This is a genomic window from Deinococcus yavapaiensis KR-236 (assembly GCF_003217515.1).
Lineage (GTDB): Bacteria > Deinococcota > Deinococci > Deinococcales > Deinococcaceae > Deinococcus_A > Deinococcus_A yavapaiensis.
Genome location: NZ_QJSX01000001.1, coordinates 170,577 through 397,270 on the forward strand (window position 1 = coordinate 170,577; position 226,694 = coordinate 397,270).

At 66.2% G+C, this 226,694-nt stretch carries 232 protein-coding genes and 1 pseudogene (1 of these 233 only partly in view); 132 read left to right on the forward strand and 101 right to left on the reverse strand.

The genetic code is table 11. The features are described from left to right. The 3 genes from DES52_RS00840 to DES52_RS00850 all read right to left on the reverse strand — a co-directional run. Positions 1-970: the 5' portion of an FAD-dependent oxidoreductase gene (locus DES52_RS00840; protein WP_110884863.1), read on the reverse strand. Its footprint begins 794 nt before the window's first position; 970 of the gene's 1,764 nt are visible here — the first part of the coding sequence; its start codon is at positions 968-970; the stop codon falls past the left edge of the window. 132 nt (positions 971-1,102) lie between these two features. Continuing rightward, positions 1,103-2,380 (reverse strand): alpha/beta hydrolase family protein, encoded by a 1,278-nt coding sequence (locus DES52_RS00845; RefSeq protein WP_110884864.1) that lies wholly within the window; start codon positions 2,378-2,380, stop codon positions 1,103-1,105. Positions 2,381-2,436: 56 nt separating this feature from the next. After that, on the reverse strand, positions 2,437-3,786 hold the full coding sequence (locus DES52_RS00850) for a M20/M25/M40 family metallo-hydrolase (RefSeq protein ID WP_245900546.1): 1,350 nt from the start codon (positions 3,784-3,786) through the stop codon (positions 2,437-2,439). Positions 3,787-3,860: 74 nt separating this feature from the next. Between DES52_RS00850 and DES52_RS00855 the strand changes: the two genes are divergently transcribed. Beyond that, positions 3,861-4,943: a prephenate dehydrogenase/arogenate dehydrogenase family protein gene (locus DES52_RS00855; protein ID WP_110884865.1), complete on the forward strand. Its 1,083-nt coding sequence runs from the start codon at positions 3,861-3,863 to the stop codon at positions 4,941-4,943. On the opposite strand, the gene DES52_RS00860 is transcribed toward DES52_RS00855, so the two are convergent. The 14 genes from DES52_RS00860 to DES52_RS00925 all read right to left on the reverse strand — a co-directional run bounded on the left by DES52_RS00860 (position 4,940) and on the right by DES52_RS00925 (position 21,436). Further along, a complete protein-coding gene (locus DES52_RS00860; protein WP_110885173.1) occupies positions 4,940-5,389 on the reverse strand; it encodes a GNAT family N-acetyltransferase in 450 nt (149 codons plus the stop codon). The two genes, DES52_RS00855 and DES52_RS00860, sit on opposite strands and share 4 nt — an antisense overlap. A gap of 95 nt (positions 5,390-5,484) precedes the next feature. After that, on the reverse strand, positions 5,485-7,722 hold the full coding sequence (locus DES52_RS00865) for a DUF11 domain-containing protein (protein ID WP_110884866.1): 2,238 nt from the start codon (positions 7,720-7,722) through the stop codon (positions 5,485-5,487). 134 nt (positions 7,723-7,856) lie between these two features. Then, entirely contained in the window at positions 7,857-9,395 is a 1,539-nt protein-coding gene (malQ, locus tag DES52_RS00870) for a 4-alpha-glucanotransferase (RefSeq protein ID WP_281268552.1), read from the reverse strand. 13 nt (positions 9,396-9,408) lie between these two features. Beyond that, a complete protein-coding gene (locus DES52_RS00875) occupies positions 9,409-10,341 on the reverse strand; it encodes an NAD(P)-dependent oxidoreductase (protein ID WP_245900548.1) in 933 nt (310 codons plus the stop codon). Then, complete coding sequence (locus DES52_RS00880; RefSeq protein WP_110884868.1) at positions 10,338-10,928, reverse strand: GNAT family N-acetyltransferase; 591 nt, start codon at positions 10,926-10,928, stop codon at positions 10,338-10,340. Before DES52_RS00880 ends, DES52_RS00875 begins: the two co-directional genes overlap by 4 nt. A gap of 63 nt (positions 10,929-10,991) precedes the next feature. Then, positions 10,992-12,536 (reverse strand): Rqc2 family fibronectin-binding protein, encoded by a 1,545-nt coding sequence (locus DES52_RS00885; RefSeq protein WP_110884869.1) that lies wholly within the window; start codon positions 12,534-12,536, stop codon positions 10,992-10,994. An 83-nt stretch (positions 12,537-12,619) separates the two neighbouring features. Continuing rightward, positions 12,620-12,949 (reverse strand): cyclic-di-AMP receptor, encoded by a 330-nt coding sequence (locus DES52_RS00890; RefSeq protein ID WP_110884870.1) that lies wholly within the window; start codon positions 12,947-12,949, stop codon positions 12,620-12,622. Positions 12,950-13,021: 72 nt separating this feature from the next. Continuing rightward, positions 13,022-13,618: a hypothetical protein gene (locus DES52_RS00895; protein WP_110884871.1), complete on the reverse strand. Its 597-nt coding sequence runs from the start codon at positions 13,616-13,618 to the stop codon at positions 13,022-13,024. Next, the gene (locus DES52_RS00900) at positions 13,615-14,355 is read right to left on the reverse strand and encodes a redox-sensing transcriptional repressor Rex (RefSeq protein ID WP_110884872.1); all 741 of its coding nucleotides are present in this window, start codon (positions 14,353-14,355) and stop codon (positions 13,615-13,617) included. The genes DES52_RS00895 and DES52_RS00900 overlap by 4 nt, the downstream gene beginning before the upstream one ends. Continuing rightward, a complete protein-coding gene (locus DES52_RS00905) occupies positions 14,356-15,696 on the reverse strand; it encodes an SPOR domain-containing protein (protein ID WP_110884873.1) in 1,341 nt (446 codons plus the stop codon). Beyond that, positions 15,693-17,270, reverse strand: a complete 1,578-nt coding sequence (locus DES52_RS00910; protein ID WP_170130827.1) for a tetratricopeptide repeat protein — start codon at positions 17,268-17,270, stop codon at positions 15,693-15,695. The genes DES52_RS00905 and DES52_RS00910 overlap by 4 nt, the downstream gene beginning before the upstream one ends. 114 nt (positions 17,271-17,384) lie before the next feature. After that, a complete protein-coding gene (gene rlmN / locus DES52_RS00915) occupies positions 17,385-18,419 on the reverse strand; it encodes a dual-specificity RNA methyltransferase RlmN (protein ID WP_110884875.1) in 1,035 nt (344 codons plus the stop codon). Between the two features lie 29 nt (positions 18,420-18,448). After that, positions 18,449-19,150 (reverse strand): cysteine hydrolase family protein, encoded by a 702-nt coding sequence (locus tag DES52_RS00920; protein WP_110884876.1) that lies wholly within the window; start codon positions 19,148-19,150, stop codon positions 18,449-18,451. A gap of 6 nt (positions 19,151-19,156) precedes the next feature. After that, positions 19,157-21,436, reverse strand: coding sequence for an endonuclease MutS2 (locus tag DES52_RS00925; protein ID WP_110884877.1), 2,280 nt, complete (start codon positions 21,434-21,436; stop codon positions 19,157-19,159). A 98-nt stretch (positions 21,437-21,534) separates the two neighbouring features. Between DES52_RS00925 and mnmC2 the strand changes: the two genes are divergently transcribed. The 6 genes from mnmC2 to DES52_RS00955 all read left to right on the forward strand — a co-directional run bounded on the left by mnmC2 (position 21,535) and on the right by DES52_RS00955 (position 26,859). Continuing rightward, positions 21,535-22,167 (forward strand): tRNA (5-methylaminomethyl-2-thiouridine)(34)-methyltransferase MnmC2, encoded by a 633-nt coding sequence (gene mnmC2, locus DES52_RS00930; protein ID WP_245900550.1) that lies wholly within the window; start codon positions 21,535-21,537, stop codon positions 22,165-22,167. Beyond that, positions 22,164-23,111, forward strand: coding sequence for an NAD(P)/FAD-dependent oxidoreductase (locus tag DES52_RS00935; protein ID WP_110884879.1), 948 nt, complete (start codon positions 22,164-22,166; stop codon positions 23,109-23,111). The genes mnmC2 and DES52_RS00935 overlap by 4 nt, the downstream gene beginning before the upstream one ends. A 4-nt stretch (positions 23,112-23,115) precedes the next feature. After that, positions 23,116-24,120: an isocitrate/isopropylmalate dehydrogenase family protein gene (locus DES52_RS00940; protein WP_110884880.1), complete on the forward strand. Its 1,005-nt coding sequence runs from the start codon at positions 23,116-23,118 to the stop codon at positions 24,118-24,120. 117 nt (positions 24,121-24,237) lie between these two features. Then, entirely contained in the window at positions 24,238-25,422 is a 1,185-nt protein-coding gene (pilM, locus tag DES52_RS00945; RefSeq protein WP_110884881.1) for a type IV pilus assembly protein PilM, read from the forward strand. Further along, a complete protein-coding gene (locus DES52_RS00950) occupies positions 25,415-26,173 on the forward strand; it encodes a flagellar protein FliT (RefSeq protein ID WP_110884882.1) in 759 nt (252 codons plus the stop codon). Before pilM ends, DES52_RS00950 begins: the two co-directional genes overlap by 8 nt. Beyond that, positions 26,170-26,859 carry a type IV pilus inner membrane component PilO gene (locus DES52_RS00955; RefSeq protein WP_110884883.1) on the forward strand — a complete coding sequence of 230 codons (690 nt, stop codon included), beginning with the start codon at positions 26,170-26,172 and terminating at the stop codon, positions 26,857-26,859. Before DES52_RS00950 ends, DES52_RS00955 begins: the two co-directional genes overlap by 4 nt. Before the next feature lie 235 nt (positions 26,860-27,094). Here DES52_RS00955 and DES52_RS00960 read toward each other — a convergent pair whose 3' ends face one another. Together DES52_RS00960 and DES52_RS00965 are read right to left on the reverse strand one after the other, a co-directional pair. Next, on the reverse strand, positions 27,095-27,385 hold the full coding sequence (locus tag DES52_RS00960) for a hypothetical protein (protein ID WP_146237154.1): 291 nt from the start codon (positions 27,383-27,385) through the stop codon (positions 27,095-27,097). 3 nt (positions 27,386-27,388) lie between these two features. Continuing rightward, positions 27,389-28,234 (reverse strand): hypothetical protein, encoded by an 846-nt coding sequence (locus tag DES52_RS00965; protein WP_146237155.1) that lies wholly within the window; start codon positions 28,232-28,234, stop codon positions 27,389-27,391. On the opposite strand from DES52_RS00965, the gene DES52_RS00970 reads away from it, so the two are divergent. The 10 genes from DES52_RS00970 (at position 28,200) to DES52_RS01015 (ending at position 36,430) form a co-directional block, all read left to right on the forward strand. Further along, on the forward strand, positions 28,200-28,697 hold the full coding sequence (locus tag DES52_RS00970) for a hypothetical protein (protein ID WP_146237156.1): 498 nt from the start codon (positions 28,200-28,202) through the stop codon (positions 28,695-28,697). The two genes, DES52_RS00965 and DES52_RS00970, sit on opposite strands and share 35 nt — an antisense overlap. A gap of 2 nt (positions 28,698-28,699) precedes the next feature. Next, on the forward strand, positions 28,700-30,964 hold the full coding sequence (locus DES52_RS00975; RefSeq protein WP_110884887.1) for a secretin N-terminal domain-containing protein: 2,265 nt from the start codon (positions 28,700-28,702) through the stop codon (positions 30,962-30,964). A 95-nt stretch (positions 30,965-31,059) separates the two neighbouring features. After that, positions 31,060-32,208: a chorismate synthase gene (gene aroC, locus DES52_RS00980; protein WP_110884888.1), complete on the forward strand. Its 1,149-nt coding sequence runs from the start codon at positions 31,060-31,062 to the stop codon at positions 32,206-32,208. Between the two features lie 68 nt (positions 32,209-32,276). Continuing rightward, positions 32,277-32,834: a shikimate kinase gene (locus DES52_RS00985; protein WP_245900551.1), complete on the forward strand. Its 558-nt coding sequence runs from the start codon at positions 32,277-32,279 to the stop codon at positions 32,832-32,834. Further along, complete coding sequence (aroB, locus tag DES52_RS00990) at positions 32,821-33,870, forward strand: 3-dehydroquinate synthase (protein ID WP_110884889.1); 1,050 nt, start codon at positions 32,821-32,823, stop codon at positions 33,868-33,870. The genes DES52_RS00985 and aroB overlap by 14 nt, the downstream gene beginning before the upstream one ends. Positions 33,871-33,874: 4 nt before the next feature. Continuing rightward, entirely contained in the window at positions 33,875-34,312 is a 438-nt protein-coding gene (gene aroQ, locus DES52_RS00995; protein ID WP_110884890.1) for a type II 3-dehydroquinate dehydratase, read from the forward strand. 141 nt (positions 34,313-34,453) lie between these two features. After that, positions 34,454-34,879: a 50S ribosomal protein L13 gene (gene rplM / locus DES52_RS01000; protein WP_110884891.1), complete on the forward strand. Its 426-nt coding sequence runs from the start codon at positions 34,454-34,456 to the stop codon at positions 34,877-34,879. Beyond that, complete coding sequence (rpsI, locus tag DES52_RS01005; protein ID WP_110884892.1) at positions 34,879-35,271, forward strand: 30S ribosomal protein S9; 393 nt, start codon at positions 34,879-34,881, stop codon at positions 35,269-35,271. Before rplM ends, rpsI begins: the two co-directional genes overlap by 1 nt. A 74-nt stretch (positions 35,272-35,345) precedes the next feature. Further along, entirely contained in the window at positions 35,346-35,741 is a 396-nt protein-coding gene (locus tag DES52_RS01010) for a thiol-disulfide oxidoreductase DCC family protein (RefSeq protein WP_110884893.1), read from the forward strand. Then, on the forward strand, positions 35,738-36,430 hold the full coding sequence (locus DES52_RS01015; protein WP_110884894.1) for a YqjF family protein: 693 nt from the start codon (positions 35,738-35,740) through the stop codon (positions 36,428-36,430). The genes DES52_RS01010 and DES52_RS01015 overlap by 4 nt, the downstream gene beginning before the upstream one ends. Here DES52_RS01015 and DES52_RS01020 read toward each other — a convergent pair. The 3 genes from DES52_RS01020 to DES52_RS01030 form a co-directional block, all read right to left on the reverse strand. Beyond that, entirely contained in the window at positions 36,415-37,374 is a 960-nt protein-coding gene (locus tag DES52_RS01020; RefSeq protein WP_110884895.1) for a hypothetical protein, read from the reverse strand. The genes DES52_RS01015 and DES52_RS01020 overlap by 16 nt on opposite strands. Before the next feature lie 52 nt (positions 37,375-37,426). Next, the gene (locus DES52_RS01025; protein ID WP_245900553.1) at positions 37,427-39,709 is read right to left on the reverse strand and encodes a RelA/SpoT family protein; all 2,283 of its coding nucleotides are present in this window, start codon (positions 39,707-39,709) and stop codon (positions 37,427-37,429) included. 274 nt (positions 39,710-39,983) lie between these two features. Continuing rightward, positions 39,984-40,691 (reverse strand): SDR family oxidoreductase, encoded by a 708-nt coding sequence (locus DES52_RS01030; protein WP_110885177.1) that lies wholly within the window; start codon positions 40,689-40,691, stop codon positions 39,984-39,986. Positions 40,692-40,813: 122 nt separating this feature from the next. Here DES52_RS01030 and DES52_RS01035 point away from each other — a divergent pair, with 122 nt between their 5' ends. Next, on the forward strand, positions 40,814-41,422 hold the full coding sequence (locus DES52_RS01035; protein ID WP_110884896.1) for a MazG family protein: 609 nt from the start codon (positions 40,814-40,816) through the stop codon (positions 41,420-41,422). After that, complete coding sequence (locus DES52_RS01040; RefSeq protein WP_110884897.1) at positions 41,419-41,982, forward strand: NUDIX hydrolase; 564 nt, start codon at positions 41,419-41,421, stop codon at positions 41,980-41,982. Before DES52_RS01035 ends, DES52_RS01040 begins: the two co-directional genes overlap by 4 nt. 30 nt (positions 41,983-42,012) lie before the next feature. On the opposite strand, the gene DES52_RS01045 is transcribed toward DES52_RS01040, so the two are convergent. Beyond that, positions 42,013-42,258 carry an NAD(P)H-dependent oxidoreductase subunit E gene (locus DES52_RS01045; RefSeq protein WP_110885178.1) on the reverse strand — a complete coding sequence of 82 codons (246 nt, stop codon included), beginning with the start codon at positions 42,256-42,258 and terminating at the stop codon, positions 42,013-42,015. Between the two features lie 426 nt (positions 42,259-42,684). Between DES52_RS01045 and DES52_RS01050 the strand changes: the two genes are divergently transcribed. The 16 genes from DES52_RS01050 to DES52_RS01125 all read left to right on the forward strand — a co-directional run bounded on the left by DES52_RS01050 (position 42,685) and on the right by DES52_RS01125 (position 61,609). Further along, on the forward strand, positions 42,685-44,916 hold the full coding sequence (locus tag DES52_RS01050; protein WP_110884898.1) for an ATP-dependent Clp protease ATP-binding subunit: 2,232 nt from the start codon (positions 42,685-42,687) through the stop codon (positions 44,914-44,916). Between the two features lie 90 nt (positions 44,917-45,006). Beyond that, positions 45,007-46,359: a DNA repair protein RadA gene (gene radA / locus DES52_RS01055; RefSeq protein WP_170130829.1), complete on the forward strand. Its 1,353-nt coding sequence runs from the start codon at positions 45,007-45,009 to the stop codon at positions 46,357-46,359. A 46-nt stretch (positions 46,360-46,405) separates the two neighbouring features. Beyond that, the gene (locus DES52_RS01060; protein ID WP_110884900.1) at positions 46,406-47,434 is read left to right on the forward strand and encodes a PIN/TRAM domain-containing protein; all 1,029 of its coding nucleotides are present in this window, start codon (positions 46,406-46,408) and stop codon (positions 47,432-47,434) included. Positions 47,435-47,472: 38 nt separating this feature from the next. After that, entirely contained in the window at positions 47,473-49,245 is a 1,773-nt protein-coding gene (locus DES52_RS01065) for a M3 family oligoendopeptidase (RefSeq protein WP_110884901.1), read from the forward strand. A 196-nt stretch (positions 49,246-49,441) separates the two neighbouring features. Beyond that, positions 49,442-50,740: a 3-isopropylmalate dehydratase large subunit gene (locus DES52_RS01070; protein WP_110884902.1), complete on the forward strand. Its 1,299-nt coding sequence runs from the start codon at positions 49,442-49,444 to the stop codon at positions 50,738-50,740. A 7-nt stretch (positions 50,741-50,747) separates the two neighbouring features. Continuing rightward, a complete protein-coding gene (locus DES52_RS01075) occupies positions 50,748-51,242 on the forward strand; it encodes a 3-isopropylmalate dehydratase small subunit (protein ID WP_110884903.1) in 495 nt (164 codons plus the stop codon). Beyond that, positions 51,235-52,284, forward strand: a complete 1,050-nt coding sequence (gene leuB, locus DES52_RS01080; RefSeq protein WP_110884904.1) for a 3-isopropylmalate dehydrogenase — start codon at positions 51,235-51,237, stop codon at positions 52,282-52,284. The genes DES52_RS01075 and leuB overlap by 8 nt, the downstream gene beginning before the upstream one ends. A gap of 213 nt (positions 52,285-52,497) precedes the next feature. Beyond that, positions 52,498-52,695 carry a hypothetical protein gene (locus DES52_RS01085; protein ID WP_110884905.1) on the forward strand — a complete coding sequence of 66 codons (198 nt, stop codon included), beginning with the start codon at positions 52,498-52,500 and terminating at the stop codon, positions 52,693-52,695. 10 nt (positions 52,696-52,705) lie between these two features. Beyond that, the gene (ilvB, locus tag DES52_RS01090; RefSeq protein ID WP_110884906.1) at positions 52,706-54,370 is read left to right on the forward strand and encodes a biosynthetic-type acetolactate synthase large subunit; all 1,665 of its coding nucleotides are present in this window, start codon (positions 52,706-52,708) and stop codon (positions 54,368-54,370) included. Next, positions 54,367-54,933, forward strand: coding sequence for an acetolactate synthase small subunit (gene ilvN / locus DES52_RS01095; protein WP_110884907.1), 567 nt, complete (start codon positions 54,367-54,369; stop codon positions 54,931-54,933). Before ilvB ends, ilvN begins: the two co-directional genes overlap by 4 nt. An 88-nt stretch (positions 54,934-55,021) precedes the next feature. Beyond that, positions 55,022-56,032: a ketol-acid reductoisomerase gene (gene ilvC / locus DES52_RS01100; protein ID WP_110884908.1), complete on the forward strand. Its 1,011-nt coding sequence runs from the start codon at positions 55,022-55,024 to the stop codon at positions 56,030-56,032. A 97-nt stretch (positions 56,033-56,129) separates the two neighbouring features. Beyond that, entirely contained in the window at positions 56,130-56,879 is a 750-nt protein-coding gene (gene ung / locus DES52_RS01105) for a uracil-DNA glycosylase (RefSeq protein ID WP_110884909.1), read from the forward strand. Positions 56,880-57,069: 190 nt separating this feature from the next. After that, entirely contained in the window at positions 57,070-58,644 is a 1,575-nt protein-coding gene (locus DES52_RS01110; protein WP_110884910.1) for a 2-isopropylmalate synthase, read from the forward strand. Then, a complete protein-coding gene (locus DES52_RS01115) occupies positions 58,644-58,931 on the forward strand; it encodes an antibiotic biosynthesis monooxygenase family protein (RefSeq protein WP_110884911.1) in 288 nt (95 codons plus the stop codon). The genes DES52_RS01110 and DES52_RS01115 overlap by 1 nt, the downstream gene beginning before the upstream one ends. An 89-nt stretch (positions 58,932-59,020) precedes the next feature. Beyond that, entirely contained in the window at positions 59,021-60,712 is a 1,692-nt protein-coding gene (gene ilvD, locus DES52_RS01120) for a dihydroxy-acid dehydratase (RefSeq protein ID WP_110884912.1), read from the forward strand. Between the two features lie 150 nt (positions 60,713-60,862). Next, entirely contained in the window at positions 60,863-61,609 is a 747-nt protein-coding gene (locus DES52_RS01125) for a class I SAM-dependent methyltransferase (protein ID WP_110884913.1), read from the forward strand. Positions 61,610-61,755: 146 nt separating this feature from the next. Here DES52_RS01125 and DES52_RS01130 read toward each other — a convergent pair whose 3' ends face one another. The 5 genes from DES52_RS01130 to DES52_RS01150 form a co-directional block, all read right to left on the reverse strand. Further along, the gene (locus DES52_RS01130; protein ID WP_170130830.1) at positions 61,756-63,732 is read right to left on the reverse strand and encodes an ATP-binding protein; all 1,977 of its coding nucleotides are present in this window, start codon (positions 63,730-63,732) and stop codon (positions 61,756-61,758) included. Between the two features lie 98 nt (positions 63,733-63,830). After that, the gene (locus DES52_RS01135) at positions 63,831-65,129 is read right to left on the reverse strand and encodes a PAS domain-containing protein (RefSeq protein WP_170130831.1); all 1,299 of its coding nucleotides are present in this window, start codon (positions 65,127-65,129) and stop codon (positions 63,831-63,833) included. A 232-nt stretch (positions 65,130-65,361) separates the two neighbouring features. Continuing rightward, the gene (locus DES52_RS01140; protein WP_110884916.1) at positions 65,362-67,278 is read right to left on the reverse strand and encodes an MDR family MFS transporter; all 1,917 of its coding nucleotides are present in this window, start codon (positions 67,276-67,278) and stop codon (positions 65,362-65,364) included. A gap of 145 nt (positions 67,279-67,423) precedes the next feature. Next, positions 67,424-68,707, reverse strand: coding sequence for a glycosyltransferase (locus DES52_RS01145; protein ID WP_110884917.1), 1,284 nt, complete (start codon positions 68,705-68,707; stop codon positions 67,424-67,426). Positions 68,708-68,749: 42 nt separating this feature from the next. Beyond that, the gene (locus tag DES52_RS01150) at positions 68,750-69,346 is read right to left on the reverse strand and encodes a TetR/AcrR family transcriptional regulator (protein ID WP_170130832.1); all 597 of its coding nucleotides are present in this window, start codon (positions 69,344-69,346) and stop codon (positions 68,750-68,752) included. A gap of 157 nt (positions 69,347-69,503) precedes the next feature. Here DES52_RS01150 and icd point away from each other — a divergent pair, with 157 nt between their 5' ends. Together icd and DES52_RS01160 are read left to right on the forward strand one after the other, a co-directional pair. Continuing rightward, entirely contained in the window at positions 69,504-70,751 is a 1,248-nt protein-coding gene (gene icd, locus DES52_RS01155; protein WP_110884919.1) for an NADP-dependent isocitrate dehydrogenase, read from the forward strand. 160 nt (positions 70,752-70,911) lie between these two features. Next, complete coding sequence (locus tag DES52_RS01160; RefSeq protein ID WP_170130833.1) at positions 70,912-71,874, forward strand: ribose-phosphate diphosphokinase; 963 nt, start codon at positions 70,912-70,914, stop codon at positions 71,872-71,874. A gap of 64 nt (positions 71,875-71,938) precedes the next feature. On the opposite strand, the gene DES52_RS01165 is transcribed toward DES52_RS01160, so the two are convergent. Then, positions 71,939-74,830 carry a GAF domain-containing sensor histidine kinase gene (locus DES52_RS01165; protein WP_110884921.1) on the reverse strand — a complete coding sequence of 964 codons (2,892 nt, stop codon included), beginning with the start codon at positions 74,828-74,830 and terminating at the stop codon, positions 71,939-71,941. A gap of 13 nt (positions 74,831-74,843) precedes the next feature. After that, positions 74,844-75,512, reverse strand: a complete 669-nt coding sequence (locus DES52_RS01170; protein WP_110884922.1) for a response regulator — start codon at positions 75,510-75,512, stop codon at positions 74,844-74,846. Positions 75,513-75,834: 322 nt separating this feature from the next. Between DES52_RS01170 and DES52_RS01175 the strand changes: the two genes are divergently transcribed. The 4 genes from DES52_RS01175 to DES52_RS01190 all read left to right on the forward strand — a co-directional run bounded on the left by DES52_RS01175 (position 75,835) and on the right by DES52_RS01190 (position 80,021). Beyond that, positions 75,835-76,623: a substrate-binding periplasmic protein gene (locus tag DES52_RS01175; RefSeq protein ID WP_110884923.1), complete on the forward strand. Its 789-nt coding sequence runs from the start codon at positions 75,835-75,837 to the stop codon at positions 76,621-76,623. A 98-nt stretch (positions 76,624-76,721) separates the two neighbouring features. After that, entirely contained in the window at positions 76,722-77,381 is a 660-nt protein-coding gene (locus DES52_RS01180) for a DUF6683 family protein (protein WP_110884924.1), read from the forward strand. Between the two features lie 38 nt (positions 77,382-77,419). After that, positions 77,420-79,309, forward strand: coding sequence for a chorismate-binding protein (locus DES52_RS01185; protein WP_110884925.1), 1,890 nt, complete (start codon positions 77,420-77,422; stop codon positions 79,307-79,309). Further along, positions 79,290-80,021: an aminotransferase class IV gene (locus DES52_RS01190; protein ID WP_110884926.1), complete on the forward strand. Its 732-nt coding sequence runs from the start codon at positions 79,290-79,292 to the stop codon at positions 80,019-80,021. Before DES52_RS01185 ends, DES52_RS01190 begins: the two co-directional genes overlap by 20 nt. 41 nt (positions 80,022-80,062) lie before the next feature. Here DES52_RS01190 and DES52_RS01195 read toward each other — a convergent pair whose 3' ends face one another. From DES52_RS01195 to DES52_RS01210, 4 genes are all read right to left on the reverse strand, one after another. Then, the gene (locus tag DES52_RS01195; protein ID WP_110884927.1) at positions 80,063-80,677 is read right to left on the reverse strand and encodes a hypothetical protein; all 615 of its coding nucleotides are present in this window, start codon (positions 80,675-80,677) and stop codon (positions 80,063-80,065) included. Between the two features lie 77 nt (positions 80,678-80,754). Then, positions 80,755-81,306, reverse strand: coding sequence for an SRPBCC family protein (locus DES52_RS01200; protein WP_110884928.1), 552 nt, complete (start codon positions 81,304-81,306; stop codon positions 80,755-80,757). 46 nt (positions 81,307-81,352) lie between these two features. Beyond that, complete coding sequence (locus DES52_RS01205; RefSeq protein WP_110884929.1) at positions 81,353-82,048, reverse strand: PIG-L deacetylase family protein; 696 nt, start codon at positions 82,046-82,048, stop codon at positions 81,353-81,355. Between the two features lie 38 nt (positions 82,049-82,086). Next, positions 82,087-82,515, reverse strand: a complete 429-nt coding sequence (locus DES52_RS01210) for a hypothetical protein (protein ID WP_110884930.1) — start codon at positions 82,513-82,515, stop codon at positions 82,087-82,089. Between the two features lie 174 nt (positions 82,516-82,689). Here DES52_RS01210 and DES52_RS01215 point away from each other — a divergent pair, with 174 nt between their 5' ends. Beyond that, positions 82,690-83,400: an aspartate/glutamate racemase family protein gene (locus DES52_RS01215; protein ID WP_110884931.1), complete on the forward strand. Its 711-nt coding sequence runs from the start codon at positions 82,690-82,692 to the stop codon at positions 83,398-83,400. Positions 83,401-83,403: 3 nt separating this feature from the next. On the opposite strand, the gene DES52_RS01220 is transcribed toward DES52_RS01215, so the two are convergent. The 4 genes from DES52_RS01220 to DES52_RS01235 form a co-directional block, all read right to left on the reverse strand. Then, positions 83,404-84,510, reverse strand: coding sequence for a glutathionylspermidine synthase family protein (locus DES52_RS01220; protein WP_110884932.1), 1,107 nt, complete (start codon positions 84,508-84,510; stop codon positions 83,404-83,406). After that, the gene (locus tag DES52_RS01225; protein WP_110884933.1) at positions 84,510-84,875 is read right to left on the reverse strand and encodes a hypothetical protein; all 366 of its coding nucleotides are present in this window, start codon (positions 84,873-84,875) and stop codon (positions 84,510-84,512) included. The genes DES52_RS01220 and DES52_RS01225 overlap by 1 nt, the downstream gene beginning before the upstream one ends. Positions 84,876-84,935: 60 nt before the next feature. Further along, positions 84,936-85,376: a hypothetical protein gene (locus DES52_RS01230; protein WP_110884934.1), complete on the reverse strand. Its 441-nt coding sequence runs from the start codon at positions 85,374-85,376 to the stop codon at positions 84,936-84,938. A 79-nt stretch (positions 85,377-85,455) separates the two neighbouring features. Continuing rightward, a complete protein-coding gene (locus DES52_RS01235; RefSeq protein ID WP_110884935.1) occupies positions 85,456-86,421 on the reverse strand; it encodes an MBL fold metallo-hydrolase in 966 nt (321 codons plus the stop codon). 81 nt (positions 86,422-86,502) lie between these two features. Between DES52_RS01235 and pstS the strand changes: the two genes are divergently transcribed. The 8 genes from pstS (at position 86,503) to DES52_RS01275 (ending at position 93,954) form a co-directional block, all read left to right on the forward strand. Further along, positions 86,503-87,540: a phosphate ABC transporter substrate-binding protein PstS gene (gene pstS, locus DES52_RS01240; RefSeq protein WP_110884936.1), complete on the forward strand. Its 1,038-nt coding sequence runs from the start codon at positions 86,503-86,505 to the stop codon at positions 87,538-87,540. A 139-nt stretch (positions 87,541-87,679) separates the two neighbouring features. Continuing rightward, positions 87,680-88,657: a phosphate ABC transporter permease subunit PstC gene (gene pstC, locus DES52_RS01245; protein WP_110884937.1), complete on the forward strand. Its 978-nt coding sequence runs from the start codon at positions 87,680-87,682 to the stop codon at positions 88,655-88,657. After that, positions 88,654-89,517 carry a phosphate ABC transporter permease PstA gene (pstA, locus tag DES52_RS01250; protein WP_110884938.1) on the forward strand — a complete coding sequence of 288 codons (864 nt, stop codon included), beginning with the start codon at positions 88,654-88,656 and terminating at the stop codon, positions 89,515-89,517. The genes pstC and pstA overlap by 4 nt, the downstream gene beginning before the upstream one ends. A 19-nt stretch (positions 89,518-89,536) precedes the next feature. After that, complete coding sequence (gene pstB / locus DES52_RS01255) at positions 89,537-90,295, forward strand: phosphate ABC transporter ATP-binding protein PstB (protein WP_110885179.1); 759 nt, start codon at positions 89,537-89,539, stop codon at positions 90,293-90,295. 265 nt (positions 90,296-90,560) lie between these two features. Continuing rightward, on the forward strand, positions 90,561-91,145 hold the full coding sequence (gene hisB, locus DES52_RS01260) for an imidazoleglycerol-phosphate dehydratase HisB (protein ID WP_110885180.1): 585 nt from the start codon (positions 90,561-90,563) through the stop codon (positions 91,143-91,145). After that, the gene (gene hisH / locus DES52_RS01265) at positions 91,142-91,774 is read left to right on the forward strand and encodes an imidazole glycerol phosphate synthase subunit HisH (RefSeq protein WP_110884939.1); all 633 of its coding nucleotides are present in this window, start codon (positions 91,142-91,144) and stop codon (positions 91,772-91,774) included. Before hisB ends, hisH begins: the two co-directional genes overlap by 4 nt. Before the next feature lie 46 nt (positions 91,775-91,820). Then, positions 91,821-93,692, forward strand: a complete 1,872-nt coding sequence (glgB, locus tag DES52_RS01270; RefSeq protein WP_110884940.1) for a 1,4-alpha-glucan branching protein GlgB — start codon at positions 91,821-91,823, stop codon at positions 93,690-93,692. 10 nt (positions 93,693-93,702) lie between these two features. Beyond that, on the forward strand, positions 93,703-93,954 hold the full coding sequence (locus DES52_RS01275; protein ID WP_110884941.1) for a hypothetical protein: 252 nt from the start codon (positions 93,703-93,705) through the stop codon (positions 93,952-93,954). Between the two features lie 4 nt (positions 93,955-93,958). Here DES52_RS01275 and DES52_RS01280 read toward each other — a convergent pair whose 3' ends face one another. Next, positions 93,959-94,798: a DUF1206 domain-containing protein gene (locus DES52_RS01280; protein ID WP_110884942.1), complete on the reverse strand. Its 840-nt coding sequence runs from the start codon at positions 94,796-94,798 to the stop codon at positions 93,959-93,961. Positions 94,799-94,928: 130 nt separating this feature from the next. Between DES52_RS01280 and prfB the strand changes: the two genes are divergently transcribed. The 7 genes from prfB (at position 94,929) to DES52_RS01315 (ending at position 102,371) form a co-directional block, all read left to right on the forward strand. Continuing rightward, positions 94,929-96,024 (forward strand): peptide chain release factor 2 gene (gene prfB / locus DES52_RS01285; protein ID WP_110884943.1). Its coding sequence is split into 2 segments (ribosomal slippage): positions 94,929-94,973 and positions 94,975-96,024, totalling 1,095 coding nucleotides; the frame shifts between segments, so codons are not numbered across the junction. 106 nt (positions 96,025-96,130) lie between these two features. Beyond that, positions 96,131-96,778 carry an endonuclease III gene (nth, locus tag DES52_RS01290; protein WP_110884944.1) on the forward strand — a complete coding sequence of 216 codons (648 nt, stop codon included), beginning with the start codon at positions 96,131-96,133 and terminating at the stop codon, positions 96,776-96,778. Then, positions 96,778-98,004 (forward strand): MFS transporter, encoded by a 1,227-nt coding sequence (locus tag DES52_RS01295; RefSeq protein ID WP_110885181.1) that lies wholly within the window; start codon positions 96,778-96,780, stop codon positions 98,002-98,004. Before nth ends, DES52_RS01295 begins: the two co-directional genes overlap by 1 nt. 90 nt (positions 98,005-98,094) lie before the next feature. Beyond that, a complete protein-coding gene (locus DES52_RS01300) occupies positions 98,095-98,814 on the forward strand; it encodes a zinc ribbon domain-containing protein (RefSeq protein ID WP_110884945.1) in 720 nt (239 codons plus the stop codon). Beyond that, on the forward strand, positions 98,811-99,449 hold the full coding sequence (locus DES52_RS01305) for a class I SAM-dependent methyltransferase (RefSeq protein WP_170130834.1): 639 nt from the start codon (positions 98,811-98,813) through the stop codon (positions 99,447-99,449). The genes DES52_RS01300 and DES52_RS01305 overlap by 4 nt, the downstream gene beginning before the upstream one ends. A gap of 32 nt (positions 99,450-99,481) precedes the next feature. After that, the gene (locus tag DES52_RS01310; protein ID WP_110884947.1) at positions 99,482-100,501 is read left to right on the forward strand and encodes a nucleotidyltransferase domain-containing protein; all 1,020 of its coding nucleotides are present in this window, start codon (positions 99,482-99,484) and stop codon (positions 100,499-100,501) included. Between the two features lie 121 nt (positions 100,502-100,622). Then, complete coding sequence (locus DES52_RS01315; protein ID WP_245900556.1) at positions 100,623-102,371, forward strand: S9 family peptidase; 1,749 nt, start codon at positions 100,623-100,625, stop codon at positions 102,369-102,371. Positions 102,372-102,417: 46 nt separating this feature from the next. Here DES52_RS01315 and DES52_RS01320 read toward each other — a convergent pair whose 3' ends face one another. Both DES52_RS01320 and DES52_RS01325 read right to left on the reverse strand, forming a co-directional pair. After that, positions 102,418-102,861 (reverse strand): DMT family transporter, encoded by a 444-nt coding sequence (locus tag DES52_RS01320; protein ID WP_110884948.1) that lies wholly within the window; start codon positions 102,859-102,861, stop codon positions 102,418-102,420. A 63-nt stretch (positions 102,862-102,924) separates the two neighbouring features. Then, the gene (locus DES52_RS01325) at positions 102,925-104,286 is read right to left on the reverse strand and encodes a glucose-6-phosphate isomerase (RefSeq protein WP_110884949.1); all 1,362 of its coding nucleotides are present in this window, start codon (positions 104,284-104,286) and stop codon (positions 102,925-102,927) included. Between the two features lie 150 nt (positions 104,287-104,436). Between DES52_RS01325 and DES52_RS01330 the strand changes: the two genes are divergently transcribed. Both DES52_RS01330 and DES52_RS01335 read left to right on the forward strand, forming a co-directional pair. Continuing rightward, positions 104,437-104,856, forward strand: coding sequence for a hypothetical protein (locus DES52_RS01330; protein ID WP_110884950.1), 420 nt, complete (start codon positions 104,437-104,439; stop codon positions 104,854-104,856). Between the two features lie 187 nt (positions 104,857-105,043). Continuing rightward, entirely contained in the window at positions 105,044-105,628 is a 585-nt protein-coding gene (locus DES52_RS01335) for a hypothetical protein (RefSeq protein WP_110884951.1), read from the forward strand. Between the two features lies 1 nt (position 105,629). Here the strand turns inward: DES52_RS01335 and hemB are convergent, their stop codons facing one another. Then, complete coding sequence (gene hemB / locus DES52_RS01340) at positions 105,630-106,646, reverse strand: porphobilinogen synthase (RefSeq protein ID WP_211317838.1); 1,017 nt, start codon at positions 106,644-106,646, stop codon at positions 105,630-105,632. A gap of 84 nt (positions 106,647-106,730) precedes the next feature. On the opposite strand from hemB, the gene DES52_RS01345 reads away from it, so the two are divergent. Next, entirely contained in the window at positions 106,731-107,507 is a 777-nt protein-coding gene (locus tag DES52_RS01345) for a serine/threonine-protein kinase (protein ID WP_245900558.1), read from the forward strand. Continuing rightward, complete coding sequence (gene holA / locus DES52_RS01350; RefSeq protein WP_110884953.1) at positions 107,504-108,406, forward strand: DNA polymerase III subunit delta; 903 nt, start codon at positions 107,504-107,506, stop codon at positions 108,404-108,406. Before DES52_RS01345 ends, holA begins: the two co-directional genes overlap by 4 nt. Here holA and DES52_RS01355 read toward each other — a convergent pair. From DES52_RS01355 to DES52_RS01390, 8 genes are all read right to left on the reverse strand, one after another. Continuing rightward, complete coding sequence (locus tag DES52_RS01355) at positions 108,396-109,499, reverse strand: acyl-CoA dehydrogenase family protein (RefSeq protein WP_110884954.1); 1,104 nt, start codon at positions 109,497-109,499, stop codon at positions 108,396-108,398. The two genes, holA and DES52_RS01355, sit on opposite strands and share 11 nt — an antisense overlap. Positions 109,500-109,554: 55 nt before the next feature. Further along, positions 109,555-109,779, reverse strand: a complete 225-nt coding sequence (locus tag DES52_RS01360) for a hypothetical protein (RefSeq protein ID WP_110884955.1) — start codon at positions 109,777-109,779, stop codon at positions 109,555-109,557. Beyond that, positions 109,776-110,606, reverse strand: a complete 831-nt coding sequence (locus tag DES52_RS01365) for a Rossmann-like and DUF2520 domain-containing protein (RefSeq protein ID WP_110884956.1) — start codon at positions 110,604-110,606, stop codon at positions 109,776-109,778. The genes DES52_RS01360 and DES52_RS01365 overlap by 4 nt, the downstream gene beginning before the upstream one ends. Further along, on the reverse strand, positions 110,603-111,148 hold the full coding sequence (locus tag DES52_RS01370; protein ID WP_110884957.1) for a DJ-1/PfpI family protein: 546 nt from the start codon (positions 111,146-111,148) through the stop codon (positions 110,603-110,605). The genes DES52_RS01365 and DES52_RS01370 overlap by 4 nt, the downstream gene beginning before the upstream one ends. After that, positions 111,145-111,348: a hypothetical protein gene (locus DES52_RS01375; protein WP_110884958.1), complete on the reverse strand. Its 204-nt coding sequence runs from the start codon at positions 111,346-111,348 to the stop codon at positions 111,145-111,147. Before DES52_RS01375 ends, DES52_RS01370 begins: the two co-directional genes overlap by 4 nt. Before the next feature lie 30 nt (positions 111,349-111,378). Next, positions 111,379-111,732, reverse strand: a complete 354-nt coding sequence (locus DES52_RS01380) for a DUF3208 domain-containing protein (protein WP_110884959.1) — start codon at positions 111,730-111,732, stop codon at positions 111,379-111,381. Beyond that, positions 111,729-112,370, reverse strand: a complete 642-nt coding sequence (locus DES52_RS01385) for an HAD family hydrolase (protein ID WP_110884960.1) — start codon at positions 112,368-112,370, stop codon at positions 111,729-111,731. The genes DES52_RS01380 and DES52_RS01385 overlap by 4 nt, the downstream gene beginning before the upstream one ends. A gap of 70 nt (positions 112,371-112,440) precedes the next feature. Then, entirely contained in the window at positions 112,441-113,103 is a 663-nt protein-coding gene (locus DES52_RS01390) for a hypothetical protein (protein WP_110884961.1), read from the reverse strand. Positions 113,104-113,207: 104 nt separating this feature from the next. On the opposite strand from DES52_RS01390, the gene DES52_RS01395 reads away from it, so the two are divergent. Then, complete coding sequence (locus DES52_RS01395) at positions 113,208-114,215, forward strand: DHH family phosphoesterase (protein ID WP_110885183.1); 1,008 nt, start codon at positions 113,208-113,210, stop codon at positions 114,213-114,215. 53 nt (positions 114,216-114,268) lie between these two features. On the opposite strand, the gene DES52_RS01400 is transcribed toward DES52_RS01395, so the two are convergent. From DES52_RS01400 to DES52_RS01410, 4 genes are all read right to left on the reverse strand, one after another. Next, a complete protein-coding gene (locus DES52_RS01400) occupies positions 114,269-114,892 on the reverse strand; it encodes a cyclic nucleotide-binding domain-containing protein (protein WP_110884962.1) in 624 nt (207 codons plus the stop codon). 192 nt (positions 114,893-115,084) lie between these two features. Next, complete coding sequence (locus tag DES52_RS01405; protein WP_245900560.1) at positions 115,085-116,011, reverse strand: histone deacetylase family protein; 927 nt, start codon at positions 116,009-116,011, stop codon at positions 115,085-115,087. Between the two features lie 4 nt (positions 116,012-116,015). After that, positions 116,016-116,186, reverse strand: coding sequence for a hypothetical protein (locus tag DES52_RS22745; protein ID WP_170130835.1), 171 nt, complete (start codon positions 116,184-116,186; stop codon positions 116,016-116,018). A 7-nt stretch (positions 116,187-116,193) separates the two neighbouring features. Then, positions 116,194-117,039 (reverse strand): inositol monophosphatase family protein, encoded by an 846-nt coding sequence (locus DES52_RS01410; protein ID WP_342767063.1) that lies wholly within the window; start codon positions 117,037-117,039, stop codon positions 116,194-116,196. 15 nt (positions 117,040-117,054) lie between these two features. On the opposite strand from DES52_RS01410, the gene purB reads away from it, so the two are divergent. The 7 genes from purB to DES52_RS01445 all read left to right on the forward strand — a co-directional run bounded on the left by purB (position 117,055) and on the right by DES52_RS01445 (position 123,041). Further along, a complete protein-coding gene (gene purB, locus DES52_RS01415) occupies positions 117,055-118,362 on the forward strand; it encodes an adenylosuccinate lyase (RefSeq protein ID WP_110884963.1) in 1,308 nt (435 codons plus the stop codon). 76 nt (positions 118,363-118,438) lie between these two features. Next, positions 118,439-119,302 carry a pantoate--beta-alanine ligase gene (panC, locus tag DES52_RS01420; RefSeq protein WP_110884964.1) on the forward strand — a complete coding sequence of 288 codons (864 nt, stop codon included), beginning with the start codon at positions 118,439-118,441 and terminating at the stop codon, positions 119,300-119,302. Then, complete coding sequence (locus DES52_RS01425) at positions 119,299-120,375, forward strand: type IV pilus twitching motility protein PilT (RefSeq protein WP_110884965.1); 1,077 nt, start codon at positions 119,299-119,301, stop codon at positions 120,373-120,375. The genes panC and DES52_RS01425 overlap by 4 nt, the downstream gene beginning before the upstream one ends. A 7-nt stretch (positions 120,376-120,382) precedes the next feature. Beyond that, the gene (locus tag DES52_RS01430; RefSeq protein WP_110884966.1) at positions 120,383-121,093 is read left to right on the forward strand and encodes a CoA transferase subunit A; all 711 of its coding nucleotides are present in this window, start codon (positions 120,383-120,385) and stop codon (positions 121,091-121,093) included. Positions 121,094-121,121: 28 nt separating this feature from the next. Next, positions 121,122-121,595: a transcription elongation factor GreA gene (locus DES52_RS01435; RefSeq protein ID WP_110884967.1), complete on the forward strand. Its 474-nt coding sequence runs from the start codon at positions 121,122-121,124 to the stop codon at positions 121,593-121,595. 43 nt (positions 121,596-121,638) lie between these two features. Continuing rightward, positions 121,639-122,292, forward strand: coding sequence for a 3-oxoacid CoA-transferase subunit B (locus DES52_RS01440; RefSeq protein WP_110884968.1), 654 nt, complete (start codon positions 121,639-121,641; stop codon positions 122,290-122,292). A gap of 122 nt (positions 122,293-122,414) precedes the next feature. Continuing rightward, positions 122,415-123,041, forward strand: a complete 627-nt coding sequence (locus tag DES52_RS01445) for a carbonic anhydrase (RefSeq protein ID WP_110884969.1) — start codon at positions 122,415-122,417, stop codon at positions 123,039-123,041. A 16-nt stretch (positions 123,042-123,057) separates the two neighbouring features. Here DES52_RS01445 and mnmA read toward each other — a convergent pair whose 3' ends face one another. Continuing rightward, positions 123,058-124,185 carry a tRNA 2-thiouridine(34) synthase MnmA gene (mnmA, locus tag DES52_RS01450; protein WP_110885186.1) on the reverse strand — a complete coding sequence of 376 codons (1,128 nt, stop codon included), beginning with the start codon at positions 124,183-124,185 and terminating at the stop codon, positions 123,058-123,060. An 87-nt stretch (positions 124,186-124,272) separates the two neighbouring features. Here mnmA and DES52_RS01455 point away from each other — a divergent pair, with 87 nt between their 5' ends. The 5 genes from DES52_RS01455 to DES52_RS01475 are packed head-to-tail and all read left to right on the forward strand — an operon-like array spanning position 124,273 to position 129,968. Then, complete coding sequence (locus DES52_RS01455) at positions 124,273-124,983, forward strand: hypothetical protein (protein WP_110884970.1); 711 nt, start codon at positions 124,273-124,275, stop codon at positions 124,981-124,983. Positions 124,984-125,003: 20 nt separating this feature from the next. Beyond that, a complete protein-coding gene (gene lysA, locus DES52_RS01460; RefSeq protein WP_110884971.1) occupies positions 125,004-126,158 on the forward strand; it encodes a diaminopimelate decarboxylase in 1,155 nt (384 codons plus the stop codon). 50 nt (positions 126,159-126,208) lie between these two features. Then, on the forward strand, positions 126,209-127,132 hold the full coding sequence (locus DES52_RS01465) for an AAA family ATPase (RefSeq protein WP_110884972.1): 924 nt from the start codon (positions 126,209-126,211) through the stop codon (positions 127,130-127,132). 8 nt (positions 127,133-127,140) lie between these two features. Beyond that, the gene (locus DES52_RS01470; protein ID WP_110884973.1) at positions 127,141-128,022 is read left to right on the forward strand and encodes a DUF58 domain-containing protein; all 882 of its coding nucleotides are present in this window, start codon (positions 127,141-127,143) and stop codon (positions 128,020-128,022) included. Further along, positions 128,019-129,968 carry a transglutaminase TgpA family protein gene (locus DES52_RS01475; protein ID WP_170130836.1) on the forward strand — a complete coding sequence of 650 codons (1,950 nt, stop codon included), beginning with the start codon at positions 128,019-128,021 and terminating at the stop codon, positions 129,966-129,968. Before DES52_RS01470 ends, DES52_RS01475 begins: the two co-directional genes overlap by 4 nt. A gap of 4 nt (positions 129,969-129,972) precedes the next feature. Here DES52_RS01475 and DES52_RS01480 read toward each other — a convergent pair whose 3' ends face one another. Together DES52_RS01480 and DES52_RS01485 are read right to left on the reverse strand one after the other, a co-directional pair. Then, a complete protein-coding gene (locus DES52_RS01480; RefSeq protein ID WP_245900561.1) occupies positions 129,973-130,470 on the reverse strand; it encodes a mismatch-specific DNA-glycosylase in 498 nt (165 codons plus the stop codon). 28 nt (positions 130,471-130,498) lie between these two features. Further along, positions 130,499-131,095 (reverse strand): sulfite oxidase-like oxidoreductase, encoded by a 597-nt coding sequence (locus DES52_RS01485; RefSeq protein WP_110884975.1) that lies wholly within the window; start codon positions 131,093-131,095, stop codon positions 130,499-130,501. A 217-nt stretch (positions 131,096-131,312) separates the two neighbouring features. On the opposite strand from DES52_RS01485, the gene DES52_RS01490 reads away from it, so the two are divergent. The 3 genes from DES52_RS01490 to DES52_RS01500 are packed head-to-tail and all read left to right on the forward strand — an operon-like array spanning position 131,313 to position 133,151. Further along, positions 131,313-132,203: a DUF4032 domain-containing protein gene (locus DES52_RS01490; protein ID WP_110884976.1), complete on the forward strand. Its 891-nt coding sequence runs from the start codon at positions 131,313-131,315 to the stop codon at positions 132,201-132,203. A gap of 40 nt (positions 132,204-132,243) precedes the next feature. Beyond that, positions 132,244-132,774: a DinB family protein gene (locus DES52_RS01495; RefSeq protein ID WP_110884977.1), complete on the forward strand. Its 531-nt coding sequence runs from the start codon at positions 132,244-132,246 to the stop codon at positions 132,772-132,774. After that, positions 132,774-133,151, forward strand: a complete 378-nt coding sequence (locus tag DES52_RS01500; protein ID WP_110884978.1) for a hypothetical protein — start codon at positions 132,774-132,776, stop codon at positions 133,149-133,151. The genes DES52_RS01495 and DES52_RS01500 overlap by 1 nt, the downstream gene beginning before the upstream one ends. Position 133,152: 1 nt before the next feature. On the opposite strand, the gene DES52_RS01505 is transcribed toward DES52_RS01500, so the two are convergent. The 7 genes from DES52_RS01505 to DES52_RS01535 form a co-directional block, all read right to left on the reverse strand. After that, positions 133,153-135,108: a glycosyltransferase family 2 protein gene (locus tag DES52_RS01505; RefSeq protein ID WP_110884979.1), complete on the reverse strand. Its 1,956-nt coding sequence runs from the start codon at positions 135,106-135,108 to the stop codon at positions 133,153-133,155. Positions 135,109-135,181: 73 nt separating this feature from the next. After that, the gene (locus tag DES52_RS01510) at positions 135,182-136,840 is read right to left on the reverse strand and encodes a putative ABC transporter permease subunit (protein ID WP_110884980.1); all 1,659 of its coding nucleotides are present in this window, start codon (positions 136,838-136,840) and stop codon (positions 135,182-135,184) included. Further along, positions 136,837-137,607, reverse strand: a complete 771-nt coding sequence (locus DES52_RS01515) for an ABC transporter ATP-binding protein (RefSeq protein ID WP_110884981.1) — start codon at positions 137,605-137,607, stop codon at positions 136,837-136,839. Before DES52_RS01515 ends, DES52_RS01510 begins: the two co-directional genes overlap by 4 nt. A gap of 53 nt (positions 137,608-137,660) precedes the next feature. Further along, the gene (locus DES52_RS01520; RefSeq protein WP_110884982.1) at positions 137,661-138,170 is read right to left on the reverse strand and encodes a DUF402 domain-containing protein; all 510 of its coding nucleotides are present in this window, start codon (positions 138,168-138,170) and stop codon (positions 137,661-137,663) included. 85 nt (positions 138,171-138,255) lie between these two features. Beyond that, positions 138,256-140,775 carry a U32 family peptidase gene (locus DES52_RS01525; RefSeq protein ID WP_110884983.1) on the reverse strand — a complete coding sequence of 840 codons (2,520 nt, stop codon included), beginning with the start codon at positions 140,773-140,775 and terminating at the stop codon, positions 138,256-138,258. A gap of 62 nt (positions 140,776-140,837) precedes the next feature. Then, entirely contained in the window at positions 140,838-141,047 is a 210-nt protein-coding gene (locus DES52_RS01530; RefSeq protein WP_110884984.1) for a hypothetical protein, read from the reverse strand. Positions 141,048-141,107: 60 nt separating this feature from the next. After that, complete coding sequence (locus DES52_RS01535) at positions 141,108-141,377, reverse strand: rhodanese-like domain-containing protein (protein WP_110885188.1); 270 nt, start codon at positions 141,375-141,377, stop codon at positions 141,108-141,110. Between the two features lie 76 nt (positions 141,378-141,453). Here DES52_RS01535 and DES52_RS01540 point away from each other — a divergent pair, with 76 nt between their 5' ends. Together DES52_RS01540 and DES52_RS01545 are read left to right on the forward strand one after the other, a co-directional pair. Then, positions 141,454-141,765 (forward strand): rhodanese-like domain-containing protein, encoded by a 312-nt coding sequence (locus DES52_RS01540; protein ID WP_245900562.1) that lies wholly within the window; start codon positions 141,454-141,456, stop codon positions 141,763-141,765. An 8-nt stretch (positions 141,766-141,773) separates the two neighbouring features. Beyond that, the gene (locus DES52_RS01545) at positions 141,774-142,121 is read left to right on the forward strand and encodes a metal-sulfur cluster assembly factor (RefSeq protein WP_110885189.1); all 348 of its coding nucleotides are present in this window, start codon (positions 141,774-141,776) and stop codon (positions 142,119-142,121) included. A gap of 66 nt (positions 142,122-142,187) precedes the next feature. On the opposite strand, the gene DES52_RS01550 is transcribed toward DES52_RS01545, so the two are convergent. Both DES52_RS01550 and DES52_RS01555 read right to left on the reverse strand, forming a co-directional pair. Then, complete coding sequence (locus DES52_RS01550; protein ID WP_110884986.1) at positions 142,188-142,673, reverse strand: fasciclin domain-containing protein; 486 nt, start codon at positions 142,671-142,673, stop codon at positions 142,188-142,190. Positions 142,674-142,722: 49 nt separating this feature from the next. Continuing rightward, a complete protein-coding gene (locus DES52_RS01555) occupies positions 142,723-143,085 on the reverse strand; it encodes a hypothetical protein (protein ID WP_170130837.1) in 363 nt (120 codons plus the stop codon). 7 nt (positions 143,086-143,092) lie between these two features. On the opposite strand from DES52_RS01555, the gene DES52_RS01560 reads away from it, so the two are divergent. Then, entirely contained in the window at positions 143,093-144,457 is a 1,365-nt protein-coding gene (locus tag DES52_RS01560) for a phospholipase D-like domain-containing protein (protein WP_170130838.1), read from the forward strand. A gap of 17 nt (positions 144,458-144,474) precedes the next feature. On the opposite strand, the gene DES52_RS01565 is transcribed toward DES52_RS01560, so the two are convergent. Beyond that, positions 144,475-145,695, reverse strand: coding sequence for an MFS transporter (locus DES52_RS01565; protein ID WP_110885190.1), 1,221 nt, complete (start codon positions 145,693-145,695; stop codon positions 144,475-144,477). Positions 145,696-145,928: 233 nt separating this feature from the next. Between DES52_RS01565 and DES52_RS01570 the strand changes: the two genes are divergently transcribed. The 6 genes and pseudogenes from DES52_RS01570 to DES52_RS23665 all read left to right on the forward strand — a co-directional run. Next, the gene (locus DES52_RS01570) at positions 145,929-147,122 is read left to right on the forward strand and encodes a sugar ABC transporter substrate-binding protein (protein ID WP_110884989.1); all 1,194 of its coding nucleotides are present in this window, start codon (positions 145,929-145,931) and stop codon (positions 147,120-147,122) included. 146 nt (positions 147,123-147,268) lie between these two features. Then, the gene (locus tag DES52_RS01575; protein ID WP_110884990.1) at positions 147,269-148,663 is read left to right on the forward strand and encodes an ABC transporter permease subunit; all 1,395 of its coding nucleotides are present in this window, start codon (positions 147,269-147,271) and stop codon (positions 148,661-148,663) included. Continuing rightward, positions 148,660-150,057 (forward strand): sugar ABC transporter permease, encoded by a 1,398-nt coding sequence (locus DES52_RS01580; RefSeq protein WP_110884991.1) that lies wholly within the window; start codon positions 148,660-148,662, stop codon positions 150,055-150,057. The genes DES52_RS01575 and DES52_RS01580 overlap by 4 nt, the downstream gene beginning before the upstream one ends. 95 nt (positions 150,058-150,152) lie before the next feature. Continuing rightward, positions 150,153-151,997 (forward strand): alpha-amylase family glycosyl hydrolase, encoded by a 1,845-nt coding sequence (locus tag DES52_RS01585; protein WP_110884992.1) that lies wholly within the window; start codon positions 150,153-150,155, stop codon positions 151,995-151,997. A gap of 8 nt (positions 151,998-152,005) precedes the next feature. Then, the gene (locus tag DES52_RS01590; protein WP_110884993.1) at positions 152,006-152,473 is read left to right on the forward strand and encodes a metallophosphoesterase family protein; all 468 of its coding nucleotides are present in this window, start codon (positions 152,006-152,008) and stop codon (positions 152,471-152,473) included. A gap of 55 nt (positions 152,474-152,528) precedes the next feature. Then, positions 152,529-152,780 (forward strand): annotated as a pseudogene (locus DES52_RS23665) (deaminase); the annotation flags it as partial. A 26-nt stretch (positions 152,781-152,806) separates the two neighbouring features. Here the strand turns inward: DES52_RS23665 and DES52_RS01600 are convergent. The 6 genes from DES52_RS01600 to DES52_RS01625 all read right to left on the reverse strand — a co-directional run bounded on the left by DES52_RS01600 (position 152,807) and on the right by DES52_RS01625 (position 159,466). After that, complete coding sequence (locus tag DES52_RS01600; protein ID WP_110884995.1) at positions 152,807-153,595, reverse strand: AIM24 family protein; 789 nt, start codon at positions 153,593-153,595, stop codon at positions 152,807-152,809. Between the two features lie 162 nt (positions 153,596-153,757). After that, entirely contained in the window at positions 153,758-154,534 is a 777-nt protein-coding gene (locus DES52_RS01605; protein ID WP_146237157.1) for a hypothetical protein, read from the reverse strand. A 58-nt stretch (positions 154,535-154,592) separates the two neighbouring features. After that, positions 154,593-155,963, reverse strand: coding sequence for a Fe-S cluster assembly protein SufD (gene sufD / locus DES52_RS01610; RefSeq protein ID WP_211317839.1), 1,371 nt, complete (start codon positions 155,961-155,963; stop codon positions 154,593-154,595). Positions 155,964-156,036: 73 nt separating this feature from the next. Beyond that, positions 156,037-157,440: a Fe-S cluster assembly protein SufB gene (sufB, locus tag DES52_RS01615; protein WP_110884997.1), complete on the reverse strand. Its 1,404-nt coding sequence runs from the start codon at positions 157,438-157,440 to the stop codon at positions 156,037-156,039. Between the two features lie 10 nt (positions 157,441-157,450). Beyond that, on the reverse strand, positions 157,451-158,221 hold the full coding sequence (gene sufC / locus DES52_RS01620) for a Fe-S cluster assembly ATPase SufC (protein ID WP_110884998.1): 771 nt from the start codon (positions 158,219-158,221) through the stop codon (positions 157,451-157,453). Between the two features lie 141 nt (positions 158,222-158,362). Continuing rightward, entirely contained in the window at positions 158,363-159,466 is a 1,104-nt protein-coding gene (locus tag DES52_RS01625) for a zinc metalloprotease (RefSeq protein WP_146237158.1), read from the reverse strand. Between the two features lie 160 nt (positions 159,467-159,626). Between DES52_RS01625 and DES52_RS01630 the strand changes: the two genes are divergently transcribed. Both DES52_RS01630 and DES52_RS01635 read left to right on the forward strand, forming a co-directional pair. Beyond that, positions 159,627-160,316, forward strand: a complete 690-nt coding sequence (locus DES52_RS01630) for a MotA/TolQ/ExbB proton channel family protein (protein ID WP_110885000.1) — start codon at positions 159,627-159,629, stop codon at positions 160,314-160,316. Between the two features lie 17 nt (positions 160,317-160,333). Next, on the forward strand, positions 160,334-160,723 hold the full coding sequence (locus DES52_RS01635) for an ExbD/TolR family protein (RefSeq protein WP_110885001.1): 390 nt from the start codon (positions 160,334-160,336) through the stop codon (positions 160,721-160,723). Between the two features lie 426 nt (positions 160,724-161,149). Here the strand turns inward: DES52_RS01635 and DES52_RS01640 are convergent, their stop codons facing one another. Both DES52_RS01640 and DES52_RS22750 read right to left on the reverse strand, forming a co-directional pair. Further along, positions 161,150-162,307, reverse strand: a complete 1,158-nt coding sequence (locus tag DES52_RS01640) for a hypothetical protein (protein ID WP_146237159.1) — start codon at positions 162,305-162,307, stop codon at positions 161,150-161,152. Positions 162,308-162,790: 483 nt separating this feature from the next. Beyond that, positions 162,791-162,931 (reverse strand): hypothetical protein, encoded by a 141-nt coding sequence (locus DES52_RS22750; RefSeq protein WP_170130839.1) that lies wholly within the window; start codon positions 162,929-162,931, stop codon positions 162,791-162,793. Positions 162,932-162,938: 7 nt separating this feature from the next. On the opposite strand from DES52_RS22750, the gene DES52_RS01645 reads away from it, so the two are divergent. From DES52_RS01645 to dnaJ, 4 genes are all read left to right on the forward strand, one after another. Continuing rightward, the gene (locus DES52_RS01645; protein ID WP_146237160.1) at positions 162,939-163,268 is read left to right on the forward strand and encodes a hypothetical protein; all 330 of its coding nucleotides are present in this window, start codon (positions 162,939-162,941) and stop codon (positions 163,266-163,268) included. 75 nt (positions 163,269-163,343) lie between these two features. Further along, positions 163,344-164,030: a hypothetical protein gene (locus DES52_RS01650; RefSeq protein ID WP_110885004.1), complete on the forward strand. Its 687-nt coding sequence runs from the start codon at positions 163,344-163,346 to the stop codon at positions 164,028-164,030. 93 nt (positions 164,031-164,123) lie between these two features. Then, on the forward strand, positions 164,124-164,900 hold the full coding sequence (locus DES52_RS01655) for a type III pantothenate kinase (protein ID WP_110885005.1): 777 nt from the start codon (positions 164,124-164,126) through the stop codon (positions 164,898-164,900). Positions 164,901-165,006: 106 nt separating this feature from the next. After that, positions 165,007-166,128 (forward strand): molecular chaperone DnaJ, encoded by a 1,122-nt coding sequence (dnaJ, locus tag DES52_RS01660; protein ID WP_110885006.1) that lies wholly within the window; start codon positions 165,007-165,009, stop codon positions 166,126-166,128. A gap of 150 nt (positions 166,129-166,278) precedes the next feature. Here dnaJ and DES52_RS01665 read toward each other — a convergent pair whose 3' ends face one another. From DES52_RS01665 to DES52_RS01685, 5 genes are all read right to left on the reverse strand, one after another. Next, positions 166,279-167,349 carry a glycoside hydrolase family 43 protein gene (locus DES52_RS01665; protein WP_110885007.1) on the reverse strand — a complete coding sequence of 357 codons (1,071 nt, stop codon included), beginning with the start codon at positions 167,347-167,349 and terminating at the stop codon, positions 166,279-166,281. A gap of 34 nt (positions 167,350-167,383) precedes the next feature. Continuing rightward, the gene (locus DES52_RS01670; RefSeq protein ID WP_110885008.1) at positions 167,384-168,370 is read right to left on the reverse strand and encodes a glycoside hydrolase family 43 protein; all 987 of its coding nucleotides are present in this window, start codon (positions 168,368-168,370) and stop codon (positions 167,384-167,386) included. 230 nt (positions 168,371-168,600) lie between these two features. Beyond that, positions 168,601-169,482: a carbohydrate ABC transporter permease gene (locus tag DES52_RS01675; RefSeq protein WP_110885009.1), complete on the reverse strand. Its 882-nt coding sequence runs from the start codon at positions 169,480-169,482 to the stop codon at positions 168,601-168,603. Positions 169,483-169,484: 2 nt separating this feature from the next. Continuing rightward, complete coding sequence (locus DES52_RS01680) at positions 169,485-170,423, reverse strand: carbohydrate ABC transporter permease (RefSeq protein WP_245900563.1); 939 nt, start codon at positions 170,421-170,423, stop codon at positions 169,485-169,487. Between the two features lie 82 nt (positions 170,424-170,505). Beyond that, entirely contained in the window at positions 170,506-171,819 is a 1,314-nt protein-coding gene (locus tag DES52_RS01685; protein ID WP_110885010.1) for an ABC transporter substrate-binding protein, read from the reverse strand. A 250-nt stretch (positions 171,820-172,069) separates the two neighbouring features. On the opposite strand from DES52_RS01685, the gene DES52_RS01690 reads away from it, so the two are divergent. Both DES52_RS01690 and DES52_RS01695 read left to right on the forward strand, forming a co-directional pair. Then, the gene (locus DES52_RS01690) at positions 172,070-173,017 is read left to right on the forward strand and encodes a glycoside hydrolase family 43 protein (RefSeq protein WP_110885011.1); all 948 of its coding nucleotides are present in this window, start codon (positions 172,070-172,072) and stop codon (positions 173,015-173,017) included. A 72-nt stretch (positions 173,018-173,089) separates the two neighbouring features. Then, complete coding sequence (locus DES52_RS01695; RefSeq protein WP_110885012.1) at positions 173,090-174,955, forward strand: glycoside hydrolase family 2 protein; 1,866 nt, start codon at positions 173,090-173,092, stop codon at positions 174,953-174,955. Between the two features lie 91 nt (positions 174,956-175,046). Here DES52_RS01695 and DES52_RS01700 read toward each other — a convergent pair whose 3' ends face one another. Continuing rightward, positions 175,047-176,135, reverse strand: coding sequence for a potassium channel family protein (locus DES52_RS01700; protein ID WP_110885013.1), 1,089 nt, complete (start codon positions 176,133-176,135; stop codon positions 175,047-175,049). 90 nt (positions 176,136-176,225) lie between these two features. Here DES52_RS01700 and DES52_RS01705 point away from each other — a divergent pair, with 90 nt between their 5' ends. Further along, the gene (locus DES52_RS01705) at positions 176,226-178,082 is read left to right on the forward strand and encodes a glycoside hydrolase family 2 protein (protein WP_110885193.1); all 1,857 of its coding nucleotides are present in this window, start codon (positions 176,226-176,228) and stop codon (positions 178,080-178,082) included. Between the two features lie 17 nt (positions 178,083-178,099). Here the strand turns inward: DES52_RS01705 and mnhG are convergent, their stop codons facing one another. Genes mnhG through mbhE form a run of 7 tightly spaced genes read right to left on the reverse strand, consistent with a single transcriptional unit; the run spans position 178,100 to position 183,760 of the window. After that, positions 178,100-178,459 carry a monovalent cation/H(+) antiporter subunit G gene (mnhG, locus tag DES52_RS01710; protein ID WP_110885014.1) on the reverse strand — a complete coding sequence of 120 codons (360 nt, stop codon included), beginning with the start codon at positions 178,457-178,459 and terminating at the stop codon, positions 178,100-178,102. 7 nt (positions 178,460-178,466) lie between these two features. Continuing rightward, the gene (locus tag DES52_RS01715) at positions 178,467-178,727 is read right to left on the reverse strand and encodes a monovalent cation/H+ antiporter complex subunit F (RefSeq protein WP_110885015.1); all 261 of its coding nucleotides are present in this window, start codon (positions 178,725-178,727) and stop codon (positions 178,467-178,469) included. Positions 178,728-178,730: 3 nt separating this feature from the next. Beyond that, on the reverse strand, positions 178,731-179,201 hold the full coding sequence (locus tag DES52_RS01720) for a Na+/H+ antiporter subunit E (protein ID WP_110885016.1): 471 nt from the start codon (positions 179,199-179,201) through the stop codon (positions 178,731-178,733). After that, positions 179,198-180,664 (reverse strand): proton-conducting transporter transmembrane domain-containing protein, encoded by a 1,467-nt coding sequence (locus DES52_RS01725; protein WP_110885017.1) that lies wholly within the window; start codon positions 180,662-180,664, stop codon positions 179,198-179,200. Before DES52_RS01725 ends, DES52_RS01720 begins: the two co-directional genes overlap by 4 nt. Continuing rightward, a complete protein-coding gene (locus DES52_RS01730; protein ID WP_110885018.1) occupies positions 180,661-181,107 on the reverse strand; it encodes a Na+/H+ antiporter subunit C in 447 nt (148 codons plus the stop codon). The genes DES52_RS01725 and DES52_RS01730 overlap by 4 nt, the downstream gene beginning before the upstream one ends. After that, a complete protein-coding gene (locus DES52_RS01735) occupies positions 181,107-181,532 on the reverse strand; it encodes an MnhB domain-containing protein (RefSeq protein ID WP_110885019.1) in 426 nt (141 codons plus the stop codon). Before DES52_RS01735 ends, DES52_RS01730 begins: the two co-directional genes overlap by 1 nt. Beyond that, entirely contained in the window at positions 181,529-183,760 is a 2,232-nt protein-coding gene (gene mbhE / locus DES52_RS01740; RefSeq protein WP_110885020.1) for a hydrogen gas-evolving membrane-bound hydrogenase subunit E, read from the reverse strand. Before mbhE ends, DES52_RS01735 begins: the two co-directional genes overlap by 4 nt. A gap of 185 nt (positions 183,761-183,945) precedes the next feature. Between mbhE and menC the strand changes: the two genes are divergently transcribed. Both menC and DES52_RS01750 read left to right on the forward strand, forming a co-directional pair. Further along, positions 183,946-185,058 carry an o-succinylbenzoate synthase gene (menC, locus tag DES52_RS01745; protein WP_110885194.1) on the forward strand — a complete coding sequence of 371 codons (1,113 nt, stop codon included), beginning with the start codon at positions 183,946-183,948 and terminating at the stop codon, positions 185,056-185,058. Beyond that, positions 185,055-185,816 carry a GNAT family N-acetyltransferase gene (locus tag DES52_RS01750; RefSeq protein WP_110885021.1) on the forward strand — a complete coding sequence of 254 codons (762 nt, stop codon included), beginning with the start codon at positions 185,055-185,057 and terminating at the stop codon, positions 185,814-185,816. Before menC ends, DES52_RS01750 begins: the two co-directional genes overlap by 4 nt. Here the strand turns inward: DES52_RS01750 and aac(6') are convergent. The 5 genes from aac(6') to DES52_RS01775 all read right to left on the reverse strand — a co-directional run bounded on the left by aac(6') (position 185,803) and on the right by DES52_RS01775 (position 189,981). Continuing rightward, the gene (gene aac(6') / locus DES52_RS01755; RefSeq protein ID WP_110885022.1) at positions 185,803-186,249 is read right to left on the reverse strand and encodes an aminoglycoside 6'-N-acetyltransferase; all 447 of its coding nucleotides are present in this window, start codon (positions 186,247-186,249) and stop codon (positions 185,803-185,805) included. The two genes, DES52_RS01750 and aac(6'), sit on opposite strands and share 14 nt — an antisense overlap. After that, positions 186,246-186,653 (reverse strand): VOC family protein, encoded by a 408-nt coding sequence (locus DES52_RS01760; RefSeq protein WP_110885023.1) that lies wholly within the window; start codon positions 186,651-186,653, stop codon positions 186,246-186,248. Before DES52_RS01760 ends, aac(6') begins: the two co-directional genes overlap by 4 nt. 100 nt (positions 186,654-186,753) lie before the next feature. Beyond that, positions 186,754-187,539, reverse strand: a complete 786-nt coding sequence (locus tag DES52_RS01765) for an amino acid ABC transporter permease (RefSeq protein WP_110885024.1) — start codon at positions 187,537-187,539, stop codon at positions 186,754-186,756. A gap of 98 nt (positions 187,540-187,637) precedes the next feature. Next, complete coding sequence (locus tag DES52_RS01770; RefSeq protein ID WP_110885025.1) at positions 187,638-189,152, reverse strand: glycine--tRNA ligase; 1,515 nt, start codon at positions 189,150-189,152, stop codon at positions 187,638-187,640. A 253-nt stretch (positions 189,153-189,405) separates the two neighbouring features. Beyond that, on the reverse strand, positions 189,406-189,981 hold the full coding sequence (locus DES52_RS01775) for a YcjF family protein (protein ID WP_110885026.1): 576 nt from the start codon (positions 189,979-189,981) through the stop codon (positions 189,406-189,408). 171 nt (positions 189,982-190,152) lie between these two features. Here DES52_RS01775 and DES52_RS01780 point away from each other — a divergent pair, with 171 nt between their 5' ends. Next, on the forward strand, positions 190,153-191,775 hold the full coding sequence (locus DES52_RS01780) for a catalase (RefSeq protein WP_110885027.1): 1,623 nt from the start codon (positions 190,153-190,155) through the stop codon (positions 191,773-191,775). A 33-nt stretch (positions 191,776-191,808) separates the two neighbouring features. Then, entirely contained in the window at positions 191,809-192,933 is a 1,125-nt protein-coding gene (locus DES52_RS01785) for an ATP-grasp domain-containing protein (RefSeq protein ID WP_110885028.1), read from the forward strand. Positions 192,934-193,097: 164 nt separating this feature from the next. On the opposite strand, the gene DES52_RS01790 is transcribed toward DES52_RS01785, so the two are convergent. Next, positions 193,098-194,309, reverse strand: a complete 1,212-nt coding sequence (locus DES52_RS01790) for a hypothetical protein (RefSeq protein ID WP_110885029.1) — start codon at positions 194,307-194,309, stop codon at positions 193,098-193,100. Positions 194,310-194,784: 475 nt separating this feature from the next. Between DES52_RS01790 and DES52_RS22755 the strand changes: the two genes are divergently transcribed. The 10 genes from DES52_RS22755 to DES52_RS01835 all read left to right on the forward strand — a co-directional run bounded on the left by DES52_RS22755 (position 194,785) and on the right by DES52_RS01835 (position 203,554). Beyond that, entirely contained in the window at positions 194,785-194,937 is a 153-nt protein-coding gene (locus DES52_RS22755) for a hypothetical protein (RefSeq protein ID WP_170130840.1), read from the forward strand. 11 nt (positions 194,938-194,948) lie between these two features. Continuing rightward, positions 194,949-195,902: an NAD-dependent epimerase/dehydratase family protein gene (locus DES52_RS01795; RefSeq protein WP_170130841.1), complete on the forward strand. Its 954-nt coding sequence runs from the start codon at positions 194,949-194,951 to the stop codon at positions 195,900-195,902. 116 nt (positions 195,903-196,018) lie between these two features. After that, a complete protein-coding gene (locus DES52_RS01800; protein WP_110885031.1) occupies positions 196,019-196,834 on the forward strand; it encodes an MBL fold metallo-hydrolase in 816 nt (271 codons plus the stop codon). Then, positions 196,831-198,081, forward strand: a complete 1,251-nt coding sequence (locus DES52_RS01805; RefSeq protein ID WP_110885032.1) for a F390 synthetase-related protein — start codon at positions 196,831-196,833, stop codon at positions 198,079-198,081. The genes DES52_RS01800 and DES52_RS01805 overlap by 4 nt, the downstream gene beginning before the upstream one ends. Beyond that, positions 198,069-199,172: a GNAT family N-acetyltransferase gene (locus tag DES52_RS01810; RefSeq protein ID WP_110885033.1), complete on the forward strand. Its 1,104-nt coding sequence runs from the start codon at positions 198,069-198,071 to the stop codon at positions 199,170-199,172. The genes DES52_RS01805 and DES52_RS01810 overlap by 13 nt, the downstream gene beginning before the upstream one ends. Before the next feature lie 15 nt (positions 199,173-199,187). Beyond that, positions 199,188-200,165, forward strand: coding sequence for a 3-oxoacyl-[acyl-carrier-protein] synthase III C-terminal domain-containing protein (locus tag DES52_RS01815; RefSeq protein ID WP_110885034.1), 978 nt, complete (start codon positions 199,188-199,190; stop codon positions 200,163-200,165). Between the two features lie 38 nt (positions 200,166-200,203). Beyond that, positions 200,204-201,061 carry a PIG-L deacetylase family protein gene (locus tag DES52_RS01820; protein WP_110885035.1) on the forward strand — a complete coding sequence of 286 codons (858 nt, stop codon included), beginning with the start codon at positions 200,204-200,206 and terminating at the stop codon, positions 201,059-201,061. 120 nt (positions 201,062-201,181) lie between these two features. After that, positions 201,182-202,144 carry a phosphotransferase family protein gene (locus DES52_RS01825; protein ID WP_110885036.1) on the forward strand — a complete coding sequence of 321 codons (963 nt, stop codon included), beginning with the start codon at positions 201,182-201,184 and terminating at the stop codon, positions 202,142-202,144. A 66-nt stretch (positions 202,145-202,210) separates the two neighbouring features. After that, positions 202,211-202,480: an HNH endonuclease gene (locus DES52_RS01830; protein WP_110885195.1), complete on the forward strand. Its 270-nt coding sequence runs from the start codon at positions 202,211-202,213 to the stop codon at positions 202,478-202,480. A gap of 75 nt (positions 202,481-202,555) precedes the next feature. Then, positions 202,556-203,554: an SDR family NAD(P)-dependent oxidoreductase gene (locus DES52_RS01835; RefSeq protein ID WP_110885037.1), complete on the forward strand. Its 999-nt coding sequence runs from the start codon at positions 202,556-202,558 to the stop codon at positions 203,552-203,554. 11 nt (positions 203,555-203,565) lie between these two features. On the opposite strand, the gene DES52_RS01840 is transcribed toward DES52_RS01835, so the two are convergent. After that, complete coding sequence (locus DES52_RS01840; protein ID WP_110885196.1) at positions 203,566-204,006, reverse strand: acyl-CoA thioesterase; 441 nt, start codon at positions 204,004-204,006, stop codon at positions 203,566-203,568. A 52-nt stretch (positions 204,007-204,058) separates the two neighbouring features. On the opposite strand from DES52_RS01840, the gene DES52_RS01845 reads away from it, so the two are divergent. From DES52_RS01845 to DES52_RS01875, 7 genes are all read left to right on the forward strand, one after another. Continuing rightward, positions 204,059-204,862, forward strand: a complete 804-nt coding sequence (locus DES52_RS01845) for a [LysW]-aminoadipate kinase (protein ID WP_110885038.1) — start codon at positions 204,059-204,061, stop codon at positions 204,860-204,862. A 10-nt stretch (positions 204,863-204,872) separates the two neighbouring features. Then, positions 204,873-205,091, forward strand: coding sequence for a hypothetical protein (locus DES52_RS01850; RefSeq protein WP_146237161.1), 219 nt, complete (start codon positions 204,873-204,875; stop codon positions 205,089-205,091). Beyond that, the gene (locus tag DES52_RS01855; protein ID WP_110885040.1) at positions 205,088-205,783 is read left to right on the forward strand and encodes a hypothetical protein; all 696 of its coding nucleotides are present in this window, start codon (positions 205,088-205,090) and stop codon (positions 205,781-205,783) included. The genes DES52_RS01850 and DES52_RS01855 overlap by 4 nt, the downstream gene beginning before the upstream one ends. 80 nt (positions 205,784-205,863) lie before the next feature. Then, positions 205,864-206,700: a hypothetical protein gene (locus tag DES52_RS01860; protein WP_110885041.1), complete on the forward strand. Its 837-nt coding sequence runs from the start codon at positions 205,864-205,866 to the stop codon at positions 206,698-206,700. Next, positions 206,697-207,764: a [LysW]-lysine hydrolase gene (locus DES52_RS01865; protein WP_110885042.1), complete on the forward strand. Its 1,068-nt coding sequence runs from the start codon at positions 206,697-206,699 to the stop codon at positions 207,762-207,764. The genes DES52_RS01860 and DES52_RS01865 overlap by 4 nt, the downstream gene beginning before the upstream one ends. 35 nt (positions 207,765-207,799) lie before the next feature. Continuing rightward, the gene (locus DES52_RS01870) at positions 207,800-209,551 is read left to right on the forward strand and encodes an SLC13 family permease (RefSeq protein ID WP_110885043.1); all 1,752 of its coding nucleotides are present in this window, start codon (positions 207,800-207,802) and stop codon (positions 209,549-209,551) included. 51 nt (positions 209,552-209,602) lie between these two features. After that, complete coding sequence (locus DES52_RS01875; protein WP_110885044.1) at positions 209,603-209,815, forward strand: hypothetical protein; 213 nt, start codon at positions 209,603-209,605, stop codon at positions 209,813-209,815. A gap of 55 nt (positions 209,816-209,870) precedes the next feature. Here the strand turns inward: DES52_RS01875 and DES52_RS01880 are convergent, their stop codons facing one another. Genes DES52_RS01880 through DES52_RS01895 form a run of 4 tightly spaced genes read right to left on the reverse strand, consistent with a single transcriptional unit; the run spans position 209,871 to position 213,553 of the window. Then, a complete protein-coding gene (locus tag DES52_RS01880; protein ID WP_342767064.1) occupies positions 209,871-211,151 on the reverse strand; it encodes a cytochrome P450 in 1,281 nt (426 codons plus the stop codon). A gap of 14 nt (positions 211,152-211,165) precedes the next feature. After that, the gene (gene prpE / locus DES52_RS01885; protein ID WP_170130842.1) at positions 211,166-211,903 is read right to left on the reverse strand and encodes a bis(5'-nucleosyl)-tetraphosphatase PrpE; all 738 of its coding nucleotides are present in this window, start codon (positions 211,901-211,903) and stop codon (positions 211,166-211,168) included. A 2-nt stretch (positions 211,904-211,905) separates the two neighbouring features. Continuing rightward, a complete protein-coding gene (locus DES52_RS01890; RefSeq protein WP_110885047.1) occupies positions 211,906-212,880 on the reverse strand; it encodes a polyprenyl synthetase family protein in 975 nt (324 codons plus the stop codon). Positions 212,881-212,920: 40 nt separating this feature from the next. Further along, positions 212,921-213,553: an HD-GYP domain-containing protein gene (locus tag DES52_RS01895; protein ID WP_110885048.1), complete on the reverse strand. Its 633-nt coding sequence runs from the start codon at positions 213,551-213,553 to the stop codon at positions 212,921-212,923. Positions 213,554-213,676: 123 nt separating this feature from the next. Here DES52_RS01895 and purM point away from each other — a divergent pair, with 123 nt between their 5' ends. The 9 genes from purM (at position 213,677) to DES52_RS01940 (ending at position 221,737) form a co-directional block, all read left to right on the forward strand. Beyond that, positions 213,677-214,729 carry a phosphoribosylformylglycinamidine cyclo-ligase gene (purM, locus tag DES52_RS01900; protein ID WP_110885197.1) on the forward strand — a complete coding sequence of 351 codons (1,053 nt, stop codon included), beginning with the start codon at positions 213,677-213,679 and terminating at the stop codon, positions 214,727-214,729. Continuing rightward, positions 214,726-215,442 (forward strand): histidine phosphatase family protein, encoded by a 717-nt coding sequence (locus DES52_RS01905; protein ID WP_110885049.1) that lies wholly within the window; start codon positions 214,726-214,728, stop codon positions 215,440-215,442. The genes purM and DES52_RS01905 overlap by 4 nt, the downstream gene beginning before the upstream one ends. Next, positions 215,436-216,362: a methylmalonyl Co-A mutase-associated GTPase MeaB gene (gene meaB, locus DES52_RS01910; RefSeq protein ID WP_110885198.1), complete on the forward strand. Its 927-nt coding sequence runs from the start codon at positions 215,436-215,438 to the stop codon at positions 216,360-216,362. Before DES52_RS01905 ends, meaB begins: the two co-directional genes overlap by 7 nt. Before the next feature lie 47 nt (positions 216,363-216,409). Continuing rightward, positions 216,410-216,658: a hypothetical protein gene (locus tag DES52_RS01915; protein ID WP_110885050.1), complete on the forward strand. Its 249-nt coding sequence runs from the start codon at positions 216,410-216,412 to the stop codon at positions 216,656-216,658. Between the two features lie 660 nt (positions 216,659-217,318). Then, complete coding sequence (locus DES52_RS01920) at positions 217,319-218,374, forward strand: ABC transporter ATP-binding protein (RefSeq protein WP_211317840.1); 1,056 nt, start codon at positions 217,319-217,321, stop codon at positions 218,372-218,374. Next, the gene (locus DES52_RS01925) at positions 218,371-219,237 is read left to right on the forward strand and encodes an ABC transporter permease (RefSeq protein WP_245900565.1); all 867 of its coding nucleotides are present in this window, start codon (positions 218,371-218,373) and stop codon (positions 219,235-219,237) included. The genes DES52_RS01920 and DES52_RS01925 overlap by 4 nt, the downstream gene beginning before the upstream one ends. Further along, positions 219,234-220,028: an ABC transporter permease gene (locus tag DES52_RS01930; RefSeq protein WP_245900566.1), complete on the forward strand. Its 795-nt coding sequence runs from the start codon at positions 219,234-219,236 to the stop codon at positions 220,026-220,028. The genes DES52_RS01925 and DES52_RS01930 overlap by 4 nt, the downstream gene beginning before the upstream one ends. 66 nt (positions 220,029-220,094) lie before the next feature. Further along, a complete protein-coding gene (locus DES52_RS01935; RefSeq protein ID WP_110885052.1) occupies positions 220,095-220,559 on the forward strand; it encodes a GNAT family N-acetyltransferase in 465 nt (154 codons plus the stop codon). A 128-nt stretch (positions 220,560-220,687) separates the two neighbouring features. Beyond that, complete coding sequence (locus tag DES52_RS01940; protein ID WP_110885053.1) at positions 220,688-221,737, forward strand: polyamine ABC transporter substrate-binding protein; 1,050 nt, start codon at positions 220,688-220,690, stop codon at positions 221,735-221,737. Positions 221,738-221,843: 106 nt separating this feature from the next. On the opposite strand, the gene DES52_RS01945 is transcribed toward DES52_RS01940, so the two are convergent. Then, on the reverse strand, positions 221,844-222,266 hold the full coding sequence (locus DES52_RS01945; RefSeq protein ID WP_110885054.1) for an RrF2 family transcriptional regulator: 423 nt from the start codon (positions 222,264-222,266) through the stop codon (positions 221,844-221,846). A 125-nt stretch (positions 222,267-222,391) separates the two neighbouring features. Between DES52_RS01945 and DES52_RS01950 the strand changes: the two genes are divergently transcribed. The 7 genes from DES52_RS01950 to DES52_RS01980 all read left to right on the forward strand — a co-directional run bounded on the left by DES52_RS01950 (position 222,392) and on the right by DES52_RS01980 (position 226,328). After that, on the forward strand, positions 222,392-223,777 hold the full coding sequence (locus tag DES52_RS01950) for a multicopper oxidase domain-containing protein (RefSeq protein ID WP_110885055.1): 1,386 nt from the start codon (positions 222,392-222,394) through the stop codon (positions 223,775-223,777). 55 nt (positions 223,778-223,832) lie between these two features. Then, positions 223,833-224,291, forward strand: a complete 459-nt coding sequence (locus DES52_RS01955) for a truncated hemoglobin (RefSeq protein WP_110885056.1) — start codon at positions 223,833-223,835, stop codon at positions 224,289-224,291. Then, on the forward strand, positions 224,288-224,593 hold the full coding sequence (locus DES52_RS01960) for a cupin domain-containing protein (RefSeq protein WP_110885057.1): 306 nt from the start codon (positions 224,288-224,290) through the stop codon (positions 224,591-224,593). The genes DES52_RS01955 and DES52_RS01960 overlap by 4 nt, the downstream gene beginning before the upstream one ends. A gap of 320 nt (positions 224,594-224,913) precedes the next feature. Then, entirely contained in the window at positions 224,914-225,195 is a 282-nt protein-coding gene (locus DES52_RS01965) for a hypothetical protein (RefSeq protein ID WP_110885058.1), read from the forward strand. Between the two features lie 79 nt (positions 225,196-225,274). Then, positions 225,275-225,628 (forward strand): ArsR/SmtB family transcription factor, encoded by a 354-nt coding sequence (locus DES52_RS01970; protein WP_110885059.1) that lies wholly within the window; start codon positions 225,275-225,277, stop codon positions 225,626-225,628. After that, entirely contained in the window at positions 225,612-226,112 is a 501-nt protein-coding gene (locus DES52_RS01975) for an SRPBCC family protein (protein WP_110885060.1), read from the forward strand. Before DES52_RS01970 ends, DES52_RS01975 begins: the two co-directional genes overlap by 17 nt. 6 nt (positions 226,113-226,118) lie before the next feature. Continuing rightward, positions 226,119-226,328, forward strand: coding sequence for a hypothetical protein (locus tag DES52_RS01980; RefSeq protein ID WP_110885061.1), 210 nt, complete (start codon positions 226,119-226,121; stop codon positions 226,326-226,328). A gap of 170 nt (positions 226,329-226,498) precedes the next feature. Here the strand turns inward: DES52_RS01980 and DES52_RS22760 are convergent, their stop codons facing one another. After that, on the reverse strand, positions 226,499-226,675 hold the full coding sequence (locus DES52_RS22760) for a hypothetical protein (RefSeq protein ID WP_170130843.1): 177 nt from the start codon (positions 226,673-226,675) through the stop codon (positions 226,499-226,501). Positions 226,676-226,694: the final 19 nt, after the last annotated feature.

The window sequence follows — 226,694 nt, forward strand, 5'->3', positions numbered from 1 at the left end:
TTTCGCGGACATACAGCTCGGGAGCGACACCCGCCATCCGCGACTGCGCGAACACGTTCGGCAAGGACTTCTTGAGGTACGTCACGACGCGCCTCGCCTCGTCCTGCCCTTCACGCCACGCTCGCTGTCTCGACGCGGCGCTCGTTCCGTCCACGCCGAAGATCAGCAGGGCGTTCACGAGAAGGCTGCCGTCGTCTTGCCGCGCCGCGTTGAAGCCGCGCAAGCGAAAGCGCGTGGGATCGCTGGCGCGGTATCCCTTCGCGGTGGGCCACAGGCCCACGATCGAGCGCCCGAAGACGCCCGCGCCGTTGCCGAGTTCCTTGTGCTCGCGCGCGAGTTCCGCCTTCAGGGCGTCGAAGTCCACGTTCGACACTTTGAAGACGAGGGTGCTCGCCATTTGCGCGTCGTCGATGTGGGTGTCGCCGCGTCCGACAGTGAAGTTCGCGCCAGCTTGCGCGGCGAACTCGGCGGTGTCGGTCGCGTCCACGAAGTACGGCGCGGAGGCCGTCCAAAAGGCGACCGGTCCCGCGAAAGTCGCGGTGCTCACCGTTCCGTCCTCCTTGTCGAGGTTCGCGAGGCGGGTGTTGAACGTCACGTTCACGGTGCCGGGCAGCATCGCGTCGAGCGTGCGCTGCGCGACGGAAAGGTCGAAGGAGTTGTCGTGGCCGAGCTCGCGGTAGAACTTGCGAAAGAGCCCGCCTTGCAAGACGCTGCCCGTCCCGTCGGTCGTGACGTCGAGCGTCGCGAGCCAGCTGCGTGTCAGCACGCCTCCGAGGCCCGGTCCGGGCTCGACGAGCAGCACGTTCAACCCTTCACGAGCGGCGGCGGCGGCGGTCGTGACGCCTTGAGGAGTGCCGCCGTACACGACGAGGTCGTACTTCGCGGACGCGGCGTCCGCCCCCGACACGGCGAGCGTGACGGCGAGAACGGCGAGTCGAAGGCGGGCGGGAAACGAAGACGAGTACCTCATGCGCGACGAGCGTTATAGCGTGTTCTCGACGTGGAGCGTGTCACGAAGTCACGGTGTGGCGCCGCCGTGAGGAGACCGGACGAGCGTGAGAGAGGGCGGGCGCTTTGGCGCCCGCCCTCTTCGCGCCGAGGTTTATCGCGCGCCGAAGAAGTCGCTGTCCTGCGGTTTCGCGCCGCTCTCCACCCAGGCGCGCAGTTGCGACCAAGCGTTCAGGTGCTGCTCGGGCGTGAACTCGCAGTGACGAGGTTGCAGCGCGTTGACGGTCGGGACGATTTGCTGCGCGAGGTTGGCGAGGTTGCCGGCCGCCGTGACCGTCTGACGGTAGGCGAGTTCGTGCGCGACGGGCACGAGCGGGTCGACGGAGTTGTGAACGGAGAGCACCTTCGTCTTGAAGGCGCCTTTGGGGGTGTACCAGTCTTCGAGGCGGGTCTTGGCGGCGGCGTTCGCGTCGAAGCGCTCGACGCCCGCGTTGAGCCCCGTACGGACCGCTTCGGGCAACGCCGCGCCGTACGTCTTGCCGTTGTTGCCGTAGCCGTTGCCGCCCGTCGTTTGAAAGAGGTCGGCGAGGCCGTAGGCGGCGCCTCCGAGCGCCGTCGCGAAGGACACGGGATCGGCGGCGAACGCGGTCGAAGCGGCGATCGCCCCGACGAGATTGCGCGCCGTGGCGTCGCCTCCGGCGGCGTCCGTGAAGAGGGCGCGAACCGAAGCCACGACGGCCTGCTCGGTGAAGGCCGAGTTCGGGGTGAAGATGGCGCCCGCGCCCGGCAGGGCGTACTTCGTGCCCTTCGTGAAAGAGTCGTAGACGACGCGGAAGTCCGTGAGGTACTCGGTTTCTCGCGACCATCCGCCGACGACTCCGCACAGCGGCAGCGCGCCGACGAACTCGTTGGGGTAGAGCTCCACGAGACCCACGACGATGTTGCCGCCCATGGAGTGCCCGATGGTGTACGCTTTGCGCGCGCCGACGCGGTCGAGGAAGCGCTTGAGCGCGATCGTGCGCTGGATGCCGCTTTGCACGGCGTAGCCGGTCTTGTCGTACACGGACGTGGCGACGGCGAAGCCTTGCGAGACGATCGTGTCGACGACCGGCCCGAGCGAGGTCAGCGTCGCGTTGGGATCGGGCTCCGTTTGATCGGGGCGGACGTAGCCGTGGCTGTACAGGACCGACGTGCCGTTCCAGTCGCGCGGAATACGCGCGGCGAAGCGAGCGCCGTTCAAGATGCCCGAAACTTGCAAGGTGCCGTTGGCGGCCGTCGCGAAGTTCAAGTTCTCGACGCCGCCGAGGCGCGCGGCGAGTTGGATCGCTCCTTGAGCGCCTCGCCCGACCGAGGTGGAGTTGTCGGCGGTCGTGGACGACTGGGCGGTGGCGGGAGCGAGAAGCAGGGCGGCGGTCAGCAGGACTTTACGCATTCGAAGCCTTTCCGGGCGAACGCCCGTTCGAGTTGAAGTGTCGAGCTCACTGTAGCTCACATTCGAGACAGGCGGTCCATGAACTCGCACGCGAAGCGAACTCCCGCGCCGAAGTCGGCGACGCGAACGTTCTCGTTGGGGGCGTGCACGCGACCGCCGAGGTTGCCGATTCCGGCCGCGACGACGGGCACGCCCACGTGCTCCACGAACGGATGCATGGGGCCGCTTCCGCCCGACGACGGATGCAAGACGGGCTCTTGGCCGTGAACTTCGCGCGCCACGTCGACGGCGAGACGCACGAAGGGGTGCGAGAGGTCCGAGCGCGAGGGGTGCTCGTGCGATTCGAGTTCGACGATCTCGATGTCGTCCAGCCCTCGCGCGTCGAGGTGGGCTCGCAACAACGCCACGATCTTCTCGGGATCCTGGTTCGGCACGAGGCGGAAGTCGAGCTTCGCGAAGCCGTAGGCGGGCAGCACGGTCTTCGAGCCTTGTCCCTCGTAGCCTCCGTGAACGCCGTTGATGTTGAGGACGGGCTCCAGCGCGAGGCGACGGTAGAATTCCGCGCCACTCGCGCCGCCCAGGAAGCCTTGGATGCCGTACGTCTCCTCGAGGCTGGCGCTCTCGTCGGGAATGGTGGCGACCGCGTCGAGGTCGGCTTGCGACGCAGAACGTACGTCGTCGTAAAAGCCGGGAATGGTGACGCGGCCCGAGTCGTCGCGCAAGCTGGCGAGGGCCTTGGAGAGGCGGTAGAGGGGATTGTCCACGACGGCGCCGAACTGAGAGTGAAGGTCGGACTCGGCCACGCGGCAGCGCAGCTCAAGGCAGGTGATGCCTTTGAGGCCCGCGTACAAGACGGGCCTTCCAGCAGGGTCGATCGAGCCGAATTCCCACCAGCAGCCGTCGGCGGTCAGTTCCGAGGCATGGTCGCGCACGAAGTCGGCCAACGAGGGACTGCCGACTTCCTCCTCGCCTTCGATGAGCCACTTCACCTTCAGGGGCAACGTGCCGCCATGACGCGCTTTGAGGGCGCGCAACCCGGCGAGGCGCGAAATCAACTCGCCCTTGTCGTCGGAAGCGCCGCGTCCGTAGAGACGACCGTCGCGCTCGGTCAGTTCGAAGGGCGGCGAGTCCCAAAGCTCGCTCGGCGTTTCGGGCTGCACGTCGTAGTGGTTGTAGATCAGCAGGGTACGCGGTCCCTCGCCCGCCTCGGCGAGCAGAACCGGCGCGACTTTTCCGTCGTAGCGGCGCACGGTGAAGCCCTCGGCTTCCAGCAGACGCGTCACGGCGTCGGCCGTTTCGGGCAGCATGCGGCCTTGGGCGCTCACGGACTCCAAGCGGACGAGGGTGGCGAGGTCACGCCGGCCGCCCTCCACGAACGAGGTGAAATCGAATTGTTCGGTCGTCACGCGCCGAGCTTACCGCAATCGGCGAGGAAGACAAGCCGCGCGAGCCGGGCGCGCGGTTTGTTAGACTTCCCCGCATGGATTCGGCCTCGACCTTCGGCACCGTCCTCATCGCGGGTGTCGGCTTGATCGGCGGAAGCGTCGCGTTGCGCATGAAGAACTTGCTGCTCGCGCGCAAGGTGATCGGGCTCGACGCGTCCTCGCAAGTCCTCAACAACGCGATCGCCCTCGGCGTCATCGACGAGGCGCGCCTCGACGTCGGCGAGTGGCTGAGCGAGGTGGACCTCGTCGTGCTGAGCGCGCCCGTGTCGGCCTTGCCGGATCTCGGGCGGACGATCGCTGGCTTCACCCGTCCCGACACGCTGTTCACGGACGTCGGAAGCGTGAAAAGCCCGATCGCCGAGGCGTTGTCGCACGTTCCGAACTTCGTGCCCGGTCATCCCATGGCGGGCAGCGAGCGTGGCGGGGTGGAGCACGCGACGGGACTGATGTTGCAAAACGCCGTGTGGGTGCTCACGCCGACGGACGACACGAGCCTCACCGCGCTCTCGAAAGTGCGCGCCCTCGTGGAGGCGCTCGGCGCGGCCCCGATCGTGATGCCGCCCGACGCGCACGACGCGCTCGTCGCAACGATCAGCCACTTGCCGTACGTGGCGTCGTTGGCGCTCACGCACATGGTCGCGCGTGACGAGCGCCTCGCGCTGCTCGCCGCCGGGGGCTTCCGTGACCTCACGCGCGTCGCGAGCGGCGATCCGCGCATGAGCCGCGACATGGTCGTGGAGAACAAGAACGCCTTGCGGCAAGCCCTTCGGCGCTTTCGGCGCGAGCTGGAGCGCTTGGAAGCGCAACTCGAAGTTCCCGAGGAGTTGCTGGAGGCCGCGCGGGAAAGCAAGCGCACGCGCGACTCTCTGCCGATCGTCCGCCGGACCATCCTGCCGCCGCGTCAAGACCTTATCGTGGCCGTCGAGGACAAGCCGGGCGAACTCGGGCGCATCACGCAGATCGTGGGCTTCGCGGGCATCAACATCAAGGACATCGAAGTGCTCGCCATTCGGGAGCAGGGCGGCTCGGTCCGGCTCGGCTTGGAAACGCCGGACGACGTCGAGCGCGCGCGAAGCTTGCTGGAAGCGGAAGGCTACGTCACGAGAAGCCGCGTCTAGAGCGGCAAGTTGTACGTGTAGAATCCCTCGTCGCGCGTCCAGCCGTTCGCTTCGTACAAAGCTTGCGCGCCGAGGTTGTCGACGGCGGTGGACAAGGTGAGGCGGGCGACGCCCGTTTCCGCCGCGTGCTGCCTCGCGCGCTGCAGCAAGGCCTGCCCGACCCCTCTACGTCGTCCGAGCGGCGCGACGAAGAGGTCGTTGAGAATCCAGATTCGGCGCATCCCGACGGACGTGAACGACGGGTAGAGCTGCGTGAAGCCCAGCGGCACGCGCTCGTCGAGGGCCAAGAAGATCACCGACTCTTTGTTTTCCAAACGCTCGGCGAGAAACGCGCGCGCACCGCCGAGATCGCTCGCCTGACCGTAGAACTGTCGGTAGCCGTCGAACAGCGGCGCGAGAAGATCGAGGTGGGACGGGTCGGCACGCAGAACGTGGAGGGAAGTCATGTCGAGCAGTGTACCCACGAAACGACGAGAGGGCGGACTTGAAGTCCGCCCCGTTCGCGCCGCCCGAGCAAACGACCTCTGTCGAGGGTCGAAGTTCAGGGGTACAACGGCAAGCCCGTGGGTTTCGGCGTGAATGCGAGCCGGTTGGCTTCGATGAACGTCGTTTGCGGACTGCTCGGCGCGCTCGTGATCTTCGCGAGGTTCGCCATGACGGCCGTGCCGCTCGACGCGAGATCCGCCGGAGTGAAGCGCACGAGACTCGACAAGCACGACACCCACAAGTTCCCGCTCCAGTCGAAGGCGGGGCCTGTCAACTCGCACGGATAAGTCGCCGGGATTTGGATGTTGACGGTCGGCGTTTGCGTGCCGCCCGACGCGAGCTGCGAGGGCGTGAACTTCATCAAGGTGTCACTGAACGCGTTGGTGACGAAGGCGTTGCCCGCCGCGTCGAAGGCGAGGCCCCTGGGCGTATTGAAGGCGGGAGACGCGGCCGTGAGTGTCGTCGACGCGGGGAGGGCGACGCTGCTCGTGGGAAGGGGCGCGGCGAAGCGCACGAGGCTTCCCGTTTCGTTCACGACCCACAAGTTAGCGGCGGCGTCGAACGCGAGCGCGCGCGGCGTGGACAGACTTCCACCGCTCGAAGACAGAACGACGCTCGGCGTGAGGGTTTGCGCGGTCGAGCACGAGAGGGCGCCGGCGTTGAACTTCACGACCGTGTCGTTCGCGCCGTTCGCCACCCAGAGGTTTCCGCTCGGATCGAACGCGATGTCCCACGGAGAGGACAAGGCGGGCGACGTGATGGTGCCGTTCGGACCGGTGGTGTACACGCCGCTCAAATTCGCCGCTTGAAAGCAGGCGATGGAGTTCTGCTCGCGGCTCATCCACAAGTTGCCCGCCGCGTCGAATGCGAGTCCTTGCGTTCCGTTGCCCGGCGCGTTCGTGAGGCGGTGGTTCGGCGTGACCGCCCCGCCGGGCGCGGCGGTGGGAAGTTGAGCGAGATCGAAGCCCACGCCGTACAAGCTCACGAGCGAGCCCACCCACAAGCGCTGGGTGGTGGGCGTGACGACGTCGGACGTGACGCATCCTTGGTCGTTTTGCGCGTTCGAATCGCCGGGAGCGCCGACGGCCGCGCAATTGCGGATTTGTCCGGGAGGAGGAGTGCCGGGCACGATCGGCGCGACGTTCACGGTCATCGTGGCGGTCAAGGTCCCGCCCATCGGAAGCGGGGACGTCAAGGTGAGGGTGCACGTGACGCTCGTGGCGCCCGTGCACACCCACGGAGGCGTGATGGACGCGAACGTGAGGCCCGCGACGAGGTTGTCGGTGATGGTGAGGACGGTCCCGGCGGGCACGAAGCCCGGACCGAGGTTCGTGATCGTGAACGTGTACGCGCCCGTCATGCCGGCCGTGAGAGGATGGGCGACGGTCTTCGCGAGGATCAGATCGTACTTTTGCGGAGCTTGCACGACGTCGGTGCCGATGCAGCTTCGGTCGTTCTGGACGTTCGTGTCGCCGGGCGTGGAGATGGTGGCGCAGTTCTGCACGACGCCCGTGACGCTCGCGGCGACGTTCACGGTCATGGTGCCGCTTTGGGTGCCGCTCGCTGGCAAGGCGCTCGTGAGGGTGAGGCCACAAGTGACGCTCGTGGTTCCGGTGCACACCCACGGGTTGGTCATGGATCCGAACGTCAATCCGGCGGGCAAGTTGTCCGTCAAGGTGATGGTCGTTCCGGCGGGAACGGGCGACGGCCCCAAGTTCGCGACGGTGAACGTGTAGGTGCCCGTTCCACCAGCCGTCAAGGCGCCGCCGGCGGTCTTCTGAAGCTTCAAGTCGAAACCGGGCGGCGGGCCGGCGCTCACCGAGTTCGTGACGCACGCGTTGTTGTTGGCGTTGTTCTGGTCTCCGAACGGCACGACGAGCCGCGCGCAGTTCTTCACGGTCGGTCCCAAGACGGCCGGACCCGCAACCGAGACCGTGAAAGCCGCCGAGACGCTCGCGGACGGCGCGAGCGGGCCGGGACGCGTACACACGACGTTGGCGGGTCCGACGGCGCCCACGGGAGCGCACGTCCACGGTGACGAGACTCCCGTGAACGTCATCCCGGCCGGAATGGCGTCCACGAAGCCGATCGTCCCGCCGTAAGTGTTCGGACCGTTGTTCGTGACCGTGATGGTGTACGTGGCAGGTTGGCCGTACAGGAGGTTCGGCGTGGGACTGGCCAGGACCTTCTGCACGGCGAGATCCGTGTTGAGCGGCGGCGGACTTCCGCTGCAAGCGGCGAGCAACGCGGTGGCCAGCATCGGTACGACGGAACGCGAACACCATCGAATCATGGGGTGCCTCCTGCCGCGAGACGACGCAACACGATGGAGCGACGAATGCAGTGTACGGAGGCGGACTGACAGAAAGCTGACAACGGGGTCTCGGCCAAGGCCCTCACGGGACCTTGGCCGAGACCCTGTCGGATTCAGCGACCGTGTCGCTCGGTCAGCGCGCGCAAGTCGCGGGCGAGGTCGTCGCTGAACATGTCGGGCGTCGCGCGCCACGTCCAGTTGTGGTCTCCCAGCGTCCCGGGAAGGTTCATGCGGGCGTCCGTCCCGAGGTTCAGGAGGTCTTGCAGCGTCGTGACAGCGAGGACGCAGCGCGTGCCCCACGCGAGTTCCGTGAGGCGCCAGCCGAAGTTGTGCTGAGACGCGTCGGGGAGGTACCGCGTGACGTGACGCTGTTCGGCCTCGCTCGCTTGGCGCCACCAGCCCAAGCTCGTGTCGTTGTCGTGCGTTCCGGGGTACACGACTTGGTTTTCACGCAAGTTCTCGGGCAAGAAGGCGTTCTTCTCCCAGTCGTTGCCGCCGAACGCGAACTGCAAGACGGCCATGCCGGGAAAGTGAAAGTCGTCGCGCAATTTTTCCACGTCGGGCGTGACGACTCCGAGGTCCTCGGCGATGATGGGAAGATCGTCGCCGAGGGCTTTTTGGACGGCTTCGAACAACTCGTGGCCCGGCGCCGGAACCCACTGACCCTTCATGGCGTTCTCGGCGGGAAACGGAATCTCCCAGTACGCGGCGAAGCCACGGAAATGGTCGATGCGGATGACGTCGTACAGTTTGAGGCTTCCTTTGAAGCGGCGAATCCACCACTCGAAGCCTTCGGCCTTCATCTTGTCCCAGCGGTACAGCGGATTGCCCCAGAGTTGACCGGTTGCGCTGAAGTAGTCGGGCGGTACGCCCGCGACGACCGTTGGTTGGCCTTGCTCGTCGAAGTGGAACTGCTGCGGCTCGCTCCACGCGTCGGCGGAGTCCATCGCGACGAAGATCGGGATGTCGCCGATGATCTGGATGTCCTTTTCGTGGGCGTAGGCGCGGAGGCGCTTCCATTGACGGAAAAACAGGAACTGCTCGAAGATCACTCGGTCGATTTCACTCGCGAGCAGGTCCGACCAGCGAGCGAGCGCCTCGGGTTGACGCGTGCGGATGTCGTGCTCCCACGAGTTCCACGGCGCGCCGTCGTGCGCGTTCTTGAGGGCCATGAACAAGGCGAAGTCCACGAGCCAGCCCGCTTCTTCGTCGCGAAACTGCGCGAGTTCGGCGGCGAGGTGCGCCCCCGCGCCGCCCCGGTAGTTTTCGAAGGCGCGTGTGAGAATCGCGCGGCGCCACACGTACTGCTGCCCGAAATCGACTTTCGTCTCCGAGAATGGAGGCGCTTCCGCGAGGTCCGTCTCGAACAGCACGCCTTCTTTCACGAGATCGTCGAGGCTGATGAGGTAGGGATTGCCCGCGAAAGCGCTGAAGGACTGGTACGGCGAGTCGCCGTACCCCGTGGGGCCGAGCGGCATGACTTGCCAGTATTTCTGTCCGGCCGACGCGAGCCAATCCACCGTGCGGTAGGCGTGCTCGTTGAACTCGCCGATGCCGTACGCGCCGGGCAGCGAGGTGAAGTGCAGCAGGACGCCGCTGGATCGTGAGAGAGCCATATCGCAGGGATTGTACCAGGTCGTACGGCTTCGCACGACGAGCGTTCGCTCAGTAACCCTTGTCCCTGCTGACCTCGTTTTCGAGCGGCAAGCCGCGCGTGAATCGCTCCAAGAACGACCGCGTGAACTCGGCGCCGCGCTCGGCAAGATCGTTCGTGGCGGCGGCGACGTGAGGCGTCAGAACGACGTTCGGCAAGGTCCACAGAGGTGACGTCTCCGGCAGCGGTTCGGGCGTCGTGACGTCGAGAAGGGCGAGGCCGATTCGGCGAGATTCCAAGGCGGCGACGAGGTCGTCTTGCACGACCAGCTCGCCGCGCCCCAAGTTCGCGAACCAAGCGCTCGGCTTGAGGCGAGCGAGGACGTCCGCGTTCACGAGACCGCGCGTCTTCTCCGTGAGGGGCACCAGCAGCACGAGGACGTCGGCGGTCCTCAGCGCCTCGTCGAGTTGCTCGCGCGTCGCCGAGGACCGCAGGCCCGTGACGTTCGCGCCGAGCGGGGCCAGCATCGCTTCGAGCGAGCGGCCGATCGTCCCGTGGCCCCAGATGACGACGTGCTTGCCGCGCAAGGTGGTGAGGCCGCCGCCGACGTTGCCGCCGCTGAAGATGCCGCTTCTGGCCCAAGTGCGCTCGCGCTGGAAGTCGCGCGCGGCGTGCAGACCGCGCGCGCCCGCCAGCAGCAACGCGAGCGCGTGCTGCGCGACCGCCTCGGCGTGCAGTTGGGACGCGTTGAACAAGCGCAAGTGCGGCGGAAAGTCGGGCAGGATGTTGTCGACGCCTGCCGTGAGGGTCAGCGCCCAGCGCAAGCTCGGCAAGGTCAGGGCGTGCTCGCGTACGAAGCGCGGAAAACCCCACGTCACGAGGCCGTCCGCGTCGGGAAGATCGGAGTCGGCGTTGTACTGAAGAAGTTCGACGTCGGGCAGCGACAGGGCCGAGAACTCTGAGGGAATCAAGACTCGCACGAGGACGTTCTTATCACGAATCACTCGCGTTCGTGCGGCGAGCCCGTCTCGCCAAGCGCTTCTTCGCGCCGCGCCCGCCACTCGTCGCGCGTGACGCGCATCAAGACGTCGGTGTGGTCCTTGCCGGGCTCGCGTCCCACTTCTCGAAAGCCGACGGCGCCGAAGGCGCGCTGCGCACGCTTGTTGTGCGAGAAGGTTCGTAGGCGCACGATCCACAGCGGATCGGATCTGAGTTCGAACGCCCACAGCAGCACGGCTTCCAAGGCTTCGCGCCCGTAGCCTTTGCCCCACAAGGCGCGCTCGCCGATCATGATGCCGAGGGTCGCTTCGCGCGGCACGGCGGGCGGCGCGGGTCTAAGCTCGTACAATTCCACCGAGCCGATGAAGCGCCCGTGCTCCTCGAAGATGCCGAAGCCGAACCGCTCGCCGCCGCGCTCCTCGTCCAGCATCACCCGCACGAACACCCACTCGGGAAGCTTGATGGGCTTCGCGCCGTTCCAGTCGGCGAGTTCACGGTCGCGAAAGTACGCGTAGAACTTCCGCCATTCCTCTGGCAGAAGGTCCGTGAGCGGTTGGAGGGTCACGCGGCCCCATGACGCGGCGGCACTCATCGTCGCGCGGTCATTGTAGCCCAGCCGAGAGGGCCGAGGAGCACACTCGCCATGGATCCCGCCTCACGGCAAAGCGGGATCCACCCACACGGTCTTCTGCTGCGTGTAGTGCACGCTGCCCGCAGGAGCGCCGCGCGGCTTCCACACGTTCTTCTTGCGGGTGTAGTCCACGGCAACGTTTCCGCTGCCCGACGCCTTGGAGTAATGCGCGGCGAGCGCGGCGGCCATGAGGATGTCGGGCACGGCGAGGTCCTTGCCGATCGTACGCACGATGACGTGTGAGCCCGGATAGCCTTGCACGTGAAACCAGAAATCGGTGGAGCGAGCGACTTTGTGCGTCAACAAATCGTTTTCCTTGTTGTTGCGTCCGACGAGCACCTCGAAGCCGCTCGGCGAGGTGTAGCGTGCGCCGACGGCCGGCTTGTCGCCCTTGGCTTCCACGAGGTCCGCCCTCATGAGCTCGAGTTCCCCGAGCCCCGCCGTGTCGAGCCTCGCGAGGCTCGCGTCGAGCTCCGTGAGTTCCGCTCGCAAGGCGGGCTCGCGCAGCGCGAGCCGCTCGAACACCTCCTCTCGGCGCCGAGCGCGGGCATACAGCTTCTCGGCGTTCTGAACGGCCGAGAGGGCCGGATCGAGGGGCACGCTCGCTTCTCCTTCTCCGTTGAAGTCGGGCAGGCTCGCCGAAACCGCGCCAGGTTCGACGAGGTGCGAGTAAGCCATCAGCAAGTCCGCTTGCGTTCGCTCGCCTTGCGCCGTCTCGTAAGCCCCGAGGGCCCGTTCGACGTCGCCTAGTTGATTGAGCAGCAGCGTACGGCGCTTGGCGAGCGGTTCGCGCAGCGCCTTGCGCAGCACGTCGGCCTTGTCGGCCCGCACCGCCTCGCGCATGCCCTCCGAGAGGTCGCCTTCGCGCGGCGTGGGATCGTCCACGAGCGACCGCAGCGCCTCGAAGGCGCGCGGCCACGCGTCACCCGGCGGCGTCGACACCGGCACCCTTGCTCGACGGGCGAGTTCCGCCGAGAGCGTGAGGCCAAGCCCGTCGATGTGCTCACGCCACTTTCCGATCGGCGTGTCCGCGAGCGATCTCGCCTCGTCCGGCGTGATCGTGCGCGGATCGAGCTTCTCGTACGGCGGCGGCGGAGTGTACACGCCGCCCGTTCGAACCGAACGAAAACGGTTGCGCGCATTCGTGATCTCGCGCGCCGCCGCAACGATCCGTCCCTCGAATCCATCGCCCGCTTCGAGCAGCAACACGTTCGCGTTGCGGCCCGTCAACTCGAACACGAGGCGAATCGGGGCGACGTCCACGAAGCCGCGTTCGCCCGAGAAGGTCAGCAGGGCCACGCGGTCGAGCTTGAGTTGCTCGGCGCTGACAAGGTCGCCGCGCGCTCGGTTGGCAAGCGTGCGCTGAAAGGCATTTTTAGGGTCGCCCGCGAGGCGCTCGCGCGACAGGTACAAGCCGGGTTGCGGAGGGCGGTAGCTCAGCACGAGGTTCGTCGTGCCGTCGAGAAGCAGGGCCGCCGTGGTTTCGTCCGGAAACACCCAGCCCAGGCCTCGCGCGGGCAGGATGGCGCGAACGTCGAGCAGCGCGCGGGCGAGCAGCAAACCTTCCATTCAGGCGCCTCGAGGAGGCGAAGGGCGAAACGGGGCGGCATGAAACGACATGCCGCCCATTCTAGCCGCGTCCGCTCCGCGCGTCAGACGCGCACGAACTCGTCGACGCTGAGAACGAACATCACTGCGCCGCCCACGGGCACCTCCACGGGCTCGTTCACGAACGACTCCGCCTGCTCGCCGACCGGCATGCCGGGCGTCACGAGGCGGGTTCGAGAGCGACAGGCGAGCGCCACGATGCGCTTGAGTTCCGGCATGCGTTCGTCGCCCACGCCGATCATGAGGGTGGTGTTGCCTTCTCGCAAAAACCCTCCGGTCGAGGCGAGCTTCGTAACTTCGAACGCATTTTCGCTGAGGGCGCGAATGAGTCCCACGGCGTCGGCGTCCTGAATGACGGCCAAAACGAGCTTCATGGGGAAAGTGTAACAGGAGAGCGAGAAGAAGGGCGACCTCTCGAGAAGGTCGCCCGATCATGACCAAAAATCTTACTCGTCGCCTGCCTTGATTCCTCTCGCCACGATGTTCGACACTTTGATTTCGAAGGGAGCGCCGGAAGACGACACGCCGAGGAACGTGATGTCGAGAGAACGGCTGACGGAGCGGTCGTTCGCGACGACCAAATTGCCGAGCCCGCTCGCGAGGCCGAGGTCGATGGGCGCCGACGGAAGCCCGTTGGCAGGACGCGTCGAGGCGTCGGTGATCGGGCACGACTGGGTCGCGTTCACGCCCGTGCACGTGAAGCCCGAGGGAACGAAGACGTTTTGCTTGAGAACCGTCGTCGGGGGATCTTGCGTGACGTCGTCGCCGTCGACGACGTCACGATCGATGCGGTAGCCGGTGATGTACCCGCCTTGCGAGCCGGGCCGAGCCGAGAACACGAACGTCGCGGGTCCCGCGTCGCCAATCGTCCACGTCGTCTTCTCGGGAGCCGTCTCCGTGGCGGGCGTGACGGTTTTCGTGGCGACTTGCGTGGCAGTCGCGTCCGTGGTCGAGACGCCGACATTGACGTTCGGTTGAAGTTGGTACTGACCGCAACTGGCCAATAGGGCCGTCAAGCCGACGGCAGCGACGAAATTCTTCATAAGGTATCCTCCATCTCGAGTTTCAGGTGAGGGTTCAGGATGTAAAAGGCGAGGCGCTTCATGCCCGCGAGGAAATCCACGTTCTCGACGATCACGCCTTGCCATTCGTCGCTGACGTCCGCGCCGCCTTCGCGCTCGATTGTGCGCGGCGCGATGACGACCGGCGCGAAGTTCAAAATGCCTTTGATTCCCGCGTTGACGAGGGCTTGCGCGGCGTCCTGCGCTTTTTCGGGCGGCACGGCGAGAAAGCCCATGTCGACGCGGCGACGCTTGCCGTCGACCGGACTGGGCTGCGGATCGCTCTCGGCGAACTCGCGCACGAAATCTTGCAACTCGTCGAGGTGACGCACCTTGAGGCCGCGCACGTCCTTATCGACGATTCCTTCGGCGACATCGAAAAGTCCGACGTAGTTGAACGCGTAATCGGACGCGCCCGGGTAGTTGGCGATGGCCTCGCCGAGACGACCGATGCCGAGGATGACGACGTTCCAAGCTTGCGTGAGCCCGAGAACGCGCATGAGCTCTCGGCGCAAAAGCTTGACGGTATACCCCATGCCGCGTGTGCCGAAGCGTCCGAAGTACGCCAGGTCCTTTCGAACTTGAAAGGCGGTGTTGCCCGAGCGTTCGGCGAGTTCCGTGCTGGAAGTGCTGGCTTTGTGCTCCGCCTCCATCGCCTCGAGAATGCGAAGGTACGTGACGAGGCGGGAGATGGTCGCGCTCGGAATTCCTGACGTCATTTAGCGCACCCTGAAGAACTCGACGCCCGATTCCTGCAAGCGGCGCTCGGCCGCGAGAAGGTCGGGGCCGTTGAAAGGCCCGACGAGCACGCGAGCGCGCACGTTCGGAGGAGCGTTCACGGTCGGCGAGAAGCCGAGGTCACGCAAGCGATTCACGAGTGGGGTCGCGTTCTCCTGACGATCGAAAGCCCCGACTTGCAAATACGTCGGACCGCTGGGAGCGGGCGAGGAAGTCGCGGAAGGAGTCGAGGACGCGGGCGAAGCGCCGGAGGTCGAAGGCTCGGCCGAGGCCTCGGAGGCCGTGGTCGACGCGGGCGCGGGGGAAGCAGACGAGTCGTTCGTGGCCGTCGACGCGGGCGGCGGCGTGGAGCCTGCCACGGGCGCGTACACGGCGATGTTCGAGTACGCGCGCCGCACGTCGGCGGCGGCGCGCGCCGCGGTGCCCGCGTCGGCGAAAGGACCGATCTGCGCGACCACGCCGCTGGAAACGGGAATGAAGTGAACGGTGTATCCGAGGGCGGCGATGGCCTTCGTGCGTTCGGCGGCCATCGCCTCGTTGGAAAAGACTCCCGCCGTGATTCGGTACTCGGAGCGCAGCGGCGTGCCGACGCGGCTCGTGGGCACCGCGCCGCCCGCTGCCGGAGTCGCGACCGGAGTCGCAGCCGGGGCGGCGGGCGCTTCAGGCGTTTCGGTCTTCTCCGAGGAATCGGCCGGCAGAGGCACCACGGCTTCGGGCGTCGCGGTCGACTCGTCGGGCTTGGGTTGCGCCGTCGCGGTCGACTCGGTCGGCTTGGGTTCGGGCGCGGGCGTCGCCGACTCGGTGGGCTTGGCTTCGGGGGTCGGGGGCAACGCCGCGGGTTCGTCCGAGGTTTCGCTTCGATCGGCGACCGCGCCTTGAGCCGGGATGGTGGGAACTTCGGTCGTCGCCTGAGGAGTCGACGGCTCGGCCGTCGTCTGGGTCGTCTGCGTCGGCGCGGCCGAGGTCGCCTCGGGCGCGTTCGTCGGAGTCGACGAGGTGGTCTCAGTCGTCTCGGTCGTCGCGGCGGCTTCCGTGTCGCTCGGTGCGGCCAAAGGCGGCGCTTCCGTGCTGGGCGAGTCCGTGGCCGCCGGAGACGAATCGGGCGCCGCAGGAATGGCGGCGGATTCGGTCGTCGCCGGAGTCTCCGCCGGGACCGACTCGGTGGTCGGCTCCGTCGCGGGCGTAGCGGACGCGGTCGCGGTGGGCCTCGACGCTTCGGTGTTCGACCGACTGCCGAGCAGCACGACGCCGAATCCGGCGAGCAGCGCAAGAATCAGCAGTGAAATGACGAGATCGGGCCAATGTCGGCGCAGGAACGTCAACGCAGTTCTCCTCTGGCTTTCTGGTATCCGAGGTCCGCGGACGCCTGGAAGGCCGCACGGGCGTCCGTCGTGCGGCCTTGCGCGCGAATCGCCCATCCGAGGTTGTACCAAGCTTCGGCGTTCTTCGGATCGTCGGTCACGACGCCGCGCAGGGTCGCCTCTGCTTGCGGGTATTGACCGGCGGCGAGTTGCGCGGCTCCGAGGTTAGAGCGGTTCACGAGGTTCGGCGCTGTGTTCACGCTGATCTGAAAGGCCGCGACGGCGTCGTTGAAGTTCTTCAAGGCGAATTCGCTGAGGCCCAGCCAAAGCATGGATTCCGCGTCCACCTTCGTCTGCACGGCCGACATGAGGTCGTCGCGCGCGGACGCGAAACGCCCCAAGCGATACGCGGCGACGCCCGACACGAAATTCGCGCGCGCGACGAGCGCGGCGTCCTTCGCGCCGATTCGGGCGAGTTGGGCGTTGACGAACGCGTCGCTGAATTGCCCGGCGGCGAGTTGTACGGTCGCGAGGTTGAGGCGATAAGAGACGTTCTTGTCGTCGGCCTTGACGGCGCCTTGCCAAGCGGCGAGCGCTCCCTTGATGTCGCCGTTGGCGAAGGTCAGTTCGCCGAGGCGCGTCCAAGCGTCGGAGTTCTTCGCATCGAGTTGCGCGGCCGCCTGGAGAGACGAAACCGCGTCCGCCGTTTGCTTCAACGTCAATTGCAAGGCGGCGCGGCGAACGAACAGGCGCGCGCGGCTCGCGTCCGGCAAGGCGGGTACGATCGCTTTGTTGAGCTCGCGAAGCGCGCGGTCGGGGAGGCCTTGGGCTTCGAAGATGTCGGCGATCAGGAAGCCGGCGGCCTCGTTGGCGGGCGTGCGGCGCAAGGCTTCGAACACGAGCGGCAAGGCGTCCTCGCCTTTGCCGGAGCGGAAGGTCGCCGTGGCGAGCGCGAGGCGGACGTCGTTGTCGTCGGGCGTCAACGCGAGTTGCTCGGCGAGGGTGCTGGCGAGGCCCACGAAGTCGCCCCGCCGATTCTGCTCGCCCGCGACGGCGCGCAGAATCGGCACGACGGCGTCGTTCGAGGCTTTACCGCGCGCGAGATCCAGGGCGCTTCGGTAGTTCTTAAGCGCCTCGTCGTATTGCCCGGCGCGCTGTTCCACGACGCCGAGGTTGAAGTACCCTTCGAAGCGGCTGGGGTCGAGGCGGATGAGTTGATTGAACTCGAAGCGGGCGCCGGGCAGATCGTTCAAGGCGTACAGCGTCAAGCCGAGCCCGAAGTGCGCTTCGGAAGAGTCGTAACGCAGGGCGACGAGTTGCTCGAACAGTGCGCGAGCAGAACGGTAGTCCTTGGCGGACAACGCCGCTTGCGCCCGCGTCAGCAGCGCTTGCTGCTCCGACGTCAAAGGTGCGGCGGCTTGTTGAGAAGCGGAGGCGGGCGGCGTTTGAGGCGCGGTTTGCGCGAAGGCATGTCCGAAAATGAAAGTGCCCGCGACGAGCAGCGACGTGACAAGAACGTGAGCGTGAAGTCGACGCGCAGGCGGGCCTTCTCCAAGCTGCCGCGAATCCGTGCGTGCGAGAAGTTTCTGAGACACTTGCTCCTCCTCGGGGAATATCGTGGCCCATGGTAGCACGCTTCACTTCTCTCACGAATGAAAAAAGCGACGTGGCGCGCATCGGTAGCGCGCCACGTCGCGGTCGTGAGGGGGTTATAGCAGTGCAATCAACGAGGCGTCGGGTCGATTGAGCGCCAATTGCCCGCAGGCCGCGCCCGCATCTCGACCGCGCGAGCGACGCACGCTCACCTCGACGCCACGTTCCTCCAGGCGGTCGTAGAAGGCTTGCAGCTGCTCCTCGGTGCTTTCCTCGAATCCGCTTCCGTTCCAGGGATTCATCGGAATGAGGTTCACGTGCGATACGAGGCCCGTGAGCAAGTCGGCGAGCAGATCCGCTTGCCACAAACGGTCGTTGACGCCGCGCAGCATCGCGTACTCGAACGTCACGCGCCGCCCCGTCACCGATTGGTACTCGCGCGCCGCCGCCATGATTTCGGCGATGGAGTTGGCGTGTCCGGTCGGAATGATGCGTTGGCGCGTCTCCTCGTCGGGTGCGTGCAGCGAAATGGCGAGCTTGAGACCCAAGTCGTCTTCTTTGGCGAGCTGGCGGATTTTTTTCGGCAGACCCACGGTCGAGAGGGTCACGCGGCGCTTGCTCATCCCGAGGGCGTGTTCGTGCAGCAAGATGCGCGAGGCCGTCATCACGTTGTCGTAGTTGAGCAGGGGCTCGCCCATGCCCATGAACACCAAGTTGCGAATCTCACGCGGCGACATGGCCTGGTGGCGAGCGACGGCCAGGACTTGGCCCACGATCTCGCCCGCCGTGAGGTTGCGCCCGAAGCCCATGGCGCCCGTCGCGCAAAAAGCGCACTTGGCAGGGCATCCCACCATGGTCGACACGCAAATCGTCTTGCGGTCGAGGTAAGGCATGTACACCGCCTCCATCTGCTTGAGGTCGGGCAAGGTGAACAGGTACTTCACCGAGCCGTCGGTCGACTCGACCGTCTCGAAGCTCAGAAAGGGATCGAGGGAGTACGTCTCGGCGAGCTCGGCGCGCAACTTCGCCGGAAGGTTGGTCATGTCGGAAAATTTGCTCACGCCGTGCTCGAACACCCACGACAGGAGTTGACGGCGGCGGTAGCCTTCCAGGGGATAAGCGTCAGGGTGCAAATCGAGCAACAGCATCAGACCAGTCTACAAGAAGGTGAAGGTCCGCTTCAGGTACGAGGGAACAAAGCGTGGACCGCGCGGCAGGCGTCGAGCCAATCGCGAGAAGTCGCCGTGTACCCGACGTTCGTCTCGAGCAAGCGCAGCAACACGTGGCGTGTCCAGCCACCCTCCTCCAGCGACGGGTCGAGCGTGTCCGGAAATTCCTTGGCTCCCGGCGGGCACGTCGCGTCACGCAAGACGATCACGCGGTAGTTGCGCTCTTGCGCGGCCCACGCGGTGTGGTACAGGCACGACTTCAAGCTGAATCCGACGAGCACGAGCGAGTCCACGTCCCAAGATCGAAGGTAGGCGTCCAAGGCGGTGTCTCGAAAGCCGTTTTGATGCGCCTTTTGAAATTCGGGCTCGAGTTCGGTCGGAGCCAGCTCGGGCAGGTACGACGGGCGAAGCGGTTTCCAGCCGGGCGGCCCCAAGCGCTCCTTGCCTTCTCGAAGGCCGTGCAACTCGCGGTGAACGTTGCGCGGGCCGCCCTCGCCGCCGGGCGCGTTGTGCAAGTACACGACCTTGACGCCCGCGCTTCGAGCGGCGTGAAGCGCGGGCGCGATGACGTCGAGTTTCGTCGCTTGATCGTAGCGACCGTGACCGCCGCCGTCACAGTCGACGAGCACGAGCGCCAAGCGGGCCACGTCGAGTTCCACCTTCGTGTGGGCGTGCTCGCCTCGATCGCTCCACCACCGCGCGCGTAACTTCAAGGCGCTTCACACCTTCAAGTTCACGACCGTCACGCCGTGTCCGCCTTGGTACGGCTCGGCGTCGTGAAAGCTCGCCACGCGCTTGTCGGTCTTGAGGTAATCGCGAATCAACCTTCTGAGGACGCCTTGCCCTTTGCCGTGCACGACGCGCAAAGGAGTTTCGCGCAAGGCGGAAGCCTCGGCGATGGCGTCTCGCAGTTCCTCGATGGCCTCCTCGACGTGCGAGCCGCGCAGCTGCAATTCGCGCTCGAACGTCTTCGGCGCCATGCCGTTGAAGCCCGAGGCGACCTTCACCTTTTCCTCTTGGCGCAAGCGCACGTCGCGGCGACGCACGTTGATCTTCATCACGCCAAGTTGCACGACGAGCTCGTCGCCGCGCACTTCGAGGACTTGACCGCTGCTTCCGTACGCGGGCACGTCGACGGTGGAGCCGGGTCGAATCGGATCGCCTTTTGGCTCGGGCGCGGGCGGGCGAGCTTCGGCTTGCGCGGAGCGGCGCAGTTGGCGCAGTTCCTCCATGACGCGGGGCCGAGCGCTGTCCTCCTTGGCGCGGGCGCGCAAGGTGCGAACTTGATCGAGCGCCTCGGCGTACACGACTTCGGCGCGCTTTTGCGCTTCGGCCAGAATCTCGTCTTGTCGAGCTTGAAGGTCGGCGCGCTCGTCCTTGACCTTGGCGAGTTCCGCCTCCGCTTTGCGGCGCGCGTTCGTGGCCGTGTCGAGTTCGCGGCGAAGTTCGCCGCGCTCGCGTTCGAGCTCCTCGAGAAGGCGTTCGAGTTGACCGCCCTCGGGGCCAAGGACTTCGTCGGCGCGGACGGTGATGGATTCGGGAAGGCCCATGCGGCGAGCGATGGCGAGCGCGAACGAGCGTCCCGGTTGACCGACTTGCAGTTGGTACGTGGGCGCGAGGCGTTCGAGATCGAATCCCATGGAGGCGTTTCTCAAGCCGGACGTTTCGAGGGCGAACAGCTTGAGCGGCGCGAGGTGCGACGTGACGATGCCGCGCGCGTCCTGCGCGAGAAGCTGTTCGAGCATCGCCCGTGCGAGCGCGGCGCCCTCGGCGGGGTCGGTGCCCGAGCCGAGTTCGTCGATGAGGACGAGCGTGTCGCGGTCGGCTTGCTCCAAGACGTGCCGCAGGTTCTTGAGGTGAGCGGCGAAGGTCGACAAGCTCGCCTCGATGCTTTGCTCGTCACCGATATCGACGAGCAGATCGCGCACGACCGGCAGTTTGGCGCGCGCCGCCGAGACGTACATTCCGCATTGATGCATCACGGTCGCCAAGCCGAGCGTTTTGAGCGTCGCCGTCTTGCCGCCCATGTTCGGCCCGGTGATGAGCAGCATCTGCGTCTCGCCGAGCTGAAGGTCGTTCGGGACGGCGTTCTCGATGAGCGGGTGCCGAGCCTCGCGCAAATCGAAGCAGCCGCTTTCCGCGCGCTCGGGCTTGTTGAGACGCCAGTCGCGCGCGAGCCTCGCCTTGGCGGCGATCAAGTCGAGCGCGGCGAGCGTCGAGAGCGTCACGAGAATGCTGGCGTCGCTGGCGATCATGCCGCTGAGTTCGAGGAGGATGCGGCGGACTTCCGCTTCCTCCTCGAGTTGCAATCGCGCGAGTTCGTTGTTGAGAGGCGTGATGGCGGCCGGTTCCACGAAGTACGTCTGCCCCGTCGCGGATTGATCCACGATGATCCCCGCGACGGAGTTGACGGAGGACGCCTTGATCGGAATGACGTAGCGGTCCCGCCGAATGGTGACGAGGTTTTCTTGCAAGACGTCGGCGAAGCGCTCCAGAAGGCCCGAGAGTTTCTCTCGAATCTCGCCGCGCAGTGGATTGAGGCGCCGCCGGATTTGGCGCAGTTTCGGCGAGGCGTCGTCGCGGACGGCACCGTCGCGGTCGAGGCTTTCGAGGGTTCGGCGCACGATGGCGGAGTGCTCGCCGATGTCGATGGCCACGTCTCGCAGGGGACCGCGCGAATTGCCGAAGATCGACCTCCGCAGCGTCATGGCGGCGTCGAGGGTGTAAGCGACTTCCAGGAGCTCGGAGCCCGCGAGCACCTTGCCGTCGAAGGCGCGCTCGTACAAGTGCCGAACGTCGGTGATGCCGCCGAGGTTGAGGTTCGCGCCGAACAAGGCGTCCTCGACTTCGGCGAGTTCTCGCTCGATGCGAGCCGCGTCGGCAGTCGGGTGGATTATCTTCGCTCGCTCGCGCCCCATGGTCGTGGCCGCCCGCTCGGCGAGCGCGGCTCTCACGCGTTGGAAATCCAGGGTGTCGAGGGCGTGGGAATGAAAAGTCACACGTCATTTTATCGCGGGCCTCGGAAAACACCGTGCTTCGATTGGCTTAGCGTTCCCTGTCATTTCACGCGCCGCTCGGCACTCTCTATAGTGCGGCCGTGAAGTACATCGAGACGCCCGACGGAAGCTTGACCGCGTTCAGCGAACGCTTCGGGCAAGCGTACAGTTCCGTGCACGGAGCGAGAAGTCAGGCGACGACGGTGTTCGTGGAGGGCACGGGGACGCGCCTTCACCCCGATCCGCGCGTGCTGGAAGTGGGATTCGGGCTGGGTCACAACTTCCGCGCGACCCTCGCGAGCCGCGCGGCGCACGCACCGCTGTCGTACCTGGCGTTCGAGTTCGATCCTGTCGCGAGAAGCGTATTGGAACGCGTGTCGAACGAGCAGGACGCATTTTGGCAGATCGTCGTGCGAGCTTGGCAGCCTCCTTTGCGTGTCGAGGACGACGGCAAGTCGTTGGAAGTGCGCTTGGAGGACGTGACGAACGCCACGCTGCCCGAAGCGTGGGCGACGGCCGTGTACCTCGACGGGTTCTCGCCGACGGCGAATCCGGACGTGTGGGCGAGTCCGTTCCTGGCGCGTCTCGCAAGCAGCATGGCTTCGGGAGGCGTCTTGGCGACTTACAGCTCGGCGGGCGCCGTGCGACGCGGTTTGCAGGGGGCAGGCCTGATCGTGGAGAAGCGGCGCGGCCTGCGGGGCAAGCGGGAATTCCTCGTGGCGGTCAAGCCGTGAGGATCGTGGTCGTGGGCGCGGGCATCGCCGGGGCGAGCGTCGCGTTCTTCGCCGCGCGCGACGGGCATGACGTGATGGTCGTGGACGCGGGGGTGGAGCGCGCCTCGGACGTTCCGTCGGCGCTCGTGAATCCCGTGAGAGGGCAAAGTGGACGGGTCGACGAGGGTGCGCTCGAAGGCATGCGCCTCACGTGGTCGCTTCTCGACGAGGTGCGATCCCTCGGCTTCGACGTTCCGCACGAACGTGCGGGCGTTCGGCGTCCCGTGCCCGACGAGCGTACGCGGCGCAAGTTCGAGGCGTCCTTGCCGAGCGACTTGCCGCATGCCTGGCGTGCGGCGGACGAAGTTCGCGGGCTCGCCGCCGGTTGGCACTCGGTCTTGGACATCTTCGAGGGCGGGTGGTTGGACGGCCCGGCGTTCGTTGGCGCCTTGTTGAGGGCGAGCGGAGCGCGGGTCGTTCGCGGCTTCGCCTCGGACGTTCGACCGACGCGCGTGATGGTCGGGGAGCAGGCGTACCGTGCGGACGTCGTCGTTCGGTGCGGCGGGTCCCTCGGCACGTCGGGTGGAACCCACCGAGCGGGCACGATGCTGCTGCTCGACCACGCGCCTTGCGAAGTACCCCTGAGCTTCGGCGTGTATGCCGCCCCGGACGAGCGAGGCGGAGTGCTGGGGTCCACCTTCGAAGCACCGACGAGCGAGCACGTCTCGTCGCCGCCTCCCTTGTCGTCCTTGGCATGGCTGATGGGCAAGGCGCAAGGTCTGCTGGGCGACTTGTCGCCGCGCGTGACGGGGACCTGGACGGGCACGCGCTTGTCGACCTTCGTCTCGGGACGGCAGGGAGACGGCACGTGGTCTTTGACGGGCCTCGGGTCGAAGGGTTTTTTGATAGGCCCGCTGCTCGCACGAAACCTCACGTCGGAAGTTCAGGAGAGCTCGCTAAACTGAGCAAGTGACGAACTATAAGATTTGCCTCATCGAAGGGGACGGCATCGGGCACGAAGTCGTTCCGGCCGCGAGAGAGGTCCTCGAAGCCCTCGGGCTCGACTTGGAATTCACGGAGGCCCACGCGGGCTACGAAACGTTTCTGGACGTCGGGACGAGCGTGCCGGGCGCGACCATCGAAGCCATCGAGGCGGCCGACGCGACGTTGTTCGGGGCCGCTACGAGTCCCAGCGAAAAGGTGCCGGGCTTTTTCGGAGCGATTCGGTACTTGAGGCGCAAGTTCGACCTCTTCGCCAACGTCCGACCGGCGAAAAGCCGTCCCGTGCCCGGGGGCGTGGACGGCGTCGATCTCGTCTTGGTGCGTGAAAACACCGAGGGCTTGTACGTGGAGGTCGAGCGGCGTTACGGCGACACGGCCATCGCGGACGCGGTCATCACCAAGCGTGCGTCGTCGCGCATCGGCAAGTACGCGTTGGACATCGCCCGAAAACGGCGAGGCGAACTGGCCGTCGTGCACAAGGCAAACGTCCTTCCGGTCACGCAGGGGCTGTTTCTGAGCACGGTGATGGAGGAAGCCGCCCAAGTGCCGCAGGTACGCGCGTATGACGTCATCGTCGACGCGATGGCCATGCACCTCGTGCGCTCGCCGCAGCGTTTCGACGTCATCGTCGCGACGAATCTTTTCGGCGACATCCTGTCCGACCTCACGGCGGGCTTGACGGGAGGCCTGGGACTCGCTCCGAGCGGCAACATCGGCGAGAAGCACGCGATTTTCGAAAGCGTGCACGGCAGTGCGCCCGACATCGCCGGCCAAGGGATCGCCAACCCGACGGCGACGATTCTTTCGGCGGCGATGATGCTCGACCATCTCGGCGAACCCGAGGCGGCCGCGAGAATTCAACGTGCCGTCGATGAGCTACTTCGAGAAGGTTCGGTGACGCGGGATCTTGGCGGGGCGCTCGACACGCGTGGCTACACGGACGCGCTCGTGCGGCGCGTTTCGAGAAGCTAAGCCGCCGCTTCTTCACACAAGCCTTCATTTTATGAGAACCAGTCGCGTTTTTGGTGATTTTTTATCTTGCCAACCGTGAAAAGATGCTAAAATCACCCAGAATCCAGGGAGGAGCGAATGACCAATGTTCTCCAGCGCTTGCTGAACTCGAGGCCCGCCGCAATCGGCGTGGAACTCGGAACCAGCGCTATCAAGATTGTGGCGCTCAAGCCCGGCTCGCCGCCACAATTAACGCACGCCGTCATGCTGCCCACTCCAGTTGGAGCGATGCGCGACGGCCTTGTCGTGGAACCCGCCCGCGTGGCCGCCGAGCTCAAGACGGCGCTGTCGAAATACGGAATCGCGGCGAAGTACGCCGTGACCGCCGTGCCCAACCAAAGCGCCGTGACCCGCAACATCCTCGTGCCGAGGATGGATCGTAAGGACCTCGACGAAGCCATCAAGTGGGAAGCCGAGCGCTACTTGCCGTACCCCATCGACGACGTGACGCTCGATTACGACCTGCTCGACGATCCCACGACCCTTCCCGAGGAGCAGTCGATGGAAGTCGTCGTGGCCGCCGCTCCGACCGAGGCGATCGCCCGTCAAATCGAGGTCTTGCGCCTCGCGGGCCTCGAGCCCGCCGTCATCGACCTCAAGCCGTTCGCGGCGCTGCGCTCGTTGAGACCCCAGCCGCACGGCACCGGCTCCAAGGTCGACCTGTCCAACACCCAGTCGACGAAGCACGACCCAGCAAGCGAAGTGGCGCTGCTGCTCGAAATCGGCGCCTCAAGCAGCGTCCTCACCTTGACGCGCGGCGACCGCCTCTTGATCACCCGTAACATCGCCATCGCCGCCGACGACTTCACGACCGCCTTGCAACGGGCGTTCGATTTGGACTTCAACGCCGCCGAGGACGTCAAGATCGGTTACGCTACCGCCACGACGCCCACCGAGGACGAGGAGGACTTGCTGAACTTCGACCTGTCGCGCGAGCAGTACAGCCCGGCGCGCGTCTTCGACGTCATTCGGCCGGTGCTCGGCGACCTCATCACCGAAATTCGACGGTCGCTGGAGTTCTACCGCGTCCAAGCGGGCGACCTCGTCGTCGACCGCACGTACCTCGCGGGCGGCGGCGCGAAGTTGCGTGGACTCGCGGCCGCGATCGGCGACGCGCTGGGCTTTCGCGTGGAAGTGGTTTCGCCTTGGAAGCACGTTGCCATCGACGAGTCGCGGTTCGACATGGGCTTTTTGCACAACAACGCGCCGGAGTTCACCGTGCCGCTGGGCCTCGCGCTGCGAGGGGTGAGTAATTTTGATTAACATCAACCTGCTCCCGAAGAACCTCCGTCGTTCGACGGGACCGGACGGGTGGCGAATCGCCGCAGGCACGGTCGCGGCGGTCGCCTTGGTCACGATGGGCGTTTTGCAGTACAGCGTGCAAAATCGCCTCAACGGCATCAACAAGGACATCGCCGAAGCGCAAAGCGAGCTCGCCGTGCGCGCCAACGACGTACGCGAACGCAACGAGTTGCAAGCGCGCAAGACCGAGTTGCAAGCGGTCGCGGGCGTCGCGCAGACGCTCGAATCGGGGCGTACGTCGTGGAGCGCCGACCTCGCACGCTTCGTTCGGCAGTTGCCGACTTCGAACACTCCTATCATCGCCTTGACGAACGTCAGCATGCGGATGCCGCAGCTCGCGGCGGCGCCCGGCGGAGCCAACGCCCCGTACGACGGTAAAGCCGTGACGAAAGAGCTGGTGCTGAGCGGACTCGCCCGTTCGAGCGACGCACTCGTGCGTCTCGTGAACACCTTCGAGAACGCGCCGGAATTCGGCGTGCAATTCCAAAACGCGGCCCGCGACCCCAACACCGGTGAATACACCTTCGCGGTCACGGTCGGCATGATCGGTGACAAGCCCAAGCCCGCCTTGACGGCCGCGGCATCCGAGAACGGAGCGGTGGGTACGACCGAAAGCTCTGCAAGCGGCACGACGACCTCGGGAACGACCGCCCCGAGCGCGCCGCCCGCGCCTTCCACGTCGAGCCCGAACTCCAACGGAGGCAATCCATGACGACTCGTCGTGCCGAACTGAAAAATCCGCTGACGAACCTCAAGGGGCGAGATATCTTCTTGCTGACCCTCGCTGGCCTCGTCTTGATCGGAATTTTGTGGTACTTCCTGCTATACAGCGCCCGACAAGCGGAAATCGACGCCGCGAACTCGCAACTCGACACGCTTCGCCCTCAAGTGGACGCGGCCCGACTCGCGAGCGCTCAGCTTCCGGGTCTTCGCCAGGAAGTCGCCGGGCTCGAAGTTCAGCGCGATACGTTGTTGCGCGCCTTGCCGCCCACGCCGCGCTTCGGGCAGGTGCTCGGCGAGATTCGCCAAAACGTCCTGGCGACGGGCGCCCAGCTCGACGGCATCAGCCAGTCTTCGGGCGCCGCGGCAGGAGCGAACATTCCGGCGGGCGTGCAGCCCATCAACATCAGCCTCACGCTCGACGGCACCTTCGGCCAGTTGTTCGGCGTGCTGCGTTCTCTGGAGGCGATGAACCGCTTCTCGACGATCAACAACTTGGCGCTCAGCCTCGGCAAAGTCACCAGCTTCGATCCGCAAGTCGGCGGGCAGATCGGCGTGACCGTCTATACGTACAATCCCAACGCGCAAGGCGCGGCGCCCGCTCAACCTGGAGCGGCGCCCGCCCCGGGAGCGCCCGCGTCGGCGCCCCCCGCCCCGCCCGCCGGAGGTAATCCGTGAAGAGCAACACCGAGCCTCGCCGCTTCAGGCTCACCCGTGAGATGAAGATCGCCTTGACGGGCGTGGCCCTCGTCGGGGCCGTCGGCGGTTGGTACACGTGGTCCGCGACGCGTCCCGTCGCGGCCCCCGACCAAACGGCCACGACTCCTTCGACCACGACTCCATCACCGAGCGATGCGGGCACCGCGGCGCAAGACGGCACGGCGCCGAGTGGAGCGACGGCGGACACCTCGTCTCAAGACGCGGGCGGCGTCACCGTGACACGTCCGCAAGCCCCCGCGACCGTCGAGCAGATTCCGTTCCTCACAACGGAAGTCCCGAACGACGCCCCCGAGCAGGAAACGGCGAACACGGCGACGTCGGAGAGCGCGGCCGTTTCAGAAGATGCGCTGCCCAACCCGTTTCGCCCGTTCGAAGTCGCGAGCCAAGCGCCGACGAGCACGGCGAGTGCCAGCGCGCCCAGTGCCAGCACGGCCGCGCCCGCGCCGATCGCAACGGCAAGCGCGCCCATCGTAACAGCGAGCACGCCTCAAGTGGCGAGCAACACGTTGCCACTTCCGACGCTTCCCGGGCAAAGCGCCACCCCGAACGCCTCGAGCGTCGACCGTGTGCGCGCCGTGGCGGGAAGCGGGGTGACGGGCGCCTTGCCCGTGCCCGTCACCCCACGTTCGAGCACTGTGACGAGCGCCTTGCCCGTACCGGTCACGCCGCGTTCGAGCGGAGCGATCGTCATTCGCCCGGGGCAGCCCACGGGATCGAGCTTCCCGAACGTCGTTTCTTCGACGCCCTTGCCGTCGGTGTCGTCGACGCCTTCGCCTTCCAAGCCGTCGACGACACCGACGAGCTCGACGGTGACGAAGACTCCGACGGCCAAGCCGGCCGTGACGAAAACGCCGACGACCAAGCCGACCGCGACCACATCTGCCACGGCGACGAATACGCCCGGCACGGCGACCAACACACCCGCGACGGTAGCGAGGATCACTCCTGTCACGCCTCGTCCCGGCGTGCCTATCGTGGTGGGGCGAGCGCCAACCAGCGGCACGCCCTTGCCCACGACCACTCCCTCGCGTCCGACCCGCCCGACCACCACCTCTTCGACCGGCACTTCCGCGAGCACGCCGACGGGAAGCTCGCCTTCCACGACGAGCACGGCCACGGCCACGACCCCCGCGACGACGTCTCCTTCCGCTTCGACGGCTACGACGCCGCCCGCGACAACGACGACGCCAGCGGCGAGCGCAAGCGCTCGACCGGTCGTTCGGCCCCCGACGCCGTCCGTGCGTTCGCCATCGTCGCCCAACGTCGGCTTGGTCGCCGCCGCGACCCCGAGCGCGTCCGTGCCCGCCGCCACGCCGCCGACCTCACCGATCACCACTCCGATTACCACGCCGCCGACCGCGCCGACCAAGCCCGAGGCCACCACTACGCCTCCTGCAGAAGTTCCAGCGGTGATCGGCGCGTTGCAAACGCCGCCCGTCGCCCTCACGCCGGTCACGCCGACGAGTCCTTCGACGTCGAACCCCTCCGAGACGCCCACGCCGGTCAATCCGACCGGTGCCAGCACCGATCCGACGACGGCAACCGATCCGACGGCGGCCGTGCCGCCGACATTGACGCCGCTCGAGTCCTACGTCGCCTCACGCGGCGTGACGTACGAAGCCGTCGTGCTCGGCCCGGTCAACACCGGCATATTCGCGACGAACGACGGCTACGTGGTCTTGGCGCTCGGTCAGACGCTGCCTGACAGCAGCATCGTGGTCAAGGACATCACGGCGACGAGCGTGACGCTTGCCCTCGGCTCCGACGAAACGATCCTCGAATTGCAGAAAAGGTGATTATGATCAAACGAGCTTTGACTTTGATGATGACGGCGGCCCTCGGCATGGCGAGTGCGCAAACGCTCACGGACGCCCGCCTCGTGAACGCGAACGTGAGCCTCGAGGTCGGCCAGCGGGCCATGCCCTTGTCGGTGACGCTCTCGGCGCTCGCGCGCTCGGCCGGGTACGACATCGTGTTCGACGTCAACGTCGACGCGCTGCCCAGCGCCAGCGGCCCCACCGCGCCCACCATGTTCAGCTTTCAGAACAAGCCGTTCAACGAAGTCTGGCCGCTGCTCATGGACGTGTACGGCCTGAACTACCGCATCGTGCAAGTGGGCGGCAAGGACGTGCTGCGCGTGTCCAACACGCCCTTGCAACGCGTGGTGGACCTGAAGAACGCGGCCGCGGCCGACGTCGAGGCGCGCCTCAAGAGCTTGCTGCCGAACGTTCGCGTCGTTTCGGATATCCGCACGAACAGCCTCATCGTGAGCGGCTCGAATCGTGATCTGACCGACCTCGACGGACTACTCACCGACCTCGACCGTCCCGTCGCGCAAGCGCCCGTCACGCCCGCGCCGACACCGCCCGCCCCCGATCCCGTCGTGCAGAACACGGTAACGCTGCAAAACGCGCAAGCCGCCGAGGTCGAGGCGCGACTCAAAGCCTTGTTCCCGAACTTGCGAATCGTCTCGGACGTTCGGACGAACACGGTCTTCGTGAGCGCGACGGCCAAGGAGTTCGTAGACGTGAGCACGGTCGTCTCGCAACTCGACCGTCCCATCGCGCAAGCGCCCGTCACGCCCGCGCCGACACCGCCCGCCCCCGATCCCGTCGTGCAGAACACGGTAACGCTGCAAAACGCGCAAGCCGCCGAGGTCGAGGCGCGACTCAAAGCCTTGTTCCCGAACTTGCGAATCGTCTCGGACGTTCGGACGAACACGGTCTTCGTGAGCGCGACGGCCAAGGAGTTCGTGGACGTGAGCACGGTCGTCTCACAACTCGACCGCGCCGCACAGCAAGCCGCCACGCAAACGCCAGACCCGTCGGTGCAGCGCGTGTACACCGTGCAAAGCTCGTCGGACGACATCGCCGCCTTCTTGCGTACGACGTACCCGACGCTGGTCGTGACGCCCGTCGGCAAGACCAATCAACTCGTGGTGAGCGGGCCTACGAGCGTCGTGAACACGGCGTTCGCGTTGCTGGGTCAAGTCGACCGTCCGCTGCCCGTTGCCGCCGTTGGTCCGGCTGTCGTGCAGCGCATCTTCACGCTTGCCAACGCTCAAGCGAGCGAGATCAAGGCGGTACTGGAGAACACGCTCGCGACGCGGTTGGACGACGCGGCGACGGGAAGCAGTACCGGCGCTGCCAACAATTCCGCCAACAACTCGGCGAACAATCAAGCTCCGACGACTCAAAGCGCTCAAGACGCGGCGAGCGCGGCCGCTTCTCAATCGGGCAGTGACGTCACGATCATCGCCGATCAGCGTACGAACACCCTCATCGTCCGCGGTACTCCCGAACAAGTCGCCCAAGTTGCCGAGCTCATTCCGGTGCTGGACGTCCGCGTGCCGCAGATCAACGTACAAATCCGCATCCAGGAGATCACGGAGGACGCCGCGCGTACCCTCGGCATCGATTGGTCGGCGGGCATCGGCAACTTCGTGACGAAGCTCGTGAGCGGCAACCTCACGGCGTTGTTCGACAACACCACGAACTTCGCGGGCCTCAACCTCGGCGCCACGCTGAAGGCGCTCGAGAATCAGCAGTTGTCCAAGAGTATCTACGACGGCAACGTCACGCTGCAAAGCGGCCAGCGTCGTCAAGGCAACGCGACGAGCGCGGAAAATGCCAGTGCCGGGGCCTCTGCCAGCATCAAGTCGGGCGGGCGCGTCGAAGTCAACATTCCCGGTGCGGCAGGCAACATCGTGCGGCAAATCGATTACGGAGTCTTGCTCGACTTCCTCAATCCGCAAGTGTCGAACGACGGCACGATCACGATCGGGGTTCGCAGCAGCATCTCCAATCCCCAGACGGCTTTGACCGGAGGAAGCATTCCGAACATCTTGAGCTTCCTCAACCGCGAAGCGAGTACGACCGTGTCGTTCAAGAGCGGTCAGACCGTGCTGCTGGGCGGTTTGCTGACCGACACCGAGAACACGACGACCAACGGCGTTCCCTTCTTGTCGTCCATTCCTTTGGTCGGCAGCTTGTTCAAGTCGGAGGACACTCGGAAGTCGAAGGCACAACTGCTCATCGTCCTGACGGGCAACATCGTTCAGTAACGAAGAATGCGAGCGAAGGAGGCGGCCTTGAAGGCCGCCTCCTTCGCTTAGGCAAGCTGGGAGCGCGAGCGAAGCCCGATGCTAGATTTGCTTCGATGAGGTTTCTGACCGCAGGCGAATCGCACGGACCGCAGCTCACGACGATCATCGAGGGGTTGCCTTCGAACTTGGAGCTCACGAAGGACGACATCGACCCTTGGCTGGCCAAGCGGCAAGGCGGATACGGACGCGGTCGCCGCATGGTGATCGAGCGCGACGAAGCGAACATCGTGTCGGGCGTTCGCGCGGGTCGCACGACGGGCGCTCCCGTGACGTTCGTGATCGAGAACCGCGATTGGCGCAACTGGACGGAGATCATGTCTCCCCTGCCGGGCGGCGAGCCGCGCAAGAAGGCCCTGACGGCCGCGCGGCCCGGCCACGCCGACTTGCCGGGCGGCATCAAGTATCGCCTGCGTGACTTGCGTGACGTGTTGGAGCGCGCGTCGGCCCGCGAGACTGCTTCGCGCGTGGCCGTTGGGGCCGTCGGCCTCAAGCTTTTGTCGGACCTCGGGGTGGAGGGCGTCGGGCACGTCGTGTCGCTCGGCGGGATCGAGTCGACGGTGCCTTTCGAGTGGTCGCGCGTCGCGGAAGTCGAGGACAGCGAGCTTCGCTGCCTCGACTTGGAGGCGAGCGGTCGCATGATCGAACGCATCGACGCCGCGAAGAAGGACGGCGACACGCTTGGCGGCGTGGTCGAGGTGCGCTTTCGCGGCCTGCCGGTGGGGCTTGGAAGCCACGTGCACTGGGATCGCAAGCTCGACGGACGTATCGCGGCCGCCGTGATGGGCATTCAGGCCATCAAGGGCGTGGAGATCGGCTTGGGCTTCGAGGCGGCGCGCCGTCCGGGCTCCGCGGTGCACGACCCGATCTTTTTGCGCGAACGTGGGTACGAACGTGACTCGAACGGCGCGGGCGGCTTGGAGGGCGGGATGACGAACGGCGAGGACCTCGTGGTGCGCGCGGCCATGAAACCGATCGCGACCCTCATGAAGCCGCTGCCGACCGTGGACGTCGCGACGCGTGAAGCGGCGGACGCGGCGCGCGAGCGCAGCGACACGACGGCGGTGCCCGCGGCGAGCGTCATCGTGCAGTGCGCCGTCGCGTGGGTGCTCGCGGACGCCATGCTGGAGAAGTTCGGGGGCGATTCCATGGAGGAACTGCGCGAGCGGGTCGCTTCGGCGCACGCCTTCGCCCGGGCATATTGATGCTTCCGGAAGCCTTTCGGTCAGGAATCGAGGAGGCGTTGTTTGGTCTAGACTACTCGTCAAGTGACATGACGACGTCTCCCTCTTCTCTCATCGAACGGCCCGTGACATGGGTGGCCCTCGCGGGCTTCATGGGCACCGGGAAGAGCCGGATCGGCTGGGAGTTGTCGCGGGCGTTGGCTCTGCACTTCGTGGATACCGACAAGTTGATTTCACGGGTGGCGGGAAAGTCGGTGCCGGAGATTTTCGACGAGGACGGCGAGGCGCAGTTTCGTGCGTACGAGCGCGAAGTCGTGCGGCGCGTGACGCGGCTCGACTACGCGGTCGTGTCGCTCGGCGGTGGTACGTTCATCTCGCCCGAGAACCGGAAGTTGCTGCTCGCCCGAGGACCGGTCGTGGTGTTGTGGGCGAGCCCGGAGACGGTCTTACAGCGCACGAAGCGCACCGACCGTCCGCTCCTGAAAGCGCCCGAGCCGTTGGAGCGCATTCGCGGCTTGATGCAAGAGCGCGAAGGCGCGTACCGCGAAGGCACCATTCACGTGTCGTCCGACGATCGTCCCTCGGAGGACGTCGTGGCCGAGGTCGTCGACCGCCTTTGGACGTGGAGCGAGGATCATGAGGATTGACGTGGGCGGCGCGGCGCCGTACGCGGTGAGCGTGCGGTCGGGCGCCTTGCAAGACGTCGCGGTCTCGGAGCGGCGCCGCGCGTTGCTGTTTGACGAGGGCGTTCCGCGCCCTTTCGTGGACGAGGTGAGGTCACGCCTGCAGCCCGAGGTGGAGGTCGCGTTGCCGCGAGGCGAGGCGTGCAAGACGTTGACGGTATTCGCGGAGGTGCTCTCGACGCTTGCGCGGGCCGCCTTGCCGCGCGACGCCGCCGTGATCGGACTCGGAGGTGGGGCGGCGACGGACCTGGCGGGCTTCGTGGCGAGCGCGTATCTGCGGGGCGTGGCCTTCTACACCCTTCCGACGACGTTGTTGGGTCAAGTGGACGCGGCGGTGGGCGGCAAGACCGGCGTCAACCTTCCCGAAGGCAAGAACCTCGTCGGGGCCTTTTGGCCGCCCAAGGGCGTGTGGTGCGACACGGCGACCCTCGCGGCGTTGCCGAGCGCGACCTTTCGAGAGGGCGCGGCGGAAGTGTTCAAGCACGGCTTGATCGCCGACCCGGTCTTGTGCGATGACGTCGTGTCCGGCGGTTTCGGTCCTCACGCGGCGCATCTCGAAGAGATCGTCGGGCGCGCGGTGAAGGTCAAGGCGGACGTCGTGACGCGCGACCTCACCGAGCGGGGCGAGCGCGCCCATTTGAACTTCGGTCACACGCTCGCGCACGCGCTCGAAGCCGTCACCGGACACGCTTTGCCGCACGGCGAGGCGGTCGGGTACGGCCTGCACTTCGCCGCGCTCCTTTCGCGGCGTCTCGGCGGCGAGGACGTATCGAAGCTCACCGAGCGCTTTCTGGCGTATCAGCGACCTCGCTCCCTGCCGGACTTCGCGTGGCAGGACGTCGCGCCGTTCGTGGCGCGTGACAAGAAGGCGGACTCGCGCGGCGTGCGCTTCGTGCTGCTCGAAAAGCTCGCTCGGCCGTACGTGGCGCACGTGGACGAGGCGGACGTTCGAGTCGCCTTCGACGAGTGGCACGCGTTCGTACGCGGCATGGTGAAATGACGTCATGATTCTCGTTTTGAACGGGCCGAACCTCAACCTGCTCGGTACGCGCGAACCGTCCGTGTACGGCTCGGACACCCTCGAAGACCTCGAGAGCATGTGCGAATCGTGGGGCGCGGACCTCGGCGTGACGGTGACGTGCCGTCAAAGCAGCCACGAAGGCAATCTCATCGACTGGATTCACGAAGCCAAAAGCGCGGGCTTCAAAGGTATCGTCATCAATCCCGGAGCCCTCACGCACTACTCTTATGCCTTGCGCGACGCCATCGCCGGGCAGAGCCTGCCCGTCGTGGAGGTGCACATTTCGAACGTGGACGCGCGCGAGTCCTGGCGGCACGTGTCGGTGACGGCGGGCGTGTGCAAAGGCAAGATCAGCGGCTTGGGGTTCACCGGCTACAAGCTGGCGATGGAGTACCTCACCGACCTATTGAGCGCCTCTTGACACACGTGCTAGACTCTCCGCTAGTGTTTCGCGCTTGGTAGGGCGTGAAACTTCCGGGCAGGCACCGGACGTCCGAGCGCGAAGTTCCCCGACTTCGACGGTCGCGGCGGAAGAGCCGAAATCAACTTTTCGGAGACGACGGTGAAAACCTACGTACCTAAGGAAACCGAGCAAAACTGGATCGTGGTGGACGCGGCGAACATTCCCGTGGGTCGCCTCGCTACGTTCGTGGCGTCGCGCATTCGCGGCAAGCATCGCCCCGACTTCCAGCCGAACATCATTCAAGGTGACTTCGTCATCGTCGTGAACGCCTCGAAGGCGGTCTTCACGGGCGGCAAGCTCGACAACAAGGTGTACACCCGCTACACCGGTTACCAAGGCGGCCTCAAGACGGAGACGGCGCGCGTAGCGCTGCAAAAGCATCCCGACCGTGTCATCGAGCACGCGGTGTTCGGCATGCTTCCCAAGGGCCGTCAGGGCCGCGCGATGCACACGCGCCTGAAGGTCTACGCGAACGAGCAACATCCGCACTCCGCTCAACAACCGCAAACGGTGGAGGTCCGCTAATGGCGACTGAACAGTTCTACGGCACGGGCCGCCGCAAGGAAGCGGTCGCGCGCGTCTTCCTGCGTCCTGGCGAAGGGCGCATCGTGGTGAACGGCAAGGAATTCCAAGTGTACTTCCGCGGGATCTTGCGCGCCGTGTACGCGCTGCAAGCCTTTCGCGAGACGGGCACGATGGGTCGCTTCGACGCCGTGATCTCGGTCGAGGGCGGCGGCCCCGGCGGGCAAGCGGACGCGATCAAGCTCGGAATCGCCCGCGCCCTGATCAAGGTCAACCCCGACTTCCGTGCGCAGCTCAAGCCTCGCGGCCTTCTCACGCGTGACGCGCGTGAAGTGGAAAGCAAGAAGTACGGCTTGAAGAAGGCGCGTCGCGCGCCTCAGTTCAGCAAGCGCTGAGCCTGCTCCTCCTTCTCTACCCTCCCGCTCGCGGGAGGGTTTTTTGTCTCGCCTTCCAGTTGATAACGTGAAGCATGAACCGCGTGGTGCTCTTCGACGGCATGTGCAACTTATGCAGCGCAAGCGTTCAACTCGTCATTCGCCACGATCCGCGTGGGATGTTTCGCTTCGCTTCGCAGCAGTCGGCCGTCGGGCGTGACTTGATGCGAACGCACGGCCTGTCGGACGAGTTGCGAACCGTGGTGCTGATCGAGGGCGGAGCGGTGTACCTGGAGAGCGACGCGGCCGTGGGGATCGCTCGGGAAATGGGGTGGCCGTGGAAGCTCGCGTGGAGTTTGCGGTTCGTACCGAGATTTCTGCGTGACGCGGTCTACCGTTTCGTGGCGCGCCATCGCTACGTCCTTTTCGGCAAGAAGAACGCGTGCTGGCTGCCCACCCCGGAGTTACGGGCGAGGTTCTTGGACGCATGACGCACGTGATGTCGATGGCATGGCGCGACCTCGCGTTTCTGCACTGGCGGGTGGACGCGCAGACGTTGACGGCGCACTTGCCCCGCGGCTTGCAACTCGACACTTTCGACGGGTCGGCGTGGCTGGGCGTCGTGCCCTTTCGAATGGCGAACGTGCGGCCGAGAGGATCGCCGATCGCGCGCGACTTCCTGGAATTGAACGTGCGCACGTACGTCACGGCGGGCGGCATGCCGGGCGTGTGGTTCTTCAGCCTCGACGCGACGGATCGTCTCGGGGTGCGGGTGGCTCGTCGGGCGTTCTACCTGCCGTACTTCGACGCGCGCATGACGTCCGCGGTTCGCGACGGATGGTACGCCTTCGAGAGCGAGCGTGTGCACCGTGGCGCGCCGAGAGGCGAATTCGCGGGTCGTTACCGCCCCGTCGACGTGCCGCGGCACAGCCACCCGGGATCGCTGGAGGCTTTCTTGACCGAACGCTACTGGCTGTACTCGGCCGACGCGCGAGGCCGCGTGTTTCGGGGCCGCGTTCACCACGAGCCCTGGCCTCTTCAAGCGGCGCAGGTCGTCGTGGAGCGATGCACGCTCGGCGACCTCGTCGGCGTGACGCTGGATGGCGCACCGGTCGCGCACTTCGCCAAAGACGTCCAAGTGCGGGCGGACGTCATCCGCCGCGTTCAAACGTCGAGCTGAAAGGGCGCCTTCAATCCTTGAGCGGCCGTCTCGCGCGCGACCGTGGGAGCAGCGGTGAGGGCCTGCACGGCCTGATAAGCGCGCTTGGCGAGGTCGCGGTCGCCCAGCGCGTCACGCACCTGCCCGAGGCGCGCGAGGATCAAGCCGACCACGCTTCGGCGCGCATCAACGGTGGCGTGCGCGGCGCTCTCCAGCAACTCGCGGGCGCTCGTCAAGTCGCCCACCGCGAAGTACACGTTCGCGGCCGCGTACTGCAACTCGGCCTTGGGCGTGATGGCGTCGCCTTCTTCTCGCAGCAAGGCGGCGACCAAGGCGTCGAAGTCGTCGCCTTCCTCCAGCCGCAAAGCGCGGTCGGCGAGGGCGCGCAGTCGGGACGCTTCGCCCGGCGTGAAGGTCGCAAGGTCGGGCAAGGTAGCTTCTTCGAGTCGTTCGAGCAGGTCAGGTACGTCGTCGAGCGCGGCGAACACGACGCCCGACCTTCCTCCCAGGATCTCGGCGAGAAGCGTCAGACGGCGCTCGCGGTGGGCGGTGCCCGGCCCTTCGCCGAGCGCGTCGCGTACCCCGTCGTGGTAGGCCTTCACGGCGGCGAGCAAGTCGGCGCTTCGCACGCGGCTCGGTGAGAGGGGCACGCTCAGCGCGTCTCGAAGCGCCGCCTCCTGGCGTCCCGCGTCCCGAAGGCGCTCCTTGCCTTGCGGGTATTGGCTCAGGAACTCGGGCAATCGGTCGGCCTCCGCCTCGGCCCACCGCCAATCGGGCGCGAGGTCGTGAACGGGCAGGTTCACGGCGAGAAAAGCGTCTCGCGCGGGATGATCCGCGTCGAGCGGCGTGACGGAAAGCACCTCGGACGCGTTCAAGAAACGCGCGATCTCGACGAGGGTCGCGCCGTTGTAGGCGGGAGAGAGGCGCAGCAAATCGCCGACGTCGGGCAGAAGGACGAGGGTCACGCGCCCAGGCTAGCAAACCCGTGGCCGTGAACTTCGGGAAACGCGCGGGCGCTCAATCGTCGCCGCCCGCGCGAACGGGCACGCCGGGCGCCGAGCGGCCGCCGCGCGGTCCGACGCGCATCACGTCGTGCACGTCCTTCACGCGGCGAATGCCGTCGGCGAGAAAGCCGAGATCTTGTTGATCGAGCACGGCGAGCCGCAAGTAGATGTGCGCGGTGCCGCCCGCCGACACTCCCGCCTCGACCTTGAGGGGGCTGCGCTTTTGCTCGGAGACGACGGCGAGCACGTCGGACAGCAAGCCCGGACGGTCGGTCGCGACGACGTCGAGGTCCACGAGCGAGTTGGTGCGCGTTCCCGTGTCCCACGAGGCGGGCAGGCAGCGGTCGGGTTCCTCTTTGAGAAGGCGAACCATGTTCGGGCAGTCGACGCGGTGGATCGTGACGCCCCGTCCCCGAGTGATGTAGCCCATGATGTGATCGCCGCGAATCGGGTGGCAGCAGTTGGCGGTCTTCGTGGACGTCGGCATGCCCTGCACGTACACGCCGCCCGACTCGATGCGCGGCGCTTCGATGTGCTTCGGGGGCGCCGCCAGTTCCTGCTCCAGTTGCGGCGCGAGCACCCGCGCGACTTGACCGCTTTGCAGCTTGCTGGAGTGAAGCGCGAGGTACAAGTCGTCGGGATTGCGGCTCCCGAGGAGTTTCTCCGTCGCGTCCTCCAGCAACTTCGTGCGCATGAGTTGCCGCACGGGCAACTGCCGTTTGCGCAAGTAGCGTTCCAGCTGGTCGTGTCCGCTCGTCAAGGCTTCCTGCCGCTCTCGCTGCCGGAAGAAATGCCGAATCTTGGTGCGCGCCGAGCGCGTCACGGCGAAGTTCAGCCAGTCTTGGCTGGGGCCGGGCGAGTTGCGGCTCGCGATGATCTCGACCATGTCGCCGTTCTTGAGCTTCGTGTTGAGCGGAACGATGGAGCCGTTGAGGCGGGCGCCCACCGTGGTGTCGCCGATGCGCGAGTGGATGTGGTACGCGAAGTCGATGGGCGTGGCGCCTTGCGGCAAGTTCACGGTGTCGCCCTTCGGCGTGAACACGAACACGCGGCCCGACAGCAAGTCGCTCTTGACGGCGTCCACGAAGTCCGAGGCGTCCGTGATCTCGTTTTGCAGTTGGCGCAGTTGGGTGATCCAGCCTTCGCGGTTCTTCTCGCCGATCTTCTCACCGCCCTTGTACATCCAGTGCGCGGCGACGCCGTACTCGGCGACTTCGTGCATGCGCATAGAGCGTATCTGCACTTCGATGGGCTGGCCCGCCGTGGAAATCACGGTGGTGTGCAGACTTTGGTAGCCGTTGGGCTTGGGAACGGCGATGTAATCCTTGAAGCGCCCGGGAATCGGCGTCCACATGGAGTGGACGAGGCCGAGGCTGTGGTAGCACACCTGCTTTTCGCGCGCCGACTCGGCGCGCTCACGCGCCTTGCCGTCGAGGGCGACGACGGGACGCGGCGTCAAAATGACGCGCACGGCGAGCAAATCGAAGATCTGCTCGAGGTGCTTGCCTTCCTTGAGCATCTTGTTGTGAATGGAGTACAGGTGCTTGCTGCGCCCCGCGATATCGATGCCCACCACCCACTCGTCGAGTTCGGGGTCCTCGTAGAGGGCGGCGCGCAACTGCGTGATCGCGCTGGAGATGTGCTCCTCGCGCTCTTCTTGGCGAGTGCGCAGTCGCTGCGACAACGACTCGTACGCGTCGGGGTCGAGGTAGCGAAACGAAAGGTCCTCGAGTTCCCACTTGATATGCCCGATGCCGAGTCGGTGCGCGAGGGGCGCGAAGATCTCGAGCGTCTCGCGGGCGATGCGCGCCTGCTTGTGAGGCGGCATGGAGCCCAGGGTGCGCATGTTGTGCAGACGATCGGCGAGTTTGACGATGATGATGCGGATGTCGCCCGTCATGGCGATCAGCATCTGACGCAAGTTCTCCGCTTGCTCGTCTTGCAAGTTCGAGCTCATCTTCGTGAGCTTGCTGACCTTGGTCTCGCCTTCCACGATGCGGCGCACATCGGGACCGAAGCCCGCCTCGATCTCCTCGAAGGTGACCTCGGTGTCCTCGACGGTGTCGTGCAAAAGGCCGGCGATGACGGCGTCGGTGTCCATGCCGAGATCGGCGAGAATCTGCGCGACCGCGACCGGATGCGTGATATACGGCTCGCCGCTTTTGCGCTTCACGCCCGCGTGGGCATGATCGGCGAGCTCGAAGGCTCGCGTGACACGACTTCGCTCTTCTTCGGAGCGTTCCGAGAGCGTGTCGAGAAGTTGGCCGAAACCGTACACCACGCCAGGATAGCGCACGAAGCGCAGATCGTATGAATCGCTCTTGCGATTTCTCGTGGGTGGGAAACACGAAACACGCCCGCGAGAAGTCGCGGGCGTGGTGCAGACAGAACGTTCAGCGGCGTCGAGGGCGCGTTTCGACGGGAATGGGGACGGGTTGCGGTTTCGGGCCGAGCAGACGCTCGATTGCCTCGCGCAGCTCGGAAAGGGCCTTCTTCAGATCGTCCATCCGACTTCTACGATACGCCAACGACGTATGAGCCGTACTGGGTTTTCACTCAATTGCGTGAGCTCAGCCACGCTTGCCCGGCTGGGCGGGACGCACCTCGACTCGGGACGGCAAGGTTCGCGCGGGCATGTCGAGCAAGTCGAGCACGATTTGGCCGATGTCTTGCGGCTGTATCTTCCAAGCGTCCTCGTTCGACGGCGTGTGCCCGTTGAAGTACGTGGCGACGCTTCCGGGCATGATCTGCGTGACTTTGACGCCGAGCTCGCGCAAGTCCAGCATGATCGCTTCGCTGAAGCCGTTCACGCCGAACTTGGAGGCGTTGTAGGCCGCGCCGCCCGCGAAAGGATTCTTTCCGGCAAGGCTCGACATGGTGATGACGTAGCCCGACGAGTCGCGCAGCAAGTCCACGCAAGCCTTGACGGTGTGAAAGAGGCCCGTGAGGTTGGTGTCGATGACGTCGCGCCACTGTTCGACCGTGAGGTCTTGGACGGGCGCGAAGCGGCCGACGCCCGCGTTCGCCACCAGCACGTCCAAGCCGCCGAAGCGCTCTCGATGGCGACGCACCGCCGCCTCGACGCTGGCGAAGTCGCGCACGTCGCACGTCACTCCCAGCGCGTTCGGCCCGAGTTCCTGCGCGGCGCGGCGCACCTCGTCCTCGTTTCGCGCGGTGATGGTCACGCCGTAGCCGCGCGTCGACAACGCCCTCGCGACTTCCAAGCCGATGCCCTTGCTGCCTCCGGTCACGAAGGCGCTTCTCGAAACGTTCGTCATGGCGCGAGCGTACACGCCGCGCGAGGTGGCCGAATGCGGGCGAAGTCACCGGGACGAAACCTCGGGGCGCGTCGTGAGGTGCGTCGCCCTGCGGTGTTCACGGCGCGGCTACCATGAAGCGCATGAACCGACTTCTCGACACCATGCGAATTTTACGCGCGCCGAGCGGCTGTCCGTGGGACCGCGAGCAGACGCACCTCAGCCTTCGGCCGTATCTCTTGGAGGAGGCGGCGGAAGCCGTCGACGCCTTGTCGCGCGAGGACGACGCCGACGTCGTCGGCGAGCTTGGCGACGTGCTGCTGCAAATCGCTTTTCACGCGGTGATCGCCGAGGAGGACGGACGCTACACGTACCGCGACGTCGAGAACGCCATCGTCGAGAAGCTCGTGCGTCGCCATCCGCACGTGTTCGGGGACGTGACGGTGGATAACGCGGGGGACGTCGTGCGAAATTGGCAGGCGATCAAGCGTGAGGAGCGCGGCGGACGCGAAAAGTCACTTCTGGAGTCGATTCCGGCGGGCCTCGGAGCCCTCGCCCGCGAAGCGCAGGTGCAAAAGCACGCCGAGCCGAGCGAGCCGAGCCGTCAAAGCGTGGAGGCGTTCACGGCCGAGATGCCCGAGACGGAGGCGGCCTTCGGCGAGTTGCTGGCGCGCGTGGTGGCGTGGGCGAGAGCGAGCGGCGTCGACCCCGAGGTCGCCTTGCGTGCCCACACGGCGAGGCGACTGTCTTGAGCGAGGCGGACGCGCGACCCGATCCGTGGCGAGCGTGGCTTCGCGGTCGCGAGCGGCGGGCGCTGCACTTCCCCGAATTTCGCCGCGCCGCCGTGCTCGTCGCCTTGACGCGTGAAGCCGAGCCGCGCGTGCTGCTGACCGTGCGCGCCTCGAACCTCTCGACGCACGCGGGGCAAATCGCTTTTCCCGGCGGGCGGCTCGACGAGGGCGAGGAGGTCGTGCGGGCGGCCCTGCGCGAAGCGTGGGAGGAGGTGGGGTTGCGGCCGGACGACGTGGAGGTCATCGGCGAGCTCGACGACGCGTTCACGCCGATCGGATTTCACGTCACGCCGATCTTGGCGCGCATTCCTCCTCGCTACGAGTTCCATCCCAACGAGGAGGTCGTGCAGGTCCTCTTGCCGAGCGTGAACGAGTTGCGCGCGCTCAAGGCGATTCGCGAGGTGCGGGCCACGCCGAACGGTGAGCGGCACGTCTTGTACCGCTATCCGTGGCGCGGCCACGACATCTGGGGCATGACCGCGCGCATCCTGCACGACCTGCTGGAAAGCGGCGTTACTTGAACGAACGTGAGGTGCGCTCCTCGGCGTCGGTCACTTGCGCCGTTTGAGCAGGTCGACGAGCCTCGCGGGCGTGACGCGCGTGAACAGGGCTCCGCCGATGCGAACGATCGGGGCGTCCTCGGGGGGTTCGTCGCAGCGCGTCAGCAGGAGTTCGAACTTGCCGTCCGCGCTGACCATGCCGGGCGAGATGCGCAGTTCGCGCCACACGACATCGAGGAGTTCCTCGCGCAGGTCGGGGCTGAGGTGTTGCACGCACACTTCGATGCGTTGAATCATCGTGGCGCGCTCCGTGAGACCTTCACGCAAAGTTGCGCGTTGCGAAGCTCGAACGCGCGCGATATCGATGAAAACGAGGTTGGAGAGGTCGAGGAGGCAGCAACTGGCATCCCCGCTATCTTAATGCGTTCATGCGTTCCTCACCGCATGTCCGCGGGCGTGCGGGATGTTGAGACATGACGTTCCCGCCATTCCCACAGCCTTTCACGCGCGTTCTGTTTCCGGCAGAAAAGGTAAGCGACGCCCCTGCCCGAGCCCGTCGGCACGCGTAGAGTACGGAGTACAATGTGAGAACAGAAGTTTACGATCGTCGCTTCTGCGCGCGTTCCCGTACCGCCTTCGAAGGAGGTTGGTCACTTTGAATCCTCCGAATTCCTATTCGCCACTCGCGACTTCCCTCTCGCCCGACCTCTCCGAGGAGCTGTCATGAATCGATACGACGACCGCGCCCGCCTCGTTTTCCACTACGCCCGCGAGGAAGGCAACCGTCTCGGGCACGCCATGGTCGGGCCCGAACACCTTCTGCTCGGCCTCATGCGCGAAGCCGGAACGGCCGCGCAAATCCTTGGCGAATTCGGCGCCACCCTCGAAGGGCTGCGCCGCCGCGTCGAGGAGATCATCGGGCGCGGCGAAGGCTCACGCCTCAACGACGCGCCCGCCATCACCCCGCGCGCTCGGCGCGTCATGGAACTCGCGTCCGCCGAGGCGCGTTCGCTCGGCGCGCAAGTCACGTCCACCGAGCACATCCTGCTCGGCATCATTCGCGAAGGCGACGGGGTGGCTTACCGCATCCTGCAAGACCTCACGAAGGACGTCGACACGATTCGCTGGCGCATCCTGGCGCACAGCGATCCGAAGACGCAAAAGCCCGTTCACACGCCCTTCCTCGACGAGTACGGCCGCGACCTCACGAAGCAGGCGCGTGAAGGCAAGCTTGATCCCGTCATCGGCCGCGCGGAGGAAATCCGCCGCGTCACGCAGATCTTGTCGCGCCGCACGAAGAACAACCCCGTCCTGATCGGGGATCCCGGCGTCGGTAAGACCGCCATCGTCGAGGGACTCGCGCTCGCCATTCACGAAAAGCGCGTGCCGCCCAACTTACACGGCGCTCGCCTCGTGTCGCTCGACTTGTCGGGCGTCGTGGCGGGCACGAAGTACCGCGGCGAGTTCGAAGAGCGGCTGCGCCAAATCATCGAGGAACTGCGCAATGCAAAGGTGATCGCCTTCATCGACGAGCTTCACACCCTCGTCGGCGCGGGCGGAGCGGAAGGCACCCTCGACGCCGCCAACATCCTCAAGCCCGCCCTTTCGCGCGGCGAAATCCAAGTGATCGGCGCCACGACGACGGGCGAGTACCACCGTTACATCGAAAAGGACGCCGCGCTCGAACGCCGCTTCCAACCCGTGATCGTTCTGGAGCCCTCGCCGGTCGAGACGCTGCAGATCCTGCGCGGTCTGCGCGGCAAGTACGAGGAGCACCACGGCGTGTCCATTCCCGACTCGGCGCTCGAACTCGCCGTGCGCATCGGTGAGCGGGCGTTGCCGGGCCGCAACTTCCCCGACAAGGCCATCGACCTCATCGACGAGGCCGCCAGCCGCGTGCGCCTCAACCTCTCGCTCGGCGTGCAAGTCACCGAGGACGAGACGGGCGAGCCGATGGTCTCCAGAGACGACATCGAGAGCGTCATCAACTCCATGGGCGGAATCTACGCCGAGGAAAGCACCGAGAAGCTCGGCGACCTCGAAGACAGCCTCACCGAGCAGGTGTACGGCCAGCCTGACGCGATTCGCGCGCTGTCGAGCGCGTTGCGCCGCGCCCGCGTCGGTCTGGGGGGACGCACGCGCGTCTCGGCGAGCTTCTTGTTCGTCGGGCCGTCGGGCGTCGGAAAGACGCACCTCGCCAAGGCGCTCGCACGCTCCTTGTTCGGCTCGGAGCGCTCGCTCATTCGCATCGACATGAGCGAGTACCAAGAGTCGCACGCCATCTCGAAGCTCATCGGATCGCCTCCCGGATACGTGGGCTACGAGCAAGGCGGGCGCCTCACGGAAGCCGTGCGTCGCCAACCGTTCAGCGTCATCCTGCTCGACGAAATCGAAAAAGCACACCCCGACGTGTACAACACGTTCTTGCAAGTCCTCGACGACGGACGCCTCACCGACGGCCTCGGACGTACGGTGGACTTCCGCCGCACCATCATCATCATGACGTCCAACACGGGCTTCAACACCGGTCCCGGCGTCGGCTTCTCGCCCGTCAAGGTCGAGGACACCCAACCGCTGCGCCAGATCTTCACGCCGGAGTTCCTCGACCGTCTCGACGACGTCATCCGCTTCAAGGCGCTCGGTGAGGACGAACTCGTGCGCGTCGCGCAGCAACTTCTCGACGAGATGACCGAGGAACTCGCGAGCCGCGAGCTCACGGTCACCTTCGACCCGGAAGTGGCGGCTTGGTTGGTGTCGCGCCTCAAGGCTCGCAGCAACAAGCACGCCCTGGGCTCGTCGCGTCAGCTGCGGACCCTCGTGCGCGACGAGATCGAAGATCCGCTCGCGCTGGAGCTCGTCGCGCTCGGCGACGAAGCCAACATCCACGTGAAGCTTTCCAACGAAGGGCTCGTGTTCGAACGGCAGGATCTGGCGTCCGCGCAGATCCTCGCGTAAGACCCTTCCTCTGCGGAGTGCTTCAGGCTCACCCCCTCGCCCACAGAGGCGAGGGGGCCTTTCATGCACGTACGTTACGATAGGAGCAGAATGGCGAGAGTATCGACGAAGTACACCTGCGCGTCCTGCGGGTATCAAGCCGCGAAACCGATGGGCAGATGTCCGAACTGCTCGGCGTGGAATTCCTTCGAGGAAGTCGTTTCGGCGCCCACGAAAAGCAGCAGTTTCGGCGGTGCCTACGGCGGCGTGAAGGGCGGCAAGCTCACGGCGCTTTCCACCGTCGGACGGCGCGAAGAGCCTCGGACGCCGAGCGGCGTGCCCGAACTCGACCGCGTGCTCGGCGGAGGGCTCGTGGCGGGCGGCGTGACCCTCATCGGTGGAGAGCCCGGCATCGGAAAGAGCACCTTGCTGCTGCAAGTCGCCGACAAGCTCGCCAAGGACGGCAAGAGCGTGTTGTACGTGGCGGGCGAGGAGAGCTTGGAGCAGATTCGCCTGCGCGCCGACCGCCTCGGCGTGACGAGCGAGATCCAAATGACGCGCGACACGCGCGCCGAGCACATCGCGGCCTTGCTCGACGAGCACAAGCCCGCCTTGTGCATCGTCGACTCCATCCAAACGGTGCAAATCGAAGGCGAGGGCGTGGCGGGCGGCGTGGCGCAAGTCCGTGAGGCGACGGCGATGCTGACGCGCGCCGCCAAGGAATCGGGAACGAGCACCGTCCTCGTCGGACACGTCACGAAGGAAGGCACCGTGGCGGGACCGAAGGTGATGGAGCACATCGTCGACACCACCGTGTTCCTGGAGAGCGTCGGGCAGTATCGGCTCTTGCGCAGCGTCAAGAATCGCTTCGGGCAGGCGGGCGAACTCGGCGTGTTCGAGATGAGGGAATCCGGGCTCGTGGCCATCGAGAATCCCAGCGCGGCCTTTCTCGCCGAGCGGCCCGTCGGCGTGCCGGGCAGCGTCGTCGCCGCGACGATCGACGGGCAACGGCCCATGCTGCTCGAAGTGCAAGCCCTGGCCGCGAAGACGCCGTACCCGAATCCTCGCCGCGTCGTCGTCGGGCTCGATCCGCGGCGCGTCGATGTCGTCCTCGCGGTGCTCGAGCGTCGCCTCGACCTCACCTTGGGCGGCTTGGACATCTTCGTGAACCTCGCCGGGGGGATGAAGGTGCCCGATCCGGGACTCGACCTCGCCGTGGCGCTCGCCGTGTACAGCGCCGTCGTCGGAAAGGCGCTGCCCTCGGACGTCGCCGTGTTCGGCGAGGTGGGTCTGGCGGGCGAGGTGCGCACCGTGACGAGCGCCTTGAGACGTGCCGAGGAGGCGAGGCGCGCAGGATACGCGCGCCTCGTGATGCCGCCCGGCGTCGAAGGCGCGGGTGTGGGCAGCGTCGAGGACGCTCTGAAGGTCTTATGGCAAACGAGTCGTGAGCGGGCGGCGAAATGACGAATTTTTTACAACCTGCTCACTCGTTGAGTACACTAAAGGTGTAATGGCCGTTCGCCTCTTCTTTCTCCTCGTCGGCCTCCTTGTTGGATACGGCGTCGGTCGTCTGCTCACACTGCTCGGCCTCGGCGACGGGGTGAGCGCGACTGCCAACACCGCCTATCTCATGCTGGCGGGTCTGCTGTTGTCGTTCCTGCTCGGACCTCGCCTCGAGCGTTGGCTCACGCAGTCCTTCGAGAGCTTCGTCCGCTGGTTCTCGAAGCTCGATCCGCGCCGCGTCACCGCCGCGACGGTCGGCCTCGTGGTGGCGTTGCTCTTGAGCGTCCTGCTGTCAAGCGTCCTCGCGACCGTTCCCTTCTACACGTGGTACCTCAACATCCTCGTCACCGCCATCCTCGCGTGGTTCTTCGTGTACTTCGCGCTGCAAAACGCCTCGTCGTTCTCGGGGCTCGGCTGGTCGACGGCGGGAACGACGCGCAAGCGCGCCAACGTCAAGGTGCTCGACACGAACGTCATCATCGACGGGCGCGTCACCGAGCTCGCCAAGGCGGGCTTCGTGGAAGGTGAGATCGTCGTTCCGTCGTTCGTGCTGCGTGAACTCCAACTTCTCGCCGACCACGGCGATCCCCAGCGGCGCGCCCGTGGCAAGCGGGGCTTGATCGTGCTGGAGGAACTGCGAGGCGCGGTGCCCGTGCGTGTGCAGGAGTGGGACGCGCCCGACGTCGCGGCCGTCGACGACAAGCTCGTGCGGTTCACGCGCGAAATCGGCGGCAAGCTCGTCACGAACGACGCGAACCTCTCGAAGGTCGCGACCCTCTACGGCTTGAAGGTTCTGTCGATTCACGAGGCGGCGACTGCCTTGCGGCCGAAACTGCAAGCGGGCGAGTTGCTCGACGTGACCGTCACGAAGGCGGGGCAGCAAGCCGGGCAAGGCGTGGCGTACCTCGACGACGGCACGATGATCGTCGTGGAGGACGGCATGAAGTACAAGGGCAAGACGGTGCGCGTGACGGTGCTGAGCGCGGTGCAGACGAACTTGGGCCGCATGGTCTTCGCGAAAACCGTCGGTGACTGAGGCTGCCGCGCGTCCAAACAAGTGTTAGACTGCCCGCGATGGACAATTTGCCTCGCTGGAACACGACTTCCATGTATCCGTCGCTTCAATCGCCCGAATTCACGGCGGCCTTCGACGAATTGATCGGCGACGTCGCCGAATTATCGCGGACCTTCGACGAGCTCGGCATTCACGCGAACGCCAAGCTCGACGACGAGACCGCCGCGCTCGAACGCGCCTTGGACGGTATGAACGCCGTCTACGAGAAGCTCGCGCGCATCCGGTCGTACCTGTACGCGTTCGTCTCCACGAACTCGCGTGACGACGTCGCGCAAGGCAAGATGAGCGAGCTCGGCGTGAAGACCGTCGTGCTCGGGCAGCTTTCCACGCGCTTCGAGGCATGGATCGGCGGACTCGACTTGGAGCGTGTCCTCGCGCAGAGCGAGGCGGCGCGCGACCACGCGTACATGCTGCGCCGCGCCGCCGTGCGGGCCAAGCACCAGATGACGCCTCAAGAAGAGGAGCTCGCGTCGCTGCTCAACCTCTCGGGCGGCTCGGCGTGGGCGAAGCTTCACTCGAACGTCACGTCGCAGCTCAAGGTGGACGTCCACGGGCAAGCCTTGCCGATGAGCGCCGTGCGCAACCTCGCCGCCGACGCCGACGCGAAAACGCGCGAAGACGCCTACCGCGCCGAACTGGGCGCTTGGCAGACGGTCGAGGTCACGCTCGCCGCCGCCATGAACGGCATCAAGGGTCAAGCGAACGTCTTGGGACAACGGCGCGGCTACGCCGACCCGATCGAGCCGACCCTCACGGCGAACTCCATCGACCGCGAGACGCTCGAAGCGATGCAGGCCGCGTGCGTCGACGCCTTCCCCGCCTTTCGGCGTTACTTCCGCGCCAAGGCGAAGTTGCTGGGCCGCGACCGCTTGCCGTGGTGGGACCTCTTCGCGCCCGTCGGCAAGACCAGCAAGGCGTGGAGTTACGACGAAGCGAAGGCCTTCATCGTCGAGCAGTTCGGCACGTACTCGGACAAGCTCGCCAACTTCGCCGACCGCGCCTTTCAAGAAGACTGGCTCGACGTTGCGCCCCGCGAAGGCAAGGTGGGCGGCGCGTTTTGCATGGGTTGGCAAAACGGCGAGAGCCGCATCCTGCTGAACTACCGCCCCGACCTCGACTCCGTCTCGACGCTCGCGCACGAACTCGGACACGGGTACCACAACCTCTGCCTCAAGGACCGCCGTCCCCTACAAAAGGGCACGCCGATGACGCTCGCCGAAACCGCCTCCATCTTTTGCGAGACGATCGCCGTGAACGCCGCGCTTTCGGCGGCGAGCGGCGACGAGAAGCTCTACATCCTGGAGACGCAACTGCAAGGCCACGCGCAAGTCGTCGTGGACATCCACTCGCGCTTCTTGTTCGAAAAGCGCGTGTTCGAGGCGCGTAAAGCCCGCGACCTCTCCCCCGCCGAGTTGTGCGCGTTCATGGTCGAAGCGCAGGAAGCGACGTACGGCGACGCGATCAGCGATCCGCATCCGTACATGTGGGCCGTCAAGTCGCACTACTACGGCAGCAGCTTCTACAACTACCCGTACACGTTCGGCTTGCTGTTCGGCTTGGGCCTGTACGCCGTGTATCAGCGTGACCCCGAGGCGTTCAAGGCGGGCTACGACGACCTGCTGGCGTCCACGGGCCTCGCCGACGCCGCGACGCTTGCGGGCCGCTTCGGCATCGACACGCGCAGCAAGGCGTTCTGGCAAGGCAGCCTCTCGGTCATTGAGGCCAGCATCGACGAGTACGAGAAGATGGTGCACAGCGTCGTCACGGCCTGACTGGACAACGTGAACTTCGAGACGGCCGCCGCACTTTAAGCTGACCGCAATGTTCGAGCGTCCCCCACAACGAAGAATCGGCACGGCGGTGCTTCTTCTTCGACGGGGGCCTTGAGCTGACCCGGACAACGCTCAACGCCCCCGCACACCAACTCGGTTGCGGGGGCCGTTCGTTTCGGGCAGGAGGCTGCGTGTTATGGGAATGACGATTTCCGAGAAGATTCTGGCGGCGAAAGTCGGGCGTGAGAAGGTCGTGCCCGGCGAACTGTACGAAGTGCCGATCGACTGGGTGCTGTGCCACGAAGTCACGACGCCCGCCGCGCTGCGCATGCTCGAAGCGCGCGGCATGAATCGCGTGTTCGACCCGTCGCGCATCGTCGCGATTCCCGATCACACCGTGCCCGCCATGGACATCAAGGCGGCCAAGCTGTACCAAAAGCTCAAAAGTTGGGTGCAGGAGTTCGGCATCCAGCACTGGTTCGAGGTGGGCCGAGCGGGCATCGCGCACGTCGTTTTGGAAGGCACGGGCCTTATCAAGCCGGGCGAGACCCTCGTGAGCGGCGACTCTCACACCTGCAACGCCGGCGCCCTCGGCATGTTCGCGACCGGGGTGGGGTCCACGGACCTCGCTGGCGCGATCTACTCGGGCAAAGTGTGGTTCAAGGTGCCCGAGACGATGCTGATTCGCGTCACGGGCGAACTGCAGGAGGGCGTCACGCCAAAGGACCTCGTGTTGGAGGTCATCAAGCGCATCGGCGCGGACGGCGCGAACTACCTCGTGATGGAATGGGTCGGCGACACCATCGACCGCATGGACATGGAGGGCCGCTTCACCCTCACGAACATGGCGATCGAGGCGGGCGGCAAGACGGGCATCATCGCCGTGGACGACACGACGCGCAACTTCCTCGCGGCGCGCGGCGTCTCGCCCGATCAATACACCGAGCACCGCAGCGATCCCGACGCCGAGTACCAAGTCGTCGTGGACATCGACGCCAGCGAAGTCGAGCCCACAGTCGCCTATCCGCACATTCCCAGCAACGGGCGCGTGGCGGGCAGCGACAAGATCCGCGTCGATCAAGCGTACGTCGGTTCGTGCACGAACGGGCGCATCTCGGATTTGCGCGACGTCGCGCGCATCTTGCGCGGACGCAAAGTCGCCGACCACGTTCGCATGATCGTCGTGCCCGCCACGCAGGCCGTGTGGAAGCAAGCGGTCGTGGAAGGCCTCATGGAAGTGTTCGTGGACGCGGGCGCGACCGTCAGTTACCCTTCGTGCGGCGCTTGCCTCGGGATGCACTCGGGCGTGCTCGGTCCGAACGACGTGTGCATCTCCAGCACGAACCGCAACTTCGTCGGACGCATGGGCGACCCGTCCGCGCAGATTTACCTCGCCTCGCCCGCCACGGTCGCCGCGAGCGCCGTGCGGGGCTACATCACCGATCCCCGCGAATTCAACGAATCGCATCAAGCCGTCGCGGTCAGCGCGGACTGAGGAGAACATGCCGAAAGTTTTCGTGTACCAGCGAGAGCACATCAACACCGACGAGATCATTCCCGCGCGCTACCTCACCTCGGACGTCGAGGCGGAACTCGCGCAGCACGCCATGGAGGACCTCGACGGTTCCTTCGTGGAGCGCGCCGCGTCCGACGACATCCTGATTTGCGGGGAAGACTTCGGCTGCGGATCGAGCCGCGAGCACGCCGTGTGGGCCATTCGGGGCGCGGGCGTGCAGGCCGTGTTCGCGCCGAGCTTCGCTCGAATCTTCTACCGCAACGCCATCAACAACGGCTATCCCGTCTTCGAGAACCGCGAAGTGCTCGAAGCGTTCGAGGACGGCGACGAGGCGGCCCTCGACATCGAAGCGGGCACGCTGACGAACGTGCGGACGGGCCGAGTCGTGCACTTCGCGCCTTTGCCGGACTTCGCGTTGGACATCGCGCGGGCGGGCGGTCTGCTGGAGTACTTGAAAGCCAAGGAGGTGCAGCATGCCTAAGGTGGTCGCGCTGCCCGGAGACGGCATCGGCAAGGAAGTGACGGACGCGGCGGTCGCGGTCTTGAAAGAAGTCGCGCCGGACGTGACGATTCAAGAGCTTCTGATCGGCGGCGCGGCGGTCGACGCGGCGGGCGTGCCCTTCCCCGGCGAAGTCGAGGCGGCCGTCACCACGGCGGACGCCGTGCTGCTCGGCACGGTGGGCGGACCTCGGTACGACACCTTGCCCAGAGAGTTACGGCCCGAACGAGGCTTGCTCGCCCTTCGAAAGGCGCTCGGAGTGTACGCGAACATCCGCCCCGTTCGGGTCGTGCCGGGCCTCGAGCACCTCTCGCCGTTGAGGCCGGAGAAGGCGCGGGGGGTGGACGTGCTGATCGTGCGCGAGTTGCTGGGCGGTCTGTACTTCGATTCGAACCGTGGGCGCAGCGGAGAGCGGGCGCACAACACCATGAGTTACACCGTGCCCGAGATCGACCGCATCGCGCGCATCGCCTTCTGGGCGGCCGAGCAGCGGCGCGGTCACGTCACGAGCGTCGACAAGGCGAACGTGCTGGAAGTCAGCGAGTTGTGGCGCGAAACGGTCACGAAGGTCCACGAGGAGAAGTACCGTCACGTCACGCTTCGGCACGAACTCGTCGACTCGGCGGCGATGCTGCTCGTCTCGAATCCCACGCGCTACGACGTGATTCTCACCGAGAACTTGTTCGGCGACATCTTGTCGGACCTCGCGGCCGTGCTGCCAGGCTCGCTGGGACTCATGCCTTCGGCCAGCCTCGGAGACGGACCGGGCCTGTTCGAGCCCATTCACGGCTCGGCGCCCGACATCGCGGGGCAAGGCGTCGCGAATCCGGCGGCGGCGATTCTCAGCGTCGGGATGCTGCTGCGGCACGGCTTGAAGCGCTCGGGCGCCGCGAACAACGTGGACGCCGCCGTGAGCCTCGCTTTGCGCTCGCATCCTACCCGTGACATCGGCGGCACGGCCTCGACGCAGGCGTTCGCGGACGCCGTGCTGCAAGCGTTGTCCACGACGAACGTCAGCGCCTGAGAAGCGAACATTCGTTTGTCTACACCTTCTCGTCGCCCCGAAGGAAAAGGGCATTAATGTGACGTCAATGCACCGCGCGCTTCCCAGCCTTCTCGTACTTGTACTTCGCTCCGGGGGTTTCTGAGCGAGGCGCGCGCGCATCGACCACAAGGAGCCCCCGGACGCAAGTTCGGGGGCTCGCGCATTTCCAGCAACACACGAAGGGAACGGGACATGAAACGGGACACGACACATCAACACAAAGCGCGGGCGACGTTCGCCCCGAACTGCTTCGCGCGCCGCGAGTTCACCGAGCTCTCGCGGCGCGCTCCCTTTACAGCCCGGGCGGCCCTTCACGCGCTGATCGGCGCGCTGAGCGACCCCCGCTCGACCGAAGCCCTCGCGCCCGTCACGGTGAGGTGGCAACGATGAGGTACCAAGCATGAAACGCACCGGCGCGCACGCTTTGTGGGAAACTCTGCTCGCACACGACCTCACGACCGTCTTCGGCTATCCCGGCGGAGCCATCATGCCCGTTTACGACGCCCTCACGGCCTTTCCCGACATGCGGCACGTTCTCGTGCGCCACGAGCAGGGCGCGGCCCACATGGCCGAAGGCTGGGCGAAAGCGACCGGCGAGGTCGGCGTGTGCATGGCGACGTCCGGTCCCGGCGCGACGAACCTCGTGACCGGCCTCGCCGACGCGATGCTCGACTCGGTGCCGCTCCTCGCGATCACCGGGAACGTCGCGCGGCCCCTCATCGGCACGGACGCCTTTCAAGAAGCGGACATCACGGGCATCACCTTGCCGATCACGAAGCACAACTACCTCGTGAAAAGCGCGGCGGAACTGCCCGGCATCGTCGCCGAGGCCATTCGCATCGCGCGCAGCGGTCGGCCCGGTCCCGTCCTCGTGGACATCCCGAAGGACGTGCAACTCGAAGCGTTCGGCGGCGAAATTCCCCGGCCGCACGCGAAGCCCGAGCCGATGCGACCGTCCGAAGCGGCAATCGAGGCGGCCCTGGAAGTCCTGCGCGGCGCGAAGCGGCCCGTCTTGATGGTGGGAGGCGGCTCGCAGCACGCGGCGGCAGAGATCACCGAGTTCGCGCGAGCGTGGAACTTGCCGACCATCACGACCCTCATGGGCCTAGGGGTCTTTCCCGCCTCGGACGAGTTGTGGCTCGGGATGCCGGGCATGCACGGCTCGGTGGCAGCGAACCGAGCGATCAGCAACGCGGACGTCCTCGTCGGCATCGGCTTGAGGTTCGACGACCGCGTGACGGGCAAGGTGTCGCGGTTCGCGCCGCACGCCCACATCGTCCACGTCGACATCGACGCGGCCGAGATCAGCAAGATCGTCCGCGCGCACACGCCCGTGCGCGGCGACGCGGGCGTGACCGCGAGACGCCTCGCGCAGGAAGCGACGCGCCTCGACAATCCCGAGTGGCACGCCAAGCTCGCCGACTGGAAGACGCGCTTCATTCGGCACGATCACTGGAGCGCCGGGTACGCGGTGAAAGCCATCACGGAGCGTCTCGCACCGGACGACATCTTGTCGACGGACGTCGGGCAGCACCAGATGCTCTCGGCGCAACTCGCCCGTTTCGAAAAGCCGCGTCGCTGGCTCACGTCGGGCGGACTCGGCACGATGGGCTTCGGCTTTCCCGCCGCGATCGGCGCGGCGATGGCGCAGCCCTTCGTGCGAAGCGTCGTCATCGCCGGAGACGGCGGCTTCCAGATGACCGCGCAGGAACTCGCGACCCTCACGCGCTACAAGGTGCCCGTCAAGATCGCCGTGATCAACAACTCCTTCCTCGGCATGGTGCGTCAGTGGCAAGAACTCTTCCACGAGCGCCGCTACTCGGAGGTGTACCTCGGCGGAGACAATCCCGACTTCGTGAAGCTGGCGGGCGCGTACAACATTCACGGCTTGCGCGCCTCGAACGAGGCGGAGCTGCCGAGCGCCATCGACGCTTGGCTCTCCCACGACGGCCCGAGCCTGCTCGAAGTCGTCGTGCCCAACGAGCACGGCGTCTTCCCGATGGTTCCGGCGGGCGCGGCCCTCGACGAGATGGTGGAGACGGCGCCGCAGGGGGTGGCTCAATGACGGCTTACACGCAAACCTCCGACTTTCTGCTGTCGCTCATCGTTCGCGACGAACCGCGCGTCCTGACTCGGGTCGCCAGCCTCATCGGGCGGCGCGGGTACAACATCAAGAGCTTGTCGGTCGGCACGACGGAAGTCCCCGGCGTGTCGCGCATGACGATCGTCGTGCAAGGCGACCGCTCGATCGTCGAGAACGCCATCGCGCAACTCGAGAAGCTGCAAGACGTCATCAAGGTCGTCGATCACGCTCTCGAGAAGTTCGTGGACCGCGAACTCGTCCTCGTCAAGGTTCGCATCGAGTCGAGCGAGCAGCGCATCGAGGTGCGGCACATCGCCGAGGACTTCCGGGCGCGCATCGTCGACGTGGGCCGACGCGCCTTGATGTTCGAGGTGACGGGCGACGAAGGCAAGATCACCGCGTTCATCGAGCAAATGCGCCCCTTCGGAATCATCGAGACGATGCGCACGGGCCGCGTGGCCCTCACGCGCGGCAGCAACGCCGACATTCCCAGCCACGTGTACGGCGAAGGTCCGACGCAAGCGCTCGAACCCGTGATCAACTGACCGCACGGACGGGCAGCGCGCCTTCCCGACTTCCCCTTCGACATCCCGACTCGCGCCCTTTCGAACTTCAGGGCCTCCAGGAGACATCATGACCGCGAAAATGTACTACGACGCCGACGTCAACCTCTCGATCCTCGCCGACAAGACCATCGCCATCATCGGGTACGGGAGCCAAGCGCACGCGCACGCCCAAAACTTGCGTGACAGCGGCCTCGAAGTCGTGGTGGGCCTGCGCGAAGGCAGCCCGAGCCGCGGCAAGGCGCTCGCGGCGGGTCTGCGCGTCGCGACCATCGAGGAAGCCACGCAGCAAGGAGACGTCGTGATGCTCCTCATTCCCGACGAGCATCAACCTGCCACGTACGAGCAAAGCGTCGCGCCGCACCTCACGGCGGGCAAGGCGCTCGCGTTCGGGCACGGCTTCAACATCCACTTCGGCCGCATCACGCCGCCCGAGGGCGTCGACGTGTTTCTCGTCGCGCCGAAGGGGCCGGGACACATGCTGCGCCGCGTGTACGTGGAAGGCGCCGGCATGCCGGGCATCTTCGCCGTGCATCAAGACGCGACCGGGCAGGCGCGAGACATCGCCCTCGCGTACGCGCGCGGCATCGGTTGCACGCGCGCCGGGGTGCTGGAGACGACGTTCAAGGAAGAAACCGAGACGGACTTGTTCGGCGAGCAGACCGTGCTGTGCGGCGGCCTCACGAAGTTGATCCAGACGGGCTTCGAGACGCTCGTGGAAGCGGGCTACCAACCCGAGATCGCGTACTTCGAGACGTTGCACGAAGTGAAGCTCATCGTGGACCTCATCTACGAGAAGGGCTTCGCGGGCATGCGCCACTCCATCTCGAACACCGCCGAGTACGGCGATTACGTGACGGGACCCAAAATCATCACGGAAGACACGCGCGAGACGATGCGCGAAACGCTGCGCCGCATTCAAGCGGGCGAGTTCGCGCGCGAGTTCGTCGCCGAGACGGAAAACGGCTACCCGAACATGAAGCGCTGGCGCACCGAGATGAACGAACATCCGCTCGAAGTCGTCGGGAAGAAGTTGCGCGGCATGATGCCGTTCATTCAAAAGAAGGAACTGGAAGTCTAAAGCGGCGTTCGCTTCACGCGTCGTCCCTCTCCCCTCGGCGGGAGAGGGACTGTCTTTCTCGCGCTCGGCGCGTATGCTGCCTTGCAGGAGACGCAGCATGCCCGAGAATCCATCCGACTTGTTCGGTTCGACGAACACGCCCGAAACCTCGAAGTCGATCAAGCCCGCCGGACTTCCAGAGTCGTGGCAGCGGGCGCTCGACGCGGAATTCGCCGCGCCCTACTTTCACGCCCTCAAAGACTTCCTCGTGGAGGAGAGGCGCGCGTACACCGTATATCCGCCCGCGCCCGACGTCATGAACGCGCTGCGCTTCACGCCGCTGGAAAACGTGAAGGTGCTGATTCTCGGGCAAGACCCGTACCATGGGCCCGGTCAGGCGCACGGACTGAGCTTCTCGGTGCGGCCCGGCGTGCGCGTGCCGCCGAGCTTGCAAAACATTTTCAAGGAGCTTCAAGCGGACATCCCCGACTTCAAGCCGCCGAAGCACGGTTACCTGAAAGCGTGGGCGGAGCAGGGAGTCTTGCTTTTGAACGCCGTCTTGACGGTGCGGCAAGGCGAGCCGAACAGCCACGCGGGTCGCGGCTGGGAGCACTTCACGGACGCCGTCATCGAGGCGGCGAACGCGCAGGAGCAACGCGTCGTGTTCGTGCTGTGGGGTGCGTACGCCCGCAAGAAGAAGAAGCTCGTGACGGGTCGGCAGCACGTCGTGTTGGAAAGCGCTCACCCCAGTCCCTTGAGCGCCGAGCGCTTCTTCGGCTCTCGGCCGTTCAGCAAGGTGAACGCGGCGCTTCAGGAAGCGGGCCGCGCACCCGTCGATTGGCAGTTGCCGATGAAGGTGGAGGAATAGACAACCCGAACGTTCGTTCTTGAATGTGGCTTCACGAACTCTTACAGTCGAGACATGTTCGGTCGCCGCTCGCTTCTTCTTCGTCCGCTCCGGGAGAGTCGGGCGTAAGAATCGCGTGCGCCAACCACCCCCGGAGCGAACAAAGCTCCGGGGGTTCGCTTTTGGGTTTCGTTTCGACAAGGAGAACGCCATGACGAGTTCCACTTCCCGCATCCACATCTTCGACACGACCCTGCGTGACGGCGAGCAGTCGCCGGGCGTCGCCCTCAACCACAACCAGAAGATCGAGATCGCGCACGCCCTCGCGCGTCTGGGCGTGGACGTCATCGAGGCGGGCTTTCCGATCACGTCCGACGGGGACTTCGAGTGCGTCAAGCGCATCTCGCGCGAAGTCCGCGGCCCGACGATTTGCGGCTTGGCGCGCACGGCCCGAGGAGACATCGAACGGGCCGCGCAAGCGCTCGAATCTGCCGCGAAGTCGCGCATTCACGTGTTCACGTCCGCCAGCAAGGTGCAAATCGAGCACATGCTGCGCAAGACGCCCGAGCAAGTCGTCGAGTCGAGCGTGAAGGCCGTGCAGTTCGCGCGGCAGTTCACGGACGACGTGGAGTTCAGCGGGCAAGACGTCATGCGCGCCGACTTCGACTTCGTGATTCGCTTGTACGACGCGGCCATCGAGGCGGGCGCGACGGTCATCAACATTCCCGACACGGTCGGGTACGGCACCCCCGAGGAGTACGGGCGCCTCATCGCCCGCGTGCGCGACGAGATCGTGCGCGGCCGGCCGGTCGCGATTTCGACTCACTGCCACGACGACCTCGGCATGGCTACCGCCAACAGCCTCGCGGCCGTCGAGAACGGCGCCACTCAAATCGAGTGCACCATCAACGGCATCGGCGAGCGAGCGGGCAACACGTCGCTGGAGGAAGTCGTGATGGCGATTCACACGCGCCGCGACCACTACCGAGCCGAGACGGGCCTGCGCACGCGCGAGCTGTACCGCGTGTCACGCCTCGTGTCGCGCCTCACGGGGATGCCCGTCCAGCCGAACAAGGCCATCGTCGGCGACAACGCCTTCGCGCACGAAAGCGGCATTCACCAAGACGGCGTGCTGAAGCACAAGGAAACGTACGAGATCATGAACGCCGAACTCGTCGGGCGCGAAGCGGCCGTCATGGTGATGGGCAAGCACAGCGGCCGCGCCGCGTTCCGCAAGGCGCTCTCCGACCTCGGGTACGTCACGAACGGCACCTCGGACCGAGGGCTGAACGAGGACGCCGTGAACGCCTTGTTCGCCCGCTTCAAGGAACTCGCCGACCGCAAAGGGCAAATCTACGCGGACGACTTGCGCGCCCTCGTCGAGGCGGGCGCGGAAGTGCAAGCGACCTTCCACATCGACTCGTTGCAAGTCCTGTCGGGAACGCACGTCACCCCGACCGCCACCATCAAGCTCACCTCGCCGAACGGGATGCTGGAAGCCGCCGCCACGGGCGACGGTCCGGTGGCCGCCGCCATGAACGCCATCAGCCACGCGACGGGCATCACGCCCGAACTCGACAGCTACCGCCTTCAAAGCGTCACGCGCGGCAACGAGGCGCTCGGGGAAGTCAGCGCGGGCGTGCGCTACAAGGGCGTCACCGTGATGGGCATCGGTCTCGCGACGGACGTCGTCGAAGCGTCCGCGAGGGCGTGGCTGCACGCCATCAACCAGATCGTCGCGGGGCAGGCCCGCGTCAAGGCGACCGTGACGGCGGAGACGCCCTGATGATCCTCGAAGTCGCCACCATCGAGTTGCACGAAGGGGGCGCGGACGAATTCGTTCGCGTGATGCCGAGCGCCTTTCCGATCCTCGAAAGCACGCCCGGGTACCTTCGGCACGAACTGCACCGAGGCGTCGAACGTCCCGACGTCTTCACCCTGCTGGTGTGGTGGGAGAACCTCGAAGCGCACACCGTCACCTTTCGGCAATCCGAGCGCTTTCCGGCGTGGCGGGCCGTGTGGGGCCACTTGCTGCGGCACGCCCACGTCGAGCACTTCGAGCAGACTTACTGAATCGGCCCCGAACCAAGGGCTTCGCGAAGAACGGCCGAAGTAAGACAAGACGGCGCGCACGCGGCGCCGCACGCGGTACAAGGAGAGACATGACCGACACGAAAACCCGTCAACTCAACTGGAACTCGAGGGTCGTCACCCAAGGCGACGAGCGCGCGCCCAACCGGGCGATGCTGCGCGCGGTGGGCTTCACCGACGAGGACTTCGGCAAGCCCATCATCGGGGTGGCGCACGCGCAAAGCAACATCACGCCGTGCAACAACGGCCTCGGGGCGCTCGGCGACCACATCTTCGACGCGATCAAGACGGGCGGGGGAATGCCGCAGATCTTCGGAACGATCACCGTGTCCGACGGCATCTCGATGGGCACCGAGGGCATGAAGTGCTCGCTCGTCAGCCGCGAGGTGATCGCCGACTCGATCGAGACGGTGTGCCGCGGCCAGTCGCACGACGGCGTGGTCGTCGTGGGCGGTTGCGACAAGAACATGCCCGGCGCGATGATCGGCATGGCGCGCCTCAACATCCCGGCGATCTTCGTGTACGGCGGAACGATCAAGCCGGGCCATCACGACGGGCAGGACCTCACGATCGTCTCCGTCTTCGAGGCGGTCGGGGCGTTCGGGGCGGGCAAGATCGACCGCGCGGAATTCCAGGCGATCGAGAAGAAGGCGTGTCCCGGCAACGGATCGTGCGGCGGAATGTACACGGCGAACACCATGTCGAGCGCCTTCGAGGCGATGGGCATGAGCTTGCCGTACTCGTCCACGATGGCCGCCGAGGACCTCGAGAAGGCGGAGAGCGCCGCCGAGTCGGGCCGGGCGCTCTTGAAGTTGATCGAACTGGATCTGCGTCCGCGCGATATTCTCACGAAGCAGGCGTTCGAGAACGCCATCACGGTCATCATGGCGGTTGGCGGCAGCACGAACGCGGTGTTGCACCTCATGGCGATCGCGCACGCGATCGGCGTGGACCTCGCCCTCGACGACTTCGAGCGTATTCGCGAGCGCACGCCCGTCTTCTGCGACCTCAAGCCGAGCGGGAAGTACGTCGCGACGGACCTTCACCAGGTAGGCGGCATTCCGCGCGTCATGAAGATGCTGCTCGAAGCAGGCCTGTTGCACGGCGAGTGCATGACGGTCACGGGCAAGACCATCGCCGAGAACCTCGCCGACGTGCCGAGCGAGCCCGACGCGGGTCAAGACGTCATCTTGCCGTTCGAGACGCCGATCTATCAGCAAGGGCACCTCGCCGTGCTGCGCGGCAACCTCGCGCCCGAAGGTGGCGTGGCCAAGATCAGCGGCCTCAAGAGCATCAAGATCACGGGTCCCGCGCGCGTGTACGACTCGGAAGAGGCGTGCATGGCGGCCATCATGGGCGACGAGATCCGTCCTGGCGACGTCATCATCATTCGCTACGAGGGGCCCAAAGGCGGGCCGGGCATGCGCGAGATGCTCTCGCCCACCTCGGCGATCATCGGCAAGGGCCTCGGGGACTCGGTGGGACTCATCACCGACGGACGGTTCAGCGGCGGAACGTACGGCCTCGTGGTGGGACACGTGTCGCCCGAAGCGCAAGTCGGCGGGCCGATCGCGCTCGTCCACGAAGGCGACCTCATCACCTTGAACGCCGAGACGTGCGAGCTCACCATGCACGTGCCCGACGAGGAGATCGAGCGGCGCCGCGCCGCATGGTCGCCGCCGTCCCCTCGGTACACGCGCGGCGTGCTCGCGAAGTACGCCAAGCTCGTCGGGAGCGCCGCGCGCGGCGCCGTGACCGACTGATTTACTCGCGACCCGGCAACACGTCGGTTCACAAGCTCGCGGTCGTCCTCGTGCTCGAGGGCGACTGCGCGTAGCGAGCGGCGAAGAGGCGAGGCAGCGAAGATCGCGCGCCGAGCAGCGAAAGCCTGCTTCGAGAAGGAGGGCGAGGCCATGACGACTTGGAATTCCGATTTGTACCGCGATCGCCACGCGTTCGTATGGCAGCACGGCGGCGGCGTGCTGACGTGGCTCGACGCGCAGCCTGGAGAGCGCATCGTGGACCTCGGCTGCGGCACGGGCGAGCTCACGGTGAAGATCGCCGAGGCGGGCGCGAGCGTGTTGGGCATCGACGCTTCGAGCGAGATGATCGAGGCGGCGTCGACCAAATTTCCAAGCTTGACGTGGAAGGTCGCGGACGCCCGGACGTTCGAGGTGGAGCCGCACGACGCGATCTTCTCGAACGCGGCGCTTCACTGGGTGAAGCCGCCCGAGGCGGTCGTCGAGCGTGTAGCCGCTTCGCTACGCCGAGGTGGGCGCTTCGTGGCGGAGTTCGGCGGACGGGGAAACGTCGCGGGCATCGTGGAAGCGACGAGCGAGGCGCGGCGTCGGCTGGGCCTGGCGGACGTGCCCGCGCCTTGGTACTTCCCCAGCGTCGGCGAGTACGCGAGCTTGCTGGAGTCCTTCGGGCTGGTCGTGCGCCGAGCGGAATCGTTCGAGCGGCCCACCCGCTTGGAAGGCGAGGACGGCTTGCGGGCGTGGCTGACCATGTTCGGCGGTGGATTGCTCGCGAAGTTGGACGACTCGGAGCGCGAAGCGGTGGTGGTGGAGGCGGAGCGCATCGCCCGCGCCACGCTGTGGCAATCGGGCGAGTGGGTGGCCGATTACGTCCGCCTGCGCGTCCTCGCGGTTCGAGCTTAGGGGCGGCGATCTTCGCGAGCGACCGTTCCCGGCAGGGCTTCGCCGCCTCGAGCGACCGCTCTCCCGCGACGTCCTACCCCGTCGTCGCCGCACCCGAATTCGTCCTGCCGGGATCGCGCTCGAGGGCTGGCGTGACACGTCGACGGTCATAGGGGAAGGATCACGGTGAAAGTCGCGCCCACACCCACTTCACCGTACGCCTCCACGCGCCCGCCATGCCGTTCGATCACGCGCCGGACGTGCGCCAAGCTCACGCCGGTTCCCGACCCTTCGGGGTGAAGTCGGGTGAACAGCTGAAAGACTCGCGGAGCGTCCTCCGCGTCGAACCCCGCGCCGTTGTCGCGCACCCACACGCGCACCTCGTTCCCGGTCCGCTCGCTCCCCACCTCGATTCTCGCCACGTCGCGAAAGCGAGTGAAGCGCAACGCGTTGTGCAGCAAGCTCGTGAACGCCAAGCGAAGCAGTCGCGGGTCGCCGTTCACGACGGGCAGAGGCGCCACGGCCCATTCGACGCGTCGTCCCTGCACTTCGCGGGCGAGGTCGCTCACGACCTGGGCGATCAGCAAGTCCATGGGAACGCGCTTCACGTCGAGAGTGACGCGCTCGTGACGCGTGAGGTGCGCGAGTTCCTCGATGAGGGTCGCCGCGCGCTCCGCCTCCTCGCGCACCAATTCGAAGAGCGCCGCTTCCCGATTCTCGAACACCGCGCCGTACCGTCGTTGAAGAAGCGCCAGAAAGCCCATGACGCGCCTCACGGGCTCCGAGAGGTCTCTCGACATGGAAGCGGCCATGGCGAGGAGTTCCGCGTTCAGGTCTTGAAGGCGAGCGGTGCGTTGCGCGACTTGGGCCTCGAGGTGCTCGTTCGCCTCGCGCAAAGCCCGCTCGAGATCCTTGCGGGCCGTGACGTCGAAGTTCACGCCAACGCTGCGAACGCTTCGGCCGCCTTCGCGCCGCACGTCACCCACGCCTTGCAACCAGCGGACCACGCCGTCGGGATGCACGACGCGGAATTCCTCGTCGTACACTCCGCCATTCTCGATCAAGTCGCCCACGATGCGAGCGAGACGGGCGCGGTCGTCCGGATGGACTTGCGCGACGAACGTGTCGAACGACACCGGCGCCGTCGGCGAGGCGCCGAGCAGCACGTGCATCTGGCCTGTCCAAGCGAGTTCGCCCGTCTCGAGATTCCAGTCCCACATTGCCATGTTCGCCGCTTCCAACGCGAGCAGCAGTCGCTCTCGGCTGTGGCGGAGTTGCCGCTCGACCGTCTTTCGGTGCGTCACTTCGCGCATGTGCACGACCGCTCCGGCCGCGTCGAGCGTCGCCGTTCGCACGTCGAACCATCGAGTGCCGTGCCACAGCAGGACTTCGCCGCGCCACGACGCGCCGTCGAACCGAGTGGCGCGCACGGCGCCCAGCAAATCGCGCGCTTCGGGGTCGCGCAGGATGTCGGCGAGCAGGCGACCTTCGAGAGGTTCGCCGTGTCCGAGCCATTCGCACGCAGAAACGTTCGCGAACGTGACGCGCTCGTCCGCGTCGACGGTGACGACCGCGTCACCGAGGCTGTCGAGGATCTGCGCCGTTCGCCTTTCTTGGCGTTCCGTGCTCGCCGCGAGCAAGGCGCGCTTCAAGGACTGCGCGCACAAGGAGGCGACGGTCGTGAGGGTCTCCTGCTCGGCTTTGGAGAACGGCGCGTCATACGCGTACGTCAACGCGATCACCCCGAAGGAGGCTCCGGAAACGGTGAGCGGCAGGGCCGCCACGCGTCCAGCGCCACCGAGCGGGTCGCGTGGAATCCACGGATAACCGCTCGCGACGTCGTCGGCCGTCAGGAACCGCGCGTGACCGTCCAAGACGCTTCGCGTGACGGGCAGGGGTGCGTCGAGCGACAAGGACGCGTGCGCGTCCATGAAGCCGTGGGAGTACCCCCGGCTGCTCGCGAGGCGCAGCAGACTCGTGGTGTCGTCGAGGAGGAACACGTTTCCGGCCGTGGCACCCACGGCGATCAAGCCGTGCTTCAAAACGGCCGCCATGACGTCGTCGGGCGTCTTCGTCGTCGCCAGAGCCAAGGCAAGGCGCGCCATGGCCTGAGCGGCGGATTCGCTCCGCTCGTCGGGCTTCATGGAGCCGCCAAGGATCGCGCGTGCATGCCTTAGCCTATCAGCCCACATCCCCCGCGTTCGGGCGCCCCGTTCGAGCGAAGCGGCGTGGAACGGTCGCTTCAGGACGAGGGGGGCGTTTCGGACAAGACGCATCCCACGCCGATCAAGCCCTCGGAAGACGTCAGCACCGGGTAGCAACTCGCCAGGAACTGCACCTCTGCGTCCTGGGACGCGCGGCGCAGCACCAACCCTTTGAGGATCTCCTTCGTTTCCCGCACCTGCCCCACGGCGAGCGCCAGTTGCGGCCATTCGGGCAATTCGCGCGTCACCTTGCGGCCGACCAACTGATCGGCGGGCTTGCCTGCCATTCGCGCGAACGCCGGATTGACCCGCAACACTTGCATCTTGGCGTCGATCAAGACGAAGCCGACGGGCGCGTGCTCGTACATGGTGTTGAGGATGGCGGACGTGCGTCCAAGTTCTTGTTGAGCGTCACGGTCGCGCTCGAGACGCTGTACGTTGGCCAGCACGTGCGCGCAAGCGTCGGCGAGGGCCATCAGTGATTCGCGCTCTTGCATCGAGAAAGGTCCGCGCGGCCCGAAGCCGAAGTCGAGCGTGCCCACCACTCGGTCGCCGACCACGAGCGGCAACACCACCCTCGCTTGATTGGCGTACAGGGGGGTGGCGGCCAGCTCGGGAAAAGATTGCTGAAGATCGGTCGGCGTGAGGAAGAGCGGGGTTCGCTCCCGAACGGCGGTGCTGCTGGGAATCTGCAAGTCGAGTGGCACGAGCGGCCAAGCGTTCACCGTGGCGTCGTCGTACCCGATCGTACCGAGCACACGCAGGTGCTGCCCGTCCGGTTCGATCTGTGCGACGCCCCCGACGAACGCGCCGGTGACGGGAAAGCCTTGCGTGAGAATGACGCGTACGACTTCCTGCACGGTCTGAGCGCCGGTCAGGCCGATGACGACTCCGTACAGTTGCGCGGCGAGCGCCGGGACGGAGCCGCGCGAGGCGGGCACGCCCACGGCTCCCTGCTCGCCGGATTCCTCGAACACCGCGCACACGCCGACGAGCACGTTCGAGTCGGAATGCACGGGCGTGAGGGTGACTTGCCAAGTGCGCACGACGCCGGGCCGAGCGGGGGTTTCACCGGTCACGCGGGCCGCGTGGGCTTGTCCCGAGTCGAGCACACGCTGCAAAGCCCGTTCGAGTGGCCGAGCGAGGCTTGGAAGCAGTTCGCCGATCGCGCGGCCGATGTGATCGGCGACGTTCAGTCCGTTCGCCGTGGCGTGGGCCGCGTTGAGCGAAGCGTAGCGAAGGTCGGGCGTGAAGAACGCGACGCCGTCGCGCACGCTGTCGAGAAGGGCTCGCAGGTGCGGATCGGGTCGAACGTTCGCCGGGTCGGAAGGACTCACGAGAAACATCATAATCTTTTCATGTGTTCGTCGATCACGAACCGATGGGCTGGTGCGGCAACGCCGCCCAAGTGAGCCAGCGTCGCCGGACGCCCTCGTTGCTTTCGGCTCGTTCGGGGCCCGGTTCGGCGAGAGGCGCCGGAACGCGCGTGCTCGCGCCGACGTGGAGTGTGCCTCGCGAATCGGCGCCCCCATGAGCGTCTTCGCGAGGCACACGCGCCTCCTTCGTATCTCAGACTTCGACGTGGGCGGGTCGGCTCGCCGCGGTGCCTTGACCCCGTTTCGGAAGTCGCAGGTTCGGCAGCATCAGCGTGGCGAGCAAGGCGAGGGCCGCGATGAGGACCGAGATGAGGTAGATGCGCGAGATGGAGTTCGAGAAGCTCACTTTGAAGGCGCGGGCGAGCTGGCCGATGGTCGTGTCCGCTTGGGTGACGGCTTGCGTTTCGGCTTGCGAGAGGCCTTGCAGGGTGCCTTGCAAAGCTTGCTGCGTCGCGGCGGGAGGCACGTTGTCGATGTTGCCGAGCAGACCGCGCAGTTGCGGAGGGGTCTGCGCGTCGCCTTGCAAGGCGGCGATCGCTCGCGGGTCCTTGTCGCGCAGGGCGCGGGTGATCAAGTCGCGTTGTTGCGCGAAGCCCTGCTTGATGCCCTGCTCGGCTTGCACGCGAATGGCGTCGGCGTCGAAGCTCGCGCCCGCTCGGCTCGCGCCGGAAGACGCGCCGGAGGTGTTCTGGAATCGTTCGATTTGGCTTCGAAGCGAGGGCGGGGCGTCCTGAGCGACTTTCCCGATGTTCGTGGAAAGCTGCGCCGAGAGGGTGGACGTGAGGATGGCGCCGAAAATCGCCGTGCCGATGGTCGAGCCGATTTGCTGGAAGAATTGGCCGCTGGAGGTCGCCACGCCGATTTGCGTGGGCTGCACCGCGCTTTGCATGGCGAGGGTGTAGAGCGGCAACGCGGGTCCGAGCCCGAGTCCGAGGACGACCATTCGCGCCACGACTTGCCAGTAGGGCGTGTCGGGTCCGAGCGTGGACAACCAGAGGAAGGCGAGGGCGGCGACCGAGAGGCCGATCAGCATGAGCGGCTTGTACACCCCGAGGCGAGAAGCGATTTGCCCGGAGCCCACCGCGCCGATGATGAGGCCGATGGTGAGGGGAATGGTGGCGGTCCCGGCGGCCGTCGCGGACACGCCTTGCACTTGCACGAGGTAAAGCGAGAGGAAGAGGATCGCGCCGAGGAAGGCCGCGCCGATCATGAAGCGCGCGATGGAGCTCCACAAGAAGGTCTTGTTGCTAAAGAGCGACAGGGGCAGGATCGGACTTTCGTGGCGCGACTCGACGAACAGGAAGGCGATGAGGGCGACGATCGTGAGGCCGAACATGGAGAGGATGAGAGGGCTCGTCCACGCGTACGTTCGGTCCGCGCCCCACGTGAGGGCGAGCAGCAGCGGCACGGAGGCGAGCACGATGAGGGCGGCGCCGAGGTAATCGACTTTGGGCTTGAGGCCCGAGGCGAGGCGCGGCATCTTCGAGAGGATGAAGAACACGGCGATGAGGCCGAGCGGCAAGTTGACGTAGAAGACCCAGCGCCACGAGACGTTGTCGGTGAGAAAGCCGCCGAGGAGCGGACCGATGACGCTCGAGAGGCCGAAGACCGCGCCGAACAGGCCTTGATAGCGGGCGCGTTCGGCGGGCGCGAAGAGGTCGGCGATGATCGCGAAGGCGACCGAGCCGAGGGCGCCCGCGCCGAGACCTTGAACGCCTCGGAACACGACGAGTTGCATCATGCCGCCGCCAGCGAAGTTGCCGAGGAAAGGCTCGCCCGCCATGCCGCACAGCGCGGAGCCGATCAGGAACACGACGATGCCGAAGAGCAGCACGGGCTTGCGTCCGTAGATGTCGCTGAGCTTGCCGTAGATCGGCACCGTGACGGTGTTCGTCAAGAGGTAGATCGTCGTGACCCACGAATACAGCGAGAGGCCGTTGAGCTCCTTGGCGACCCTCGGCAAGGCGGTCGCCACGATCGTCTGATCGAGGGCCGACAGGAACAAGCCGAGCAGCACGCCGAAGAGGATGAGCATCTTCGTGCGCTGATCGAGCACCTCGGCGTAATCGATGCGTTCGTTTCCGATCGTGGGCGGTTGGGGTGCGGTCATAGATCTCCGTTCATACCACGTCGTGCGGGACGGTCGGCCAGAATGCGTAAGGGCGAGCCGAAAGATATTTCGACATGCGAAGCAGTTTGCGCCTCCTTGCATGGAGAGACTGTGAAGATCGGTACTGCAGCGCCTCCGGGCGAGCTCAGGCGTCCAAACCACGCGAGCGCGCGAAGGTCTCGACGATTCGAACGGCGTGTGCCGCGCCCTCCTCGGCGCGAATCGCGGTGCCCAGCGCCTTCGCCTTTGCGCGCATGGCTTCGTTCGTGAGCGCCTCTCGGAGAGCGGACGCGAGGCGCGAGGCGTCGAGCGCCCGCCTGAACACGGGCGCCGGGCCGACGTCGAGGGCGGCGACACGGCGCCCCCAATACGGCTGGTCGCCGAAGAAGGGAACGACGACGTTCGGTACGCCGCCGCGAAGCCCGGCGGCCGTGGTGCCCGCGCCGCCGTGGTGAACGACGGCCGACACTCGGTCGAACAACCACGCGTGCGGAACGGCCTCGATTCGAAAGACATGGTCGGGAAGCGTCACGTCCTCCACGTCGGCCCACCCTGACAGGAGGACGGCGCGCGCTCCGACGCGCTCGAGCGCCGCCAGGGCGACGCGAGAGGTCGCTGCGGCGTCCCGGTCGACCATGCTTCCGAAGCCGATCGAGACGGGCGGCGTTCCCGACGCGAGGAAGGCCGCGAGGGCGGCGGGCGGCGTCCACTGGGCCGGGGGATCGAGGAACCAAAATCCCGTGAGGTGCACGTTCGCGGGCCAATCGGGCGGTCTCGTGACGACGCGTGGGCTGACGCCGTACAACACGGGCGCATCGTACGCCGTTCGCTTGGCCGTGGTCGGCAGGCGCAGCACGTCTCGCCGCACGATGGCGTCGGCTTCTCGAAATCCCGCCCACATCATCGCTTCCATGAGGCGGTACGAGAAGCGGTTGGCGACGCCGCCGAGTCGTCCGACGGCGGGCGGCATCAGAGGCGCGGGAAAAGCGCGGGTGGGCGTGAACGGCACGAGGTGCGCTTCGATCAGCGGAACGCGAAGCTTCTCGGACAAGGCCCGCGCGAGCAGGAGGCCGCCGAGTCCCGCGAGCAGGACGTCGCAGCCTTCGCACGCGCTCAACGCCGCCCTCGCCCAAGCGGGGGCGGCGTCGCGGACGAGCTTGGCGGCGTGACGTTGAATGGCGACGAACCGTCCCTTGTCGAGCAGGGCCTTGAGCTCGGGCGAATTCATGACGTCACGGACGTCGCCGGGCAAGGCGGTGAACGAAAGGTGCTCGGCGCGGACGTCGGCGCCGAAGGTCTCGCTCGTGACGAAGCGCACGTCGTGTCCAGCCGCGCGAAACGCGCGTCCGAGGGCGAGGTACGGCTGGACGTCGCCCCGCGTGCCGCTCGCGATGATGGCGATCTTCACGACGTCCTGCCTTTCTCGCATTGGCCGCGTTCCTCGCGGGGACGGCGCCGGGTGAGGAGGGCGTCAGGGTGCACGCTGATCCAGTCCGCGCAACAGCAGGTCGGTCAAGCGGTCGGGCAAGTCGTTCCAGACCGCCTCGAGCGATTCGTCGCTCAGCGCGCGCTGCACGAGCAGGCCGATGACGACGCTCGCCACGAGTCGAGCGACGAGCGCGGGATCGTGTTCGCCCGCCACGCTCTTCGGCAGGCCGCCTTCGTCTCGCAGGGGAGCGAGGATGGTTTCACCGAAACGCCGCGCGAGGTCGCGGTCGGTCAGGACCGCCGACAAGACGGTTCGAAACAACGCCGAGTTCGACTCGTCGAAAGCATGCAGGGGAAATCGCAGCAGCGCGCGCAGCACGTCACGCGGCGAGGCGGCGGCGAGCTCGGCGGGGTTGATCGTGCCGCGCACGGTTCTCGCCGCCTCATCGAAGATGCCGAGCAACAGCGCCGCCTTGTTGTCGAAGTAGTTGTAGATGGTGCCGTCGGCGACGCTCGCCGCGCGGGCGACGTCCTTGATCGTCGTGGCGTGGAACCCTTTCTCGGCGAAGACCTTTCCGGCCGCCGCGAGGATGTGCGCTCTTTTCAGCGCCGCGATTTGGTCGTGGACCGTCTCCGCCATACCGCCTCCTGAATGATTGTTCAGCGAATTGAACATTCATTCAAACGGTACCCGTGAACGTCGCCGCGTGTCAACAGAGACGTCGAAGGCGATGTTCCTGAACGAGTAACAATGCGTGAAGTTCCCGCTTCGGTCGCCTGGGTTAAAGTGAGGCGCTATGGCGACCGATCCTCATATCCAGGTGCCCCAGTCGGGCGAGAAGATCTCGATGCAGGGCGGCAAGCTCAACGTGCCGAACAACCCCATCATTCCCTTCGTGGAAGGCGACGGGACCGGCCCGGACATCTGGCGCGCGTCTGTCCGCGTCCTCGACGCCGCCGTCGAGAAGGCGTACGGCGGAGATCGCAAGATCGAGTGGCTCGAAGTCTACGCGGGCGAAAAGGCCAACGAGGTGTACGGCGAGGCCATCTGGTTGCCCGAGGGCACCGTCGAAGCGTTTCGTGAGTACCTCGTCGGTATCAAGGGTCCCCTCACGACGCCCGTCGGGGGCGGCATTCGCTCTATCAACGTCGCCTTGCGTCAAGAGCTCGACTTGTACGCGTGCGTGCGCCCCGTCGTATACTTCGACGGCGTGCCCTCCCCCGTTCGGCACCCCGAGTACGTCGACATGGTGATCTTCCGCGAGAACACCGAGGACATCTACGCGGGCATCGAGTACAAGGCGGGCACGCCCGAAGCCGAGAAGGTTCGCGCCTTCTTGCAAGACGAGATGGGCGTCACCAAGATCCGCTTCCCCGAGTCGAGCGCCTTCGGCGTAAAGCCCGTCTCGAAGGAAGGCTCCGAGCGTCTCATTCGCGCCGCCATCCAGTACGCCGTCGACAACGGACGCAAGTCCGTGACGCTCGTGCACAAGGGCAACATCATGAAGTTCACGGAAGGCGCCTTCCGCGACTGGGGATACGACCTCGCCAAGCGTGAATTCGGCGCGACCGAACTCGACGGCGGCCCGTGGTGCACCTTGCCCAACGGCATCGTGATCAAGGACGTCATCGCCGACAACTTCTTGCAGCAAATCCTGCTTCGCCCCAGAGACTACGACGTCGTCGCGACGCTCAACCTCAACGGCGACTACCTCAGCGACGCCCTCGCCGCGCAAGTCGGCGGCATCGGCATCGCTCCCGGCGCCAACATCAACTACGTCACGGGCCACTCGGTCTTCGAGGCGACGCACGGCACCGCGCCGAAGTACGCGGGCAAGGACGTCATCAATCCGTCCTCGGTCATCCTCTCGGGCGAGATGATGCTGCGCTACATGGGCTGGACGGAAGCCGCCGACCTCGTCCTCAAGGGCCTCGACGCGACGATCCGCAACAAGACCGTCACGTACGACTTCGCCCGGGACATGGAGGGCGCCAAGCAAGTCAAGACGTCCGAGTTCGGCGACCTCATCATCGCCAACATGTAAGCTCGGCGCTTCGAGCGGGCGGATCGACGATCCGCCCGTTTTTCACGCCGCGCCTTTCCGTCCGAGTCATGGCGATGTGACGTCCCGCTAGCCGCGCCACTTCCATGACGGGTATGCTATTGAACGGTGCCGCACGCATGACGTGCGCCGGAGGTCTTCCTTGCTCACCAACAATCCCCCCCTGCTGGTCTTCAGCGGTCAAAGCAACTGCACCCTCGCCGAGGAAATCTGCACGGAGCTCGGCATTCCACTCGGCAAGAGCCAAACGGAAAAGTTCTCGAACGACAACCTCGTCGTTCGCTTCTCCGAGAGCTTGCGCGAAGCGGACGTGTTCATCGTGCAAAGCTTCACGACGCCCGTCAGCGACTCCATCATGGAACTTTTGCTGATGATCGACGCCGCCAAGAGCGCGTCCGCCGCGCGCGTCACGGCCGTCGTGCCCTACTACAGTTACGCTCGCAGCGACAAGAAGGACGAGCCGCGCATCTCCATCGCGGGCCGCCTCGTCGCCGACCTTCTGCAAGCGTCGGGCGCCGACCGCTTCCTCACGATGACGCTGCACTCGCCGCAAGTGCACGGCTTCTTCAAGATCCCAGTAGATCACCTCAGCGCGACCGTCGTCATCTCCAATCACATCAAGAGCGTCGTGCCGAACGCGCACGAGGGCGTCGTCCTCGCGCCCGACGCGGGTGACATCAAGCGCGCGTCCGCCATCGCGCGCCGCTTGGACGCCGGGCTCGCGTTCATCGACAAGCGCCGCACGTCCGACACGACCGTGAACGCCCGCGCCCTCATCGGCGATGTGCGCGGCAAGAACGTCTTCATCGTCGACGACGAGATCGCCACGGCGGGCAGCCTCGTGGAAGCCGTGAACCTCGCCAAGGAAATGGGCGCCGCCGACGTGTACGTTGCCGTCACGCACGGCGTGTACACCGGCCCCGCCGTCGAGCGCATTCGCGATTTGGACGTGGTGGAAGTGTGCTCCACCAACACCGTCCTCGTTCCCAAGGGCAAGATCGAAGGCTCGAACGGCAAACTCCGTACGCTGTCGGTCGCGCCGCTGTTCGCGCAGGCCATCCGCAATATCCACACGGGCGCGAGCGTCTCGACGCTGTTCGAGTAACCACGAGTCGACCCTTCGCGGAGGTGGACAGGGCCAGAGCGCCCCGCCCATCTCCGCTCGCTTTTCAAGCGGGAAACGTGAACTTCAGCGACGCACCTTCGCCGGGCGCGCTCGTGACGTCGAGGCGGCCTCCGGCAAGCGTGACGCGCTCGCGCAGGCCCATCAGGCCGAGATGCCCCTTGCTCGCGAGGTCGCCCGCGCCGCTCACGTCGAATCCCGCGCCGTCGTCGAGGACGCTGACGTGCACCTCGCCGTCCTCGAAGGCGATGCGCACGGCGGCAGAGTTGGCGCGCGCGTGCTTGTCGACGTTCGTGAGCGCTTCTTGCACGAGCCGGAAGATCGTGAGCTCCAAGCTCGACGCGAGTCGGCGCTCGGCGCCTTGAACTTCGAGGCGGCTGGGCGTGCGCGCCTGCCCGGCCAGCCACTCCAACGCCGGAAGCAAGCCGAGGTCGTCGAGAACGCTCGGGCGAAGGTTGCGGGCGAAGCGACGCACCGAGTCGATGGCGGCGCCGAGGTCAGCGCGGATGTCGAGGGCATGTTCGCGGGTGTCACCGACGAGGCTCTTCGAGAGGCGATCGAGCCGTCGTCCGATCGCCACGAGGACTTGCGCGGTGTCGTCGTGCAGTTCGCGTGAGATGCGCTTGCGCTCCTCTTCCTGCGCTTGCGTGAACAGCGCGAGGTACGAGCGCAACTCGAGTTGACCGCGCGTGGCCGCCTCGGCTTCCTCGCCGCGCCGCGCGATCTCCTCGGCGAGACGCAGCTGCTCGCTGAGGTCGCGCGCGACGAGCAGAACGCTCAGCACCTCGCGGTCACGCACGACGGCGCTGAGACGCAGTTCGAGTCGAGCGGCGCTCCGTCGCCCGACGGCGGTCACTTCGCACGTCACCCCCTTCGACGGATCGGCGAGGCAATCGTGCCAAGCGCGGTCGAACACGAGGCGCGCCTCCTCGCCCAGCAGATCGCGCAGGTGACGCCCCGAGACGTCTCCGAGAAGCTTCTTCGTGGCGGGATTCGCGTAGGTGATCGTGCCGCCCGAAGCGCACGCGAGGATGAGGTCGTGCGCGCCCTCGGCGAGCAGACGGTAGCGGGCTTCTTCTCTTTCGAGCGCGGCGAGCAGCAGTTCGCGCGAGGTCGTGAGAGCGAGTTGATCGGCGACGCTGCGAGCGAGCGCCAGCACACGCTCGGGCGGCGCTTCCTCGCGCATGACGTCGACGTACACGAGGCCGAGCAGCGCGTCGCCGCTGCGAATCGGGACGATGAGGCCCGAGCCCGCCCCGTTCAAGGCTTGACGACGCGTGAGGCGCTTCGGGCCGCGTCCGAGTCCCGACAGGAAGCGCCGCGCGTCCTCGGCGCGAACGTTCACGCCGTGCGACGCGAGTTCCACGACGTCTCCGCGCTCGTCGAGCAGCGCGAGAAAGCCCCGGTCGGCGTTCAACGCGAACGTCACTTCGCGAACCGCTTCGCGCAGCGCTCCTTCGCGGCGACCCGTTCCCAGCAGGCGCGAGAGGTGCAGCAGCACGCCCGCCTCGCGTTCGCGGCGCACTTCCTCTTCGTACAGACGCGCGTTTTCGATGGCGAGGGCCGCTTGCGCCGCGAACACCTCCAACAAGCTCAACTCCTGCTCGTCGAGGGTGAGCGGCCCTTCCCAATACAAGGACAAGCCTCCGAAGGTCTTGCCGCGCGCGGCGAGCGGCAAGCCGACGAGACCACGGTACGGGTACTGGCCCGACGCGAGCAGGGCGCGGGTGTAGCGCGAGCCGCCCTCGACCTTCTCGGCTTTCACGTCGCGCACGCACACCCGCTCGCCCTTCTCGACCGCGCGTCCCACGACGCCCGTGCCGACCTTCGCGCGGGCGCGCAGCACGTACTCGCTCGTCAGCCCGAGCGCCGAGCGAATGGCGAGGGTGCGCGCGTCGGGTTGAAGCTCGTACACCGCGCACGCCGAACAGCCGAACAAGCGACGCGCATGCTCCAGCAGTTTCTCGAGGGTATCGGCGAGCTTGAGGCTGCCCGACAGGGCGCTGCCGACTTCTCGCAGTTGCTCGGCCGAGCGGCGCCCGCGCGATTCCTCCTCGTACAAGCGCGCGTTGTCGATCGCGAGGCTCGCCTGCTCGGCGAGCGCGAGCGCGAGCCACACGTCGTCCTCGGAGAGCGGCGAGCCGGACCGCTGCGTGTCGACGTAGAGCACGCCGAGCGGACGGCCGCGCGCGGCGAGCGGCACGATGAGGCAGCGTTCGGGCGCGAGGTCGGCGAGCCCTTGCGCGAGCGGCGTCTTGGCGTCGCGGGCGCGGTCGAACAAGATGGGCTCGCCGCGCCGCACGAGCCGCTCGAATGACTGCGGTCCCACGCCGATGCCCTCGCCGAAGTCGGCGTCGAAGCCGAACGTGAACACCTGACCCGTCTTGGCATGGTCCATGCCGATTTCGAGGAACAGTCCAACGAAGGCGCGGTCGAAGTTCAAGGCGCGCGCCGCCGACTCCGCCGTGGCGGACAGCACCTCGCCGAGGTCGAGCGATCCGCCGATGCGCCGCACGAGGTTCGCGACGACTTCCGCCACGCGCCCGCGCCCGCGCCGCTCGTCGCGGGCGAGCACGCCTTCGAGAGCGAGGCCGACGAGCGCGGCGAGCGCCGAGAGTTCGGCCACGCCGTCCTCGCTCGCCCCGACGAGTTCGATCACGCCGCGTCCGAGCGGCACGACGCTCACGAGCCCCTCCCCGCTCGGCGCGCGTGCCTGCACGGCGGCCACGGCAAGTTCGTCTCTCAACAGCGCGAGCCCACGCCCGCTTTCGCACAAAACGTGCAGCCCTCCGTCGCGCAGCACCGACACGCGAGCGCCGTGCGCCCGTCCGAGGGCGAGCGCGAGCTCGCACAGCCGCGACGCGAAGGCCGAGCCCGAGTCGCACTCGGCGAGCACCGAAAACGGGTGGGAAACGGGAGGCACGAGCGAGACGGTCATGGCGTCCTCGGCGTTACTCGAGCGCCGCGACGTCGATCCATCCGCGCTTGATGCCGTACAACACGGCTTCCGTGCGGCTTCCGACGCCGAGCTTCGAGAAGATGTTGGCCAGGTGGACTTGCACGGTGCGCGGCGAGATGTCGAGGTCGCGGGCGATCTCCTTGTTCGTGCGGCCTGTCGCGGCGATGCGGAGCACCTCCAGTTCGCGCGGGCTGAGAAGTTCCTCGGCGGGGCTGGGGTTTTGCTGGGCCGAGAAGCGCTCCAGCACCTTCTTCGCGACCGTGGGATGCAGCGCGCTCTCGCCCGCCGCGACGGCGCGCACCGCGCCGAGCAACTCGTCTTCCGTGGCGTTCTTGAGGATGTATCCGGCGGCGCCCGCTTCCAACAGCGCGAAGACGTACGCGTCGTCGTCGTAGCTCGTGAGGACGAGCACGCCGATGGTCGGCATCTCGGCCTTGATGCGCTTCGTCGCCTCGATGCCGTTCATGCCGGGCATGGAGACGTCCATCAAAATCACGTCGGGCGTGAGGGCGCGCGCCTTGAGGATCGCTTCCTCGCCGCTTTCCGCTTCGCCGACGACTCGCAAATCCGCCTCGCCCTCCAGAAGGTCGCGCGTTCCCTTGCGTACGACGGGGTGGTCGTCCACGAGCAGCAAGCTGATGGTTTTGTCGGCGGTGTTCATGCAGACAGTGTAGTGCCTGAACCGTCGAGTCTGCCGAGTCGAGCCGCCCGACCTTCGTGTCCACGCATCGACGTGTTTTGCAAGCGCTTTCGGCTCCTCGTGCCCCGGTCATCCAGCGTTCGGCGGCGTCGCGACTGCCATCTCGTCTCGGCCAAAGCATTGCGATTGCCTTGCCCCGCAGAACGCGGCTGTAAGAGAACTGATAGAACGCGAGGCTATGCTGAAGAAGAACCACCGACAATTCAGGATTTCTTGACGGTTTTGCAAGCGCTTTCACTCGCCTCGGGCGAACGCCCGAGAACTCGTCAGCAAGGAAGTGATCATGTCGACTCCTCGAAAGCGGCGTATCCGTTCTCTGGCTTCCCTCACCCTGCTGAGTCTGTCGTCCCTCCTGCCCGGCTCGGCAGTCGCGGCGGATTTGGGCAAGATTCAAAGCAGCGGCGTCTTGCGAATCGGCTTCTTCGGAGAGAATCCCGGGCTGTTGACGACGAGCGGACGCGAGGTGAGCGGCTTCGCGGTGGAGCTGATGAACGCGATCGCCAAGGAGATGAAAGTCCGGACGATCTCGTGGAGCAAAGCTCGTTCTTCCGACGAGCTGATGCCCGAGTTGCAGGCGGGAACGTTCGACGCCATCTTCTCGACGCTCGGGTCGCTCAGCGACGTCGACACGAGCACGCCGCTCGCCTGCGCGGGCGGCGTGCTTCTGACGCGCAAGGGCGGACCGACCGACGAATCGGGTCTCAAAGGTCGCAGCGTCGCCGTCGCGATCGGCACCTCCTCGTTCTACTACGTTCGCAACTTGCCGTTCGCGAAGAAGGTCAACGTCTTCCGGACGTACGAACAAGCCTTTCACGGCTTCCTGACGGGCGGCATCGACGCGTTGGTCATGGAGCGGTTCGACGCCCTGAAGATGTACAAGAAGGTGGGCGCCGAGAAGTATCAGGTCAGCGCGCCGTTGTGGAACGAATACCTCTACGTCATCGTGCCGCGCGACGCGAACAAGTCGCTCACCGCCGCCATCAACGTGGCCATGAAGAAATTCCAGCAGGACGGCACGTACGAGAAGCTCAGCATGAGGTACTTCAGCCAAGACGTCCGCTGCGTGCAATGACTCGCGCGGCGCCGCCGACCGTTCGTGAGAATCCTCCGAGGCGTTCATCATGCTGAACTCGTACGATGAGCGGCAGTTCAAGCATTCCCGGAGGTTTCATGCATTCCCGAATTCGTCATATCGTCTTGCTCGCCCTCGCGCTCGGAGCGGTGCACGCATCGGCTCAGTCGGGCGCGAGCACCTTGTCCTTCGACAAGCTCTTCGCGCCGCCCGTCGTCACGGACGCCGCGAAGAAGGCCGACTTCTCGTACACCGTCACGCCCGAATCGAAGAAGAAGGCGCAAGACGACTACCTCGCGAGCCTCGCCAAGGCGAACGCGAACGCCGCGAAGACGCTCGAAGGGCAACTCGCGCGCAACGACGTCGGCGCGATCTACGCGCGCATCGCCAGCGCGCTGGGCCTCAAGCGCGGCGACCTCGCCGACACGTTCACGGCCTACCTGTTTTTGAACTGGAGCATCGTCAACAACGAGACGGACGACCGACCCGACGACAAGCAGCGCTTGGCGGCGCTGCGCGCGCAAGTCGCCAACCTTCTGGCGGGCAACGAGAGCGTGCGCGACGCACCGGCGCGTTCGAAGATGGGCGCCGAGTTGGAGTTGCTGTTCGTGACCTTGCAAGCCAGTTGGCAATCGGCCGCGCAGCAGGGATCGCTGAAACCGTTCTCGGAGAGCGTCGGCAAGCTGTTCAAGGACTCGATGGGCGTGGACCTCAAGACCGTGTCGCTCACGACGCAGGGAATGAGCGTCAATAACTGAGGGCGCCGCGGCGTCGCGCCGTGCTTTAGAATCGTTCGGTGTTGTCGCCGCGTGACGTCCTCGTTCGCCTGCGCGCCGCGAACGTGGTCGGACTCGCCCTGCTGGAGTCGGCGGGCCCGACCACCGAGTACGGCCGTTACTGCTTCCTGAGCGCCTCGCCGACGCGTGTCGTTCACGACGTGCCTCCTCGGCCCGACTTCGACGCGTTCTTTCCGGCGTGGATCGGCGGGTTGAAGTACGAGGCGGCGAGCGCGTTCGGACTTCCGTGTCACGCCAGTGAGGGGGAAGCGCAGACGTGGGCCTTCTACCCGTCGGGCCTCGTGTGGGACCGCGAGGCGGGCACGCTGGAGGTCGTCGGACAGCCGCACGTCGACTGGAACGCCGCGCTGAGCGCAAACGCGGCGACGCCCGAGTTGACGGTGGGCGAGTGGAGCGCCGACGACCTCGATTTCGAGGCGGGCGTGGCGGCCGTCCAGGAACTCGTGCGGGCCGGCGAGGTGTATCAGGTGAATCTCTCGCGGGGCGTCTCGGCGAGCGCGAGCGGCGATCCGCTCGCGGCGTACCTGCGTCTGGCGAACCTCAATCCCAGCCCGTTCATGGCGTACGTGGAGCTCGGCGAGGACACGATCGTGTCGTGCTCGCCCGAGCGGCTCGTGCGGTTGTGGAACGGCGAGGTGAGCGCGCGGCCCATCGCGGGCACACGGCGACGCGGCGAGGACGACCGAGAGGACGAGGCCTTGGAAGCGGAGTTGCGCGCGTCCGAGAAGGAGCGCGCGGAGCACACGATGCTCGTGGACCTCGTGAGGCACGACCTCGGACGCGTGAGCGCGGCGGGAAGCGTTCGCGTGCCGGACTTCATGCTCGTGGAGCGTTACAGCCACGTGATGCACCTCGTGTCCGAGGTGACGGGCGACGCGCGACCGGACGCTTCCCTGCGCGACGTTCTCGAGGCGACCTTTCCGGGCGGCACCATCACGGGCGCGCCGAAGCGGCGCGTGATGGAAGCGATTCGCGACTTGGAGCCGTCGCCTCGCGGATGGTACACGGGCGGCGTCGGCCTCGTGAGCGGCCCGCTCGTGGACGTGAACATCTTGATCCGCACGGCGAGCTTTCGCCGTGCGGGCGGGCAGTGGCGGGTGGACGTTCGGGCCGGGGCGGGCGTCGTGATCGATTCTCACGCGCCGCACGAGGCGCGCGAAACCCGGCACAAGGCGGCGGCCCTCCTCGCGGCCCTCACGCCCGCCGCGACCGCGAGGGCCGCGAGGCCTCCCGCGCCGCCTCGGCCGGGCGCGCCGTGGTCGCCGCCCGCCGCCGAACGGCGCTTCAGCGGGCGGGTGCTGCTGCTCGACAACTTCGACTCGTTCACGTTCAACCTCGCGCACGACCTCATGGCGCTCGGCGTGGAGGTGATCGTGCGCGAGAACACCGAGGACGTGGACGACTTGCTTGCGCCGCGCCCGACGCACGTCCTGATCGGGCCTGGGCCGGGCACGCCGAGCACGAGCGGCGTGACGCTTCGACTCGCGCGCACTTGCCTGAAGCGCCGCTTGCCGCTCCTCGGCATTTGCCTCGGGCATCAAGCGATCGGCGAAGTGCTCGGCGGGCGTGTGGAGCGCGCGGTGACGCCGACGCACGGCAAGCCCGACCGTGTTCGGCACGACGAACGCGCCCTCTTCTCGGGCATCGCCAATCCCGCGACGTTCACGCGCTACCACTCGCTCGTGGTGCGGGACGTGCCGCGCGCGCGTGTCACGGCGAGAAGCGAAGACGGGGAAGTCATGGCGCTCGAAGCGCTCGAAGGGCCCGCGTGGGGCGTGCAGTTCCACCCGGAAAGCGTGCTGTCGCGCGACGGGCGCACGCTTCTAGGAAACTGGTTGGAGCTCGGTTCGAGCGGGGAAGCGGTCGAGCGTGACACGACTCGCGCCTGAGTTCGACGACGCCGCTTGGCTGCACGGCTTGACGGCCTTCACGACGATTCGCACGAAATTCGGAACACCGCTGTTGTGGACGGCGCACCTCGAGCGCTTGAAAGGCACGTGCGCGTTTCTCGGCCTGCCCGATCCCGTCGAGGCGGCGAGCGAGCTTCGACCTCACTTGCCGAGCTTTCCCGAAGGTCGCCTGCGACTCACCGTGACGTCGAGCGGACTGCGGTGGTCGGCGAGCGAACTGCCCAGGTTGCCCGAAAGCGTCTCCAGGGGTGTGGCGGCGCACGTCACGACGCTGCGAGTGCATCCGCAGTTCGCGGCGCACAAGACGGGAAACTACCTTCCGTACGTCCTGGCCCTTCGAGCGGCCCACGACGCGGGCACGTTCGAAGGCTTGCTGCTGGGCGAGCAAGGCACGGTCGTGGACGGAAGCCGTACGAGCTTCGTGCTGGACGTCGAAGGCCGACTCGTCGTTCCGATCGGCGGGTTGCCGAGCGTGACGCGCGCCGAGTTGCTGCGCGAGCTTCGTGAACCCGTCGAGGAGCGCTTCGTGGACCTTCGCGACTTGGCGCGAACGCGGCGAATGTGGCTGGCGGGCAGCGGCGTGGGCGTCTTGCCGGTCTCGCGCTTGACGTGGAGTGACGGCGGACGTGACCTCGACGTCGCGTGCCCGAGCTTCGACCACCCTGCCTTGCGCCCTCCCTTGGAAGAGTGAAGCGCGACTCCTTTTCGGAGTCGCGCTTCGGTGGTCGTCGTTCAGCGACGGCGAGGGCCGCCGTGCACTTCGCGTTCGGTGGACAGCTGGCCTTCGTTGTCCGACGTGCCGCCTTCGGAGTCGGTGGCGCCCGCTTGCTGCAAGATGCGCGTCGCTTCCTCGGCGTACTCCTCGTCGGCGTCGCGCACGATCACCATGACTTTGCCCGCCTTGAGCGCGTCGTAGTAGCTCGCCGCGATGCGCTCGGGCACGCCGAAGCGCTCGAGCAGCTTCACGTAATCGCCGTGGTCACCGCCCGACAAGGCTCCGAACAGGCCGCCCAGGCTGCCGCCGCCGAGCGCGCCGAACATCACGCCGAGCAAACCGCCGCTCGCGAGAGGGCGCGCCTCGGGAATGACCAGCATGAGAATCCACGCGGGAATGGCCAGGCCAACGCCCGCGAGCGCCCCCAAGCCGATGCCGCGCAACACCGCGCCTGAACCGGCGGGCGCACCTTCCTCGTGGGACACGCCCGTCTCGGCGGCGAGTTCCTCCTGCGCGACCGGATCGAGCAGCGAGAACGCCAGTCGGTCACGCGAAAACCCACGCTGCAGCAAGGTCTGCAACGCGTTCCTCGCTTGCGTGGGTTCGTTGAACAAGGCTACGACGTTTTCCATCTCACCCTTTGTAGCACGCCGAGTGAACGTGGTGCAGGGGACAAAGATAACGAGGCTTGAGATTCAAGGACGCGCGCTCACTTCGCCTTGCGGCCGAACAATCCGCGCTTGCCGCGCTGGGCCTTTTGCGATTCGCGTTGCTTGCGCGCCATCTCCTGCGCGGCTTCCGTCACGGCTTGCGCGCCTTGGGCGTCCACCTGACGCTGCAACTCCACGAGCGTTTGCGCGGCGGCAGAACGCAAAAGGCGTTCTGCGGTCGTCGCGATCCACTTGTAGCGCACGGCGGCGTTCACGCTGAGGGTCACCTCGGTGCCGCCCGGCATGGGCTTGAACACCCACGCCTGCGCGAGCTTGTCGAACGGACCGAAGCCGCGCACCGTCTCCCATCCGCCACGCGTCGGAGCCTGCACCGAGCCGAACTTCGCCACGAAGGACATGCCGAGCAGACGCCGCGCGAGCTTGAACTTCACGAGGTTGCCGCTCGCGAGTCTCTCGTCTCCGACGTACGACCCGGTCGCGAAGCTCGGGTCCCACTTCGCCCGCCGCTTCGGGTCGAGGGCGTTTCGAAACAACACGTCCGTGCGGCCACGCACTTGAATCGTGTTCTTGAAAGAGATGGGAATCGACATGCCTCAAGATAACGCGCGCCGTGAAGGTTGTATTGAGAAAAACGGCTCAGCCGAGGTATGCACTGGCGGGAAGGTGCGCGGCGCGCAAGTTGAAGCGCTCTCCGTACTTCACGCTCGCCGCGCGGCCCGCCGCTTCCCGCGTGGCGAGGTACTGCTCGTCGGACCACTGCCACTTGTAAAAGTCGCGGTAGTAGCGAGCGACGTCGCGCCCGACCTCGAAGAACTCGGACGTGTCGATGGTGACGCTCGGAAACTCGCTGAGGGGATGATGGTACTGATAGATGCGGACGGGCGCGCGGTGGGCGTCGAGGCGCTCCTCGTCCCCCAAGCCCTCGTTCACGATTTTCGGAATGCGCGCGAGGGTCACGGCGTCGAACACGATCTTGGCGGTCACTCGGTGGTCGGGGTGGGCGCTGTAATCGTCCCAGGTGATGACCGCGTCGGGCCGGAAGCGCGCGTACAGCCGCGCGAGTTGCAACGCCTCGTCGCGCCCGCCGGTCATGCGCGAATCGCCCATGTCGAAGAAGTGATGCCGAGCGCCGATTCGCTCGGCGACCCACGCGCCGTGTTCGGCGCGCACGCGCGTGACTTCCTCGTGCGACGCCGCGCCGAACTGCGACGCGAGCTCGCCGAGGGTCGTCCAGACGAGCATGACCTCGTCGCCGCGCGCCGCGTGCTTCGCGAGGGTACCGATGCAGCCGATCTCGTCGTCCGGATGGGCAAAGACAGCCAGGATTCGCATAAGACGAATCCTACCGTGCCCGCTTCCGCGCGTGTCGGTCAGGCGCTGAGGTTTTCCACCACGAGGGCGCCGTAGTAGTTCACGCAAGTGCCGCCCGCCGCTTTGAACGCCTCGCACACCACGCGGTGATCGATACCGCGCGGAAAGGTCACGGCGACGACGTAGCGTCCGCGCAGCAAATGACGCACGTACGCCTCGACGTGCATGCGTTCGTCCGTCATGCCTTGCAACGCGCGTACGAGGCGCGCGACGAGGCCGTGGTGACGACCGTCGACGTCGAGGCTGCGAACGCCTTCCTCGCCTTCGAGGACTTGCACCTGCTCGTCGCCGAGCCCGAGCGCGAGGAGCCGTTCGGACAGCAGCAGGACGCTTTCGAGGTCCTCGAAGACGCCGTAGAGCTTGGGGCGCGACAGGAAACCGAAGTGGACGGCGTTGGCACGGCGAGTCGACGAGCGGTTCGGTTGCATGGTGAGCTCCTTGCGATACGGCGAGGTGAGCTTGAAGCCGCCAACGATCGGGAGGACGATGTCGATTTCATGGTACGCCGCTCGTTCATGCGAAACCGTAGCCGAATCCTGTCATCTCCTGACGACTTTCATCACTTTCTTGAGCCTGGGAGCGCGTTGGAACACAATGCGGTCATGCGAAGAATCGGCTTGATCGGCGGGATGAGTTGGGAGTCCACGTTGCTGTACTACCGCCTCGTGAATCAGATGGTGCGCGACGAGCTCGGCGGGTTGAAATCGGCGGACCTCGTGTTGCACTCGCTGGACTTCGACGCGGTCGCGGCCTTGCAACGCGCCGAACGTTGGGACGAAGCGGGCCGCATGCTCGGCGATGCGGGCGCGGGCCTCGCGCGCGCGGGCGCGCAAACGCTGCTGATCTGCACGAACACCATGCACCTCGTCGCGGACGAGGTGGAGCGCCGCTCGGGCGTCCCCGTCATCCACATCGCCGACGTGACCGCGAACGCCGCCAAGAAGGCGGGCGTGACGCGCCTCGGGCTGCTCGCCACGGCGTTCACGATGGAGCGTCCCTTCTACCGAGATCGGCTGGAGTCGCACGGTCTCGAGGTCCTCGTGCCGTGCGACACGGCGCGGGCGGAAGTCCACCGCGTGATTTTCGAGGAGCTGTGCCGAGGCGTCGTTCGTGAGGAATCGAAGGCCGCCTACTTGCAAGCGGCGCGCGAGCTCATCGACCGCGGCGCGCAAGGCTTGATTCTCGGATGTACCGAGATCTGCATGCTGATCTCGCAGGCGGACTTCGACGTGCCCGTGTTCGACACGACGGAGTTGCACGCGCGGGCGGCGGTGGCATTCGCGCTGCAAGACGAACGCGTCGCGGCAAGCTGAACGTCACTCGAAGTAATGCGGAACGAACCGGCTGGTGTTCTTCGTGATCCGCGAATCGTCCTCACGAATGCCGATGCCGCCCGCCTCGCCTTCGATGACCCAAGCGCCGATCACGGGATACACGGGTCGGCCCGTGGCATCGAGAAATTCGGGCAGGGGCGCGTAGCCTTGATACACGAAGCCCTCGGCGCCGTAGTCGCCGCCCGACGCTTCGCCGGGAAGGGTGACGTTGGCGCCCTCGCGCGACAACAACGGCTTGCGGACGAACTCGCCGGGCAGCGGCGAGAACGACGCGGGCAGCAAGTTCGGGTGGCCCGGAAAGAGTTCCCACAAGATCTTGAGGATGCCCTTGTTGCTGAGCACGGCCTTCCAGGCGGGCTCGGCGAACTGAGCGCCGGACGGCTCGATGAATCCGCCGAATTCTTCGTGAACGAGCCACTCCCACGGGTAGAGCTTGAACAGACGGTCGATGCGGTAGCCTTCGAGATCCACGAAGTCCGCGCCGTTCCAACCGATGTCCTCCACGAACAAGAACTTCGTGGTGTGGCCCGCTTGCGTGGCGACGTCCCTGAGGTACTCCACGGTGCCGAGGTCTTCTTGCGAGTCTCGGGCGCACGCGAAGTGAAACGGACCGATCGGCCACTTCGAGAAGGCGTCGAGAAGGCGCTCGTGGATGGAATTGAACTGGTCGGCGTCGGGCAGGACGTCTTCGAGCCACGCCCACTGCGCGACGCTCGCTTCGAGCAGGGCCGTGGGCGTATCGGCGTTGTACTCCAAAAGCTTCGGGGCGTTCACGCCGTCGTACGCGAGGTCCATCCGGCCATAGATCGGCGGAGCCCGGTGGTCCCACGACCGCCGAGCGAGCTCGGCGGCGAGCGGCGTCATGCCGAGTTCACCGAAGCGGTTCTCGCGCACGACGTGCTCGACGGCGATCAGCGACAGGCGGTGCAACTCGTTCGTGGCCTCCTCGAGCTCGTCGATCTGCTCGGCGGTGAAGGCGTACGCGGCGCGCTCGTCCCAATACGTGCCGCCCATCGAGTGGAAGAGGAAGCCGAGCTCCTCGTTGCGCGCGCGCCAATTCGCGCGAGGTGGAATGGCGACGCGCCGCATCAGCTTCCCGACGAGCGGCCCGAGGACCCGAAGCCGCCTCGCGAGACGGTGAAGGTGCGCGTGCCGATCGAGTGCGTGCTCCCCGACGAAATTCGGCTGGGCGCGACGAACTCGGACGAGAGGCCCGGACGGCGGTAGTACGTGCGTCCGCTGCGCGAGATGATCACCGGGCCGTAGTAGTGGCCGTAGTATCCTCCGCCGTAATCGCCGTCACGCTCGCACAATTGGTAGTCGTTCCAGTCGCGCAGGCAGTCTTGCAAGCTGGCGTACTGATACCTCGTCTGAGACGTGGGCGATCCGCAGGCCGTCAACGAGACGGACGCGATGAGAACGAGGCCGACGAAGCGGCTACGCTTGACGTTCATGCCTCAAGATACGCCAAGGACCTTCGAATGGTTCCCGAAGTTACCCTTGGCGAAGGCGGGTCAGGCTTTAAGGTGCTGTCCGCTCGACAGCGACCGCTCGACCGCGCCCGACACCTCGGCTTCGAAGCGTTCGAGGGCGGCTTCGAGACGCGCGATTTCACTCTCGGAGAAGTCGCGCAGCCACACGCTCGCGCGGCCCAGCACCGCGAAGGTGACGGTGTCGTCATCGTCCGATTCGACGGGGTCGAGGACCAGCGTGCCGAAGTCGAGGTTTTGGTTGAGCAAGTTCACGCCGAGCAGGACGTCCGCCAAGACTTCCTCGTCGACGTAGAGATCCAGATCGAGGTGGGCGCGCACCACGAGGCCGTCGCCGGACTCGGCGGGCACGGCGAACAAGGCGAGGTGCGTGTCGCCGAGAGGGTAGAGGGCGCCGTCCTCGACGCGCTCGACGTCGTGACCTCGGCGCGCGAGTTGTTCGATGAGGCGCTCGATTTCTGTCATCGCGCCGAGTATAGCGCCCCGCCTCGCGCACCACGGTACACCCACGAACGGTCGCTTCAAGACGAAAAGCGTTCGCGGATCAAGAGCGGTACACCCAAGCGCCGCCTTGCCACTCTCGGGCGAGCTCGCCGCGCAGACGCAAGTACTCGACGTGCGCGAGCGTCTCGGCGAGCGCGAAGCGGCGTCCGCCCGCCCCGAGCTCACGCGTGAACATCGCGAAGCTGAGGTCGAAGGCGGTGCGGGGCCGCTCGGCGAGCTCGCGCCGCACGAGGTCGAGGCGTTCCTCGTGATGGGCCGTGAGTTGCGCGGCGCGCTCCGCCACGCCGGTCATGAGCGGCCCGTGATGTCCGACGACGGCCCGCGCGGGATTCAAGGCGCGGATCTTGGCGAGCGTCTCGAAGTAATCGCCGAGCGGATCGGGACGCGAGTAACCGTACAACCCGACGTTCGGCGAGATGCGCGGCAAGATGGCGTCCCCGGCGATCAGGAGGTCCTCGTCGGCGTTCCACAAGCCGAGGTGCCCGTCGGCGTGGCCGGGCAGCCACAACACCGTCCAGTCTCGGTTGGCAAGGCGGCCCGTCTCCCCTTCCCGAAGCGGCGCGAGGCGCGTCGCGGGCAACACGCGGGCGCGGGACGTGCGCGAGTCGCTTTCGAGCGTCTCGAGCACATCGGGCGTCGTGCCGTGATCCACGAAGTGTTTGACGTGCCCCGGCAACCACGATTCCCACATGGCCCAGTAGCGCGCTCCTCGGCTGATGTCGAGGTCGAGCATCTGCACGACGGCGCCCGAGCGTTCCTCCACGAGGCCCGCGAGTCCGTAGTGATCGGGATGGTGGTGCGTCACGATCAGGCGTTCCACGTCGGGCCAGTGCAAGCCGAGCTCGGCGAGGCCGCTTTCGATGGCTTCGATGGCGTCGGGCGTGTGAAGGGCCGAGTCGATCATGGTCACGGGCGAGGCCGTGTCGATCAGGACGGTCACGGTGCGCATGGGGTACGGAATGGGCACGTCGAGGGCGTACAGGGAATCGAGGACCTTCGTCAGCATCGCCTCACCCTACCAGTCGCGCGCCGAACAGGACGCGGACACCTGACGAAGCGCTGACAAGCATGCACGAAACTTCGCGCCATGAAGAAGATGCTGACTTTGGTCCTCGTCGTCGCCTCGGCGGGCGTCGCTTCCGCCCAAGCGAGCCTCACGGGCGCGGGCGCCTCGTTCCCGTTTCCGCTGTATTCGAAGATGTTCGCCGAGTACAAAAACACCAAGAACGTCACCGTCAACTACCAATCGGTCGGCTCGGGCGCAGGTCAGCGTCAGATCAAGGAGCGCACCGTCGACTTCGGCGCGTCCGACACGCCCGTGTCGAACGACGACCTCGGCGCGTACCCCGGCAAGCTTCTGCACGTCCCGACCGCGCTCGGCGCGGTCGTGCCGATCTACAACATCCCCGGCGTGGACGCGAGCCTCAAGTTCACGGGCGCGGTGCTCGCCGACATCTACCTCGGCAAGATCAAGCTGTGGAACGACGCCGCCATCACCAAGCTCAATTCGGGCGTGAGCATCCCGGCGCTTCCGATCACGGTCGTGCGCCGATCGGACGGCTCGGGCACGACGGGCGTCTTCACGGACTACCTGTCGAAGGTCAGCCGCGACTGGAAGTCCAAGGTCGGCTCGGGCACCGCCGTCAATTGGCCGGTGGGCATCGGCGCGCGCGGCAACGAAGGCGTGTCGGGCACGGTGCGTCAGACGCCCGGCGCGATCGGTTACGCCGAACTCGTGTACGCGCAGCAGAACAAGATCGACTTCGGCAGCGTCCAGAACCGCGCGGGCAACTTCGTGAAGGCTTCGGAAGCCGCCGTCACCGCCGCCGCCAAGGCGGTGACGCTTCCCGCCGACACGCGCGTCTCCATCACCAATCCGCCCGCGACGGCCGCCAACGCCTACCCGATCTCGTCGTTCACGTACGTTTTGGTGTACCAAGACCAGAAGTACGCGGGACGCACGAAGGCCCAGGCGCAAGCCCTCAAGGACTTGCTGAGCTGGATGGTCACGACGGGTCAGCAGTACAACGAGCCCCTCAACTACGCCGAGTTGCCCGACAACGCGCAAACGCGGGCGCGCAACATCATCCGCTCGATGACGTTCGGCGGCGAGCGCCTCAACTGAACGTTCGTCGAAGGCGGCAAGGGTCGCCTCGACCCTTGCCGCCTTTTCGTCGAGCGCTTCTCGTTCGCCGCTCGGCTGACGATTCCCTGACAAAAGCCGTGTGAACTGAGCGCAGCCTCAAAGGGAGGCCACTGTTCCCATGACGAAAACCTTGAACTCCAAATCGGCCGTTTCTCGCACCTCCTCGAGAGGAGACGGGCCTTTTCGCGCGGTCGTCATCGCCTTGTCGTTCGTCATCGTCGGCGCGTTCGTCCTCGCCGTGCTGCAACTTGGCGGGCAGGCGCTGCCCGCCCTGCGCGCGTTCGGCTTGACCTTCCTGACGCACGTCGGATGGGACCCCGTGGCCTTGAAGTTCGGCGCGGCGAGCTTCATCGTCGGAACGCTCGTCTCGGCCTTCGGGGCGCTCGTGCTCGCCGTGCCGCTCGCGCTCGCCGCCGCGATCTTCGTGACGGAGTACGCGCCGAGGTGGCTTGCCGAGCCCGTGTCGTACCTCGTGGAGCTTCTCGCCGCCATTCCCAGCGTCATCTACGGCCTTTGGGGCGTGTTCGTGCTCGTACCGATCTTGCAAAAATGGCAAATCGCGCTGTTCGTCGACAACGCCTCGCCGGGCGGTCTCCTGCCCAGTCCCGCGCTGAACTGGCTCGTGCCGACCGCCCCGACGGGGTTCGGGCTTCTCACGGCGATCCTCATCCTCGCGATCATGGTGATTCCCTACACCGCGTCCGTCGCGCGCGACGTCATTCGTCTCGTGCCGCAAGATCAACGCGAAGCGATGTACGCCCTCGGCGCCACGAAGTGGGAAGTCGTGCGCACGGCCGTGCTGCCGTACGCTCGCGCGGGCATTTTCGGCGGCGTCATCCTCAGCTTGGGACGCGCGCTCGGCGAAACCCTCGCCGTGACGATGGTCATCGGCAACACCACGAACCTCCCGAGGAACATCTGGGACTCGACGGCCACGATGTCGTCCATCATCGCCAACGAGTTCGCCGAGGCCGCGCGCGGCCTGCACCTCTCGAGCCTGCTCGGAATCGGCCTGCTGCTGTTCGTCACCTCGGTCATCGTGAACTACCTCGCGCGGCTCATCATCGCGCGCCTCACGCCCAAAGGAATTCGATGACGACCACGCTGGCCCGTCAAGATCGCCTCGCCCGCAGCCGCTCCACCCGCAAGGTCACGAACGTCGTCGCCGCGATCGTCATCGGCCTGGGCACCCTCATCGTCCTCGCGCCGCTCTTCTGGATCCTCGGGTACCTGCTCGTGAACGGGCTCGGCGCGATCAACCTCGACTTCTTCACCAAAGACCCCGCGCCGGCGGGCGAGTCGGGCGGCGGACTTCGCAACGCCATCGTCGGGACCTTGCTGCTCATCGCGATCGCCTCGGTGGTCGGCGTGGTGGTCGGCGTGGCGGGCGGCGTGTTTTTGTCCGAGTACCGCGCGCACAAGCTCGTGCCGCTCATCCGCATGGTCTCCGACGTCATGGCGGGCATCCCGGCGATCGTGCTGGGCCTCGTGTCGTACGCCCTCGTGGTGCTGCCGATGGGCCGCTTCACGGCCTTGTCGGGCGGCGTCGCCCTGGGCTTGCTGATGATCCCGATCGTGGTTCGCACGACCGAGGAGGTGCTCAAGCTCGTGCCCGTGTCGGTGCGTGAAGCGGGCCTCGCGCTCGGCTTGCCGCAGTGGCGCGTCATCTGGTCGGTCGTGCTGCCGTCCGCGCTCGGCGGCATCATCACGGGCGTGATGCTCTCGGTCGCGCGCGTCGCGGGCGAAGCCGCGCCCCTGTTGTTCACGGCCTTCGGCAATCCGAACCTCAGCGTCGATCCGTTGCAGCCCGTGCAAGCCTTGCCGCTTTCCATCTACCAGTACGTGTCGAGTCCGTTCGAGGAGTGGCACCGCCTCGCGTACGCGGGCGCCCTCGTCCTGATCGTCTTGATCTTCGCGACGACGCTGCTGACGCGCCTCGTCGCGCGCCGCAAGTGAATCTCGAAAGGTGACCTTGATGCAATCCATCTTGTCTTGCAAGAACGTCGACATCCACTACGGCGCGAACCACGCCGTCAAGAACGTCTCCATGGACGTCGTGCCCGGCACGGTGAACGCCCTCATCGGGCCGTCGGGCTGCGGCAAGACCACTTTCCTGCGCGCCCTCAACCGCATGCACGACCTCACGCCGGGCGCACGGGTCACGGGCGAGATCCTGCTCGACGGCGAGAACATCTACCGCCCCGACGTCGACGCCGTCGCGATTCGTCGGCGCGTCGGCATGGTCTTCCAAAAGCCCAACCCCTTTCCGACGATGAGCGTCATGGACAACGTCGTGTCGGGCTTGCGCCTCGCCGGAATGAAGAACAAGGACCAGCTCATGGAGGCGTGCGAACGCGCCTTGCGGCAAGCCGCGCTGTGGGACGAAGTCAAGGACCGCCTCAAGTTGCCCGGCTCCAGCTTGTCGGGCGGGCAGCAGCAGCGCCTGTGCATCGCGCGCGCCCTCGCCGTGCAACCCGAGATCCTGCTCATGGACGAGCCGACGTCCGCGCTCGATCCGCAGTCCACGGCGCGCATCGAGGACCTCATGGCGGATCTCAAGAAGGTCACGACGATCATCATCGTGACGCACAACATGCAACAGGCGGGCCGCGTCTCGGACACGACGAGCTTCTTTCTCAACGGCGACATGGTCGAGCGCGGCCCGACGTCCGACATCTTCGTGAGTCCGCGCGACGAGCGCACCGAGGCCTACATTCGCGGCCGCTTCGGTTGAGCGGACCGCGCCTTCACACGCCTCGATCCGGATTCGAACGCGGCGTACCCCTTCGAACCATCCACGGCCTTCTCGCGCGTGCGGCGTCACCTCGGGGGTCTCGGGAATCGGGTTTCCGAGGTGGGGGCGCGTCGGGGATGACGCGAGGCAGACGGGGCGGGGTCACCTCGTGAGCGCCGCCGTGCGCCTCGAGGTGCGGTCGACGTCGAGACCGCGAACGGAATCGGGCGCCGCGCCGTAATACACTGCGTCCGTGACCAGCGTCCTGACTCGTACCGCCACCGTCTCGCGCGACACGAAGGAAACGCAGATTCGCGTGTCGATCGACCTCGATTCGCCGGGAGGGACGGTCCGCACCGGGCACGGCTTCCTCGACCACATGCTCGACCAGCTTTCGCGCCACGGGCGCCTCGGGCTGACGGTCGAGGCGACGGGAGACTTGCACATCGAGCCGCACCACCTCGTGGAGGACACGGGCATCACCGTGGGGCAAGCCCTCGGCGAAGCGCTCGGAAAGCGCGTCGGCATCGAGCGTTACGGCAGCGCCTTCGTTCCGATGGACGAGACGCTCGCGCACGTCGTCGTGGACCTTTCGGGGCGGGCGCACCTCGCCTTCGAGCCCGAGAAGCTCGACGTGTGGGGCGCCGCCGGGAACTTCACGCACTACCACTTGCGCGAGTTTCTGCGCGGCTTGTCGAACCACGCGGGCATGACGCTGCACGTGCGTCTCCTCGCGGGCCGCGAAGCGCACCACGTCATCGAGGCGATCATGAAAGCCTTCGCCCGCGCGTTGCGCGACGCGGTGAAGGTCACGAGCGACGAGCTCGCGAGCACGAAGGGGCTGCTGTGACCACCTTGCTCCTCGATTACGGCGCGGGAAACATCCGAAGCGCCCACAAAGCCTTGTTGCGCGCGGGGCTCGACGCCGAGGTCACGAGCGATCCCGCGCGGCTATCGAACGCCGAGGCGATCGTGGTGCCCGGCCAAGGGCACTTTCGGCAGGTGATGGACGCCTTTCGATCGTCGGGCTTCGAGGATCCGCTGCGCGCCGCGCTCGCGAGCGGCACGCCGCTGCTGGGGATCTGCGTCGGGATGCAGTTGTTGTTCGAGGGCAGCGAGGAAGCGCCCGGCACGCCCGGACTGGGCTTGCTCAAGGGCGTCGTGCGCCGCTTCGAAGGGGATCTCAGCGTGCCTCAGATGGGCTGGAACTCCGTGGACAAGGTCGGAGACTCTCCCCTGCTCAACGACGTGCCGTGCCCCGCGTACGTGTACTTCGCCAACTCGTACTACGTGGGCCTCGACGCGGACGTCGAGGCGGGCGGCATCTCCGAGTACGGCGTGCCCTTTTGGAGCGCCGTGTCGCACGGCAACGTCCACGCGACGCAGTTCCACCCGGAAAAGAGCGGCCCGGTGGGCCTCAGCATCTTGGAGAGCTTCAAGCGAAACGTCGTCGAAAAGCGGCGAACAGCACTTGAATGAACGTTCGCGTTTTGTGAGACGGCGCCTCACGCCTTAATCTGAGCGCATGTCGATTCCCGCGGTTCCGAGTTACCTCGATTTCTGGAGTCTCGCGTCGGGCGAGAACGTTCGGCCCGACTTGATTCTCGGCGCGCACGTCACGACCGAGGACGGCGTGTCCGGCGTGCGCTTCGCGTGCTGGGCGCCGAACGCGCGAACGGTCGCCGTCGTCGGGGACTTCAACGGGTGGAATCCTTTCGTGCATCCCATGCAGCGCCACGATCTGGGCTTTTGGCACGTGTTCGTGCCGAACGCCGAGCACGGGCAGCTCTACAAGTTCGCCGTGACGGACCAAGCGGGCCGAACGGTGCACAAGAGCGATCCGTACGGGCGCTTCATGGAGCTTCGCCCCAACACGGCGTCGGTCGTGTGGAGTCCCGAGCCGTTCGAGTGGACGGACAACCACTGGATGGCGACGCGCACGCACGCGTACGACGCCCCGATGAGCATCTACGAGGTGCACCTCGCGTCGTGGAGCAAGCGCGAGGACGGCTGGTATCTCGATTACCGCGAGATCGGCCATCGCCTCACCGCGTACGCGGCCGAGCTCGGCTTCACGCACGTGGAGCTCATGGGAGTGCTGGAGCACCCCTTCGACGGTTCGTGGGGCTATCAGGTGACGGGCTACTACGCGCCGACGTCGCGGCACGGCACGCCCGAGGATTTCCGGTGGATGGTGAACCACCTGCACGAGAACGGCATCGGCGTGATTCTCGACTGGGTGCCCGGCCACTTTCCCACCGACGAGTCGGGCCTCGCCCATTGGGACGGCACGAGCTTGTTCGAGTACGCCGATCCGCGCAAAGGCTACCACCCCGACTGGAACACGTACGTCTTCGATTACGGCCGCAACGAGGTCGTGTCGTTCCTGATGGGCTCGGCGCTGATTTGGCTGGAGGACTACCACGTGGACGGTTTGCGCGTGGACGCCGTGGCGAGCATGATCTACCTCGACTTCTCGCGCAACGAGTGGATTCCGAACGTGTACGGCGGCCGCGAGAATCTGGAGGCGATCTCGTTCATGAAGCGCCTCAACGACACCGTGCACGGCCGCAATCCCGGCGCGATGATGATCGCCGAGGAAAGCACGGCCTTTCCCGGCGTGACGTGGCCGACGCCCGCCGGCCTCGGCTTCGATTACAAGTGGGCGATGGGTTGGATGAACGATACCCTCGCTTACTTCGAGAAGGACCCGATCTACCGTCAGTTCGAGCACCACAAGGTCACGTTCTTCAACGTGTACCGTCAATCCGAGCACTTCATCTTGGCGATCAGCCACGACGAGGTCGTGCACCTCAAGAAGTCGATGGTCGGCAAGATGCCCGGCAATTGGTACGAGCAACGCGCGGGCCTGCGCGCCTTTCTCGCGCTGCAGTGGGCGACGCCCGGCAAGAAGTTGCTGTTCATGGGTCAGGAGTTCGCGCAAGGACCCGAGTGGAACTTCGCCGAGGGCTTGCCGTGGTACGTCCTCGACCACGCCGAGCACGCGGGCGTTCAGCGACTCGTGCGCGACCTCAACCACCTCTACCGCGACTTGCCCGCTCTGCACAAAGGAGACCACGAGCAGACGGGGCAGCGCTGGCTCGGCTCGGACGACGCCAGCAACTCGGTGTACAGCTTCTTGCGGTGCGATCCCACGTCGGGCGCGTACGTGGTCGTCGTGGCGTCGCTCACGCCCTTGTACCGCGAGCAGTACAAGATCGGCGTGCCCGAGGCGGGACGGTACAAAGTCGTTCTCAGCACGGACGCGCGCGAGTACGGCGGGTACAGCACGTACGAAGGCGACCTCACGGCGGTCGAGGGCGCGTGGCACGGACAACCGAACCACCTGCGCCTCAACCTCGCGCCCAACTCGGTGCTGTACCTCGTGAAGGAGTGACGAGCCGTTCGTGAGCGCCCCGAGACCGCGGCCGAGTCCTTTGCAGGCGTTGAATCTGCTGCTGCTGGCCGCTTTGGCCGTGCTGCTGCTGATGCCGCTGCTGGGGTTCGGCTTGCCGTCCTTGGCGCTCGTGGCGTCACTGCTGGCGGCGCGGCTCGTGATTCAGGTGCTGCGGGCGCGCAACGAGCCGCAACTTCGGCGCCCCGGCGCCTGGATTCTCGACGGGGCGCTGATTTTGCTGTTGCTGAGTCAACGGGCGTGACGCGTTAGGCGACGCGAATGCGGCGGTAGCGGCCCTGAGCGACCGCGTACGCGCCGTACGCGATCACGCCGAGCGCCACGACCACGAGCAACCACGGTCCGACGGGCGCGCGCTCGAGTTCGCGCAGGGCGTCGGCGAGCCCGCCCGCCTTGCTGGGGTCGTTCGTCCACGCCGCTTGGATCAGGAAGACGCCGAGCAAGCCGAAAACCGTGCCGCGCGCCGCGATGCCGACGCGGCCCGCCTTGCGAATGCCGTCTTGCAATTTCGGGTCGAGGCCCGTAACGTCGATGCGCTTCATGAACAACGCCTTGTACGCGACGTACAACTGATTGCCCGCCACGGCGAGAACGCCCAAGCCGATGAGCGCCACGAGCCACTCTCCGAAGGGGCGCGCCATGAGTTGCGCCGTCCATTCGTCCTGACTGCCGCCGCCGCTTCTCGACGCGCCGATGCCCGCTCGACCCATCGCGTACAACGCCAAGCTGACGTACGCGATCGCGCTCAAGAAGAACCCGATGCGCTTCACGATGCCTTTGGCGCCGTGTCCTTGATGCTCGGGGTCGAGCACGGCGCGCACGAGTTGCCACAGCGCGTAGCCGATCAAGCCGAGCCCCAGCACAACGAGCAGAAACTGGCCGAACGGCGCGTCGCCGAGTCGGGCGAGCGCGCCGCGCTGATCGGTCACGCGGCCCGCGTCGAAGGCGGCGCGCAGGGCCAGCACGCCGACCGTGCCGTAGATGACGCCCTTGCACACGTACCCGAAGCGGGCGAGTCGTTCGATCCAGGGAGCGACCTCGTGCGCGGCCGACTTTGCTTGCTCTTTGACCTTGTGTCCGACGTTCATGACTTCAGCATGCGAAAGTGGCCGCGCGGCGGTGTTCAAGGTTGCTGAAGATCTTTTCGGGCTTCAAGGGCGTCTGAACGCGTCGATGCTCTATAATTCCTGATTAGCGCCGTTTGAGCGCGGAGGGCTTATGCAAGAACTGTTGGAAAAACTGGCCGCCCTCCGGGAGTATCTTTGACATTCCCGGCAAAGCGCGCCGACTGAACGAACTCGACCACATGCTCGAAGACCCCAGCCTCTGGAACGATCCGAACAAGGGTCGTCAAGTGTCGCAGGAGGCGAACTCCGTGCGGCGGGTGGTGGAAGGCTACGAGCGCCTCAAGAGCGACGCGCAGGGCCTCGCGGAGATGATGGAGATGGCGTCCGACGAGGAACGCGAGATGCTGCTCGAAGAGCAGGAATCCATTCAGCATCGCGTCGACGACCTGTACAAGGAAACGTTGTTCACGATGAAGCACGCGGACGCGCCCGCCATCGTGAAGGTCAAGAGCGGCGCGGGCGGTACCGAGTCGCAAGACTGGGCGGGCATGCTGCAGCGCATGTACATGCGCTGGGCAGAACGGCACGGCTTCAAAGTAGACCTTCTCGACGAGCAGGCGGGCGAGCAGGCGGGCGTCGTGAGCGCCGAATTCATCGTTCGTGGCGATCGCGCCTTCGGCATGATGGTGCCCGAGCACGGCGTGCACCGCCTCGTGCGCGTCTCACCGTTCGACTCGAACAACCGCCGCCACACCTCATTCGCGTCCGTGGACGTCGTGCCCGAGGTGCCCGAGCAGGAAATCGACATCGTCGTTCCAGACTCGGAGGTGCGCGTCGACGTGTACCGTTCGCAAGGCGCGGGTGGTCAGGGCGTCAACACGACGGACTCCGCCGTGCGCGTGACGCACTTGCCGACGGGCCTCATCGTCGCCATCCAGGTGACGCGCAGCCAGATCAAGAACCGCGAGATGGCCTTCCAAATCCTCAAGCAGCGCCTCTACGACATGGAGATGCGCAAGCGCGAGGAAGAGGACGCCAAGGCGCGCGGCGAGCAGAAGAAGATCGAGTGGGGATCGCAAATCCGCTCGTACGTCCTCGACAAGCAGTACATCAAGGACCACCGCACGGGACTCATGCGCCACGATCCATCGAACGTCCTCGACGGCGACATCGAGGACTTGCAGTGGGCAGGGCTCGAGTGGCTGGCGGGCAAGCGCGTGACGGAAACGGCGGACGTCGAGGAGTAACCGTGTGAATCGGGGCGGGTGTGGCATCCGCTCCTTCGCTTTGTCTGTGGAGGGCGTGAAGTAAGCCGTTTGGCGAGTTTCGAACTCTCGGCGGTAAAATTCGACGGTGAACGCCCTGCCCGAGTCTTCTTCGCACCGCGCAAGCGCGGTGCTTTCTTTGTTAGAGGGCCTGTATCCCGACGCTCGCACGGAATTGGAGTTCAAAAGCCCCTTCGAGCTTCTCGTGGCGACCGTGCTGTCGGCTCAAGCGACCGACAAGAGCGTGAACGCCGCGACGCCGGCGCTGTTCTCGAAATACCCGACGGCCTTCGAGCTCGCTCAGGCATCGCCCGAGGACGTGGAGCCCCTCATCAAGACGATCGGGCTGTATCGTAACAAGGCCAAGAACCTCGTCGGTCTCGCCATCCGGCTCGTGGAGCGTCACGGCGGTCAAGTGCCGAACGACTTCGACGCCGTGACGGCCTTGCCGGGCGCGGGACGCAAGACGGCGAACGTCGTGCTGTCGAACGCCTTCGGAGTCGCGGCGATCGCGGTGGACACGCACGTGGGTCGTCTCTCGCGTCGGTTGGGCTTGAGCGAGCACACCAATCCTGACAAGGTGGAACGCGACCTTCAGCGGCTCTTTCCGAGCGAGCGTTGGACGTTCTTGCATCACGCGCTGATCTTGCACGGACGCCGCGTCTGCCTCGCGCGAAAACCGCTGTGCGGCGAGTGCCTCATCGCGTCGGTGTGTCCGCGAATCGGGGTGGCGTGATGGCCACGGCCGAACGAGCGCGCGTCAACTTCCGCTTCTCGCCGCAAGCGTGGCTGTACCTCGCGAGCGCGTTCACCTTCGGGTTGGCGCAGGCGCAACTTCAGCTGTTCTTGAACTTCTACCTCGGGGCGCTCGGGCTGGGGTCGGCGTGGCAAGGATTCCTCAACGCGCTTCCGGCGCTCACGCTCGTCGTGGCGGGCATTCCGGCGGCGGCCCTCGCGCGTCGCGTCGGCTACGCGCGCACGTTGCAGCTCGGCGCGTTCTTGTCGACCCTCGGCTTCGTGTTGCTCGCCACGGCGCGCGGACCCGCGCTCGCCGTGACGGGGGCGCTCGTGCAAGGAATCGGGGCGGCGTTCAGCGTCGTGTCCGGAGCGCCCTTCTTGGCGGGACACTCCGAGGAGCGCGAGCGCGTGACGCTCTTCAGCGTGCAGACGGCCCTCATGACGGGCGCGGGCTTCTTGGGGAACATGGTGGGCGGTCAAGTGCCCGAGTGGTACGCGGACGTGTTCGGCGGTACGACGCGCGATCTCGACTCGTTGCGCGCGGCCCTGCTCGCCGGCGGTGTGTTTCAGCTTCTGGGCCTCTTGCCGATCGCGTTCCTGAGCGGCAGCAAGACGGGCATTCGCTCGGAAGGACGCACCTTGAGCGTCAAGAACAAGGGGTTGATGTTCCGACTCGTCTTGCCGAACTTGCTCGTGGGCCTCGGAGCGGGCGCGACGATTCCGTTCCTGAACATCTTCATCGAGGGGAAGTTCGACGTGTCGTACGCGTCCCTCGGGCAGCTCTTCGCCTGGACGAGCCTCGCGACGGCGGCGGCGGTGATGGTACAGCCGTGGCTGGTGCGGCGTTTCGGACGATTGAGGAGCATCCTGATCGTACAAGGCGGCAGCCTGCCCTTCTTGGCGATGCTGGGCTTCGCGCCGAGCCTCGCGTTCGTCACGGCGGCCCTGTTCACGCGCGGCGCCCTCATGAACGCGGCAGGACCGGTGTACACGGCGTACGCGATGGACGAACTGCCCGAGGAGGACCGAGGCGTGTACTCGGCCGTGAACACCATCGCGTGGGATCTGGGTTGGGCGGCGTCGAGCCTCGCCAGCGGCTTCGTGCGCGCCGCGCTTCCGTTCAACGCCGCGTTCGACGTGCTGTTCGCGAACACCCTCGTGATGTACACGCTGAGCGTCGTCGCGATCTACGTGCTGCTGTACCGCCGAGCGAGGCGTTCGTGACGCGAAACGTCCGCCCCGCCGAAGATCGATCTTCGTAGTGTGAACGTTGACTTCGGAGGTTCGCTCGCAAATGCGTTTAGACTGTGCGCAATGAACGGCAGTGGACCCCTCGACCGCCTGCATGAAGTGCAGCAGCTCGACCTGCAACTCGACGAGTTGACGGCGGGCGAACGTGACGTGCCCGAGACGCTTCGCAGCGCCCGTGGCGAGCAAGAACGCATCAACAACGCGCTGGAGGACGCCGAAATCGAACTCGAAGGCGTCGAGAAGAACGTACGCCGCTTGGAAAGCGATCTCGCGACCACCAAAGACCAGCTCGCGCGCACGAGGGCCGAGCAGGACAAGAACGCGTTCGACGCCAAGGCGCAGGTGCAGTACCAAAACCGCATTCAGCAACTCGGCGACCGCGTGACGGAAACCGAGGAGGGTCTTTCGCCGCTGTACGAGCGCCGCAGCACCCTGGAGGCGACGCGTCAGGCCCTGCGCGGGCAGCACCGCGACCTCCGGCCGCGCATCGGAGCGCTGGAGCAAGACGACGAGGCGCGCGTGGGAGCGCTGCGCGAGCAGGCCCGCAAGATTCGCGAGGAGCGCGACCAGCTCGCGTCGGGCGTCGAGTCGCGCCTGCTCAAGGAGTACGAGCTGATTCGCAAGCAGAAGCGCGGTCTCGGCCTCGTGGAAGTGCAAGGCGGACGCTGCTCGGGCTGCAACATGCAATTGCCCGTGACGGTGCAACAACGCGCCGCGACGGGCAAGCTTCCGGCCGTGAAGTGCCCGTCGTGCGGACGGTTCTTGTACAAGCCGCACACTTGAGCGAACCCGACGTGACCGAGCGGGACGTGTGGAGCGCGTGGGCGGACGTTTGGCCCGCGCGTCGCCGCGAACGTGACGGCGTGGTGGACGAGGCGATCCTCGCGTTCGCGGCTCGGCACCTCGCGGGGCGCGTCCTCGACGCGGGATGCGGCGACGGCGCGTACACGTCGGCGCTTCGTGCGCGGAGCTTCGACGTCCTCGGCGTGGACGTCACGCCCGAGTTGCTGACGATCGCGCGCGCGCGGCACCCGGACCTTCGCTTCGAAGAGGCGAGCCTCGCGCGGCTTCCCTTCTCGGACGCGGCCTTCGACTCGACCTTCTGCCTCACCGTGCTGGAGTGGGCGGCCGATCCCGTGGCGAGCTTGCGGGAATTGAGGCGCGTCACGGCGGGACCGCTCGTCTTGGGAGTGTTGGGAGCGGGCAACCGCACGCGAGACGTGCATCTCGCCCGCTTTTGGGGCGGGTCGCCCATGAACGGCTTGCTGCCGTGGGAGTTGAAGCTGTTGTGCGAACGCGAGGAGCTTGGCGTCAAGGACGAGCTCGGAGTGTCGAGAAGCGGCGTGGAGACGGGCGGGCGCGACGCGATGACCCGGGCGATGATCTGGCTGTTGGCGTGTGAGCCAAGCGGCGGATGACGGCGGACGCGCACCCGTGTTCTGCTGAGCGGATGCTCGATTTCGAAGCGATACGCGACGACTTGACGAGGGCGCTCGGCTCTTACCTGGACCGAGGACGGACGGACGGCGTCTTTCACGTGGCGCTCGGCGGACCGGGCAGCGTTCCCGACCTCGCGGATCTCGACGTGCCGGAAGTTCACCTCGACCTCCTGCCGAGCGACCTGGCGCAGCCTCAGGCGGCGGCGTTGCAAGCGCTCGGATACGCGGCGAGCGGCGAGCGGACGTGGACTCATCGCGGCGGATGGCGGCTCGTCGTGTGCGAACACGACAGCGCTTGGCGGATACGCCAGGCGGCCTTGCGTCAATTGCTGATGCAGGACGAACAAGCGGCGATCGAGTACCGCGCGTCGTTCGGGCAGGTCGGACGCGAAGCGGCAGACGAGGCGTTCGAGGCGGCGGCGACGAAGTACCTCGCGCGCACGGCCGCCTTTCAGCCCGCCGAGTTCGTCGCGCGCGAGCTCTCGGACATCGGCCTGCCTTGGATGTTCGCCGGTGGGCTCGCGCTCGACTTGCACCTCGGGACGCTCACGCGTCCCCACGAGGACGTCGACGTCATCTTGCCGCGAGATCGTCAGGCCGAGGCGAGAAGGTACCTCGAAGCTCGCCGCTGGCGCCTCGACGCGTGCCGTGACGGAACGTACCGAGCTTGGACGGAGACGCTCGAACCGCCGCACTTCCAAGTGCACGCGCGGCGAGCGGACTTCACGGACGCGCTGCTGATCGACTTCATGTTCTCGAACTTGTCGGGCGACACGTGGCATTACCGCCGAGACGAAGGCGTGACGCGGCTCCTGAGCGAAGCGCGGCGCTTCACGTCGAGCGGCTTGCCGTACTTGGCGCCGGAACTCGTGCTGCTGTTCAAAAGCGGTTCCGGGAACCGCGCGGCGCGCGGAAAAGACCAGCGGGACTTCGAGCGCGTTCGGCCCGAGTTGAATGAAGAGGCGCGGCGTTGGCTGCGAAACGTCTTGGAAGCTCGGGCGCCCCGCCATCCATGGCTCGACGAGTTGTGAAGTATGCTGCCCCTCGGAGGGCCACCTTGACAACTACGACGCAACCCCAGGCTGTTCCGCTCGAGGAACTCGCGAGCTTGCCGACCTTCACCGGGTTCAGGTGTCGCGCGACACCCGGAGCGTGGCGTTCTACTGGGACAAGACCGGACGCTTCGAGCTGTACGTGATGAACTTGCGTTCGCGCGAACTTCGGCAAGTCACGAACGGCGAGGCGCCCAAAGCGCCTCGGGCGAACTTCGTGTGGTCGGCGGACGACCGCGCGTTGATCTTCAGCAAGGACCGCGACGGAGACGAGCGGCAAGCGCTGTTCGTCGCCAACGTCGAGACGGGTGAGGTTCGCGCCTTGCAGCACGACGAGACGGCAATGGACTACGCCTACGACGCGCATTCCGACGGGCGCCGAATTCTCGTGAACTCCACGCGCGAAGGGCAACTCGCGGTCTACACGTACGATCTGGCCGAGTCGAGCGCGAACGCGTGGACGCGCCTCACGAACTTCGCCGCGCCCGCCGTTCCCGGGGAGATCAGCCCGGACGGAACGCGCTTCACCTTCACCACGAACGAGACGGCGGACTTCAAGAACCGCGATGGGTACGTGGCCGCCATCGACGGCGGCCACGTTCGGCAAGTTTTTTCACGGGGCGTGGGCTCGCAGGACGCGGTCGGCGCTTGGCATCCCGGCGGGCGGCTCGTGGCGACGCGAACGGACGCCGACGGGGTGGGCCGCGTCGGCCTGCTGGACGTCGAAAGCGGCGAGACGCGGCCGTTGACGAGCGGCGCGAACGACGAGTCGGCGGGCCGCTTTTCGCCCAACGGCCGCTGGCTGAGCGTCTCGCGCAACCACGAGGCGTCCATGTTGCCCGTGCTGTACGACGTCGAGACGGGCGAGGAGCGCACGTTGCTGCTTCCGCCGGGCGTGGCCGTGGGCGCGCAATTCGTGCTGGGCGGCGACAAGCTGATCGTGTTGCACTCGGCTTCCAACCGCCGCGCCGAGTTGCTGCTGTACGACTTGGCGACGGACACCTTCGAGGTGCTGCTCGCGGCGGACTACGGTTCGATCGATCCGGACGTGTTCGTGGAGGCCGAGAGCGTGTGGTACGAATCGGAAGGCGGCGCCCGCGTCCACGCCCTGCTGCACGCGCCGCGCGGCGACGGGCCGTTTCCTGCGCTCGTGCACGTCCACGGCGGGCCGACCGCCCAGTTCTTCCGGGGATTCGATCTGCTGACGCAGTTTCTCGTCTCGCGCGGCTTCGTGGTCCTCTCGCCGAACATTCGCGGTTCGACCGGATACGGCGTGCCGTGGCGTGACGCGAACATCAAGGATTGGGGCGGCGACGACTTGGAGGATGTCGTGGCGGGCGCGCGCTTCTTGAAGTCGCGGCCGAACGTCGATTCCCAGCGCGTCGGCGTCTTCGGCGGAAGTTTCGGCGGGTACATGAGCTACTTCGCGGCCGTTCGCAAGCCCGACGAATTCAAGGTGAGCGTCCCGATCGTGGGCATCACGGACTTGCACCGTTTGTACGAGGACAACTCGCGCGTCATGCCGCAACTCGGATACTACTTCCGCTCCATGATGGGCGATCCCCTGGAGGACGCGGACTTGTGGCGCGACCGAAGCGCGATCACGCACGCGGCGAACCTCAAGGCGAAAATGCTGATTTTGCACGGCGCGAACGATCCGCGCTGTCCGTTGACGCAGGCGAGCGCCTTTCGCGAGAAGCTCGTGGAACTCGGGCGGCGCGAAGGCACGCGTCCCGACGACGACTTCGAGTACCACGTCTTCCACGACGAAGGGCACGGCTCGGGCGACATTCAAGGCAAGATTCGCGAGTACCGCCTGCTGGCGGACTTCCTGGAACGCCGATTGTGAACGAGGCAGGGCGGCGAGGTGAACGCCGCCCTGCCTCGCCCGCACGTCAAAAGCGCCGAAAGATCAGCACGCCCACGAGGACGATCAGCACGCCCACGACTCGCCCGGCGTTCAGTTCGTGCCTCGGCAAACCGAACAGGCCGAAGTGGTCGATGACGAGCGCGGCGACGAGTTGACCGACGATCACGAGGACCGACAGCAGCGCCACGCCGATTCGCGGCGCGGCGACGATGTTGAGAAACACGAACGAGGCGCCCATGAGGCCGCCGACCCAACCGCCGACGGGCAGTTCCGTGAGGCGCGCGAACGTCGGCAGCGGTGGGCGCACGATCAGCAGATACACCAGCAGCGCGGCGCCGCCCACGGCGAAGTTCGTGAAGGCCGCGAAGGCAGGATTGCCGAGCGACACGCCGAGGCGGGCGTTCACGGCCGTTTGGACGGGCGCGAGCGTCCCGGCGGTCACGGCGAGCAAGACGAACAGCCAGACCATACGGACCTCACGCACTTCCCACGAAGACGAACTTCAGCTTCTCAACGCGCCTTGAGCGGAGCTTCAAATCTCGACGCCCGCCTTTTGGAGTTCCTCGCGCCGCTCGTCGAAGCCGGGACGCCCCATCAGCGCGTAGGTGAGGACCTTGCCGAGTTCCACGCCCGGCTGGTCGAAGGCGTTGATGTTCAAAAGCTCGCCGTTCACGGCCGTCTGCAACATCAGCAGTTGCATCAGGAAGCCGAGGTTCTCGGCGTCGACGCGCGGCAGCGTGAGGGTGACGTTGGGTTGGCCCGCTTCGGCGAGCGCGTGGGCCGTCGCGACGAGTTCGGCGTTCATCAGCGTCTGGTACGGCTTGTGGCCGAGGTAGCTCATCTCGGGCTCGTTCGGCTCGGCGTTCGGAATCGTCGCCGCGCGGTCGGCCTGCTCGACTTTCACGAGCGTGACGATCTTGTCCTTGGGGCCTTCGCGGTACAGCTGCACTTGGCTGTGCTGATCGGTCGTGCCGACGGCCTTGACGGGCGTGGTGCCGACGCGCTCGCCGTCGCCGCGGCGGTGCTTGCCGAGGCTCTCGGCCCACAGTTGCGCGAACCAGTCGCTGAGGAAGCGCAGACGCGTCGAGTACGGCATGAACACGTTGATGTTGCGGCCCCGCTCGGCGAACAGGTGGTTGACGAGGGCGAGCTTGAGGACGTCGTTGTCGCTCGCGGGCGCGGCGAAGACGTCGTGGGCGCGCTTCGCGCCGTTCAGCAACGCTCGAACGTCGATGCCGCCGAGAGCGGCGGGCAGCAGACCGACCGCCGAGAACACGCTGAAGCGGCCACCGACGGTCGGGGGAACGGGCAGCGTCTCGTAACCTTCGCGCTGAGCGAGCGGACGCAAAATGCCCTTCTCGGGGTCGGTCGTCGCGACGATGTGGTCCTTGTAGTCGGCTCCGAGGGCGCCCGACAGCCACGCTTTGCACGACAGGTACGCCGCCATCGTCTCGGTCGTCGTTCCGCTCTTGGAGATGACGTTGACGAGCGTGCGGCGCGGATCGAGCACTTCCAAGAGCCCCGTGATGACGTCCCCGTCGACGTTGTCCACGAAGTGCACGCGCGCCGCGCTTCGCCTCCCGAGAAGGTTGAAGTACGGATGCTGCAGAGCCGTGACGAGGGTGAGGCCGCCGAGGCTGCTCCCGCCGATGCCGAGCACGACGACGTCGTCGAAGCGCCCTTGAGCGCGCTCGGCGATGCGAAGCACCTCCGGCAGCACGTCGCCCTGAGGCAGCGCCATCCAGCCGAGGTAGGCGTCGGTGCCCGACGCGAAGCGGGCTTGCACGGCGTCGCGGGCCGCTTCCAACTTCGCGGCGTGCGCGTTGAGTTCCGAGGCGAAGTCGAGGCCGTCGTTCCCGAGGCGAGCGCGGTCGACGTTGCGAAGATCGAGCATGATGTCCTCCCTGCCCGCGCCGAGTCGGCGCGAACCTCCCCAGTGTATGATGAGCCCGACTTTTCTCATGAGAAAGCGCACAAGTCACGGCGCATGGCGTGAACTTCGGCTCGCCGTGAGAATAAGCCTCAGATGCAAGGAGGACTCGCAATGAAGAAAGCTCTCGTACTTCTCGGACTCGTCACTCTCGGCGGCGCGGCGAGCGCGCAAACTTTGCAGGCGAATCTCGGCGCCACGTTCGGCGGCCTTGGTACGGGCGTGCACGTCGGCGTGTCGGTGTTGGACCTCGCGAACCTCGGCGGGCTCGCCCTCGACGGGCGCGTCTCCGGCGACTTCCGTCCGAACAGCACCTCCTTGAACGTCGACGCGCTCTTGAACTTCCCCACCGACGTCCTCAACTTGTACGGCGGCGTCGGCGTGTCGTACAACCTGTCGAGCAGCGTCCTCGGCTTCGGCCTCACGGGCGGCTTGAACTTCCCCGTCACCGAGAACATCGGCATCTACGGCGAAGGGGTCTTGCGTCTCAACGCCCCCACCTCGCTGCGGGCGGGCGTGACGTTCACGTTCTGATGTCCTGATTCTCCCGAAGGACCGGGGACGCAGCGAAACGCGCGTCCCCGGTCGTTTTTCGTTCAAGCTTTCGCGCTCGGTCGAGGCGGGACGGCGAGGTGTCGGTGGTCAAGACGTGAAGGTCGCGCCTCGTCGTCCCGCGGGCGTTTCATGCTCTCGCGGACTCCGGGTATGGTACGTTCCGGTCATGAAGCGCCTCGCCTTGGCGGCCCTGCTGCTCGTCAACGTCGGTCTCGCTCAGCGCGCGGACGTCTTCGAAAGCGCTCCAACGGCGAAGGATCTCGCGAGTCTGCTCGGCGTCGTCAAGGTGTTCAACGTGTTGCCGCCCGTGGGAGCCAAGGGGTACGCCGTCGTCATCTCAGGCGGTCCGTCGGCCAGCGGTCCCGATCGGCATGCCGGGCAGTCGGACGCGTCGACGTGGCGCGCGGCCTTGACGAACGGTCGATTGCGGATCCTCGTCGGCTTCGTCAACCTCGGCTGCGACAAAGGCCAAGTCAACGCTCGTCTGGAGCTGGCGGGAAGTGCCTGGGCGTCGTGCCTCAAGTTGCCTTCGGGAACGTCCGGTTCGACGGTTTCGACGTTCGGATCGCCCGCGCCGCGCGTCGTCCTCAAGCGGTGGACGAGGCTTGTCACGTTCACCGCCGTCTCGGACAGCGGCTCGGGCAGCGAGCACGACAAGAACGTGATCACGGTGGACGTGATCTTCACGTCCACCGTTCGGCCCGATCTCGAGAAATTGCCGCCCGTACCGCCCAAGACTCACACGCCTTGAGTCACAGCCCTTCTTCTTTCAGCCAGCGCGCCGCGTCGAGCGCGTGGTAGGTGAGGATGCCGTCGGCGCCCGCGCGGCGCATGCCGCCGAGAGTCTCGAGGACGACTTTGCGCTCGTCGACGTATCCTGCCAACGCGGCGGCCTTCACCATGGCGTACTCGCCGCTGACGTTGTACGCGACGACCGGCAGGTCGAAGGCGTCACGAACGACGCGCAGCACGTCGAGGTACGCGAGGGCGGGCTTCACCATCAGGAAGTCGGCGCCTTGCTCGACGTCGAGGCGTGATTCGCGCAGCGCTTCACGGTAGCTTCCGAGCGGGTCCATCTGGTACGTCTTCTTGTCGCCGCCGCGCGGCGCGGAGTCGAGCGCGTCGCGAAAGGGGCCGTAGTACCCGCTGGCGTACTTCGTGGAGTACGCCATGATGGCGACGTGCTGAAAACCCGCGTCGTCCAGGGCGGCGCGAATCGCGCCGATCCGGCCGTCCATCATGTCCGAGGGCGCGACGACGTCCGCGCCCGCCTGGGCTTGCGAGACGGCGATGCGCGCGAGGAGCTCGACCGTCTCGTCGTTGAGGATCTCGCCCGCGTCGGACAGCAAGCCGTCGTGGCCGTCGGTGGAGTACGGATCGAGGGCGATGTCGGTGACGACGGCGATGTGCGGAAACTCGCGCTTGAGCTCTCGGATGGCGCGTTGGAAGAGGCCATTGGGATTCGTGGCTTCCGTGCCGCGCTTGTCCTTTCGCTCGTCGGGAACGCGCGGAAACAAGGCGATGGAGGTCACGCCGAGGTTGGAGGCCGCTTCCGCTTCGCGCAGCAGTTCGCCGACCGAGAGGCGCGAGACGCCCGGCATGGAGCGGATGAACTCGCGGCCTTCGCCGTCGTGCACGAACAAAGGCAGGATGAGGTGCGACGGCGCGAGGTGCGCTTCGCGCAGAAAGGCGCGCAGGGCGGGCGTGCGGCGCAGGCGGCGCGGACGCTCGGACAAGTCCAGCAGGGAGGCGCGAGACGTGATGGTCATGAAGTTCAGGCTAGCGCACGGCCCGCTTCCTAAATGGATAGAAAGGGAACACATACGTGCTGCGAAATTTCTTACACTAATGTCGTGATCCAACGCCTCACGCCGTCTGTCCTTCCTTTGCTGCGCTCCGTGGAGGTCATACAAGATCGTTTCGGCGTGCGCGTCGAACGCGCTTTGTTGGACGGCGAGCCCGTGCTCGTCAAGACGCTCACGGCGGACTTTCCCGAGATGCGCGCGCGCTTTCACCGCGAAGGCGAAATCGCCGCGCGCCTCGACCATCCGAACATCGTGCCCCTCGTGGCGCACGCGGAGACGCAACTCGCCTTTCGCTTCATCGAGGGCGGAACGTTGCGCGCGGAGTTGGAAAAGCGCGTGTTCGACGTGCGAGAAGGCATCGCCCTCGCGCGCGGCATTCTCGCCGCCATCGGCCACGCGCACGGGCGCGGCGTGACGCACCTCGACCTCAAGCCGGAGAACATCTTGCTGGAGAACGGGCGCGTGCGCGTCACGGACTTCGGATTGTCGCACGACGCGGGCTTACCGCGCATCACGGCGCGCGGCGATCGTCTCGGCACGCCGCACTACATGGCGCCCGAGCAGTTCAAGGGGCAGCGGGGAGATCCGCGAAGCGACTTGTATAGTGTCGGCGTGATTTTGTTCGAGTGCCTCACGGGCACGCCGCCCTTTTACGATCCCTTCCGCTGGTTGGCGGGCCTCCCGACCGAGCGCGAAGCGTTGCCGCCCTACGTGGCGCTTCACGAGTTGCTGAACGCGGCGTTGTCGCGCGATCCGGACGCGCGGCCGTCGAGCGCCTTGGCGTTTCTGATCGCCCTGGAGAAGGCCGAGGCGGCCCTGCCTTGATTCTCGCGTTCGGCGGGCATCGTTACCTCGTGGAGGAAGCCGCTCGGCGCTCGCTCACCGAGCGCCGATTGAACATGCGTGACGTGACGCGACTCGGCGGCGAGGACGTCACGGCCGAGAAGCTCGCGCCCTTGCTCGCGCCGAGCTTGTTCGGGGACTCGGTCGTGATCGTGGATTTCGACGGCGTGAAGGTCGGCAAGGACGTGCTGGAGCTCGTCAGGAGCGCGCAGGGCGCCCTCGTGGTGATCCTCGATCCGTCCGCGCCCGTCACGCGACAGAAGGTGTACAGGGAGGCGGGCGAGTTCGTTTCGACGCCCGCGCCCGAGAAGGTCGGGGACGTGGCAGGCTGGGCGGCTCAGCGCGCGCGCGAACGCAAGTTGAAGTTGGAGCGCGACGCCGCCTTGTACCTCGCCGAGGTGTTCGGCTCGGATCTCGCGTCGATCGACTCGGAGTTGGAAAAGCTCTCGTTCGTGGACGGCAAGCTCGACCGCGCGCTCGTGTCGCGTGTCGTCGGGAAGGAAGCGCCGGGCGACAGCTTCGCGATGCTGGGCGCAGCGACGAGCGGCAAGCCCGCCGAGGCGTTGGCTCAACTGCGGCGACTTCTCGCGAGCGGCGAGGACCCGTTCAAGCTGATGGGCGCGGTCGTGTGGCAGTACAGCCTCGTCGCTCGCTGCGTGGCGGTCTTGCAAGACGAGCCGAGCGCCAACGAGCATATCGTGAGCACGCGGCTCGGCGTGAAGCCGTACCCGGCGAAGAAGGCGATGGAGGTCGCGCGGCGCGTAGACGAGCGCAAGTCGCGCGCCCAGTTGAGCCGCATCGTGCAAGCGGACCTCGCCATGAAAAGTGGAGGCGATCCCGCGACGACCTTGGAACGCTTGCTCGTCAGCCTCAGTCTTTGACAGCTTCCTCCAGCAAGGTGCGGCCCGCGTGTTCCCACACGCTCGGTGCGAGCGCGACGTGTTGCATGGCGGCGTGCGCGTCGCGAAAAGCGCGCGCGAGCGTTCCTTCGCGCAAGCTGGCTCCGCCCGCGAGTTCGTGCGTGATGCGCGTGACGTGCGCCGCCGTGAGCGCGACGTGCCTCGCCATCACGCCCGTCTCGGCGACGTCCGAGGCAGAAAGCGGGCGGTTCTCGCACGCCGCTTGCCACGCGCGCTCCGTGACGTCCGACGCGAACGCTCGCGCGGCCCGCCACAACCCCTCGGCCTCGGCGTAGCGCGCGTGCCCCACCGCCCCGATTCGCCCCACACCTTTCGAAGCCACGTCGTCGCGCAGGGCGTCGAGGGCGGCGCGGGCGATGCCGAGCGGGACGGGCGCGAACCAGAGCCACAACAGCGCTTGGAAGGGCAGGGTGTACAACAGGCCGGGATCTTGGGCCCCGGCCTTGAAGCGTAGGGTGCGCTCTTCGGGAACGAACACGTCGTGGGCGACGAAGTCGTGGCTGCCCGTCGCCCTCAGTCCCATGACGTCCCAGTTCGGAACGATCTCGACGTCCTCGACGTTCAGAAAGGCTTGCAGGGGGGTATCGTCGGGCACGCGACAAGTCGCCAAGACCCACGTGGAATGCCCGATTCCGCTCGCGTACGACCAACGTCCGCTGACTCGGTACCCGCCCGGCACGGACGTCGCCTCGCCGGACGGCATGAAGATGGAGGCGCACACGGTCGTCGGCGAGGCGAGCAACGTCCGGGCGACGTCAGGCGCCATCCACGCGGTGAAGGCGTTGCTGCCCGCTCCGATCAGCAGGCACCACCCGGCCGCGCCGTCGGCCCGCGCGACGTTCTCGATGGCCCGCATGACTTCCGGCAGGGGGCGGCCCGAACCGCCACAACTTTGGGGTTGCAAGCTTCGGAACAAGCCCGAGGCGTGCAGCGCGGCGAGCGTCGCGTCCGCGAGCCGCCCTTCACGCTCGCTCTCGGCGGCGTGAGAGCGGACGACGTCGAACACGTCGAGGGCGATTCGTTCCAGCGACGGACGAGCGGTTGAGATGGTCATGCGGGCCTCCGCTTCGATGGTACACACTTCGACCCGGACTCGAAAGCGGTGTTCGCTAGACGAGAAAGGCCCGAAAGCCCGCGGCGTTCAGCGCGCGCAGCCACGCGTCGCGCGCGCCCGCGAGAACGTCCTCGTCGTCGTGCGACAAGCGCACGGTGAGGCGCTCTCGGCCCGACGCGTCCGTTCCGCGCTCAAGTCGCTCCTGGGCGTCCGTGACGGGCGCGAGTTCGGCCAATTGCTCGGGCGACGGGGCGGGCACGACGTGCAGCACTTCCGTCACGGCGACTCCAGCAGTGCAAAGAGACGCGCGGCGACGTCGTCCTGCAAGCCTCGCTCGCGCGCGAGTTCGAGGGCGCGAAGGGACAGGGCGCGGTACAAGTCGAGGTGCGCTTCAGGCAACGCGGCGAGGTGACGCTCCACGGTGGGCGCGTCTCCGCGGGCGAGGGGTCCCGCGAGCGCGCCGACGGGACCGACGGCTTCGGCGCTTCGAAGCGTCCCGACCGCGAGCGGCACGAGGGCGGCGAGGGCGTCTCGCTCGCTCACGCCCAAGGCTCGCCAAAGGAACGCGCTTTCGCGCAGGAGAGTCGTGAGAAAGGCGCCGACGTACTGAGCCGAGGCGTGGTACAGCGCGCGGTGCCCTGCGGGAAGGCGCAACGAGCGTCCGCCGAGGTCGCTCGCGAGCGTCGACAGCAGGGCCGCGCTCTCGTCGTCGCCCTCGATCGTGAAGGCGGCGCCGCGCAGGGTCGTTAGCGTGGTGTCGGGATCGGCGAACGTCTGAAGGGGATGCAGGCTCGCCACCTTCGCGCCCGCCCGCCTCGCGGCTTCGAGGACGTCGAGGTCCAGCGCGCCCGCGCAGTGCACGGCGAGATGCCGATCACTCCACGTCACGGCGCTCGCCGTGCTCTCCACGGCCGCGTCGGCCACGGTGACGAAGACGACGTCGCACGCGTCGAGGACGTCTTGCGGCGCAGGCAGGCATTCGACGTCGGAAATCTTGCGGCCCGAGCGGCTCCACGCGGCGCGCACGTCACGGCCCACCCGCCGCCAACCCAGGGCGAGCGTCGTACCGACGCGTCCCGCGCCGAGAAAGCCGATGCGCGGCGTCATCGGCCGAGTCGGAGCGCGACGCTCGCCGAGGTGTCCTGTCCCCACAAATGCGCGCACAGCCGAAGCGCGACGTCGAGGGCGCCGAGCCCGCCGGGCGCGGTGATGACCGGTCCGTCCTCCGTGACGCCGCTCGTGCGAACGTCGCTCGGCCCGAAGTCCCAGAGGTCCTCGGCGAAGTCGGGCGAGGCGCTCACGGCGCGTCCTTGCAGCAAGCCTGCCGCGCCGAGCGCGAGCACACCGCTGCCCGAAGCGGCGATCCACGCGCCGCGTGACGCTTGCGACGCGAGGAAGGTCTTGGCGAGCGGCTCCTTGGCGAGGCGCGCCGCGCCCGGACCGCCGGGAACGAACACGGCGCGCGGCGGCTCCAGGGACGCGAACATCACCTCGGGCGTCGTGACGAGCCCGCCGACACCGACGACGGACGCTCGAGAGCGCGACACGGTACGGGTGGTGCCCTCGCCGCCACCGAGGTTGAGGGCCGTGAGGGCCGCGCCGAGTTCGAGTTCCAGCAAGCCGTTGTACACGATCACGGCGACGCTCATGGCGACTCCGCCGGCATCGTGATGCGGTACGGTCGCCGCGCCACGGGCGGAGCGACTTCGCCGTGGTGCGTGACGGCCTCGATGGCTTCGTCGGACAGACGTTCGACACGGCGCAGGTAACTCTCGATCGTCTCGAGTCGGTCGAAGCGGCGCGGGTGCGGGTCGCTGCCGCAGTAGAGGTCGATCCAGCGCAGCGTCATCGTTTCAGTGTAATCCTTGCGCGGAGCTTGTCAAAGTTCGCGCAAATCCTCCCAAAGTTCCCACCCGAGGCTCCTCGGCGTTTCCTGCAGCACGGGGCCGAGCGCTTGCGAGAAGCGCAGGGCGTGCTCGTGGAGGGTTGCGTCGTCGGGCTTGGCGTCGTACAGGCGCAAGGCAGTGAATTGATAAAACGCCTGCGTGCTCGTGAGGGTGCCGTCGTCGAAGAACGCGAACGGCGGCGTGATCTCGTCGAAGAGCACGTTGGTGTCTTCCAGAACGCTCGGCAGAAAGTCGGCGGGCGTGTACGGCGCGTCCTTGGGGTGCCACAGATAGCCTTGCAGCAATTTCACGGCGACGCGCGAATCGGCGGAGTCCGGGCTCGTCATGCGATCGCGAGGCGCACGTCGACGCCGAGCCAAGCCGAAAGCTCGTCCTCGAACGAGTCGTGCCGCTCGTGGTGGTACAGCAGTCCGTGGAAGCCCGCGCGGCGTGCCGCTTCGATGTTTTCGTGCACGTCGTCCACGAACGCGACGGTCTCGGTCGGCACGGCCAAACCGCTCGCCAAGGCCGCGAACGCTTCCGGGGCGGGCTTCTTGTGGCCGAGTTCGTTGCTGAAGACGAGGGTGTCGAAGCGGGCGAAGGCGGGATCGCGCCGCAACTCGTCGGAGACCACCGGGTAGTTGTTGCTCAGCAGACCGACGCGCACGGTTCGCGGCAATCGGCTCAGCAGGGCGTACATGGGCTCGTTGTGGGCCACGCTCGCCAAGTAGAGCGTTCGGAAGTCCTCGAAGGGCACTTGGAGTGACAGGCGGGCGTTCATCTCGTCCCAGAAGCGCTCCAACGTCCACTCGCCGACCTCCAGGTGGTGGACGAGCGCGAAGTAGTGACGGCGGACGTCGGCGACGTCGCGTTCGTACCGCTCGCTCATTCGAGCGGTGGATCGGCCGTCGAAGGTACCGATCGTGAAGACGCCGCCCCAATCGAAGGCGACGTGACGTCCGGGCGTGGCGGGGTGAGCGGTCATGCGCCCAGGGTAGCAACCTCGTGGGGACAAGGAGCGCGCTCGTTTAGGCCGAAGCGGGCGAAGGCGGCGCTCACACCACCCGTTCGAGCAGCACGCCTCGGCGCGTCCACGCGGCGACGTTGAGGTCACGCAAGGTGGCGAAGGCGTTTTGCCAATCGCGCACGTTGGCTTGCTTCAGTCCGCGTCCGTGGCGAGCGACCTCGGCGCGGTGCGCCTCGTGGGCTTCTTGGGAGCCGCCCGTGACGAGCCGCACGGCGACCTCCTCGTTCGGGGCGGGCGTGAGCGGTTGCGGACTCGTGGTGGTGAGGACGAGCGCGAAGCCCGACGCGCGGTCCTTGAGCAAGGTCAGCAGTTGCACGAAGGGCGCTTCGGAGGACGCCGCGGGCGTCTCGCTCCAGCGAACGGCGGCGGCGGTGTCACCGTGCACGAAGGCCAGGAAGTGGCGGGCGCCGAGGATCGCGTGGGCGTAGTGAGCGCCGAGCGGCGTGTATTCCAGCGCTTCGAATTCGCCCGCGAGCGTCTTGAGGCGGCGCGCGTGCTCGATCGTGGCGCCCCACTCGCGCGCTTCGAGCTCATCGAAGCGCAGCTCGGGTTCGATGTCGGGTCCGAGCACGGCCTTGCCTTCCATGCGGGCGCGCGTGAGGTCGGGCAAGCGTTTTTGCGCGGCGTCCGCGCCGATCAGACGAGCGAGTTCTTCGCTCGTGAGGGCCGCTAAATTGAGGGTGAGCGCCACGTGTGAAGTATACGAAACTTCACGCGGGCGCGAACGACGAGCTCGTCTCGAATGCGGCGCCGCGGGGACGTCACGTTCGGTCGAGCCGCTTATACTGTCTCGCGATGACGCTCGCCAATCATGCCGAACCTCGCTACGCGGACTTGTGCCGAGAAGTGGCGCGCCACCTATCCGCCCACACGGGGCCAATCTTGATCTTCTCGCACGTGGACGCGGACGGAGACGCGCTCGGAAGCTCGCTCGGTTTGGCGCGCGCGTTGCGGTTGCTCGGCAAGGACGCGACGGCGTGCGTGAAGGTTCCGAACTACCTTCGCTTCTTGGCGAGCGAAGGCGAGGTGCGCGAGACGCCGTTGGAAGCGTGGCCCGAGGGAGCGTTGACGGTGGTGCTGGACGTCGACAACAACGATCCGGTTCGCGTGGACCTCGCCGATCTCGCGTCGTTCTCGGGGCCGGTGCTCAACGTCGATCATCACGGAACGAACAAGCGAACGGCGACCGTGAGCCTCGTGGACCCGACGAAGGCGGCGACGGCGTTGATGGTGATGGACGTCGTCAATGAACTTGGCGCGCCTTGGTCCTCGGAAGTCGCCACGCCGATCCTGCTCGGCATCAACACCGACACGGGCTCGTTCAAGTTCTCGAACACGACGCCCGAGGTACTTCGCGCGGCGGCCGACCTCGTGGAGCACGGCGCGGATCTCGTGACGATCAACGAGCAGCTCGCGCAGCAGTCGCGCTCGTACTTCGCGCTCTTGCGCGAAGTGCTCGGAAGCATGGAGTTTTTGTTCGGCGGCCTCGTGGTGATCGCGCGCGTGGACGAGGGCATGCTGGCGCGGGCGGGCGCGACGTGGGAGGAAGTCGAGTCGTACGTGAGCGTCATTCGCTCGGCGCGTGGAACGGAGCTCGCGTGCCTGTTCAAGGATTACGGCGCGTCGGTGAAGCTCAGCGTTCGTTCGCGCGGCAAGCTCAGCGCGCAACGCATCGCCGTGGCGTGCGGAGGCGGAGGGCACTTCGCGGCGGCGGGCGCGACGGTGAAGGCGCCGTTCGTGCAGGCGCGGGCGCTGTTCGACCGCGAGGCGAAAGCAGAGTTGGAGCGCGTCGGCTTGGCTTGAGCAAAACGCAAGCGCGCCACCGATCGGTGGCGCGCTTTTTGGTGCGACTCGCTTCAAATGCCCGCGAGGGCGCGCAAGGACTTCTCGTCGGAGAGGCTGATGCAGCGGTAGGCGGGCGTGAGCAGGCCGTCGTCACGCATTTCGCCGATGAGCTTCGAGACGCTTTCGCGCGTGGCGCCCGTTCCCTCGGCGATGAGCTCGTGCGTGGCGCGCACGAAGCGGCGTCCGTCGCCGTGCTTGCCGCCGAGCGACGAGTCGGCGAGGTTGAGCAGGTAGCGGGCGATGCGTTCGCGCAGTTCGCCGTCTTGAATGTGCACGCCGTCGTTCATGACGCGCTGAAGTTGCGCGGACAGGGAGCGCGTGACCGTCCAGAGCTCTTCGCTGGAGAGCATTTGCGTGTAGATCGGCGAGATGACGGCCTCGGTGAGCGCGACGACTTGATGGCTGCGGGCGAGGCCGTGCAGCGCTTCCTCACCGAAGATGTCGCCCGGCATGATGTGGCGCACGGTGAGGTTGCGGCCCTGCGGCGTGAGACGGATGGCGCGCAGCAAGCCGCTGTCGAGGCGGTAGAGGCTGGTGCCGGGGTCGCCGGTGTAGTAGAGCGTGTCTCCACGGCGAAGAGGCCGTCCTTGGGGTTCGTGCTGCTGCGGATTGGCTCCTGAGGTGTACAGAGTCATAACGCGCTCCCTTCATCGGCTGCGTCGGATTTCGCAGATTCCTTTGACTTCCGAAGTGTACAAACATTATACAAAGCGCAATGGTGAAGAATGAACAAAGTCGGAAAGGATGACGCTCCGATGAAGAAGATCTATTACATTCTCGCCGATGACTCACGCCTTTTGCCGTCCCGACCTCGCCGAAGAGTTCGATCAAACGCTCTTCACGTTGTCAAGGCTTTGAATAGCCTTGTACACCTGCAACCCAACTTCCACCGTGGAGGCGTGAGCGGCGATCGTGAGTTCGGGCGTGCGATTGTACCCGCCCGCCATCGTCGTGACGATCGGAACGCGCCAAGCGCGGCACGCTTCGAAGACCCGGCGAGAACGCCGCGTCGCTCCGTCGAGGGTCAAGGCGAAGCGCCCGAAGCGGTCCCCCGCCAAGACGTCGACGCCCGCGAGATACAACACGAGGTCGGGCTCGAAGGCCGCAACTGCCGGCAGGACCTTCGCGTCCATCACCTCCAGATACTCGCCGTCCGTCACGCCGTCGGGCAGACCCAAATCGAGGTCCGACACCTCCTTGCGAAACGGATAGTTGCGCTCGCCGTGCACCGAGAGGGTGAAGGCGCGCGATTCGTTCGCCAACAGGCGTGCCGTCCCGTTGCCTTGATGCACGTCCAAGTCCAAGATCAGCACGCGGCGCGCCCAGCCCTCGGCGAGCGCGAGCCGCGCGGCGATCGCCACGTCGTTGAGCAGCGAAAATCCTTCCGCGCGGTCGGCAAACGCGTGGTGCGTGCCGCCTGCGAGGTTCACCCCGAAACCGCAGCGCAGCGCGTCTCGCATCGCCACCACCGTGCCGCCCGACGCCCGCAACGCCCGCTCCACAACCTCGGGACTCCACGGCAAGCCGAAGTTGCGCACCTCCTCGCGTGACACCTCGCCGAGCCGCCAGCGTCGAAGGTACTCGGCGTCGTGCACCGCCTCGGCGAGTTCCCACTCCAAGCGGGGCGCGTCGAGAATGTCGATGCGGTCGCGCAAGCGCTCTACCACGCCCGCGTACTTGTACATCGGAAAGCGGTGCCCTTCGGGCAGCGGAAAGTCGTAAGCCGCCGGTGTGTAGGCGCGAAAGGACGTCACGCGCTCAGCCGTCCTCGCGCATGGAGCGCAGCAGCGTGAAACCGACGATATCGAGGACGATCACGATCAGCAAGTCCGTCAACCAGCGCGGGTGGCCTTGGCCTACGTTGATCACGACGGTGATGATCCCGCCGACGTTGAGCAGCACCACGAGGGCGATCAGAAGCGTCTGCACGGCGACCTCAGGCGAGCGCGCCCAGCAACTCGGAGTGAAAAAGGCCGTTGGTGGCGAGAATCATCTCGCCGTAGGGCGTCGAGGCGCCGCCGCCGTCCGTGACGCGTCCGCCCGCCTCCTCCACGATCAGGCTTCCCGCCGCCGCGTCCCACGGATGCAACCCGAACTCCCAATACCCGTCGAGCCGTCCGGCGGCCACGTAACACAAGTCGAGCGCCGCCGCGCCCGGCCGCCGAATGGGCACGCCCATGGCGAGCAACCGCCGAAAGCGTTCGAAATTGCGGGTGTCTTCCGGATCGTACGGAAAGCCCGTGGCGAGCAAGGCGGGCGCCGACACGCTCGGCGTGGTCGATACCGCCAGCGGCGCTCCGTTGAGAAACGCGCCGCCTCCGAGCGTCGCCGTGAACAGTTCGTCGCGGCCTTGATCGTAGACGGCGCCCGCCAAGCGCCGACCGTTCCACTCGAACGCGACCGAGGCGCAACTCACCGGAAAGCCGTGCGCGTAGTTCACCGTGCCGTCGAGCGGATCGACGACCCAGCGAGCAGGCGACGAGCCGACCGCTCCCTCCTCCTCACCGAGAATCGCGTGGTCGGGAAACCGCGCGAGGATCACTTCGCGAATCGCCGCCTCGGCGAGCGCGTCGACTTCCGTCACGAGGTCCGACGCCGACGATTTAGTACGCACGTGCAGCGCCCGCCCCGCGAATTGGCGGTGAATGCTTCCGGCGGCCTTCGCCGCTGTCACGGCCGTTTCGAGCACCGCTTCGATCGACTCCTGGAACTCCACCCTTTCATCTTGCCAGGTCTCGGCGCTCGGCGCGCCACGGCGCACCTCGTTCGCCGAGCGCGACACGCTACAGTACGGGACGTGATCGACCGTTACCTGACACCGGAGATGAAGGCGTTGTGGAGCGAGCGCAGCCGATACCGCGCTTGGCTCGACGTGGAACTCGCCGCGATGGCCGCGCAGGCGAGCGAAGGCGAGGTGCCGCGCGAAGCGTACGACGACCTCGTGCGCCGCACGACCGCCGATCCGCTCGACGACGCCTTCGCGGCGCGCGTCGCCGAGATCGAGAACGTCACGCGCCACGACATCGTGGCCTTCACGACGGCCCTCTCGGAACGCTACGGCGAGTCGGCGCGCTTCGTGCACCACGGCCTGACGAGCACGGACGTCGTCGACACCGCGCAAAACAGGTTGCTGGACGAAGCGTTGGGCCTCGTCGAAGCGGACACCCGAGCGCTTCGCGACGTGTGCCGCGAGCAGGCCGTGACGTACAAGCACGTCCCGACGATCGGGCGCACGCACGGCATACACGCCGAGCCGATGACCTTCGGCTTGAAGTTCCTGAATTGGATGTCGACGCTCGACCGCGATCTGGAACGTCTCGCCAACGCGCGAGCGCGCGTTCGCGTCGTGATGCTGTCGGGGTCGGTCGGGACGTTCGCGCACGTCTCTCCCAGCATCGAGCAGGCCGTCGCGGCCGCGTGGAGTTGGGACGTCGCCAAGGTGTCGAATCAGACGTTGGCGCGAGACCGTCACGCGGAAGTGCTCGCCGCGCTCGCCATCCTCGGCACGACTTTGGAGAAGATCGCCGTGGAAGTGCGCCACCTTCAGCGAACCGAGGTGCGCGAGGCGATGGAGCCGTTCGGCGCGGGGCAGAAGGGCAGCAGTTCCATGCCGCACAAGAAAAACCCCATCCTCACGGAAAACGTCACGGGCCTCGCTCGACTTCTGCGCGGCTATCTGGCGACGGGTTTGGAAAACGTCGCCTTGTGGCACGAGCGCGACATCAGCCACTCCAGCGCCGAGCGCGTCATCCTGCCCGACGCGACGAGCGCCGCGTCGTACGCCACGCGCCGCCTCACGAGCGTGCTGCGCGGCCTCGTGGTGTTCGAAGAGCGCATGCTCTCGAACTTGAACTCGCTCGGCGGCTTGGCCTTCAGCCAGCGCGTTTTGCACAAGCTCATCGACGGCGCGGGCCTGACGCGCGAAGCGGCGTATCACATCGTGCAGCGCGCCGCCCTGCGCAGTTGGGAGACGGGCGAGGGCCTGCGAGACCTGCTCGCCGCCGATTCCGACAATCCGCTGGACGCGGCGGACCTCGACGACGCCTTCGACTTGAGCTGGTACTTGCGCGAGGTGGACACGATCTACGCGCGGTTCGGATTGTGACGGCGCGCCGCCGAAGCGAAAGGACACGGGGAAATTCACGTGGAAGGGCGCCGCGCCGCGCTAAACTGACCGTCACATGAAGCTCATCGAATCGCCGAGCGAACTGCACGCCACCTTGTCGGGCGTGTCGTCGGTCGGTCTCGTTCCCACCATGGGATACCTCCACGACGGCCACGCCAGCCTCATCCGCCGCGCGCGGATCGAGAACGAAGTCGTCGTCGTCAGCGTCTTCGTGAATCCCTTGCAGTTCGGGCGCGGCGAGGACCTCGGACGCTATCCGCGCGACTTGCCGCACGATCTGCGCGTCGCGCAAGACGCGGGCGCGCACGTCCTGTTCACGCCGAGCGTCGAGACGATGTACCCCGTCGGCTTCGCCACACGCGTCGAAGTCACCGGGCCCGGCGACGGCTTCGAGGGAGCGTCGCGCCCAGGGCACTTCTCCGGCGTGGCGACGGTCGTCTTGAAGCTGCTCAACCTCGTGAAGCCCGCGCGCGCGTACTTCGGAGAAAAAGACTGGCAGCAGCTCGCCGTGGTGCGGCGCGTCACGACCGACCTCAACCTCGACGTCGATATCGTCGCGTGCCCCACGATGCGCGAGCCGTCGGGCTTGGCGCTCAGCAGCCGCAACGCCTACCTGACGGCCGAGCAGCGCGAGCGCGCCAGCGTGTTGGCGAGCGCCTTGCGAGCCGCCCAAAAGGCGTACCGCCGAGGAGAGCGCCGATCGGCGGCCATTCTCGACGCGGCGCGCCTCGTGCTGCTGTCCGAGCGGGAATTCACGCTCGATTACCTCTCGCTCGTCGACGAGCACCTCGGGGAGTTCGAGCGCGTCACGAACCCCGCCTCGGCCCGCTTGTTGATCGCCGGACGGCTGTTCGGCGTGCGGCTCATCGACAACATGCCCCTTGTGGAGGAAGTTTCAGCTTTGGGAGGTCGAACGTGACTCTGGACGAACTGTTGCGCACGATGGTCGGCAAGCGTGCCTCGGACATTCACCTGCAAGCGGGAAGCCCCCCGACGGGCCGCATCGACGGCGTGCTCGTCGGCTTCGGCAACTCGATCCTGATGCCGGCCGACACGGTGACCCTTGCGCGGTCGCTGCTTTCCGCCGATCAATGGGAAGACTTCGAGTACCGCAACGAGTACGACTGCGCCTACAGCTTGCCGGGCGTGGCGCGCTTCCGCTGCAACCTCTTTCGGCAGCGCGGCGCGATCGGCATCGTGATGCGCGTCGTCGGAGACGTCATTCCCTCGTTCGAAGCGCTCGGTCTGCCCGTCGCGACGATGCGCGAATTCGCGGCGCAAGACCGCGGCCTCATCCTCGTGACGGGACCGACGGGCTCGGGCAAGTCCACGACGCTCGCGTCGCTGCTCGACCACATGAACCGCACGTACGCGTACAACTGCATCACCATCGAGGACCCGATCGAGTTTTTGCACAAGAACAAGCGCTCGATCATCGTGCAGCGCGAAGTCGGCAACGACACGCGCGACTTCCGCTCGGCGCTGAAGTACGCCATGCGGCAAGACCCCGACGTCATCATGATCGGCGAGATGCGCGACAAGGAGACGGTGGAGGCGGCCATCACGGCGGCCCAGACGGGCCACCTCGTGCTGAGCACGCTGCACACGAACGACGCGATGCGCACCGTCAACCGCATCATCGACTTCTTCGCGCCGCACGAGCGTCAGCAAATTCGGCTGCAACTCGCCGAGTCGCTGATCGGCATCGTCTCGCAGCGTCTGCTGCGCCGCTCGGACGGAACGGGACGCGCCTTGGCCCTCGAGCTGCTGATCAACACGCCGCTCATCAAGGACTACATCAAGGACGAGGACAAGACGCCTTTGATCAAGGACGCCCTCATCGAGGACAACATTCGCGGCATGCACACCTTCGATCAGCACCTCGTCGAGCTGTACCGCGCGCAGATGATTTCGCTCGACGAAGCCCTCAGCTCCGCGACGAGTCCGCACGAAGTGCGCCTCATGATCACCCGCTCGGGAATGAGTGTATAAAGGCGCCATGACGCACTCGGACGGGAAGTTCTTCGATTCGGCGCTCGCGGCGCTCGGCGGCCTGCAAGACGGCGCCACCGTCATGGTCGGCGGCTTCGGCCTCGTCGGCGCGCCCCTCACCCTCATCGAGGCGCTGTGCGAGCACGGCGCGAAGGACCTCACCATCATCTCCAACAATCTCGGCGAGCCGGGCGGCAAGGGATTGTCGAAGCTTCTCAAGCTGGGCCGCATTCGCAAGGCGATCGGGTCGTACTTCACGTCGAATCCTGAAGTCGTCGCGGCGGTGGAGCGCGGCGAGTTGCACGTGCAGCTTTTGCCGCAAGGCACGCTCGCCGAGGCGATTCGGGCGGGCGGCGCGGGTCTCGGCGGCTTCTTCACGCCGGTCGGAGCGGGCACCCTGCTCGCGGCGGGCAAGGAGGAGCGCGTCATCGACGGCAAGCGTTTCGTCCTCGAAGCGCCCCTCAAAGCCGACTTCGCCCTCGTACGCGCCCGCCGCGCCGACGCGCTCGGCAACTTGGTGTACGACGCGACGCAGCAGAACTTCAACGTCGCGATGTCGAGCGCGGCGCGCGTGACGGTCGCCGAAGTCGACGAGGTCGTCGAGGTGGGCGCGGTCGCGCCCGAAATGATTCACACGCCGCACTTGTTCGTCAAGCGCCTCGTGAAAGCCGAGGTGCTCATCACGGACGTCAAAAGCGTCGCCGAGATGACGCGCTGAACGTCGAGCGGGGTATAATCGAGTTTGCATGTCTCAGCCGAAGATCCAAATGACCCGCCGGGGTTACGAAAAGCTCCAAGAAGACCTCAACTACCGCAAGACGACGCGACGCGAGCAGATTTCCGAGTACATGGGAAGCGCCATCGCGGACGGCGATTTGCGTGAAAGCGCCGCGTACGACGAGGCCCGAATGCAGCAATCGGAGAACGAGGCGCGCATCGTGGAACTCGAAGACCGCCTGTCGCGCGCCGTCATCGTCGAGTTGGACGAAGCCGAGACGCGCGTCGGGCTCGGGGCGAAAGTCGTCGTGCAAGACGGGCGCGGCAAGGAGCACAAGTTCGAGATCGTCGGAACGTACGAAACGGACGTGCTCAAAGGCAAGATCAGCGACCAAAGCCCGATCGGGCAGGCGCTGGCGGGCCGCGGAGTCGGCGAGACCGTGAAGGTCACGATGCCCAAAGGTTCGCAGGAATTCAAGATTCTCGACGTCAAGTACGATTGACGCTTGGGGCCACGCGGGTGGCCCGCTTTTCTTCGGAGGCCCCATGTCTTCGCTTTCCGCCCGTGACATCATCGCCGCACGCGCCGCGCAAGAACTGCGCGCGGGCGACATCGTCAACCTCGGCATCGGCATTCCGGCGCTCGTGCCGAAGTACCTGGAGGGCCGTCAAGTCTTTCTGCATTCCGAGAACGGCGTGTTGGGGTTCGGTGACACGCCGAGCGAGGCGGACGTCAATCCCAACCTCGTCAACGCGGGCAAGCAACTCGTGTCGACCTTGCCGGGCGCGGCGTACTTCGATTCGAGCTTGTCTTTCGCGATGATTCGCGGCGGGCACGTGGACGTCGCCGTGATCGGGGCGTTGCAGGTGAGCGCGGGCGCTGACATCGCCAACTGGGCCGTGCCGGGCAAGGCCGTCCTCGGGGTGGGCGGAGCGATGGATTTGTGTGCGGGCGCGCGCCGCCTCGTCGTGACGATGACGCACACCGAGAAGGACGGCACGCCCAAAATCGTGGACGACCTGAGCTTGCCCGCGACGGCGTTCGGCGTCGTGGACACCCTCGTGACGGAACTTGCGGTGTTCAAGTTCCAAGGTGGCAAGCTCACGCTCGTGGAGTTGCAGCCGGGCGCGACGTTGGACGACGTTCGAGCGAAGACGAGCGCTTCGTTCGACGTGGGCTTGGCGCAAGCGGTGGCTTGACTCGAATTCGGATGCAAAGGGCCCGCTTCGCCAGACGGGCCCTTCTTCCTTTCTTCCTTGATCGAGCCGCGTTTGGAGCATCGTTCACATCGCGGTAAGGTGAACGCGATTCGGGAGGAACCATGTCATACTCCGGCCCCACCTTCACCTCCGAGGCGTCCGAACACGCCGCCGATCTCGCCTTGAGGCGCTTGCTCGCCGGAAACCATCGTTACGTGAGCGGAAACAGAGCCCACCCGCACCAAAGCGAACGATGGCGCCACGACGTCGCGGGCGGGCAAAGTCCCTTCGCGGTCGTCCTCGCTTGCGCCGATTCACGCGTCGCTCCCGAACTCCTGTTCGATCAAGGGCTTGGCGACCTCTTCGTGCTGCGCGTCGCCGGGAACATCCTCGACGACCTCCTGCTCGGAAGCGTCGAGTTCGCCGTGCGCCAATTCGACGTGCCCCTCGTGCTGGTCCTCGGCCACGATCGCTGCGGCGCCGTGAGCGCCACCTTGGACGCCGTCACGACCGGCACAGTCCCCACGGATCACGTCCGCGCGATCGTCGCGGCCCTCGAGCCCGCCGTGCAAGAAGCGATGCGGCTCGGCGGTGACGTCGTCGATCATGCCGTGCGCGCCAACGTTCGGCACGTCGTTCGTCAACTCGAAACCGCCGAACCCCTCCTCGTCGAGCGCGTGCGAGAAGGTCGCCTCGCCATCGTCGGCGGACGCTACGACATGGAAAGCGGCACGGTCGAGGTGATTTGACGTCGGGCGGTGAGGGTCAGCGCGCCGCCAAGGCTTCGCGCTTTTTCGGCACCTTCACGAACGGCAAGTCGCGCGCGTGGTCCTCGATGAGCCCGCCGCCGAGAAGGCGCGGGCCGTCATACAAGACGACGCTCTGACCGGGCGCCACGGCGAACTGCGGTTCGGCGAAGGCGAGTTCGAAGCTCGTCTCGTCGGCGCGTACGATTCGCGCTTTCACAGGCGTGGCGCGGTAGCGCACTTGCACGTCGACTTCCCCGGGCAGATCGGCGAGGTCCACGAGGTAATTGGCGGCGCTCGCCTTGAGGCCGTGCCATTGGCAGTCCTCGAAGTTCCCGACCCACACGGTATTCGACTCGGGATCGAGGTGCACGACGAAACGCACTTCGTGCGACTTGTACAGCCCCAGGCCCTTCTTCTGCCCCAGCGTGTAGAACTGCGTTCCGAGGTGCTCTCCGACGACTTCGCCCGTCTTGACGTCCACGATGAACCCGGCGCGCCGAGGCACGAATTCCGCCACGAACTCCTTCACGGTGCCCGGCACGAAGCAGATGTTTTGAGACTCGGGCTTCTTGGCGGTGAGCAGACCGTGCTCCGCGGCGAGCTCGCGCACGCGCGGCTTCTCCATCTCGCCGACCGGGAAGAGGATGAACGGCAAGGCGTCGCGCGGCGTGCCCCACAAGAAGTAGGTTTGGTCTTTGCGCGGATCGTCTCCGCGGTGGAATTCCACCGTGCCGTCCTCGCGGTCCACGCGCTTGACGTAGTGACCCGTGGCGACGTACGCGCAGCCGAGTTGCTTGGCGCGCTTCACGAGCGCGTCGAACTTCACCTTCGTGTTGCAGTTCACGCAGGGGTTGGGCGTGCGTCCCGCCGCGTACTCGGAGATGAAGGGGTCCATGATGCTGCGCTTGAACTCCTCGCGGTAATCGAGCAGGTAGAACGGAACGCCCACTTGATCGGCCACGCGGCGCGCCTCGTAAGCGGCGTCGGGCGAGCAGCAGGTCTCGAAGGTGTCCGTCCGCTTGTCGTCGGGCCAAAAGCGCATCATCGCGCCGATGACCTCGTAGCCCTGTTCTTTGAGCAGCGCCGCCGACACGCTGGAATCCACTCCGCCCGACATCGCACACAACACGCGTCCCTTCGCCATAACCGAACGAGTGTAGCAGGGCGCGGCGACGTCGGACGTGACGACCGCGTCATTCCAGGGCCACCCTCGCTTCGCCACGATGAACTCGTGAATAAGCTTGCCGCGCTCGCCCTCACGCTTCTCGCGCCGCTTGCGGGCGGCGCCTCCTCGAAGCCTCGTCCGGTGCTGTCCTACTTCGACGCACTCGTGAACAACGACTTGCCCCTCGCCGAACGGAGTCGGCCTTTGCATCTCGTCGCGCTCGACACGAACGCCGCTCGAAGGCGCATCACGGTGCTCGACGAGAAAAACCGCTACCTCCTCGTGGGTCGGGACTCCAACTTGCGGTCCAAGAAGGGCGAGCTGTACGAACTGGCGGTGTGGAACGACAAGCGCGGACAGGACGTGCTCGGCATCGCCAACTTGCACGCTCAGAAGTGCCCGCGCGAATGGGACGAGGGCACCTGTACGCCCGGCACCGAGTTCTGGATGCGCGTGGAGGGGATCTGGTATCCGGTCACGGACGATCTCGGAGCGGGCATCTGCTCGCCGTGGTCCGCCCATCCCCTCGCGACCCTGCCGCCGAGCATCCGTGCGGAGGTGACGCGCCGCAGCGTGGCCCTCGTCTCCATCCTCACGCCGCCGGGAAACCGAACGCCGCGCGAGCAGATGCCGAGGTTCGTGTGCCGCTTGCCGCGCGTCGGCACGACGGTCCGCGTGCTCTTCGACGCGGTCAACACGAGCCGGTCGGTCATGAAGCACACCGTGCTGTACCTGAAGTGGCGCGGAGACCGCTTCGTGCCGTCCCTCACGCCTTGAGCTGCACTACATTGAAGGACATGCTCTCCCCCGCCCTTCTTCAAGACGCCGCCGAACGCTTCGGCACGCCCCTGTACGTTTACGACGCCGCCGAGATCGACGGCGCCCTCGGCCGCGTTCGCGCGGCGTTCGGAGACGCCCGCGTGTTCTACGCGATGAAGGCGAACTCGAACTTCACGATCCTCGAACGCCTGCGCGCGCGTGGCGTCGGCTTCGAGGCCGTGTCGCCCGGCGAACTCGCCCGCGTTCGCCACCTCGGCTGCGCGGGAAGCGAGGTGATCGTCAACGGGCCCGCGAAGACACGCGAGGAGTACGAGCTCGGCCAAGCGATGGGGGCGACGTTCGTTCTCGACCGCCTCTCGGAAGTCGCGCTCGTAGCGCCCGGCACGGCGGTCTTGCTTCGCGTGAATCCCGCCCTCGACGTCTCGACGCACGATCACCTCGCGACAGGCGCGGCGAAGAGCAAGTTCGGCGTTCGGCTCGAAGACGTGGAGCGAGGCGTGAAGCTCGCCCGGGAAGCGGGCCTCGTCGTGCGCGGCTTGCATGTTCACATCGGAAGCGCCATTCGAGAAGCGGCGGACTTCGGGATGGCGTTCGAAAAGCTCGCCAAGCTCGATGTTGGAACGATCGACGTGCTGGACGTCGGAGGCGGCTGGGGGCTCGACGCGGACTTGAGCGGCATCGCCTCGAAGGCGCGGCAAGCCAGGGACGCGCTCGGAGCGTCCGAGTTGTGGGTGGAGCCGGGCCGTTACCTCGTGGCGCGCTCGGGCGCGCTGTTGACGCGCGTGGTGGGCCTCAAGCAGACGGGGCGGTCGTTCGTGATCGTAGACGCGGGCATGACCGAACTCATGCGCCCCATGCTGTACGGCGCCTCGCACCCGCTGCTCGCGTTGTACGCGGGCGGGACCGAAGGCGTGTTCGACCTCGCGGGACCCGCGTGCGAAAGCGGCGATTTGCTGGCGAGCAACGTGACGCTTCCCACGCCGAGCGTCGGCGACGCGGTGGCAGTGTTGGAGGCGGGCGCGTACGGCGCGGCGATGAGCTCCACGTACCTGTCGCGCTCGCGTCCGGCCGAGGTGATGTACGACGCAGGCGCGTGGCAGGTGATTCGCCGCCGCGAGCGTCCCGAGGACGTGTGGCGCGCGGAGCTCGCCGAAGCGCCGACGCTCGCGTGAGCGAGCCGTTCGTCACAAGGTGGTCGGGCGCGAGCCGCTAGACTGCCCGCGTGACCGCTTCGACCTCCACGCTCGCTCGGCAAGTCCTCGTGCAACTCGGCGAAGTCATCCTCGGGAAGGAACGGCAGCTCAAGCTCGCCCTCGCCTGCGTCCTCGCGAAAGGACACCTCCTCATCGAGGACGTGCCGGGCGTCGGCAAGACGACCTTGGCCGCCGCGCTCGCCGCGACGCTGGGTCTGCGCTTCTCGCGGGTGCAGTTCACGTCGGATCTGCTGCCCGCCGACTTGCTGGGCGCGAGCGTGTTCGAGCGCGACACGGGCACCTTCCGCTTTCACGAAGGTCCGGTGTTCACGAACGTGCTGCTCGCCGACGAGATCAACCGCGCCTCTCCGAGAACCCAGTCGGCCTTGCTGGAGGCGATGGAGGAACGGCAGGTGAGCGAGAGCGGCGTGGCGCGCCTTCTTCCGACGCCCTTTTTTGTGCTCGCCACGCAAAACCCGTCGGATCAATCGGGCACCTTCGCCTTGCCCGAGTCTCAGCTCGACCGCTTCCTGATGGTCGTCACCCTCGGCTATCCGGACCCGGCGGCGGAACGTGAACTCCTCGCGGGCCGCGACCGCCGTGAGATCGCGAGGCACCTTCCCGCCTTGCTCTCGCCCGAGAAACTGTTGGAGGTGCAAGCGGAGGTGGACCGCGTGCACGTCGCGCCCGCGCTGCTCGACTACGTTCAGACGCTGTTGCGCGCGACGCGCGAGGGAAGCACCTTCATGGCGGGTCTTTCTCCGCGAGCGGGCCTGAGTCTCTTGAGCGCGACGCGCGCGTGGGCTTGGCTGTCGGGCCGCGACCACGCGCTTCCGCAAGACGTGCACGCCGTCTTCGCGGCCGTCGCGACCCACCGCTTGCTGTCACGCACGACGTTCGCTCCCGATCCGCGGGCCGTGACGAGCTTGCTCGAAGAAACGCCGATTCCTTGAGGGCGCGCGTGAACGATCCGTTTGCCGTCAAACCCACCCGCTTCGGCTTGTCCTTCTTGGGGCTCGTCGCGGCGATGCTCATCGGGTGCATCAACTACGGTCTGAGCCTCGGGTACTTCCTGACCTTCTTGCTGACCGGCTTGTGGGCGGCGTGCGGCGTGGCGGCTTTGCGCGCCCTGCCGGGTTTGCACGTCGACGTGGCCGATCCGCCCGCCGTCTTCGCGGGCGAGGAGGCGCGCGTGCCGATCGTGCTGAACGGCGGGGGACGCGAGCGGCCTGACGTGGACGTCGCCTTGCGAGGCGCGCGGATTCGCGTGGACGTACCCGCGCGAGGCGACGTCCGCGCGGACGTTCTCGTGAAGGTGGAGCGGCGAGGACGGGCCAACCTCGGGCGAGTGGAGGTACGCGGCGGCGATCCCATCGGCTTTTTCGAGGCGCGCGTGCGGCACGACGAGGACGTGACGGTCTTGGTCTATCCGGCGCCCGAGCGCGGCGCGCCGCCCTTGCCGCGAGGAGCGGGCAGCGGTGAGGGCGGGGGCACGCGCGTGGCTGGCAACGAGGACTTTCACTCGCTGCGGCCCTACGTGCCCGGCGACGCACCGACGCGCGTGTCGTGGCGGCACGCGGCGCGGTCGCAGGGTCCACTCGTCGTGCGCACCTTCGACGCGAACGGAGGCGGCGCCGCCCTGCTCGATTTCACGGCTCTGAGAAGCCTGGGCGCCGAGGCGCGCCTGTCGCGCTTGTGCGCGTGGCTTTTGCGAGCGGAGCGCGAGAACGTCGTGTTCGAGCTTCGTTTGCCAGGAGTGGCGGTCGTGAGAGGTCAAGGCGCGGCGATCACGCGGCGCGGCCTCGTCGCCCTCGCCACGTTCGAGGAGCGGGCGGACGCGTGAACGTCCTGCCTTCGCGGCCGACCGTCACGCTGCTCGGCGTGCTGGGCCTCGTGTTCGTGCCGTACTTCGCGCACCTTCCGCCGTGGCTGTCGGCCCTGCTGGTGGGCCTGCTGGCTTGGCGAGCTTTGATCGCCGTGGGCCGAGCGGGCATTCCGCCCGTGTTCACGCTCGTCGTCGGCGCCGCCGTCGTCGCGTGGGGCATCGCGAGCGAGTACGGCACCTTGCTGGGGCGAGACGGAGGCACGGCCTTCTTGCTGCTCTTGCTCGCCCTGAAAATTCACGAGACGCGTACCCGCCGCGACGTTCGCGTCCTCCTTTTGCTGGGGTACTTCGCGCTCGGCGCGAACTTCTTCTTCGAGCAAGGCCCTCTCGTGACGCTCTACACCCTGCTGATGACCGTCGCGTTGACGGTCGTCGCGGCGTGGTGGCGCGCGCCCGACCGTCCGCACCCCCGAACGCGTGGCGCGCGGGTCGTGAAGCTCGTCTTGAGCGCCGTGCCGCTTGCCGCCGCCTTGTTCGTGGTCTTCCCGAGGCCCGCGCAGCCGCTGTGGACCTTGCCCGTCTCGTCAGACCGGGCCGAGACGGGGCTCGCGAACGAGATTTCGCCCGGCAGCGTCTCCAGCCTCACGAAGTCCAGCGCGGTCGCCTTTCGCGCCGACTTCGAGGGCGCGATTCCGCCGCAAAACGAGCTGTACTGGCGCGGTCCCGTCTTCGACGACTTCGACGGGCGGCGTTGGGTGCGGTCGCGCACCTACGTCACGGGCGTCACGGGAGGTCCGCTGTGGCCGCCGCTCGTGGAAGAGCGCGGCAACGTCGTTCGCTACGCCCTTTCGCTCGAACCGAGCGGCACCCGTTGGGTGCTCGCCCTCGACTACCCCTTGCGAGGTCCGGGGGATGTTCGCATCACGAACGCCTTTCAGCTCGTCGTGCGCGACATCATCACGGCGCGTCGACGCTTCGAGTTGGAATCCGCGCCGAGCAGCCTCGTCGGACGCCGCGAGTACCCGGCGATCCTGCACGACTCGACGGTGCTTCCGAGCGGCGGCGATCCTCGGGCGCGCGCCCTCGGCGCGTCGTGGGCGACGCTGCCTCCCGCGGAGCGCGTGGAACGCGCCCTTGCCTTCTTGCGCGGCGGCAACTTCAAGTACACGCTCGAGCCGCCCGCCTTGCCGCGCGAAAACGGCATCGACGCTTTCCTCTTCGGCACGCGCCAGGGATTTTGCGAGCACTACGCGTCCGCGTTCGCGTTTTTGATGCGCGCGGCGGGCTTGCCCGCGCGAGTCGTGAGCGGCTACCTCGGAGGCGAGGTCAATCCCAACGGGAACTACCTCATCGTGCGGCAGTCGTTCGCGCACGCGTGGACGGAAGTATGGCTCGACGGAGAAGGTTGGCGGCGCGTCGACCCGACCGGCGTCGTGTCGCCCGCGCGTCTTTCCGGCGACGTCGCGCGCAGCGTCACGGACCCGGCGGCGCTTCCTCCCTTGTCACGCGGCGCGAACTCCCTGCTCTCGCGGCTCAGCTTGCGCATCGATGCGCTCCAGACGGCGTGGAACGACCTCGTCGCCTATGACGGAGGCGCGCAAGCGGCGCTCCTCGCCAGCATCGGGCTCGCCAAGGCGGGTGGGGCGTCGCTTCTGCTGCTGTGCGTCGCCGTCGTCGTCCTCGCCACCTTGCCGATGCTGTTCGTCGTGCGCGGCCGCGTGGCGCGGCCCGATCCGCTCGTCGTCGCCTTCGACCTCCTCGCGCGTCGCGTCGGCGTGGACCGCTCGCCTTCGGAATCGGCGGGCGCGTACGCGGCGCGCGTGGCGAGCGTCAAGCCGGACGTGGCGCGCGACGTGCGGGCCCTCGCCCACGAGTACGAAACGCTGCGCTACGGACGAGGCGCGAACGCCGACAGCGTTCGCGCGTTCGTGCGAAAAGTTCGTCGCTTTCGCGCCCGAGGGTGAAGCCTCACGACTCGTCCGCCCGCAAGTCGCGGTACCGCTCGGCGATCGCTTGCCACGGTTCGAGGCGGAAGTGGTTGTCGCCGAGCGGGCTCGTGGACGGCAAAACCCAAAGTTCGACGTTCGCGAGGGTGCGTTCCTGGCGGCCGTAGGGCAGTTTGCCGGTGGGCACGCCGAGCGCCTCGGACGCGGCGCGCTTGCTGGTGAAGGCGAGGAGCCGGGGTCGATAGTGTTCGAGCTTTCCGAGAAGTTCGTCCGGCGCGAAGGCGTCCTTGGGAAGTTTGCTGTCGATGCCGAAGTGGCGCTTGGCGACGTCCGTGAGCCCGATGTCGAGGTCGAGCAGGTTCGGGTACTCGCTCGGAGCCAAGCGCGTCGCCGTGAGGCCGACGTCGAAGAGAACGCGCCAAAACTTGTTGTGCGGATGGGCGTAGTACGCTTTGGCCTTCGCGGACGCCGGACTGGGCGCCGTGCCGCAAAAGACGAGGATCAACCCGTCGCGCAGCAAGTCGGGGACGATGTAGTCGGGCGTGGGCTCAGTCGTCGTCGTAGCGTTCCTCTTTGAAGGGATCGCCGCGCAGGTGGTAGCCGTTACGTTCCCAAAAGCCGGGCTCGTCGTGCGGCATGAACTCCAAACCCGAGATCCATTTGGCGCTCTTCCAGAAGTACAAGTGCGGCACGACGAGCCGCATGGGACCGCCGTGGTCGGTTTCGAGCGGAGCGCCGTCGAAGGTGTGGGCGAGCAGGTTGAGGTCACGCACGAAGTCTTCGAGCGAGAGGTTCGTGGTGTAACCGCCGTACGAGTGGATCATGACGTGCGTCGCGCCGGGCTTGAGGGTGACGCGCTTCATGAGTTCGGGTACGGTCACGCCCGTCCAAGCCGTGTCGAATTTGCTCCAGTGCGTGACGCAGTGGATGTCGTAGGTGTGGGTCGTCTGCGGCATGGCCATGAGGTCGTCCCACGTGAATCGGGTCTCCTCCGCGAGGCCCCACACGCGAATCTCGACGTTGTTGGGTTCGATGCGTGGCGTCGGACCGTACGTGAGGACGGGAAAGCGCGTGGTGAGGGCTTGACCGGGCGGTACGCGCCCGCCCATGTCGCCGTCGGGTTTCTTGAAGAACTTGCCGAGCATGCATCCTCCGTGCGGGCCGCCTCGGGCGAGGCGGCCTGTCGGTACGCTAGCACCGCGGCTTGAGGGGACATGGTAGCGCACCTTGCGGCTTTCTTCGGGCTGCCCGCTTCGTGTTGCAGGTACACAAATCCCGAACTTGTTCGCTACACTGAAGGCAGCAAGGTGACGCTGCCTCGTTGGCGGACGAAGGGCCCGAAGGGCGTGAAGTGGAGGACGCATGGACAGCAAAGAACAAGCCAAACACGAACTGGACCGCGCGAAGTTTCTCGGGGCGGTCGAGGGTGTGCTGCACTTGCTGCGCGGCGAGCCGAACGAACTCGTCCCCTTCGATTGGATGAAGCACCTCGCGCCTCACGGCGAGCATTACCGAGGGCTTCAAACCATTCCCGTCGACGACGTCATCGGCTCGGTCGACCGCTACAAGGATTTCACCCGCCACTTCCTGCCGCGAGAAGAGCACCTCGACGAACGCTGGACGGGCGTGCGCGGCGCGCAACTCGCCGGTAAGGAACTGCCGCCCATCTCCGTTTACAAAGTCGGCGAGTTGTACTTCGTCAAGGACGGCAACCACCGCGTGTCCGTCGCGCGCCGACAAGGCCAGAAGTACATCGACGCGGACATCATCGAGCTCGACGTGCGCGTCGCGCCCGACAAGAACGACACGTTGCGCGACCTCATCATCAAAGGCGAACTCGCGCGCTTCCTGGACGTGACGCGCCTGCCCGAACTCGTGCCGAACTTCCAGCCGATTCTGTTCACGACGCCCGGCCGGTACGACATCCTGCTCGACCACATTCGCACGCGGCAGTACTTTCTGGGATTGAAGTTCGGACACGAGGTGTCGTGGGAGGAAGCGGTCGAAAGTTGGCACCGCCGTCTGTACGCGCGCGTCGTGGAGGAAATTCGCGAGCACGACGTCATGCGCCGCTTCCCCGACCGCACGGAAGCCGACCTCTACTTGTGGATCATGGACCATCGCTACTACCTCAAGCAACGCCTCGGGTACGACGTCGGCAGCGAGCAGGCGACCGTGGACTTCTCGAAGCACTTCGCGCCGCCTCTATGGAAACGCGTCACACGTCGCTTGGGCCTCGCGCGGTCGATCTGACGCCGCGAGGCGGGACTCGGCGCGCGGGTATACTCGCGCCATGACCAGCACTCCCGACTTTCTCGCGTCGTACGGAGCGACGCCGTCCGACGTCGCTCGGCAACTGCGTCTCGCCCTCACCGAATTCGAGGACGTGATTCGTCGCGTGCCGAGCGACCGCTTCTTCACGCCCGTACGCGACTTCGCGCCGTCCGACGACTACTCGCTCGCGTGGAGTCCCGCGCAGCAGCTGGAGCACGTCCTGAAGGCCAACACGACCTTCTCGAAGCTGATCTACCTCCTGAATTCCGACCGCGCCCTTCCCGACATGCCCAAGCAGCCCGGCGAGACGGTCAATGGACGCTTCGTCGCGCCCGAAGGCTTGCGTCCCGCCGAAGGCGTGACGTGGGACGCGGTGGAGGCGACGTGGCGCGATCTGCACGCCCGCCTCGACCGGGAGCTGGAGAAGGCGAATCCCGCGTCGACCCGCGCCTTCTGGCATCCGTTCTTCGGCGACTTGAACGCGCTCGATTGGGGCCGCGTGGCCGTTTTGCACACTCGGCGTCACACGAAGCAGCTCGGGGTGGCGTGATGGAGAAGAAGGGCGAGCGCGGCTTCGAGCTCGACGCGCACCTCGCCTTCGCGCAGCCCGCTTCCCGAGAGGACGCCGAGCGGTTCGTGGCCGCGTGGGGGTTGCGCCCGACGTACTACGCGGTGAATGCCGACGGAAGCGGTGACGTGCGGGCCGTTCGCCTCACCGGGACGAAGGACGCGGACGACGTGCGCACCTTGCTGCAGATGGGCTTGGAAGGCGGCACCCTGCGAAGCGCCGAAGTCGGCTTGCGCGGCTTCTTGCGTTCACCGACGGGGAGCACCGATTACGTGCCGTGGAAACGCAACAAGATCTTGCGCAAAGACGCTTGGAACGAGGTGGCGTTCGAAGAAGGCGTGAAGTACGTGCTGGAATGATTCAGGCGCGGCGGGTGGACGAGTCTTCGCTCGCCTCTCGACGCTGAATCAAGCGCCGAAAGAACGTCACGAGATCGTCCGCGTGCGTATCGAACGCGAACAGATGGCGGGCACGGCGAGCGTTCTCGGTGAGCTCGCGTTTGCGCTCGGGATCTCGCAGTTGGACCGCGACGTCCTCGAACGTCCCGAAGAAGACGCCGAAGTCGTGGCGCGCCGCGAGGCTTTGCATCGCCACCGTCGAGTGGCGGTTGTCCTTGAGAATCCACGGCAAGCCCGCCGCCGCGTACGTGCCGAGCCGAGCCGGCAGGTTGAGGTCGTCCCAAGTCGCGCGCCGAAGATCGCCGCCGTTCACCGAGTCGTGCACTTGCACCCACGCGGCGTCGTAACGCGACAACTCGCGCACCCAGTCGCGCGGACCCACGGTCGGGTGCAGGTGCATGAATCCCGTCTCGAGCCCTTCGCGCGTCCAGTTCGGAAACCACGCGTGGAAGTGCTCGCCGTAAAAGTGCACGTGCAGGCGCGCGGCGGCGATGTCCGACCACGGCACGATCCCGATGGGCCGTCCCGCGCACACCGTGTGCACCTCGCCGTCGAGGTCGGACAGTTTCGGCGCCCAGTCGTTCGTCTGCCACTCGATCTTCGGAAGGTCCCCATCGAGGACGAAGGTCGCCGCGTCGTCGAAGCGCTCGTTCAAGGCGAGTTCGAACCACGCGCGGTTCTCGTCGGAGATGAAGACGCGCCCGTCGCTGTCCGTCACGAGCTTCACGAGATCGGGCCACAATCCGTGCTCCAAGCAGATGAACGGCCCCTCCTTGAAGTGGAACACGAACGGCACGCCGAGCCGAGCTTCGCGCACGGCCTCCTGCACGTCACGCAGCAAGCGCACGTCCTGCCAATTGAGCAGGGCGTAGATGACGTCGGGCCGCGCGGCCTTCACGCGGTCGAGCCAACGGTCGTCGTGCGCGACCGTCTCGATGTTGCCGAACGGATACGGGCCCGCCGAGTCCCACGTCTCGGTGTTCTTCAGCCACAATCCGTAGAGCTTGTGACCGCGCTCTTCGAGCGCGAGGACGCGCTCGGGATTGAAGCCGAGCGAGCCGACGATCAAGACGCGCAGGGCGCCGCGCTTCGGCAACGCGCGCGCCTCGTCGAAGCGGCCGAAGCGCTCGCGCTCGTTCACGCGCATGCCCCGCGACGGGCGAAAGTCGAGCCACACGTCCTGACCGACGCCGTAGTACGAGCGGTAGCGCGACAAGCCACCTTGAAAGTGCGCGATGACCTTGTGTCGTTGCCACGGGTGGTCGACCCACTCGCACGACACCTTCCCGGTGTAGGCGAAGCGAGCGCCCCGCTTGAGCAGACCCCGCCAGAAGTCCGCTTCCAAGCTGTCCGACACGAACTCGTGGCGTTCGGTCCAGCGCGCGTCGCCTTGAGGGTCTCGGCGGTGCAGCACTTGAGCGAGGGCGAGGATGTTGCCGCTCGTGATCGTCTCGCCCTTCTTGGGAGCGAGCGGCGTGTCCAAGACTTCTTCCTCGCGTCCGACGACGTCGTCTCCCCGGAGCGTCGCCGCGAAATGCCGGTATTCAAAGCGCACGCCGCCGTACGCGAGGTACACGTCCGAACGTTCTTGCAGGACGCGCACGAGCGACGCGAGGTGCGCCGGGTACCACACGTCGTCCGAAGGCAGGTAGGCGAGGTAACGTCCTCGCGCGAGGTCCGTCGCGAAGTTCAAGGCGGCGCCGAGGCCGACGTTGTGCTCGAATCGGTGGAAGCGGACGCGCGCATCGGCGAGGTGCGGCGCGACGACGTGCGCCGTGTCGTCGGGCGATCCGTCGTCGATAAGCAGCAATTCCCAATCCTCGAACGTTTGCGCGAACAGGCTCTCCAAAGCGCGGCGCACGAAGGTCGCGTGCTTGAACGTCGGCATCAGGACGGACACGAGGGGCGATTCGGGCACACTTCAACGTACGAGGAGGTCGCGCCTCTATGATGCAGGCAACCTTCACCTTTCGTGCAGATGCCCAGGCGCCTCACTCGAGGCGATCGAGGCGTCTCCATCCGAACACGAGCGGCGCGAGCGTTCCGATCACCGTGAGGGCGAGCACGCCGAGCAGGGCGAGCGCGCCGAGCGGTTCGGTGAAGGCGCTCAGGCCGGGGTACGCGTCGGGCAGGGTGACGCTGAGGTACGTGGGACGCGCGAGGACGATCAGCAACAGCACGCTATAAGCGAGGCTTCCGAGCATGTACAGCAAGCCGCCGGGCGACAAGCCGATCTCGGCGGGATTGTCGGCGTTCAGTTTGGGAAAGGCCGCGCCGAGCCCGATTCCGAGCGCGGTGATCACGAGCGCGTTCGACAGCGCGACGACGACGCTCGCGAGCACGACGACGTCCGTGAGATTGAGGACGCGGGCGCTGAAGTACGCGAGGACGAGCGCGAGCAGCATGGTGGGCGGCAACGCCCCGAGGTACTTGCTGACGACGAGTTGCCGCACGTCGATCGGCGACGTGCGCAGCAGCCAGTACGCGCGGCCCTCCAAACTCACGGCCGGGAACGCGAGACGAACGCCCACTCCGGTGATCACGAAGCCTTGAAAGGCGAGTTGGATGTAGCCGAGAATGTTCTGGAATTGCGCGAAGCCCGCCAGTGGCACGGAGCGGACGCTCACGAGGTACACCCCGGCGAGCGCGGCGAGAATGAGAAGCTGCGACCACTGCGTGGGATCGCGGAACAAGAGTCGCGTGTCCTTGAACGCCAGCACACCGCTTTTCCCGAAGCGCGCGGCGAAGCCTTCGGCCGCACTCGCTCGTTTCGGCGTCGGATCGAGTTTCACGCGACTCGAGTCGATGGCGCGCGCCCAGCCTTGCTGATAGGCGTGCGTGGCGAGCAAGGCGGCACCTCCGAGAACGAGCGCGGCGAGAATCGCGAGGGGCACGAGGCTGATCGGCGGGTTTCCGGTCGCGGCGAGCCACAAGCCGTTCGCGCCCCACGCGGGCGGCAAGAAGGGATTGCTCGGCGAGGCGAAGTCGCGCAGCAATCGGTCGAACTCCTGGGTGTTTTGCAGTTGCCGCAGCAAGTTCTCGGGCCGCGCGGCGCGAATCACGAGGACGAGCGCCGCGCTGATGAAGACGCCGAGGGCCGTGGCGACTTCACGCACTCGGCCGACGGGCGCGACGCGCATGAGCAGCACGGCGAGGGCCGCGCCGAGACCGACCGGCAGGGCGTACACGAGGATCACGGCGATCAAGGCGACGGGGTAGTACCACCAAGCCGCGTGAAGAAACGCCCCGATCGTCCACGCGATCGGCAGCGTGAGGGCCGTCGGAACGAGCGCGGCGGCGAGGTACGTCTCGAACACCTTCATGGCGAAGACGCTTCGCGTCGCGAGCGGTTGCGTCAGCAAGAAGTTCAAGTCCTCGCTGAGGTACAAGGTGCTGATGGCCGTCGTGACGGCGCTGAAGGTGACGCCCGCCGACAAGACGACGAACCCGATTTCCAGCACGCGGCGAAACACGGCGAGGCCGATATCGCCGAAGTCGCCGAGGAATCGTAGGGCGCGCATCGTTCCCTCGACCTCGCCCCAGACGAAGAGAGCGCCGAGCACACCGAGAACCACGAAGGTGACCTTCGGGCCGCGCGCGAGCGTGTTGATCAGACCGCGCGCCTTGAGGCCCGGCAACGAGCCGCTCACGCCGTCTCCAATTCGCGCGCCCGCTTGCGCTCGGCTTCCTCCTCTTCCACGAGGCGAAAGAAGATGCGTTCCAAGCTCTCTCCTTCCACGCCGCCCACGCCCGTCCGCGTCGTCTCGCGCAACTCGTCGAGGGTGCCCATTCCCAGGACGCGTCCACGATCGAGGACGGTGATTCGCGTCGCGACCGCCTCGGCGAGCGGCAAGGAGTGCGTCGTCAGCAAGACCGTGCGTCCTTTGTTCGCGTAATCCTGGAAAAGTTCGCGCACGAGCTTCGCGGCGCGCGGATCGAGCCCGACCATCGGCTCGTCCACGATCAGCACGGGCGGGTCGGGCAGCAGGGCCGTGATGATCGTCAGTTTCTGCTTCATGCCGTGACTGAACGTCTCGATGAGCTCGTTCGCGAAGTGCTCCAGCGAGAAGAACTCCAGCCACCGCTCGATGTCGTGGTCGCTGCCCTTGCCGTGCAGGTCGCGGATGAAGCGCAGCAGTTCGCGCGCGGTGAGCTTGCCGTACAAGTACGGGCGGTCGGGAATGAAGCCGAAGGCGGCCTTGGCGCGTACCGGATCCTTCCAGACGTCGAATCCGCCGACGCGCACGACGCCGTCCGTCGGCCGAGTCAGGCCGACCATGGCGCGAATGGTGGTGGTCTTCCCCGCCCCGTTCGGCCCCAGCAAACCGAAGAGCTCGCCGGGCTTCACTGTGAAACTGAGGTCCGAGACGGCCGTGTGCCGCCCGAAACGCTTGTGAAAGTTCAAGACTTCGATCACTTCAGGGAAGTGTACGCCCCGAAGTCTTACACGCGCCTGTCAAAGGCCGCTCGTCAAACCAGCACGGGCTCGTGCCACTCCAGCCGTATGCCTTGGGCGTCCAGCCAGGTGTCCACGTGGTAATCGTGCTGTCCGAGCTCGTTGAGGATGGTGTGCGCCCGTTCCACCGCCCACAGCGCCTCGCGTTCGTCGACGAGCCCTTCGAGGCGAGCGGCGCACAGTTCGCTCGTGTCGAGCACTTGCGCGCGCTTGCCGTTCCAGACGGTGAGGTCGAGGTAAAGGTCGCGGACGCTCCACGTCTCGCCATCGCGACGGATGACGGCGACGTCCATGTAGTAGTCGAATTCGCGGCGTCCGCCGTGCAACTCGTAACGGCAAAGTTGGATTCCGAGTTCCGGCAGGAGGTGCGCTTGCCAGTACGCGATTTTGGGATGGCCCAGAAACGGGCGAGCGACGAAGAGGCCGTGATGATGTTCCCGATAAACGTGCACGGGCCGAACGCCCGTGTTGGTGTGATGCTCGCTTCTCGCCGTGTCGTGCCGTTCGACCTTGACCGCGTGCATGGGTCAGTATAAACGGAGCCGCTCTGAGGTCAGGGTGAAGTCATGCAAAGCAAAATCAATCTTCGCGTGGGCTTCTTCTCAAGAATCAAACGAGTTCGAGTTGAGGCAACTCCGCGAACTCTTTGGGCACGAACAAGCTTCCTTCCGTGACGCCTTGCGGGCTGATCTCGGCGAGTCGCGCGGCCAAGCCGCGCTCGCCCAACTCGCCCGCGAGGTGAGCGCGAAAGGCGCTCACGACGCGTCGCACGTCCTCGGCCGACTCGTGGACGAACTCCAGCCGGAACTCGGCGAGTCCCGCGTCCCGCCAAGCGCCGAGGTGCTTCGCGGCCGTCTGGGCCTGCGCTCCGAACACGGTGTTGCGGCATCCGACGTCCGCCATCACGGGATGCAGCAAGCCCTTCTCGTCGCGCAGCGCCACCTTGTGCGATTCGCACGGATGCCCGCAGTTCGTGTAGTCCGTGCCCGTCGACAGGAAACGGCAGAAGACGCAGTGCTCCGTGTGGAAGACGGGCAAGTGCTGGTAAGCGATCACCTCCAGCTTCTCGGGTCCGACGAGGGCGGCGAGTTCCGCCACTTGACGCGCGTTGAGGTCGTGCGTCGGCGTGACGCGGCTCAGGCCGAGCTTCAGCAACTCGCGCGTCGTCACCGCGTTGGCCGCGTTGAGGCTGAAGTCGCCGACGAGTTCGTGGGAACGCTGCGCGCCCTGCAAGCCTTCGAGCAAGCCGCCGGACCGCACGAGAATGTCCGCGTCGAGCGACAGCAAGAACTTCTGGATGTTCTGCTCGGTCGGCTTGAGAACGCGCGGACTCGCCACGCGCACGCGAATGCCCGCCTCCTTGACGCGCGCCACGGCGGGCTTGAGGCCGTACAGTTCGAGATAGTCGAGCGTGATCGACGCGGGCCGAGCTTCGATCGCGGCGTCGAGTTGCTCGGGCGTGCGCACGAGAAGGTGGAGGGCGGGCGGCCGAGAACCCGCCGCTTGCGAGGCGGGCGGCGAGACGGACTCGCTTTGCGCGCGCGAAGTCCGCACCGGCAGCTTGCCGCGTTCCTCCAGAAGCAGGCGCACCGCTTCGCGCCGCAAGGCGTTGAGTTCGCTGACGGGCACGAAGACCGCGTCGGGCAAATCGGCGCTGAGATCGGCGAGGTGGAAGGGCGTTCCGCCGAGCTTGCCTAGCGTGTCGCGCAAGGCGTCCTCGGTGAGGGCGCGGTTTCGGGCGGGCTGCAAGGGCGTCTCGCCGACCGCGGTGACGCTGCGGCCGGCCTCGTCGACGAGGGTCAGCATCGGGGGCGTTCCCTCGTAGCCGAGGAAGGACGCCGCGACGGGCCGCGTGTACACGGGATCGGCGGGCTCCAGGTACTTCTTGACGCGCGAGGCGAGCGTCGGATCGAACGTGCGCCACACGAGGTCGCCCGCGCGAACGCGTGAAGGATCGACGGCGCCGCGTCCGAAGCGCACTTCCACGACGCGGCCCGGAGCGGCGTCCTCGAGTTTGCGCTGCTCGTCGAAAAGGCCGAAGACGTGGCCGCCCTCTTCACGCTCGCCGGGGCTGCGCCAGTTCGCCGCGTCGAACACGAGGCCGTCTCCGAGACGCACCCGTTCGCTGAGGCGTACGAGGACGCCCGTTCGCGTGACGTTCAACACTTCGCCGACGCGAACGCCTCGGTGCCTCGGGGCGCGGCCGCGCACGACGGTTTGATGGTTCGTGCCGGAGATGAAGTGCGGCCCGAGCCCGCGCGAGTACACCTGTTCGAGGTCGCGCTCCTCTTCGTCGGTGATGGACAGCGGGCGGCCTTCCCACGCCTCGTCGATCGCCTTGCGGTACGCGCTCGTCGTGAGCGCCGTGTACTCGGCGTCCTTGTAGCGCCCCTCGATTTTGAGGCAGTGCACGCCGATCCGCACGAGGTCGGGCACTTGCTGCAACGCGTACAAGTCGCCGGGCGACAGTAGGTAGCGGGCGTCGCCGAGATCGCGCCGCTCGTCGTCCACGACGAGGTCGTACGGCAAGCGGCACGCTTGGGCGCATTGACCGCGGTTGGCGCTGCGTCCGCCCCACGCCTCGCTGGAAAAGCACTGGCCCGAGTAGCTGACACACAACGCGCCGTGCACGAAGGTCTCGAGTTCGATGTCGGTCGCCTTCGCGATGCGCTCGATGTCGAGCAAGCTGAGTTCTCGACCCAAGACGACGCGGCTCGCTCCGAAGCGCCGAGCGAGCTCGGCGCCTTCTGCGGACGTGATGCTCATCTGCGTCGAGCCGTGAATCGGAAGGTCGGGAACGAGGTCGTGGGCGATCTTCGCCACGCCGAGGTCCTGCACGATGATCGAGTCCGCGCCGGATTGCGCGATGTGCACGAGTTGCTTTTCGGCGTTCTTGAGTTCGCGGTCGAACACGAGGACGTTGAAGGTCACGAAGCCCAGCACGCCGCGGGTGTGCAGATAACGCATGACGTCGGGCAGTTCTTCGCTGGAAAAACCGACCTTCGCCCGCGCGTGAAAGGCGTCGAGGCCGAAGTACACGGCGTCCGCGCCCGCCTCCACGGCCGCCTTGAGTTGCGGCCATCCTCCGGCGGGGCTCATCAGTTCGGGCTTCACGGGCGTACGAGGCATAACGAGACAGTCTAAAGGATGCCTTCACGGCCGAACAGGAAGCGCGTCACTGCTCGCGACGGTCATCCGCCGGATCGTTCGGACCTCTCGAAGCGCTCGGACAGGATGAAGAACGTCGGAGCCCACAGCCCGATGAAAATACCGAATCGTTCGGCGTGCGCCGCGTCCTTGTCACGGCCGCCCGAGGCGCCCCAAACGATGATCGATCCGAGGATCGAAGCGAAACCGGCCCACAAGCAGACGCGCGACAACTTGACTTCGTTTGCGTTCATACGTCCTCCGCTCGCCATGGTCATGCAAAGGCGGCGCGAAGAGTGCACGATGTGCGACGCTCAAGACCTTAGCGCGAGCTTGAGGCCCTTCACACCGCCGGGCAGATGCGTCGCTTCCACCCCGTCGGCGAGAAGGTACATCGCGGCGACGCGAGACCTCACGCCGATCTCGCACACGACGACGACGCGGCCCGTGATTCCGTGTCCGCCCTTCTCGATCTTTTCGAGGCTGCTCACGAGAATCTCGTTCGGAATGAGCGTCTCCAGCGGGTCCTTCCAGCGAAGTTCCTGCGGGCGGATGTCGACGACGACGACGTCGGGAGAAATCACGGAGTCAGTGTACGCCGAACGCGCGTCTCGCGCGAAAGGCACATTCCTAGCGTTTCGCTCGGGTATGCTTTATTCCATGGAAGAAGTGACTCCTCAAGAAGGTCTTCGTCTCGTTCAGCAAGGCGCGTTGTTGCTGGACGTGCGCGAATCGAACGAGTTCGAGGAAGTGCACGCCGAAGGCGCGCAGCTCATGCCGCTCTCGTCGTTTCAGCAGACGTACGACGAGCTCGACAAGGACCGCGACATCGTCGTGATCTGCCGCTCGGGCGCCCGAAGCGCACAAGCCGCGCAGTTTTTGCTGCAGCAAGGCTACAACGCGGTGAATTTGCAAGGTGGCACGATGGCGTGGGAGCAAGCAGGGCTGCCCGTCGAAAGGAAGGACGCGTGACGCAGGACATGACCCAGGAAACGAACGACGCGAGCACCTCGCTCCCGACCGAAGCTCAGGTGCGCGAGGCGATGAAGATCGTCAAGGACCCCGAGATTCCCGTGAACGTCGTCGATCTCGGCCTCGTGTACGACGTGGAGATCAACGAGGGGGGCGCGGTGGACATCACCATGACCCTCACGTCCGTCGGTTGCCCCGTGCAGGACATGATTCGCGCGGACGCGGAACTCGCCGTGATGCGCGTCGACGGCGTCACGCAAGTCAACGTGGACTTCGTGTGGTCGCCGCCGTGGAGCCCGGACAAGATGAGCGAGGACGGCAAGCGCCAGATGCGGATGTTCGGCTTCAACGTCTGAGCAGGCTCCACCCGCTTCCTTCGACCCCCTCGCCCATGATGGGCGAGGGGGTTTTGCTTGGGCCGTTCAGTTCGCCGGGGGTAGGAGCACCGTGTCGATGACGTGGACGACGCCGTTGCTGGCGGCGATGTCGGTTTGCGTGACGTTGGCGTTGTTGATGCGAACTCGGCTGCCGTTCACGGCAATCGTGACGTTCGAGCCTTGCGAGGTGCGCGCGGAGCGCAGACGCACGACTTGCGCGGCGGTCACGTGGCCGGGCACGACGTGATACAGCAGGACGCGCCGGAGCGCGGCGGGATCGTTGAGAAGCGCCTGCAGCTGCGCGGCGGGCACCTTGGCGAACGCCGCGTTCGTGGGCGCGAAGACCGTGAAGGAGCCCGAGCCGCTCAAAGTCTCGGCCAAGCCGGCGGCTTGCACGGCTTGCAGCAGCGTGGAGAAGTTGGGGTCGGACGCGACGATGCCGGCGATCGTGGTGTTCGCGCCACCTCCGGCGAGGGCGGCAGGGCCTGTGAGCAGAGCGAGGGTCAGCGAAGCAGCAATCAACTTTTTCATGGCATATCCTTTCGGGCCGCACTGACACGATGTTTTGCGGCCTCCGACGTTATTGTCGAAGGCCGCCGAGCGCCGAAACGTACCATTTCGCCGAGTTCACGACCGAATTGTCGCGGAGCGTTTCATCTTGGTGGATCGCCCGCCACAAATGGAAACGGGACGCACCGCGAACTCGATCGTCGGGACCGAACGGGCTCACGGTCGGCCCGAGGGCGGCGCTCCTCACGAGGGGCAGCAGGGCGTGGCCGAAAATGCCGACACCCACCGACGGACACAAGTCCACGCCGATGAGCGGCCCGAGCTGACGCCCGAGGGCGAGCGCCGACAAGTTGAGGCCCGTGTTGCTCGTGGCGAGTGCGGACCTTTTCTTGGCCGTCGGGGTTCGGACGGTTTCGTCCGCGCCTCCGTACAATGCGGGCGTGCCTCCAAATCGATCCTCCGTGTTCGTGACGAGCGGGTCGTACCCGCCGCGTGACGGCCACTCGGTGACGCTGCTCGTCGATGGCGAGCCCGCCTTTCGCCGTATTTGCGAAGCGATCGAAGCCGCGCGTTTCGACGTGTGGGTGACGATCACGTTCCTTTGGTCGTCCTTTCGCATGCCCGACGGCCGAGAAGCGCTCGACGTGCTCGAATGCGCCGCGAAGCGCGGCGTGAACGTGCGCGTCCTCTTTTGGCGCCCCGACGACGAGACGGCGTCGCTTCGTCGAAACGCGTGGTGGGGTTCACCCGAACACTTCGACGAGCTTCGGCGGCGCGGCTCGCCGCTGCACGTTCGTTGGGACCGCGCGCAAGGCGGCTTCTGTCAGCATCAGAAGTCTTGGCTGGTCGATCCCGGCGAGGACGACGGCGTGGCGTTCGTGGGCGGCATCAACCTCAACCCTCATTCGGTCGTGTCGCCCGGCCATCACGGCGAAGGGCAAAATCACGACGTGTACGTGGAAGTGCGAGGACCGTGCGTCGGAGACGTGGCGCACAACTTCGTGCAGCGCTGGAACGAGGCGAGCGAGCGGCGCGCGGCCGACGGGCATTGGAACGGCGAGGACGAGTTGCCGTTCCCGGCCCGCCTTCCGAAGCCGCGCGGCACGGCGACGGTGCAAGTGCAGCGAACGATTCACGCGGGCCGTGTGGCACACGGTCGCCCGCCCGTGGACGGCGCGGAATTCGACATCGCGCTCGGAGAGCGCTCTGTTCTCGACGGAGTGCTGCGCGCGCTGGGATTCGCGCGCCGTTCGATCTATGTCGAGCAGCAGTACGTGGAGGTCCTCGAGGTCGTCGAGGCGTTGCACGCCGCGTGCGCGCGCGGCGTGGAGGTGGTGTTGGTGATGCCGAGCGAACCGGCGGTGGGGCCCGACGCCTACCGATCGCCCGAGCGCCGCGCGTTCCTCGAGCGGCGCTCGGCGTTGGGCTCGTACGCGAACTTCACGCTTTGCGGCTTGGCCGGATCGAGCGAGGACGGACGACGGGCGCCCGTCTACGTCCACGCGAAACTCTTGCTCGTGGACGACGTGTGCGCCGTGGTCGGCTCGGCGAATTGGCATCGCTTTTCGTTGTTCGGCAACGCCGAGTTGAACGTGGCGATCCACGACGTGCCGTCGGCGCGGGCGTTTCGCGTCGCGCTGTTCGAGGAGCATCTCGGCGAGGACACCGCGCACCTGGACGACTTGGAGGCGCTGGGTCGCTTCAAGGCGGTCGCTCGCGCCAACCGCGAGAGGTTGGCGCGAGGTGACCCCGCGTGGCAGGGCCTCGTGTTCGCGGCGGACGTGGCGCGGTACGGCGTGACGTAGGCGGGCGAGCGTCGAAGTCAGTCGTCGGTGCCGAAGGCGTTCACCGTCGGCTTGAAGGCGGCGCCGCTCACGAGCAGCAGCAGCAACAGCAGGACGCCGCTGAAAATGTAGGGTCCGCTGACGCTGACTTGTTGGTAGAGCCCCGCGCCGATGAGCGGACCGAACATTCTCCCGAGGGCGAGCGCCGAGGCGTTGAGACCCGCGATGCGGCCCTGTTCACGTTCGCTCGCGCCCAGACTCAAGGCTGCCGAGAGGCTCGGCGCGAGCAGGGCCGAGCCGACTCCGACGACGCCGAGCGCGAAGGTGATACTCCAAAAGTCCTGCCCGAGCGCGATGAGCAGCATGCCGCCTCCCATCACCACGAGGCCCGCATAGATGAGTGCGCGCGGCGCGAATTTCGTCGAGAGGGAGCGTAGGGCGCCTCCTTGCACGAGCGCGGCGAGCAAGCCGAACACCGTCAGCATGAAGCCGATCGTGCGAGTGGCGTCACGTCCCGACACGGCCAGGCGGTCTTGCACGAAAAAGCCGATGGTCTGCTCCATGCCGACCGACGCGAGGGTGTACAGCATGGACACCACGAGCAGCAAGGCCACGCCGGGCCGGGCGAGCAGATCGAGCGAGAAGCGCGGCGTGAGGCGCTCCACGACCTCGTTCGGGCGGCGGCCTTCTTGCAACGCCGTCCGAGCGAACAGCGCCGTCAGGAGGCCGAGGCCCACCGAGAAGTACACGGGCGCGAGCAGCCCGAAGCTCGACAGGGCGGCGCTGATGCTCGGTCCGAAGACCATGCCCAGACCGAGCGCGGCCCCGACGAGGCCCATGGCAGGCCCGCGGTTGTTCGCGTCGCCAAGGTCGGCGAGGTAGGCTTGCGCGGTCGGCAGGGTCGCGCTCGACAAGGCGCCTCCGATCGTGCGAGCGACGAGCAGGCCGAGAAACAACGGCCATCCCGACAGCGTGCCGTGCAATCCGAGCGTGGCGACGAGGCCGAACAGCGCGAACGACCCCGAGAAACCGACGAGCCCGAGCGTCAGGATCGGCTTGCGGCCCACGCGCTCCGAGCGTGCTTGCCACAGCGGCGCCGTGAGAAATTGCATGAGGCTGTACGCGGTGCCGAGCAGACCCACTTCGGTTTCGCTCAAGCCGAGTCGTCTCGCGAGCGGGGCGAGGATCGGGAAGAGGACCGACAAGCCCAGCGTCGCCACGAACAGGGTCAGAAACAGGATGACGCGAGGGCGGCGCACCACGGCATGCTAACAACGGGCCGAGGAGGCGTCAGGTCGCTTTGTCCCGCCCAGCGAGGACGCTGAGGAAGCTGACGCACGTGTTCGACTTCGACCTGATTGTGATTTTCGAAGTCTTGTCAAGTCCCTGAAGGACCCATATACTTTGGTTGAGCATGAAGCAATACGGCTGTGCTGCTCGGTGACCCGAAGACGTGGAAACCCTGTCTTCCGTCACGCCAAGGAGTGAAGCTATGAAGAAAGCACTGGGTCTTTCCCTGCTGTCCGTTGCCATGATGAGCCTCGGAAGCGCTTCCGCCGCCAAGATCACCGTTTGGACGCACTTCGAAGGGCCCGAACTTGCCTGGCTCAAGGATCAAGCGACCGCGTTCGAGCGTGCGACGAAGAACGACGTCGATATCGTCAGCGTGCCCTTCGGCACCATCCAAGACAAGTTCATCCAAAGCGCGCCGCGTGGTCAAGGCGCGGACCTCCTCGTCAGCCAACCGCACGACCGTCTCGGCGCCTTCGCGGCCGCCGGCGTCATCGAGCCGTTGGACAAGTACATCACGAGCCGTACGGACCTGTCCAAAATCGCGCTTAGCACGATGACGTACAAGGGTCGCCTCTTCGGCCTCCCGATGTTCGCCGAAGCGGTCGGCGTCGTGTACAACAAGAAGCTCGTCAAGAGCGTTCCGACGAACTGGAACGACTTCATCAAGGTCGCTCAAGCGAATACCGGCAACGGCCGCTTCGGCTTCTTGTACGACATCGCCAACGCGTACTACAACTACGGCATCATCAACGCCTACGGCGGATACGTCTTCAAGAACAACAACGGTACCCTCGACGTCAAGAACCTCGGGATCGCCAACGACGGCGCCGAGAAGGCGGCGAGCCTCCTGAACGACTTGCGCTACAAGTACAACCTCGTGCCCGAAGGGCTCGACGACCAAGCGGCGCGCTCGGCGTTCCTCGATGGTCGCCTCGCGATGTACCTCACGGGCCCTTGGAACATGGGTGACATCAAGAAGGCCGGCATCGACTACGGCATCGCCCCCTTGCCCACGCCTCCGGGCGCCACGAGCAAGTGGAGCCCCTTCGTCGGCGTGCAGGGCATCATGCTCAGCGCCTACAGCAAGAACAAGACGGTCGCCGCGCAGTTCGCGCGTCAACTCGTCACCTCGGACGCCCAAGTGAGCTTCAACAAGGCGGGCGGACGCCTGCCCGTGAGCCTCTCGGCGACCACGCGCCTCAAGAGCGACCCTGTCGTCGCGGGCTTCGGCAAGAACATCAATCTCGGCACGCCGATGCCCAACGTCGCGGAAATGGGCGCTGTGTGGGGCCCGTGGAGCAACGCGAACGCTCAAAGCGTCGCCAAGCCCAACGCGAACTTCAAGCAAATCCTGGATGCCGCGCAGAAAGAAATCAGCGCGAACATCAAGTAAGGTCGAGTCGTGTGTCAAGGGAAGGTCGTTTCGGCCTTCCCTTTTTTTGTGTCGATAGATAGTTTTTCGTTTCCTGTATCGTCTTGCGGGGCGATATAAGAAGGCGCAGAATAAGTTGATTTACTCAGAAGGAGGGACTATTTTCAATGACGACGTCACTTCGAGGTGACACGCCTCCTCAAGGAACACGCGGTCTGTTCATCGCGCTCGGCATTCTGCTCGTGCTGCTGGTGGGGTCCGCGTTCGTCGCTTGGGGACTGTCGAGACTCACGAGCCTCGTATGGCCGACAGCACCCGCGTGGTTGCTGTTGGTGTACCTCGCGCTCGTGCTGCTTCCCGCGATGTTGTTCGTTAGCCGAGCGTTTCGCTGGATTGTCAATTGGTACTACCTGTTGCCCGCCATCGTCGTGCTTCTCGCCTTCACGGTCTTCCCGATCGTCCTGACCGTGAACTTCGCGTTCACGAATTACAGCGGGCAGAACTCGGGATTCCCCGACACGGCGTACAAAACGTCGATAACCCTTTCGAGCGACCGCACGACGCTCACGCTCAAGGAGCTTCCCGAAGACTTCGCCACGGCGCAGCAGCTGTTCAACTGCGAAGGTGCGTCGTGCGCACGCAAGCCGATCGCGCTGTACGACGAGGCGGGCGCCGCGCCGGTGACGCTCTCGATCGCCAGCATCGAGGGCAATACCATTCGCTTGAGCGAGCCCGTTCCTGCGACCTTCACACCCGTCGAAACGACGCGCGTGAACACCATCAACTACGTCGGTCTGCGCAACTTCCAAGACATCTTCAAGCGCGCGGGGTCCGAACTTTGGCCGGTGTTCATCTGGACCGTCGCCTTCGCGTTCCTGACGATCATCATCAACGCCTTGTTCGGCTTGCTGCTCGGCATCTTGCTGTACAACAAGCGCCTCAAGGGTCGCAACTTCTACCGCACGCTGCTGTTCTTGCCGTGGGCCATTCCCGCCATCATCTCCATTCAAATGTGGCGCGCGCTGTTGGACCAACAGTTCGGCATCGTCAACAAGGGCCTGGGCCTCTTGGGCGCCTTGCCGGTGCCCTGGCTCACCGACCCCGATTGGGCGAAGGTAAGCATCCTGCTCGTGAACTTGTGGTTGGGCTTTCCGTACATGATGACCGCCACGATCTCGGCGCTCTCCACCATCCCCGACGATCTTTACGAAGCCGCCCAAATCGACGGTGCGAGCCGCTTCCAGCAAATCCAGAACATCACGCTGCCGCTGCTGCGTAACTCGTTCACGCCGATTTTGCTGTCGGGCTTCGCGTTCAACTTCAACAACTTCGGCATCATCTACCTCCTGACGCGCGGCGGCCCCGCGCAAGAAGGTCGCACTTCCACCGCGCAGGCGACCGACATCTTGCTGTCGTGGGGCTTCAACACCGCCTTCACGTCGGCGGGCGGCAGCAACTTCGCCGCCGCGTCCGCCATCGCCGTGATCATCTTCATCCTCACCGTCGCCATCAGCCTCGTGAACTTCCGCGCCGCCGGCGTCTTCCAGGAGGCCCGCCGATGACTGTCTCAGGGTCGAATCCGCCGAGCGGTTCCACGCACGACACGTCCGTCGTATACGTTCACAAAGAGCCCAGCTTGCTGCGCCGCGCCGTGCCGTGGCTCGTCGCCCTCGCGATTCTCGTCGGTTTGTACTTCCTCGTCCAAGCGCTCGCCAGGCCCTTCGTGTCCGGCACCATTCGGCCGTCGTTCTCGATTCTGCGCATTCCGAACGGCTGGCAAGCCGCCTTGCTGTGGCTGCTCGGCGCCGTCGGCTTGCTGGCGCTCACGAGCTTCATCGGCAAGGTGTGGGGCGAGCGCACGTCGAAGCGCACCATCAGCTACTGGCAAGTGCTCGGCGACCAACTCACGCACCTGTTCTTGTGGCTCGTGATCTTCGTCGCCGTGTACCCGCTGTTCTTCGTGCTCATCGCGTCGTTCGATCCGCGCAACAGCCTCTACCAATTCTTCTTGCCCACGACCGGCAACGTGTTCGTGCGCTCGGGGTTGTGGCCGAACTTCGCGAACTCCAGCTTGGACAACTACACGCGCTTGTTCGACGGCGTGAACATTCCGGCGTGGCAGTGGATCTTGCTCGGTGTGATCGCCGGAGCCGCCCTCGCGCTGCTGGTGATCACCTTCCTCCGGCGCCGCGCGAGCGACGAGCGTGCGTACGAGCGCCCGAGCCGCACACTGACGTACGTCGCGCTGGGAGCGCTCGCCCTCATCGTGCTGTTCATGTCGCCCACGCAGTTCCAAGGGCAAGGCAACGAAAGCAAGTTCTTGTTGTCGGTGCGCAACACCTTCCTCGTGTCCGGCCTCACGGGCTTCATCGCGATTCTGTTGTCCACCACCGCCGGTTACGCCATGGCGCGACTTCGTTTTCCGGGTCGCTTCCAAACGCTGCTGTTCTTCATCTTCATTCAAATGTTCCCGGTGTTTCTCGGGCTCGTCGCGATTCAGTACCTGCTGTTCGCGCTGGGACTGTCGAACAGCTTCACGGGCCTGATCCTCGCGTACTCGGGTGGCGCGATCGCCTTCAACACCTGGATCTACAAAGGCTACGTGGAGAGCTTGCCGGAGTCGCTCGAAGAAGCGGCGCTGGTAGACGGCGCGACGCGTTGGCAAGCCTTCCAAAAGGTCGTGCTGCCTCTGTCGGGCTCGATGCTGGTGTTCATCTTCCTGAACCAGTTCATCGGAACGTACGCGGAGTACATCATCTCGTCGCAAGTCATGACGGGCATCGAAAACTGGACGGTCGGAATCTTGCTGTTCTCGTACACCTCCGACCAGTTCAGCACGAAGTGGGGCGTGTTCGCCGCGTCCGCAGTGATGGGCGCCTTGCCGATCGTCGCGCTGTTCTACGGCTTCCAACGCTACTTCGTGTCGGGCGCCGTCGCGGGTGGCGTGAAGGAGTGATTTGAACTAGACTTCGGGTACAACTCGAAGGCAACGCTTGTCCTGTTCGGGCACGACCTCTTTCAAAGAGGCGTGCCCTTTTTTCTGGAGGTTTCATGACGAGTCCTGTTCTTCAAAACATCGTGTTTTCCGACTTGCCCGCCTGGCACGATCACACGCCCGCCTTCACGGCGCGCCTCGGAGCCGAACGTGGCGAGACCGTCACCTTGCGCCTCAAGACGACCCTCGAGCCGAGAGCGGTGTACCTCAAGGTCGTCGTGCACGGCGAAATCGAGGAGTTCCCGGCGCGCGAAGTCGAAGCGCTCGACGGTGAGGGCCGCTGGTTCGAAATCGACTTGCGCCTCTCCGCCCGCAAGGTGCACTACGCGTGGCAGCTCGTGCTGGAAGAAGACAACGTGCACCTCACGATGGCGGGCTTGCACCGCGTTCGGCGCGCGTACCGCGACTGGTTCCACTACCTGGCGGGCTATGAGGCGCCCACGTGGGCTTGGAAGAGCGTCTTCTATCAAATCTTTCCGGACCGCTTCCGCAACAGCAACCCCGACAACGACGTGAAGACGGGCGAGTACGAATACGCGGGCAAGCCGGTCGTGCACGTCGACTGGGACGTGCCGCCCGCGCGCGACCTCGATATTCACGCACATTACGGCGGCGACCTCGAAGGCGTCGCGCAGGCCATGCCGTACATCGCCGACCTCGGCGCCAACGCCTTGTGGCTCACCCCGATCTTCGTTTCGCCGTCCGCGCACCGATACGACATCGCCGATTACCGACACGTCGATCCGCACCTCGGCGGAGAAGCGGCCTTCGAGCAGATGATGGCGGCGGCGAACGCGCACGGCGTCAAAGTCGTGCTCGACGGGGTGTTCAATCATTCGGGGAGCGAGTGGCACCTGTTCAAGAAGGCGTTGTCCGATCCGCACGCGCCCGAACGCGAGATGTTCACCTTCCGCGACGTCGAGGGCGGCAAGCCGCCGTACGCGGCCTTCTTCGACGTGCCCACGCTTCCCAAGATCGACTACTCGTCGCCGATGGCGGTCAACGAGTTCTTCGAGGGAGACTCGAGCGTCGTGAAGTTCTGGCTGGAGCGCGGCGTCGCGGGGTGGCGCCTCGACGTCGCTCAGCAAATCGGCGTGGGCGGCACGGACGAAGGCAACCTCGAACTGCACGCCCGCCTCAAGAGCGCGGCGCGCAGCGTGAAAAGCGACGCCTACGTGTTCGGCGAGCGCTTCTTCGATTCCGAAGCGGTCCTCACGGGTGAAGGCGAGGACGGCGTCATGAATTACCACGGCTTCGGCCTTCCGGTCATGGAGTGGTTCTCGGGCGAGACGTACAAGGGCTTCCCGAGCCGCCTGCCGACCGCCGAGCTCGTGGACTTGCTGTGGGACGCCTACCACGTCCTCGCGCCACAAATCGCCCTCAATCAGTTCAACCTCGTGGACTCGCACGACATCTCACGCGCCCTCAAGCGTCTCGGCGACGACAAGGAAAAGCTGCGGTCGGTCTTGACGCTACTGCTGGGGTATCCGGGCGTGCCGTGCGTCTACTACGGCACCGAAGTCGGTCTGACGCAGGTCGAGAAGGGCACGATGCCGTTCAATCGCGGCACGATGCCGTGGGACGAGTCGAAGTGGGACCTCGACTTGCGGCGCGACGTGCAAGCCCTCATTCGCGTTCGCAAAGAGACCCGCGCCCTGCAAGAAGGTGCGATGCGAATGCTGCACGCGGGAGAGGACGCCGTCGGGTTTTTGCGAACCTACACGCGGGAGGACGGGACTCCCGAAAAAGCCGCCGTGTTCGCCAGCCGCCGAGGCGAGGCGCACGAGGTCAGCGTGAACTTGCCCAGCGGCGAGTGGCGAAACGCCGTCACGGGCGCCGTCGTCTCGAACGGCGGCGCGACGACGCTCGACGTGGGACGCGGTCTGATTCTCGTGGGTTAAACTTCATCATGCGCGTCGGCGTGATCTCGGACACGCACGGACTGCTTCGAGACGAGGTCCTCGCTCGTTTGGCGGGCGTGGACCTCGTCTTGCATGCTGGAGACGTCGGCACTCCGAGCGTCTTGAAGCGCTTGGCGGAATTGGCACCGACGCTCGCGGTGCGTGGCAACGTCGACAAGGGCGAGCTTTCCACCCTGCCCGAGACGCTGTTGTATGACGTGGGAGGCGCCTGGGTCTACATGCTGCACGACCTCGCCGCCCTCGACCTCTCCCCTGCCGCCGCTGGAATTCGCGTCGTGATCAGCGGGCACAGCCACGTTCCGAAATTGGAGAAGCGCGGCGAAACGCTGTACCTCAATCCCGGCTCGTGCGGACGGCGGCGTTTCAAGCTGCCCGTGGGACTGGCCTTCCTCCACGTCGAGGACGGCGAGGTACGCGCGGAGCTCGTGACTCTGGACGCCGTCCTCCCCGAATGACGGATCACGAAACATTCAGGCGCGAAGCCGCGCGTAGAAAAACGTCACGAACGGCGTCGACCGCTTCACCGCAATGAACGATCCGACGGCGCATGCCGAAGTCACCGCGATTCGAAAAGCGACCGCCACCTACGGCCGCTTCGACGTCCCGGACGGCGTGATTCACACGAGTCGCGAGCCTTACCCGATGTGCCTCGGCGCCGCGTCCCGGGCCGCGCCCATCGAATCTGTACTCCGGCGACACGAAGGACGACGCGAGCGCCAGCGGCTTCTCGGGCGCCTTCATCGACCGAGAGCTCGGGCGTGAGGAGGTACGCCGACCGCCAAGACGCCTTACTTCGTCGCGCCCACGACCACGGGCTCGAAGGCGCGGTGCAAGCCCAGGGTCGGCGTGACCCACACCTCACCGCTTCCGCGGAAGACGTGAACGAGGCCTTCCCCGCTGCGCGCGCTCGACAAGATTCCTTTCGTGCTTTTCTCGATGCGGAAGTCGAGGCTGGCCGAGTACGCCATCACGAGGTCGCCGTCCACGGTGAGGGTGTCGTTCGAAAGGCGCAGGACATCCACCTCGCTCATCGGCACCGGGCTTTCCAGCACGAACAGGCCCGCGCCCGACAACTTGCTCTGGACGAGGCCTTCACCGCCGAGCACGGCCGCGCCGACGTTCTTGTTGACGTGCCGCCCGACCTTGATCGAGCTTTCGCACGCGGCGAAGACGCCGTCGTCGATCAGCAAGTCGTCACCCTGCAGATCCGAGATCAAGAGGTGCTTGAAGGTCGGCTCGCACCATACGACGCCGCGCCCCGCGTACTCGGGCTTGTAGGCGCTTTCGCCCGTCGCGGCGCTCGAGACGGCGCGCGACAGGAACCCACCGACGCCTCCGCCTCCGCCGGTGACTTTCATCTCGACGCCGCCGTGCATGTATTGCAGGGCGCCGGGTTGCAAGAGGGCCTTGCCGCCCTCGAGACGAATCGCGAGTTGCTTCAACGTCACGCCCGCTTGCCGCGCGTAGTACAAAGCCTCCGCACCGAGCATGCTCGATCCCGTGAGAGTCTTGTACTCGTGCACCTCGAACGAGAGGCCCGCGCCGCGCTTGCTCTCGAGGAGCGTTCGCTGTTCCATGCTGCATGGTACGAGGAACGCAGCTTCGAAGTTGCGGGAGGGGACGCTCGGTGCGTCAGGGCCGCCCGTCTGCGAGATGTTTTGGCGTTGGAGCCTTCTAAAGCCGCGACGGAGCGAGGAGGAGCCGTTCAGCGTCGTCACCTAGGGGCCTCGCTCGTGTTTTCACTCGAAGTCGGGCGCGACGTACTCCTTGCCGTTCCAGCGGATTCGCCAGTCGAGCCCGCAGACCAGGTCGTGATAGCCGCGCGTTTTCGTCGCGAGCACTCCGTAGCGGTCGCACCCGACGCTCGGCGACAGCAGTTCTCGTCCTTTCGCGTCCGTCACGCCGCATTGCAAGGTGTCCCAGCGATCCCAGATGCCGCACTCGATGCGCTCGTTCGAGCCGTCTTCGTTCAAGTCGAACGCGAACACGTTCCTGCGCTCGTCGAACGCCTCGCGGCGGATGTTCAGCAACGCCTTGAGTTCGGGAATGACGGCCGCGCGCACGAGGACCGCCTTGCCGCCTCGGTACGCCCATGATTTCCAGCGGGCGGCGTCCTCGTCACGGTACACGGCGACGAGACGGCCTTGATACGTTTCGATCTTCGGATCTCGCCAACTGTCGAAGGCGTTCGAGAACAACGGCGCCTTGCCCGGGCGGTACGTGACGAAGCGGTACGAACTCGGGCAGCAGTTGCCGCCGCCGGAGAACAGCACGAGCGCGTCGAGTGTTCCATCCGCGTCGAAGTCCGCGACGCGAACGACGTTCATGATCGCCGTTCCTTCAGAGAAGGGCGGCGTCGGCTTCGCCGGATCGACGAGCGTCACTACCTTTCGGCCGTCGAGCGCGACGAGCACCGGCGAGTACGGGTCGTCCGCTGGCGTCCTGACTTCGTACCGCACGGTCGCGGGCGTGGCGGCAAGAAGGGCCAGGAACCCGAGCGCCAAGAATGTCGTCATGCCTGATGGTACGAAAAAGCGGCCGACCAAAGGGTCGGCCGCTCGGTGACTCGAGATCTCAGACCGCGCCGACCTTCTCGGCGATGACGGCCTCGATGTACTTCACGACGCTTTGAAGCGGCACGCGGGAAAGGACGTCTTCCAGGAAGGCCGTCACGAGAATCTTCTCGGCGAGGCTCTTCGGGATGCCGCGCGAGCGCAGGTAGTTCAGTTGCTCGGCGTCGACGGGTCCCGTGGTGGAGCCGTGCGAGCAACGAACGTCGTTCGCGTTGATCTCCAGCTGGGGAATGGAGTCGTTGCGCGCTTCGCTCGACAGCAGCAAGGTGCGGTGCTTTTGGTACGCGTCCGTCTTCTGCGCGCCGAGATCCACCTTGATCATGCCCGAGAACACGCCGCGTGCCGTGTCGGCGAGCACGCTCTTGTACAAGAGGTCGCTGTGCGCGTGCGGCGCGGCGTGGTGCTGCAAGGTGTAGTGGTCGAAGTGCTGGTCTTTCGACGCGAAGTTCAAGCCCAGCATCTCCGAGCTCGCGCCTTGACCGCGCAGGTGCGACTGCATCTCGGTGCGCGACAGCGATCCGCCCATCGTGACGACGAGCGAGTTCAAGACCGCGTCACGCGCGACATCGCCTCGCTGCCGCTGAATGTGCGTCACGCCTCGACCCCAGTTCTGCACGGACACGTATCGCAGTTGCGCGCCATCCTTCACGATCAGCTCGACGGCGCCGAACGCGAACGCGCTTTCGAGGTCCTCGCTGTCCTGCTCGTCGATGAACGTCACCTTGCTGTTGACGTCCGCAACGATCAGGGTGCGCGTCGCGGTGAAGGTTCCCGACTCGTCGAGGACGCGGAAGGAACCGAGCGGCAGTTCCACCTCGACGTTGCGCGGCACGTAGACGAAGGCGCCGTTCGTCCACAGGGCGGCGTTGAGGGCGCTGAACTTGCCTTCGCTGGCGTCGGGGCTCTTGCTGGGCGTCGTGCCGGGCGCGGCGATCGTCGTGTCGTCAGGCACCTCGGCGGGCACGACGCTGTACAGGTATTGCTGCACGAGCTCGGCGTGGCTGTCGAGCGCGGAGCGAAGGTCCGTGAAGACCACGCCTTGCTGCGAGAGGTCGGCGGGAACGTTCTTGAAGATCACGTCCGGCCCGTCGAACACGAGGTACCCGGCGACATCTGTCGAGCCGAGACGCGCTCGCACGCCCGCCGGAAGCTGCTCCTCGCTCGTGACGGTCTCCTTGCGGCTGGCAGGCTTGAGCGCGTCGAAGTCGATGTCGGAGACGTCGGTGTACTTCCACGCTTCGACCGCCTCGGTGGGAAGCGCGAGGGTGTGGAACAATTCGAGCGCCGACGCGCGTTTCTCGGCCAGCCAGGCGGGACCGCCGAGTTCCTGCACCGCCTCGGGCGAGAACGCCCGGTTCATCGTTTGAGTCATGAGTCCTCCTGGGTGAATCGCTTCGCAAGGAAACGGGCGGGTTCGTCACCCGCCCTGTTCTAGGGCCGTCGGATCAACCGACGGAACCTTCCATTTCGAGTTCGATGAGGCGGTTGAGCTCGACCGCGTACTCCAGCGGCAGTTCCTTTGCGATAGGCTCGATGAAGCCACGCACGATGAGGCCCGCCGCCTCGTCCTCGGAGAGGCCGCGCGATTGCAGGTAGAGGATCTGCTCGTCGTTGATCTTGCTGACGGTCGCTTCGTGGCCGACCGAGGCGTTCTTCTCCTCGATCTCGATGTACGGGTACGTGTCCGTGCGAGCTTCCTCGTCGAGGAGGAGCGCGTCGCATTCGACGTTCGTCTTGGAGCCGTACGCTCCTTCGTAGATCTTCACGAGGCCGCGGTACGAGGAGCGTCCGCTGTCCTTGGAGATGCTCTTGGAAACGATGGTGCCGGAAGTGTGCGGCGCGAAGTGCACGATCTTGGCGCCCGCGTCTTGGTGCTGGCCGCGGCCCGCCATGGCGATCGAGAGGACTTCGCCGCGCGCGCCTTCCTCCAGCAGGTAGCACGCGGGGTACTTCATCGTGACCTTGGAGCCGAGGTTGCCGTCCACCCACTCCATGACGCCGTTCTTGTACACCGCGGCGCGCTGGGTCACAAGGTTGTAGACGTTGTGGCTCCAGTTCTGGATGGTGGAGTAGCGGAAGCGCGCGCCTTCCTTCACGATGATCTCGATGACGCCCGAGTGGAAGGAGTCACGCGAGTAGCTGGGCGCGGTGCAGCCTTCGATGTAGTGCGCTTGGGCGCCCTCGTCGACGATGATGAGGGTGCGCTCGAATTGACCCGCGCTTTCCGCGTTGATGCGGAAGTACGTCTGCAGGGGAATGTCGACCTTCACGCCCTTCGGAACGTACACGAACGACCCGCCGGACCAAACGGCGGAGTTGATCGCCGCGAACTTGTTGTCCTCGGGCGGCACGACCGTCGCGAAGTACTCGCGGAAGAGGTCGGGGTACTGACGCAGACCGTCCTCGATCGAGAGGAACACGACGCCGAGCTTCTCCCACTCCTCCTTGAGGTTGTGGTAGACCATCTCGGATTCGTACTGTGCGCCGACGCCGGCGAGGGCGGCGCGTTCGGCTTCGGGAATGCCAAGGCGCTCGAAGGTCTGCTTGACGTCTTCGGGCACGTCGTCCCACGAGCGGGCGTTGAAGCCTTCGGGCTTGATGTAGTAGTAGATTTCGTCGAGGTCGAGGCCGCTCAAGTCGGCGCCCCACTCGGGCATGGGCTTGGAGTAGAAGATGTCGAGGGCCTTGAGGCGGAAGTCGAGCATCCACTGCGGCTCGTCCTTCGCCTTGGAGATCATTTCGACGACTCCGCGCGACAAGCCCTTGGGAGCCTTGACGGCGTAGCGTTCGGGATCGGCCCAGCCGTACTCGTATTGCGCGTTGATTTCGGCGATTTCAGGATTCGTCATGCGAAGCTCCTTAAGCGGTTGCGAGTTGCTTGACCCAGTCGTAGCCCTCGGCGTCGAGCCTTTGGGCGAGTTCGGGTCCGCCGGTTTGGACGACGCGTCCGTCGACGATGATGTGCACCTTGTCAGGAACGATGTAGTTCAGCAAGCGTTGGTAGTGCGTGATGATGAGGCCGCCGAGATTCTCGCCGCGAATGGAGTTGACGCCTTTGGACACGATCTTGAGGGCGTCGACGTCAAGGCCGGAGTCGGTCTCGTCCATGATGATGTACGTCGGGTCGAGCATCAGCATCTGGAGGATCTCGTTGCGCTTTTTCTCGCCGCCCGAGAAGCCCGCGTTGAGGTAGCGTTCGACGATGCTCTCGTCCCACTCGAGCGTTTGGAGGGCCTGTTGGAGCTTGCCGTAGAACTCCATGAACGAGACTTCCTCGCCTTCGGGCTTGCGCGCTTGCATGGCGAGGCGCAGGAAGTTGGCGATGGTGACGCCGGGAATCTCGACGGGGTACTGAAAGGCGAGGAAGAGGCCCAGTCGGGCGCGCTCGTCGGGCTCCATCTCGAGGATGTTGTGACCGTCCACGAGAATCTCGCCTTCGGTGACGGTGTACTCGGGGTCGCCGACGATGACCTTGGCGAGGGTGGACTTGCCGTTGCCGTTGGGTCCCATGATGGCGTGGAGTTCGCCACGTGGCACAATGATATTCACGCCCTTGAGGATGGGCAAGTCGCCGACGGAGGCATGGAGGTTGCGAATCTCGAGTTGCAATGGAGCCGTGTCCTGAGTCATCCTGTCTCCTTGAAGCGAAGAAATATGACCCTCTTATTGAGAGTCATTCCTAGTAAGAGAATTGTACCTCAAGGTTTGACTAAAGTCGAGTACGACGCTCGGAATTGCACGTTTCGGCCCGAGCTCCAGTGCGGTGAACGTTCAAGTGCGCGCCGGGCCTCGAGACGCCCGCAGCGCCTCGTCACGAAGCGCCCGCAGCCACGGCTCTTCCACGCCGCGAATCACCGTACCGGCCGACGCTTGGCGTAGGCCCGACTCCGCACGCGCCAACGCGTGGCGCGGCTGCCCCTCGGCGAGGAAGATCGCGGCCTCCACACGCGCCCACGTCGCCTCGGACACGAACGCGCTCTTCTTCGCGCGGCCCATCGCTTGGCGCGCCGCCACGGCGTTTCCACGGCGTGCCTCCAAAAATGCCCGGTCGAGGTACACGGGTGTGCGAAGCGCCTCGGTCACGATGGGCAGCAACTCCTCGGCGCGCGCCAGGTGCAGTTCCGCCGCCAGCTCGTCTCCCACGTCGAAGGCGGCGTAGAACGCGAGCGACGCGCTGGCCAAGTCGAAGGCCTTCATGCCTTGCGGCGCGAGCGCGTCGTCCAGCAGCGCCTCGGGCCAATCGCGCGGACGGCGACCGGCCATCGCGAAGCTCGTCAAAGCCAGCAAGGCCGCTTCCGCGCGCGCCGTGCGGCTTCCACGGCCCAGACGCAGCAGGCGCGCTCCGTCCGTCATCAACCCGCCGACGCTCGAAGGCCACGCGGACAGGCCGTTGAGCGCCACCGAAAGCAGCGCCGACAACGCCAGAAAGCCTTTCAGCGGTCCCGGTACGAGCAGCATCCCCAGCAGCGCACACCCCAAGCCGAACCCGAAGCCTGCCAGCGGGCCTCCCGCCACCATCCGCCTCATGCGCCTGGCCAAGTCCGACGTCAGCGGCGGAGCGAGCCAGGCAAAGCCGAGCGAGGGCGAGCGCAGCCGACGCAAGCCGCGACCACGCTCGAACATCAAGGGCCACACGGCCAGGGCGCGAAACTCGAAACCCGCTCGCACGCCGCTCAGAACGTGGCCGAGCTCGTGCATGAGGACGTTGAGCCACAAGGCGCCCGCCAAAAGCGCGAGAAATACCGGGAAGGTCACGCCCGCGCCCCACACTGCCGGTGACTCCGACAGCGTCACGGCCGCCGCCCCGACCACGGCGCCCACCATCGCCCCGACCAGGATCGACCCGATCGTCCTCGCGCGCCTCGACCTTCGCATACTTCCAAGGTACTCCTCGCGGTGTTCGTACGCCGTCAGGCTGCCTACATGGCTTTCCAACCAATGTCTTCGAGACCCACGGAACAGTGGGCATTTCTCACATGAAATCAAGAGGAAGTCTTCACCACGGGATTTTTCTATGTGCTACCTATAAGACCAGATGAACGTCCTCGATCTGCTGCGAGAAGCCGGAGTCCTGTTGTGGGTGCTCGCGGCGCTGTCCGTTTACGTGGTGTACCTCGTCGCCGTGCGCGCGCAAGTGCTGTCCAAGATGCGTGCCGACCCGACGTTGACCTTCACGCGCGTCCACGCCGCCCTCATGCAGCAAGACCTCGACGGAGCTCGCCGGGAGGCCGCTCGGCTCCAGACGCCCGCCGGCAACGTCTTGCGTGCAGGCCTCGACCGCGCTCCGGCAGGCATCGAGGCGTCCGGCGCCGCCATGAACGAAGCGATCCTGCTCGAAGAAGGCCGCCTCTACGCGGGCCTGAGCGCCCTCGGCACGGCCGCGCAAATCGCGCCGCTTCTCGGCCTGCTCGGCACGGTCTTCGGCATGGTGCGCTCCTTCCTGGTGTTCTCCACGACGACCGCGCCGACGTCCACCCAGCTCGCGACGGGCATCAGCGAGGCCCTCGTCAACACCGCCGGGGGACTCGTCGTGGCGATCGTGGCGTACTTCGGCCGCAACTGGCTGCGCTCCCGCGCCGACTTCGTGCTGCTCCAAGCCGAGCGCGCCCGAGAAGCGCTCGTCGCGTGGCTCATGGAAGCGCAGTTGCGCCGTCAAGGTGTCTTGACCGGCGCTCCGATCGCCATGTACGAACCCGAGCCCGTTCCGGCGAGCGTGGGGTCGTGACGAGGCGCGCGTCCCGCATGCGCTCGGGCGGCGAGAACGTCACCTTCGACTTCGCGCCGATGGTCGACGTCGTGCTGTTGCTGCTGATCTTCTTCATGCTGACGTCGAACCTCGCGGCGCGACAAAACGCCTTGCCGCTCGATCTGCCGCGCGCCAGCAGCACCTTGCGCGACACGCCCGACATTCCCACCGTGAACGTCGACCGAAGCGGCAAGATCTTCCTCGAAGGCAAGGTCGTGACCCTCAAGGCCCTCGAAACCCAACTCAAGACCCTCACGGCGAAGTCGGGCGGAGTCGTCGCCCTGCGCGCCGACCGACGCGGCAACTACGGCACGGTCGTCTCCGTGATCGACGTCATCAAGCGAGCGGGAGGTGAGCGTCTTGCGCTCGGCACTGAGCGGCCCTAATACCTGGGGCTTCGAGAACCGCGCGCAGCGAACACGCGCCCTCGGCCTCACGATCGCTCTGCACGGCGCGGTCCTCCTCGGGCTGGCCGCCTTGCACTTCACGGCGCCTCGTCTTCCGCCCAGTGCGTCCACGGTGCTGCCCGAACCGCCCCTCACGGTCGTCGAGCTCGCTCCCGACCCGTTACCCGTTCGTCCGACCGTGCGCGTCACGCCCCGGATCACGCTCCCGACGCCCCGAACCGTCCCGACGAGTCAAGCGCCACGTCCCGCGCCTCAACGCCGCGCGACCCCCGCGCCCGTCTCCCAGCCTCGCCGAACGACGCCTCAAACGGTACGCACGACTCCGAAGACGCCGACCGCGACGCCTCCCGTCAAGACCGCGACTCCGCGCGCCACCGTCACAAGGCCCGTCACGAAACCGACGCCTCAGCCCATCACCTCCGTGCCCAGGGCCGCCACCCCGCGACCCTCACCGGCTGTCACGACCACGGCGCCTCGCGCGACGACGCCGCGCGTCTCCACTCCGGCCCCCACGCCCTCCACGCCCGTGTCTCCTTCGGTCAGCGTCCGGTCCCTCCCGACGCGCGAGGAGTTCGATGCGCGTCGCGCCACCCAAACAGGCGTCCCGACCGACACCCAAGCCACCGCGCGCATCCCCGACACGACCCCGACCCTGGCCGCAGGAGCCCCCACGCGCTCCGAGACCCTCGCGGATAGCTCCGTAGAAGCGGCCGAGGGACCGCGCCGCGCGTCGAGTGACGCGGTAGCCGAGGCGTCTCCCGTGCTCACCGATCGTGACGTCGGCGTGCAAGACGCTCCCGTCGAAAGCCGCGCCGCCGTCGTGCCTCCGAGCGGGACCGTCGAGGCCGCCAACGCTCGGGGCACGAACGGCAGCGGCACGGGCGCCACAGCCGCGGAAGCGGCACCGACCGCGCGCATCCCATCCGACACGACCGAAGGTGTTCCCAACGCGAGACGTGAAGCGAGTGGGGCGAGCAGCGAAGGCGTCGGCGAATCCGTTTCTCGCAGGAGCGGCGCACCGTCGTCGACGGAAGAGGTCGCGACAGTGACGCCACGCGGCGGCGGCGACGTCGCCACAGAGCAGGCGAGTTCGCGAAGCTCGACCCCTGCCGCCGAGCCCGACGCTTCACTCGCCGCCAGCGGACCGCGCGGAATCGCACCCAACGACGATTCGACGCAAGCGGCAAGTTCGCCTTCCCGTCGCGAGGGCAGCCCGAGCGGCGAATCGGATGCGGCACCAGGCCGCCCGTCGTCGTCCAGTGAAGCAGGAAGCGAGGCGAACGGACGTACGACATCCCCGTCCGGCAACTCCAGCGAGACGACCGCGGCGTCCGGACGCCCGAGTTCCACTTCCGACACTTCGAGCGAAACGAACGGACGTACGACGTCCCCGTCGGGCAATTCCAACGAAACGACCGCGACGTCAGGACGCCCGAGTTCCACCTCCGGGACTTCCAGCGAGACGAACGGACGTACGACGTCCCCTTCCGGCAATTCCAACGAGACGACCGCGGCGTCCGGACGCCCGAGTTCCACGTCCGACACTTCGAGCGAGGCGACCACGACGTCTGGACGTCCGGCCTCCACCTCGGGCGGTGAGGCGGCGGCGACGAACGGACGCTCCGCCTCCACCTCGGGGGCGGCAACCGAAGAATCCGCTTCGGCACGTGGGACGGCGCCGTCGAGCTCTCCGAGCGGTCAGGCCGCCGCTTCCCGCTCCACCGGAAACGGCGAAGGCGCGACAACCGAAGCCACGGGTGAGCCGAGACCTCGCGGCTCGGGCGACGCGCCTTCGGGCGGCAGTTCTACCGCCACCACGCGTTCTGGCACTCCTGGAAACGCGTCGAGACCGGAACAGGCCGACGCCCCTTCGGCGACCCGGACCAATTCCAGTGGAGGCGAAAACGACGGCTCGGCGCAAGGCACGCCGAGAGCGAGCACGCCACGCGGTGCGGAATCCAGTGAATCGGCACCTGCCGCGAACCGTTCGACTGGTAACGCCTCGGGGGGCGACACGGCACCTACAAGGCCGACTTCGGTGGGCGGTCAGGACACGGCCAGTACGCCCGCCAGCAGTCGTTCCACGAGCGCCGCGAGCGGTGCGAGCAGTGGCGCGGGTGAAGCGGCGCGTGCCGCGACGACCTCGGGCACGAGCGCCTCGGCCTCCAGTTCGCCACAATCGTGCACGGTCGCCGTGGATGTGCGCGGCCTGGGATCGTTCGAGCGGGCGCAGACGAGCTTCGTGCTCGACGATCGCGGCAACCAGGTTTGGCCCGACGCCGAGCTCGTCAAGAACGTCAGTAGCGGCCTGTGGGACGAAGGCAGGATCTCTCAGCAGTACGTTCGTGACGAAAGCGCGTTGAAAGCGTTCGACAACGTCACGGTCGTGAAGGCCCTGCGAGTGCAGAAGCCTAAGTTCGCGCCTGGGGCGTCCTACAACGCCGACGCCGTCGTCTCCAGCGACGTCGCCCGTCAAATTCGCGAGGCCGGGAAAGCGTGCCGTCTCGTGTACCTCTACAAGTAAGCTCCTCGTCATTCCCCTGTGCACACTGAAGGTGTGCAACCTGAGCACGACGTCATCTTTTTCCCAAGGAGTCTCATGCGCCACCCTGCCCTGCTGCTTTCCCTCGCCCTGCTCTCCTCCACCGCCTTCGCCTGGGTTCCGAAGCTCGACGACAAGACGGCCAAGACGGTTGTCGACTCGGCCTACGACCGTCTCGACGATCCCGTCAACACCTTGCTCACCGTCGACCTCGGAGTGAAGGACGGCAAGTTCGCCTCCGACGGCGCGGTACGCGCCTTGACGGGCGGCGAGTCGTGCGTTCAGAACTGGCTGGCGAATCCCTCGGACTTCGCGAAGTTCGGAAGTCGTCCCACCACGATCGTCATGACGGGTCAAGCGGACGACGTGTTTCTCGCCGCGCAGTCGGCGCGCGACGAGTTTCGCAACTTCACGTCGAAGGACGCCCTCACGTTGCCCAATCGTCTCGCCGACGGGCAGTTGCGCGTGTACGTGACGATGAGCGGTCTCGCCTCGCAACGTCAGCGTGACGCGTACAACGTGGCCCTTCGTCTGCCCGACGGCAAGATCGTGCGCGCCGCGCGCCGCGCGTTCACGAACGACTGGAAGCAGACGGGCGACCGGTGGGGCGGCACGATGCTCTACACCTTCGACGCGCTTGGCGCGGGCGTGAATCCCACCGGGAAGCTGGACCTCGTCATCAAGACGGAAGCGGACAGCGACTGCGCCTTCGTCGTGACGGCCGACCTCTCCAAGTTCTATTGATTTCGATCGCCGTGATCGAATCGAGGGAGGCGCGCGCCTCCCTCGATTCGTTGCTTAGAGGGGCTGGGGACGGTCCTCGGTATACTTCTCGTCATGCGGCAAGGTCCCCTGCTCGCCGTGGACGTCGGGAACACCTCCACCGTCCTTGGCCTCACGAACGACGCCCTCCAGCTCACGCACACATGGCGTATCCGAACGAACCGCGATCTCCTGCCCGACGATTTCGCCCTGACCCTCAAGGGCCTGATGGACTTGTCGGAAGTCGCCACGCCGCCGTGCGCCGTGCTGTCGAGTGTCGCGCCGCCCGTCGGTCAGAATTTGAAGCTGGCATTGGAGCGGCACTTCGGCGTTCGCACGTTCGAGGTGACGGCGGAGAATCTGCACGACGTCACCGTGGAGCTCGACGACCCACGGGCCATCGGCGCGGACCGCCTCGCGAATTTGTTCGGGGCCGAGCGTTACCTCGCCGACCGCGAGTTCGTGATCGTGGTGGACTTCGGGACGAGCACGAACTTCGACGTGATCGGTCGGGGCCGTCGGTTTCTCGGTGGAGTGCTCGCGACGGGCGCGCAGGTGAGCGCGGACGCGTTGTTCGCGCGGGCGGCGAAGTTGCCGAGAGTGAATCTGGAAGCGCCGCCCTCGGCGCTCGGAAAGAACACCGTTCATGCCTTGCAGTCGGGGCTGGTGTTCGGATACGCGGAGATGGTGGACGGCTTGGTTCGCCGCTTGAAAACGGAAGTGTCCGGTGACGCGCTGGCGGTCGCGACCGGAGGCTTTTCCCGAACGGTCGAGGGGGTCTGCAGGGAGATCGACGTGTTCGATGACACCTTGACGCTGCGAGGCCTCGTGGAGCTGTGGGCGACGCGTTGACGCATCCGATTCTACAAGTTATCGCTAACATAGCTTGAGTGCGTTTGTGTTAAGATAACTGCCAGTGCCGCCGGGCGTTCGCCCGTTCGCGCAGCCGGAGACACGAATGGACTACTACGAACTGCTGGGCGTTCCGCGTGACGCGTCCGCCGACGACATCAAAAAGGCGTACCGCAAACTCGCGCTGCAATACCACCCCGACCGCAACAAGGAAGAAGGCGCGCAAGAGAAGTTCGCGCAGATCAACGCCGCGTACGCGGCGTTGTCGGATCCGGAGAAGCGCGCGCACTACGACCGATTCGGAAGCGAGCCGAGCGCCGCCGGAATGCCTGGCGCGGGCGGGTTCGGCGACCCGAACTTCGATCCGTTCGACCTCTTCGAGCAGATGTTCGGCGGAGGTCTGTTCGGCGGGGCGCGCGGCGGACGCCGTGTAGCGCGCGGCGAGGACCTCGAGACGACGGCCCGCATCACCCTGGAGGACGCGCGAATCGGCGCGGACATCGAGGTGAACATCGACCGCCTCACGGAGTGCGAACACTGCCACGGAACGCGCAGCGAACCGGGCGGCACGCCTCCGAAGACGTGCGGGACGTGCGGTGGGGCGGGCACCGTGACGGCGCAGACGCGCACCATCCTCGGCAACATCGTGACGCAGCAACCGTGCCCGACGTGCCGTGGCGAAGGGCAGATCATCGAAGATCCGTGCAAGGTGTGCCGGGGACGCGGACGTACCCTCAAGGCGGACCGCGTGAAGGTCACGCTGCCCAAAGGCATCGACGAAGGTTACCGCATTCGCGTCTCGGGCAAAGGCAACGAGGGGCCGGGCGGCCCGGGCGACTTGTACGTGCACCTCGAGATGGCGCCGCACCCTGACTTCACGCGTGAAGGCGAGCACCTCATCCACCAAGCCAAGATCGGCGTTGCGCGCGCCTCGTTCGGCGGCAAGATCGAGGTGCCGACCCTCGACGGACCGAAGGAAATCGAAGTCAAGAGCGGCACCCAGCACGGCGACACCGTACGCTTGCGAGGCTTCGGAATGCCGCGCCTCCAGGCCAGTGGCGTCGGCGACCTCGTCGTGGTGTTCGACGTGCAGATTCCCAAGGCGGGCAACCTCAGCAAGGAGGCCCGCGCCGCGCTCGAAGCGTACGCCCGTGAAGTCGGCGAGGACGTCGAGCACAAAGAGCCGAACTTGTTCGAGCGCATCGGCAAGGCGATTCGCGGCGAGTAAGCGCGCGGAGTTTCACGGAGGACCGATTCGTTCGAATCGGTCCTTCGCTTTTTCGTCGCCTCGAGGTGGGGCGCGCACTGTCGCGGCTTACACCACGACGACATGACGAGGGGGAAGGCGGCGACGTGCCGCCTTCCCCCTCGTCACACCTCAGCGTAGAGGCGCGGGAGCGACCGTCCGGGTCGTGGTGGGGTTGAGCACGGGTTTGCCCGAGGCATCGAAGGTCAGCTTGTCGAGGCGCATGGAACGCACTCCGCCCGCCTCGTAGCCGATTTGGCCCGTCGTCCAACCGTGGTAGTACATCCACGTTTGGCCCGCGCCGTCGGTGATGACTCCTTGCCCGCCGGGGCCGCTGAGGGCGCCTTTCGTGAAGAGCCACGGCAAGTCGCGCGACTGCTTGCGAAAGGGACCCGTGGGTGACGTGGCCGTGGCGTAGCCGACGCTGTACGTGTCGGAGTTGTAGTCGGCGGCGGAGTAGAACAGGTAGTAGGTGCTTCCGCGCTTGTAGACGTTCGGAGCCTCAATGAGGTTGCCTTCCCACAAGGCGCCGTTGTAGATGAGGTCTTTGGGTTGGCCGAGAAGTTTGAGGCCGTCGTCGCTGAGTTGCTGCACGTAAATTGCCGTGAGGAGGCTGCAGCAGTTGCCGTCATTCTTCCAGTACAAGTAGCGCTTGCCGTCACTGTCGACCAAGGGCGAGGCGTCGATGGAGCCGCCTTGGTCGAGTTGGCATACGAGCGGTTTGCTCGACTCGTCGCGGAACGGTCCCTCGGGGGATTTGGAGGTCGCGACGCCGATGCACTGCCGTCCGCTGTCGGTGTGACGCGCGGTGTAGTACAGGGTGTAGCCGTTCTTCACGGCCATGACTTCCGGCGCCCAGGTGAAGCCTCCCGTCGCCCAGTTCCCGAGGCGTCCGAAGCCTTCGCCCACCAGTTGCCAATTCACGAGGTCGTTGCTTTTCCGTACGGGCAAATCCACGCCTCCGGTGTTCGTGCCGTACGCGTAGTACGTCTTGCCGACGCGCAGAATGAACGGATCGGGGAAATCGTCGGGAATGACGGGATTGGTGAACGTGCGTGTCACCGTGGCGGGCGAGGCGGGCGCCACGGGTGGGGCGGTGCGTGCCGGGGGCGCCGGGAGACGAGGGCCCGCGCCTCCGGCGAGCGCGAGCGACGCGGCGACTGTCAGGCTGGCCGTGCAAAACAGCAGCAATCGAGGTTTCATGACGGCTCTAGTGTACCCAACGAGCGTGAGTGCGTCAGTCCGCAGCGAACTCCATGGAGGTGGCAGGCGAGAACTTGGGCGTGGCGCTCGGGCGAAGCACGACGGGCCGGTCTCCTTCCCACGACAAGGGATCGATGCGCATGGAGCGCTCACCCTTGCGTTCGTAGCCGATTTTGCCGGGCGTCCAGGCGTGGTAGTACATCCACGTCTGTCCGAGGGCGTCGGTCAGCAGACCTTGGCCGCCGGGGCCGGCGACGTCACGCGTGGACCGCAGAATCGGTCCGTCGGTCTTCACGAACGGTCCGGTGGGTGCGTCCGCGATCGCGTGGCCGACGCCGTACGTGGAGTCCCCGTAGTGCGCGGCCGAGTAGAACAGGTGGTACTTGCCGTCGCGGCGCAGCACGAAGGGCGCTTCGATGAGGTGGCGCTCCCACGGCTGGTCGTTCACGAGAAGCTTCTTCGGAGCGCCGAGCAGTTGACGGCCGTTGTCCGAGAGGCGCTGCACCCACAGCCAAGTCTTTTGGCGCAAGGCGTTTCCGTCGTTCTTCCAGTACAGGTAGCGCTTGCCGTCGGCGTCCTCGAAGGCGTGCGCGTCGATGGCGCCGCCAAGGGGAATCTGGGAGATCAGCGGCTCGGCGCAGGTGTCTTCGAACGGGCCGAGCGGTGACTTCGAAAAGGCGGCGCCGATCACCTGGAGGCCGCTTTTGCGGTGCCGCGCGGTGTAGTACAGCATGAAGCCCCCGGCGACTTTCATGATGTCGGGCGCCCAGGTGAAGCCGCGCCGCGCCCACTTGGGCAAGGTTCCCATCGCGTTGCCGCGGAATTCCCAGTTCACGAGGTCGGTAGAAGTTCGCACGGGAAGGTCCACGCCTTTGTAGTTCGTCGCGTACGCGTAGTACACGCCTTCGTGCTCCAACACGAACGGATCGGGAAAGTCGCCGGGCGCCACCGGATTGCAATACAGGTTCGCGCCCACGGTGAGCGAGGTGAGAGTAAGGTCAGGCGCCCTTAACGTGGTCATAGTCAAAGTTTAAGCATGAGGAGTGAGCAAACGCAAGATAAAGACGAAGATGAACGAGAGAAAATCGTCATCCTTCGCCTCACGGCCAGCGAGCAGCGTCTCATAGACCCTGGAGCGTCGATGAGAGCAGACGAAAGCAGGCAATGTCAGAAGGCAGCAAAACAAATCCCGAACCGCAAGAAACGAAACGCCCCGCTCCTGTCAGGAGCGGGGCCGGGACGGAAAAGCGCTTACTCTTTCATCCCGGTCGTCGCCAAGCCTTCCACGAGGAAGCGTTGCGCGAGCAGGTACGCGATGAGGGCGGGCACGGCGGCGATCGTGGCGGTCGCCATGAGCTTGCCGTAATCCGTGACGTAGCGCTGCGAGAACGTCGTCACGCCGACGGGCAGCGTGAGCTGATCGACCTTCGACACCACGAACAACGGCCAGATGTAGTTGTTCCACGAGCCCATGAACGAGAACACGGCGAGCGTCACGAGCGCGGGCAAGGCAAGCGGCAAGATGATGCGCCACAAGATCGTCCAGGACCCCGCGCCGTCGAGCACGGCCGCCTCTTCGAGTTCCTTGGGAATGCCCATGAAGAATTGCCGCAGCAAGAAGATCCCGAACACGCCCGCCACGCCGGGCCAGATGAGCGCGTGCGGCGTGTCGATCCAGTGAAACGAGAACATCATGAGGTACGTCGGGATGAACGTCACGATGCCGGGAATCATCAGGGACGACAAGATGAACCAGAACCATCCGTTACGGCCACGGAAGCGCATGCGCGCGAGCGGGTAGGCGGTGATGGCGCACAAGAAGACGTGGGCGATCGTGAACACCAGCGCGATGTAGAACGAGTTCCACGTCCAGCGCAAGATGTTGCCGTCCGGCGACGTGAGAACCGCGCGGTAGTTGTCGAGCGTCGGATTTCGAGGAATCCACTGAACGGGCGACGCGAGCACGTCTGCTTCGGGCTTGAGGCTCGTGGAGATCATCCAGTAGACGGGCGCGAGGAAGATCACCGACAAGATGCACAGCAGGATGAAACGTGGAATGTCTCTTGGCAAGCGCCGCGGCGGCTTGCTGGGCGTGGCCGTCACGGCACGCGACGTCGGAGAAGAAACAGCCATCTTCATGCCTCCCGGGCGTCACGCGCCATGATGCGAAATTGCACGGCAGTGAGAAGCAACATCATCACGCCGAACACGAAGCCCATCGCCGTGGCCGAACCCAACTGGTTGTTCGAAAAGCCTTCCTCGGTGATGTACTGGATGACGCTTTGCGTGGTGCGCGTCGGTCCGCCGTTGGTGATGACTTGCGACTGCCCGAAAAGCTGGAAGCTCGCCAGGGCCGTCGTGACGCCCACGAAAAGCGTGATGGGCGCGAGCATCGGCAAGGTGATGAAGCGGAACTTCGGCCACGTCGTCGCGCCGTCGATCTCGGCCGCTTCGTAGAGGCTTTGCGAGATGTTGCCGAGCGCGGCGAGGTAAAGGGTCATGTTGAAGCCGATCGTCCACCACACCGTCCCGACGACGATCGGCACCCACGCGAGTCCTTGCGTGGCGAGCCACGGCACGGGCTCTCGACCGACGGCGGTCATGACCGCGTTGACGAGGCCGATCTGGTTGTCGAACATCCAGCGCCACAAGATCCCCATGACGGACACCGTGAGGATGCCCGGCAAGAAGAACACGGCGCGAAAAAAGGAACGCCCGAAAATCGGGCGGTGAACCAGCAGGGCCAACCCGAGCGAGGTCGCGACCAAGAGGGGCACGGAGACGATCGTGAAGAAAGTCGTGTTCAGCAGCGTCTGCCAAAAGAACTGCGACTGAGGCGTGCTGGAATCGAAGAGATTGCGGTAGTACTCGAAGCCGACGAACGTCTGCGTCTGCTGCAGCAAGTCGAAGCGGTGCATCGAAACGTACACCCCGTACACGACGGGATACACGACGAACACGAAGAACAAGATGGCGTGCGGCAGCAGGTACAGATACGGCTCGACGCGGTGGAAGCCGCCGCCGCCTCGACGTTTTCTGGCCGTGAACTCGGGATTTTGTGCCGTAAGGCTCACTAACCCACCTCCTTGTTGGAAGTCCTTGCGAAAGAAGCGCGCGAGCGCCCGTGGAAATTGGCGCTCGCTCGCTCTTCGAGGCTTAGTTACCGAGTTGCTTGCGAGCTTGCTCGATTTGCTTGTTGGCTTCCGTCACACCGTCGTTGAGCGCTTGCTGCACGCTCTTCTTGCCGAGGTAAGCGGCTTCCCAGGCTTGGTCGAACGGACCGAGGACTTGGCCCATCCAGGGGAAGCCCGAGGTGGCGTAGAGGGAGCCAACTCGGTCGAAGACGCCGGACACGCGAGAGTTGGCGAGCTTGGGGTTGCTCGCGACGGCCTTCTGCGTGGGCATCGAACCGGTGGACGTCCAAGTGAGGTTGGAAGCGGCGCCCGACAGGTAGCCGATGAACGCGAGGGCGGCGGCGCGCTTGTTCGCGTCGTAGCCTTGCGGTTGACGAGGCAGTGTCAGGTGACTGGAAGCACCCCACGCGGCGTCACGTGTGCTGCCGCCGATGCGCGGCATGAACGCCACGCCGAAGTTCATCTTCTGCTGCTCGAAGCGGTCGAGGTACCACTGGCCGCTCGGGAAGAAGCAGACCTTGCCTTGGCTGAACGCGGCGAGTTCGGCTTCCTCGGTGGAGTTCTTGCGGGCCACGCCTTCCTTCTGGACGAGGTCCACGAGGTACTGCACGGCCGACACGGCCTTGGCCGAGTTGAAATTGGCGTTGCCCTTGCTGTCGGTGAGCGAACCGCCGTTTTGCAGGATGGCGGCGTACGCGGCGCGCGAACCGACCCAGTTGTTGTACAAGGAGACGCCCCACGTATTGAGCTTCGTGGCGTCGAAGCCCGCCTGGCCCGGCTTCTTGCCCGCCGTGTCGCTCGTGCAGGCGCGCACGGCCGCAGTGAACTCGGCGCGCGTCGTGGGCACCTTCGTGATGCCGTTCTTCGCCATGAGGTCCTTGTTGTAGAACATCACGTAGGCCGTAGACGACACGGGCACGCCGTACGACTTGCCTTCGTAGTCGGCGGTCTTGAAGAGTGGGCCGTAGAAGGCGCTCTTGTTGATACCGCCGGCCTTGAGGTCGGCGGCGGTGAGCGGCGTCAGGGCGCCGCGCGCGATGAACTGCGTAACCTGGTCTTCGTTGATGACGACGACGTCCGGTGCGTTGCCGCGCGCGACGAGCGTCGGAAGTTGTTGCCACGTCGTGCCCCAAGGTTGGGCTTGCGCGCGCACCTCGATGTTGGCGTTCTTTTCGTTGAAGTCCTTGATGAGTTGTTCCATCACAGGACGGTCCGGCCCGGTGAAGCCGTGCAAGAAGGTGATCGTCACCTTCGGACCCTTGTACGTCGACTGGGCACTCGCGCTCGCCGCGAGTGCCGCCCCTACCAACAGCAGACCCAATTGAACTTTACGCATACTTCCTCCGAGGACAAGGTCCGCGCGTGAAGTTTCGGAACTTACGGTAGGCGCGCAAGCGCTCATCCCGATCCAGAGGACGCCGAACGGCGCCTTTCTCCTTCACATTCCCTTCAAGGAGTCGGCGAAACGGTGACTTCGCTTCGACCTCCGACTTGCGTAACTTGCCCTTGCCCAAAGGTTAATCTCTTGTGACAATTCCTGCAAGTGCGCAGACTGTTGCAAAGGCAAAGGAAGGACTCACGAACTTATGAAGACCTACACCAATCCCGTCTACCCCCTGTACTTCGCCGATCCGTTCGTTTTGCGCGTTGGAAACGACTATTACGCGTACGGCACGGGCGGTCGGCCCATCCTCGAAGGTCGCGCCTTCGAAGTTTTGCACTCCACGGACCTCGTCAGCTGGACTTCGTTGGGCGGCGCCCTGGAGCTTCTCGAAGACGAGAACGCCCGTGACTACTGGGCGCCCGAAGTCGCCGAAGCCGACGGTAAGTTCTACATGTACTACTCGGCTGGCATCGGCGACAAAGGCCACCAGCTGCGCGTCGCGGTCGCCGAACGTCCCGAGGGACCGTTTCGCGACGCGGGCGTCATTCTCGATCCGCACGACACCTTCACCATCGACGCGTCGCCCTTTCGCGACGACGACGGCACGTGGTACCTCTTCTACGCGCGCGACTTCCTCGACGGAGATCGCGTCGGAACGGCCCTCGCCGTGGACCGCCTCGAAGGCATGACGAAGCTCGCCGGAGAGCGCAAGACGGTGCTGCGCGCCACGGCCGATTGGCAGATCTTTAGGCACAACCGCGAAATGTACGGAGGCGTACACGACTGGTACACCCTCGAAGGCCCGTTCGTCGTGAAGCGCGGCGGAAAGTACTGGCTGTTCTACTCCGGCGGCGCCTGGGAAATGCCGAACTACGGCGTGAGCTTCGCGGTCGCCGACCATCCCATGGGTCCGTGGACGGAGGCGCAAGCGGACGGCCCGACCTTGCTGCGCTCCATTCCGGGCAAAGTCGTCGGGCCGGGCCACAACTCGCTCGTCGTCGGCCCCAACGGCGACGACTACATCGTCTACCACGCTTGGGACGCTCAGCAGACGGCGCGCCGCATGTGCATCGACCGCGTCGTGTGGACGCCCGACGGGCCGCGCACGAACGGTCCGACGACGGTCGCGCAACCCGCACCGGAACGTTAAGGACGGCCCTAGGATTTCTCGTTCTTCCCGATGAATCAAGGCCCACCATAGAAAATCGAACAAGGAGACTCGATGCCTTATTCCACCCACCCGAATCCTTTGCTGGAACGATCTCAGTGGCGCAGCCTGAACGGAACGTGGCGCTTCTCGTACGACGACGACGGAGCGTGCCGCTGGCCGAGCGAAGTCCACTTCGATCGTGAAATCGAAGTCCCCTACCCGCCCGAAAGCGTTCGCAGCGGCATCCACGACACGGGCTTCCACAAGACGGTGTGGTACGCCCGCACGGTGACCTTGGAACCCTTCGAACGCGCCGGAAGCCTGATGCTGCACTTCGAGGCGATCGATTACATCGCGTCGGTCTGGGTGAACGGGCAGTTGCTCGCCAGGCACGAAGGCGGACATGTCGGCTTCGTCGTGGACGTCACAGAACAGGCGCAGGAAAGCGACACGCTGGACATCGTCGTGCGCGCCGAGGACGATCCCTTCGACCTCGCCAAGCCCCGCGGAAAGCAGGACTGGCAACTCGAACCCCACTCCATCTGGTATCCGCGAACCACGGGCATCTGGCAGACGGTGTGGCTCGAAAGCGTGCCCGACACGCGCATCTCGCGCTTGCAGTGGGATTCGCGCATGGACCGCTGGGAGATCATCGTGGAGGCGGGCATCGAAGGCGAGCCGCGCTCCGACCTGTCGTTGCGCGTGCGCCTCTCCATGGAAGGACAGATCGTCACGGACGACCGCTACAGCATCGTCGGGAACGAGGTGTCACGGCGCATTTCGCTGCCCGACCCCGGCATCGACGACTTCCGCAACGAACTGCTGTGGAGTCCCAACCATCCCACCTTGATCGACGCGACCGTGGAATTGCTCGCCGGAAACGACGTCATCGACGTCGTGAAGAGCTACTGCGCGATTCGCTCGGTGGACGTGCAAGGCAACCGATTTCTGCTCAACGGGCGTCCGTACTACCTCAAGCTCGTCCTCGACCAAGGCTACTGGCCCGACTCGCTCATGACCGCCACGGACGAGGAGCTGCGGCGCGACGTGGAACTCATTCGTCAACTCGGCTTCAACGGCGCTCGCAAGCACCAGAAGATCGAGTCGAAGCGTTGGCTGTACTGGTGCGACGTCCTCGGTGTGCTCGTGTGGGAAGAGATGCCGAGCCCCTACCGCTTCACCACGAAGGCCGTCGAGCGCCTCACCGCGGAGTGGACGTGCATCATCGAGCGTGACCGCTCGCATCCGTGCATCGTCGCGTGGGTTCCGTTCAACGAATCGTGGGGCGTGCCGGACATCCCGACGAACGCGGCGCACCGCGATTACGTCCGGGCGTTGTACCACCTCACGAAGACCATCGACCCGACACGACCCGTGATCGGCAACGACGGCTGGGAGCACGTCGCGACCGACATGGTGACCGTGCACGACTACGCCGACGATCCCGCCGTGATCCTCAGGCGGTACGGAACGCTCGAGAGCACACGCGTGTCGCTCGAACAGCAACGCCCCGGCGACCGCGTCATCACCGTGCCGGGCTTCGAGATGGTCGACCAGCCGGTGCTTCTCACCGAGTTCGGCGGTATCGCCTTCTTTCCGGGCGGCGAGCTCGGCTGGGGCTACTCGCAGTCCGAGGACGAAAACGACTTCCTCGACGATTACACCGACCTTCTGGCCGCCGTGCACGGCTGCAACGGCCTTTCGGGATTCTGCTACACGCAGTTGACCGACACCTTCCAGGAAAAGAACGGCTTGCTGTACGAAGACCGCACGCCGAAGGCCGACATGCTCGCCGTGGCCAAAGCGACCCAAGGGCCGCGCACCGCGCGCGAAATGACGATCGATCCGGCGATGAATCCGTTCGGGTACTCGTTGCGCTGGAGAAAGCGCAGCGGTCAGACGCGGCAAGACGAAGTGGCGATGCCGGGCACGGACTGACTCTGCCGAGCCCACCTCGCCGAAGTGACGACGAAAGGCGGTGCCCATCTCGAATTCGGGATGGGCACCGCCTCCTTGGTTCGGGCTCGCCTCACCCCTCGAAGTTCACCACGCTTTCCTCTCGGCGCCATTCCTGACGCGTCGGGTACCCGAACCGCGTGCGCGTCCGGGCGCTCGGCGCGTCCCAATGGCGGCGCGTCTGCTCGTAGCGATGCCACGCTTCGTTCGGGTCGCGCAAGGGAATGTTCTTTCGTTGAAGGACGCGCCACGCGTGCTCGAAGGCGCCTCGTCGCGCGTCCTCCAATTCACCGGGCGGCAAGGAATTCGTCTCGAAGCGGCGCGCGAGGGTCGCGAAGTAACCGCGTACGATGCGTTCCGTTCCTCCCGTGATGATGCCTTCGGCGAGGGCAGGGTAGGCGAGCGGCGACACCATGGTGCGCAAGATCGTGACGACCTCGCCGAGGTCCGTCAAGGCGATCGGCAAGGCGCGCTCGTCAGGCTGGTGAAAGTAGTGCAGCAGCGGGAACTCGTCTTCGGACTGCACGACTTCGGACAGCGCCGTCGCCGTGCTGGACAGCCAACTGTTGAGCTCCGACGATCCGTCGGTCGTGAGGGCCGTCGCGACGAGGTCGGCGGGCGTCTGGGCGTCGTTGCGGCCCACGAAGCGGTGAATTTCGTACGCGAGGGCCGTCATGCGGTCCAAGGCTCCGTACACGGCGAGCAGGTACGTCACGGCGACCGTGATGAGCACGAAGCCGCTCGCGGCGGCGAAGACCATCACGAGGCGCGCGATCATGCCCGTCGGGGTGACGTCGCCGATGCCGAGCGTCGTGATGGAGTACGCGGAGATGTACAGGGCGTTGAACCACGCGGGAAACGCGACCGTGTCGTCGACTTGAAAGGTGCGCGCCCACGGCAGCAGCAGCAACGTGAACGCCACGAGCAGCGTGAAGGCCCACACGATGACCGTCAAGGGAATGAGAAGCGGGCCGAGGCGAGCGAGGCGGCGGCGCGCGTTCCTCGTGGCGTGACCGACGAGACGGTGCCACACGATCCAACTCCAATCGTACAAACGCCCCGCGATCGGACCGGCGGGGCCACGCGGAACGAAGACGGTCGTGTACACGTCCCAAAACAAGAGCAGCAGCAGCGCGAGGCCGAGGAGGGCGGCAGCGGTCATGCCTCATGGTGAGCGCCCGTTCGTGAAGGCCGTGAACAGCGAATCTTGAGAAGGCGCCCGCGCCCACAAGCGAGGTTTATGCTGTCGAACATGCACGACGATCCGCACTACCCTCGCCCGCAACTGCGCCGCCCCGAGTGGCGCGACTTGTCCGGCCCGTGGCGCTTCGCGTTCGATGACGAGAACTCGTGGCGCGCTCCGGGCGACGCGACCTTCGACCGGGAAATCCAAGTGCCCTTCCCGCCCGAAAGCGAGCTCAGCGGTCTGCGCGAGACGGGTTACCACGCGGTCGTGTGGTACGCGCGGCGCGTGGACTTGAGCGAGGCCGAGCGGCCCGTTCGAGGCGAGCGGCGCCTCGTGCTTCACTTCGGCGCCGTGGATTACCGAGCGAGCGTGTGGGTGGACGGGCACCTCGTCGCCACGCACGAAGGCGGGCACACGCCGTTCTCGGCCGACATCTCCGAGGCGGTAGGGCGCGCCGACGGCTTCGAGGTCGTCGTGCGCGCCGAGGACGATCCGCGCGACCTCGCCCAGCCGCGCGGCAAGCAGGACTGGCAGGAAGTGCCGCACGTCATCTGGTATCACCGCACGACGGGCATTTGGCAGACGGTGTGGCTGGAAGTCGTTCCGGACATGTTCGTGGAGCGACTGAAGTTTTTGCCCGACGTGGACCGCGGCGAGTTGCGCCTCACGGCGCGCTTCAACCGCGACGTCTCGGCGGACGCGTCGGTGCACGTCAAGGCGAGCTTGCGCGGCAACGTCCTCGCTCGGCAAGTCGTGTACGCCGACGGGCGCGAGGCGCACGCGGTCCTCGGGCTTCGTCACACGTCGGGCACGCCCGAGCGGCACGACTTGCTGTGGTCTCCGAAGCGCCCGAACCTCATCGACGTCGAGATCGAGTTGCGCGACGCCTCGGGCGCGGTGATCGACCGCGTCGAAAGCTACGCGGGCTTGAGAAGCGCCGAGGTGCGCGACGGGCAGTTTCTGCTCAACGGCTTTCCTTACTACCTGCGGCTCGTCCTCGCGCAGAACTACTGGCCGCAAAGCCACCTCGCCGCGCCTTCGCCCGGTCACTTGCAGCGTGAAGTGGAGCTCGTGAAGGAGCTCGGCTTCAACGGCGTGCGCATCCACCAGAAGATCGAGGACCCACGCTTCTTGTATTGGTGCGACCGCGTCGGACTCGTGGTGTGGGGTGAGATCGCCAACGCGTACGTGTTCGACGAGGACGCGCAACTTCGCCTCACGAGCGAGTGGCTGGAGGCGGTGCGGCGCGACTTCAATCACCCGTGCGTCGTCGCGTGGGTGCCGCTCAACGAGTCCTGGGGCGTGCCGAACCTCGAGCGGGACGCGCTGCAGCGGCATTTCGTGAAGGGCCTGTACCACCTCACGAAGTCCTTGGATCCCACTCGGCCCGTGATCGGCAACGACGGCTGGCAGCACGTCGCGGGCGACATCCTCGGCATTCACGACTACGCCTTCACGGGCGACGTGCTGAGGGAACGCTACGGCTCGCACGAGCAGCTCGCGCACACCTTCGAGCGCGTTCAACCGCACTTCCGCCGCATCCTCACCGACGGCCACACCCGCCGAGGCGAGGCCGTCATGCTCACGGAATTCGGCGGCCTCAGCTTGCGGCCCGCCGAAAGCGAACGCTGGTGGGGATACGGAACGGTCGGCAGCCCCGACGAACTGCTGGAGAAGTACCGCGAACTCGTCGCGGCCGTGCTGGAGTCGAACGTCTTGATGGGATTTTGCTACACGCAGCTCACGGACACGGAGCAGGAAACGAACGGCTTGTTGCGCGCCGACCGCACGCCGAAGGTGGACCCCGCGAAGCTTCGCGCCGTCAACGTGGGCTTCGCGCACTCGGTGCCGGGCGACGTCATCAACGAGATCCACACGGACGCGCAACGAAGAGACGCGGACCTTCGCAAGAACACCGAGTAAGCGAGAACGCGAAAACTTCAGTCGCTTCCCGCTTCCCCCTCGTCGGCGCGAGGGGGATTCCACTCGTCGGCCTCCGGCGAGACGAGTTTCGGCGTGAGGCCGCGCCGATACGCGGCGTTCGCGATGACGTACCCGCTTACGGGCGACGTCATGAACGAGAACACGAGAATCGCGAGGAGGCGTACGGCGACCTCCACGGACGCGAACTCGAACATCGCTCCCACGAAGATGCCCGCCGATCCGAGCGTCACGAGCTTGCTGCTGGCGTGCAACCGGGTGTAGAGGTCCGGAAAGCGCATGACGCCGATGGCGGCCGTGAGGACGAAAAACGCTCCGATCAAAATCGGCAAGTCGCGCTGAGCGAGAAACTCGGTCATGAGAGCCTCACTTCATCACTCGGCCGAGGAGCATGTAGCGCGCGAGGGCGACGGTGCTCAGGAAGCCGAGCAGGGCGAGGACGAGGGCCGCGTCGAGGAAGTCGTGGTAGCCGAAGCGCAAGGCGAGCAGAACGAACAGCAAGGTCATGTTGACGCTCAGAAAGTCGAAGGCCATAATGCGGTCGCCCCACGTGGGGCCGATCAGGACGCGGAAGGTCACGAGAATGGTGGCAAGACCGACGACGACGAGGGCGAGATCGATGAACACGGTTCACCTCATGAACTTGAGCAGGCGATCCTCGACGGCCGAGATGGACGCTCGGGCGGCGTCGAGGGTGGGCAAGCCGATGGCGTGGGCGTAGAGGGTACGTCGGTCGTCGGACACGCCCATCGCGACCGTGCCGGGCAGCAAGGTGATGGTGGCGGCGAGCGTGGCGATGGCGGCGTCGCTTTCCACGCGAAGCGGCACGGCGACGATGACGGGCGTCAAGGCGATCTCGGGCTTGAGGGCGAACGAGGCGACTTGAACGTTCGCGACGACGAGTTCCTTGACGAAGTACCCGAGGAATCCGAGCACGGAGAGGACGCGGGGAATGTACGTGTCGGTCGGGAGGACGCGCCGAAAGACGACGAGGGCGGCGAAGCCGAGGACGAAGCCGACGGCGAGGTTGGGAAGGTCGACGCTTCCGAGAAACAGCGCCCACGCGACGCTCAGCAGGACGTGGATGGCGAAGCTTCTCACGGCAGCACCTCGCGGGCGTACTCGCCGGGATTCGCGAGTTCGGCGGCGATCCGGTCGGCGGACGCGTAAAGTGGGCCGGACACGACGATCAGGGACGCCGTGACGGCTCCCGCGACGAGGGTCGTCGCGGTGAGGAAGCGGCCCGCGGGCGCGGCGCGCCGGGACTCGCCCCAAAAGGCCGAGCGCCACACGCTCGCGAGGGTGACGAGCGTGAGAAAGCTTCCGAGGAGGATCGCGCCGATGCCGAGGAAGGCGAGGGAGGTGCCGACCTCGGCGGCGGCGCGAACGAGGCCAAGCTTGGCCACGAAGCCGCTCGTGGGCGGCAAGCCGACGAGGGCGAGCAGACCGACGAAGTACGCGGCGGCGAGCAGCGGAGAGCGGCTCAGCAAGCCGCCCGTGACGACGCTCTCGGTGCCCGTGAAGCGCTCGGCGAGCGCGGCGACGGCGAACAGGCCGAAGGTGACGAGCATGCTCTGCGCGAGGTAGAAGACGGTGGCGGTCAAGGCGTCCGGGGAGTTCAATCCGAGGCCGACGCCGAGGTAACCGACGGACGAAACGACCGTGAAGGACAAGATGGACCGCCACGTGCGTTGCGACAAGGCGCCGAGGGCGCCCACGAGGACGGTGGCGCTTCCAAGGACGAGCACGATCGTGTGCGTCACGTGCGGCTCGGTCGGGAAGACGGTCGTGAGCAGGCGAATCAAAGCGTACGCGCCGACTTTCGTGAGAACGGCGGCGAAGTACGCGCTGACGGCGGGAGGCGGCTCGGGGTAGGCGCCGGGAAGCCAGAAGGACAGGGGAAACAACGCGGTCTTCGAGGCGAAGACGAACATCAGCAGCAAGGTGAGGGCGGTGACGCTGGCGTTGGGGCCGAGCGGCGCGCTTCGAAGCGCGAGGTCGGCGAAGTTGAGGGTGCCGAGCAGGCCGTACGCGAATCCGGCGGCGACGACGAACACGGCGGACACGAGCAGGTTGAAGACGACGTACCGAAAGCCTTCGCGCAGTTGCCCGACGTCGTTGCCGAGGACCATCAAGGCGTAGGACGCGACGAGCATCACCTCGAAGGCCACGAAGAGGTTGAACAGGTCGCCCGTGAGAAAGGATTGGTTGACCCCGGCGAACAGCAGGTGAAGCAGGGCGTGATGTCCGAACCGTTCGCGCCGTTCGTCGGTCGTGCCGCGCGACAAGAGGACGGTCAGGAGCGCCACGAGGGACGCGGCGGTCACGCTGATCGCCGAGAGGCCGTCGGCGACCACCGCGATGCCGAAGGGCGCGGCCCAGCCGCCGAGATTGGACGACGGGGCCTCGCCGTTGAGGGTGGCGGACAACAGGGCCGCGCTCGCGGCGACCGTGAGCGCCGCCGACAGCAACGACACGGCGAAGCGCGCGTCGCGCCCGCGCAGGACGAGCAGCAGCACCGCCGACGTCAGCGGAATCAGGATGGGCAGCAGCACCGCGTTCACGAGCGACCGCCGCTTGGCGCGAGGATCGGCGCGTCCGCGTCGACGTCCGCGGGAAGTTCGGGGTTGGTGGGGTGCTCGGGATCGGCGACTTGGCCTTCGTCGACGGCGTCTCGCTGCAGTTCGTCCTCGAAGGCGGCGACGTCGTCCTTGCCCGTCGCGTGGTGCGTGCGAACGGCGAGGGTGAGCAGCAAGGCGGTCGTGCCGAAGCCGATCACGATGGCCGTCAAGATGAGGGCTTGCGGCAGGGGGTCGACGTACGGTCCCTCGACGCTCAGGAGGGGAGGCGCGTCGAGGCGCAGTCCGCCCGTGGCGAGGATGGCGAGGTTCACTCCATACGACACGAACGCCAAGCCGAGGACGACGCGCAAGATGGCGCGTGACAGCAGCAGGTACACGCCCGTCCCGACGAGGAAGGCGGTGAGGCCCGCGTACAGCACTTCCATCACTTCACCTCCTCGCTCGGCAGTTCGGTCAACGCTCGGATGACGCCCATCGTCGCGCCGATCACGACGAGGAACACGCCGACGTCGAACACGAACGCCGTCGCCCACGCGAACTTGCCGGTGAGGGCCGTCTCGACGCTGCCGTGATCGGACGTCAAGAACGGCAGGCCGAGCGCGAAGGGCACGAAGCCGGTCAGGAGCGCGAGGCCGATGCCCCACGGCAGCAACACGCGCAAATTGGCGCGCGTGGCGGCTTCACCGAACGCGATGCGGTACAGCACGAGGGCCGCGCTGACGATGAGGCCCGCGATGAAGCCGCCGCCGGGCGAGTAGTGACCGCGCCACAGCATGTGGAACGCGAAGAGCAGCACGACGAAGAACACGGCGCGCGCGACGGTCGACAAGATGGGATCGGGGTGTTTCACGCGCGGCTCCGCATTTTCACGAGGGCGTACACGGCGACGGCGACGATCGCGAGGACGGTGATCTCGCCGAGGGTGTCGAAGGCGCGGAAGTCCACCAGGATCACGTTCACGACGTTCTTGCCGCCCGCCTCGTCGTAGGCGTTCTCGAGATAGTACGGACTGATGCGTTCTCGCAGCGGGGACTGGACGAGCAGCACGAACGCGAAGACGATGGCGGCGACGCTTCCGGCCAGCAGCACGTCCCACAGCGGTCGGAGGCCGACGCGCGGCAACCGCGCGAGGGGCGGCAGGAAGCGAATCACCAGCAGGAACAAGATGACCGTCACCGCTTCGACGAGCAGTTGCGTGAGGGCGAGGTCGGGCGCGCGCAGCAGCAAAAACGCGGCGGCGACGCCGAAGCCCGTGAGGCCGGTGAAGACGATGGCGTTGATCGCGTCCTTGGCGAGCAGCACCCCCACGCCGCCCGCGACGAGCAGCACGGCGATCGGCACGAACGCGATCGGCACGGAACCGAGATTCGGCGGCAAGGTGAGGTGGGCGCGAATCAGGCCGTACCCGGCGAGCACGGCGAACGCCGTGAGGATCGCGCGCAACTGGTCGGGCAGACGCTGCCCTTGCGTGGCGGTCGTGAAGCTCGTCGCGAAGCGCCCGAGCAGGCGAAAGAAGCCGTAGTACGCGCGGTTCGCGTCCCCGACGCTCTCCAGCTTCTCTTGAGCGGCGTCCACGGGACGCCGCAAGCGGTAGAGCAAGGCTCCGAGCCCCCACGTCAGCGCGGACAGGCCCAGCGCGGGATTGAAGCCATGCCAAAGCGCGAGGTGCTCCTCGACGTCGGTGAAGTTCAAGGTGGAAGCGGCGACGCGCGACAGCGCCTCGGCGGTGCTCGGCAGCACGCCGAACGACACGGCGAGCGCGGCGAGGGGCAGCGTCGGGGCGAGCAGGCCGAGCGGCGCTTCGTGAAGCTTCCGGGGCGCCTTCGTCGGTCCGACGAACACCGACAAGAACTTCAGGCTGTACGCGAAGGTGAACACGCTGCCGAGCACCGCGACGCCTGCCAGCCATCCGCTCGTCTGCAAAGCGCGCTCGAAGAAGAGTTCTTTCGACACGAAGCCGCCGAGGGGCGGGACGCCCGCCATGGAGAGCGCCGCGACGAACGCGACGCTCGCCGTGACCGGCAAGGCGCGCGCGAGGCCCGAGAGGTCTTGCAGTCGCCGCGTGCCCGTCTCGTGATCGACGATTCCGACGACGTAGAACAAAGCCGCCTTGAAGACGGCGTGGTTCAGGAGGTGCGCGACCGCCACGAAGCGAGCCTCGGGCGTGTTGAGGCCGAACAGCGCCATGATGAGGCCAAGTTGCGACACGGTGGAGTAGGCGAGCAACGCCTTGAGGTCCGTTTGGCGCAGCGCGAGGTAAGCGCCCCAGAAGAGCGTCAGGAGGCCGAAGCCGACGACGAGTCCGGTCCACAACGCTCCGGCGAACAGGAAGCCGAGCTTCGCGACGAGGAAGATGCCCGCCTTCACCATCGTCGCCGAGTGCAAAAAGGCCGAGACGGGCGTCGGCGCTTCCATGGCGGTGGGAAGCCACAAGTGAAAGGGCACTTGAGCGGACTTCGTGAACGCGGCGAGCAGGACGAGGACGAGCGCCGGGACGAACAGCGGGCTGGACCGCAGCGCGTCCACGTCGATTTGCGAGAGGACCGCGCTGCCCCCGGCGATGGCGATCAGGACCGCCGCGACGAGCAGGCACAAACCGCCCGCGCCCGTCACGATCAAGGCTTTCACGGCGCCGTCACGTGACGCCGGGCGGTCGTTCCAAAAGCCGATCAACAAGAAGCTCGTGACGGACGTGAGTTCCCAGAAGGCGAACGTCGCGAACAAGTTCTCGGACAAGACGAGGCCCAGCATGGATCCCGCGAAGAGAAGCAGATACGCGTGGAAGCGCCCCAAGTTCTCGCGCGCCGACAGGTACGACGCCGCGTACAGCGTCGTCAGCACGCCGATCACGCCGATGAGGACGGCGAACAGACGCGAGAAGCCGTCGAGGCGAAAGGCGAGGTCGAGGCTCAGCGTCGGCACCCAGGTGAGCGTTTCGCGCCGCTCGTCGCCTGCGGCGAGCAGCAAGGCGGGCAGCAACGCGAGAATCGGAACGAGGGCCGTCCACGTTCGGACGCGAAGGCCCAGCAGCGCCGCGATCAGCGCTCCGAGGAAGGGCGTTCCTACGGCGAGCAGCATCTCGTCCTCGCGTGGATGTTCGTCTTCAAGTCCTCTCCCCTTTCCGAAGCGCCGTTTCAATAAGGCGAGCGGAGCCCGCGTTGCAGACTCCACCAAGTCGACGTATGGCCGCCGGAACCGCCCGTGGGCAAGTATGGTGGTTCTACCATACGGGCGGAGTCGGCGAGCAGAGTATGATTCCTGCCATGATTCAAATCGAGTCGGCGACTTTGCGCCTGTTGGAATTGCCGTTGAAGTTCCGCTTCGAGACGAGCTTCGGCGTGCAGACGAAACGCACGATCCTGCTGCTCACCTTGCACGCCGACGGCGTGGAGGGACACGGCGAGGGCGTCATGGAGACCTTGCCGATCTACCGTGAGGAAACCGTGGCGAGCGCGGAGTACCTGCTGCGCGACGTGTTCTTGCCGCGCGTCCTCGGCAAGACGTTGACCTCGCCGCACGACATCGAAGGGCTGCTCGCGCCGTTTCGAGGCAACCGCATGGCGAAGGCGGCCTTGGAGATGGCGACGTGGGACGTGTACGCGCGGTCACTCGGGGTGCCTCTCAAGGATTTGCTGGGCGGCACGCGGTCGAGCGTGCCCGTCGGCGTGTCCCTCGGCATTCAGAAGGACGAGGAGGCGACCGTGGACCTCGTGCGGCGTCACGTCGAGCAAGGGTACAAGCGCATCAAGCTCAAGATCAAACCCGGCTGGGACGTCGTGCCCGTGCGCGCGGTGCGCGAGGCCTTCCCGAACCTCACGATGACCGTCGACGCGAACTCGGCGTACAAGCTGTCGGACACGCGGGTGTTCGCGGCGCTCGACGAGGTGGGCCTCGACTACATCGAACAGCCCCTCGCGTACGACGACTTGCACGATCACGCGAAGCTTCAGGCGATGATCGCGACGCCGCTGTGCCTCGACGAGAGCATCCTGACCGCGCACGACGCGCGCAAGGCGCTCGAGACGGGAGCGGGACGCGTGATCAACGTCAAGCCCGCTCGCTGCGGCGGTCACGCGGAAAGCGTGAAGATCCACGCGGTCGCTTCGAGTCACGGAGTGCCGCTTTGGATGGGCGGGATGTTGGAGGCGGGCGTCGGGCGGGCGCACAACATCCACTTGGCGAGCCTGCCGGGCTTCTCGAAGCCGGGCGACGTGTCGAGCGCGAGCCGTTATTGGGAGGAAGACATCGTGAACGAGGCGCTCGAAGCTCAGGGCGGCGAGATGCCCGTCCCGAGCGGCGCGGGCATCGGCGTGACGTTGAACGAGGACGTGTTGTCGCGCGTCACGGTGCGCCACGAGGAGGTGCGCGCGCCGTGATCGTCCGCGAGGTGCGAGGGCCGGACGAGGCGGTCCTCGTGGAGGAACTCCAGATCGTCACGTGGGGCCGCAACGAGCGCGAAGTCGTTCCGAGGGGCATGCTGATCGCCACGCAGATGCAAGGCGGTCTGCTGGCGGGCGCGTTCGAGGAAGGCGAGATGATCGGTTTCGTTCTCGGCTTTCCGACGTCACGGTCGACGGTGCAGCACTCGCACATGCTCGCCGTGACGCCCGCGGCGCGAGGGCGCGGCGTCGCCCTCGCGCTCAAGCGCTACCAGCGCGAGTGGTGCTTGGAGCGCGGCATCGACATCGTCGAGTGGACGTTCGATCCGTTGCGCGTCGTGAACGCCCACTTCAATTTGCACCGCCTCGGCGCGACCGTGCGTCGTTACCTGCCGCACTTGTACGGCGAGATGAGCGGCATCAACGCGGGCGTCGATTCGGATCGCGTGCTCGCCTCGTGGAATCTCGTGTCGGAGCACGTCGAGCGCGCCGTACGAGGAGAGCGGCCGCGACCCGGCGGGCTCGGCGTGGTGATCAACGAGGACGCGCCGCACGGCTTCGACCGCGCGACGCTCGGGCCGCGCTTGCTCGTGCGCATTCCCGAGGATTTCGGCGAGATCGTGCGCGAGGACCGCGAGGCGGCCCGAGCGTGGCGGCGGCACGGACGAGACGTCTTGTCGCACCTGTTCGAGGAAGGCTACGCGATCACGGACTTCTCGCGCGAAGCGAACGCGCACGTCCTCACTCGCGTGTGAGTTCCTTGCGGTACACGACGAGGCGCTCGACTTCCTGAAAGCCGAGCGCTTCGTGCGCTTGCTGACTCTCGGTGTTTTCCAGCAGGACGTCGGAGGCGACCTCTCGGAAGCCGTGTTCGCGAGCCCACGACTCGAATGCCGACACGAGCGCTCGACCATATCCTCTCCTTCGTGCGTCGGGACGCACGTACCAGCCTTCGAGGTACGGAACGGGGCTGGACTCGCATCCTTCGGCGTACGGCCGCAAGCTGAACTCGGCGAAGCCCACGAGGCGCTCGTCCTCCTCGGCGACGAACGCTCGACCGTCGTCGAGAAGGCGGCGGATGTCGTCGAGAAACTCCGCTTCCTCGCCGTGGGGCCACAACGCCAACCTCAAGCGCAGCCAGCCTTCCACGTCCTCGTTGGTCGCCGCGCGGACGAGCAGGCCGGTCATGCGACGGGTTCGACGGCGTTGACCGAACTGCCCGAGGGATCGCGGAAGACGAGGTCGCGGCCCCACGGCAGGGAGCGAACCTCGTCGAACTCGAGGTCGGCGTGGACACTTTTGAGGCGCGCGAGCAGGGCGTCCGCGTCTGGGGTCCGCAACACGAGGGTGGGTTGCACCGCGAGGCTCGCGAGGGTGGCGTCGCGTTGCTCGGCGTTCGTCATCCAGTCGCGCGGATTCATCAGCACGAGTTCGGGGCCGGTGCCGTCGGGCGTACCGACGGTGAGCCACCGCATGCCGGGCGCCACTACGTTGTCGGCGCGCACGTGCAGGCCGAGGACGTCGCGGTAAAACGAGAGGGCTTGGTCGAGATCGGGAACGTACCGCGTGAAGTGGGTGATACCGTCGATCATAGAACCCCTTCCTCCGACGAATGCCTTATCGGATTACGTATATATCATAACGAATCGTGATTTTCTAAGCCATAGGCCGAACGGCGTATGGCTCGGAAGGTCAACGGCCCGGCAGCTTCAAACGGCGCTCCAGAAGGTCCGTGAAGAACGTCAGCACCGTCGTCAACAGCAAGTACACCGCCGCCACGGTCGTCAGGACCGGAACGGGCAAGAACGTCTCGGACGACACGCGACTGCCCGCCAGCGTCAATTCCAGCAACGCGATGCTCGACGCGAGCGACGAGTCCTTGAGAAGCGCCACGACGTTGTTCACGAGCGGAGGCACCACGATTCGCAAAGCTTGCGGCAACACCACGGTCGTCATCGTCGCGCCGCCCGACAAGCCCAGCGAGCGGGCCGCCTCCGTCTGCCCTCTCGGCACGGCCAAGATGCCCGCGCGGATGACCTCGGCGTTGTACGCCCCGACGTTGAGCGACAACGCGATCACCGCCGACCAGAACTCGTTGAGTTGCGCTCCCACGCCGACTTGCTGCAACAAGATCGGCAAGGCGTTGTACACGAACAGGATCTGCACGAGCAGCGGCGTGCCCCGAATGATCCAAACGAAAAAGCTCGCCGGACCCCGCAAAAACCACGTGCCCGACGTCCGCGCCAACCCCACCAGCATGCCCACGATCAAGCCGATGACGCCCGACACCAACGTCAGGAGCAGCGTGATGCGCGCGCCCTCCACGAACAAGTTCGCGCGCGACCCGATCGGCTCGGGCGCGCGGCTCAACACCAAGCTCACCAACCAGAACAGCAGGTAGAACGTGACGACGCCCACCGCCACCCAAAAAAGGGCGACGAGCGGCGCCGGAAACCGCCGAGGCGAGGCGGCCGTCATGAGAAGCTCCGATGAACGTGCATTTGTGACACTGTAACGGAAAAAGAAGGAAGGGGCACGCCCCCTTCCTTCGAAATTCGAGGCCCGTTCGCCGGAAATTACGACAGCCGCGACCTCAAGTAGGTGGAAAGTTCGGCGATCGAGACGCGCTCTTGACGCATCGTGTCGCGGTCGCGCACCGTCACCGTGTCGTGCAGGCTCGTGTCCTCGCCTTGCCCGATGGTGTCGAAGTCGATCGTGACGCAAAACGGCGTGCCGACTTCATCGTGACGACGGTACGCCTTGCCGACGTTGCCCGAATCCTCGAAGAGGATGCGCCCGAGGCCGAGAGCCTGCAACTGGGCTTTCACCGACTTGGCTTTCTCGACGATCTCCGGGCGGTTGCGGGCGAGCGGAATGACGGCGGCCTTGAGAGGCGCGAGGTGCGGCCTCAACTTGAGGACGATGCGCTCCGAGCCGTTCTCGAGGACCTCCTTCGTGTACGCCTCGCTCAGCACGGCGAGCATCGCGCGGTCCACGCCCGCCGACGGCTCGATCACGAACGGCACGATCGGCTTGTTCGTCTCGGGATGCGGAATCACGAGCTTGGCGACCGAATCGTCGTTGGGCTCCACGCGCGCTTGGATGCCGAGGTCGCCTTGCGCTTTCGTGTGGCTGCCGAGGTCGAAGTCCGTGCGGTTGGCGATGCCCTCGATCTCCTCGAAGCCGAGCGTCGGGTAGTCGTACATGAGATCGTACGTGCGCTTGGAGTAGTGCGCGAGGTCTTCTTTGGGCACGTCGAGAATCTGAATCTTCTCGCGCGGCACGCCCTGCGCCTCCCACCACGCGAGGCGCGCGCGCAACCACTGCTCGTGCCACTCCTCGTCCGTTCCCGGCGCGCAGAAGAACTCGATTTCCATCTGCTCCAACTCGCGCACGCGAAAGATGAAGTTGCGCGGCGTGATCTCGTTGCGAAACGCCTTGCCGATCTGCGCGATTCCGAAGGGCAAGCGGCGGCTCGTGGAGTCCACGACGTTCTTGAAGTTCGTGAAGATCCCCTGCGCCGTCTCGGGCCGCAAGTAACCGTACGAGTCCTCGTCGGCGACGGGGCCGATCGTCGTCTTGAACATCATGTTGAACGGGCGAGGCTCCGTCCAATCGCCGACCTCGCCGGAAAACGGATCGCGGACGCCCGCCTCCTTGAGGGCCGTCTCCGCCCGCGCGGTGTCCTTCATCATGGCGCTCACGACGGCGGGCAAGTTCTCCTGGCTCTCTCCCATCGCCTCGGCGACCTTGGCAATCACGTCGGCCTTTTGGTCCTTCACGAGGTGGTCGAGGCGGTAGCGCTTCTTCGTCTTTCGGTTGTCCACCATCGGGTCGGAGAAGGTCGCTTCGTGGCCGGAGTGCCGCAGCACGAGGCGGTGCATGATGATGGAGGCGTCGAGGCCTTCCATGTCGTCGCGCTCGTACACGTTCGTACGCCACCACGCCGCCTTGATGTTGTTCTTGAGCTCCACGCCGAGCGGACCGTAATCCCAAAATCCCTGCAAGCCGCCGTAAATCTCGCTGCCTTGAAAGATGAAGCCGCGCCGCTTGCACAAACTCACGAGTTCTTCCATCGAAGTTGCCGCCATGTTCCTTCTCCTTTCCGCGCTGCCGGCACAACGACAAAAGACGTCCCCGGGCGAGCGCTCGCCCGGGGACGAATTCATACGAATCCGCGGTTCCACCCCGGTTCCCTTGTCAGGGCACCTCGAATGATTGCTGCTCCCCGCCGCCCTTCCCGAAGTGCCACCTGCTCGGCTTGCACCGTCCCGAGCTCGCTGAAGGTACGTTCTTCGGTACTCCTGCGGATCAACGCTGCAGGCAGCATAGCAGGAACGCCGATCAGTTCAAGTCTTTCACGCCGTCCTTGCCTTGCTCTTTTTGCTCGGCGCGTTGCTTGAGCTCCTTGGCGAACTCGCCGAGCGCCTCGATGGTCGGCTTCTCGACGGTCGGCAAGACCTTTTGCGCGACGTGCTTCTGCTCGACTTTCGTGAAGGTGCGGCCTTCGAGCTTCGCTTGGAAGTAGCGTTCGGCGAGCTTGCCGAGCGCGAAGGTCCAGCCGTACACCAAAGGCGCCGTGACGACGCCCCCGATGATCGGAGCGACCGTCTTGATGATGCCGCGCATCACTTGCCGCGCCGCGAAACCGTACGCGAACACCGCGCCGAGCTCCGTCACGACTTCACGGGCACGTTCGGGCGTCATGTCGAATCCGTAAATCTTGCCGACGTGCAACACCATCTTCGCCTGCACCGGCGTGATCAGCAGCATGTCGGCGAAGGGAATCGGCTCCACGGCGATCGCGCCCGACAGGAGCGCCGCCGACTTGACGACGTCCTCGACGTTCTCCTCGCGGCTCTTGTTCGGGTCGACATCGAAGTTGAAGTTGTCGAGGACCTGCGAAATCAAAGGCAGCATACGTTCATGGTATACGCGACGCGCGAACCGAAGTTCCCGCCCCCGTCGCCATTGGACGCTTCGGTGAACGCTGTATTGCCGATTCTTAAACGCTTCGACAACGCTTTGTTCAAGCTTTCACGCCGTTCACCTTGGAGGGGCGAAAACAATGGTCGGTGACCGGAGGTCCACATGAGCGAGCAACGCGGCAAGACCGAGCACAACACGAACGTCGAAGACATCGGCGGCCCCAACGATCCACGCCTGTCGAGCGGCGAGACGCCCACGACCCTCACGACCCGTCAAGGCCACCCCGTCTACGACAACCAGAATTCCCGCACGATCGGCTCGCGCGGCCCGACGACCCTGGAAAACTACCACCTTCTCGAAAAGATCACCCACTTCGACCGCGAACGCATTCCCGAGCGGGTCGTGCACGCGCGCGGCGCGGGCGCCCACGGATACTTCGAGGCGACCGGCAAGGTCGGCGACGAGCCGATCTCCAAGTACACGCGCGCCAAGCTTTTTCAAGAAGCGGGCAAGCGCACCCCGATCTTCCTGCGCTTCTCCACCGTCATCCACGGCGGACACTCGCCGGAAACGCTGCGCGATCCGCGCGGCTTCGCGATCAAGTTCTACACCGAGGATGGCAACTGGGACCTCGTCGGCAACAACCTCAAGGTCTTCTTCATTCGTGACGCCGTGAAGTTCCCCGACATGGTGCACGCCTTCAAGCCCGACCCCATCACCAACGTCCAAAGCTCCGAGCGCTTCTTCGACTTCGTGTCGAACACGCCCGAAGCGACGCACATGGTGACGTTCCTGTTCTCGCCGTGGGGCATTCCAGCTTCGTACCGTCACATGCAAGGCTCGGGCGTCAACACGTACAAGTGGGTCGACAAGGACGGCAAGGGCGTCCTCGTGAAGTACCACTTCGAGCCCAAGCAAGGCATCAAGAACCTCACGCAGGAGGAAGCCGACGCCATTCAAGCGAAGAACTTCAATCACGCCACGCAAGACTTGTACGAAGCGATCGAGCGCGGCGAGTTTCCGGAGTGGGACATGTACGTGCAGATCATGGAGGACGGCGAGCACCCCGAGCTCGACTTCGATCCCCTCGATCCCACGAAGCTGTGGCCGGAAGACCAATTTCCGTTCCTGCACATCGGGCGCATCGTCCTCGACCGCAACCCCGCCGATTACCACGCGGAAGTCGAGCAAGTCGCGTTCGGCACGGGCGTCCTCGTGGACGGCCTCGACTTCAGCGACGACAAACTGCTGCAAGGCCGCACCTTCTCGTACAGCGACACGCAACGGTACCGCGTCGGCGCGAACTACCTGCAGTTGCCCATCAACGCCCCCAAAAAGCACGTCGCGACGAATCAGCGCGGCGGCCAGATGGCGTACAGCGTGGACCTCGCGCCCGGCCAGAATCCGCACGTGAACTACGAACCGTCGAGCCTCGGCGGTCTGACGGAGTCGCCGAGGCAGGGACCCGAGCACACGCCGTACGTCGAGGGCTTCCTCGTGCGGCAAAAGCTCGAGAAGACGAACGACTTCGGGCAAGCCGGACAGCGCTGGCGAGCATTCAGCGACTTCGAGCGTGACGAACTCGTCCGCAACCTCGTCGCGAACCTCAAGGAGTGCAACGAAGTCATCCAAGAGCGCATGATCCACCACTTCACCCTCGCCGACGAGGAGTACGGGCGACGTGTCGCCGAGGGCCTGGCGAAGGACGTGACGAGCATCAAGGAGAAGTTCGAGGCGGGCGTTCGCCTGGCCGAGCAAGAAGGGCACGAGGCGCAACCGTACTGACAGCGCGTCGCCGCGAGAGGTTACCCTGATCTCGTGGCGCGCGTGTTGTTGACGGGCGGGCGGGCTCCGGCGACGCTGGAGCTCGCCCGGATGTTTCAGCGAGCGGGATGGGAAGTGGGCGTCGCCGAGAGTTGGCGCTCGACGGTCACGAGCTTGTCGAACGCCGCCTCGGCGCGCTTTCTCGTGCCGCCTCCACGCTTCGCGTTCGAGGACTTCGCGGACCGACTGAGCGAGATCGCTCGGACCTTCGTACCCGACGTCCTGATTCCGACGTGCGAGGAAGTCTTCTGGGTGGCGCGCGCGAAAGAGCGATTGGAGCCGTTCACGCGCGTCTTCTGCCCGAAGCTGGACGTGCTGCGCGAACTCCACGACAAGGGCGCGTTCGCCGTGCGGGCCGCCAACGTGGGCTTGCGCATTCCCGAGACGCGCGTCCTGACGAGCGAAGCCGACCTCGACGCCGTGCGCGGTGAAGCCGACCGCCTGGTGTTCAAGCCCTCCTTCTCGCGGTTCGGAACGAGCACGTCGATTCGACCGTCGCGAAACGAGTTACGCCACGTCCGGCCGTCCGAACGCGAGCCGTGGGTGGCGCAAGCGTTCGTGAACGGCCGGGAAGTGTGCGCGTACGGCGTGGCCGTACACGGTCGCCTGCGAGCACTCGCCGTGTACGAGTCTCGCTTTCGGGCAGGGCGGGCGTCGATCGTGTTCGAAGCGGAGCGAAACGACGCCGTGCGCCGTTGGGTGGAGACGTTCGCAAGCCTCACGAACGCGCACGGACAGCTCGCCTTCGACTTCATGGAAGACGCGCGCGGAGAAGTCTGGGCGTTGGAGTGCAACCCGAGGCTCACGAGCGGCGCGCACCTTCTGAGGAACGTCGAAGGCTTCGTGGACGTGTTCCTCGAAGCGGACGGGCCGTTGCTGGAACCGCGACTCGGCACGCGGGCGGCCCTCAAGGCGGCGATGCTCGGCGGGGCGCTGTGGAGGCCCGGAGGATTCTCGGCGCTGGTCCACGCCCGTGACGTCCTGTTCGACCTCCACGATCCGCTTCCGGCGCTCGCGCAGCCGCTTCTGACGGCGCAAATCGCTGTGCGCGCCCTTCGCTTTCGCACGAGCCTGCTCGCAGCGACGACGCACGACATCCAGTGGGACGGCGAAGCGTGAAGCGGGCGTGCCGAATGGCAAGCTCGTGGGGCGGTCAGACGTCGCCGCAGAAGGTGATGGGGCGGTCAGCGTCCCACGCGAAGGTCGACCCGTGGCCTCCACGCTGGACGCCGGTCGAGCCTGTCGAATACCTGCTGGGCCGCCCGCAGTTCTCGCGTGGCAGCTCACCGCGCGAGCTTCATCTGCATCCCGTCGAGGTAGAACCAGCGTGGATTCGGACCCGGATCGCCCTTCAAAGCGTAAGGGAAGACCGTGTGACGCGTGGTTCGTCCGTCGGCATGATTGAGAATCAGCGTGTTTCCCGAGAGTTGGTAGCGTCCCGAGCTCTGCGACGAGCTTCTCGCCGTCTGGGTCTGGCCTCCGGTTCGCATGGACGCGCCGACCAGCCCGCTGAGGGCGAAGGTGCCGTCGGCACGCAGGGTGAGGCTGCTTCCGGAGCTCACCGCAGTCCCGCCGCCGCTCGCCCCGCCCGCGAAGGTGTACTGAGCTTCCATCCGCTGGCCGTTGGTAAAGCGGGCGACCCGAGTCGTGAAGTGGCCGCCGAGGCTGAGATTGCCGTTCGCCTCACGCGCGAAGCTCTCCCGCCAAGACGGCTTGCCGGGAACCGAGAAGACGATGTCGCCGCCCTCGAGGCGGTAAGTGGCCACGTGATCGGGATGCTCTCGCTGAAGCCGCGCGATCCATCCCTGATCGACCGGGTCGAGGCCGCCTTCCGGAAGGACGAGGGCGACACGACCGTTGGGAAGGAAGTAGAAATACTCCTCGATGCTGGAGTTGGCGGTCATCCGAAGCCGGAAATACAAGCCTTCGAGACCGGTAGTCGCGGTTGGCGCACGACCTCCTTGAGCGGCGCCTCCGGGCGGCGAAGCGGGCGCCGGGTTCGCTGTTTGCGGCGTGGCGGGAGCGCGGGCCGGTGGAACGGTCGCCGTCTTCGGTGGGGCACTCGGGGAAGCGCTGGCCGTTCCAAGAGGACACCAAGCCAGCACGGTGCTTTCACCGAACTCGATGACGGCCATCACCGTCGTTCGACCCTTGCGCAGCGTGAAGGCCAGCTCGTCGTCCGAGGCGCCGGGAAGGTCGGCGACGGCGTAGCCCGCTTTGCGAAATCCTACCTCGAGGGCATCGACGGCGTCGTCATCGTCGAGGTTCAGGATGAAGGCCTCGATCCCCTGACACGACCCCGTGAGCTTGTGGGCGCGCGCCAAGCTCCCCAGTTGGCTGGAGAGCGTCTTGAGGGCCGAGCCGCCGACGGGCCGCGAGGAGGCAGGCAGGGAGATTCCCGTCAGCGTGGAGGTGGGGGCGGCCTCTGCGAAGCAGCTCAGAAGCGCGCAGGTGAGCAGGCCAAAGAGGGGGGTGAGTGGTGGTTGCAACGTCATAGGGTCTCCTCAAACTCACGCTATGAATACTCGGGAACTCGCGCTCGCGACCACGAACGGAGAGACGTCGGGTCGGCCACCCCCCTACCGAGGGCCAGCGTATGAACAAAGCGAATGTTTCAGCCGACTTCATCAAGTGTACGCGGCCCGGCCACGTCTGCAACAGGAGTCCGTGCGGCCGTGTGCTTCGCTCGGCTGCCCTCCCAAGGCACCACGGCTCGGGCACGCCGCAGGAGTTTGATACGGTCGATCGTCGAGATCGGCGGCGTTCGGCCGAGCTTTTCGAGGCGCCGACTCGGTGACTTGCCTTCGGCGTACCGCTCGTGTCTCGTCCAAGCCGAAGTCGATGGGCGGTCAGACGCAAGCCGACATATCCCAGCAAGACGAGTCGGCGACGTGGCACACTGGAGGCGGAGGTGGCTATGAAGCGTCAGCGCTTGCCTGTCGTTCCGGCTCTCACGCTCGCGTTCGTCGCGTGCTGACGAACGTGCCGAAGCGCACGGCGCCGAACCTCGAGCGGTTCGCGCTCTCCGCGAAGACCGCCACGAACCAAGAACTCGCCGCGCACCTCGTCCTCGATCGACACGGCGGGCCCAGCCTGGCACCGTTGGCGGGAGGTGTCGGCTGAACTCCACGCTCGTGACGGGCGCGACGGGCTTCCTCGGCGGAGCGCTCGTTCGGCGCCTCGTCGGCGAGGGCGTCACCGTCACGGCCACCGGACGCGACGAGGCGCGAGGACGGGCGTTGGAGGCGCTCGGCGTGACGTTCGTGCCCGCCGACTTGACCGACGGTGAGCTCGTCCGCGCCTTGTGCCGAGATCGTGACGTCGTCTTCCACTGCGGCGCCTTGTCGTCCCCGTGGGGACGGGCGAGCCACTTCCACGCCGCGAACGTCCTCGGGACGAACAACGTCGTCGCCGGGTGCCTCGCGAGCGGGGCACGGCTCGTGCACGTCTCCAGCCCCAGCGTGTACGGCGGGCTCGGGGACCGAAGAGACATTCGCGAGGACGCCGAGTGGCAGGAAATCACGACGCACTACGCGCACACGAAACGTCTCGCCGAGACGAACGTGCGGCGAGCCTTGCCGCAAGCGACGATCGTGCGGCCACGCGCCATCTTCGGGCCGGGTGACAACGCCATCTTGCCGAGGGTCGTGCGCGCCCTGCGGGCGGGACGCCTCCCGATCGTCGGGGACGGGCGGACGCTCGTCGACCTCACCTTCGTCGACGACGCCGCCGAGGCCCTCGTGCTGTGCGCGACGCGCGACGCCGCGATCGGCAGAACGTACAACGTCACGGGCGGTGATGTCCGCGAGCTTTGGCCGCTGTTGTTCGCGTTGTGCGACCGCCTCGGACTCGCGAAGCCGAAGCGGAGACTGTCGAAGCGGGCCGCGTGGAATCTCGGGCACACCTTGGAGCGCGTCGCCGCGGCGACGGGCGGATGGGAACCGCCGTTGACGCGGTACACGGTGACGGTGCTGTCCACGAGCCTCACGCTCGACATCTCGGCGGTTCGGGGCGAACTCGGTTACCGGCCGACAGTGAGCGTGGACGAGGGACTGGAGCGCTACGCGCAGGCGCTCGAAGAAGGATGAGGAACTCGGCGAGCGAACCCACGGCTGTCTCGAGGGCGAGGCCCGTGGTGCCGCCGCCGACCCCGTCGAAACCTCTGGCCTCCACGTTTCGAGCGCCGCCCACCTAGAATGACGTCGTGAACGTCACTTGGTTGGCGGCGGGTTACTGCCTCAACATCGAAGCTCTCACGCGAAGGGGAGCGCCGTGGCGAGTCGCACGCTACCCGGCGGGATTCGCGTTGCTGCGCCACCCCGAGCGGGGCGCGGTCCTGTTCGACACGGGCTACCATCCGCGCTTCCACGAGGCGACGGCCCGCTGGCCTTACAAGGCGTACGCACTGCTCACGCCCGTCCGCGTCCGCGAGCACGAATCGGCGGCCGCGCAGATCGCTCGTCTCGGCGTGGCGCCCACGGACGTGCGCGAGGTGATCGTGTCGCACTTTCACGCGGATCACCTCGGCGGCCTGAAGGACTTTCCGCGCGCGACCTTCCGCTTCCACCCGGACGCTTACGAGACCGTGCGCGGCAAGTCGGGCATGGAGGCCGTGCGGCGCGGCTTCCTGCCCGACTTGCTGCCCGACGACTTCGAGGCGCGAAGCGAGGCGCTGACGGGCGAGACGGACTTGCCGTCGGCGTTCGCGCCGTTCACGCGGGGCTTCGACGTGTTCGGCGACGAGAGCGCGTGGGCGGTGAACGTGCCGGGACACGCGGCCGGTCAGATCGCTTTGATCGTGCGCGGCGATCGAGGGTCGGTGCTTCTCGCGGCGGACTCGGCGTGGTCGACGCGGGCGTTGCGCGACAAGGCGGGACCGCACAAGCTCGCCGAGCGGCTGTTCGCCGATCCGGCGGAGGAAAAGCGCAGCTTTGCGCGGGTGAGCGACTTCATGGCGAGGCATCCGGACGCGCTCGTGTTGCCGTCGCACTGCCCGGAGGCGCCGACGGTGAGGCCGTGACGGACGCTTGGGGCGTGCTCGGCGCGTACGTCGCCGACGCCTTGGGGCCTCGCTTTCGAACGCGCGAGGCCCTGCTCGCGTGGCAGGACCGCCGAGTGCGGCGCCACCTCCGCTGGCTGCGCGCGACCTCCTCGTTCTACGGCGACCTCTACGCGAATCTGGACGACGCCGAGTGGCGACACTTTCCGACGATCGACAAGACCGCCATGATGCGAGACTTCGACCGCCTGAATACCGCCGGGGTGACGCTGAAAGACGCGCTTCGCGTCGCCGAGCGCGCGGAGCGGGAGCGTGACTTTCGGCCCGCGTTGGGCGAGATCACCGTGGGATTGTCGAGCGGCACCTCGGGCGCGCGAGGCGTGTTCCTCGTGAGCCGCGCCGAGCGCGTGCGCTGGGCGGGCGTGATCTTGCGGCGCCTCCTGCCGGGCCCGTTGTGGCGGCGGCAGCGGGTCGCGTTCTTCTTGCGGGCGAACTCGAACTTGTACGACTCGGTGGCGTCGCGCCGCTTGCGCTTCGAGTTCTTCGACCTCGCCGCGCCGCTCGAAACGCACTTCCCGAGGTTGCACGCGTTGCATCCCACCGTGATCGTCGCCCCGCCGTCCGTGCTGCGCCTCCTCGCCGAGACGGGACCGAACGTGTCGCCCACGCGAGTCGTGAGCGTCGCAGAGGTGCTCGAACCTCAAGACCGAGCGGTCGTCGCCGCGCGTTTCGGATCGGTCTTCGAGGTGTACCAGGCGACCGAAGGCTTTCTCGGCGTGTCCTGCCGCCTCGGAACGCTGCACCTCAACGAGGACCTCGTCGCGTTCGATTTCGAGAACGTCGGCGAGGAACGCGTGTCACCGATCGTGACGGACTTCTCGCGGCGAACGCAACCGATCGTGCGCTACCGCCTGAACGACGTCCTCGTTCCGAAGCGCGACGGGTGCGCGTGCGGCTCTCCCCTGCTGGCGATCGAGCGGATCGAGGGGCGCGCCGACGACGTGTTGGAGCTCGGCGGGCGGCGCGTCTTCCCGGACTTCGTGCGCAAAGCGCTGATGAGCGTGCCGAGCGTTCGGGAGTACCGAGCGCGGCAAGTCGGGCCGAACGACCTCGAAGTCGAACTCCTGCCGAACGAGCCCCTCGCGCGCGAAGGTGCCGAGGCCGCCTTGCGGGCGTTGGCGCCGACGGTCCGCGTGACGTTCGTGCCGTACGCGTTTCGGCCGGGCGCGCGCAAGTTACGGCGAGTCGAGCGGGCATGGCGACCTTGACCTTCGAGCCGAGCGGCATTCGCGACGACTACGCTCGGGCGTACCTCTCGCCGATGATGCGCGCGGGCACGCGCGAGTTCGTCGCGAACGTTCACGCGCGCCTCGGGGTCGTGCAGGGAGACGGCTTCGCCTTGCCGATCGCCTTCGACTTCGAGCGGGGTGACAGTTACGTCGTCTCGCCCCTCAGCCACTACGTGGGGTACGGGGCCGAAGAACTCTCGAAGCTCGGTCGACCTCGGGTGGAGGCGACGCTGAGAAGCGTCTTGAAGAGCGTCGGAAGCGGGCTGGAAGCGTCCGGATTCGACGAGGTCGTGTCCGTCAACAACTGGCTGCTGTCCACGAACTTGTGGCCGCCGCTGTCGACGAGCGAGGTGCGAGACGTGCTCGAGGCGCTCGTGGCGACCTTTCCGAATCGACCGATTCTCTTTCGTTCGCTCGACCTCGCCAGGAACGCTTTGACGTTCGGGGCGCTCTCGTCGCTCGGCTGCGTACCGCTCTTCAGCCGAGTGGTTCACTACCAGGACCCGAGGCGCGCCGACTTCTGGCACGTTCGGCAACTGCGCGAAGACGAGCGGCGCGTCCGCAAAGTTCCGGCCGAGCTCGTCACGACCTTCACCGACGACGACTTGGCGCGCGTCAAGGTCCTCTACGACGACTTGTACTTGCGCAAGTACTCCACCTTCAATCCGCAGTTCACGGTGGCCTTCTTGAGAAACGCGCGTGACGAAGGCCTGCTCGATCTGCGCGGCTGGCGGGTGGACGGCGAGCTCGTCGCGGCGTGGGGCGCCTTCGTAAGAAGCGGCGTCATGACCGTGCCCGTGTTCGGCTACGACACGGCGGCGTCCAAGAAGCTCGCGCTCTACCGCTTGTCGAGCTTGGAGGTTTCGAGGCGTGCACGCGAGCGCGGTCTGCTCGTGAACGCGAGCGGAGGCGTCGGGGCCTTCAAGAAGGCGCGGAGCGGCGTGACGACCGTGGAGTTCAATCTCGTCTTCACACGCCACCTTCCTTGGCGGCGACGCCTCGCGTGGTCGGCCCTCGGGCGCTTTCTCGACCGCGTGGCCGTGCCCATCATCCTTCACGGAGAGTATTAAGGCATACTCAAAGGGATGCGGCCGATTCGAATTCTCGGCACCGGGGAAGCTTTGCCCAGGCGTGTCGTGACGAGCGCGGAAGTCGAGGCGTTGTGCGGCGTGCCGTCAGGCTGGGCCGAGCGGCGCGCAGGCGTTCGCGAGCGCCGCTGGGCGTCGGACGGCGAGACGAACGCCATCCTCGGCGCGACCGCCGCTCGAGCGGCCCTCGACGCCGCCGCGCTCTCCGCGCGCGACGTCGACCTCGTCCTGAACGCCTCCGGCACGGCGCAGCAGCCGATTCCGGACAACGCCGCCTTGATCGCCGCCGAACTCGGTCTGTCGGGCGTCGCCGCCTTCAGCGTGCACGCGACGTGCCTGTCGTTTCTCGCCGCCCTCGACGTCGCCGCCGACCGCGTCGCGCTCGGTCGGGCGAAGCGCGTCCTGATCGTCAGCAGCGACGTCGGTTCGGTCGGCCTCAACTTCGGCGAGCCCGAGAGCGCCTGCTTGATCGGAGACGGCGCGGCCGCCGTGATCGTCGGGCCCTCGGACGGCGCGAGCGGTCTGCACGTCTCGCGCTTCGAGACCTACCCGGAAGGCGCGCATCTCACCGAGATTCGTGGGGGCGGCACGTGGCGCACGCCGAGCCACCCCGACGCGACGCCCACGGATTTTCTCTTCCGCATGGCGGGATTGGGCGTCTTGAAGCTCGCGCGGGACGTCGCGCCGAGTTTCCTGGAGCGTCTGTCGCCCGGCTTGTCGACCGGCCTCGGCGACATCGATGTCGTCGTGCCGCATCAAGCGAGCCTCGCGGGTCTGCGCCTCATGGAGCGCTTCGGTTGGCCGCGCGAGCGCGTCGCCACGACCTTGGAGACCCTCGGCAACGTCATCGCCGCCAGCATTCCGCTCACGCTGCACCGCGCGATCACGAGCGGAGCCCTCGCTCGAGGGCAGCGAACCTTGCTGATCGGGACGGGCGCGGGCTTCTCAATCGGCGGGGCGATCTTGACTTACTGAACAGTTGGTGGGCGACGACACAGGTCAAGATGAGCGTCATGACCGATCAGCCTTCCCTACTCGCCGTGTTCGCCCATCCGGACGACGAAGCCTTCTCCAGCGGCGGAACCCTCGCCTTCTACGCTTCGAGAGGCGTGCGCGTCACCTTGGCGTGTGCGACGCGCGGCGAGGCGGGCAAGCAGACGGATCCGAACCTGACGGTCGAGGACTTGGGACGGCACCGCGAGCAGGAGTTGCGCGAAGCGTGCAAGGCGCTCGGAATCGACGATCCGATCTTCCTCGACTACCACGACTCGGGCCGTCAGGAGCGGGTGCGCAAGGACGATCCCAAGGCTCTTTTGAACGTCGAGCCGCTCGACGTGGAGACGAAGATTCTCGACGTCATCGAGCGGGTGAAGCCGCAAGTGCTGCTGACCTTCGATCCGCACGGCGGGTACGGCCACATCGATCACCTCGTCATTCACCGCGCGACGACCGCCGCCTTCTTCGCGGGCTCGCAGCGTTACGCGGGCTTGCGGCGCCTGTACTACACGGCGATCCCGACGTCCGTCACGAAGCGGTTCGTGGAGACGGGCATGCCGATGGAGTTCGAGCCGGAACGGTACGGAGTCTCGGACGACACGGTCGCCGTCACGATGGACGTCGCCTCTTTCAACGAGCACAAGATGGCCGCGTTGAGGGCCCACGGCTCGCAAGTCGGCCCGAACTCTCGCATGGGGCAACTGCCGCAAGAGCAGCGCGAGAAGATGATGCGCGAGATGGTCGGAACGGAGCGCTTCTCGATCGGTGGGACTCGCACCGTGATCGCCGCGTATCCCCTGCGCGGGTTTTTCGACGGTTTGGAGGGTTTCGAGCACGTCGACGAGGCGCGCGCGCTCACGGGCAACGCGAGTTGACGTCCGCCAACGCGCTTATCGTCCTCGGGCAGATCTGCGAACTACACGTTCGTCGGTGACGCCGCTTGGCGCCTTCCGCCGCGAGGCTTCCTGAGCGAGCGCGACGCGAACCGAGCTTTCGTGAAGACGATCCTGCCACAGGAGTTCGAGATGCCCGAGTCCTTTCCGTCGCGCGCGCTTCACGCGTGCTTTCCCGGTCACGCCGCCCTCGAAGCCCGCCTCGGCGGTGAAGGCGATGACTGCGTGGCCTTCCACGTGCGCACCGACGCCGAGTGGATGTTTCTACGTGCCAAGCACCCGCACGCGTCCGCGTGTCTGGACCGTCTCGCCGCGCTCGCTCCCGACCTCGCCGCTCACTTGCCCGTCGCCGTTCCCGCCGTCGAGCATCACGGTCGGATCGACGGTCACGCGTTCGTCGGATACCGAGCCGTTTCCGGCGAGTTCCTGTCTCACGCGCTCGAGCGCGGCCTCGACGCGACCCGCCTTCGTCGCGCCGCGCTCGACTTCGCGAACTTCTTTCGTGCCTTGCACGCCCTCGATCCCGAGCCCGCGAAGCGCGTCAACGTTCCGAGCAGCGACTACGCCTTCGGAATGCGCGATGAAGGGTGGGAGGAAGGAGACGCCGCCTCGCTGTACGCGCGGGATCTGGAGGCGTACCGCAAGTCACGCTTCGCCGACGCCGACACGGTCACCTTCCTCACGCAGGCGCTCGACCGGCACCTGACGACGCTGGAAGACGGCGCCGCCCACGTGCTGCTGCACGGCGAGGTATCGCCCGGGCACGTCTTGCTGAACGAGGACGGTCACCTTCACGGAATCATCGACTTCAACGGAATGTACGTCGGTCGGTCCGCGCGCGACTTCCTGTATCTCTACGAGACGTTCGGGAGGCGCTGGACGTCCGACCTGCTCGTCGCGTACGAATCGCCGGACGTGACTGCCACGCTCGACGAACTGCGCTTCTTGCACGTGTGGCATACCCTCCTTCGCCTGATGTGGGCGGTCGAGCACGGTTTGGCGGATCTCGCGGCGCGGCGATCAGCGGACCTCGAGACCCTGCGAAACGGCCTGCGGCCAGACTGACGGGTCGCACGCCTCGTTGAACGACCGCTCATTTGAGTGCGCGTCGGCGCTCGCTACACTTCCTTCATGCCGATTTGCGCGCTGTGCGGGCGCGACGTGCCGACCCTCACCGAGCATCACCTCGTGCCGCGCTCACGAGGCAAGAAAGGGCAGGAACTGCCGACCGTCATGATCTGCTCGCCGTGCCACCGTCAACTCCACGTGCTGTTCACGAACGAGGAATTGGCGCGCGACTTCAACACCCTGGAGAAGCTGAGGGAGAACGAGGCCGTGCGGCGCTTCGTGAAGTGGATTCGCAAGCAGCACCCCGAGTCGTACGTGCGCGTGCGGCGTTAACGCCGAGCGTACAAAATCAAGCGACCTCCACGCGCCCGAAGCGCGACTCTCAGAGGCGGCGCCTACAACGAGGGCATGACGCGACTCCTGCCCACGCTCGCCCTCGGCGCCGCCGCCCTCGTGCTCGCCAAGAAGCTCACCGAGAAGCCGTACGACCTCGCGGGCAAAGTCGTCCTGATCACGGGTGGTTCGCGCGGCCTGGGGTTGGTCCTCGCGCGGCAACTCGCCGACGAGGGCGCCAAGCTCGCCTTGTGCGCCCGCAGCGTAGAGGAACTGCGCGCAGCGCAAGCCGAATTCGACGCGAAGAACGTTCCGTGCGTGACGTACGTCGCCGACGTCGCCAGCGAGGCGGACGCGCGGCGCGTCGTTCACGACACGGCGGTGCACTACGGACGGCTGGACGTCCTGATCAACAACGCCGGGATCATCACCGTCGGGCCGATCGAGACGATGACCTTGAAGGACTATCACGACGCGATGAACGTCAACTACTTCGGCGCCCTGCACTTCATGCTCGCCGTGCGCGACGTCATGAAAGCGCAAGGCGGCGGGCGCATCGTGAACATCGCGTCCATCGGTGGAAAGGTCGCCGTGCCGCACCTCGTGCCGTACAGCGCCAGCAAGTTCGCTCTCAGCGGCCTCAGCAAAGGTTGGCGCTCGGAGCTCGCCAAGGACGGCGTCGTCGTCACGACCGTCCACCCGGGCTTGATCTCGACGGGCAGCCCGAGAAACGCGGACTTCAAAGGGCAGCACGAACTCGAATACGCCTGGTTCGCCGTCGCCGACAACTTGCCCGGCCTCGCGCAGAAGGTGGAGGATTGCGCCCGAGAAACCATCGCCGCCCTCAAGGCGGGACGCGCCGAGATCGTCACGAGCATTCCCGGCAAGGTTCTCGCCTTCCTCGGCGCCGTCTTGCCGGGCGTCATGGCGGACGCGAACGCCTTGCAGAACGTGTTGCTGCCCAAACCCGGTGGCGTCGGCACCCAAAAGCGCAAAGGTTCCGAAAGCGAAACGGCCCTCACGCAGAAGCTTCCGAGGAAGCAGGAGGCGGAACTCGCGAACAACGAGCTGTGACGGCGCGGTCGTCAGACCGACGCGCCCGCGTGGTTCGTCAACTTTCCCCGCGCTCCCTCGTGCAGCGACGAGCGAAGCTCGTCGGGCAGGGGAATCGGTCGGTGCGTGTCCTTGTCGGTGAGGACGTACACCGTTTCGGTCGTGGCGAGCACGGCCTCGTCTCCGAACCTTCGGAAGGTCGTGGTGAGCGTGAAGGAGGTCGTGCCGAGCCTCGTCGTCTCGGTCGCGAGGTCGAGGACGTCGTCGAACTTCGCGGACGCGCGCCACTCGGTCGTCTGCTTCACGAGGCGGTAGTCGAGCTCGCCGCTCGCCTGCGCCTCGCCGAGGCCGAGCGCGCGGAAGAACTCCGTCGTGGAGATGTCGACGTACTCGCCGTAGCGGGCGTTGAACACGATCTTTTGCGCGTCGCACTCGGAGTAGCGGACGCGCATCAGAAAGCGGAAGGGAGGCATGGCGTCATCGTACCTGCCCGCCTCGCCGCGCGAACGCGGTAGCATTCCCTGCATGATCGTGGTGAAGGTGGGCGGATCGGAAGGCATCGACCTCGACGCGGTGTGCGCGGACATCGCGCACCTTTGGAGCGCGGGCACACGAATGGTGCTCGTGCACGGCGGCAGCGCCGAGACGAACCGCGTGGCGGAGGCGCTCGGTCACCCGCCGAAGTTCGTCACGAGCCCGAGCGGCTTCACGAGTCGCTTCACGGACCGCGCGACGTTGGAGATCTTCGAGATGGTGTACTGCGGCAAGGTCAACAAAGGCATCGTGGAGAGGTTGCAGCGCCTCGGCGTGAACGCCGTGGGTTTGTCGGGCCTCGACGGCCGCATCTTCGAGGGCAAGCACAAGGACTCCGTGCGCTCCGTGGAGGACGGCAAGGTGAAGGTGCTGCGCGGCGACCATACCGGAACGGTGGAGAAGGTGAACACGCACCTCGTCGAGCTTTTGCTCGACGGCGGCTACCTTCCGGTGTTGACGCCGCCGGGCGCGAGCTTCGACGGAGTGGCGGTGAACGTCGACGGGGACCGCGCGGCGGCGGCGCTCGCAGCGGCCATGCACGCCGAGGCGCTCTTGCTGCTGTCCAACGTGCCGGGCCTCCTGCGCGCCTTTCCCGACGAGTCGAGCCTCATCGAGCGCATCGACGCGAGCGACGTGGAAGCGTACCTGGAGTTCGCGCAAGGCCGCATGAAGAAGAAGGTGCTGGGCGCGGCGGAAGCGGTGCAGGGAGGCGTGGGGCGCGTCATCTTCGGAGACGCGCGCGTCGAAGGCCCCGTCTCGGCGGCCCTCGCCGGACGCGGCACCGTCGTGTCGTGAGCGTCGAGCCGTGAGGGGATTGCCGCTCGTCACGGTCTTGCTGCTGAGCGCGTGCGCGTTCTTCGCGGGGCGCTTTCTGCACGGCCCGAGCTGGTGGATCGGCCTCGCCATCGTGCTGAGCATTCCCTTCTCGGTGCGCGCCCGAGAAGGCGCCTTGACGCGCGGTGAGCGAGGCTGGGCGTACGTCCTGAGCGCCGCGGGCTTCGCCGCCGGGTTCTTCAGCGCGTGAAGCGCGTCGAGAACGCCGTGCTCGCCGCGTGCGGCTCGCTGGACCATCCGCTCGCGGAAGCCTTGCTCGTCCGAGCCGCCGATTCGAAGGCTTTTGTCGACTTCGTCGAGGCGCACGCTTCGAAGCTGCGCAAGAAGGTGCGATTGGCCGTTTCGGACGAGGAGCGCGCGGATCTGCTCGCCGAACTCGACGTCGCGACCTTTCTGGGGCGCGACCGTCGCCTCGTCTTGACGTACGAGCCGTTTCACGCGCCCGATCGCCGCGGCCCGGACTTCAAGGTGGTCTTCAAGGGACACAGCGTGTTTCACGTGGAGGTCACGAGGCCGCGGCTTCGAGGCGTGTCCCACGACCAGGCCGTTTGGAAGGTCGCGCGGGTGCTGTGCGACAAGGTCGGGCAGTTGCCGCCCGGCGCGGCGAACCTACTCGTGATCGTGGTGCCGCCGGAATCGAACACGGCGGACCTCGTGCCCGAAGCGGTGGGGACGATCGAACGCGCGGCGGGAAACGCCGCTTCGAGCGCTCGCCTGGCGGGCGTCAAGACGTACGGGCGCGACCGCGCGCGGCTCGGGGCGGTGGTGCTGTGGTCTTCGACGGAAAGCGGGAGGCCGTCGAGCGTGCGAACGTGGTTGGAGCCTCGCGCGAAGCATCCCGTCTCTCCCGACGTCCTCAAGGTCTTCGCGCGCACCGAGTGATCCACGGCGAAAGGAGGGCCGCGTCGCGGCCCTTCATCTTTCGTTTCGAGGATGTCGGAACGCGCTACTCTGTGGTGAGAATGACGATGCAAGACCGCGTACTGACCGCATTGAGGCAAGCCGGGTTCGACGGACGTCCCGCCGCGACGCTCGACAAGGACGGGGCGGTGTTCGCCTTGCTGGACGACACGTTGCTCTACCTCGAAGACTCGGGCGCGCGCAGCGTTTCCCTGCGAGACATCAACCGCATCCACTCGGACGCCGCGGGCGTCCTGCGCGTCGAGACGCCCGCCGGGACGGCCATCACGGCGTCCCTCGTCGGCTTCGATCCCACGCGCGTGCAGCACTTCTTCAAGGAAGTCAAGGACGCCACCAACCGCGCCAAGTCCCTGCCGCCCGCTCCGACGCCGGCAGGCAGCAACCCCGCGTGGAAGACGGGCTGGGCGGGCGGAGCAACTCAGCCGAGCGCGGTCGGAGGGTCGCCCGTGACGGCGGCCCAAGCGAGCGTCGTCACGCCCTCCTCCACGCCCGAAACCGTCACGCCGACGCCGACGGCGGTGGAGGAGCCTCGGCGCGTCGTCATCTCGAGCGCGCCCAAACAGGCGGCGGAGCCGGTCGTGTCCGCGCCGCAAGCGCCGCGTGAAGCCGAGTCCACTCCGGAGGCGTTCACGGCGCCTCGCTCGGCGCTTCCCCGCATTCCCGACGTGGGCCGATTCGCGCCGACGCTGCGGTTGCTCGGCGTGCTGATGTTCCTCGTCGGCGCGGGCGTGGGCTTCTTGCAATGGCGGGCGGGCGCGCAACTGACGGGGTTGTGGACCTTCGGAATCGGCGGGGTCGGCGCATTCGCGCTGTACGTGTTCGGCGAGGTCGTACGGGCCGTGGCGGGCATCGCGGCGCGGGTGTCTCGAGAAGGATGACGTCGAGCGACGCTTTGGCCCTCTTGAAGGGCGCCGTGAGCCTTCCGAGCGTGAGCGGCGAGGAAGGCGCGGTGGCCGCCTTCCTCGTGGAGTGGATGCGCGCGCACGGATTCGACGCGCACGTCGACGAGGCTGGCAACGCGGTCGGGGAGCGCGGCGAGGGACCCGTCACGGTCGTGCTGCTCGGACACATCGATACGGTTCCCGGCGACATCGCCGTGCGCGAGGAAGACGGCGCGCTCTACGGTCGGGGCAGCGTCGACGCGAAGGGCAGTTTCTGCGCGTTCGTCGCGGCCGTCGCGAACTTGGAGGGCGACTCGCTGAAAGGCGCGCGGTTCGTGTGCGTCGGCGCGACGGAGGAGGAAGCGCCGAGCAGCAAGGGCGCTCGGCACGCCGTCACGCGCTATCGACCGGACTTCGTCCTGATCGGCGAGCCGAGCGGCGAAAGCGGCCTCACCCTCGGCTACAAGGGGCGTCTCGTCGTGAAGGCCGCCGTGGAGAAGGACAACTTCCACAGCGCGGGCGACGGGACGAGCGCGGCCGACGACCTCGCCGAGTTCTGGTTTCGGGTGCGCGCGTGGGCACGCGAGCATTCCGGTCAAGGTCCCTTCCACGCGATTCAAGCGACGCTGCAACGCTTCGCAGGCGACACGGACGGCCTCACTCAGTCGGCGCACGCCACCGTCGGCCTGCGCCTCCCGCTCGCTTGGCCTCCGCGGGCGGCCGAAGCGGCCCTGCGAGCCCTCATCGTGGATTTGCCCGTCACCCTCGTCTTCACCGGGCACGAGGAGGCCGTGCGGCATGACAAGGACAACGCTCTCACGCGCGCCTTGCGCCTCGCCATGCGCGCCGAGGGCCTCACGCCGACGTTCAAGGTGAAGACGGGCACGAGCGACATGAACGTGGTCGCGCCGCTTTGGAAGGTGCCGACCGTGGCGTACGGGCCGGGCGACTCTTCGCTCGACCACACGCCCAACGAGCACGTGCCGCTCGACGAGTACCTACGCTGCGTCCGCGTCCTCACGACGGCGCTCACGCGGATCGCATCACTTCAGGGGCGCTGAACGCGGCTGCGAACGTCCGAGTCTTATCTTGACTCGTGACGCTCGTCCTCGCGCTTCTCGTCATCACCGTCGTCCTGTTCGCCACCGAATTCTTCCCGGTCGACGTCACCGCCCTGCTGTTGCTCACGGCCCTGCTGCTGCTGGGGCTTTTGACGCCGAAGGAGGCGTTCGCGAGCTTCGGCAACGACACGATCATCACGCTCGCGGGCCTGTTCGTCCTCACGCGGTCCTTGCTGCGCACGGGCGTCATCGAGCTCGTCGGCAACTTTTTGTCGCGCTTGTCGAAGAACGCGTCGGCGACCGTTCGCTTCATGCTGACGGGCGTCGCGTTCGTCAGCGCGTTCACGTCGAACACCGCCACGACCGCCGTGTTTTTGCCTGTCATGCTCGGTCTCGCGCGGCGCTTGAACGTCAATCCCGGCAAGGTCCTCATGCCGCTCGCGCACGCCTCCATCCTCGGAGGCACCATCACCGTCATCGGCACGAGCACCAATCTCGTCGTGTCGGGCCTCCTGCCGCGCTACGACCTCAAGCCCTTGGGCTTCTTCGAGCTCGCCTGGGTCGGGTTGCCCATCACGGTGATCGGCTTGGCGTACCTCTTCTTCGTCGCGCCGCGCCTCCTTCCCGCTCGCGCCGACGACTTGGAAGGCAGTCAAGTTCGCCGCTACCTCGCCGACGTCCTCTTGGAGGACGCCTCGCCGCTCGTCGGCACAACCCTGCGAGAATCCGGGTTGGGGCGTGATTACGGACTCAACGTCGTCGCGGTGGGCCGTGACGGGCAAACCATTCCCGCTCCGAACGCCGACTTCCGAATCGAAGCGGGCGACAAGCTCGTCGTGGAAGGCCAAACCGACCGACTGCTCGCCGCCAAGACCTCGCTCGGCGTGCAGCTCAAAGCGGAGCGCAAGCGTTTCGAACGCCTCGAAGGTGACGACGAGCAAGGCCACGTGCGCCTCGTCGAAGTCGTCGTCATGCCTCGTTCTCCCCTGCTCGGTCGAACGCTGCGGGAAGCGAAGTTCCGCGAGCGGTACGGCCTGAGCGTCCTCGGTTTGCATCGCCGCGCTCGGCACGAGGAGCGCTTGTCGCGCACCCGCTTTCAAGTCGGCGACGTCTTGCTGGTGCAAGGAACGAACGAGCGGCTGCGGAGCATCGGCGATCACCTCACCGTCCTCGCCGACGTCAGCGAGCATCAACGTGACACGAGCAAGGCGCCCATCTCGATTCTCGCGTTTCTCGGCGCCCTCGTCCTCGGAGCGACGGGCCTCGTGCCGCTCGCCGTCGCCGTCGTCGCCGCCGTCACCTTGCTGCTCGTCACGCGCGTCATCACGCCCGAGGACGGCTACGGCGCCGTCGAGTGGACGGTCCTCGTCCTCATCGCGTGCATGCTCGCCTTCGGCGCGGCCTTCGAGCAAAGCGGCGCCGCGAGCGCCGTCGCGAAGTGGCTGGCCGCGACCCTCGAGCCCATCGGGCCGCGCGGTCTGCTCGCCGGGTTCTTCGTCCTCACCGTCTTGCTGACGCAACCGCTGAGCAACCAAGCCGCCGCGCTCGTCATGCTGCCCGTGGCGCTCGGCGTCGCCGGAGAACTCGAGCTCAATGCGCGCCCGTTCGTCGTGGCCATCACCATCGCCGCGAGCAACTCCTTCGTCTCGCCGCTGGAACCCGCGTCGCTGCTCGTCTTCGGTCCGGGACGCTACACGTTCCTCGACTTCGTCAAGGTCGGCGCGGGCCTCACCGTCATCTCCTTCGTCCTCGCGATGATCGTCATCCCGATGGTCTGGCCGTTTTGACCCGTGTCGAAGCACGCTCCGCGCGAGAAAAGGGTCCTCTATACTGCCCGCATGAACAACGAACAACTCACCTCTTCGGACCGTCAAGTCCTGCACGACATGCAGGCGCAACTCGACCGACAGCACACGACCACCATCGTCGCCGTGACGCTCGGCGTGACGGTCGGCGTGGCCGTGGCGACGGGCGTCGCGCTGTGGGTGCTGTCGAAAGGACGGCGGGCGAACGTGGTGACGGACGATCCGGAAGCGCCTTTGTTCGTGTGAGGGGCGACCTTCGCCCTTCCCCGCTTTTGCGCTGCGTCTCGGTTCGTCTCCTCGTTCAGCTTTCCACCACGTCCAGCCTCGTCAGTCCCCGAATCACGAATCCTTTTCCATACGCCGGTGGCGCTTCCTCGTCGGCCAGCCGCAACTCCGGAAACGCCCGAGCGAGCGCGTGAAGCGCGACGCTCATCTCCAGGCGCGCGAGGGGCGCCCCGAGGCAGTAGTGAACACCGAGCCCGAAGGTGAGGTGCGGCCCTTCGCTTCGCGTGAGGTCGAGGGTGTCGGGATTCGTGAACTTGCGTGCGTCGCGGTTGCCGGAGGCGTACAGCAACGCGACTTCCTGCCCGCGCCGAAGCGTCACGCCGCCGACTTCGACGTCCTCGAGCACCCAGCGTTCGAACATCGGCAAGGGCGTGTCGTAGCGTAGAAGTTCCTCGGTCGCGCTTTCGAAGATCGCGCTGGGACGCGCCGGATTCGCGTGGGCGTCGTCGGCGAGTTGCCGCCACGCCGAGCGGCCCAGCAAGAGGTTTCGCACGCCCGCCGTGGTGCCGTTGACGGACGCTTCGTGACCGGCGTTGAGCAGCAGGATGCACGTGCCGACGAGTTCGTCGGTGGTGAGCTTGTCGCCCGCCTCTTCGACTTCGGCGAGGGCGGTGACGAGGTCGTCGCCGGGGTGGGTCTTGCGGTACGCGACGAGGTCTTTCAGGGCGGCGCTGAACTCGAGGACGGCGTCGTTGGCGCGCTTCTGGTCGTCTGGCGAGTACCCGAGTTCGTAGAGCTTGACGATGTCGGCGCTCCACGGACGCAACTTGTGGCGCAGGTCGTGCGGAAAGCCGAGAAGTTCGGCGATGACGGTGACGGGAAGTTCCTCGGCGTACCGCGTGACGAGGTCGAAGGTGCCCACGCCCGCCAGATCGCGCAGTTGCCGCTCGACGATGGCCGTGACGCGCCCTCTCAACGCCTCGACGCGCCTCGGCGTGAAGGCCTTCGCGACGAGGCCGCGCAGGCGGGTGTGCTTGGGCGGTTCGGCGTCCAGGAGGTGGTTGTCTTGAAAGTGGTCGAAGTCGGCTTGACGCGGATCGGGCGGCGGCCACCCCAGTTCGTCGCGCGACAAGACGTGCGTGATGCTGCGTCCGAATCGTCGGTCGCGCAAGATGGCGGAGATGTCGTCGTAGCGCGCGAAGAAGACTTTGTTCCAGCGCGGCTCGTGGAAGATCGGCGTCTCTTCGCGCAGGCGCGCGAGGACCGGGTAGGGATCGCGGATGAACGCGGAATCGTTGAGGTCGAACGCGAGTTCGGGAACGGCGGGCGCGGCCATGCCTTGTTGTACCACCGTCACCTTCGGCGCCTCGTCTACTCCAAGCCCGCCCGTTTTCGGGCGGCGGTGAAGCGCCGCGAATCGGCGTACTTCGCCTTGGCAGGCACCGAGACGAAGGTCATCTCGGGATAGCGCAGGGCAGTGAGGCGACCGCCGAAGACGCAGCCCGTGTCGAGGTTGATGGTCGTGCCCTTGAGTTCCGGATCGAGGTTCGGCGTGTGGCCGTACGCGACGGTGGCGCTTCCCGTGTAGCGCGACGCCCAGTCTTCGCGTTCCTCGTAACCGAACTCGTCTTTGCGGCCCGTCTTCTCTCCGTAGATGTAGTAGTGGCGCGGGTCGGGCACCTCGCGCGGCGGCAAGCCCGCGTGCACGACGATCAGGCGGCCCGTGTCGAGGTCGAGGCGTGACGGCAGGTGCGCGAGGTAATCGCGCACTTCGCGCCGAAACTTCTTCGGTTCCTTTTCGAGTTGCGCGAGGCTCACGGCGCGGCCGCCCGACGTGGACTTGGGGTTTTCGCCGTCGAAGGTGCGCCGAAGCTTGTCGTCGTGGTTGCCGAGGACCGTGAGCAAGGTTCCCTCGGCGTCGCCCCGCATGACGAGGCGCAAGGTGCCGGGAATGTCGGGGCCGCGGTCTACGAGGTCGCCGACGAAGACGAGGCGGCGGCCCGGCGGCGCGACGAGGTCGAGGTTGGATTTGACGCGGTAGCCGAGCTTGACGAGCAGTTCGAGCAGTTCGGGCAAGCAGCCGTGCACGTCGCCGATGACGTCGTACACGGTCAGGCCTCCCTCGTGGCGAGCGACCGGACGAGGTCGACGATGCGCTCGGCGCTCGCACGATTGGGCGCGTCGCTCAGGGCGCCTTCGAGGGTGGCGAGTCCTCTCGCGGCGAGGTCGTCGGCGACGTGTTGAGCGCGCGTCACGGCGTTCGACGCGAGGATGGAGCGCAGGGCGTCGGCGATGACGTCCGGGTCCTTGCCGTCGCGGGGTCGGCGCATCTGGTCGAGGAACGCGCCGCGTTCACGCGGACGAGCTTCGCGAAGCCATTCCAGCACGATGAGCGTGCGCTTTCCCTCCAGGAGATCGCCGGCGATCTCCTTGCCGTACGTCGCGGCGTCCCCGACGAGGTTGAGGACGTCATCACGAATCTGGAAGGCCGCGCCGAGGTCGAGCCCGGCGCTCGTGAACGCCGCGTGGGGCTCCAGGCCCGCCGTCAGCATTCCGAGTCGCAGCGGCGACACGACCGTGTAGTACGACGTCTTGAGCCGCACCATCTCCAGATAGTCGACGTCCGTGAGGTTCCACTCGTGATGCGCGACCCACGCGAGGTCGACGTGCTGACCTTCGGCCGTGCGGTGCACCATCTCCAGGAATTCGTTTCGCGCGGCCTCGACGTGCGAGCGGAACACGGCGTCCCACATGTACACGTGCAAGGCGTCCCCGGCGTTGAGGGCGAGGGGCAGACCGTGCGCGCGGTGCAAGGCGGGCTTGCCTCGACGCTCCTCGGAGTCGTCCTCGATGTCGTCGTGGATGAGGACCCAGTTTTGGAAGAGTTCGATGGCCGCCGCGAGCCACGCGGCCGCTTCGGGGTCGCCGTCGTACGCGGCGCCCGTCATGAGGAGCAGTTCGCTTCGCAGTCCCTTGCCGCCGCGCGAGGGGTAGTCGCGCATCATGCGGTACAGCAAGTCGATTTCAGGCCGCGAATGCTGCCTGGGAAGCAGGGTGTCGATGAGGGCGGCGATCTCGGGGCGCACGACGCTCAGTGTACTTGGGTCGGGCGGAATGTAGAACCGCTCAGGTGACGGGCAGCAGGGTCGGCGCGGCGAGGTGGCGGCGAGCGCCGCCGGTGACGGTCTCGACGAGGGCGTCCACGCAGCGAGGATCGAACTGCGTTCCCGCGCAGCGGCGCAGCTCCGCGAGGGCGGCGCGCTCGTCGAGGGCGCGGCGATACGGGCGGCCGTGGCATAGCACGTCGTACACGTCCGCGACGGCGATGACGCGGGCGGCGAAGGGGATGGCGGCGCCGCCGAGCTTGTCGGGGTAGCCGCCGCCGTCCCAGCGTTCGTGGTGGTGGCGAACGCCCGGAGCGAGGTCGGTCAGGCCGTGCTCTACGACGAGACGCTCGCTCGCTTGAACGTGCAAGTTTACGAAGAGGCGTTCGTGGGCGGTGAGGTCGCCGGGTTTCGTCCAAAGTTCGAGCGGCCAAGTGGTCTTGCCGACGTCGTGCAGCAAGGCTGCCCAGCGCAAACGCAGCAAGTCCGCGCCCCGCAGGCCGAGACGGCGAGCGACGTGCGCGGCGAGATCGGCGACGCGCTCACCGTGCCACGCGAGGTCGGGCGCGTAGGCGGAGGCGCGTTCGGCGAGATCCGCCACGCGCGAGGAAACGGCGAGGGGATCGCCGAGATCGATGGAAGTGTCGTGACTCATGCGTTCCTTTCAATCCGCTCATCGTTCGAGCGTCGCGAGGATGAGGATGCGCCACGGAAGATGATCGGAGCATGACGTGACGTCACCGCGCGCCTCGCTCTTCGGGTAGACTTGCTCTCGACGATGTCGGAGACGAACGATTCGGCTTACAAACGCGCGGGCGTCGACATCGACGCGGGCGCGCGCGCGGTGGATCTCATGCGAGCGGCGGTCGCTCGAACGCACACGAAGGACGTTCTGGCAGGCTTGGGAAGCTTCGGCGGATTGTTCCGGGCGTCCGCTCTCGCCGCCATGGAGGACGCCGTGCTCGTGGCGAGCACGGACGGCGTCGGAACGAAAACCAAGGTCGCGTCACGCGTGGGGCGGTACGACGGACTCGGGCACGACATCGTGAACCACTGCGTGAACGACATCCTCGTTCAGGGCGCTCGACCGCTGTTCTTCTTGGACTACGTGGCGATGGGCAAGCTCGTGCCCGAGACGGTCGCGGCGTTCGTGACGGGCGCCGCGCGCGCGTGCGAAGCCCTCGGCGTGGCGCTGCTCGGCGGCGAGACGGCGGAGATGCCGGGCGTGTACGTGGAAGGCGAGTTGGACGTCGTCGGCACGATCGTGGGCGCCGTGGACCGACCCAAGCTCGTGGACGGCTCGCGGCTTTCGGCGGGCGACGTGATCGTGGCGCTGCCGAGCGCGGGCTTGCACACGAACGGGTACAGCCTCGCGCGCTCGGCCCTCGCCCTGCTGGACTGGAACGAGGTGAGAGCGGACCTCGGCACGTCGATCTCGGACGCCCTGCTCGTCGCGCACCGCTCGTACCTCGCGGCGTTCGACGCCCTGACGAGCGCGGGCGTGGACGTGCGCGGCATGAGTCACATCACCGGGGGCGGCCTCGTGGACAACCCGCCGCGCGTGCTTCCGCAGGGCCTCGGCATCGTGTTCCGCGAAGGCAGCTGGGAGATTCCACCGCTGTTCACCCTCATCGAACGCGAAGGCGGCGTGTCGCGCGGCGAGGCGTACCGAGCGCTCAACATGGGCGTGGGCTTTTTGTTCATGCTGCCCGCCGACGAGGTGTCGGCGGCATTGAGCGCGTTGAGAAGCGCGGGCGAGACGCCGTTCGTGATCGGCGAGGTGGAGGCGGGATCGGGCGTGCGCTTCGCGGCGAGCGAGGCCGCTTCGTGACCGCACACCGAGCTCCGACCGGCTTCGACCTTCCCGACCGCGAGCACGTGACGGAGTTTTGGATGGTGCGCCACGCGGAAACCGAGTGGAACTCGGTGGGCCGCTACCAAGGGCAGGCGGACGTTCCGTTGTCGCAGGCGGGCCGCGAGCAGGCGGCGCGCCTCGCCGGACGCCTCGCCGGAGAGCACTTCGACGCGGTGTACACCTCGGACCTCGCGCGAGCGCTGGAAACGGCGCGCACGGTCGCGCGCACGCTGGCGGGCGCGCCGGAAGTGCGAACGGATCCCGGGCTGCGCGAGATCGACGTCGGGCAGCTGTCCGGCAAGCTGCGCGCGGAGATCGAAGCGCAGTTTCCCGAGTACCTGAAGGAACTGCGCGAAGATCCGTGGAACGCGCGTCGACCGGGCGGGGAAAGTATGGCGGACCTCGCGGGGCGCTCGAAACGCACCTTCGACCTCATGTGCGAGCGCCACCGGGGGCAGCGGGCGCTCGTCGTGACCCACGGCGGCGTCGTACGCGTCGCGGTCGCCCTCGCGATCGGCGGTTCGGAGAAGGACGTGTGGGCGCGCCTCAGCGTCGCCAACACGTCCATCACGCGCGTGGCCCTCGGTCCGGGCGTGGGTCAGCTCATCTCGTTCAACGACGTCGCGCACCTCGAGCGGGTGACGCAGGCGCTCGCGAAAGACGACATATTTCGGGAGGTCCGATTCTGAGCGCGCTGCTGGAACGCTTTCGGCGAGGAGATGCGCGGGCGCTCGCGCGGCTCATCACCCTCGTGGAGTCGGACGCCGAGTCGGCGTCCGAGTTGTTGCGCCGCGTGCGCTCGGGCGTGACGCCCGTACCGGTGATCGGCGTGACGGGCAGTCCCGGCAGCGGAAAAAGCACCCTCGTGGACGCCTTGATCGCCGTGGCTCGCACGCGCGGCTTGAAGGTCGCCGTGGTCGCCGTGGACCCCAGCAGTCCCTTTTCGGGGGGCGCGATTCTGGGAGACCGCATTCGTATGCTGCGTCACCACGCGGACGAGGGCGTGTTCGTGCGTTCCGTCGCGTCGCGCGGCGCCCTCGGCGGCTTGTCGCGGCGCACGATGGGCGTCGTGAGCGTCCTCGAAGCGTTCGGCTTCGACCTCATCTTCCTGGAGACGGTCGGCGTGGGGCAAAGCGAGGTGGACATCGCGTCCGTCGCGGACCACACGGCGCTCGTCCTCACGCCGGGCGGCGGGGACGGCGTGCAGGCCTTCAAGGCGGGCATCATGGAGATCGCGGATCTGCTGGTGGTGAACAAGGCGGACTTGCCCGGCGCGGACACCCTCGTGCGCGAGCTTCGCGCCGCGCAGTCGCTCGCGCCGCACGACGAGCACACGATCTTCGCCGAGATCCTCAAGACGGTCGCCGCGAAGGGCGAAGGCGTGGAGGGTTTGCTGGACGCGGTGTTTCGCCACCGCGAGAAGCTCGGCGAGGCGGGCGTGTTGAAGCGCCGCTTGGAGCGCGCGAAGTTCGAGGTCGGCGCCGAGATTCAAGACCGCGCGCGGGCCGTCCTGCACGGCGCGAGCGCCGAGTCGCTGCGAAACGTCGCCGAGGGACGCACCACGGCCGCCGAGCTCGCCGAGTCGCTGTTGAATCAAGCGCGACGCTGACTCCTCACCCTCGCCCCTCGTAGCATGAACGTCAGGAGGCCTACTTCATGACCGCGTTCTGGTTGTTCGTGGCGCTGCCGATCGTCCTGATCGCGCTGTCCTTCCGCATTCGCCCGCTCGTGGACCGAAGCGAGGGCGACGTGTTCGGCGCGCATCTCGCTGCCAAGGGCTTGTTTCCGCGTGACGACATTCCCGCCGACCCCGAACGCGCGGTCGTGCCCGAGGAGACCGAGCCCGTGTCGTTCAATCTCATCCGCGTGCGCGCCTTGAAGCGGGCGCAACGCGGCGAATCTTGATCAGCGAGGCTCGTTGCCCGTGAACGTCGAGTCGTTCGCCGCGTCTCCCGACGCCTCGACGTTCGTGATCGGCTTTCCCGCCGCGTCGCCGACGCCCTCGATGCGCACGGCGTCGTTCGGCGCGAGGCCGTCGTGGGGGTCTTCGCGAACCGCTCAGTGGATGTCACGTAGCGTTTGGCTTGCACAACGTCGGTGAATTCACGTTGAAACCCCTCCACGCCGACACCTTCTCGCACTTCGATCGTCAATCGGTAAGGCATGCCGGACCTCCAGGATCGATGGGGCGGGCAGGGAGCGTGAGGCAAAGGCCGACCCACGCGCACGTTCGCGAACGATTTCGGAACGGCGGCGAGTTGGCCGCACGTTCGAACCATGCGCGAGTGGTCCTTCGGCACGGCTTGCACTCGCACGGCGTATCCTGACGCGAACGACGTCGCACGTCGGCCTTCGCTCGCCCTTCTCGTCTCACCGACGCGCCGCGGGGCGGGCGGACGGGCGGCTTGTACAATACGTTCTTGATCTCGTTCGGAGGGAGTTGAGAAGACACTGCAAGACTTCGCGTTCAAGGGCAAGCGGGCACGGGAACTCGCCGGGGAAGCGGCCGTCTCGATTCGGGGCGTCACAAAGTCGTTCGCGCAACCGGGCGGCGGGGCGACGCGAGTGCTCGCCGACGTCAGCCTCGACATTCGGCGCGGCGAGTTCTTCAGCCTGCTCGGCCCGTCGGGCTGCGGCAAGACGACGTTGCTGCGCATCTTGGCGGGCTTCGAGGACTGGGACAAGGGAGAAGTCCTCATCGGCGGGCGCGACATGCGCGGCGTGCCGCCGCACTTGCGCGACGTTCACACGGTCTTCCAGTCGTACGCGCTCTTTCCGCACATGACGGTGTGGGACAACGTCGCGTTCGGACTGCGCATGGCCAAGCGGTCCGCGTCCGAGGTGCGCGAGCGCGTCGGCAAGGCGTTGGAACTCGTACGCATCGAAGCGCTCGCGAAGCGCCGCCCCGCCGAACTGTCAGGCGGGCAACGGCAACGCGTGGCCCTCGCGCGGGCGATCGTGCTGGAGCCGGAAGTGCTGTTGCTCGACGAGCCCCTCTCGGCGCTCGACCTCAAGTTGCGCAAGGAGCTGCAAGTCGAGCTCTCGAACTTGCAGGAGACGCTCGGCATCACCTTCGTGTTCGTCACGCACGACCAAGAGGAAGCGCTCGTGATGAGCGACCGCATCGCGGTCATGAACGCGGGACGCATCGAGCAGATCGGACGCGCCGAGGATCTTTACGAGCGGCCCCGCACGGCGTTCGTCGCGAACTTTCTCGGCACGTCGAACCTCGTGGAGGGGCGCGTCGTGACGTTCACGCCCGAACTCGCCACGATTCGCACGCGGTACGGCGACCTCGTCACGAAGGACGCCGGCGACCTCTCGGAGAACGAGCAGGTGCTGCTGAGCGTGCGTCCGGAGAAGTTGCGACTTTCGCGAGACGCCTCGGGCGCAACGAACACCATTCGCGCGCGCGTGGACGACATCGTGTACACGGGCGCCGAGAATCAGTACCTGCTTGAAGCGAACGGTCAGCGCCTCGTGGCCTTCCAGCTCAACTCGGACATCGGAAGCGACCAGGAATTCGATTACGACGAGGAAGTCACGCTGTTCCTTCCGCCGGAGAACTTGATCGTGCTGGAGGAGTACACGCCCGACGGCTCTCTTTCGGAGGCGACGTGAAGGCGGTGCGGCGCTTTTCTGCCACGCTCGGGCCGGGCTTCGTGTGGCTGGCCCTTTTCGTGGTCCTCCCGACGCTCATCATCTTCGGGTACTCGTTCTTGACGCGCACGGACATCGGCGGCGTGGGGCTGCCCGTCACGCTGGAGAACTACGCGCGCTTTCTCGGCTTCGACGTTCTCGGCTTCGACCCGCTCTACTTGCAGATTTTGTGGCGCTCGGTCGTCCTCGCGTTCTTCACGACCCTTTTGTGCGTCTTGATCGGTTACCCGCTCGCGTTCTACGTCGCTACGCAGGCGCCTCGGCGCAAGAACATCCTGCTGCTGCTGCTCATCATCCCGTTTTGGACGAACTTCTTGATTCGCACGTACGCGTGGATCGTGATCTTGGGGCGCGAAGGCGTCGTGAACGCGCTCGCCGCGCACGTCGGCCTCGGGCCGTTCGAGTTGTACCCCAGCCTTTTCGCCGTGTACATCGGCATGGTGTACGGCTTCCTCCCGTTCTTCGTGCTGCCTGTCTACGCTTCGGTGGAACGCGTCGACTGGACGCTCGCCGAGGCGGCCGCCGACCTCGGCGCGAGTCCCGCGCGGGCCTTTTGGCACGCCGTCTTTCCGCAAACGGTGCCCGGCCTCGTGGCGGGCATCCTGCTGACGTTCATTCCCGCCCTCGGCACCTTCGTCACGCCCGACATCTTGGGAGGCGCCGAGACGGCGCTCATCGGTAACGTCGTGCAGCAGCAGTTCAGCCAATCGCGCGACTGGCCGTTCGGTTCGGCCGTCGGCATCATCCTCATGGCGTTCGTGCTGCTCGGCTTGTACGTCTACGCGCGAGCGGCGGGGCAAAAGGGCTTGGAGAACCTCGCGTGAAGCCCACCCGCTCTCCCTTATGGCTTTCCACGCTGTCTTGGGCGGCGTTCGTCTTCTTGTACGTGCCGATCCTCGTCCTGATCGTGTTCTCGTTCAACGAATCGAAGTTCGGCGCGACGTGGACGGGCTTCACGACGAAGTGGTACGGAGTGCTGTTCGCGCGCGAGGACGTCGGCAACGCGCTGGAGAACTCCATGATCGTGGCAGTCGTGTCCACGCTGATCTCGACGGTGCTGGGAACGCTCGTCGGGCTGGGACTTTGGCGCTACGACTTCCGCTTCAAGCGGGCGTTCACGTTTCTGCTCGTCGTGCCGATCGTCATTCCGGACGTCGTGATGGCCGTGGGGCTCTTGATGTTCTACGGACTCGTGCGCGACGTGATCGGAGTGTTGGACCTCGGGCTCCCGACGGTGATCCTCGCGCACGTCACGTTCCAGATCAGCTACGTCGCCCTCGTGGTGCGCTCGCGCCTCGCGGGGTACGACAAGAGCTTGGAGGAAGCGGCGCGCGACCTCGGCGCGAACGGCTTGAAGGCGTTTGGTTACGTCATGCTGCCGCTCATCGTGCCCGGCATTCTCGCCGGGGCGTTGCTGGCGTTCACGCTGTCGCTCGACGACTTCGTCGTCACCTTCTTCACGTCCGGCCCGGGCGCGACGACCTTGCCGGTGCTCGTGTACTCCAGCGTGAAGCGCGGCGTGACGCCCGACATCAACGCGCTCTCCAGCCTGCTGATCTTCGTCACGGTCGTCGCGATCGTCGCCGGGAACGCCTTGCTGAGACGGCGAAGCTGACGTTCGCACGAAGTTGGCGCGGCGCCTGCCCGAGTGGACGCCGCGTTTTTCCTCTAGAATCCCGCCGTGACTTCGACCGTTCGACAAGACACCGTTCGCCTCACGCCCGTTTCTCGCGACAACTGGGAACAAGTCGTTCGCTTACGCCTGCCCGACGAGCAGCGATCGTTCGTCGCGCCGAACGTCTACAGCCTCGCCGAGGTCCAGTTCCTCACGAACGGCACGGCGCTCGCCGTGTATGCCGGGGAGACGCTCGTGGGCTTCGTGATGTACGCCTTCGACGAGGACGACCGTCAGTACTGGGTGTACCGCTTGATGATCGACGAGGCGCATCAGCGCAAAGGATACGCCCGCGCGGCGATGCACCTCGTCATCGAGGACTTGAGGGCGCGGAGCGACGTGTCGCAACTCGTCTTGGGGTACAAGCCCGAGAACGTGGGCGCGGCGAAGCTGTACGCGAACCTGGGGTTTCGGGAAACGGGCGAGGTGATCGGCGGGGAGGTCATCGCTCGGCTGCACTTCGGCGCGTGACGCGGTTTTGGAGCGGGCCGCTCGGCGCTCACCCGCTTCGCGTGCATTTCTTACGCGCTTGTGACATTCTTGATGAGCTGCTTTGACAGCCGACTCGGGGCCGTCAAACCCCCTGAGAGGTTTGCCAAATGAAGAAACTCGCGTTTCAGTTCACCGTGGCCCTCGCGGTCGCCGTTTCCGCCTCGCACGTCGTCGCGCAAGGCGCGAAGCAGACGCTTCGGCTGTTCATCTGGTCGGATTACATGGATCCGGCCGTCATCAAGGACTTCGAGAAGAAGTTCGGCGCCAACGTCGTGATCGACACGTACGAATCGAACGAGTCGATGCTCGCCAAACTGCAAGGCGGCGGGGCGCGCTACGACCTCGCCGTGCCGAGCGACTACATCATCCAGACGATGGTGAAGTCGAATTTGCTGCAAGAGCTTCGCGCGAAGAACGTGCCGAACCTCAAGAACATCGCCTCGACCTTCAAGAGCCCGAAGTACGATCCCGGCAACAAGTACAGCGCGGCGTACCAGTACTCGGCGACGGCCGTCGCGTACCGCGCGGACAAGGTCAAAAACCCCGCGCAAAGCTGGTCGGTCATCTTCGGCAGCGAGGACAAGATTCGCTTCGCCTTGCTCGACGATCCGCGCGAAGTGATCGGCGCGGCGCTGAAGTACCTCGGGTACAGCCTGAACTCCACGAGCACGCAAGAGCTCGCCAAGGCGCGTGATCTCATCGTGAAGACGAAGGCGAAGAAGGGCTTCGTGGGCTTCGACGGCGGCCCCGGCATTCGCAACAAGCTGCTCGCGGGCGAAATCGACCTCGGACAGATCTACGCGGGCGACGGTCTGCAGGGCGCGCAGGAAAACAAGAACCTCAAGCTGTTCATCCCGAAGGAAGGCACGACGATCTCCGTCGACAACCTCGTGGTGTTGAAGAACGCGCCGAACCGCGACCTCGCCGAGAAGTTCGTCAACTTCATCCTCGACGCGAAGGTCGGGGCGCGCATCAGCAACTACACTCAGTACGCCACCCCGAACGGCGCGGCTCGCCAGTACCTCGATCCCGCGTTGAAGTCCAACCAGGCGCTCTACCCGCCCGCCGTCGTCGCCAAAGGCTTCGAGAACATTCGCGAAGTCGGCAGCGCGACGCGCCTCTACGACCGCATCTGGACGCAAGTCAAAGCGCGCTGAACGCCCGCTCCTTCGGTTTCCTGCCCGCCCCTCTTCCTTCGTGGAAGAGGGGCGTTTGCATGCCCCGAGCTCGTCACGCGGGTCGGGAAGCGCGCTTCGCGTGCCGTCAAGCGGGCGCGGTGTCGCACAACTGCGCGAGGCGAATGCCGCCGAGGGTGTCTCGCCAGCCGAGCGTCATGGCGATCCAGGCGGCTTTGAGCTTGCAGTTGCCTTTGCGCTCTTGGGTGGGGCACTTCGCTTTGACTTGGCAGCCGTCGAGGATGACTTTGCCGGACACGGCTTCGACGACGTCGAGCAAGGTGAGCGTGTCGGGGTCGACGGCGAGTTTCACGCCGCCGCCTCGACCCATGGTGGACGTGACGAGATCCGCCTTGACGAGGGTGGAGAGGATTTTGGCGAGAAAGGCGGGCGGCGCTTGCAAGTCCTTGGCGATGGCGGCGGCGTTCGTGCCGGGATTCTCGGCGATGTTGATGAGGGCATGGATGGCGAGGCTTTCTTCGCGTTTGAGCATGTTTCGCAGGTCGTCCATGGCAATCTCCTCGCTGAGTCTTCTCGTGAAACTTGGGACAAAGGTCTCTTCGCGCTCGTGAACCTTCGCACTAAGCTTAACTCAGATAAGTTAGTCCGAGTTAAGAAACGAAGGGAAGTAGTCAAATGCAACGTCTCAGCAAAAACACCAAGCTCGCCGTCACCGCCACCATCCTCATCGGCGCCTTCCTGCTGGTCGCCGCCAGCGCGCCCAGCAGCGAACGCGACGTGGACATCCGCGACTTCGTCAACGCCTCGGGCGGAACGCTGACGGGCCGCCAAGCCACGGGCGAACTGCGCAACTTCACCCTCGAAGTCCACAAGATCGTCACCGAAATCGCTCCGGGCGTCAAAGTCGAACAGTGGGCCTACGGCTTTCCCGGTCAGCAAGCGACCGTGCCCGGCCCCGAACTGCGCGTGAAGGAAGGCGACGTCGTCTCCATCACCTTCAAAAACACCCACGACCAGCCGCACACCATCCACCTGCACGGCATCACGCGTCTCGCGCAGGACATGGACGGCATCAAGGAAGTGCTGCCCGGAGAGTCGTACACCTACACCTTCGTCGCCTCGCACGCGGGCACGTACGCCTATCACTGCCACTTCCAGACGTACCTGCACGCCGATATGGGCATGTACGGCGCCCTCGTCGTCGAACCGAGGGACGACGCCCAAAAGGTCTGGAATACCGAGCACACCCTCGTCCTCGACGAGTGGGACAGCCACCAAGACCCCAAGGCGCCGATCCACACGTCCACGCCCAACTACTTCCTCGTGAACGGCAAGTCCTTCCCGCTCGCCGAGAACATCAAGATCGCCGACAACGAGGTCAGCTTGCTGCGCGTCGTCAACATGGGTGACGAGCCGCACGCGTGGCACCTGCACGGCATGAACTTCCTCAAGATCGCCAAGGACGGCGAGAACTTGGAACACCCCACGCGAGAAGACGTCCTTTTCATCGCCCCCGGCGAGCGATACGACATCCTCGTCAAAGGCCGCGACGGCAGCTTCCCCTTCCACGACCACATGGTCAAGAACGTCACGAACAACGGCATCTACCCCGGCGGGATGCACGTCATGATCGAAGGCGGCACCCCCCTGACCTTCTCGGGCGACGTCGCGCCGACCTCGGACGCGCACGCCCACACCGGCCACGCGGCGACGACCGACCACGAGCACGCCATGGCCGACATGCCGGGCATGACCGCCCCCGCCAGCACGCCGCAGACCGTGCACATCAAGAACTTCGCCTTCGATCATCCTGTCGTGCACGTCAAGGCAGGCACGAAGGTCACGTGGATCAACGAGGACGCGGTGCCTCACAGCGTCACCGCCGGGACTCCCGGTCAAGACGCGCAGACGCGCGCCTTCGACTCGACGGGCGAAGCGAAAGGCAAGATGCAGTTGATGGCCCAAGGTCAAGCGTGGAGCTACACCTTCGACAAGAAGGGGACGTTCGAGTACTACTGCCTGCCGCATACCAACATGACCGCCACGGTCATCGTGGAATGACCTTCCCTCGGGGCCGCGCGAATGCGCGGCCCCGCCTCGCCCTACCAGGAGACGCATGCAGATCCTCACCGGCACCCTCTACGACCGCATGGGCGGCGCGCGAAGCGTCGAGAAGCTCGTGCACGCCTTTTACGACCAGGCGGCGCGCGACCCCGTCCTCTCCCCCGTCTTCACCGCCGCCGCGGCGGGCGACCCCGGCGCTTGGTGGGCGCGGCACCTGACGAAGATGGTGCGCTTCTGGACGAGCGTCTCAGGCGGACCGCCGTACTATCACGGCAGCCCCGTGCTCGCGCACGACGGCTTCGGGATCGAAGCGCGCCACTTCGACGCGTGGCTGACGTTGTGGCACGACGTTTTGTTCGACTCTCTCGAAGAGGACGTCGCACGCGAGCTTCTCGTGCGCGCCACCCGCATGCGGCACGTCCTAGAGCGCCACTTGAGCGGCGACGTCGGAAATTCCATGAACGCGTACGGCACCCGCCCCGAACGAGAACCGCAAGGAGGAAAACGATGAATTCCGAGCGCCCCGAATCCAACCCGCTTCCCGACGTCGCCTCCCATCCCGAAGTCAAGGTCTTTCGGCGCCGCCTCGATCCGCACGCCCGACTGCCCGAGCACACCCACAAGGGACGCGAAGTCGTCGTGACGGTCGTCTCGGGCGACCTCACGTTGACGCTCGGCGCGCAGGCGCGGTTCTTGACCGAGAATGACGTCGCCACCTTCGGCGGCGACGTCGTCACGAGCTTGCGAGCGGGCGAACGAGGAGCGGAATTCACCGTGACCCTCGTGCCCGTAACGGCCGTGCCACGAAGATAGACTTCGCCGTCGCCTTGATCGAGCCGACCGGCGAGAAGAGCATCCACCATTCGGCTGCCGGCGTTACAGCTCAAGAAGTCGGACGCCATCATGCCGAACGAGTGCGACGCGAGGACGTCGGGCGTACGCTCGTTTCGTGGGCGCGACTGTCACCAATCTGAGCTCGTGAAGTCGTGACGCCCGAGGGCTGTGAGACGAAGAGGCGGGCGGGTTGCACGTCGCGCCGAGGTGAACGCGAGCGCGCTTGTTCTCAAGAGACAGTGGAGCCCTCTTCACGCGGCGCTCGAGCGTGACTCGGGAAGCGTCGTTACCGTGAAGGCATGAACGATAAGCGTGTGCGGTCGCCGTGGTACTTGCCGCTCGTGGTGGGTGCTTTGACCCTCGGCATGGTCGCGTGCGCGCCCGAGCAGGAAACGACGGACTCGCGCTTGGAGCGAGACGTCGAGCAAGGCGTGCAGCGAAGCGTCGACGAGGTGCAGGAAAACGTGCAGCAGTTCGGGGAGGGCGTGCGCGACGTCGTCGACGACGCGTCGAAGGCCATCGACGACGTCGCGGACGGCGTGGAGCAAGGCGTGGAGAACGCGGTTCAGAACGGTCGCTGAGCGGCGGGCGGCGTTCACTTGGAAGTGAACGCCGCCCTTTTCGCTCTTGACATATTCCGGTATAGGCATATAATGAGATATGGCGAGAGCGGCCACCACCAGCGATGTCTTCAACGCCCTCGCCGAGCCGAAGCGGCGACAACTCGTGGATCTTCTCGCGAGCGGCGAACGCAGCGTAACCGACCTCGTCCGTCTGCTCGAACTCACCCAACCCGCCGTCTCCAAGCACCTGCGCGTCCTGCGCGACGTCGGGATCGTGCACGTTCGAGACGACGGTCGCCAGCGCCTCTACCGCCTCGATCCCCTTTCCCTGAGGCCCATCCACGACTGGGTGGCGCCTTACCAGCACCTCTGGAACCGCCGATTCGAAGCACTGGACAACGTGCTGGACGAACTCCAGCGACAGGAGGAACGAGATGACGGCAGCGAGTGAAGGCAAAACGGCGACGGTCACCCTTCCGAGCGACCGACAAATTCTCATCACGCGCGAATTCGACGCGCCCGCCCACCTTGTCTTCAAGGCGTTCACCACGCCCGAACTCGTGGGCCGCTGGTGGAGCGCCGACATGGGCGAAACCACACTCGTCGCCATCGACCTGCGCGTGGGCGGCGCGTGGCGGTACGTGATGGTCACGCATGACGGCGTCGAGGTCGCGTTCCACGGCGAGTACTTGGAAGTCGTCCCGAACGAACGCCTCGTTTCCACCGAAGTCTACGAGAACCTTCCGCCGGACGTTCCGCAAGAGACGGCCGTCAACACGGCGACGTTCACCGAAGAGAACGGTCGCACGATCCTCACCATCCTCGTCACCCACTCGACGCGCGAACACCGAGACGGCCATCTGAAGTCCGGCATGGAAGGCGGCTTGCAAAAAGCGCTGCACCTCCTCGAAAGCGTCGCCCGCGGCCTCGCCTGACTCGACATGCCGCACGTGGAACGCCGCCGCAACGACCTCGACCCCACGAAGTCACATCTCCGCGAGGTGCGGTCGGTTCGAGAACGTGGTCGGGGCGGCAGGCGAGAGCAAGCTCGGCGCGGATCTCCGTTCGAGCGACTGCGCGAAGAAGGCGCGACCTTGTCGGCGACGGCGCACGCGCTGAGGAAGCCGTCACGTCCGTCGCTCACCTACTGATGGGCCGCGTCGCCGAACGCGTTCCGCGCCCTGCGAAGGTGCCGGTGCTACTCGCGAGACCACGCGCCCACGACCTTCGAGACGCGGACAGCCGTGACAAGCGTGGCAATGCCCCGTGATGCCGCGCTCGAACGAAGCGAGACCGGCCTTTTCAGACGGTCTCGCCTTCGTCAAATCCTCTTGCGCTCTCCGGTCGGCCAAAGCGCGCCGAGGAACAGCAGCGCGGCGATCGCGACGCCGCCGACACGCTCGCCCGTCAACATGCCCGACCACGCGAGGGCGAGCTGCCACACGTGCAGCACGAAGAGGACGGCCATCAGCAGGCGCAGGAACACGAGTCGATTCATGACGAGAGTCTAACGTAAC

Bases quoted from the DNA above. Each gene is read 5' to 3' on its own strand.
- DES52_RS01210 (WP_110884930.1), bottom strand. From the start codon at position 82,515: ATGCAACCGAACCGCTCGTCGACTCGCCGTGCCAACGCCGTCCACTTC.
- sufB (WP_110884997.1), bottom strand. From the start codon at position 157,440: ATGACGAATCCTGAAATCGCCGAAATCAACGCGCAATACGAGTACGGC.
- DES52_RS01520 (WP_110884982.1), bottom strand. From the start codon at position 138,170: ATGCACGCGGTCAAGGTCGAACGGCACGACACGGCGAGAAGCGAGCAT.
- DES52_RS01605 (WP_146237157.1), bottom strand. From the start codon at position 154,534: ATGACGACATTCTTGGCGCTCGGGTTCCTGGCCCTTCTTGCCGCCACG.
- ilvN (WP_110884907.1), top strand. From the start codon at position 54,367: ATGACGGCTTACACGCAAACCTCCGACTTTCTGCTGTCGCTCATCGTT.
- DES52_RS01280 (WP_110884942.1), bottom strand. From the start codon at position 94,798: ATGAACGTCGGACACAAGGTCAAAGAGCAAGCAAAGTCGGCCGCGCAC.
- DES52_RS01635 (WP_110885001.1), top strand. From the start codon at position 160,334: ATGCGCTCGGGCGGCGAGAACGTCACCTTCGACTTCGCGCCGATGGTC.
- DES52_RS01820 (WP_110885035.1), top strand. From the start codon at position 200,204: ATGACCGATCAGCCTTCCCTACTCGCCGTGTTCGCCCATCCGGACGAC.
- aroQ (WP_110884890.1), top strand. From the start codon at position 33,875: ATGATTCTCGTTTTGAACGGGCCGAACCTCAACCTGCTCGGTACGCGC.
- DES52_RS00855 (WP_110884865.1), top strand. From the start codon at position 3,861: ATGGATTCGGCCTCGACCTTCGGCACCGTCCTCATCGCGGGTGTCGGC.
- pstA (WP_110884938.1), top strand. From the start codon at position 88,654: ATGACGACCACGCTGGCCCGTCAAGATCGCCTCGCCCGCAGCCGCTCC.
- DES52_RS01335 (WP_110884951.1), top strand. From the start codon at position 105,044: ATGAAGCGCCTCGCCTTGGCGGCCCTGCTGCTCGTCAACGTCGGTCTC.
- ilvD (WP_110884912.1), top strand. From the start codon at position 59,021: ATGACCGACACGAAAACCCGTCAACTCAACTGGAACTCGAGGGTCGTC.
- DES52_RS01035 (WP_110884896.1), top strand. From the start codon at position 40,814: ATGAACCGACTTCTCGACACCATGCGAATTTTACGCGCGCCGAGCGGC.
- sufD (WP_211317839.1), bottom strand. From the start codon at position 155,963: ATGACTCAAACGATGAACCGGGCGTTCTCGCCCGAGGCGGTGCAGGAA.
- DES52_RS01490 (WP_110884976.1), top strand. From the start codon at position 131,313: ATGGACAGCAAAGAACAAGCCAAACACGAACTGGACCGCGCGAAGTTT.
- DES52_RS01975 (WP_110885060.1), top strand. From the start codon at position 225,612: ATGACGGCAGCGAGTGAAGGCAAAACGGCGACGGTCACCCTTCCGAGC.
- DES52_RS01175 (WP_110884923.1), top strand. From the start codon at position 75,835: ATGTCGACTCCTCGAAAGCGGCGTATCCGTTCTCTGGCTTCCCTCACC.
- DES52_RS01525 (WP_110884983.1), bottom strand. From the start codon at position 140,775: ATGCCTCGTACGCCCGTGAAGCCCGAACTGATGAGCCCCGCCGGAGGA.
- DES52_RS01500 (WP_110884978.1), top strand. From the start codon at position 132,774: ATGGAGAAGAAGGGCGAGCGCGGCTTCGAGCTCGACGCGCACCTCGCC.
- glgB (WP_110884940.1), top strand. From the start codon at position 91,821: ATGTCGATTCCCGCGGTTCCGAGTTACCTCGATTTCTGGAGTCTCGCG.
- DES52_RS01570 (WP_110884989.1), top strand. From the start codon at position 145,929: ATGAAGAAAGCACTGGGTCTTTCCCTGCTGTCCGTTGCCATGATGAGC.
- DES52_RS01915 (WP_110885050.1), top strand. From the start codon at position 216,410: ATGACCGCGTTCTGGTTGTTCGTGGCGCTGCCGATCGTCCTGATCGCG.
- lysA (WP_110884971.1), top strand. From the start codon at position 125,004: ATGCTCTCCCCCGCCCTTCTTCAAGACGCCGCCGAACGCTTCGGCACG.
- DES52_RS01530 (WP_110884984.1), bottom strand. From the start codon at position 141,047: ATGAACGCAAACGAAGTCAAGTTGTCGCGCGTCTGCTTGTGGGCCGGT.
- DES52_RS01150 (WP_170130832.1), bottom strand. From the start codon at position 69,346: ATGGCGGAGACGGTCCACGACCAAATCGCGGCGCTGAAAAGAGCGCAC.
- DES52_RS01495 (WP_110884977.1), top strand. From the start codon at position 132,244: ATGACCAGCACTCCCGACTTTCTCGCGTCGTACGGAGCGACGCCGTCC.
- DES52_RS01970 (WP_110885059.1), top strand. From the start codon at position 225,275: ATGGCGAGAGCGGCCACCACCAGCGATGTCTTCAACGCCCTCGCCGAG.
- DES52_RS01395 (WP_110885183.1), top strand. From the start codon at position 113,208: ATGACGCTCGCCAATCATGCCGAACCTCGCTACGCGGACTTGTGCCGA.
- DES52_RS01895 (WP_110885048.1), bottom strand. From the start codon at position 213,553: ATGAGTCACGACACTTCCATCGATCTCGGCGATCCCCTCGCCGTTTCC.
- DES52_RS00880 (WP_110884868.1), bottom strand. From the start codon at position 10,928: ATGAGTGCCGCCGCGTCATGGGGCCGCGTGACCCTCCAACCGCTCACG.
- ung (WP_110884909.1), top strand. From the start codon at position 56,130: ATGCCCGAGAATCCATCCGACTTGTTCGGTTCGACGAACACGCCCGAA.
- DES52_RS01845 (WP_110885038.1), top strand. From the start codon at position 204,059: ATGATCGTGGTGAAGGTGGGCGGATCGGAAGGCATCGACCTCGACGCG.
- DES52_RS01225 (WP_110884933.1), bottom strand. From the start codon at position 84,875: ATGAACGTCAAGCGTAGCCGCTTCGTCGGCCTCGTTCTCATCGCGTCC.
- radA (WP_170130829.1), top strand. From the start codon at position 45,007: ATGGCGAGAGTATCGACGAAGTACACCTGCGCGTCCTGCGGGTATCAA.
- DES52_RS01865 (WP_110885042.1), top strand. From the start codon at position 206,697: ATGACGTCGAGCGACGCTTTGGCCCTCTTGAAGGGCGCCGTGAGCCTT.
- DES52_RS01575 (WP_110884990.1), top strand. From the start codon at position 147,269: ATGACGACGTCACTTCGAGGTGACACGCCTCCTCAAGGAACACGCGGT.
- DES52_RS01075 (WP_110884903.1), top strand. From the start codon at position 50,748: ATGCCGAAAGTTTTCGTGTACCAGCGAGAGCACATCAACACCGACGAG.
- DES52_RS01840 (WP_110885196.1), bottom strand. From the start codon at position 204,006: ATGCCTCCCTTCCGCTTTCTGATGCGCGTCCGCTACTCCGAGTGCGAC.
- DES52_RS00975 (WP_110884887.1), top strand. From the start codon at position 28,700: ATGATCAAACGAGCTTTGACTTTGATGATGACGGCGGCCCTCGGCATG.
- DES52_RS01365 (WP_110884956.1), bottom strand. From the start codon at position 110,606: ATGACGCCGCGCATCGGCTTTCTCGGCGCGGGACGCGTCGGTACGACG.
- DES52_RS01585 (WP_110884992.1), top strand. From the start codon at position 150,153: ATGACGAGTCCTGTTCTTCAAAACATCGTGTTTTCCGACTTGCCCGCC.
- aroC (WP_110884888.1), top strand. From the start codon at position 31,060: ATGAGGTTTCTGACCGCAGGCGAATCGCACGGACCGCAGCTCACGACG.
- DES52_RS01300 (WP_110884945.1), top strand. From the start codon at position 98,095: ATGAACGGCAGTGGACCCCTCGACCGCCTGCATGAAGTGCAGCAGCTC.
- DES52_RS01330 (WP_110884950.1), top strand. From the start codon at position 104,437: ATGAAGAAAGCTCTCGTACTTCTCGGACTCGTCACTCTCGGCGGCGCG.
- pstC (WP_110884937.1), top strand. From the start codon at position 87,680: ATGACGAAAACCTTGAACTCCAAATCGGCCGTTTCTCGCACCTCCTCG.
- DES52_RS01770 (WP_110885025.1), bottom strand. From the start codon at position 189,152: ATGGCGGCAACTTCGATGGAAGAACTCGTGAGTTTGTGCAAGCGGCGC.
- DES52_RS00860 (WP_110885173.1), bottom strand. From the start codon at position 5,389: ATGACTTCCCTCCACGTTCTGCGTGCCGACCCGTCCCACCTCGATCTT.
- DES52_RS01950 (WP_110885055.1), top strand. From the start codon at position 222,392: ATGCAACGTCTCAGCAAAAACACCAAGCTCGCCGTCACCGCCACCATC.
- panC (WP_110884964.1), top strand. From the start codon at position 118,439: ATGAAGCTCATCGAATCGCCGAGCGAACTGCACGCCACCTTGTCGGGC.
- DES52_RS22760 (WP_170130843.1), bottom strand. From the start codon at position 226,675: ATGAATCGACTCGTGTTCCTGCGCCTGCTGATGGCCGTCCTCTTCGTG.
- DES52_RS01130 (WP_170130830.1), bottom strand. From the start codon at position 63,732: ATGAAGCCCGACGAGCGGAGCGAATCCGCCGCTCAGGCCATGGCGCGC.
- DES52_RS01165 (WP_110884921.1), bottom strand. From the start codon at position 74,830: ATGACCGTCTCGCTCGTGCCTCCCGTTTCCCACCCGTTTTCGGTGCTC.
- DES52_RS01070 (WP_110884902.1), top strand. From the start codon at position 49,442: ATGGGAATGACGATTTCCGAGAAGATTCTGGCGGCGAAAGTCGGGCGT.
- DES52_RS01815 (WP_110885034.1), top strand. From the start codon at position 199,188: ATGCGGCCGATTCGAATTCTCGGCACCGGGGAAGCTTTGCCCAGGCGT.
- DES52_RS01220 (WP_110884932.1), bottom strand. From the start codon at position 84,510: ATGCGGCGCGTCGCCATTCCACCTCGCGCGAATTGGCGCGCGCGCAAC.
- DES52_RS01235 (WP_110884935.1), bottom strand. From the start codon at position 86,421: ATGCTGACGAAGGTCCTCGATTCCCTGTACGCCCTCGACGTGCCCATT.
- DES52_RS01625 (WP_146237158.1), bottom strand. From the start codon at position 159,466: ATGCGAAGGTCGAGGCGCGCGAGGACGATCGGGTCGATCCTGGTCGGG.
- DES52_RS01385 (WP_110884960.1), bottom strand. From the start codon at position 112,370: ATGACCGCTCACCCCGCCACGCCCGGACGTCACGTCGCCTTCGATTGG.
- DES52_RS00900 (WP_110884872.1), bottom strand. From the start codon at position 14,355: ATGACGTCAGGAATTCCGAGCGCGACCATCTCCCGCCTCGTCACGTAC.
- purM (WP_110885197.1), top strand. From the start codon at position 213,677: ATGTCGGAGACGAACGATTCGGCTTACAAACGCGCGGGCGTCGACATC.
- DES52_RS01485 (WP_110884975.1), bottom strand. From the start codon at position 131,095: ATGCTCGGCAAGTTCTTCAAGAAACCCGACGGCGACATGGGCGGGCGC.
- DES52_RS01440 (WP_110884968.1), top strand. From the start codon at position 121,639: ATGTCTTCGCTTTCCGCCCGTGACATCATCGCCGCACGCGCCGCGCAA.
- DES52_RS01665 (WP_110885007.1), bottom strand. From the start codon at position 167,349: ATGAAACCTCGATTGCTGCTGTTTTGCACGGCCAGCCTGACAGTCGCC.
- DES52_RS01965 (WP_110885058.1), top strand. From the start codon at position 224,914: ATGAACGATAAGCGTGTGCGGTCGCCGTGGTACTTGCCGCTCGTGGTG.
- DES52_RS00845 (WP_110884864.1), bottom strand. From the start codon at position 2,380: ATGCGTAAAGTCCTGCTGACCGCCGCCCTGCTTCTCGCTCCCGCCACC.
- DES52_RS01945 (WP_110885054.1), bottom strand. From the start codon at position 222,266: ATGGACGACCTGCGAAACATGCTCAAACGCGAAGAAAGCCTCGCCATC.
- DES52_RS01195 (WP_110884927.1), bottom strand. From the start codon at position 80,677: ATGGAAAACGTCGTAGCCTTGTTCAACGAACCCACGCAAGCGAGGAAC.
- DES52_RS01125 (WP_110884913.1), top strand. From the start codon at position 60,863: ATGACGACTTGGAATTCCGATTTGTACCGCGATCGCCACGCGTTCGTA.
- DES52_RS01860 (WP_110885041.1), top strand. From the start codon at position 205,864: ATGACGATGCAAGACCGCGTACTGACCGCATTGAGGCAAGCCGGGTTC.
- DES52_RS01435 (WP_110884967.1), top strand. From the start codon at position 121,122: ATGTCTCAGCCGAAGATCCAAATGACCCGCCGGGGTTACGAAAAGCTC.
- DES52_RS00895 (WP_110884871.1), bottom strand. From the start codon at position 13,618: ATGAAGAATTTCGTCGCTGCCGTCGGCTTGACGGCCCTATTGGCCAGT.
- DES52_RS01580 (WP_110884991.1), top strand. From the start codon at position 148,660: ATGACTGTCTCAGGGTCGAATCCGCCGAGCGGTTCCACGCACGACACG.
- DES52_RS01045 (WP_110885178.1), bottom strand. From the start codon at position 42,258: ATGATTCAACGCATCGAAGTGTGCGTGCAACACCTCAGCCCCGACCTG.
- DES52_RS01790 (WP_110885029.1), bottom strand. From the start codon at position 194,309: ATGACGTTGCAACCACCACTCACCCCCCTCTTTGGCCTGCTCACCTGC.
- DES52_RS01700 (WP_110885013.1), bottom strand. From the start codon at position 176,135: ATGACCGCTGCCGCCCTCCTCGGCCTCGCGCTGCTGCTGCTCTTGTTT.
- DES52_RS00890 (WP_110884870.1), bottom strand. From the start codon at position 12,949: ATGAAGCTCGTTTTGGCCGTCATTCAGGACGCCGACGCCGTGGGACTC.
- DES52_RS01380 (WP_110884959.1), bottom strand. From the start codon at position 111,732: ATGACGAGCCCGGACTCCGCCGATTCGCGCGTCGCCGTGAAATTGCTG.
- icd (WP_110884919.1), top strand. From the start codon at position 69,504: ATGGCGACCGATCCTCATATCCAGGTGCCCCAGTCGGGCGAGAAGATC.
- DES52_RS01980 (WP_110885061.1), top strand. From the start codon at position 226,119: ATGCCGCACGTGGAACGCCGCCGCAACGACCTCGACCCCACGAAGTCA.
- pilM (WP_110884881.1), top strand. From the start codon at position 24,238: ATGACCAATGTTCTCCAGCGCTTGCTGAACTCGAGGCCCGCCGCAATC.
- DES52_RS01310 (WP_110884947.1), top strand. From the start codon at position 99,482: ATGCTCGATTTCGAAGCGATACGCGACGACTTGACGAGGGCGCTCGGC.
- pstS (WP_110884936.1), top strand. From the start codon at position 86,503: ATGAAGAAGATGCTGACTTTGGTCCTCGTCGTCGCCTCGGCGGGCGTC.
- leuB (WP_110884904.1), top strand. From the start codon at position 51,235: ATGCCTAAGGTGGTCGCGCTGCCCGGAGACGGCATCGGCAAGGAAGTG.
- dnaJ (WP_110885006.1), top strand. From the start codon at position 165,007: ATGGACTACTACGAACTGCTGGGCGTTCCGCGTGACGCGTCCGCCGAC.
- mnmA (WP_110885186.1), bottom strand. From the start codon at position 124,185: ATGGCGAAGGGACGCGTGTTGTGTGCGATGTCGGGCGGAGTGGATTCC.
- DES52_RS01675 (WP_110885009.1), bottom strand. From the start codon at position 169,482: ATGGCTGTTTCTTCTCCGACGTCGCGTGCCGTGACGGCCACGCCCAGC.
- DES52_RS01030 (WP_110885177.1), bottom strand. From the start codon at position 40,691: ATGACGAACGTTTCGAGAAGCGCCTTCGTGACCGGAGGCAGCAAGGGC.
- DES52_RS01810 (WP_110885033.1), top strand. From the start codon at position 198,069: ATGGCGACCTTGACCTTCGAGCCGAGCGGCATTCGCGACGACTACGCT.
- rpsI (WP_110884892.1), top strand. From the start codon at position 34,879: ATGGCGACTGAACAGTTCTACGGCACGGGCCGCCGCAAGGAAGCGGTC.
- DES52_RS01695 (WP_110885012.1), top strand. From the start codon at position 173,090: ATGCCTTATTCCACCCACCCGAATCCTTTGCTGGAACGATCTCAGTGG.
- DES52_RS00885 (WP_110884869.1), bottom strand. From the start codon at position 12,536: ATGGAAGGTTTGCTGCTCGCCCGCGCGCTGCTCGACGTTCGCGCCATC.
- DES52_RS00955 (WP_110884883.1), top strand. From the start codon at position 26,170: ATGACGACTCGTCGTGCCGAACTGAAAAATCCGCTGACGAACCTCAAG.
- DES52_RS01760 (WP_110885023.1), bottom strand. From the start codon at position 186,653: ATGATCGACGGTATCACCCACTTCACGCGGTACGTTCCCGATCTCGAC.
- DES52_RS00865 (WP_110884866.1), bottom strand. From the start codon at position 7,722: ATGATTCGATGGTGTTCGCGTTCCGTCGTACCGATGCTGGCCACCGCG.
- ilvB (WP_110884906.1), top strand. From the start codon at position 52,706: ATGAAACGCACCGGCGCGCACGCTTTGTGGGAAACTCTGCTCGCACAC.
- DES52_RS01540 (WP_245900562.1), top strand. From the start codon at position 141,454: ATGGAAGAAGTGACTCCTCAAGAAGGTCTTCGTCTCGTTCAGCAAGGC.
- DES52_RS01445 (WP_110884969.1), top strand. From the start codon at position 122,415: ATGTCATACTCCGGCCCCACCTTCACCTCCGAGGCGTCCGAACACGCC.
- DES52_RS01180 (WP_110884924.1), top strand. From the start codon at position 76,722: ATGCATTCCCGAATTCGTCATATCGTCTTGCTCGCCCTCGCGCTCGGA.
- DES52_RS01400 (WP_110884962.1), bottom strand. From the start codon at position 114,892: ATGACTCTGTACACCTCAGGAGCCAATCCGCAGCAGCACGAACCCCAA.
- DES52_RS01295 (WP_110885181.1), top strand. From the start codon at position 96,778: ATGGCCACGGCCGAACGAGCGCGCGTCAACTTCCGCTTCTCGCCGCAA.
- DES52_RS01140 (WP_110884916.1), bottom strand. From the start codon at position 67,278: ATGACCGCACCCCAACCGCCCACGATCGGAAACGAACGCATCGATTAC.
- DES52_RS01600 (WP_110884995.1), bottom strand. From the start codon at position 153,595: ATGGAACAGCGAACGCTCCTCGAGAGCAAGCGCGGCGCGGGCCTCTCG.
- DES52_RS01730 (WP_110885018.1), bottom strand. From the start codon at position 181,107: ATGGAAGTGCTGTACGCGGGCCTCACCGCCTTCCTCGTCGGGACGGGC.
- DES52_RS01940 (WP_110885053.1), top strand. From the start codon at position 220,688: ATGAAGAAACTCGCGTTTCAGTTCACCGTGGCCCTCGCGGTCGCCGTT.
- DES52_RS01050 (WP_110884898.1), top strand. From the start codon at position 42,685: ATGAATCGATACGACGACCGCGCCCGCCTCGTTTTCCACTACGCCCGC.
- DES52_RS01775 (WP_110885026.1), bottom strand. From the start codon at position 189,981: ATGCTGCCTTTGATTTCGCAGGTCCTCGACAACTTCAACTTCGATGTC.
- DES52_RS01355 (WP_110884954.1), bottom strand. From the start codon at position 109,499: ATGACCATCTCAACCGCTCGTCCGTCGCTGGAACGAATCGCCCTCGAC.
- DES52_RS01875 (WP_110885044.1), top strand. From the start codon at position 209,603: ATGAACAACGAACAACTCACCTCTTCGGACCGTCAAGTCCTGCACGAC.
- DES52_RS01835 (WP_110885037.1), top strand. From the start codon at position 202,556: ATGACGCGACTCCTGCCCACGCTCGCCCTCGGCGCCGCCGCCCTCGTG.
- DES52_RS01060 (WP_110884900.1), top strand. From the start codon at position 46,406: ATGGCCGTTCGCCTCTTCTTTCTCCTCGTCGGCCTCCTTGTTGGATAC.
- DES52_RS01960 (WP_110885057.1), top strand. From the start codon at position 224,288: ATGAATTCCGAGCGCCCCGAATCCAACCCGCTTCCCGACGTCGCCTCC.
- DES52_RS01370 (WP_110884957.1), bottom strand. From the start codon at position 111,148: ATGAGCGTCGCCGTGATCGTGTACAACGGCTTGCTGGAACTCGAACTC.
- DES52_RS01545 (WP_110885189.1), top strand. From the start codon at position 141,774: ATGACCCAGGAAACGAACGACGCGAGCACCTCGCTCCCGACCGAAGCT.
- DES52_RS01670 (WP_110885008.1), bottom strand. From the start codon at position 168,370: ATGACCACGTTAAGGGCGCCTGACCTTACTCTCACCTCGCTCACCGTG.
- DES52_RS01065 (WP_110884901.1), top strand. From the start codon at position 47,473: ATGGACAATTTGCCTCGCTGGAACACGACTTCCATGTATCCGTCGCTT.
- DES52_RS01685 (WP_110885010.1), bottom strand. From the start codon at position 171,819: ATGCGTAAAGTTCAATTGGGTCTGCTGTTGGTAGGGGCGGCACTCGCG.
- DES52_RS01375 (WP_110884958.1), bottom strand. From the start codon at position 111,348: ATGACGCTGCGCTGGATCGACCTCTACTGCGGCAGCGACCCGCACCCG.
- menC (WP_110885194.1), top strand. From the start codon at position 183,946: ATGATTCAAATCGAGTCGGCGACTTTGCGCCTGTTGGAATTGCCGTTG.
- DES52_RS01010 (WP_110884893.1), top strand. From the start codon at position 35,346: ATGAACCGCGTGGTGCTCTTCGACGGCATGTGCAACTTATGCAGCGCA.
- DES52_RS01215 (WP_110884931.1), top strand. From the start codon at position 82,690: ATGCGAAGAATCGGCTTGATCGGCGGGATGAGTTGGGAGTCCACGTTG.
- pstB (WP_110885179.1), top strand. From the start codon at position 89,537: ATGCAATCCATCTTGTCTTGCAAGAACGTCGACATCCACTACGGCGCG.
- DES52_RS01690 (WP_110885011.1), top strand. From the start codon at position 172,070: ATGAAGACCTACACCAATCCCGTCTACCCCCTGTACTTCGCCGATCCG.
- DES52_RS01550 (WP_110884986.1), bottom strand. From the start codon at position 142,673: ATGAAAAAGTTGATTGCTGCTTCGCTGACCCTCGCTCTGCTCACAGGC.
- DES52_RS01955 (WP_110885056.1), top strand. From the start codon at position 223,833: ATGCAGATCCTCACCGGCACCCTCTACGACCGCATGGGCGGCGCGCGA.
- DES52_RS01780 (WP_110885027.1), top strand. From the start codon at position 190,153: ATGAGCGAGCAACGCGGCAAGACCGAGCACAACACGAACGTCGAAGAC.
- DES52_RS01325 (WP_110884949.1), bottom strand. From the start codon at position 104,286: ATGCTCGATCTTCGCAACGTCGACCGCGCTCGCCTCGGGAACGACGGC.
- DES52_RS01430 (WP_110884966.1), top strand. From the start codon at position 120,383: ATGACGCACTCGGACGGGAAGTTCTTCGATTCGGCGCTCGCGGCGCTC.
- DES52_RS01630 (WP_110885000.1), top strand. From the start codon at position 159,627: ATGAACGTCCTCGATCTGCTGCGAGAAGCCGGAGTCCTGTTGTGGGTG.
- DES52_RS01765 (WP_110885024.1), bottom strand. From the start codon at position 187,539: ATGACGGCCGCCTCGCCTCGGCGGTTTCCGGCGCCGCTCGTCGCCCTT.
- DES52_RS01650 (WP_110885004.1), top strand. From the start codon at position 163,344: ATGCGCCACCCTGCCCTGCTGCTTTCCCTCGCCCTGCTCTCCTCCACC.
- DES52_RS01015 (WP_110884894.1), top strand. From the start codon at position 35,738: ATGACGCACGTGATGTCGATGGCATGGCGCGACCTCGCGTTTCTGCAC.
- DES52_RS01320 (WP_110884948.1), bottom strand. From the start codon at position 102,861: ATGGTCTGGCTGTTCGTCTTGCTCGCCGTGACCGCCGGGACGCTCGCG.
- ilvC (WP_110884908.1), top strand. From the start codon at position 55,022: ATGACCGCGAAAATGTACTACGACGCCGACGTCAACCTCTCGATCCTC.
- mnhG (WP_110885014.1), bottom strand. From the start codon at position 178,459: ATGACCGAGTTTCTCGCTCAGCGCGACTTGCCGATTTTGATCGGAGCG.
- hemB (WP_211317838.1), bottom strand. From the start codon at position 106,646: ATGACCATCACGTCTCGCGCCTCCCTGCTGGACTTGTCCGAGCGTCCG.
- DES52_RS01170 (WP_110884922.1), bottom strand. From the start codon at position 75,512: ATGAACACCGCCGACAAAACCATCAGCTTGCTGCTCGTGGACGACCAC.
- DES52_RS01830 (WP_110885195.1), top strand. From the start codon at position 202,211: ATGCCGATTTGCGCGCTGTGCGGGCGCGACGTGCCGACCCTCACCGAG.
- DES52_RS01655 (WP_110885005.1), top strand. From the start codon at position 164,124: ATGCGGCAAGGTCCCCTGCTCGCCGTGGACGTCGGGAACACCTCCACC.
- DES52_RS01590 (WP_110884993.1), top strand. From the start codon at position 152,006: ATGCGCGTCGGCGTGATCTCGGACACGCACGGACTGCTTCGAGACGAG.
- DES52_RS01085 (WP_110884905.1), top strand. From the start codon at position 52,498: ATGAAACGGGACACGACACATCAACACAAAGCGCGGGCGACGTTCGCC.
- mbhE (WP_110885020.1), bottom strand. From the start codon at position 183,760: ATGCTGCTCGCCGTAGGAACGCCCTTCCTCGGAGCGCTGATCGCGGCG.
- DES52_RS01110 (WP_110884910.1), top strand. From the start codon at position 57,070: ATGACGAGTTCCACTTCCCGCATCCACATCTTCGACACGACCCTGCGT.
- DES52_RS01115 (WP_110884911.1), top strand. From the start codon at position 58,644: ATGATCCTCGAAGTCGCCACCATCGAGTTGCACGAAGGGGGCGCGGAC.
- DES52_RS01705 (WP_110885193.1), top strand. From the start codon at position 176,226: ATGCACGACGATCCGCACTACCCTCGCCCGCAACTGCGCCGCCCCGAG.
- sufC (WP_110884998.1), bottom strand. From the start codon at position 158,221: ATGACTCAGGACACGGCTCCATTGCAACTCGAGATTCGCAACCTCCAT.
- DES52_RS01200 (WP_110884928.1), bottom strand. From the start codon at position 81,306: ATGTCGATTCCCATCTCTTTCAAGAACACGATTCAAGTGCGTGGCCGC.
- DES52_RS01145 (WP_110884917.1), bottom strand. From the start codon at position 68,707: ATGCGAGAAAGGCAGGACGTCGTGAAGATCGCCATCATCGCGAGCGGC.
- DES52_RS01205 (WP_110884929.1), bottom strand. From the start codon at position 82,048: ATGCGAATCCTGGCTGTCTTTGCCCATCCGGACGACGAGATCGGCTGC.
- DES52_RS01230 (WP_110884934.1), bottom strand. From the start codon at position 85,376: ATGACAGAAATCGAGCGCCTCATCGAACAACTCGCGCGCCGAGGTCAC.
- DES52_RS00985 (WP_245900551.1), top strand. From the start codon at position 32,277: ATGACGACGTCTCCCTCTTCTCTCATCGAACGGCCCGTGACATGGGTG.